We start from the raw sequence: 192926 nt of genomic DNA, 5'->3' as shown, positions 1-192926 counted from the left end.
CGCTCAATCGCGTCACCGGCGGTAGCGCCAGCCAGATCTTCGGGCGCCTCAGCGCCAATGGTCAGGTGTACCTGGTCAACCCGTCGGGCGTGCTCTTCGGGCGCAGCGCGCAGGTCGATGCCGGCGGGCTCCTGGCCTCCACGCTAGGCATCAGCGATGCGGACTTTCTTGCCGGCCGCGACCGCTTCACGCAGGGCGCGGGCGAGGGCGAGGGCGCCTCGGTGGTGAACCAGGGCCGCATCAGCGTCGCGCCGGGCGGGCGCATCGCGCTCTTGGGCACGCGCGTGAGCAACCAGGGGCAGTTGCTGGCACCGGGCGGCGATGTGGCCTTGGCTGCGGGCCGCCAGGTGACGCTGGCAGCGGGGGCGGATGGGCATCTCCAGCTCGGCGTGGATGCCGGCGAGCTGGCCACGCTGGTGAGCAACGGCGGCTTCGTTCAAGCCGATGGCGGATCGATCATGCTCAATGCGCAGGGCGCCAGCGCGCTGGCCTCGGCGGTGGTGAGCAACACCGGCACCTTGCAGGCGCGCACGGTGGACAGCCGCAACGGCCGCATCCTGCTGCTGGCCGACCAGAAGCAGGGCGGACGGGTGGAAGTCGATGGCACGCTGGATGCGAGCGCCCCGGCGGGCGGCAACGGCGGCTTCATCGAGACCTCGGCCCGGCAGGTGCAGGTGGCCGATGGGGCGCGGGTCAGCACGCTTGCCGCTCATGGCAAGACGGGCACCTGGCTGGTCGATCCGACGGACTTCACCATCGATGCGGGCAATGCGGCGCAGAGCGCCAGCGGCATCGGGGCGAGCACGCTCTCGACGAACCTGGCCAGCACGAGCGTCACCCTGCAGACGGCCGCCGGCGGCACCGAGCCGGGCGACATCCACGTCAATGCACCGGTGAGTTGGAACGCGAACACCCTGACGCTGAATGCAGCCAACAACATCGACATCAACGCCGTGATGACCGCCGGCGGCACGGCGGGGCTGGCGCTGAACTACGGGGGCACCAACGGCGACGCGGCGGCCACGCCGGCGGCGGGCAGCAACGTGAACGCGGCACTGAGCGGCAGCGGCTTCACGGGGCGGGTGGACTTCACCGGGAATGGCAACAGCCTGAGCATCAACGGGACACCGTACACACTCGTCAAGGACGTCGCTGCGTTGCAGGGCATCGACGCCAATCTCGGTGGGCACTATGCACTCGCCAACGACATCAATGCCGGTGCGGTGGCGTTCAGCCCCATAGGCTCTTTTTCCGGCACTCTGGATGGCCTGGGTCATGTAGCCCAGGGGCTGAGCATCAGTCAGCCAGGTGACAACGCAGGCCTGTTCTCCCAAACCGAGGCCGGCAGCATATTGCGCAACATCGGGCTGGTCGGAGGCAGCATCTCGGGTGCCAATGTCGATGGTGGCCTGGTCGGCTGGCAACAGGCAGGCAGCATCATCAGCCATGCTTACAACACGGGCGATGTGGCAGGCAACCGACTGGTCGGCGGATTGGTCGGACAGCAGCAAGGCACCGTCAGGGATGCTTATGCAACAGGCAGCGTGTCGGGCAAAGACACAGTCGGTGGTTTGGTCGGCAGTGAAGGGGGGGGCAACATCAGCAACGCCTATGCCACGGGCAGCGTATCGGGCGACACGAACGTTGGCGGCTTGATCGGGCGGAATTCGAGCGGCAGCACGATGAACGCCTACGCGACAGGAAGCGTCTCCGGCAACAGCTTCATTGGCGGCCTGATTGGCACTAGTAATCATGGCATCGTCGGCAACGTCTATGCTGCGGGCCGCGTCTCCGGAACGTTTGAAGTCGGTGGTCTGATGGGGCATTTGAACGGCACGCAGGTTGTGGGCCCCGCCTATTGGAACGTGGACACGACCGGCCAAACCAGTGGCAGCCGTAACGACATCGGGCTCGGCCTTTCCAGCGCTGCGATGACGAAAGCCTCTTCTTTCGCCGCGTGGGACTTGGCGACGCAGGGCGGCAGCACCAGCGTGTGGCGCATTTACGAGGGATCTACCGCGCCACTGCTGCGCAGCTTTCTGACGCCCCTGACAGTGACGGCCAAGGTCTATGACGGCACCACGATGGCGGCCACCAGCGGCTCGCTGGCCGGCGCGATCGTGGGCGACAGCGTGGACCTCATCACCAAAGGCAGCTTCGCCGACAGGAACGCCGGCACCGACAAGACGGTGTCGGTGACCGGCAGGCTCGCCGGTGCCGACGCCGGCAACTACATGCTCGATGCCAATGCCACGGCCACCGCGAGCATCACGCCTGCCGGCCTCATGGTCTCTGCCAACGACGCCATCCAGCCCTGGAACGGCCGGGCCTATGCGGGAGGCAACGGCGTGCGCTATCTCGGCTTCGTTCCCGGGGACGACCCTTCGGTGCTCGGTGGCACGCTGGCGTACGGCGGCAGCGCGCAGGGCGCGTCGCTGCCCGGCCACTACGGTCTGACGGTCTCGGGGCTGGCCTCGGGCAACTATGACATCCAGTACCGCGATGGCAGCCTGGCCATCATCGCCCCGGAGGCCACGCCGCCGGCGGGTGAGGTGCAGCGGCAAACAAGGCCCGTTCTCGACGACGCCGCTGGTTCTGTCGCCATCACACGCCCGGGCGTGCCGCTTTCCATCTCGGCGGACTACATCAAGGTGGACTGAGGACGCGAGGCGCGACAAGGCAGCAGTCGCGGCCTCGGCAGTCCTTCTGCCCACGCCCTCGCGCCTGGCGGGGCTTGATAATCCCGCGATGTCTTCCCCCAAAGTGATCTTCGGCTTCCATGCCGTTGGCGTGCGCCTCAAGACCGCGCCCGCTTCGGTGATCGAAGTGCTCTTCGACGCCAGCCGGCGCGACGCCCGCATGCGCCAGTTCGTTGCCCGTGCGCAAGAAGCCGGCGTCCGCCTGATCGAGGCCGACGGGCTGCGCCTTTCCAAGCTCAGCGGCAGCCATGGCCACCAGGGCGTGGCCGCACGCGTGCAGCCGATCGCACAGACCCGCTCGCTCGACGAGTTGCTCGAAGGCCTGGAAGCCGCCGGCACCGTGCCCCTGCTGCTCGTGCTCGACGGCGTCACCGATCCGCACAATCTGGGCGCGTGCCTGCGCGTGGCAGACGGCGCGGGCGCGCATGCAGTGGTCGCACCGAAGGACCATGCGGCCGGCATCAATGCCACGGTCGCCAAGGTCGCCAGCGGCGCAGCCGAGACCGTGCCCTATTTCATGGTGACCAACCTGGCCCGCACCCTCAACGAGTTGAAGGAACGCAACATCTGGTGCGTGGGCACCAGCGACGACGCGCCGGGCACGCTCTACCAGAGCGACCTGAAGCGCCCGCTCGCGCTGGTGCTGGGCGCCGAAGGGGAGGGCATGCGCCAGCTCACGCGCAAGACCTGCGACGAACTGGTGCGCATCCCGATGGCCGGAGCCGTCGAGAGCCTCAATGTCTCGGTGGCGAGCGGGGTGTGCCTCTACGAGGCGATGCGCCAGCGCACGTGCGCCTGATTCGCCCGTTCCCCCGGTGGCGCGGGGCCGCGGCCGCCCGAAGGCAGGGCAGGCGCATCGTCCTGCTGTCCGCCCGACCGGGCGACCCCGCCCTCGTCAGGCGACCTTGACCTCGACGCGCCGCGGCTGCGCACGCGCCAGCTTGGGGATGCGCAGCGTCAGCACGCCGTGGTTCAGCTCGGCCGTCACCTTCTCCGTGTCCAGTTCCTTGCTCAGGGTGAAAACGCGGTGAAAGCGCGCCAGGCCCACTTCCGTGTGGCTGGACTGCAGTCCCTCCGGCACGTTCAGCGCCGATTCGGCCTCGATGGTCAACGTGTCCGATTCCACCTGCAGGTGCAGCTTGTCCTTGGAGACGCCGGGCAGGTCGGCGTAGAGCGTGATGCCGGTGGCGTCCTCCACCACGTCCACGGGCGGCGTCAGCGCCGCGTCGTCATAGCGGGCCTCGTTCCTGCGCACGGACGGCGTGCTGGAACGGGCAGTGTCGACTTCGTTCATGTCACTGCTCCTTTCTTACTGCACGTTGATTCGGCGGGGCTGCGCGGAGGCGCGCCGCTGCACCGTGATGTGCACGACGCCATCGCGGTAGTCCGCAGAGATCGCCTCCGGGTCGGCGTCGTCGGGCAGCGTCAGCATGCGCCGGAACTTGCCGGTGAAGCGCTCGTTGATGTGGACGGCCGAGCCCGATTCGGACGAGGGAAGGGCAGAAGGGCGCTCCCCGGCAATGCTCAGAAGACCGCGGTCGAGCTGGATGTCCAGGGTCTTCGGGTCCAGGCCCGGCGCGAAAGCGTAGATCTCCACGGCCTGCGGCGTACCGCCGATGTTCAGGGCCGGGAAACCGCCCCGGCCCAGGCCTCGGATGCTCGGAGACAGATCGAGCGCCTGCTGCATTTCGCGTTGCAGGCGATCCATCTCCGCGAACAAGTCACGCGGGAACAGGGATCGATACATGGCGAAAACCTCCATTCGGTTGAAACGAACGGAGCGCCGAAGACGCCTCCGGCGCATCCGCTGGAGGAATTAGGAGCGGCTCCCGCGGATTTCAAGAGGCCATGCACACGATGCGCGCTACGAAGGGTCCTTGCTGCGCGTGCGTCCCACCGCACTGAAGATGCCGATGCCCAGCAGGATCAGCGCGCCGATCCCGATGTACAGCGGGGGCACCCCGGCCACCGACGCGCCCCACGCCAGTCCGGCGAGAAAGATTGCGAAGCCAATCATGTAAAGCACAAAGGACATGGTTCTTCTCCGTCTACGAAACGGACCCCAGTCTCGGTGCGCTCCCCCGGACGGGACAGGCGGCGGCTGCCGTCAATGCATGTCGGAGCGAGCCTACTGCCGAGTCGATCCCGGCTCGGCGCTCGCCTCGTCGAGCAGCGCAACAGCCTCCGCATCGAGCGTGAGGCGCGCCGCGGCCGCCAGCTCGTCGAGTTGCTGCACGGAGGTGGCACTGGCGATCGGTGCCGTGACGGAAGGCCGCGCGATCTGCCAGGCCAGTGCCACCTGGCCCGGCGTGGCGCCATGCGCCTTCGCGACCTCGTCGAGCGCCGCCAGGATGCGCAGGCCGCGCGGGTTCAGGTACTTCTTCGTGGTGCTCGCGCCGCGCGCGCTCTTGGCCGCATCGGCCTCGCTGCGGTACTTGCCGGTCAGGAAGCCGGCGGCGAGGGCGTAGAAGTTGATCACGCCCACGCCCCGCGCCGCGCACAGCGGCTCCAGCGCCTCTTCGTACACCGCGCGGTCGTACAGGTTGTAGAGCGGCTGCAGGCTTTCGTAGCGCGGCAGGCCTGCGCGCTCGGCGACGTCCAGGGCCTGCGCCAGCCGCGGCGCGGTGTAGTTCGAGGCGCCGATGGCGCGTACCTTGCCGGCCTTGATCAGGTCCGCGAAAGCGCCGAGGGTGTCGGCCAAGGGCGTGTCCGCGTCGTCGTCATGCGATTGGTAGAGGTCGATGTGATCCGTCTGCAGACGGCGCAGCGACGCGTCCACGGCCTCGCGGATGTAGGCCGGCGACAGGCCCTTCTTCTTCTCGCCCATCGGCTTGCCCACCTTGGTCGCCAGCACCACGTGATTGCGTTTGCCGCTCTGGCGCAGCCACTTGCCGATGATCGTCTCCGACTCGCCGCCGCTGTGGCCGGGCACCCAGTACGAATAGACGTCCGCGGTGTCCACGAAGTTGAAGCCGGCGTCCAGCCAGGCATCGAGCAGGCGGAAGGACAGCTTTTCGTCCACGGTCCAGCCGAAGACGTTGCCGCCGAAGGCCAGCGGCGATACGTGGAGGCCGGAGCGGCCGAGCGGTCGAAGTTGCATGAGGCTCTCCTTGAAGAGGATTCAGAGGTTCACACGAAGCCGCCGGCGCCCAGCAGCGCGCCGGCCCCCAGCAGCCACAGCAGGTGGATGCGGGTGCGCCAGACGATCAAGGCCGCCACGCCGGTCAGCAGCCACAGATGCCAGGCGGGCGCGTCGCCGCCATGGGTGCCGGTGGACAGCACCCAGCCGGTGGCGACCAGCAGGCCGACCACGACGGGCGCCATGCCCTGCTTGAAGGCACGCACGCCCCGCCGCTCGCGGTTGCGGTGGCCCCAGCGCGTGGCGAGGTAGGTGAGGGTGGTGCTCGGCAGCATGATGCCGATCATCGTGACCGCCAGACCGAACAGCCCCAGCGCCCAGGCCTGCGGCCCGGCGCCGACGCCGCCGCCGGCATTGATGCCCACGTTCCAGCCCATCAGCGCGACGAAGAGCACGTTCGGCCCCGGCGCCGCCTGGGCGATCGCGACCGAGGAGCTGAACTGCGCGTCCGTCAGCCAGCCATGCCGGTCGACCAGGTAGCGGTGCATGTCGGGCACGGTGGTGATGGCGCCGCTGATGGAAAGCAGCGAGAGCAGCAGATACTGCCCGAAGAGGCCCAGCCAGTCCTGCCATTGCAGCGAGATGCTCATGCGCCCAGCCTCCGCCAGGTCCAGACGCAGGCCGCGCCGCCGACCACCAGCAACACCCATCCGAGCGGGACGCGCAGCAGCGCGATGGCGGCGAACACGATCCCCGCGATGCCGACGCACACGCCGAAGCCCAACGGGTGCCGGCGCAGCGCCGGGGCCAGCTTGATGCCCGTCGCCGCGATCAGCCCGCCGGCCACCGCGCCCATGCCGCGCAGCGCGCCTGCCACCTGCGGGTTGCCGGCGAAGTGGGCGTACAGCAGGGCCAGCACGAGGATCACGAACAGCGGCACCGTCAACATGCCCGCCACCGCCGCCACCGCGCCGCGCAGGCCGAAGTAGCGGTCGCCGATCATCAGCGCGAGGTTGATCACGTTCGGGCCCGGCAGGACCTGGGCCACGGCCCAGTCCTCGAGGAACTCGTCGGCCGTCAGCCAGCGCTTCTTCTCGACCACCTCGCGCTGCACCACGGCCAGGACGCCGCCGAAGCCCTGCAGCGCCAGCCAGGTGAAAGACACGAAGAGGTCGCCGGTCGAGCGGGGCTGCGGTCGCTCGGCGGGCGCCGCGGGGGAGGGGGCCAATTGCATCGCGCACGATTATGGTGGCAGCGCGGTTCCGTGGCGCCGCAAGTCGGGGAGCGCGCCGACACGTCCCCGCGCGCCACGCTGCGACACTCCCGGCATGCAGCCGCGCGCACTCTTCGATCTCCTCAAGCAGGCCGTCCTGTCGTGGAAGGCCGACTACGCCCCCAGCATGGGTGCCGCACTGGCCTACTACACCGTGTTCTCGGTGGCGCCGCTGCTGCTGATCGTCATCTCCGTCGCCGGCCTGGTCTTCGGCCAGGAGGCCGCACGCGGCGAGATCCTGACCCAGCTGTCAGGCCTGATGGGCGAACAGGGCGCGCGGGCGGTGCAGGGCATGCTGGAGTCCGTCAACAAGCCGCGCGAGGGCATCATCGCCACCCTGGTCGGCCTGGCCCTCCTGGTCCTGGGCGCGACCACCGTCTTCGGCGAGCTGCAGGACGCGCTGGACCGCATCTGGCGCGTGCCGCAGCGCCAGGCCAGTCCGGGCCTGTTCAACCTGCTGCGCGTGCGCCTCCTGTCCTTCAGCATGATCTTGGGCATCGGCTTCCTGCTGATGGTGTCGCTGGTGGCCAGTGCCGCGCTGGCGGCGCTGAGCAAGTGGTGGGCGCCGGTCTTCGGTGCCTGGGCCACACTGGCGCAGACGGTCAACTTCGTCTTCAGCTTCGCCATGGTGACGGTGGGCTTCGCGATGATCTACAAGATCATGCCGCGCGCGCGGGTGCAGTGGCGCGACGTGTGGGTGGGCGCGGCGGTGACGGCCCTGCTCTTCACCGTCGGCAAGCACCTGATCGGGCTCTACATCGGCAAGAGCAGCGTGGCCTCGGGGTACGGTGCCGCGGGCTCGCTCGTCGTGGTGCTGGTGTGGGTCTACTACTCGGCGCAGATCTTCCTGCTGGGCGCCGAGTTCACCTGGGTGTATGCGCGCAAGTACGGCTCGCTGCGCCACATCGACACGCCGCCGCGGCCGCGGGTGCCCGGCACCGACGCGATTTAAGCGGGCGGCCTACTTCAGCCCTTCCCACCACAGCTTGTTGGTGCGCGGCCGGCCGATGGTCAGCACCTCGCCGATCTCCGGCGTCGCCAGTTCGATCTTCTTCGCCTCGGCCAGCTTCGCGATGCGCACCAGCGGGTCCTGCCAGGTGTGGAAGGCCAGGTCGAAGGTGCTGTTGTGCACCACGTACAGCACCTTGCCGCGCAGGTCCTCGAAGGCGCGCACGCTCTCCTCGGGCGTCATGTGCACGGAGGGCCAATAGGCATCGTAGGCGCCGTTCTCCATCAGCGCGAGGTCGAAGCCGCCGAAGCGCTCGCCGATCTGGCGGAAGCCGCCGAAGTAGCCCGAGTCGCCGCTGTAGTAGATGCGCTGCGGTCCGCTCTCGACGATCCAGGAGGCCCACAGTGTGCGGTTGCGGTCGTTCAGCGTGCGGCCGGAAAAATGCTGCGCCGGCGCGGCCGTGAGGCGCACGCCCTCATGCTCGGCCGCCTGCCACCAGTCGAACTCCGTCACCCGCTCCCGCGGCACGCCCATCTCCACCATGCGCGCCGCCACGCCCAGCGGCACGAAGTAGCGCTGCACCCGCTGCGCCAGGTACTCGATGGTCGGCACGTCGAGATGGTCGTAGTGGTCGTGCGAGAGGATCATCCCCTCGATCGGCGGCAACTCCTCCAGCGTGAGCGGCGGCGCGTGGAAGCGCTTGGGCCCGATGAAGCTGAAGGGCGAGGCGCGCGAGCCGAACACCGGGTCGATCAGCCAGTACTTGCCGCGCAGCTTCAGCAGGTGCGACGAATGGCCAAGCCGGATGATGTGGTTCGCCTCAACATCCAACGCCTCCAGTTGCGCCGGCCTGACCGGGCGCACGGGGATGGGATCGACCGGCACCGTGCCCGTCTTGGTGGCCACGAGGAAGCGCGACCAGATCTTCCACGCGCCGGCCGAGGGCAGGGCCTGCGGGTTGGGCATGTTCTCGAACACGCAGCCCTTGCCCATCTGTGGCGAGCTGGCGTACGGCGTCTCGCAGGCCCCGCTGGCGGTGCCGGCGCAGCCGGCGAGCAGGCCGAAGGTGGCGGCCAGGGACAGGCTTTTGCAGAAGGCGGCGAGGGTCATGGGGGCGGGGCAGGGGTGCGGCCCGGCGAGCTTACCCGCCTCCGGCATCGATCCGGCATAGACCGTTTGCGGCATTGTGGCGCCCGTTCCACCGTGAAATATTTCACATGGAAAGACAAGGAGCTGCATGGACGAAGCGATCCAGAAGCTGGTCACCGCGCGCCGGCAGGCGCTCTCCGGCGCCGACGACGGGCACCGGCCCTGGGGCCTGGCACTGTCGGGCGGCGGCATCCGCAGCGCGACCTTCTGCCTGGGGCTGATGAAGTCGCTGGCCGCGCACCGGCAGTTGCTGAAGTTCGACCTCGTCTCCACCGTCTCGGGCGGCGGCTACATCGGCGCCACGCTGGGGCGGCTGTGCACCAACGCCGGGTCGGCCGACGAGGTGCGCGAGATCGAGCGCGCCTTCGCCGACGTCGACCGCGCCCGCTTCGGCTGGTGGCTGCGCAGCAACGGCCGCTACCTGATCCCCGGCGGCCTGCGCGACACCCTGTTCGCCACCGCGCTCTGCCTGCGCAACCTGCTGGGCACCCACATCGAGATCGCCATCGCCGCCAGCCTGATCGGCATGGTGCTGGCCGCCATCAACCTGCTGCTGTGGGATGCGGTGTTCCGCGCCGTCGACCTCAACAGCGTGCCGCCCGACGCCGTGACCGGCGTGACCGACCTGGCCAGCGTGCATTCGCTGCGCCTGCTGGTGCAGTGGGCCACGCAGTGGCCGACGCTGTGGTTCACGCTGGTCGGACCCTTTCTTGCCTCGATCGTGCTGGCTTGTGCCTACTGGTCGGTGCGCGACCGCAAATCCACCGGCTCCATGCTGATGCAGGTGGGCATGTGGTGCGCACTGGCCGCCGGCGCCTGCTGGATCGGCCCGCGGCTGGTGCGCGACTACAGCGGTCAGCTCTGGCTGACACCGGCCTTCGTCGGCTTCGCGCTGTGCTGGGTGGTGGCGCTGCTGTGGGTGCTGTGGCGCCGCCGCAAGCGCTCGCCGGCGGAACTGCGCAACGAGCTGACGGACGCACTGGCCTCGGTGCTCAACACCGTGCTCATGATCGTGATGCTGGGCCTGCTCGACCGCGCCGGCTGGTGGATCGCCGCCGAGGCCCAGGAGGTCCGGGCCACCTACGGCGCCATCCTGCTGGTCGTGGCCGCGGGGCTGCGCGGCGTGCTGCCGATGCTGCTGTCGCAGAAGATCGAGGCGCCCGGCATCGGCAAGTCGGTGCTGCTCTCGCTGGCCAGCCTGCTGGGCCTGCTGCTGGCCTTCTGCCTCGCGGCCTGGTGGGTGGGAGTGGTCTATTCGGCGACGCTGTTGCCGGTGTTCACCCCCGCCGGGCTGGACTTCTCGCGCGGCTGGGTCTGGCTGGGCACCATCTTCGTCATCGTCTTCAGCTACGCGCTGGTGACGGGGCGCAACTTCGCCTTCCTGAATGTCTCATCGCTCCACATGTTCTACAAGGCGCGCATCGTGCGCGGCTACCTGGGCGCGGCCAACGCACGGCGCCTGGGCGCCAGCCCGACCGACCAGGTCTCGGGCCTGGAGCCGCCGCAGGTGCCGGTGGGCGAGGTCGATGCGCACGACGACATCTCCCAGCTGCGCTACGCGCCCCACCTGCACGGCGGGCCGGTGCACCTGGTCAACGTCTGCATCAACCAGACACACGACACCAAGCAGCGCCTGTTCAACCGGGACCGCCGCAGCCAGCCGCTCATCATCGGTCCCATGGGCCTGATGCAGGCCGGCGGCGCCGCCTGGGCGCAGGCGCATGGCGAAGGCGCGCTCACGCTCGGGGCCTGGACCGCGATCTCCGGGGCCGCCTTCGCCCCTGGCCTCGGGCGCATGACCAAGCGCGGCATCGCCGCGCTGTCGGTGTTCGCGGGCCTGCGCCTGGGCTACTGGTGGAACAGTGCCGAGGCCGGCATCGTGCAGCGCGGCGCGGCCGTGCACGGCAGCCCGCTCTTGATGAAGACGCGCTTCATGCTGCTCGAATGCTTCGGCGTCTTTCCCGGCAGCAGCTCGGCCAACTGGTATCTGAGCGACGGCGGCCACTTCGAGAACACCGGGGCCTACGCGCTGCTGCGCCAGGAGGCCGCGCTCATCGTCATGGCCGATTGCGGCGCCGATCCGGACTACCGCTTCTGCGACCTGGAGATCCTGATCCGCCGCGCTCGCATCGATCTCAACGCCGAGATCACCTTCATGAAGCCGCGCCCCGGCGCCGACTGGCCCCACCTGGGCGCCTTCGGCTCGCTCAACGACCTGGCTTCGCCCAACAGCCAGGCCTGCCTGGCGCTGGCGCAGGTGCGCTACACCAGCGGCGCCACCGGACAGATCGTGCTGGTCAAGCCCAATGTCTCGGCCGCGCTGCCGGTGGACCTGGTCAACTTCAAGGCGGCCAACCCGCTGTTTCCGCAGCAGCCCACCACCGACCAGTTCTTCGACGAGGCGCAGTGGGAGAGCTACTTCCGCCTGGGCGCCGAGATCGGCGCGCGCCTCGAAGCGGAGATGCTGGAGGAGGTCGCGAGGGGCGCGCCCGGCCTCTTCATGCCCGACGACGGCCAGCCGCAGGCGATCGTGCGGGCCAGGACCGGCGGCGAGGCGGAAGAAGACAAGGACAGCGCCGCCGCCGCCGCCGTGGGCTCGATGAGCCGCCTGCAGGCGCGCGTTCTCAGGGCGGGCGCGGTCACCGCCTCGGTCGGCATCGGCACCGCCGCCACCTTCGGCGTCGCGGCCTGGCAGGGCATCGACAGCTGGCGCGCCCAGCGGGCCGAGGCCGAGCGGGCCGAGAACAGTTCGTTCAAGGAACTGACCGAGCGCTGGGCCCGCCTTCACACCGGCAGCCCCAGCGGCGATGCGCCGGCGCAGCTCGCGGCCGAGCTGCTGCGCACCGGCGACCTGCTGTGCCGCGACGGACGCGACAACTTCATGGCCAAGTTCCGCCTCTCGGTGCGCATCGTCGACGACGCCAAGCAGGCCTGCACCGACGAGCCGCCGGCCCAGCGCGCGCCGGCCTGCGTGCGCCTGCTCGACGCGGGCAACGGCATCGACTGCCTCCAGCCCGCGCAGGCGCCGCCCTGTGCGCCGCGCTACTGGGCACGCGACTACACCGGCCAGGTCGGCTCCAAGCAGAACTGCAGCGGCACCTTGCCCGCGCCGTGGCCGGCCGTGGTGTGGCTGCGCGACCGGGTGCAGGATCTGCGGGGCGGCCCCGGCGATCTGCAGGTGGCCACGGGGCCGCCGCAGGCTGGGGCACCGCCGGCCTATCCGCCTGCGCCGCCGGGCGCCGACCTGGCCCCCGCCAGCGGCGTCGAGCCGCCGCGGCCGGCCGCCGACGTGTGTGAAGGCTCGGTGGTCTACATCCAGCTCTACGGTCCGGCGCTGCGCGACAAGGCGCGCAGCTGGCGCGGCCCCTGGCGCAGCCTGGGCGCCTCCGTGCCACCGATCGAGGATGTGCTGAGCACCTCGCGCCGCGCCGGCCGCTCGCCGCCGGTGGGACATCCGGAGCCCACCGTCATCATCCGCGACGAGAAGATGCGCGCCTGCGCCCAGGCGCTGGTCCAGACCGCCGCGTCGCCGACCGGCCAGCCCTGGGTCATCAAGCTGCGGCCGCTGGGCGGCAGCGAGACGAAGAGCAACATCGAGGTCTGGCTGCCGCGCACGGGCGGGCCGCTGGCGAATTGACGGACCGACGAACTCGCAAGGGGAGCGGATCGGCACAATCGCGCGCGAGCCGGCCTCTACCGATTCCTTCGTCCGCCGGGTGCGCGCTGCTGACGCCGGCAGACCGCCCTGCGAAAGTCCGCAACTTGGTGCTTGCGGAGTCCCGGCCGGCATGAATGAACGGTGATGGGCTCGAACTCAAGCGCGCCAATGGTTCTACGGCATCAACCCGGTCAACACGCATCGGCGTGAACGGCAGTGCGACCGACACCGCCGGTGGCTCCCCAGGCCGGCACTACGGTAAATCGCAGCCTCGTCCCAGAGCTTCAAGGGTGAAGTCGACAGCGTTACAGGTCTGGAAGTCATCGCGTAGGCCGGGGCCCGGCAGGGGAAGGGGCGACAAATCTGATGAATTCTGGCGACGCTGCAAAACAGCGGAGCAATGTGGATAGCGTGGCGGCCTTCGCCACGGCGAAGCAACGGGTCAACGACTGCTTTTGATCTGTTGGTGCAATAAAAGATCTTCAGAGAAATTATGTACAACGCTGCTTTGCACAATCCAGATCAACCCCAGTCATCGGGACTGGCTTCGCCGTGTTCATCGGTGATTTTTCCCGTAATTCAAACAAGCCTCACTAATCGGGGCCTGCGCAGACGCAGCGTCTGGCGCGGATGCAAGTCGAGGACCTAGCGCCATGCAATCTGAGAACAGCACCCCTAAATGTGGTGGCGCCGCAGCGCCAATGAACCGCCGCTCGACTGCCGCGGCGTGGATTGCACTCGGGCTCGTCGTAGCAGTACTGGTGGGCTTTGCAAGCCTCATCGCGTACCAACTGCACGTTCAGGTCCCCCCTGTGGATCCCTCGTCGGAATTGCAGCAGGAGCACCCACTGTTTCCTCCGGGAGTGTCGCTGAAGCCGGTGGACAAACCGGTCATTGGAAATCTGGGTGGAATGCCGGTGACTTTTCCAGCGGGATTTGTGGAGAACGTCGAGTACGAAGGCGATCCTGGGTTTGGTGAAAAGCGGAAAGGGCCGAAGCCTGAGCGCACCCATCGATTGGGCTTTACTAGTCTGGGATTCAGGGTGCGTTATCCTGACTTCATGGTGATTCCATATAAAGAGCAAGAAGCCGATCAACGCAAATACAGGATCTCTAACACGCCTTGGTTAAACGTTTCGATCACGGCGGGGTCATTTTTTGGTGATGGGGAGTTCTTGGAGCGAAGTGTTTCCTGGATGAATCGCGAAAAGGACTTTCAATACGAGAAGCTGCCAAGCAAGCAATTTGGACTGGATGTATATACGCCCGTCGGCGTTGACGAGTCACTGCGAAACTTCCACCCCAAAAAGGGATACCAAAGCGACATCCGTGATCGCGACCTGTTTGTTGGATACAACAACAACGGAAGAGTTGAAACATATATTGAATGCAGCAATCGCAATCACGCTGCGGCGCCATGCGAGCAGTTTTTTTACCTCGATCCTTTTCTTCGGGTCAAGCTAAAAGTCGGATACCGACGTGGGATGTTGGCTCACTGGCAAGAAATTCAAACTTCCGTCAAGAAGCTTTTGTTCGAATTTAAAGTCAAAAATAACTGAAATCAATCAACAGAGAGGAAAAGTTAATGCCAGAAAAATTGGATGCCAACCAACTGGATCAATATCAACTGATGCTGGATTCTGGAAATATTAATGGAATGTACGATGCATTGAACGATCGGGGGTACAAGTATGCAGGTTGGGCAGCGGGAGTGGCACGAGGAGATACTCTGACTGGCGCTTCTGCGCTTCAATATTTAAATGGCTCGGCGCTAATGGGGCTCGGAAAGGAGGCTTGCAAAAATCTTGACAGAGAAAAATTCGATGAAATTAAAGAAGACATGGCGCAAGGCTATCTTGATTCCTTGAAAAAAATCGCTAGAGAATCAGGCGGGCCAGTCGATCGAGATGTCAGTTTTAAGGAGACTCGCGATTTTCACGAAAAAGCCTTCAAGGACAACGACCTGGGCATCGACAATTGGACCCTCAAAACTCCTTTCGACCTCATCAAGGAGACCCAAGGCGAGCACGCCGCCGAAGAGCGTTGGGAAAGGCTTCGTGACACGGGCGGCACAGGCTGGGATGGCTTCTGGGAAAGCGTTCGCCTCTCGAAGGAGATGGGCGGCCACGCCTTCTCGCCTGATCCCAGCATCAGCGACCGCGCCCGGGAGTGGATGGACAACGCGCCCGGGATGGCCAATTGGGAGCAGATCAGCCGTGCCATCGGTGCACTTGGAGAAGCGTTCAAAAACACGCGCCTGCCTGGTGTCGGCATGGTCGATCCCCTCACAGGCCTGCCCTGGTCGGACATTGATCGACTCGTGGACCAGTTTTTCGATACCGCGCGCGCTTGGCGCCAGCCGGTCGACCCCCTGATGCTGGACTTGGATGGCGATGGCCTCGAACTCAAGCGCGCCTCCGGCTCCATCCTCTTCGACCACAACGCTGACACCATTCGCACCGGCACAGGTTGGATCGGCGCCGACGACGGGATCCTCGTCCGCGACCTCAACGGCAACGGCTCGATCGACTCAGGCCGCGAACTCTTCGGCATCGACACGCTCAAGCGCGACGGTAGGAACGCGGTCAATGGCTTCGATGCGCTCGGCGATCTGGATTCCAACGCCGACGGACAACTCACCGAAGCCGACCTCTTGTGGAACCAGGTCATGGTCTGGCGCGACCTCGATCAGAACGCCATCTGCACCACGGACGAACTCTTCCGGCTGGCCGAGCTTCAGATCAGCCGCATCGGCGTGAACGGCAGTGCGACCAACGCCACCGGAGGTGCCCAGGCCGGCACGACGGTCAACGGCAACCTGATCGCCCAGAGCGCCAGCTTCACGCACGAGGTCGATGGCGTGCAGGTCAACCGCACCGTCGGCGCCATCGACCTCGAATCGAACGCCTTCTACCGCGAGTTCACCGTCCCCGTGCCGCTGACCGAGCAGGCCCGTGCTCTGCCCAACATGCAAGGCTCCGGCCGCGCCCGCGACTTGGCCGAGGCCGTCAGCCTGAGCCCCGCGCTCGGCGTGAGCCTGGCCGCCTTCAGCAGCGCCGGCACCCGGGACGCCCAGCGCGCCCTGCTCGATGGCCTCATCACCGATTGGGCCCAGGGCTCCGACTTCTGGCAAAGCCTGGAAACCACCCTGGACGGCAACGTCAAGATCAGCGGCTTGCCCGCCGGCATGACTGAAGCCCAGTACCGCAACCTCGTGGCCGTACTGGAGGTCTTCAACGGCGAGCGCTTCTACAGCACCGGCACCAATGGCACGGCCATGACTGCCGGCACCACCAGGACGAGCACCACCGATTCCGTCACTCTTGTGACCCGCGTCGGCTACGGCATCGCGCCGCCGGCTGCCCAGCTCACGCTTCTGCAGCAAAGCTATGACGCCTTGAAGGAGAGCGTCTACAGCGCCCTGGTGCTGCAGACGCGGCTCAAGCCCTACCTCGATGCCATCCAACTGACGATCGATGGGAACGGCATCCGCTTCGACACCACGGCACTGGCCGCCTTGCTCGATCAGAAGAAAGCCGCCAATGAACGCGAGGCCGTCCTCGATCTGGTGGAACTCAACCGCTTCGCCCAGCCCACCCTGCAGGCGGTGGGCTTCACCGGGCTGGACACCCTGCGCGGCTGGGTCGAAGCCTTACCAGCAAATTCGGCGCTGAGGACCGAACTCGCGACCTTGAACATCTACGCAGGAGCGACCACCAGCGGCACCGCCAAGCCGGACACCTACCTAGGGGACGCCAACGGCAACAGCTTCAATGGCGCGGCAGGGGATGATCTGCTGAAGGGTGGCGGGGGCAACGACGCGTTCGATGGCGGCGCCGACAATGACACGCTCGAAGGCGACTGGGGCAACGACAGCCTTTCCGGCGGCGACGGCAATGACAGGCTCTTTGGAGGCGATGGCAGCGACACGCTCAACGGCGGCACCGGCAACGACACGCTGGATGGCGGAGCCGGCAATGACACGCTGTACGGTGGTAACGGCAACAACATCTACCTGTTCGGCCGCGGTGACGGACAAGACAAGATTCGTGCGACCTTCGACTCCACGGCAGGCAAGCTCAACACGCTGCGCTTCAAGGCGGGCGTGGCGCCCGGCGATGTCGTCATCAAGCAGGTCTACGACGACGAGGTAGGCGGGCATACGCTGGAGTTCTCGATCGCCGGAACCAGCGACAAGATCACCTTCTCCGGCTTCTTCTACGGCACCAACCCGGTCAACAACTACAACACGCTGCAGCAAGTGCGGTTCGAAGACGGCACGAATTGGGACATCGCGGCGCTGCTGGGCAAGCTGTATGCCGGCACGGATGGCAACGACAGCCTGAACGGCACAAGCGGCAACGACACGATCACGGGCGGCCTGGGCAATGACACCCTCAGCGGTGGAAGTGGCGACGACACCTTGCATGGCCAGGACGGCGCCGACGTGCTCTATGGCGAAACCGGCAATGACACGCTCGATGGCGGTGCAGGCAGCGACGCCCTCTACGGTGGCGCTGGCAATGACACCTACGTGTTCGGCCGAGGCTCCGGCCAGGACACCCTGTACGACTATGACACCACCGCCGGCAACACCGACGTGGTCCATTTCGGTGGAGACATCCGCGCCGATCAGCTCTGGCTCCGCCGGCTGGGCAGCGACCTCGAGATGAGCATCATCGGCACCAACGACAAGCTCACGCTCGGCGATTGGTACTCAGGCAGCGCCCACCAGGTCGAACGGTTCAAGCTCTCGGACGGCACGGCGTTGCTGAACAACCAGGTCGATGCCCTGATCGCTGCCATGGCTGCGTTCGCACCCCCTTCGTCGGGCCAGACCACAGTATCTCCTGACTACCAGACGACTTTGAACGTTGTGCTGGCCGCCAACTGGAACTAAAGGCGTCCGGAAAGACTGAACCGGTCACTGCGCAGCCCGATGATCGTCGGGCGGAGCGCAGGGTCGTCTTGTGACAAAGTGAACTCCCTTCAGGGCAGGTGACTTGGACGCTTGACGCCCCCCAAGCCCCTCAATCCGCCCCCGGCTTCCACACCCGCGCCAGCACCCCCAGCCGGCTCTTGAAGCTCTGCCGCTCGTCCGACAGCGCATCGATGAAGTCCGACAGCCGTTTCGATTTGATCAGCGTGTAAAAGGTCAGCCAGGTGGTGAAGGCGCCCACCACGCCGAACCACGCCAGCTTCTTCCACAGCGGCGAATCGGCCTCGGCCAGCAGGTTCATGCCGAGGAAGCCGGTGGTGATGGTGCCGATCAGGCCGAACAGCGTGACCACCGTGAGCCGCACCACCGTGTTGGCCTGGCGGCGCAGGCTGTCGGCGTCCAGGTACGTGTTCATGTCGGCGATGCGTTCCTTCACCTCCTCGTACAGCGGGTCCAGCGCCAGGTGGCTGGTGCACAGGCGGTACAGCGCGCGAACCTGCGCCTGCTCCGAGATCTCATGGAACCAGTAGCGGTGCGTGAAACGCAGGAAGCCCTCGAAGCTCGCGCGAATGGCGCGCTTGAAGCGCTTGACGCTGGCCACGTCGTGCACGTCCAGCCGCCGCAGGGCCTCCACCAGCCGGTCGGAGAACATCAGGAGCGCCGCCTTCTGGAAATGCGCGATCAGGAACACCAGGAAATGCTGGTGCCGGAACTGCGCCAGCACACCGCGGTCGCGGCAGCAGAAGAACTCGGAGTCGGCCGTGCCGACCACGACCAGCGAGCGGCCGCTGCACAGGTAGCGCGTGTTCGGCGCGCTGCCGGCATCGACCCAGAAGCGGTCGTAGCAGTAGCGCTGCTCGAAGTCCATCATGTGGTCCTCGGCGAAGGGCAGGGGGCCGCCGCGGCCGACGGCCGGCTCGGCGGCGCCGGTGACCAGCGTCAGTCGCATGAAGTCCAGGCGCGAGAGCTTGCGCGGATCGTCGAGCGCGAGGTAGGCCATCAAGGGCATGCGGTAGTACTCGAGCTGGCGAAAGCGCAGTAGGCCGGGCTCGCCCGAATGGTCGCTCACCAGCGGCTGCATCAGCCAGGCCCAGTGCGCGGCGATGCGCGGCGCGCGGTGCTCGGCCACGTGCGCAAGGAAGAGATCGCTCTGCTGCGCGTCGGAACTGGCGAGCACCTGGCCCTTCGCATCCAGCCACTCCACGCTGCTCATGCAGTGCAGCGCCGCGCCCTTCGCGTCCCATCCGCCGGGATAGGCGCGGCCGAAGCGGTAGAGCGTCTCCTGCGCCTGCGGCAGGCCCAGGTCGTCGGCGCCGACTTCCATGTTGAGCATCACCACGTCGACGTCGAAGAAAAAATAAAGGTCGGTGTGCACCACCTGCAGCGTCAGCGGTGCATCGCCGGGCCTGGCGACCACGCGCACGGCGGCGATGTCGTGCCGCCGGAAAACATGCATCGGCGATTCGCCGCCGTGGCCGCCCGCCTCGCGGCCGCGCCGTCCCTCTCCGTAGAGGAAACGCTGCACGTAGGGCAGGAAGCTCACGAACTCGTTGTAGTGGCGCTCGTGGAAGGCTTCGCTGCTGCCGGTGTATTCGTCCACCACCTCGCGCCACGGAGAGTCGGCGCCGGCTTCCTTCAGCAGTTCCCACGGACTGCGCCGGTCGTGCGGCGCGCTCGGCGTCGGCATCAGCCGCAAGGGCCACAGGAGCGTCGCACGCAGGTGCCGCACCCTCGGTGCCCCGCCCGCCGCCTGCGCCGCAGCGTCCAAGCCTGGAGTGATCTGCTGCATGGCGCCAGTGTAGACACGGCACCTTTCTGCCTTGGTGACGGGCGATGGGGTGCCGGCTTCTGCCCCGCCTAGGGGAATCCCTGATATGGTGTCTGAAACCGGTTTCATATAGACTCCCTACACCCCTGGTGGGAGCCTTCTGGTGCACATCTGCCCCGGCGTGCACCCATACGAACCGAATCTTTCCCGTGAACTACCAATTCCAGTTCGACGCCGTTTTCGCCGCCTGGCCGCTGCTGCTGAAGGGCACCTGGATCACCATCCAGCTCTCGCTCGTCGCCACGCTGCTGGGCCTGGTGGTCGCCATTTTCTGCGCCTGGGGAAAGACCTCGGGGCCCGGCTGGCTGCGCTTCATCGTCAATGCCTACATCGAGGTGATCCGCAACACGCCCTTCCTGGTGCAGTTGTTCTTCTTTTTCTTCGCGCTGCCGGCCATCGGCCTGCGCTGGTCGCCCTACACGGCCGCGCTCACCGCGATGGTGGTGAACCTCGGCGCTTACGCCACCGAGATCATCCGCGCCGGCATCGAGTCCATCCCCAAGGGGCAGATCGAGGCGGGCAGGGCGCTCAACCTCAAGGGCTGGGAGATCTTCCGCTTCGTCATCATCAAGCCGGCACTCAAGGCCATCTACCCGGCGCTGACCAGCCAGTTCATCCTGCTGATGCTGAGTTCGGCGGTGGTGTCGGTCATCTCCGCCGACGACCTGACCTCGGTCGCCGCCAACCTGCAGTCGCAGACCTTCCGCAGCTTCGAGATCTACATCGTGGTGGCCGGCATCTACCTGGCGCTGGCGCTCGCGTTCTCGGCGCTGTTCAAGCTGATCTACCGGCGCACGCTCAATTACCCGGACCGCCGCTGAAGAGGGCCTTTCGATCATGCGTACCTTCGGTTTTCCCGATTTCCTCTTCATTCTCGAGGCGGCCAGGTGGACGCTCGCGCTGTCCCTCATCGCCTTCATCGGCGGCGCCATTCTCGGTTTGATCATCGCGCTGGCGCGCACCTCCGAGAACGGCGTGGCGCGCGCGCTGTCCACCGCCTTCATCCAGGTGTTCCAGGGCACGCCGCTTCTGCTGCAACTGTTCCTGATCTTCTTCGGCGCGCCGGTGATCGGCTTCGACATCAACCCGTGGATCGCCGCCGGCATCGCGCTGGTGCTCAACAGCGCGGCCTTCCTCGGCGAGATCTGGCGCGGCTGCATCGAGGCCATTCCGCGCGGCCAGACCGAGGCGGCGCATGCGCTCAACCTGAGCTACACCAGCCGCATGCGCGACGTGGTGCTGCCGCAGGCCTTCAAGATCGCGCTGCCGCCCACCGTGGGCTACGTGGTGCAGATCATCAAGGGCACCTCGCTGGCCGCCATCATCGGCTTCACCGAGATCACGCGGGCCGGGCAGATCATCAACAACGCGACCTTCCAGCCGCTGTACGTGTTCACCACTGTCGCGGCCATCTACTTCGCCATCTGCTGGCCGCTGTCGCTGCTGGCCGGCCACATGGAGCGCAAGCGCGCCCGTGCTCTCGCGCGCTGATCCCTCTTCGCCTTTTTCGTCGTTCCGCCTTCCCGTTCCCGCCCCATCCAAGGAGACCCTGACATGACCCTCTTCACCACCCGCCGTGCCGCCCTCGCCGCCCTCGGCCTGGGCGCCGCGCTCACCGCCTTCGCACCGCTCGCCTCGGCCCAGACCATGGCCGACATCAAGAAGAAGGGCGAAGTCACGATCGGCATGCTGGTCGACTTCCCGCCCTACGGCACCACCGACGCCAAGAACCAGCCCGACGGCTACGACGCCGACGTGGCCAAGCTGCTGGCCAAGGACTGGGGCGTGAAGGCCAACATCGTGCCCGTCACCGGCCCGAACCGCATTCCCTTCCTGCTGACCAACAAGGTCGACCTGCTGGTGGCCTCGCTGGCGGTCACGCCCGAGCGTGCCAAGCAGGTGCAGTTCTCGCAGCCCTATGCGGCCGCCACCATCGTGCTCTACGGCAAGACCGGCGCCAACATCAAGGGTGCGGCCGACCTCAAGGGCGTGCGCGTGGGCGTGGCCCGTGCCAGCACGCAGGACGTGGCCGTGACCAAGGCCGCGCCGGAAGGCACCGAGATCCGCCGCTTCGACGACGACGCCTCGGCCATGCAGGCCCTGATCTCGGGCCAGGTCGATGCCATCGGCTGCTCCGTCACCGTGGCCGCGCAGATCGCCAAGCGCGTGCCGGCCAACACCTTCGAGAACAAGTTCACCCTGGTGCAGCAGGCCATGGCCATCGCCATGCGCCCGGGCCAGGACGAGCTCTTGAAGAACGTCAACGAATTCGTGGCCAAGAACACCGCCAACGGCGAGCTGAACAAGCTCTACAACAAGTGGCTGCAAACGGATCTGCCGAAGTTGAACTGAGCACCGCTCCATGACCGACCCCATCGCCACCCACGCCGGGGCCGACTCCATCATCCGGATGGAGGCGGTGAACAAGTGGTACGGCACCTTCCAGGTGCTGACCGACATCGACCTGTCCGTGCGCACCGGCGAGCGCATCGTCATCTGCGGCCCCTCGGGCTCGGGCAAGTCCACGCTGATCCGCTGCATCAACCGCCTGGAGACGGTGCAGAAGGGCAAGATCGTCGTCGACGGCATCGAGCTCACGGCCGGCGGCAAGAACGTCGACGCGGTGCGCGCCGAAGTCGGCATGGTGTTCCAGCAGTTCAACCTGTTTCCGCACCTCACCATCCTGCAGAACTGCACGCTGGCGCCCATGCGCTCGCGCGGCATGTCGAAGGAAGAGGCCGAGCAGGTCGCGATGAAATACCTCTCGCGCGTGCGCATCCCCGAGCAGGCCCACAAGTACCCGAGCCAGCTCTCCGGCGGGCAGCAGCAGCGCGTGGCGATCGCCCGCGCCCTGTGCATGAGCCCGAAGATCATGCTGTTCGACGAGCCGACCTCCGCCCTCGACCCCGAGATGGTCAAGGAAGTGCTCGACACCATGATCGGGCTGGCCGAGGACGGCATGACCATGCTGTGCGTCACGCACGAGATGGGCTTCGCGCGCAGCGTGGCCGACCGCGTGATCTTCATGGCCGACGGCAAGATCGTCGAGCAGGCCCCGCCGGGCGAGTTCTTCGCCCAACCCAAGCACGAGAAGACGAGGCAATTCCTCGGCCAGATCCTCAGCTCCCACCAAGCCCACTGACACCATGCCCCCTGTCCTGATCTCTCTGTCGTCCTTCGGTGCGGCCGAGGTGGGCCGGCATGGCCAGTTGTGGTGCGCGCGGCTGGCGCTCGAAGCGGGCGCCGACAGCGTGGAAGTGCGCGGCGAATTGCTGCGCGAGCCGGCGGCCGAACTCGCGGCCCTCGCAGGCCTGGCCGCGGTGTACTCCAGTCCCGAAGGCCTCTGGGCCGCCGACGGCAGCCTCGACGAAGGCGCGCTCGCGCGGGGCCTGGCCGCTGCGTCGGCCTTGCGGGCCCACCGGCTCAAGATGTCCATCGGCGGTTTCGGACCGCCCTCCCAGTTCTCCCTGGCGAAGCTCAAGGCCCTGCTCGAAGCCCAGCCGGTGGAGTTGCTCATCGAGAACGACCAGACCGTGCAGGCCGGCACCCTCGACGCGCTGCTGCGCTTCTTCGACGCGCAGCAGCAGGCCGGCCTGGACCTCGGCATGACCTTCGACATGGGCAACTGGCACTGGCTGGGCGAATGCCCGCTGCGCGCGGCCGAGGCGCTGGCCTCGCGCGTGCGCTACGTGCACTGCAAGGGCGTGCAGCGGCTGCCCGCCAAGTGGGTCGCCGTGCCGCTGGCCGAATCCGTCGCGCCCTGGCGCGCCGTGCTGCGCGCCTTGCCGGGCGACGTGCCGCACGCCATCGAATATCCTCTGGCCGGCGACGACCTGCTCGCCGTCACCCGCGACCAGGTCGCGCAGATCCGTGCCCTGCCAGGCTTTTCATGACTGACACCACCTTCGATGTCGCGCTGTTCGGCGAAGCCATGCTGCTGCTCGTGGCCGATGAACCCGGCCCGATCGAGAACGCCACCGTTTTCCACAAGCGCACCGCCGGCGCCGAGACCAACGTCGCGATCGGTCTTGCGCGCCTGGGCCTGAAGGTCGGCTGGGCCAGCCGGCTCGGCACCGATTCGATGGGCCGCGCGCTGCTGGCCGCCATGCAGGGCGAGGGCATCGACTGCTCGCACGTGATCAGCGACCCCTCGCAGCGCACCGGCTTCCAGTTCAAGGGCCGCGTCACCGACGGCAGCGATCCGCCGGTGGAGTACCACCGCAAGGGCTCGGCCGCCAGCCACATGGGCCCGGCCGACGTCGACGAGCCCTGGCTGCGCTGCGCACGCCACCTGCACGCCACCGGCGTGTTCGCGGCCATTTCCGACACCAGCCTGCAGGCTGCCCTCAAGACCATGGACGTCATGCGCGCGGCCGGCCGCAGCATCTCCTTCGACCCCAACCTGCGCCCGACGCTGTGGTCTTCCACCGAGACCATGCGCCACTGGATCAACGAGCTCGCCGCGCGCGCCGACTGGGTGCTGCCCGGCATCGAAGAGGGCCTGCTGCTCACCGGCGAGAACACGCCCGAGGGCGTGGCCCGCTTCTACCGCGAGCGGGGTGCGAAGCTGGTCGTGGTCAAGCTCGGCGCCGAGGGCGCCTACTACGACAGCGACACCGCCGGCACCGGCCGCGTCCCTGGCTTCCCGGTGGCGAAGGTGATCGACACCGTCGGCGCCGGCGACGGCTTCGCGGTCGGCGTGGTCAGCGCACTGCTCGAGGGCCGCAGCGTGCCCGAGGCCGTGCGGCGCGCGGCCTGGATCGGCGCCCGTGCCGTGCAGGTGCTGGGCGACACGGAAGGCCTGCCGACGCGGGCCGAGTTGAACGAAGCGGGGTTGTGATGCGCAAGAAGGTCCTGGTCTTCCGCGAGCTGCCCGATGACCAACTGGCGCGCCTGCAGGCCGAGCACGAGGTCACGGTGGCCAATCCGCGCATCGCGGCGCAACTGCCTGCCTTCGAGGCCGCGCTGCCCGAGGCCCAGGGCCTGATCGGCTCCAGCTTCCCGGTCGACGATGCGCTGCTCGCGCGCGCGCCGCAGCTCGAAGTGATCTCCAGCGTCTCCGTCGGCGTCGACAACTATGCGCTGCCCGCGCTGCATGCGCGCGGCATCCTGCTGTGCCACACGCCCGGCGTGCTCGACGAAACCGTGGCCGACACCGTCTTCGCGCTGCTGATGGCCACCAGCCGGCGCGTGGTCGAGCTTGCCAACCTCGTGCGCGAGGGCCGCTGGACGAAAAACATCGGCGAAGAGCTGTTCGGCTTCGACGTGCACGGCAAGACGCTGGGCCTGCTCGGCTTCGGCCGCATCGGCCAGGCCATCGCGCGGCGCGCGGCCCTGGGCTTCGGCATGCCGGTGCTCTACCACGCGCGGCGCCCGGTCGACCTGGCGCGGCAGGCGCCCGAACTGCAGGGCAGGGCGCAGCACACCCCGCTCGACGAACTGCTGGCGCGCGCCGACATCGTGGTCGCGATGCTGCCGCTGTCGGACAGCACGCGCGGCATGGTCGATGCCCGCGTCTTCGGCCGCATGAAGCCCGGCGCCATCTTCATCAACGGCGGCCGCGGCGCCACCGTGCAGGAATCCGCGCTGCTCGACGCCCTCGACCGCGGCACCCTGCGCGCTGCCGGGCTGGACGTCTTCGCCACCGAGCCCCTGCCCATGGATTCGCAGCTGCGCACCCACCCGCGCGTGACCCCGCTGCCGCACATCGGCTCGGCCACCCACGAGACGCGTCACGCCATGGCCGAGCTGGCCACCACCAACCTGCTGAAGGCGCTCGCCGGCGAGCGCCCCCTGGCGGTCTACGACACGGCCTTCGCGTGAAGAAGGCAGCCCGCGCCACCATTGCCGACGTCGCGCGCGAGGCCGGCGTTTCCAAGGCCACGGTCTCGCGCTTCCTGAACCACCGCGAGCGCCTGCTCAGCGCCGACATCGCGGCGCGGGTCGAGGCGGCCGTCGCCAAGCTGGCCTACACCCCCAGCCCGATGGCGCAGGCGCTCAGCCACGGCCGCTCGCGCCTCATCGGCCTGATCGTGGCCGACATCACCAACCCCTATTCGGTGGCCGTGCTGCGCGGCGCCGAAAAGGCCTGCCAGGAGGCCGGCTACCTGGTGATGCTGTTCAACCTCGGCAACGACGCCGAGCGCGAGCACGAGGCCATCGACGCGCTGGCCGGCTACCAGGTGGACGGCTTCATCCTCAACACTTTGGGCCGCGGCACCGGCCTCGTGGACCCCGACGCGCTGCACGGCAAGCCCGCGGTTCTGGTCGACCGGCGCCACCCCGACATGCACACCGACTTCGTCTCGCTGGACAACCGCGCCGCGATGAAGGCGGCGTGCGGGCACCTGGTGGAGGGCGGCTACCGCGAACTGCTCTACATCACCGAGCCGCTGCGGGGCGTGAGCTCGCGGCGCGAGCGTACGGCGGCCTTCGGCGACTGCATCGCGGCCCACCAGCCGCGCGTGGCCGGCGAGGTCTTCGAAAGCAGCGGCGACGATACCGACGCACTCGACGCCGCACTGCAGGCCCTGCGCAAGCGCGCCAAGCGTGGGCGCCGCGCCGCCGTGCTTTCCGGCAACGCCGTCGTCACCTTGCGCGTGGCCTCGGCCATGGCGCGCCTGGGTTGGCAGTTCGGCGTCGAGCTGGGCTTCGTCGGCTTCGACGATCCCGAATGGGCACCGCTGATCGGCCCGGGACTCAGCACCATCGCGCAGCCCACCGATGCGATCGGGCGTGCCGCAGCCACCTGCCTGATCGAGCGGTTGAAGGGGCTGGAGTCGCCGCCGCGGCAGATCCTGCTCCCGGGGGAGCTGATGGTGCGGGGCTCGTCGACAGCGAAAGCGGTTTGATTTCAGCCCCAATGTGCCGCTCGTGTGCGTAGCCTTCCGTGGACCCGGCGCATTTCTCTAAGTGGGCGACCGAAACAAGGCTGTCGCCCTTTCACAGCAGGTCTGTCAGTTCGCCGGGAATGGCGACCACTCCATCCTCACGCCTTGCCTTTGCCCGCCTTGAGCAACGAAGCTGCGCGGCGCTTTGCAAAATGGGCTTCAACTCTCTCATGCGAGACGGCGGGACGCGGATCATCCAAGGCTTCCTGCACCTTGGCCCGGAACCAGGCGTCATGGGCCGCAGCGTCCACAACAAGCCCCGCAGGCAAAGCGCCCTCATTGGCCACACGTGTCAGAACCATCCTCATCACATCCGAGACGGTGAGGCCGATGTTGTCGAGCACGGCGGTGGCGCGCTCCTTCAGTTCAGCGTCGATGCGAGTCTGTACCAATGCGTTTGCGGCCATGGGCGGCCTCCGAAGGTGGGAACACAGGCCATGGTAATTCAAATGAATGACATCGCAACGCCAACCCCTCCCCGACTGGTGGGCGATGAGCTGTCGAGGCGCCGACGCGGCCGCCCCCTTACCCCAGCCCTCTGCCGCAAGCGGGAGAGGTAGCCGGAAGCCGTCAACCGCGCAGACTCCCAGGCGGCAGAAATGCGCCGGTCGTTGCCGGCCACGTCAGCGATTCGACGCGTGCTCTGATCGTTGTCGCTGCAAAGCGCTGGATTCCGGACACTTTGGCTGCTTCAACCTGCCAGCCCTCGCTCCTACAGTTCTTCGACGAGCTTTCGAACGAACCGTGAAGGAGGTCTGCGATGAACCCCGACGACAAAACCCCCATCCGCAAGGTGCTGGTGCTGGGCGCCGGCAAGGTCGGCGGCACGGTGGCCGACATGCTGGCGGAGTACCACCGCCTGGCCGTGACCCTGGCCGACCGCGTGCTGCCGCGCGGCGACCCCGGCGACAAGTGGATCGAGCGCGTTGCCCTCGACGTGGAAGACACCGCCGCGCTCGCCGCGCTGATGGCAGGCCACCAGGCCGTGATCAATGCCTTGCCCTTTCACCTCGCGGCGCAGGTGGCACGCGTCGCCGCCGCGCAGGGCCTGCACTACTTCGACCTGACCGAGGACCGCGCCGCCACCGAGGCGATCCGCGCGCTCGCGGCCGAGGCCACCGCCGTGCTGATGCCGCAATGCGGCCTGGCCCCCGGCGTGATCGGCATGCTCGGCATGCAACTGGCCGGCCGCTTCGACACCCTGCAGGACCTGCGCCTGCGCGTCGGCGCGCTGCCGCGCCATGCAACCAACCGGCTGCGCTACGCCTTCACCTGGAGCATCGACGGGCTGATCAACGAGTACTGCCACCCCTGCGCCGCCATCGTGCAGGGCGAGCCGGTGTCGGTGCAGCCGCTCGAAGGGCTGGAGACGCTGGTGCTGGAGGGAGAGGCCTACGAGGCCTTCCACACCTCCGGCGGCCTGGGCACCCTGGCCGAGACCCTCGCCGGCCGCGTGCGCAACCTCGACTACAAGACCCTGCGCTACCCCGGCCACCGCGACGCCATGGACTTCCTGCTGCACGACCTGCGCCTGGTCGAGCGCCGCGCGCTGCTGCGGCAGGTGCTGGAGCACGCGGTGCCCCACACCCGCGACGACGTGGTGATCGTGTTCGCCGCCGCCAGCGGTGAGCGGCAGGGCCGTTTCGAGCAGATCACCCGGACTGCGCGCATCCACGGCGGCCGGCTGCGCGGCGTGGACCGCACCGCGATCGAACTGGCCACCGCCGCCGGCGTGGTCGGTGTCTTCGAGCTGCTGCGCAACGGCCGGCTGCCGGCGCGCGGCTTCGTCGGGCAGGAGCAGGTGCCGCTGGAGGCCTTCCTTGGCACCCGCGTGGGCCGCTGCTATGCGGCGCTGGGCGAGGCCACGGACGCGGCGCCGATGGGGCCGCAGCCCGCGCATGCCGGTGGCCAGGCGGTCCATACTTGGCCCGCGCCGGCACGGCATCGCCGGCGCCAGGAGACACGCGCATGAACCACGATGAACGCACCCGCCTGTTCGAAGACTGCGGCATCCGCGCGGAGGAACGATCGGGCGGCAGCCTGCGCGTGCGATCGCCCATCGACGGCGCCGAGCTCGCGCAGTTGCACGAGACGCCGCCCGCCGCCGTCCTGCAGGCCATCGACCGCGCACAGCACGCCTTCATCCGCTGGCGCGAGGTGCCGGCTCCCGTGCGGGGCGAGCTGGTGCGGCTGTGGGGCGAGGAGCTGCGCCAGGCCAAGGCGTCGATCGGCCGCGTGATCTCGATCGAGGCCGGCAAGATCGTGCAGGAGGGCCTGGGCGAGGTGCAGGAAGGCGTGGACATCTGCGAGTTCGCGCTCGGCCTGTCGCGGCAGCTGCATGGGCGCACCATCGTCTCGGAGCGGCCGGGGCACCGCATCATGGAGCAATACCATCCGCTGGGGCCGGTGGCGGTGATCACGGCCTTCAATTTTCCGAGTGCGGTTTTCGCGTGGAACGCGGCGATCGCGCTGGTGTGCGGCGATCCGGTGATCTTCAAGCCTTCGGAGAAGGCGCCGCTGTCGGGCCTCGCCACCTTCCGCGCGCTGGAGCGTGCCATCGCGCGCTTCGGCGATCGCGCACCGGCCGGGCTGGCGCAGATCGTGATCGGCGGGCGGGCGCAGGCCGAGGCGCTGGTCGACAGTCCGCTGGTGCCGCTGGTGTCGGCGACGGGCTCGACCCGCATGGGGCGCGAGGTCGGGCCGCGGGTGGCGGCGCGCTTCGGCCGGCGCATCCTGGAGCTGGGGGGCAACAACGCGATGATCGTCACGCCCGCGGCGGATCTGGACATGGCGGTGCGGGCCATCGTCTTCAGCGCGGTGGGCACGGCGGGGCAGCGCTGCACCTCGCTGCGGCGGCTGATCGTGCACCGCGAGGTGCGGGAGGCGCTGCTCGCGCGCTTGCTGCCGGCTTATGAAAGCTTGCGTGTGGGCGATCCGATGGAGGAGGGCACCTTGGTCGGGCCGCTGATCGATGCGGCGGCCTTCGATGCGATGCAGCGTGCGATCGACGATGCGAAGGGGCAGGGCGGGCGGCTGCTGTGCGGTGGCGATCGGGTGCATGCGGAGCGCTTCGCGGATGCGTACTACGTGCGGCCCGCGATCGCGGAGATGCCTTCGCAGACCGAGGTGGTGCGGCGGGAGACCTTTGCGCCGCTGCTGTACCTCATGGCGTACGAGGACCTGGCGCAGGCCATCGCGCTCCACAACGATGTGCCGCAGGGGCTGTCGTCGTGCATCTTCTCGAACGATCTGCGGGAGGTGGAACGTTTTCTGTCGGCCTCCGGGTCGGACTGCGGGATGGCGAACGTCAACATCGGGCCGAGCGGAGCGGAGATCGGCGGGGCCTTCGGTGGGGAGAAGGAGACGGGGGGCGATCGGGAGAGTGGGTCGGATGCCTGGAAGCAGTACATGCGGCGGACGACGAACACGATCAACTTTTCGACGGAGCTGCCGTTGGCGCAGGGGATTCGGTTTGGGTGAGGTTGAGGAGGGCGGAAGAGGGACTCGTGCGGGCCGGCATGGATGCGGCCCTCTTCGACTAAGCTGCGCTACCCCGGTTTCTTGAGGACATCCCATGCTGCAAATGCGCCCAGGCTGCGAGTGCTGTGACCGCGATCTGCCGGCCGACTCGCCGGACGCTCGGATCTGTTCCTTTGAATGCACGTTCTGCAGCGATTGTGCGGACGGGCGCCTCGCTGGGAAGTGTCCCAACTGCGGCGGCGAGTTGCTTCCGCGCCCAAAGCGGCCTGCCGACAAACTCGCGAAGTTCCCGGCCTCGACCACGCGCGTGTTCAAGCTGGATGGCTGTGGGGTTCAACCGTAGCTCGTGGGGAAGCCTTGTGCTCGGCGGCGCGCAGCGCAGCGCGCCAAGGCAGTACGTTGATGGCGGTCGCCCGTCGGCCGACTGTCAAACTTCACCCGCTTGCGCGATTGTATTCAGGATCGTGCGAACCCTTTCGCCGCCGAACTCATTGGAGGCGTACTCGGCCGGCGCCTTGCCTTCGAGGTACGGGTTGGGTTTGATCATCCAGTTGGGCCCGTCTTCTCCAAACACCTCTGCGGCGCGGACGAACAGGTCGGCCTGCCGGAACATCCGCTCGGTGACCACCGGTGCCATAGGCTTCTCCGCAGGCGCGCGGGACAGCGTGGAGGGATGGAGGCTGAGCGCCAGTTGCAGGTCTTTTTTCCGCGGCAGTCGAGAGGCCTTGAACCATTCGCCCACTGCGCCCGCCGGCAGGCTTGAGGACGCGTAGCGGGAGGCCTTGGCACGGTCGAGCCTGCAGGGGGTAGCCGTTAGGTCGAAGAAGTGATGGGTGGGACGCAGCCGGTGGTCCTGAGCGTGGAGGTATCGCACGAACACGCTGTCGAAGTCGCGGGCCATCTTGATGGCTGGAGAAGGGGCTCCCTGTGCGGACATCATGTCGGCATCGTTTCCTGGAACAGGTGCGCGAGACAGAAGGGCCCGTCCCGTAGGAGTGATCTCGCTCACCACGACGGCGGGTCTGGGCAGGCCGCCCCACCTGACGGCGACGAGTTGCATCCAAGCGCGAATGTGGCCGGCGTGGACCAGCGCAGCGGCAGATGCGAAGTCCTCTGGTTCCAGGAGGACTTGCGGCAGCGTTCTCTGAGTAATGCGGTGGAGCAATGCCGTTGGCACAGGATGCGCTGCCACCGTGGCGCGCACGGCGCGTTGTGTCGTTCCTCTTCGTCCCATAGGCGAAGAGAGTGCGGGGATGCCTGCTTTGCGTCTACAGCCTTTGAGTAGCATCTTTTGGGGAACCGAGAAGATCACCTAGCGGCATCATCCGCATGCCTCCGTCTCCAAGGAAAATATCCACGTGCAGGAGGCGCCACGCGTCGCATTTCATGCGGCAGCACACCGATCCGGCCGCCTGTCGCCTGCCGCAGAACAGCCGAGACGGGCGTTGCGGGTGCGGATCGATAGCCGCTTTGCAGCGGGAGGGGTCAGTCCTGGCGACTCCTCCGAACTGGCGCTGAGGGCCCGGAGCGGTCCTGGCCCTGCATGGACTCTGAGCCAAAAAGCAGACCGTCAACATCGCCGGCATGCGGATCGGTTCACTCGGTCTTCGCCCCATCCCACCCCGCTTGCTCACCGGTTCGGAAAGCATCGGCTCGTCTCACAAGACTGTTCATCTCGGCGGCCGCATGCACGGTCATCGGATGAGGCGTGAAACCCTGCCTAGGAGAAATGTAGACCGCCATCTCGCGGGCAAGCTCCAGGTGACGCTCGGGCGCTTGTGCGAGAAGAGCAATCACGATGTTCTCCAGCGCGATGACGCGAACGCGCAGTTGTACCAGCTCTGCGTCGCTCAAAGGCGGGGTGATCTCCGGCCCGTTGTCGGAGGCGAGGTTTGCTTGGATGCTTGACGCCTTCACCTTGCGATCACCCCCTCTTCCGGCGGAGACCGTTTGACGTTGAGGTGAGCGATCTCTAGAGTTTGGATTCTTGTCAGGCATGTAGAACTTTCGTCACGGGCTGTAGAGCCTCAAGTTTGACCTGGCGCGCGCCGCTTGTGCAATCGATGGCCCGTAGCATCATCGACTTTTGCAGTGTTCGCTTCTGGATTGGGATTCGAAAGGACCGCGATGCATACCTTCCGCATTTACCGTTACGACCCGGACGTTGATGTCAGGCCGAGAATGCAGGTCTTCGAAACCGAAGTCGGGGATGGGGAACGGATGTTGCTCGACGCACTCATCAAGCTGAAGGCCACCGACCCGAGTCTGAGCTTCCGGCGCTCATGTCGCGAAGGCATCTGTGGCTCGGATGCAATGAACATCAATGGCAAGAACGGACTCGCATGCTTGACCAACATGCGTACGCTTCCGCGAACGGTGGTGCTGAAGCCGCTGCCCGGCCTTCCAGTGATCCGTGACCTGATCGTGGACATGACGCAGTTCTTCAAGCAATACCACTCGATCAAGCCATACCTCATCAATGACGATCCACCGCCCGATCGCGAGCGGCTGCAGTCTCCCGTGGCACGCGATGAACTGAACGGCCTCTATGAATGCATCCTGTGCGCTTGCTGTTCGACCGCTTGTCCGAGCTTTTGGTGGAATCCCGACAAGTACGTAGGACCCGCGGGTCTGCTGCAGGCCTACCGGTTCCTCGCCGACAACCGCGACCAAGCAACCGAAGAGCGCCTCGACAATCTTGAGGACCCTTACCGCCTGTTCCGCTGCAGGGACGTTCTGAACTGCGTCGACGTTTGCCCCAAGGGGCTGGTCCCTGCTGCGGCGATCGGAAAGATCAAACAGATGATGGTACGCCGAGGTGTTTAGCCATCGCGACAGAACCGGAAAGTCGCGTTGTTCAGTCGAAGAAGTCCGGGCCAGAACGCATGGCGTCGCGGCAGCGCGATAGCGTTCCCGGTCGGACCGACTCGGTTGCTCGCTGTACCTCTACCGTGCGTCGACGGTGCTGCCGAGTGCGCCTCATCCAGACAACAACGACATCCGGGTAGTCGACCTGGCGGCCGCGCTGGCGGAGGTGGCCGAAGGCTTCTTCCCGCACCAGCGTCTGGCTGCCACGATCTGCCTGGGCATGCGTCAACGACGCCGCGCCGCTGCTGGAGCGGCTCCTCGCCGGCGGCAAGTCCGTCGTGGCAGGCCGTCTGGCGGGCGCGTTCCGGGCTTTGGGGCGTGACGATGTCGCCAACCAGATCACCAGCACCATGCGCGCCGCGGGCTACACCGTGCACGAAGCGTCGCCGTTCGACCGGCCGCCGGCCGCGCTCCCCGGTACGCGCGTGGAGTCCCCCTACGTGCAGCGCCTGCGCCTCATGTGGGCCGAGATGCGCGGCGCCGTGATCGACGCTTTCCCGCCCCCCGGGCCTGTGCCCGCCGACGCCGCCAAGACGCTGCGCGAGATCGAGGCGCGCTATGTGGCCGACGCCTACCACTCGCTGTCCATCGAGGGCTACCGCGTCACGGCCGATCTCATCGACAAGGTCCGCGCCGGCGCCTGGGATCCGGACGGCGACGACCGGGGGCACCGGGACGCGATGGCGGCCAAGGGCTACTTCGAAGCGCATGCGCAGGTGAAGGCCTTCATCGCTGCAACGATCGCCCAAGGTGCCGCGCGCCCGCGGCGCCTGCGCGAAGCCATGGCCGCGTGGTACCTGGCGCTGTTCAGCCCGAGCGTGCAGGCGGGCCTGCTCGAACCCGCGGACCTGGCCGGCTGGCGCAACGACCAGGTGTTCATCCGCGGCGCGATGCACGTGTCGCTCTCGAAAGAGGTGGTGCGCGACGCCATGCCGGCCCTGTACGAGCTGATCGAGGCGGAGGAGCATCCCGCGGTGCGCGCGCTCCTCGGCCACTTTCTCTTCGTCTACATCCATCCCTACATGGACGGCAACGGTCGGCTGGCCCGCTTCCTGATGAACGCGATGCTCGTGGGTGGCGGCTATGTCTGGACCATCATCCCGGTGGAGCAACGCTCGCGATACATGCAGGCGCTGGAACAGGCCAGCTCGTTCAAGAACATCAGGCCCTTTGCCGAGTTCGTTGCCGAGCTCACGATCGAGCAGACCAGAACGCCTTTGCCCCGGCCATCCAGCCCAACTGGCCGTGCCGCTTCTCCGTCCTGAGCCCATCGGCGCCAGCATGAGGTCCAAGGCGCGAACTTTCGCGCGGGGCATCCGCGCTTGGAACATGCCGAGCGATGAGGGTTGCGCGCATCGCGCGCCCCATCTTCACCCCTTGCGCTTCACCGGTTGGGCTTTGACCGCCGCCTTGCGCTTGGTGCTCTTGGCTTCAGTCTTCGCGGCCTTGATTGCGGCGGTTTCTTGCGTGGCGGAGCTGGCCTGCCCGAGGGACTTGCCAACGAGGGCCGCTGCGTCGAACACCATCGGGCCCGGAGCGCTGGCCGGAACGATCACCAAGCTCTGAATGCCGACCAGGGGTCGGCGCCGAGCTGCGCTGCCCCGTCACGTCATTGGCCCAATCGTTCGTCGCGCCCGCGAAGTTAAGGTTGACGCCGACGAACCAAAGCCCCTCCGTGATGCCACGCGTGGCAAAGAGGGCTCCGGCGACGTCGGCCCACTGAAACGCAAGGGCGCGCGCCGTCCAGCTTGATTGGTGTGATGTCGTTCATTGCAGCTTCCCCGTACCCCCCGTAGGCAGCGTCGGTGTGCCTTCCGACGCACGCTCGTTTCCCCGTATCCATCAAACAAGTTGTCAATTGACAACCGTGCAAGTATATTGCGCGTGGGAGAAGCCATGACACGCAATACGCATCCGAACAAAGACGTCGAAGCCGCCCTGCGATACGCTGAAAGCCATGGTTGGGTCGTCAAGCCAGGGGGGCATTGGGGGGTTTCTGTACTGCCCCTACAACGACCGCAACTGTCGATGTGGCACCCGGTGCAAGGCGGGGATCTGGGGGACCCCCAAAAGCCCCACCAATCATGCGAAGCAATTGCGTCAGGTCGTCGACGGCTGCACGTCGCAGCATGCGAAGCCAAGTGCTCAAGTCGAAACCACGGCAGTCGCCACGCCCGATCCAGCGGAGCAATGAACATGGAATACGAGTTCACACTGAAATTCAAACTTGGCCGGTCCATGCCGACCGACGATGAAATCATGAACAGTCTTGCAAGCGCCGACTGCACAGACGCATTCATAGGGTTGGGGCTTCCTGGCTACGTGAGCCTCGAATTCACGCGCGAGGCTCAGAGCGCAGAGGAAGCCATCTTGAGCGCAGTTCGGGACGCACAGCGGGGCCTGCCCGGTGCGCAGTTGATCGAGGCAGGTCCCGACTTTGTCAATCTGACAGATGTCGCCAACATGCTCGGCATGAGTCGCCAGAACATGAGAAAGCTGTTCGAGAAGCATTCGGTGGTCTTTCCTGCTCCGGTCCATGCAGGGACAACCGTTGTGTGGCACCTTGCGCCGGTGCTCATGTTTCTGAAGGAGCGTCACTATGTGGTGGCACCCACGGTCTGGGATGTCGCCTGGACTGCCATGCATATCAACTCGGCTCGAGAGAAAGTGCTCATCGAGCCAGGACTAGCAGAGCGCGTTCAGAGCAGGCTCGCTGAATTCTGCGAGGGTTGGAACATACAGACTCACTGAGGCATGGACTGCGCCGTCGCGCGCGGCCTGCAGCAGTAGAGCGTTGACCTGCCGCGATCCAATGCCCCCAAGAGGCCCTTGCCGCGGGCCAGATCGCAGGACAGGCAGCCGTCCGACACGGAGCGGTCTGTCGATCGCGGTCACCGAGTTCACGGTGTCGGGCACATCACAGTTATTGAGGTGGTGATCGTGCCGGCAGCCGCCGGACTACATATCCCAGGGGTTGACGACTTTCAGTCCAGCAGTCCGGAACGGGTGGGCATCGCGTGATGCAACGATAAATTCGTTGGCGCTCGCCACGGCAGCAATGAGCGCATCCGCCGTCTCGATACCGCTGCCTGCCCGCTTTGTCGTTGCCAGGACCTTGGCATACGCAGCTGTGCACGCCAGATCGATCGGCAACACGCGGCCCGCAAACGACGGTAGCAAATCCCGCTCGATGTAGTCGTGCAGCTTATCGCGCCGCCGCCCGGCGGGCATCAGCGTCACGCCGGCACGCAGTTCTGCCACGGTCATGGTGGACAGGTAAAGCGTCTCCAGCGGCTGGGCGTCAATCCAGGCAATGACGCGGGCATCAGGCGCAGGGCGCAGCGGCTCCGAAACCACGTTGGTATCGAGCAGGATCATTCAAACCTCGCTGCCCTGGCCGGCGTCTTGTCGCCCGCGCCCTCCAGGATCGCAAAATCCTCTTCGGTCAGCCCGACCTTGCGGCCTGCTGCGGCCAGCATCGACCCGAGCTTCAACCGGTTCTGCGGGCGCACGGCCGCTTCAAGAATGTCGCGCATCTCGGACTCGATACTGCGGCCATGCTGGGCGGCACGTACCCGGATGGCGCGGTGCACTTCGTCAGGCACGTTTCGGATGGTCAAAGAAGGCATCTTTCACTCCATCAAGATGATGCGATTGCTTGCATATTATCAAAGTGCAAGTGACCTGTCGTGGATGAAACTGAGTGCGCTGCGGCGGGCCGTGCAGGCGCTCAGGAGCAGCTGAGGCGCACGCTTTTCGCGGCAGCCTCGGGACCGGTAGCAGGTCGTCGGGCTACGCGCTCTTACAGCAATGTCCACGAAGGCGAGATCGCGATGACGATATTCAAGACCCTCCGTCCTTCATCTGCCTCAGCGCGCCTGCGCACGCGTCAGCAGATAGTCCTGACGAACGACATTGTCCGAGTAGTACGGCGCAACCAGCGCAGCAAACTCGTCCCGCAGCGTGGCAAGCTTCTCAGGCTCCGTCGCAAGGCTTTCGACCAGCTTCTGCATCGGGCCGATGGAGCGTTCCATGAAGTGCCGGTAGTGCTCGATGCTGAGCGCGGGAAAGGCCATGATGCCCCGCTCGAAGAAGGGCGGGTCGAAGTGCGCGCCCAGGCGTTCCTTCACCGTCGCGGGGTTGCCCCACTGCGGAGGCGGTGACGCTCCGGCAGGCGGGGGCGGCGAGTACCGGCCTATCAAGGCGAACATGCAGCCGATCAGGTGCTCCGGCGGCCAGGTGGCGACTGCAATTCGGCCGCCGGGCTTCAGCACGCGGCGCATCTCCGCGATGGTGATCTCGGGCCGCGGCGCGAACATGTGTCCGAACTGACTGAGGACGACGTCGAACGACGCGTCGGCATAGGGCAGCTGCTCCGCGTCGCCCTCCGTCCACACGATGTCCTCCAGCCCCGCGATGCGCGCGTTCGCGCGGGCCTCTTCGAGCAGCGCGGGCGTGAGGTCCAGCGCCGTGACCCGAGCGCCGGCCCGTGCGGCCGTGAGGGCCACCACGCCCGTCCCCGTGCCCACATCGAGCACGGCCTCGCCCGGGGCGACCTGTGCAAACTTCACGAGGTGGCCGGCCACCGGCGTGGTGAACATCGCCGTCGGCGCAAACGAGGCCCACATCTCACGCTGCCGCTTCTTCAACTCTGCAAACGGGTCCTGGTTCATAGCGCTCTCCATGTCGATCGTTCACAACCGCCCGGTCCGCACGTTGTCCCTGACGTAGGCGAAGTAAGGGTCATCGTTCCTGCAGCCCCGGGCGAACCACTCGTCCACGATGGCGCCTTGCTGCTCGAGGTTGTAGCGAGACCACGGCATGCCCGGTGGAGGCACGGCGTAGACGTTCTCCCCGACGAGGTGGTCGGCCTGGTTCACGATGCCTCGGCAGACGGTCCCAGGAAGAAAGGCCGAATGATGGATCTGCCACGCGTGAACGAGCTCGTGGATCAAGACCTGTCCCGGCCTGGCGTAGTGCTCGTTGGTGTACTGACCGGGGGCGTCGTATGCGGTCCCGAGGTTCAGGTAGATGCGGCCGTCGACGCCCGGCATGGTGAAAGCGCGTCCGCCCAATCCTGCGAGGTTCGTGAGAACGATCCGCTCGCGCGGAGGAAGCGATGCACCGAAGACCGTCGCTGCAAACGCCGCCTCTTGCTCGCTCAAAGTACGTTGCTTGACCAATGCATTGGTCATGGCGCCGACGGCGACGCCCGCCGCCACCGCGAGAACGATCGAGCCGCCGAAAGCCAGTACGGCGATGCCCCCCACCACGCCCACGACGCCACCCAGGCCGAGCTGGCCGAAGAGCTGTCCCACCTCCGAACCCAGCGCCAGGATCACGCCAGCCGCGGCGCCCACGGCCGTTGCTCCGATTTCGAGGAAGAACTTGGCAGCGTCTTGCACGAAGCCGATCACGCCGGTGGGCGCATAGTCCTTGGACACCGACAGGGTCCCCAGGCGGACGTGGTCCCAGTTGTCCCTGATGTAGGCACAGAAGCCTTCTTCCCGATGGTCGTCGTTGCGGCGCGGGGAGACGGAAGCTGTTCCCTCGACATGACCGGTACGCTGGGCCATCAAGGTCACGCCGCCCGGTACCGCGAACCGTGCCCGGAAGGTGAAGTCGTAGTCGGGAAGGCCGCTGTCGTGCGCGTGGCTCTTGAAGGTGTAAGTGCCATCGCTGCGAAAGACGAAGGTCACCGAACCACCCAGCGCCGTTCCCGCGGGCGTCACGACGTTCTTGCTGAACGTGAGCTCCTCGGGCTTGAGTGCCGCAAGCACTCTCTTCAAGGATGCCGGTGGAGCGATGGCGGCCCGCTGCGCAAGTGCGCGGCAGCTGAGCCTCGCACCGGTATCGAGCAAGCCCAGCTTTCGAACCTGGTCAATCACACTTTGCATCGTCGCTCTCCCGTCAAGAGCAAGGTCGCCCAGCATGGCACGAAGGCCTCGTTGCGTCACTATCCATTGGGTACTACTTAAGCCAGATAGACCCGGTGCATGCCGAGGCATAGCATCCGCACCCTCCCACCGACCGGAGGACAAGATGCCCGGACACCTCAACACGGATCCGCAACAAGACGGCGTCTTCGGCTCGACCACAGCTTCAGGGAAAGTCGGCGTCTTCGGGAGCAATGAGGCGCGAAGTGCGCCCACCGGCGGCGGTGCCGGCGGCGCGGGTGTTTTCGGGCTGTCTGTCAGCCCGGGCGCGGCCGGGGTGTTCGGCGCGAACAACAGCGCCAAAGGCGTGGGCGTGCAGGGCAACGGCCCCGAGCGCGGCGTGAGTGGCTGGAGCCCCAAGGGCTTTGGCGCGGTGGGGCAGAGCGACAACTCGAGCGGCGTTCTTGCGACTTCTAAATTCGGGCAGGGCCTGACGGCCTACAGCGACAACGACGTCGCGGTGTTCGCGCAAGGCGCGACCTTCGCCGGCGTCTTCAACGGGGCCGTGGTGGTCAACAAAGGTCCGGCTCCCAAGGACACCGGAAGGCCGGCATCGGACATCAACGGGAGCATCGTCATCAACGACGGCAACCTCTTCGTCAACAAGGGAGACGTCATCCTAAGCGGGGCTGATTGCGCCGAGGACTTCGAACTGCTGTCGATCGCGTGCGCGGAGCCGGGGAGCGTGCTCGTGATAGCAGCCGACGGGTCGCTGGACCTGTGCCGCACCGCCTACGACCATGCCGTGGCGGGCGTCGTGTCCGGCGCAGGGAGCTTCCGGCCGGGAATGATCCTCGGGCGGACGGGTCCGACGAATCGCGCCGGACGAGCGCCCGTGGCCCTCATCGGCCGGGTCTACTGCAAAGTCGAAGCGTTCTCGGCGCCGATCAAGGTCGGTGACCTCCTCACCACCTCCGCCGAGCCGGGCCATGCCATGAAGGCCATCGATGCGCACCTGACGCCCGGTGCCGTGCTGGGCAAGGCGATGGCGCCCATGCTGTCGGGCCGTGGCCTCATTCCGATTCTCGTGACGCTTCAATAGCGACAGGGCAGCCATGAGCCATTGGGCGCCGGTGATCACGTCCTGGCTGGTCAGGTCCGACGGGGTTCTCGCCATCGCCTGGTCGCTCGATCCTGGGTCGGGGCCCTCGATGTACACCGGCAGCATGCGCATCCAGGTGCCGCCGGAGCTCTCGGGTCAACTGCTGAAAATCAAGGTCGAGGTCAAGAACGAGATTCAGGGAAGCGGATGGGTGGCGAACACGGTCACGGTTCGATCGGCAAGGAATTTCCATTCGCTGAGGGCCTTCCTCGGCGCGAGCCATGTGACGGCCCGTGGCGGGACGCGGCAGTGGTTGGGAGGCAAGCGCTCTTTGCGGCAGGTCATGGGACTTACCTGAGGCAGATGGCCCGCCCTTGGCGTGTGCCGTGTTCATCACTGCGGATTCAGGCGCTTCCAGATGCCCGAGGCCACCAGATGCTGCAATGTGCTCGGGCTGCCTTCCACCCAGGCGCGCATGGGCTCGCCCGGGCGGCGCTCGAAGGAATAGACCAGCGCCAGGACTGACTTGCCATCCATCGGCATCGCTGCGAGTTCGGGCGGCATGGTGGCTGCTCCTTCGCGCACGTTGGGCAGCTTGGCGCCGGGTGCGGGCTGGAAGTTCGGCTGGTCGGTGACGACGAACACGACGATGCGAAAACGCCCGGGCTGTTCGAGGAAGAGGTCGCCAAGCAGTTCGCTCAGGTTCAGCTTGGGCCGGCCCTCGGTGGTCCAGCGTGCTCGACCGGGGAACGGCTTGCCGTCGGCCTCGATGCGCTCCAGGCGCGCCACCAGCGCGAAGCCGCCGGGCGGTCCGCTGAACAGGCCGGTCTCGTAGTCTGCACTCAGCGCGTGCAAGGCCTCGCGAACACGCTGGAACCATGCGCCAGCGGTGGTGCCGGGGGGGCCGAACCATTCGAGTTTGAGCGGCTCGGGAGGCCTGTATCCCTCGGGCGGGGGCCATGGGAAGGCCGGCAGGGTCGCGTAGCCGCCGCCGCTGGTGCAGATCATGGCCGGAGGTCGCAAGGAATCGAAGACGTCGTTGAGCATCGGCTCGAGTCGCGTGGCGAGCGAGCGAGCCACGAGGTCGGCGCGCTCGAGTGCAGGCAGGCGCGGGTCGCCAGGCCACAGCGAGCGCGCCACGCGCAGCGCCGCGGCGCGCTCGCCTGCGCCCGGGTTGTCCAGGCTGCGGTCGATCATGGCCCGCACCGCCGGGTCTCGCGCATCGCCGACGGCCAGGAGCGGCAACAGTCGCGCGCGCTGCGCAGCCTCGAGCGCGGGCCAGTGCGGGGCCAGTGCGGCCAGCACGATGCGCGCCCGGGGATGGGGTGGGGGCTGCGCTTCGGGTGCGGACAGGTCGCGGCGCCGAGGCCCCGGCTCCTGGCGCAGCCATTGCGATTCGGCCAGCAGCACCCAACCGGGGCCGGGCGGGCTCGACCGCAGGCGGGTCAGCAGACCGGCGTCGCCGACTTCGTCGAGTGCGGTCACCAACGCGGGGGGCAGGGGCCTGGCTGTGTCCGGTCGCCGGCCATGCTCCATCGACCAGGCATCGGCTTCGTCGGGCCAGGGTGCCCAGCCCGGCTTCGCGTGCTCGGCACGCCCCAGCGGCGGTCGAGTGTCCGCCGGGCGTGATCTCGGCAGGTCGGCAGCCAAGGCCCGATCGAGCACCGACGAGCGCTGAGCCGGCGAGAGCTTGGCGAGACCCTTTGCGAAGGCGGCGGCGAATGGCTCGTCTCTGCCGCATGTCGCACGCTCGGGAACCATGCGGCGCGGGCCGTCTGCTGCGCCACCCAGCCAATAGCGCAGCATCGACGCCGCGCCTGGGATCGCGTCCGCACCCATGTCGCCGATCGCCGCCACCGCGCCGCAGGCGACCATGGAGGAACGCGCGTCCAGAAGCTGGGCAAAGCGAACGGCCCTGTCCGCATCGTCCGGCCGCAAGCTGAGCGTGGCGGCAAGATCCGCCATCGTCGCCCGCGACCCGGCCAATGGGCAGGCAGAGGCCTTTGCGGCCTCGGCCTGCAGCACGCGCGCTTCGATATCGGAATTGGACGGCAGGCCGAAGCCGCGCCAGACGCGCAGGGCAAGATCGGCACCCGGCCCGCCGGCTGCCAGCGGAGCGCGCAGCGCCGATGCGAGTTGCTCGCGCAGGCCTGGATCGAGCGAAGCCCTGCGCGGGGCGCCATCCGAATACATCCAGTGGATGTCGCAGGGCAGCGTCTGCGCCGAGACATCGGGCGCTTCGTCGGCCAGATAGGCAAGCACCGCCGTGTCCGTCGCAGCGTCCGACGTTCCCACCACCGTGACGGCGCGCGTCAACCAGACGTCGGGCGGCAGGTCGTGCTTGCTGCCTTGAAACAGCGCCCGGATCGCAGCGGCGCGCGCGGGCGACGCGGTCGGCAACTCCGAGATCTGGGCCCACACGCCGTCGAGGCTCGTGGCACGGCTGCGCCTCTCTTCGGGATCGAAGCTCATCGAACCGGGATCCAGCGTCGGGCCCCACAAGGCACGCACGTAGTGACTGGCCGCCACAGGGTCGGTTGACTGCAGCAGCCGCTGCTTCAGTCGCGCCACGGCCCATGCGCGCGTCGAAGGACGTGCGGCGAGTTGTCCCAGCGCCTCGGCCGACTCGGCCGCGGTTGCCCGGGGCGAGGTCTCGACGGCGCGCCACGCTTGCTGGACCACAGGGGCGTCGGCGCCCAGTTCCGCAAGGAGCCGGGCGCGCATCGGCTCGCGTCCAGGCGCGCTGGGCGGTACCGCCGCGCGCAACGCGGCATGCCAGGCCCGCGCGTCGGCCGAAGGGGGCGTCGACGCTTCGCCGAAGGCGCCGGCTCCGGGTCGACGCAGCACCGTGGGTGCGAGCCGGCCGTCCAGCACGGCACGCACCAGCAGGGGTGCCAGCGCACCGCGGTCAGCGGCCCTGGGCGGCGGCAGCCCCGCAACCACAGCCGCCAGCCTGGCCGCGGGCGCCTCCGACGTCCTCAATGCCGCGCGCACTGCACGCCAGGCTTGCTGGCGTTCGGCCTCATCCATCACGGCAGAGAGCTGGGTTGCCAGAGCGCCCAGTTCGCCGGCAACCCGGTCTGCCGGGCCATGATCGGTTCCGGAGGCCATCGTCCTCGCCATGAAGTCGATCACATCAGGCCGCCAGGCCTTCACCAACGCCACCCGCTGGGCCGCAGCCGCCACCCACTCGAGGTCGACGGAGCCCGGGCCGACGGGCTGCGACAGAAACGCGCGCATCGCTGCTGGTGCCACCTGGCCCAACCAGGCCGGCGCCTTGGGCTGGGGCCCGCCGCCTTGCAGCCTGAGCTCCGCGAGCGCTCTGGCGAGGGCGGCTCGGGCCGCGCTTCGGCCCGAGGCTGCGGCCGAGTTGAAGGCCTGCAATGCCACGTCGTCGGCACCGTCGACGCTGGCGAAGGCCGCCAGCCATCGTTCCGGGAATGGACTGGACGCCAGCCCTTTTCGTGCCGCGCCGCTGCCGGCCGTGCCGGCACGTGCCAGCAACTGAGCGACGGCGGTATCGAAGTCCTCGGTCCGGTCGGTGCCGGCCGCCTCGATGGACGCTGCAACCGCCTCGATGGTCCGCGGATCCTTGACATCGGCCAGGTCGAACACCAGGTCGCGTGCGGCGGCGCGCTGGCGATGCGAAGTCCGCACCACATCGGTCGGCGGTGGGTATCGGCCCTTCGCAAGCGTGGCGCTCAGCAGCCTCGCGACGCCATCGTCGACGTCGCCGTCGACGAACCGGCGCCAAAGCAATTCGGCATCGGAATCCGGCGCCGCGGCCAGCGTGGCCGCGGCGACTTCACCCACGGAAGGCACGAACAGGGACCGTCCACAGCCGTTGAAGTAGCTGCCCACGTGCGGACTGATGCCACCATCTGCCAGCCGACCGAGCAGCACCGGCGTGGCGGCCGGTCCGGCCTTGCGCAGCGCGGCGATGGCGTTCCAGCGCACGGCGGCTGCCGGGTCGGAGAGCAGGTCGGCGGCGGCCTGCAGGTCGGCGGGATCGGCCAGCCCGGCGTCGCCGAGCTGCAGCAAGGCCGCTTCGCGGTCGGCCGCCTTCGAACTGTGGAGCAACCCACGCCAGTCGGTCTGCGCGAGCGCGCCACCGCAGGCCAGCAGCCCGCACAAGACAAGGGCGACACAGTGGCGACGCCGCGATGCGATCACGATGCGCTTTGCGCGCGTCGCCCGACGCGCCAGATGGACCATCGGAGCCACGCGCGTTGCAGCAGGCTGCGCGCCAGAAGCAGGATCAGCAGGAGGTTGAGCGCCGCGAGCAGCGCCAGAAGCGGCGCTCCGCTCTGGCCGAGGCGCGCGAGCGCGCCGAACAGCAAGAGTGGCGAACCCAGCGTAACCGCGGCGAACAGCAGCGCCATGCTCGGCAGCGTCGCCATGCCGGCGTCAGTCTGCTGCACCAGGAAGCCGGTGGCGTGGTCGTAGAGGACCATCAGCAGCGCGCTGGTCAGCAGCACGCCGATGCCTACCGCGAAGCTGCTGCCGGCCAACCGCCGAAGCAGCCCGGCGTGGAAGCGATGCGCACCCAGGGCGTCGGCAAAGCGGCGCGAGGCGGCCGGGTCGGCATCGGCCTCGAGGAGATCGACCAAGGCGAGCGCGATGGTCTCCATGCGCGCCTCGCTGGCGGGGAAGCAGTCCACCCAGCTCAAGCGGGCCATCTCGTACAGCAGCGCGCCGGAGGGCACCACCTCCTCGAGCCGCACGGGCACGATCGGAAGCTTCATGCTGGATGCGACCGCAATCTCCTTGGCGACCTCGGCCGATTGCTCGGCGTTCCGCGAATGCATCAGCACGACGAGGCGCGAGCGGCCCAGCGCGCCTGTGATGGCGCTGCGCCATTCATCGCCGGCATGGATGGCATCGTCCATCCACACGCGCAAGCCGACACGCACCAGGACGGCCTTCAGCAGCGCAACGCTGGTGGCATCGCGCCGCGAATAGCTGATGAATACGTCGAAGTCCTTCATGCCCCTCTGGGTCGGGCCGGCCGATGGAGGATTCGACCACGGCGCCGCGTGGCTCACAAGAGGGGCAGAACCGAGCCCCCGAGGGGCCCGCCTCAGCGGCGGACGAGGCCGCCGCGCTGAACGGACGCGAGGAGGGGCGTCGCTCGCTGGATCCGGCGCACGGCGTCGCGGGCGACGAGGTAGGCCTCGATTTCCTTTTCGCTCATGACGGGCCGTCCGCCCATGCGCCGATTCGCCCCTGGCGGTCGCTGCGATCCCGTCGCGGCAGGGTCAAATCCGGAAGGCATGATCAACTCCTTTCACTGATGCCGGTGGGTGGGAAGAGTGCTTATCTGCCATCGCGCCGACGGGGCGCCAGGATGGCCTCGCGCGCACGCGCTGCAGCAATTTCGAGCCAGCGGGCCTTGGCCTTGCCTTGCTTCCGGCGGGCCTCCGGGTAGTGGAACTGAAGCAGTTCGCGATTGCCTTTTTCCGTGATCGCGAGGACCCTTGCGCCCCGCTCGGGCGGGTCGTCGACCAGCGCCAGCACCAGGCCGGCCTGGCGCAGCACCCGGACCGCGTCGATATCGTCTGCCGCCGTGAATGATTGAGGGAGAGGGGAGCTTGCGATCTGCCTCAAGAGTTCAAGGGACATAGAACCTCCTAAATTTCAGCGCGCAAAAGATTAGCGGCTGATTGGGAGGCTTTCAAGTCGGAAAAGTTCCGGACGCAGCCCCGCCGAGCCCATGCACCGGCCCGGACGTGGCGGCGGTGGATGCTGGAGTCCTGAGCGCGTCGCGCGCGCCCGGCTTCCAAGGCAGCGGTGCGGGTAGCGGACCCGCCCATCAACCGCGATAGGGCGGCTCCAGCCCTTTCGTGCGGTCGATCGCGTATCTCCTCACCAGGGGTCCGAACCCGTGGGCCGTCGTGCCGAGAATCATCGTCGTCAGGATCCGGTGCAACCTATCGCGGTCCAGATCCTTGACCTTCTCATTCCATTTGCCGAGATCCACGTCCTGGGTGTCGAAGGCGGCCTTGATCAGGCTGTTCCACAACTCCCGGGTCTCGGTCGTCGCGCTGACATCCGGATCGAAGCCGACGAACCACTTTTTCCTTTCCCCGTCTTCGACCACCTGCAGCAATACGAAGGCATGGAAGGACGTGAGGTTCGCGAACTTGCTCTTGTCTCCGCTGATCTCGGTGCCCCGGCCTTCAATGACGAGCGCCCGGCCGTTGTTCAAAGCGTCCTCGGCCGCGGCCCATTTCTGCTCGATGGTCTTGCCCGGCGCCTTCAACAGGCTGGCGAGCAGGCCGGACTTCTCGCCGGCTTTGGACAGCAGGGGCGCCAATGCCGCGGCCCGTATGTTGCAACCGCCGAGAAGCTCGCCGCCTGCACCCACATAGGCCTGTAGCCAATCCTTGAGTTTCTGGAACTCGCATTGAAGCGGCTGCCCCAGTTTCGCGACGAACCTTCCCCTCAGGTCCGCCAGGGCGCGCTCCATGTCGCTGCCCGGTTCGATCAACCTCTGTTCAATTCTCGGCATGGCCACTCCAGGATTGAATCGCGCTGATGGGCTGGCGGGAGAGGATAGCTTCTGCTCGACCCGTTCGCCAGTCAGTCGTGGTCCGGCAGGCTGGATTCTGAGGTACCTGACGAGCGCCCACGTCAAGGAAAGTCCACAGCATCGTGGATTGCCGGAGCCGCGAAGGCCTGCCGTCGACGGCGCATTGATCTAAAGCGTCACGCTGGAGGGTAGGATGCCGTCGGCGGCAGTCGGCCAACAGCGGAAGTTGGTGTCATGCTCGACGTCATTTCGCTCCGGTACCCCTATGCGCGCAAACCCTTGCTTTCTGTTCATCGCACTGGCTCTGGCACCTCCCGCCATGGCTCAGCCCACAGGCCCAGTGGACAACGCAGAATGCAAAGCCGAAAGGGCCACGCTCGAACAGGACATGGAACTGGCCCACTCCAAGGGTCAGATGCTGCGCCGCCGGCAACTCGCCGAGGCACTGGCCGCGCTGCAAGCGCGTTGCGAGAATCTCGCCCCGGCGCAGAGCCGCGCAGCGAAGATCGAGCGATTGGACCAAGAGATCCGGGAACTGCGCGAGGCACTCGCGCGTGCAGAGGAGCAACTGCACAAATTGAAGAGCGAGGCTCCGTGAAGAACCAGGGCTTGTTCACCGGGGGGTCTGAATGACTTCATGCTCAAGAAGGGTTACGCGGTCATCTCTTCGACCTTGAACTTGAACGCGAACAACTCGTGGCAAAGCGCTCGCAGCCGGTGCGATCTCTGCCGGGCAGTTCGTGTTCGGCCCCACCTTCATTCGCCACATGCACGACGACGGCACGACCCGCTCGCAGATCGCCGCGGTGAAGGTGGCGCACAGCAAGCACGCCTCGAACAACCCCAAGGCGCTGTACAAGGAGCGCGTCACGGTGGATGAGGTGCTGTCCAGCCGGATGATCTGTTATCCGCTGTCCTTGCTCGATTGCTGCGTGGAAACGGACAACGCGGCCGCGATCATCATCACCTCCGCGGCGCGTGCGCGGGGCCTGCGCCAGCCGCCGGTCGCCATCGAGCTGGGCGGCACCCGGCCCAACAACACGAGTGGCGGCCAGCTGTGCGAAGGCTACACGCACGGCGTCAGCCTGGTGATCGAGAACGTCCGGCAATCGCGCGGGGACGTGGACGACTATTGCCCGATCGGCCCTGACGGCCGGCGTGTGCATACCTACGACTATCGCGAGGGTGGCTGCAGTCAGGTCAGGGGATGCGGAACTCACTGCCAACCTGGGCTGGGCCACACCTCGGGGTCGTAGCTGCGCGTGTCGCCCTGGATGATCACGTTCGATGGAATGGCGTTGCGGATGCCGTCGGTCAGGATCTCGGTGCAGGAGATCACCGCCTGTTCCACCAGGCAGACGCCCAACACATCCCGTTACCGGATGCGACCTTCGAAAGCTACCTTATCGCCATCGCGCGCAAGCCGCTTGAAAGGCGGCGATCTGAGCAGCGAGGCAGGCCATCTGAAGAGGCACGAACTGGAGTGATGTCAGGGCGATTGCGGGCTCGCAGCCAGCGCGCTGCGCCGGTCGACCTTGCGGCTGAGCACCACCGAGGTGTGGGTGCGCTCGATGCCTTCGATCAAGCCGATGCGATCGAGCAGCGCATCGAGCTGCTCGTTGGTTTCGCAGCGCAGTGCGAGCATGTAGTCGTACTCGCCGCTGACGGCGGAGAGTTCTTCCAGCTCGGGCAGCCGCTCCAGCGCGCGGATGACGGCGGCCCCCATCTTCGGCGCGACGCTCAAGCCGCAGTAGGCGCGGACCGCGGCCTGCTCCAGCGGGTGCCCCAGGCGCACGCCGTAGCCGGCGATCACGCCCTCGCGCTCCAGGCGGGCGATGCGCGCCACCACCGTCGTGCGCGCCACCTTGAGCTTGCGCGCCAGGTCGGCGGCCGGGGCGCGGGCGTTGGCCTGCAGCAGGGTCAGCAGGTGACGGTCGGTGTCGTCCAACGGTCCGCTATTCGACTTCGGCGATCAGCTCGATCTCGACGCAGGCACCCATGGGAATCTGCGCCACGCCGAAAGCGCTGCGCGCATGCGCGCCTTTCTCGGGGCCGAAGACCTCGGCGAAGAATTCGCTGGCGCCGTTGGTCACGACGTGCTGCTCGGTGAAGGTGGGCGTGGAGTTGACCAGGCTCATCACCTTGACGATGCGCTTGACCTTGTTCAGGTCGCCGATGGCCGCCTGTAGCGTGCCCAGCAGGTCGATGGCGATGGCGCGCGCTGCCTGCTTGCCTTCCTCGGTGCCGATGGCGCCGCCGAGCTGCCCGACCCAGGGCTTGCCGTCCTTCTTCGCGATGTGGCCGGAGAGGAAGACCAGGTTGCCCGTGCGCACGAAGGGCACGTAGGCGGCGGCGGGGGTGGCAACGGGCGGCAGCGTGATGCCGAGGCTCTTGAGTTTGTCGTTGATGCTCATGACGGTTCCTTGTCTTGGGATGGCGATTGTGGCCGCGATGGGGCCTTGGCTTCCTGGGCAGCCTGCGCGGCCTCGGCGGGCCGTTCATCCATCGGCTGGACGGTCACGCGCACCTCCAGCGTATGCCGCGCTCCGCCGTGCAGCACGCCGCGCATCGGCGAGACGTCGGCGTAGTCGCGGCCGATGGCCAGCGCCACGTAGTCCTCGCCGGGCTGGCGGCCGTTGGTGGGGTCGAATTCGGCCCAGTCGCCCGGCCCGTCGGCGCCGGGGATGTAGACCGAGACCCAGGCATGAGAGGCATCGGCGCCCGTCAGCCGCGGCCGGCCCGGCGGCGGCTGCGTCAGAAGGTATCCGCTGACGTAGCGCGCCGGCAGGCCCAGGGTGCGCAGGCAGGCGATCATGATGTGCGCGAAGTCCTGGCACACGCCGTGGCGCTGCGCCAGGGCCTCGACGGCGGGCGTGCTGATCTCGGTGCTCCCGCTGTCGTAGCGGAAGTCGGCATGCATGCGCAGCGTGAGGTCCATGGCCGCGTCGAAGATCGGGCGCCCGGGCGTGAAGCTGGGTCGCGCGTAGGCGGCGAAGTGGTCGTGCCGCGGCACGTAGCGCGAGGGGAAGACGAACTCGGCCGCGGGGTCGAAGGGCTGGTTCTTCGCGTAGCGGAAGCGCTCTCGCACGGTCTCCCAGGGCAGTTCGCGCGCCGCGGCGGGCGAGAGCTCGGGCGGCGCGGTCTCGACCACGCTTTCGGCCGTGACCACCAGCCCGTCGTGGGTCGAATCCAGCGCGAAAAAGGCGCGCGCATTGCCGTAGATGTCGGGCGACTCGCTGCGCTGTGCCGGCTCCGGGCTCACGGTGAGCGCGTGGCTCACCAGGCGCTGCGAACCGGTGCCGAGCGGCTTGAGGTGCGCCAGGTGCTGGGCCGTCTCGACCGGGGGCGAGTAGGCGTAGCGGGTTTCGTGGGTGACGTGCAGCAGCATGGTCCTCGGTCTCCCGGGCTACGCCCCGACGGAGCGCAGCGATTCGGAGGTCAGCGTGAAGTAGCGGATGCCGATCGCATCCGACACGTGGTAGGCCGCGGTCTCGCAGGTTTCGAGCAGCTGCAGCAAGGCGCCGTAGCCGGCATCGGCGCCCGGGTCGCACAGGTGCTCGAGGGTCCAGGTGGCCGGGTCGGGCAGTTCGTGCGAGAGGGCGGTGAGCTTGCCGGGCGCGCTGCCCGCCAGCCGCGCGATGCGCCCGCGCAGCGTCTGCGTGACCCAGGCCAGGGAGCGCGGGTTGTCGCCGTCCAGCACCAGCAGGTCGACCATGGTCGCGACGTCGCGGCGCTGCTGGTAGCGCGCATGGAAGGTGATGGTGCTGTCGAACAGCGCGATCATGGCCTCGAAGCCGCTCATGTCGTGCACCGAGCCGATCCTGAAGCCGGCCGCCAGCGCGCCGGAGAGGAAGGCCAGGCGCTCGATGTGGCGGCCGATGGACAGCAGGCGCCAGGCATCGTCGCGCGTCATGCGGTCGGTCTGGGCGCCGGTCATCGCGGACAGCGCCGTGCTGGTGGCTTCCAGCATGCGCAGCGCGGCGGCGCTGGCGTAGCCGCCCTCGATGCGTTCCGCGGCCTGTTCGGCGCTGCGGCGCACGAACTCGGCCTCGGCGCGCACGATCTGGTTCCAGTGGTCGGGCGAGAGCCGCTCGCGCACCGCGGCCGCGGCCTGGCGGATGCAGCCCAGGCTGTAGCCCACGCTGCCGCCGTCGTCGAGGTCGGCCAGCTCGTCGATGAGGGCGCGCTCGAATACGCGCCGCGAGCGCGCCAGGCTGGGCACCCCGCGCGGCACCAGGGCGTTGCGCAGCGCCATGTCGTGCAGCCAGGCGAGCATGGCGGGCGAGGAAAGGTCTTCGCCGCACAGCAGGTTCAGCGTGAGCCGGGCCAGGCGCACCGCGTTGTCGGCACGCTCGGTGTAGCGGCCCAGCCAGTACATGTTCTCGGCGGCGCGGCTGGTGACCGGAGCGCGGTGCCGTGCCAGGGAGGCCGGCGTGGCATGCGCGGGCAGCAGCGTGGTGCGGTCGACTTCGCCATGGGTCTGCACCCAGACGTCGGCACTGCTGCCGCCGCGCTGCATGGAGGCGATCTGCGCGTCGACGCCGACCAGGCGCGCCAGGCCGCCGGGCAGCACGCGCCAGGACTGGGCGCCGTCACTTACCGCGAAGACGCGCAGCAGCACCGAGCGCGGCGTGATGTGGCCGGGGCCCATGTCCTGCGTCCAGGTCGGCATCTGCGAAATCGGCAGGTAGCCCTGCACGGTGTATTCCTCGCCTTCGCGCACGATGCGGCCGGCCCATTCGTCCAGCTCGCGGCGGCCCATGCGGCTGCCGAGCACGGTCTCGAAGCTGGCATGGCCGTCCGCGCCGTTGTAGGTGGGCTTGATCGCGCAGCCGGCGAGCTGCGGCAGCACGGCCTCCATGGCGGCGCGCTCGCCGCACCACCAGGTGGGCAGGGCCGGCAGCAGCAGCTTCTCGCCGAGCAGGCGGCGCGACAGCGCGGGCAGGAAGCCCAGCAGCGCCGCCGATTCGAGCCAGGCCGAGCCGGGCATGTTGGCCACCAGCACGTTGCCGGCCCGCACGGCCTGCAGCAGGCCCGGCACGCCGAGCGTGGAGTCGGGGCGCAGTTCCAGCGGGTCGAGGAACTGGTCGTCCAGCCGTTTGATCAGGCCGTGCACGGGGCGCAGGCCTTGCAGGGTCTTGAGGTAGAGGCGCTGGTCGCGCACCGTGAGGTCGTTGCCCTCGACCAGCGTGATGCCCAGGTAGCGTGCCAGGTAGGCGTGCTCGAAGTAGGTCTCGTTGTAGGGGCCGGGCGTGAGCAGCACCACGTGCGGCGGCTGGCCGGCCGGGCACATGTGCTGCAGGCCTTCCATCATCGCGGCGTAGGTGGCGGCGAGGCGCTGCACCCGCAGCGACTCGAAGGCCTGCGGAAACTGGCGGGCGATGGCGAGGCGGTTCTCCAGCAGGTAGCCCAGGCCCGACGGAGCCTGCGTGCGCTGCGACAGCACCCACCAGTTGCCGTCGGGTCCGCGCGCGAGGTCGAACGCGGCGATGTGCAGCCAGGTGTCGCCCGGCGGCCGCACGCCGTGCATGGCGCGCAGATAGCCCGGGTTGCCGCGCACCAGGGCCGGCGGCAGCAGGCCCTCGGCGACCATCTGCCGCGGGCCGTAGGCGTCGGCCATCAGCTGGTTGAGCAGGTGCACCCGCTGCAGGACGCCGGCCTCGATCTGCGCCCAGCTCTCGGGCGGGACGATCAGCGGAAAGAGGTCGAGCGACCAGGGCCGCTGCGGGCTGTCGGCATCGGCATACACGTTGTAGGTGACGCCGTTGTCGCGGATCTGGCGCTGCAGGCTGACGGCGCGGCGCGGCAGGTCGGCGAAGCCGTCGGTGCCGAGTTGCTCGAAGAAGCCGGCCCAGTGCGGCGCCAGGGGTGCGCGTTCGTTGGCGGCGGCCTCGTCGCTTGCGGCATCGGCCGGCGCGGGCGCCGGCATGGCGGCGTCGTGCAGCGGCGCCGGCTGCGAAGGTACGCCCAGCCGCGGCACGCCCGACGGCGCCGGGGTGGCGATGCCGCGCAGCTCGTCAAAGTGCCCCGGCGCGGCCGGAGGCGCCAGCGACGAGGCCAGCGCGGCAGGCGATTCCAGCGCCTGTGCGTCGAAGAGGGATTCGTTCAAGGAGTCCACGTTGCGCTGATTGTCACACTGGAGTCGGCGAGTGTCCGCCGCCTGCATGAACCTGAGCGCTCAAGATTCGTGCCTGGCTCGAATCAGGCGCCTGACCAGCAGGCGCAGGGCGCCCGCTGTCACTCAATTCGCTCCGACCGACGCGCGTTTTGCCTCAGGCCGTGTTTGGCGGCGGTTCACCAGCCCTTGCCAGGGTTCCCACGTGTCCAAGAAGTCCCGGAAGCTGGCTTCTGTTGCGTATTGCATCGCCTGCCGCCAAGCTGTCTTCGCGACTGCGGCAACCTCGGGCGTCACGTCTTCTGCGAGCGGCAAGCCTTGCTGACCGCCGTTCAGCAAAGTGTGCATCAACGCCTTGTCGAAAACCGCTAGGAGCTCGGACTGCTGCAGGAGGTTGAAATGGGGCGACTCGCTTTCCCAGGCTTGGGCAGCTTCTCCTGCCAGCAAGCGGTATCGGTGTACGCAGTGGGCATAAGTGAGCGCATCCGCCAGCAGCGGGCCGTCGTCCAGCGCGCCTGAGCGAATGCGGCATTCCATGTAGGCGACGTACAGTTGTTTCGCCTGGCTGGTGCTGCGAAGTCGATGGTCGGGCAGCTTGCTTGCAAAGGCCAGCATTGGTGAGAGGATGGCTGGATCTTCACGCATGGCGAGCAGAACGATCGACAGAGGAAATTCCACCTCTTTCCGAGTGGGTTCCCCCTCGCTGATGACACGCTCGATCAGCTTGCACAGGGCCTGTGCTCCCGCTGTGTTCACTGCCGCCTGCCAATGTGGCGTGAACTGGAGTTCGTTGAACGCATGGGTGAGCCTTTTTCCCAGAGGTGTGGGGTCGGCTGGTTCAGGCGCCCCCTGCAGCGTGGCTAGCAACTGCAGGGCCGCTTCCATCTTCTGGTTCAGTTCAAATGCATCCTTGCGATATTGCGCGATTTCTTCTTCAAGCGCCGCATGTCGCTGCAAGGCAATCGCAAGATCGGTCTCGAGCGGACGGGAGGAGTTGCACGAACTCGGAGTCGCGGGCTGAGTCGAGTCGGGCTGAAGATCGGGCTCATCGGATCTGAACGGGCTCAGGGTCCAGGCTTCCTCCTCGTTGGCGATCAAGGGTTGATTGGATGCGAGTCTGATCTCCAGACGATCTAGGATTTGTCGAACCGTTTCAACTTCGTCGTCGGAAACCTTGCGGTCGGGCAATACGATGTAGACGTTGGCGCCCTTCGGTACGTTCTCCGTCAGCAAGTCGGCCAAACTGGCAGGTTGCTCGTCCAGATCGTTCTTGTCGCCTGCCTCGATGGCGCAGAAATTCCATGCCAAGCCATGGGCTTGGTCCTTCCAATTCGCGAGCAGCTCGGTGCACATGTGGTTGGAGCCGCCTGCCGTGACAACGACGACGGTGGGGCGCCCTTTGTCGATTTTCTCCGAGCTCGGAAGCAGCTTGGAAAAACGCCTCGCTGGCGCGTTGTTTGATTCGCGCGGAGTGATGGGGGGTGAGCGCGGCGGGGATGAGCCGTTGGCTCTTGGGGTGGTCATTCGTCGGTTCTCCCGTGACGATGCAGAGGTGGTTGGAATTGTTCTGTGTGTGCCAACCGTGACGTTCGCACCTGGCTTGCGTAACGCCTCGCGCCGATTTGGTTCCGCGGCTCGTCGCGATAGCCGCAGTCGTCTTGCCTCCCATGGCTCGAGCCACCTCGTCCGGAAGTTGGATTGACGACGTCTATCTTCTGCGCAAATCGAGCGTGAACGGAAACTCCCGACTCCCCGCGATCTCGATGTTGGCCGGCGGCGTGCGCAGCAGCCCCGGCGTGTGGCCCATGCGCGAGAAGCGTGACAGGCGCCGGCTCTCGGCCTCGTAGGCGTTGACGGGGAAGGTCTCGTAGTTGCGCCCGCCCGGGTGCGAGACGAAGTACTGGCAGCCGCCGAGCGAGCGCTTCATCCAGGTGTCGACGATGTCGAAGGTGAGCGGTGCGTGCACGCCGATGCCCGGATGAAGGGCCGAAGGCGGGTTCCAGGCCTTGTAGCGCACGCCGGCCACGTATTCGCCCGCGGTGCCGGTGGGCTGCAGCGGCAGCATCTGGCCGTTGCAGGTGACGGCGTAGCGGCTTTCGTTGAGGCCGGTGACGCGCACCTCGATGCGCTCGAGCGAGGAGTCGACGTAGCGCACCGTGCCGCCGGGCGCGCCTTCCTCGCCCATCACGTGCCAGGGCTCCAGCGCGTTGCGCAGCGACAGCTCCACGCCCATGGCCTGCACCTGGCCGACCAGCGGGAAGCGGAACTCGAAGTGCGGCGCGAACCAGGCCGGGTCGAAGGCGAAGCCGGCCTGGCGCATCTCGCTGATCACGTCCTCGAAGTCCATTTTCACGAAGGTGGGCAGCAGGAAGCGGTCGTGCAGCTCGGTGCCCCAGCGCGTGACCGGCGCGCGGTACGGTGCGTCCCAGAAGCGCGCGACCAGGGCGCGCAGCAGCAGCTGCTGCGCGATGCTCATGCGCGCATGCGGCGGCATCTCGAAGGCGCGCAGTTCCAGCAGGCCCAGGCGGCCGGTGGCGGAGTCGGGCGAGTACAGCTTGTCGATGCAGAACTCGCTGCGGTGCGTATTGCCGGTGACGTCGATCAGAATGTTTCGCAGCGTGCGGTCCAACAGCCAGGGCGGCATCTCGTCGCCGTGGATCTCGCGGTTGCGCGCGATCTGGGCCAGGGCGATCTCCAGCTCGTAGACCTGGTCGTTGCGCGCCTCGTCGACGCGCGGCGCCTGGCTGGTCGGTCCGATGAAGAGGCCGGAGAACAGGTAGCTCAGCGAGGGATGGTTGTGCCAGTACAGGATCAGGCTGGCCAGCAGCTCGGGCCGTCGCAGGAAGGGGCTGTCGCCGGGCGTGGCGCCGCCCAGCACGAAGTGGTTGCCGCCGCCGGTGCCGGTGTGGCGGCCGTCGGTCATGAATTTCTCGGCCGACAGGCGGGTCTGGAAGGCCGCCTCGTAGAGGAACTCGGTGTGGGCCACCAGCTCGCGCCAGTTGTGGGCGGGGTGGATGTTGACCTCGATCACGCCCGGGTCGGGCGTGACCTGCAGCAGCTTCAGGCGCGGGTCGCGCGGCGGCGGGTAGCCCTCGATCACGAGGCGCAGGCCCAGTTCCTCGGCCGTGGCCTCGACCGCGGCGAGCAGGTCGAGGTAGTCCTCCAGCCGGCTCAGCGGCGGCATGAAGACGTAAAGCAGGCCCGAGGCGCTGCCCACCTTCTCGGCCGCGGGGCCGTTGGCACGCCGCGGGTCGCGCACCTCCACGCACAGCGCGGTGCGCGTGACCCAGTGGGCCGATTCGCCGCGCTTCGGATAGTGCACCGTGGAGGATTCGATCGATGCCTGGGCTCGCGCAGCCGCGGCGTTGCCGTGGGCGGCCTGGAAGCGCAGCGCGGCCGGGGCCTGCTGGGGCGTGCCGAAGGCGTAGGGCACGTCGCCGAGCTCGCCCCCGGCGCCGAAAGCACCGGGTGCACCCGGCACACCGGGCCCGCCCGCGTAGCGCGCGCGCAGGATCGTGGCCGCGGGCAGCGGCGCCAGTGGCGCGCTCGGGTCGCGCTCGACCAGGTAGGGGTAGTCGCCCTTGCTGGCCCAGGGCTGCGAATCCAGCGGCAGGCGGTAGCCCATGGGCGAATCGCCGGGCACCAGGTAGAGCCGGTCGTCGCGCAGGAACCAGGGGCCGGTCTTCCAGCCGGGGCCGGCCAGCGCCGGCGCGTCGGTGCGCGCACCGGTGGCTTCGAGCGGCAGCACGTAGCCGATCACCGCATCGAGCTGCTGCGTGAACACGCGGCGCAGGCGGGCGCGCTCGAGCTCGTCGTCCAGCTTGGAGTCGAAGGGGTCCACGTTCACCGGAAGGCGGCGCTCGCGCCAGAGGTAGTAGTAGACGTCCTCGTAGCCGGGCTGCACGAAGCGGTCGGTCAGGCCCAGCCGACGCGCCAGGGTGCGGGTGAAGCGCTCGGCGTCTTCGCTGGTGTAGTGGGTGGGATGGCGCTCGTCGGCGAAGAGCGTGGGGTCGTGCCACACGGGCTGCCCGTCGGCGCGCCAGTAGATCGACAGCGCCCAGCGCGGCAACTGCTCGCCCGGGTACCACTTGCCCTGCCCGAAATGCAGGAAGCCGCCCTGGCCATACTGCTCGCGCAGCCGGTGCACCAGCTCGGTCGCGTAGCCCCGCTTGGTGGGGCCCAGGGCATCGGTGTTCCACTCGGGCGCGTCGCGGTCGGTGGTGGCGACGTAGGTGGGCTCGCCGCCCATGGTCAGGCGCACGTCACCGGCGTCCAGGCGCGCGTCCACCGCCTCGCCGAGGGCCAGCACCTCGGCCCATTGCTCGTCGGTGTAGGGCCGGGTCACGCGCGGCGATTCGTGGATGCGCGTGATCGTCATCTCGTGGCCGAAGTCGACCTCGGCCATGTCCACCGCGCCTTCGATGGGCGCCGCGCTGGACGGGGTGGGCGTGCAGGCCAGCGGGATGTGGCCCTCGCCGGCCAGCAGGCCCGAGGTGGCGTCGAGGCCGATCCAGCCGGCGCCGGGCAGGTAGACCTCGCACCAGGCGTGCAGGTCGGTGAAATCGACCGTGGTGCCGCTGGGGCCGTCCAGCGCTTTCACGTCGGGCGTGAGCTGGATCAGGTAGCCCGAGACGAAGCGCGCCGCCAGCCCGCAATGGCGCAGCAGCTGCACCAGCAGCCAGCCCGAGTCTCGGCAGGAGCCGGAGGCGTTGGCCAGGGTCTGCTCGGGCGTCTGCACGCCGGGCTCCATGCGGATCAGGTAGTTGACGTCCTGGTGGACCTGCTGGTTGATGTCGACCAGGAAGTCGATGGTGCGCCGCGTGCCGCGGTCGATCTTGTCGAGGTAGGCGGCCACCAGCGGCGTGGCGGGCTCGGCCACGAGGTAGGGGGCGAGTTCCTGCGCCTGCGATTCGGAATACTTGAAGGGGAAGTTCTCGGCCTGCGGCTCGAGGAAGAAGTCGAAGGGGTTGTAGACCGCCATCTCGACCACGAGGTCGACCGTGACCTTGAACTCGCGCGTCTTCTCCGGGAAGACCAGGCGCGCGAGGTAGTTGGCGAACGGGTCCTGCTGCCAGTTGATGAAGTGCTGCTCGGGCTCGACCCGCAGCGAATACGAAATGAGCTTGCTGCGGCAATGGGGCGCGGGCCGCAGGCGGACCACCTGAGGGCCCAGCTGCACGGGCCGGTCGTACTTGTAGTGCGTGACGTGGTGGAGCGCGGCGTGGATGGACATTTTTTCGTGTTGATCGAAAGAGGCCTCGGGACGAGACGCATACTAGTCCACTGGTTTAGCAATTAGCGCGCCATTCGAATGCGCGAGGGAGTGATTGCGGCATGACGACAGGGAGCGTTTCGTGACGCCCGGTGCGCCGGGGCGCGGGCTGGGCTTCTTTGCCCTGATGGCGGGTTCGGTCGCGGGGGCGGCGTTGCACTTGCAGCAGGCGGCGCTGTGGGAGCGGGCGGCGTATGTCGGCCTGCTGGCGGGGGGCTTGAGCGGTGCCTGGCTGCTGCGGTGGCTGAGGCGGCTGCGGTGGGCCGGCCAGGGGCGATGGCCGACGCTGTGGCTGCTGCTGCTCCTGGCGGCGGGTGCGCTCGCCGGTGCCGGTCTCGCGGGTTGGCGTGCCTCGGTGGACGCGGCCGATGCGCTGGACCCGGCCCTCGAAGGGCGGGACCTTCAAGTGGTGGGCGTGGTCGCGCAGATGCCCCAGCGCAGCGAGGGCGGCGTGCGATTTCTCTTCGACGTGGCCTCGGCCCGGTGGGTCGGCGAAGGGGCCGGGCCGCCGCCGCGCGTGCCCGCGCGCATCGCCCTGGGCTGGTATGCGGACAACACCGGGCTTTGGGGCCGCGCGCCCGAGCAGCCTCTGCAGCCCGAGGCGGCCGAGGCGCCGGGCCCCGTCCATGCCGGCGAACGCTGGCGCCTGCAAGTGCGCCTCAAGGCGCCGCACGGCAATCTGAATCCCCACGGCTTCGACCTGGAACTGTGGCTCTGGGAGCAGGGCGTGCAGGCCAGCGGCTACGTGCGCACGGGCGCCGGCGACGCGCGCCCGCAGCGCGAGGGCCAGGGCCAGAGCTGGCGCCACCCGGTCGAGCGGGCGCGCGAGGCGGTGCGCGACGCGGTCTTCGAACGCGTGCCCGATCAGCGGCAGGCCGGCGTCATCGCCGCGCTGGTGACCGGCGACCAGAACGCCATCGAAAGGGCCGACTGGGACATGTTCCGCGCCACCGGCGTCGCCCACCTGATGTCGATCTCAGGGTTGCACATCACCATGTTCGCCTGGCTGGCCGGGGCGCTGGTCGGCGCGGCCTGGCGCCGCAGCGCGCGCCTGATGCTGTGGCGGCCGGCACCCCATGCGGCACTGGTCGGCGGGGTGGTGCTGGCGGCGCTCTATGCGCTCTTCAGCGGATGGGGGCTGCCGGCGCAGCGCACGGTCTGGATGCTGGCCACCGTGGCGCTGCTGCGGCTCACCGGGCGGCAGTGGCCCTGGCCCTTCGTCTGGCTCTGCACCGGGGCGGTGGTAGTGGCCTTCGATCCCTGGGGGCTGCTGCAGCCGGGCTTCTGGCTCAGCTTCGTGGCGGTGGGCGTGCTGTTCGCGGCGGGGTCGCCGGACGAGCCCGGGACCGGCGCGGTGGCGCGCCTTTGCCGGCTGTGGCGCGAGCAATGGACGGTGACGCTGGCGCTGGCGCCGCTGGGCTTGCTGCTGTTCCAGCAGTTGTCGCTGGTGGGGTTGGTGGCCAACATGCTCGCCATTCCCTGGGTGACGCTGGTGATCACGCCGCTCGCGATGCTCGGCGGTGCCGTGCCGCCGCTGTGGGACGTGGCCGCGCGGGCGGTGCAGGGGCTGGCCTGGCTGCTGGAGTGGCTGGCCGCCTTGCCGCTCGCGACGCTGTCGTCGCCGGCCCCGGCACTGTGGGCCGCCGTCGCAGGCGTGGTGGGCGGCGCGCTGCTGGCCATGCGCCTGCCCTGGTCGCTGCGTGTGCAGGGGGTGCCGCTGCTCTTGCCGGCCTTGCTGTGGCAGGTGCCGCGCCCTGCCGTGGGCGAGTTCGAGCTGCTGGCCGCGGACGTGGGGCAGGGCAATGCGGTGCTGGTGCGCACCGCGCGCCACGGCCTGTTGTACGATGCCGGCCCGCGCTACAGCCTGGAAAGCGACGCCGGCCAGCGGGTGCTGGTGCCGCTGCTGCGGGCGCTGGACGAGCGGGTCGACACGGTGGTCCTGAGCCATCGCGACAGCGACCACACCGGTGGCGCGCCGGCCGTGCTGGCCATGCAGCCCGCCGCGGCATTGCGCAGTTCGATCGAGGCCGGACATCCGCTGCAGCAGTCGCGGCCGGTGCAGCGCTGCCTGGCCGGCCAGTCCTGGACCTGGGATGGCGTGCGATTCGAGATCCTGCATCCGCAGGTGGACGACTACTCGACCTTCACCCGGCCCAACGCGGTGTCCTGCGTGCTGCGCATCGGCAACGGCCACAGCACGGCCATCCTGACCGGGGACATCGAGCGCCTGCAGGAACTCGCCCTGGTCGCCCGCACCCCGGAACTGAAGGCCGATCTGCTGCTGGTGCCGCACCATGGGAGCAAGACCTCGTCGAGCCCGGCACTGCTCGATGCCGTGCGCCCGCGCATCGCGCTGGTCCAGGCCGGCTACCGCAACCGCTTCGGGCACCCGGCCGCGGAGGTGACGGCGCGCTATGCGGAGCGGGGCATCGACGTCATCGACTCCGCGCGCTGCGGCGCGGCCCACTGGTCCAGCATGTGGCCCGAGACGGTACGCTGCGAGCGGCAGGAAGCCCGGCGCTACTGGCACCATCGGCTGCCCTGAAACCGGCAATATCGGGTAAGCGCTGCAAGGTGACTGGCCTTGAACTTGCTAAGCTTCGTCCAAGGAGATTGGATCGTCCCATGCACAAATTCGACGAGATGTACGAGCAGCTGCCCTACCACGGCGCGGCGGTCCGCAACCACTACAAGCGCTACGAGCAGTGGCTCGCCAAGCAGCCCGTCGAAATGATGCGCTCGCGGCGCGAGGAGGCGGAGATGATCTTCCGCCGGGTTGGCATCACCTTCGCGGTCTACGGCGCCAAGGACGAGGACGGCTCGGGCACCGAGCGGCTGATCCCCTTCGACCTGCTGCCGCGCATCATCCCCGCCCATGAATGGGAGAGCATGGAAAAGGGCCTGGTGCAGCGCGTGACGGCGCTCAACCGCTTCATTCACGACGTCTACCACGGGCAGGAGATCGTCAAGGCCGGCATCATCCCCGCCGAGCAGATCTTCCAGAACGCGCAGTACCGCCCGGAGATGGTGGGCGTGAAGGTCCCCAACGACGTCTACTCGCACATCTCCGGCATCGACATCGTGCGCGCCCCCGACGCGAGCGGCAGCGGCGAATACTACGTGCTCGAAGACAACCTGCGCGTGCCCAGCGGCGTGAGCTACATGCTGGAAAACCGCAAGATGATGATGCGGCTCTTCCCCGAGCTTTTCAGCCAGAACCGTGTGGCTCCCGTTGCGCACTACCCCGACCTGCTGCTCGAGACCCTGCGCGCCTGCGCGCCCCCGGCTACCGCCGAGCCCACGGTGGTGGTGCTGACGCCCGGCATGTACAACAGCGCCTACTTCGAGCACGCCTTCCTCGCCCAGCAGATGGGCGTGGAACTGGTCGAGGGGCAGGACCTCTTCGTCAAGGACAACTTCGTCTACATGCGCACCACGCGCGGCCCGCGCCGGGTGGACGTGATCTACCGCCGCGTGGACGACGACTTCCTCGACCCCGAGGTGTTCCGCCCCACCTCCACCCTGGGCTGTGCCGGCCTGATGCGCGCCTACCGCGAGGGCAACGTGGTGATCTGCAATGCCGTCGGCACCGGCGTGGCCGACGACAAGTCGATCTACCCCTACGTGCCGAAGATGATCGAGTTCTACCTCGGCGAGCAACCCATCCTCAAAAACGTGCCGACCTGGATGTGCCGCAACAAGGAAGACCTCGACTACACCCTGGCCCACATGAAGGACCTGGTGGTCAAGGAGGTGCATGGCGCCGGCGGCTACGGCATGCTGATCGGCCCGGCGGCGACGCAGGCCGAGATCGAGGACTTCAAGAAGGCGGTGATCGCCAAGCCCGACGGCTACATCGCGCAGCCGACGCTGAGCCTGTCGACCTCGCCCACCTTCGTCGAGGCCGGCATCGCGCCGCGCCACATCGACCTGCGGCCCTTCGTGCTCTCGGGCAAGGAGGTGCAGATGGTGCCGGGCGGGCTCACGCGGGTCGCGCTCAAGGAGGGCTCCTTGGTGGTCAACTCCTCGCAGGGCGGTGGCACCAAGGACACCTGGATCCTCGAAGCCGACCGCTGGAACAAGCCGCGCAACGGCGGCAACGGCAACGGGGCGCAGGAGCAGACGCCATCGCCGTCCCAGACCCAGACGCAGACCCAGTCGAGCTGACCTCCGAGGAGCAAAGAACACCATGTTGTCTCGCACCGCCGATCACCTCTACTGGATGTCCCGCTACACCGAGCGCGCGGAGAACACCGCCCGCATGCTCGACGTCAATTACCAGACCTCGCTGCTGCCGCAGTCCGCCGAAGTCGCCAAGTACGGCTGGCAGGGCCTGCTGTCGATCAGCGAACTGCTGCCCGCCTTCAACGAGAAGTACGACCAGATCACGCCGGACCGGGTGATGGAGTTCATGGTGAAGGACGAATCCAATCCTTCGTCCATCCTCTCCTGCCTGCGCGCGGCGCGCGAGAACGCGCGCGCCGTGCGAGGTGCGCTCACCACCGAGTCGTGGGAGACGCAGAACACCACATGGCTGGAGGTCAACCGCATGCTGCGCGCGGGCGAGTTCGAGCGCGACCCGGGCCAGTTCTTCGAGTGGGTCAAGTTCCGCTCGCATCTTTCGCGCGGCGTGACCGTCGGCACCATGCTGCAGGACGAGGCCTTTTATTTCTCGCGCCTGGGCACCTTCATCGAGCGTGCGGACAACACGGCGCGCCTGGTCGACGTGAAGTTCCATGCCCTCAACAGCGAGTTCTTCGGTGCCGCGACGGAAGAGGACCAGGAGTACGACTTCTATCACTGGAGCGCGATCCTGCGCAGCGTCTCCGCCTTCGAGGTGTACCGCAAGGTGTACCGCGACGTGATCAAGCCCGAGCGCGTGGCAGAGTTGTTGATCCTGCGCCCCGACATGCCGCGCTCGCTGCATGCCAGCCTGATCGAGGTGGTGAACGATCTCGCGAAGGTGCAGAACGATCAGAGCGCCGAAACGCAACGGCGCGCCGGCAAGCTGCTGGCGGACCTGCAGTACGCGCGGGTGGACGAGATCCTCGCCACGGGGCTGCATGCGTACCTCACGCAGTTCCTCGACCGGGTGAACGACCTGGGTTGGCGGATCAGCCAGGACTTCCTGGTGCCTGGGCACTAGGCTTTCCTCAGTCTTCCCCGCTTCGCGACTTTCGTCGAGGCTGATCTGCTCCACTTTCCGTTGGGGGTGCCGCCTCTTCGAGTATGTTCCCGCGACGAAAAAACTCAGCCTTGCTGCGCGCGCACGCCTTGCAACCAGCCCCTTGGCGGGGCGACGCGACCCCTCGAACAGTGTCGACGGGCCCTCGTTGTCAGGCTCTGGCCCTGGGCTTCAGCCGGAAGCTCACGCCAAGCCGGTTGATGGCATTCATTGCAGCGATGGTCAGGGTGAGATCCACCAAATCCCGCTCGTTGAAGGCTGCTGCTGCGGCCGCGTAGGCGGCATCCGAAGCATGCGTTTCGCTCACGAGGGTGACTTCCTCGGCCCAGGCCAGCGCAGCGCGCTCCTGCTCCGAAAACAGGTACTCGGCTTCATGCCACACAGGAACGAGGACGGCCTTGTCAACCGACACGCCCTCCTTGATCAGGTCGCGCGTGTGAATGTCGATGCAGTGCGCGCACCCGTTGATCTGGGAGACGCGCAGGAAGACAAGGTGAACGAGGGTGCTGGGCAAGTTGGTGTCGTTAAGCACGTAGTGGTGCAGACCCCCGATCACCTTCGCCCCATCCGGCGAGACAGCAAACCAGTTTGCGCGGTTCATCACGATTTCCTTTGCGAGTTGGAAGATGCGACAGCCGGCGGTCGAGCCGGCCCATCTCCTGCAAGACGAATCGGGAGGGCCTGGTGTGACAGGTCCCACGAGAGAAACGTCGGCTGTGCTCGGAAAGCGCCTTCGGCTTGCGCGGGCTCCGCTGAACATGGACCCGCAGGAAAGCAGCTGTTGCTGCTCGGGGCCAGATGCACGCCCGAAGGCGCTCGGACTCGCCTACTGAATGCTGGCTTCAGAGGGAAACCGCCCCGCGGCATGAAGATGACGAGCCTTACCCCCGGCACTGGCTACGCAGTTAGGGCTGCTTGGTTCCCCACCTGACCCGGTTGGCCGCTTCACCATGCGGGGAGGCCCGTCAGCGGCGATTGTAGGCGATGCCATCGGTGCGACCGCGAGGAGGGCTTTTGGGCGGCTTGGCGGATGCTATGCTGCCGCGCTTCGAGCGCAGGGGAGTGTATTCATGATCGGCATCATCGGTGGCAGCGGTCTCTACGACCTGCCCGGACTCACGGACACGCGCTGGGTGGATTGCGACACGCCCTGGGGGCCGCCGTCCGACCAGGTCTTTCTCGGCCGCCTCGGCGACGCCGAACTCGCCTTCCTGCCGCGCCATGGCCGTGGGCACCGCGTGCCGCCGAGCGAGCTGAACTACCGCGCCAACATCGCGGCGCTGAAGAGCCTGGGCGTGAGCGACGTGCTTTCGCTCAGCGCCGTGGGCTCGCTGCGCGAGGATCTTCCGCCGGGCTGCTTCGTGGTGGTCGACCAGTTCATCGACCGCACCTTCGCCCGCGAGAAAAGCTTCTTCGGCACCGGCCTCGTGGCGCACGTGGCGATGGCCTCGCCGGTGTGCGCGCGGCTGGGCGAGCACATCGGGCGCGCGCTGGAGGCACAGCAGTTGCCCCACCGGCGCGGCGGCACCTACTTGGTGATGGAAGGCCCGCAGTTCTCCACGCTTGCCGAGAGCCGGCTCTACCGCGCGTGGAACTGCGACGTGATCGGCATGACCAACATGCCCGAGGCCAAGCTCGCCCGCGAAGCGGAGCTGTGCTACGCCTCGGTGGCCATGGTGACCGACTTCGACTGCTGGCATCCCACGCACGACGACGTCACCGTCGATGCGGTGATCCGGGTGCTGCTGGGCAACGCCGCGCACGCGCAGCAACTGGTCGCGCGCGTGAGCGATGCACTGGCGCACGATGCGCATGCGCCGGGCTGTGCCTGCCGCCGCGCACTGGATCACGCGCTCATCACCGCACCCGCGGTGCGCGACCCGGCGATGGTGCAGCGCCTGCAAGGCATCGCTGGACGGGTGCTGCGATGAGGGTCGAAGGCCAAGCGCGTACGGCGATCTGGCCGGCGCCGGAGCGCGATGCGGTGTTCGTCATCGACCAGCGGCTGCTGCCGCATCGCCTGGCGGTGCTGCGCCTGGACACGCCCGAGGCCGCAGCGGCCGCCATCCGCGACATGGCCGTGCGGGGCGCACCGCTGATCGGCGCCACCGCCGCCTGGGGCCTGGCGCTGCAGGCGCGCACGGCGGCGGACGACGCCGCGCTGCGGTCGGCGGCGGCGCAACTCAACGCCACGCGGCCGACCGCGGTGAACCTGGCATGGGCGCTGCAGCGCATGCTCGAGCGCCTCCTGCCTCTGCCGGTGGGCGGTCGCGCCGCCGCCGCGTGGCAGGAGGCCGGGCGCATCGCCGATGAAGACGTGGCCTGCAACGCGGCCATCGGGACGCATGGCGCGGCGCTCATCGTCGAGGCGTCGCAGCGCCTGAAGCGCCGCGTGAACGTGCTGACCCACTGCAACGCCGGCTGGATCGCCACGGTCGATTGGGGCACGGCGCTCGCGCCGGTCTACAAGGCGCGCGACGCAGGCGTCGACCTGCACGTGTGGGTGGACGAGACGCGGCCGCGCAACCAGGGCGCGAGCCTCACGGCGTGGGAGCTCGGGCAGGAGGGCATCGCCCACACGGTGATCGCGGACAACACCGGCGGCCACCTGATGCAGCATGGGCGCGTCGACCTCGTGATCGTGGGCTGCGACCGCGTGACGCGGCGCGGCGACGTGTGCAACAAGATCGGCACCTACCTCAAGGCGCTCGCGGCGCACGACAACGGGGTGCCCTTCTACGTGGCCATGCCCCTGTCCACGCTGGACCGGACGATGGCCGATGGGCTGCGCGAGATCACCATCGAGGAGCGCTCGCCGCGGGAGCTCACGCACATCGCCGGCCTGGGCCCGGACGGGGCGCTGGTCGAGGTACAACTCACGCCGGCGACATCGCCCGCGTTGAACCTCGGCTTCGACGTCACGCCCGCGCGGCTGGTCACGGCGCTCATCACGGAACGCGGCGTCGTGCCGGCAAACGAAACGTCATTGGAGGATTTGAGATGAACGCGCTGCAGGAGATGAACGAGACAAGCGAGTTCTGCGACGAGGCCAGCCTGCGTGCGCAGGCACTGGCCGCCGTGCGGCGGCTCGACGCGCTGGGGCTGAACCGCGGCAGCACCGGCAACCTGAGCGTTCGCCATGAAGACGGCTGCCTCATCACGCCCACCGGCATGGGCGCCGACGACATGAAAGCGCAGGACTTCGTCAGGGTGGGGGAGAACGGCCGCACCTTCGAAGGCCGCTGGCACCCCTCCTCGGAATGGCCCTTGCACACCGCCATTTACAGGGCGCGGCCCGAAGTGCAGGCCGTCGTGCATACGCATTCGGTGCACGCCACGGCGCTGGCCTGCCTGGAGCGGCCGCTGCCCCCCTTCCATTACATGGTGGCGGTGGCGGGCGGCGACGACGTTCCCTGCGTGCCTTATCACCTGTTCGGCTCGCCGGAACTGTCCGAGGCCGTGGTCGACGGGCTGCAGGCGCGCGATGCCTGCCTGATGGCGCACCACGGGCTGGTGACCGCGGGCCGCTCGATCGCCCACGCCATGAAGCTGGCGGTGGAAATCGAATCGCTGTGCCACACCTGGCTCCAGATGCTGGCCGTGCAGCCCGAGCCACCCTTGCTGAGCGCGGCGCAGATGGCGGCAGTGCGCGAGCGCTTCAAGCATTACGGCCGGGCTCGGCGTCAGGGCTGATCGTCCGGCTTGGGCAAAGCGTCACCAGACCATCAACGAGGTCTCGAGCGCCGCGTCGGCATAGTAGAGGCGCAAACCCACCAGGTAGCGCCGGCCCTTCTGCAGGCGCGCGCTCAGGCGCGCGTTGAGGTCGGTGCCGCTGTCGTCGTTGCCCGCGATCTGCACGTTGCCGGCGGACGTGACCTCGAACAGCACCAGCACCGTGTCGGAGGTGCCGAAGGTGCCGATGGTGTAGCTGCGCGTGCGCGGCGGCGCGAACTCGAAATTGCGGGTCTCGCCGGCCTTGATCTTCAGCAGTTGCGACAGGCCCACTTTCAGCGTGCCGACCGCCGGTGCGCGCACGCCCGGGTACGACTCCACCACCCAGGCCTTGTCGGCATAGGACAGGCCGCCCTTGGGCACCAGCCCGTTGCGGTAGGGGGCCGGGGCATCGATCAGGCCGGCCTCGAACTGGTACTCCATGACGGAGTCGGGGTCCCAGGTCGTGCCCTTGATCTGGGATGCAGGGAGCTTGCGCAGGATGTTCCACTCGATCTGCTGCTCCTGCCAGTTGTTGGGCGGGCCGGAGAAGTAGTCGAGCACCGCCTGCCGATTCCAGGTGATGCCGGCATGGGGGTTCTGGTGCTCGTGCTCCAGGCCCAGGGTGTGGCCGATTTCGTGCAATGCGGTGTCGCGGCCGTAGTCGGTGTTGAGCGGCCAGCCGAAGTTCATCGTGCGCTGCAGCGGGTCGCGCACCATGAGCACGTCGCGCCCCACATAGGACCAGGAACCGTCCTCCGCGTCGAAGCCGATGCGCACGATCGCGTCCTCGGCGGCGTCGACGCGCCGGAAGGAGATGCCGATGCCCAGCTTGGCCCAGATCTCGAAGGATTCCTCCACCACCTCGGTGTCGGCGCTGTGGCCCTGCCAGGCGGCGGGAACGGTGTCGCCGCGCTTGTAGCAGTAGTAGGTGAGCTGGGTGGCGTTCACCCATTTCTTGCCCCCGGCCAGTATGGCGGCCGCCCGGCCTGCGGAGACGCTGCTGTCGAACTGCCGGATCGTCTGGATCGGCTGGGCGCAATAGCGGCGCGCGCCTGCCGCCTGCGGCTTGGCTTTTGGGGGCGCGGGTGCTCGCGCGGTCCTCGGGTGCGCAGTGGGCATGTCAAGCTCCTCGAAGAGGCCCTGCCATGCTAGGGGAGATGGGATGAAAATCTATAAGTAAAAAGGCCTATGCCATGGCGGGAGGCGTCCGGTGCGACAACCTAGAATGCGCCGATGGCCTATCTCGTGCTCGCTCGCAAACATCGCCCCAGGACCTTCAGCGAGATGGTGGGCCAGGAGCACGTCGTGCAGGCGCTCGAGAACGCGCTGACGTCCCAGCGGCTGCATCACGCCTACCTCTTCACGGGCACGCGCGGGGTCGGCAAGACCACCGTCTCGCGCATCCTTGCCAAATCCCTCAACTGCCAGGGGCCGGACGGGCAGGGCGGCATCACGGCCGCGCCCTGCGGCACCTGCCAGGCCTGCCAGGACATCGATGCCGGCCGCTTCGTCGACTACACGGAGCTGGATGCTGCCTCCAACCGCGGCGTGGACGAGGTCCAGGCCCTCCTGGAGCAGGCGGTCTACAAGCCGGTTCAAGGGCGCTTCAAGGTCTTCATGATCGACGAAGTGCACATGCTCACCGGCCATGCCTTCAACGCCATGCTCAAGACGCTGGAGGAGCCGCCCGAGTACCTCAAGTTCGTGCTGGCCACCACCGATCCGCAGAAGGTGCCGGTGACGGTTCTGTCGCGCTGCCTGCAGTTCAACCTGCGGCCGATGGCGCCCGAGACGGTGCTGGAGCACCTCACCCGCGTGCTGCAGGCCGAGTCGGTGCCGGCCGAGCCGCATGCGCTGCGCCTGATCGCCCGCGGCGCCCGCGGCTCCATGCGCGACGCCCTCTCTCTGACGGACCAGGCCATCGCCTTCGGCAACGGCGAGCTGACCGAAGGCGGCGTGCGCCAGATGCTGGGCAGCGTGGACCGCGGCCACGTGTTCCGCCTGATCGAGGCCCTGGCCCAGGGCGACGGCCGGACGGTGGTCGAAACCACCGAGGGCCTGCGCCGCGACGGCCTCTCGGCCGCGTCCACCCTCGAGGAGATGACGGCCGTGCTGCAGGCCATGGCCGTGCTGCAGGCCGTGCCCTCGCGCGCCCAGGCCGCCGATGCCACCGACCCCGATGCCGCCGAGACGGCGCGCCTGGCCGCCGCCATGCCGCCGGACGAGACGCAATTGCTCTACAGCCTGTGCCTCCATGGGCGTGGCGAGCTGGGCCTGGCACCCGACGAATACGCCGCGCTGACCATGGTGCTGCTGCGCCTGCTGGCCTTCAAGCCGGCGCCGGCGCGAGGGGCGGGCGAAGACGCCCCGGCGGAAAAAAAAACTCTGAATGAAGCGGCGCCCGGGCCGGCGCGCGGGTCGGTGCCCGTTCGCGCCGAGCCGCCGCGAACGGTGCAGGCCGGGCGCCCATCCGCAGGCGTTGCGCCCGCCGTGCCTGCATCCCCTGCATCCCCCGCCGGCGCGGAAGCCCCGCGTGTCGCCCCGCCCGGCCACCGGTTGCCGGTGCGCGAGGAGGGCCGCGTCGGTGCCGCGCCGTTTCCGCCCGGCGCGGAGCCGGTGCCGACGGGTCAGGTGCTGGCCGTCCCGGTGCGCGTCCAGCCCCCGCCCGGCGCGCGCGATACCGCACGGGACGCCCTGCCGGCGCCCATCGAGCCCAGCGAGGACGGCGACTTCTGGTACGCCACCGTCACCCGGCTCGTGGCGGCCGAGGCGATCAACGCATTGGCGCGCGAACTGGCGCTGCAGTCGCAACTGGTGGCGCGCGACGTCGACCAATGGCTGCTGCGCGTGGAGCGCGAGTCGCTCAACCAGGCGAGCAGCCGCGAGAAGCTGCAGGCCGCGCTCGCGGGCATCGGCCACGGCGTCAAGCTGGCCATCGAGATCGGCGGCGTGGCCGACAGCCCGGCGCGCCGCAACAAGCAGGCGGCCGACGCGCGGCAGCGCGAGGCCGAAGAGGCCATCCGCAACGACCCCGAAGTGCAGTCCATGATGCGGGACTGGGACGCGCGGATCGTGCCGGGCTCGCTCAAGCCCGCCTGATCTTTTTCCTTATCCATCAACGACGACAGGACCAACGATGTTCAACAAAGGACAACTGGCCGGCCTCATGAAGCAGGCGCAGGCAATGCAGGACAACCTCAAGAAGGCGCAGGAAGAGCTGGCCACCATCGAGGTGGAAGGCGAATCGGGGGCCGGCCTGGTGAAGGTGGTGATGACCTGCAAGCACGACGTGAAGCGCGTCACCATCGACCCCAGCCTGCTGGCCGACGACAAGGACATGCTGGAAGACCTCGTGGCCGCGGCCTTCAACGCCGCCGTGCGCAAGGCCGAGGAAACCAGCGAGCAGAAGATGGGCAAGATCGCCGCCGGCATGCCGGGCCTCCCCCCCGGCATGAAGCTTCCTTTCTGATGCTCTCCCCCAGGCTTGCCCACTTCGTGTGGCCGCCAACCTCATCGCCGGGGGCAACACCAGCGGCCCGGCAAAGCCGGTTCCGCGGTGTTCCTGAAACCGGCATGGTGCGCGGGAGCAAGTGACTGTGGCGGATTCGAGCGCGCTCGACACCCTCATCGTGGCCCTGCGCCGCCTCCCGGGGGTGGGCGCCAAGTCGGCTTCGCGCATGGCCTTCCACCTGCTGCAGCATGACCGCGAGGGGACTCGTGTGCTGGCGCGTGCGCTGGAGCAGGCGGCGGCGCAGGTGCGGCACTGCGAGCGTTGCAATACCTTCACTGAAGCGCCCGTGTGCAGCGTCTGCCTGGACGCCCGGCGCGACGCCTCCAAGCTCTGCGTGGTCGAGACGCCGGCCGACCAGGCCGCGCTGGAGCGCACGGGTGCCTTCCGCGGCTACTACTTCGTGTTGATGGGCAAGCTGAGTCCGCTCGACGGCATCGGCCCCAAGGACATCGGCCTGGCCCGCCTGTTCGAACGCGCGCTCGACGGCCAGGTCAGCGAGGTGATCCTCGCCACCAACTTCACCGCCGAGGGCGAGGCCACCGCGCACGTGATCGGCGAGGCGCTGCGGCAGCGCGGCCTGTCGGTGACGCGGCTCGCACGCGGCGTGCCGGCGGGCAGCGAGCTCGAGTACGTGGACCTCGGCACCATCGCCCATGCGCTGGTGGACCGTCGCTGAGGCCTTGCGCTGAGCGTTGCTGACCGGGCTGGATGCCGGGTGCGCGCATCGTCCGCAACGCGATGCATCCGGGGTCGCATCGCGCACTTTTCCGCAGGCCGCAGGCAGCGTTTTGGAGGCCTTCATGCTTACGTGGAAACCCGCACGGGATGTTCCCGATGCCGGCCTGCGCGGCGCGCCCCTAAGCTCGATTCGAACTACACGAACCAGAGCGCCCGCGGGCGTCGTCTCATGCTCAATCGCCGTCGCTTCACCGTTGCCGCTGCGACCTTGGGTGCCGCCTCCTCCATCGCCTTGCCGCTGTGGGTGCGTGCGCAGCAAGCCAGGATCGAGAAACCGAAGCTGTCCATCGCCGTGGGCGGCAAGGCGGCCTTCTACTACCTGCCGCTGACGATCTCCGAGCAACTGGGCTACTTCAAGGCCGAGGGGTTGGACGTCGAGATCTCCGACTTCGCCGGCGGCGCGCGCGCCTTGCAGGCGGTGGTGGGCGGCTCGGCCGATGTCTGCTCGGGCGCCTACGAGCACACCATCAACCTGCAGGCCAAGAACCAGGTCTTCCAGTCCTTCGTGCTGCAGGGCCGCGCGCCGCAGATCGCGATCGGGGTGTCGACCAAGAACATGCCGGGCTACGCCGGCGTCGCCGACCTCAGGGGCAAGAAGATCGGCGTGTCGGCGCCGGGCTCGTCCACCAACATGGTGGCCAACCTGGTGCTTTCGCGCGCCGGGCTCAAGGCCAGCGACGTGAGCTTCATCGGCGTGGGGGTGGCAGCCGGTGCGCTGACGGCGTTGCGCTCGGGCCAGATCGACGCGATCAGCAACACCGATCCGGTCATGACCATGCTGGAGCAGAAGGGCGATGTGAAGATCATCAGCGACACGCGCACCCTGAAGGGAACGCAGGAGGTGTTCGGCGGCCCGATGCCGGCGGCCTGCCTTTACGCGCCGGCCGAGTTCGTGCAGAAGAACCCCAACACCTGCCAGGCGCTGGCCAACGCGATCGTGCACGGCCTCAAGTGGCTGCAGACCGCGGGGCCGGGCGACATCATCAAGACCGTGCCCGAGACCTACCTGCTCGGCGACCGCGCGCTGTACCTCGCCTCCTTCGACAAGGTGCGCGAGGCGATCGCGACCGACGGGATCGTGCCGGCCGAAGGCCCCAGGACCGCGCTGGCCGCGATCGCCAGCTTCGACCCGACGGTGAAGGCCGACAGAATCGAGCTCGGCAAGACGTACACCAACGAATTCGCACGCCGCGCCAAGGAACGATTCAAAGCCTGAGAGTTGCCACTTGCCCGCCCGGCTCTGCCGGGTTTTTTTCATCCTGCTCCTGGCCGATATGTCCGACGATGCGCTCGAACTGATTGACATCAGCTGCACCTTCCGGGCCAAGGATGCACCCGGGCAGCGCTACACCGCGGTGGCGGGCACCTCGCTGCGCGTACGGGCGGGCGAGTTCGTCTCGGTGGTCGGGCCCACCGGCTGCGGCAAGTCGACGCTGCTCAACGTGGCGGCCGGCCTGCTCGAACCGACCTCGGGCGCGGTGAAGGTCTTCGGCCAGCCGCTTTCGGGCATCAACACCCGCGCGGGCTACATGTTCCAGTCCGACGCCCTGATGCCCTGGCGCAGTGCGCTCGCCAACGTGATGCTGGGTCTGCAGTACCGCGGCGTGCCCGAGCGGGAGGCGAGGGCGCAGGCCGAGCAATGGCTCACACGCGTGGGCCTGGCCGGTTTCGGCGACCGCTATCCGCACCAGCTGTCCGGCGGCATGCGCAAGCGCACGGCACTGGCCCAGGTGCTGGCGCTGGACCCGGACATCATCCTCATGGACGAGCCCTTCAGCGCGCTCGACGTCCAGACGCGGCAGCTGATGGAGAACGAGGTGCTCGAGCTGTGGGCTGCGCCGGGCGCCGGGCGCCGGGCCGCGCCGAGGCCGGGGCTCAGCCCCTCGGGGGGTGGGCGCGAAGCGCCCGGGGGGCAACAGGGACAGAAGGCGGTGCTCTTCATCACGCACGACCTCGACGAGGCGATCGCCATGAGCGACCGTGTGGTGGTGCTCTCCGCCGGCCCGGCCACCCACCCGATCGGCGAGTTCGTGATCGACCTGGCCCGTCCGCGCGACGTGGCGGAGGTGCGCACGCATCCGCGTTTCGTCGACTTGCACGCGCAGATCTGGGGCGTGCTGCGCGACGAGGTGCTCAAGGGCTACGCCCAGCAACTGAAAAAGGCCGCCTGATGAAGCTGTGGCCGCACGAAGGCAACGCGCGTGCGTGGCAGGTGCTGCTGCTGATCGTGCTGCTGCTGTCGTGGCACCTGGCTTCGCGCGACACGCAGATCGCCTTCTTCCTGGGCGAGCCGATCAAGGTGGCGGGCCGGATCTGGAGCTGGTTCCTGCCCGTCGCGCTGGCGCCGAACGCGCTCTTTCCCGAGGGCCTGCCGGGCAACGCCGACATCTACCGGCACCTGGGCGTCACGCTGCTGGAGACCGTGCTGGCCTTCGGCATCGGCACGCTGCTGGGCCTGGCCTGCGGGCTCTGGCTGGCGCTGGCGCCGACCGCCAGCCTCATCCTCGACCCCTACATCAAGGCCGCGAACTCCATGCCGCGGGTCATCCTGGCGCCCATCTTCGCGCTGTGGTTCGGGCTGGGCATCTGGAGCAAGGTGGCGCTGGCGGTGACGCTGGTGTTCTTCATCGTGTTCTTCAACGTCTACCAGGGCGTGCGCGAGGTCAGCCCGGTGGTGCTGGCCAATGCGCGCATGCTCGGCGCCAGCCGGCGGCAGCTTCTGCGCACCGTGTACCTGCCGAGTGCGACCAGCTGGGTCTTCTCCAGCCTGCACACCTCGGTGGGCCTGGCCTTCGTCGGTGCCGTGGTGGGCGAATACCTCGGCTCCGCGCGCGGCGTGGGCTACCTGATCCTGCAGGCCGAAGGCACCTTCGACGTCAATACCGTGTTCGCCGGCATCGCAGTGCTCACCGCCTTCGCGCTCGCGCTCGACGGCCTGGTCGGGCTGATCGAGCGGCGGCTGATGAAGTGGCAGCCGAAGAGCGGCGAGACCGAGAAGATCTGAAGCTCCGGGCCGCCTCGGAGGAGGCAGCCGTACCGCCCTGAGCGGCTAGCGCTTTTTCTTCGATGGCGTGCCGCCTCGCTTCTCGCGCACGATCTTCGACGAGGCACGGGGCCGGGCCGAAGACGCCTCGCGACCGGTGCTGGTCTTGACCACCCCGCCGCCGCGCTTGCCGGTCACCACCACCGTGCTGTCGCGGCCGCGCGTGCCACGCCCCACGCGCTCGGCCGCGGCGGCCCGCACGGGCAGGTAGACCACCACGGCGTGACCGCGCTTGAAGACATGGCTGCTCTTCACGTCGTTCCAGTCGGCGACACTGGCGGCGCTGAGCCTGTAGCGGCGCGCGATGCTGGCCACGCTGTCGTTGCGGCCGGCCCTGACCGTGGTGCGACGGGTGACGATTTCCGGCTGGAAGCTCAGGTGGCCCGTGTCGGCGACCGCGGCCTGCACGTCTTCCTGCACGCGAGCGCCGCGCGGCACGATGAGCGTGGAACCGGCCTTGATCATCATGCGCGGCGGCACGTTGTTGATGGCGCGAAGGTCGGCCTCGCTCATGCCGGAGCGCTGAGCTGCGTCGGCCGCCGTCATGGTGGTGGGCACCGTCCAGGCCGTCCAGCTCGCGTACTGCCCCTGGCTGTAGGCGTCGAAATTGCGCTGGAACACGGCCGCGTTGTCCCAGGGCAGCAGGATCTCGGGCGTGCCGGCGGCCAGCAGCACCGGCTTGTGGGCGGCGGGGTTGAGGGCGCGGAAGTCCTCGATGCGCACGTCGGCCAGCTTGGCGGCCAGCGCGACGTCCAGGTCGCGGGTCAGCGACACGGTCTGGAAGTAGGGGTGGTTGGCGATCAGGGGCAGGTCGGTGTTGAAGCGCTGCGGATTGGCGACGATGTTCTTCACCGCCTGCAGCTTGGGCACGTAGTAGCGCGTCTCGGCCGGCATGTTGAGGTCGGTGTAGCCGGTGGGCAGGCCGGCGCGCTGGTTCTTCGCAATGGCACGGCTCACGCTGCCTTCGCCCCAGTTGTAGGCGGCCAGGGCCAGGTGCCAGTCGCCGAACATGTTGTAGAGCTTCTGCAGGTAGTCGAGCGCCGCGCGGGTGGAGGCGATGACGTCGCGCCGGTCGTCGCGGAAGACGTTCTGCTTGAGGTCGAAGTCGGTCCCGGTGGCGGGCATGAACTGCCACATGCCGGCGGCCTTGGCACTGGACACCGCCTGCGGATTGAAGGCGCTTTCGATGTAGGGCAGGAGCGCGAGCTCGGTGGGCATGTCGCGGCGCTCGAGTTCCTCGACGATGTGGAAGATGTAGCGGCTCGAGCGTTCGGTCATGCGCTGCATGTAGTCGGGCCGGCTCGCATACCACTGCTCGCGGTCACGCACGAGCTCGGTGTCGAGGTCGGGCATCTTGAAGCCGCGGCGGATGCGGTCCCACATGTCGGTGGGCGCTGCCAGCGTCGCCACGGAGCGCGAGCGTGTCGCGCCGGAGGTGATCGGGGTCAGGGGGCCGTTGGGGTAGACCGGGGCGGCGGTGTCTGCCGGTGCGGCGGGTGCGCCGGATGAGGAGGTGGAGGTGGAAGAACCCGGACCGGTGGTGCTCGCGCAGCCCGCGAGCAGCAGCGAGCCGGCAAGGCAGGCAGCGAGTATGAATTTCATCGAAAGTCGTTTTTCCATTGGCGCAGGGCGGCGAACACGTCGGGCTGCCCGCTTTGGGGCGAAAGGCCGGCGTGGCGGCGGACCGCTTGCAGGACAGCGGCTTCGCGGCTGCGAAGAAAGGGGTTGACAAGGCGCTCGGTGCTCAGCTGCGAAGGCAGCGTCGGCTCGCCGCGGGCACGCAATGCCTCGCATCGCGCCGTGTACTGAGCCAGATCGGCATTGCCGGGTTCCACGGCTTGTGCAAAACGCAGGTTAGAAAGTGTGTACTCGTGGGCGCAGCACACGCGGGTGTCGCCGGGCAGCGCTGCCAGTGCGTCGAGCGAGGCCAGCATCTGTGCGGCCGTTCCCTCGAAGAGCCGCCCGCAGCCGCCGGAAAACAGCGTGTCGCCGCAGAAGACCAGCGGCGCCGGCGCACCCGCAGCGAGGTTGTGCGCGTCGGCCGGCAGGAAGTAGGCGATGTGGCCGGCCGTGTGGCCCGGCACGTCCATCACCTCGAAGCGCAGGCCCAGCACCTCGGCATGGTCGCCCTGTTCGAGGCGCACGAGGGGCTCGGGGATGGTCTCGCGCGCAGGGCCGAAGACCTGTGCATTCGTGGCCTCGCGCAGCGCCGCGACGCCACCCGTGTGATCGGGATGGTGGTGCGTGACTAGAATCGCGGCCAAATGCAGGCCGCCACGTGCGAGCGCATCGAAGACCGGTGCGGCTTCTCCCGGGTCCACCACGATCGCGTTGCGACCGTCCTGCAGCATCCAGATGTAGTTGTCGGCGAAAGCGGGCAGTGGGACGAGCTTCATGAGCGGTCAAATTATAGGTTTGCACGAGTGGTTCCAGACCCCTCCCGGCCGCTGCCTGCTGGAGTGGGAGCAGTCGCGTTTCGACCAGGCGGTGGCCGATGTCTTCGGCTACCACGCGTTGCAGCTGGGCCTGCCCGAGATCGAGGGCCTGCGCACCAACCGCATGCCGCACCGCTGGCTGGCCGTCGACGACACGGCCTGCACCGCGGGCAGCGCGCTGGTCACCGATTTCACCGCGCTGCCCTTTCCGGCCAACAGCCTGGACCTGGTCGTGCTGCCGCACGCGCTCGAACTCAGCCATGACCCGCACGCCACCTTGCGCGAGGTCGAGCGCGTGCTGGTGCCGGAAGGCCGCGTGGTCGTCTGCGGGCTCAATCCGGCCAGCCTCTGGGGCATGCGGCAGTGGCGCGCGCGCCTCTACCAGCGGCTCGGCTTCGGCGAACTGTTCCTGCCCGATTCGGGCGACTTCATCGGCTACCGCCGCATGCGCGACTGGCTGCGTCTGTTGAGCTTCGAGGTGGAGTCGGGCGACTTCGGCATCTATCGCCCCGCGGTGCGCAGCGAGGCCTGGCTGGAGCGCCTGCGCTGGTTCGACGGCCTGGGCGAGCGCTGGTGGCCGATTTTCGGCGCGGTCTATTTCCTGGTCGCGGTCAAGCGGGTGCGCGGCATGCGCCTGTTGTATGCCGACTGGCGGCGCGCGGCGCAGCGTGCGAGCGCCCCGGTGCCGATCGCCGGGAGGGTGCATCGCGGCCATCATCACCATCGAACACGACAACGACAAGGAAGAGGGTCTTGACCGAAGTGCAGATCTACACCGACGGCGCCTGCAAGGGCAATCCCGGCCCGGGCGGCTGGGGTGCCTGGCTCAAGTCGGGCGCCACCGAGAAGGAGCTTTTCGGAGGCGAGCTCAACACCACCAACAACCGCATGGAGCTCAAGGCGGTGATCGAGGGTCTGGGTGCGCTCAAGCGGCCGTGCAAGGTGGTGCTGTACCTGGACAGCCAGTACGTGCGCATGGGCATCACCGAATGGATCCGCGGCTGGAAGGCCAAGGGCTGGCTGACCTCCACCAAGCAGCCGGTGAAGAACGTGGAGCTGTGGCAGCAACTCGACAAGCTGGTGTCGCAGGGCGGCCACCAGATCGAGTGGCGCTGGGTCAAGGGCCACTCGGGCGACCCGGGCAACGAGCGCGCCGACAGGCTGGCGAACAAGGGCGTGGAGCGGGCGCTGGGCCGGCTTTGATTGGCTGAAACGGCCTACTCGGCAACCCCGTCGAGTTGTGGATGCTCTGTGCCTCGATGACCGCCACGCAAAGGACTTCATGGCATCCGACGACCGCAAGCGATCGAAGAAAAAAACGAAGGACGACCCGGACGGGCCGGCCCCGTCCCACGACGTCCACGGCGCGCGCGAACTGCCCACCGTGCTGGTGGAGGGCTACAGCCTGCAACTGCGGGACGAGGGCGGCTTCCTGGGCGACCAGGCCAGCCAGACCGCCTTCCGCGAACTGCTCGAGCAATGGCGCCGCCGCCATCGCCGCAAGGGCAAGAAGGACCCGCTGGGCGACCGGCATTCGAAGGATCTTGGCAAGGGCACGCTGGATGCGGCGCTCAAGTCCGGCCGCGCCTCGGAAGCCACCGACGTCGTGCATGCGGCCATGGAGGAATTCGCCGAGGGGCTGGCCCAGGTCATCCGCGGCTTCATGCGGCAGCCGTCCTGGAAGGGCGTCGAACGCATCGTGATCGGCGGCGGCTTTCCCGAGAGCGATGTCGGCGAGCGCGCCGTGCTGCAGGCCGCGGCCATCCTGCAGGAGATGGGCGAGCGGGTGCCGCTGGCCCGCATCTGCCACGACACCGACGACGCCGGCCTGCTGGGCTGGGTGCATCTCGCGCCGCCGGAGCTGCTGGAGCACTACGACGCGATCCTCGCGCTGGACATCGGCGGCACCAACGTGCGCTGCGGCATCGTCAAGCTGCGCCGCAAGCGTGCGCCCGACCTGTCGAAGGCGAAGGTGCTGCGGCGCAAGAAGTGGCGCCACAAGGACGACAGCCCCAACCGGCGCGCGCTGGTGACCGGGCTGGCCGAGATGCTCGAAGACCAGGTGCGCCACTGCAAGAAAATGGGCATCCGCCTCGCGCCCTTCGTCGGCATCGGCTGCCCCGGGCTCATCCGCAAGGACGGCTCGATCGCACGCGGCGCGCAGAACATGCCGGGCGACTGGACCAGCGAGCACTTCCACCTCCCCACCGCGCTGCGCCGCCAGCTCCCCACCATCATGGGCGTGCCGACCATCGCGCTGATGCACAACGATGCCGTGGTCCAGGGCCTCAGCGAGCTGCCCTTCATGCGGGACGTGAAGCACTGGGCGGTGCTCACCATCGGCACGGGGCTGGGGAACGCGAGCTACACCAACGTGGTTTGATCCCTACGCCGGGCGGGCGCCCGCATCGCGCCGCAGCGCAGGCAGCGCGAGTGCGGCGTCGCCCGTTTCGTGGGCCGCGAGCAGTTCCGCGCCACTGACGAAGTCCAGGCCCGGATGTCGGCGCCGCAGCGCCGTCAGCTCGTCGGCGGTCTCGCGCGCGCCCCGCCGGTTGCCGCCGATGTACAGCGCGACCGGCGTCACCTCGCGGCGCAGCGCCGCGCTCCAGGCCGCGGCTTGTGCCCGCACATGAGCGGGCAGTCCCTCGTCCAGCGCAGCCTCGGCATCGTCGACGGCCACCATCACACAGGTCAGGCCGTCCCGTTCTACCATGAGCGTGTGGGCCGCGCCCACGCCCTGCTGCACAGAGGCGCCCAGGGCGTGAAAGACCTGCAGCGCGGCCTCGATCACGCCCACCGCATCGCCGCGCTGCAATTGCCCCAGCAGCGCCATGCCCGCGAGCTCGCGGACGAGGGCGGCTTCACGGGTCTGGAGCGCGCGTCGCTGGGCGGCGAGTTCGGCCAGTTCCTGCCGCAGGGCCGCCTCGCGCGGCAGGACGAGGGGCTCGCGCCAGGCGTAGGTGGACGAAGCGCGCGCGTCGAAGCGCAGGCGCGCGCTCATGTCCTGCAGGGCGGCCACCATGCCGTCGATCGCGTCCACGGGCGTCGCCTCGCGCAGCGCCGGCAGCACCAGGATGCGGCCCGGATGGTGGTACTGGTAGAGCGCACAGGCGCGCCCGGTGCCCGCCAGGGTGGCGATCGGCTGGGCGTGGCGGGGGCAAAACACCGAGGTGGCCTGGAAATGCGCGCCGAAGGCGTCGAAGAAATCGCGGAAGGGCTGCCCGGCCTCGCATTGCACGGCCGTGGCTTCGCACGCGTCGTGGCCCAGGTCCGCGTGTCCGGGCAGCGCCTCGAGCATGTCGTAGCCCACGATGTCCTGCACCGTGTGCAGGGCCAGCCGCCCGAATCCGGGCGCGAACAGCGCCAGCGTGCCGCCGCGCCCCAGGAACTGCAGGAACTCCTCGCGCCAGAAGCGCGTGTCGCGGTAGGCCCGTTGCGAGTCGCGCACCGCCAGCACCGGCCGGCCCTCGTGCCGGCTCTCGGTGGCATAGACCTCGGCAATCGCGGCCGGCCGCCAGATGAGCAGGTCGGCGCCGTCCAGCGAGGCGGGCTGCGCGAAGCTCATGTGGCTCGCCGCCTCCGGGCCAGCTTGGAAGTCGAGCAGGGCGATGGGCATACAGCGTCTTCAGAAGCGAGGAAGAAAAAGCGTGTTGACAGGCCGCTTGGCCGCATAGCATGATATCCGTACAAGCTGATGACTCGCACGGTGGACCCCACAATTCCATGACGGCAACCGACGCTCCGAAACGTCCGCACGGCCTTCCCGGCCGCGACGCGGCACCCGCCGCCAGCGCCCCGCCTGCGCGTGCCGAGGCGCCGGTGGCCGCGGAAGGCATTGCGCTCGACCGGGATTCGGCCTTGCCGCTCTATGCGCAGGTCAAGCGACGCTTGCAGGCGATCATCCAGACCGAGTCGCTGCCCGACGGGCGCTTCTATTCCGACCAGGAAGTCTGCGCGATGTTCGGCGTGAGCCGCTTCACCGTCCGCCAGGCCATCCAGGAACTGGTGGCGCAGGGGCTGCTGCGCCGCGTACAGGGGCAGGGCACCTTCGTCAACACCGACAAGTTCGACGAGATCTTCGGCCCGCAGATGGACTTCCAGCACCAGTGGGAACGCCGCGGGCGGCCGCTGTCCTTCCGCCTGCATCGCTTCGCGCTGCTGCCCTGCCCGGAAGACATGGCGTTCCATCTCGGCGTGGGTGCCGGCCAGAAGGTGCTGCACATCGAGCGCGAGCGGCAGAGCGGCGGCGTCGCCATCTCCTACGACTACCGCTACATCCATCCCGACTTCGGCGGCTCGATCACGCGGCCGGAGGCGCTGCAGCACTCCCTGCTCGACCTGCTATCGCGCCGCGTCGTCCTCTCGCATGCCCACAACCGGCTGGAGGCCGCGCTCGCGGGGCCCGAGATGGGGCGCCTGCTCGGCGTGCCGCCCAACTCGGCGATGATGGTCCGCGAGCTGGTCTACTTCGGCAAGGACGGCCTGCCCGCGATGGCCGGGCGTTCCTACTCGCCGGGCAAGTCGGTGCGCCACAGCTTCACGGTGGCACTGTCGGGCGCGGACTTCAACGCCGCCTCCGCGGGCACCGGCCACCAGATGACCGTGGAGGCCGCGGACTGACGCGCCGGCGGCGGCGTTCCTGTCGGCATTCATTCCATCCTTCCCTTTCTCAACTCACGCTTCTCACTGCCATGAACAGCTCATTTCTCCGCCGTTCGACGAAGGTGCTTGCAGGCTTCGCCCTCCTCGGTGCCGCGCTTTGCGCGGCGGCGCAGCAGACCTACAAGGTGGGCTCCGTGCTTTCCATGACCGGGCCGGCCGCCTTCCTGGGCGAGGACATGAAGGCGGGCATGGAGCTGGCGCTGGACGAGATCAACGCCAAGGGCGGCGTGAACGGGAAGAAGATCGAGTGGTTCTTCTACGACGCCGAGAGTCAGACCCAGAAGGGCCTGAGCGCCACCCGCCGGCTGCTCACGCAGGACAAGGTCGAGATGATCGTGGGCGGCGGCAACATGAGCGGCATGGCCATCGCCATGCTGCAGCTCACCGAGAAGGCCGGCGTGCCCTTCATCTCCACCGAGGGCAGCATGCAGATCGTCACGCCGGTGGCCGAGCGGCCGTGGACCTTCAAGTCCACCGTCGATGACGACCAGGTCATGGAGCGCCTGGCCGACTATTTCGCCAAGAAGAACATCAAGAAGATCGCCATGCTGGCCGACTCCTCCGGCTTCGGCCAGAGCGCGGTGGAGCAGTGGAAGAAGGTCGCGCCCGCGCGCGGCTTGGAGGTGGTGTACGAGTCCTTCAATCCGACCGACACCGACATGGCGCCGCAGCTCAACAAGCTGAAGTCGGCCGGCGTGCAGGCCATCGTCTGCTGGACCGTCACGCCGGCCGGCGTGGTGGCGATGAAGCAGGCCAAGACGCTGGGCCTGGGCGAGATCCCCTTCATCCACAGCTACGGCTTCGTCGACAAGCGCTACATGGACCTGGCCGGCGACGCCGCGAAGAACGTGCTGCTGGTGAGCGTGAAGTTCCCGGTCGGCGAGGACCTGCCCGACAGCGACCCGGCCAAGCCGCGCATCCTGGCGCTCAACAAGAACTTCGAGGCGCGCTTCAAGCGCCGTCCCAACCAGTTCGCGGCGCAGACGTACGACGCGATCTACCTCGCCCGGCAGGCCCTCGAAAAGGGCGGGGACGACAAGGAAAAGGTGCGCGACGCGCTGCGCGGCATCCGCGCCTACAACGGCGTGGGCGGCACCTTCAACTTTTCGCCGACCCGGCATTCGGGCCTGTCGAAGTCGGACCTGGTGCTGCTGAAATACGAGGACGGCCGCTTCCGGCTGGCCGACTACCAGTGACGCACCCGCCCGCTCCTGAAGGAACCGCCATGACCGCCGCCGCCACCCTGACCGCGCCCACCATCCTCGACGCGCCCGAGAACCGCTTCCCGCTCGAGCTCGACGTCGCGGTGCCGCGCATCCGCAACCTGTTCCACTCGGCCACCAGCAACCAGTGGAATCCGGCCTTCGACATCGACTGGTCGCAGCTCGATCCCTCGCAGTACACCGAGGCCCAGCGCCATGCCGCGCGCATGTACTGGAGCCGCCGCGCCTGGGGCGAGTACGGCGCGATCTCCGAGTCGCCGGCGCTGCAGATCCGCTTTTGCCAGGAGAACTGCGCGCCCGACATGCGCCTGTTCTTCACCATCCGCACACAGGAGGAATCGCGCCATGCCGAGGTGTGCTTCCGCATGGCCGAGCGGCTGGGCGGCTACATCCAGCAGCCGGACCTGACGGAGTTCCAGGGCTCGGTGGCCACCCACGGCGTGCGCAAGATGGCGCTGGACCCGCAGGTGCCGCTCGAAGGCGTGATCGCCGCGCTGGTCTGCGCGGCCGAAGAGATCGCCTTCGACGTGTTCCGCCACCTGATCGAGATCACGCCCCATCCGGTGGCCAGGCAGGTGCTCAAGAGCATCATGCGCGACGAGGTGCGGCACTGCGCCTTCGGCTGGGCCTTCATGGACAGCCGCATCCCGCACCTGTCGAAGGCGCAGGTCTCGGCGGTGCAGGACGCCATCATCCTGATGATCGAGAAGGTGGAGCTCAACGGCTACCACAGCGCCTGGCTGGCGCCGGAGAACGCGGCCAAGCGCGCCGAGATCGAGACCGACCGCATCACCTGGGAAGCTGGCCTGGGTGCCACCGTGGAGGAACTGGAGAAGCCCGTCTTCGTGGCCTCGGTCAAGCGCATTCGCCGGCAGATGGAAGAGTCCTGGGGCATTCGCCTGCCGATGTTCCGCCACCCCAAGATCGACGGTGAGTTCTGAGCTCTCCCCCAGGCTCCCCCACTTCGTGGGGTCCGCCAACCCCCTCACCGGGGGCGCACCCGGCGGCCCGGCAAAGCCGGTTCCGCGGGTGCTCCACAACGGGCCGGCTTCGCGGCCCGCGGGTTTTCATGTGTCGCGCGTGACGCGACAGCGTTTGGAAAACTGAGATGCAGACTTCTTCTTCATACGCTCCCACGCCGATCATGGTGGAGCGGCGCTTCCCGCTCGACCTGCAGCGCTCGATTCTTTCGATCCGCGAACTCTACGAGGCCGGCAAGCAGCAGCACTGGGTTCCGCAGAAGGACATCGCCTGGAGCGAACTGGACCCGGGGGCCTGGCCACCGCCGGTCGTGGAGGCCGCGCGCCAGGTGTGGAGCCGGCGCGCCTGGGTCGAGTACACGGGACTGGCGGAAACGCCGGCGCTGCTGATCCGCTTCTGCCTGGAACTCGACCGCGAATCCGATCCCAAGTACTTCCTGACCGTGCGCAACACCGAAGAAGCCTGGCACGTGGAGTGCTTCCATCGCTATGCGAAGGCGTTGGGCGGCTATCTCGCGCGGCCGGCCGATCCGGCCTGGGAGCCGGTGCTCAACCGCACGCTCTACCGCGACGCGCTCAACGCGATGCAGTCGCTGGATGCGTACGTGGCGGTGCACTGCGCGGTCGAGGACGGACTGGAACTCGAGCTCTATCGCCTCTACGCCGGCAACGCGCGCGAGCCGGTGGCTGCGCAGATCCTGCAGAAGGCGCTGGCCGCGAAGGAGCGCCATGCCGCCTTCGGCTGGCTCTACCTGGAGGAGCGCGCTTCGCAGATGGATGCGGCCCTCCAGGCCTCCGTGGTCGCGCAGATCACCGCCTGGCTGCAGGAGGTCGCCTTCGCCGGCTACCACATCCCCAGCCTGTCGAGCGAAATCGACGCGAGCGCCGAGTCGGCGGCGGCGACGCTGGTGGCCGAGGCCGGCCTGGGCGCCGCCACGCCCGCGCGTGAGCAGCAGGCCTTCCGCGACTATCTGTCGAGTGCGCGCGCGCGGCTGGGCGAACTGGGCCTGGCACTGCCGGTGCTGCGCCATCCGGTGCTCGGCGAAGTCTGACTTCGATCACGCACCAGCGGGAGCAAGCCGGCGATGAGCGATTCCGTACAACTGCTGTTCTCGGGCCTGGGCACCGGGAGCATCTATGCCCTGGTGGCGCTGGGTTTCAACATCATCTTCAAGAGCACCGGCGCGCTGAATTTCGCGCAAGGCGAGTGGGTGATGCTCGGCGGCATGGTGGCCGCCACCCTCTACGCGGCCAAGGTGCCGCTGCCGGTGGCCTTTCTCGTCGCCACCGCGGTCGCGATGGCCTTCGGCTGGCTGTCCGAGCGGCTGGTGGTGCGGCAGTTGAAGCGGCCCAGCGCCATGTCGATCACCATCCTCACCATCGCGATCGCCATCTGCACCAAGAGCCTGGTGATGCTGTTGCTGGGCAAGAACCCGGCCGGGCTGCCGCCTTTCTCCGGCGAGGGGCCGATCTCCTTGGCCGGCGCGGTCTTCGAGTCGCAGTCGCTGTGGATCATCGGCATCGCCGCGCTGGTGATGGCCGGCGCCGGCTTCTTCTTCAACCGCACCACGCTGGGCAAGGCGATGCGCGCGGCCGCGGCCCAGCCGGAGGCCGCGGCGCTGGTGGGCATCAGCCCGCGGCTGACGATGGCGCTGTCCTTCACGCTGGCGGCTGGCGTGGGCGCGGTGGCCGGCGTGATCGTCACGCCGCTCACGCTGACCTCGTTCGACCACGGCACCATCCTCGGCTTCAAGGCCTTCTGCGCCGCGATGCTGGGCGGCCTGGGCAGCCTGCCCGGCGCGATGGTCGGCGGCCTGGTGCTGGGGCTGGCCGAAAGCTTCGCCGGCGGCATGCTGTCCTCGCATTTCAAGGATGCGGTGGCTTTCGTGGTGCTGCTGGCGGTGCTCGTGAAGTGGCCCAACGGGCTGCTGGGGCGCGGCCAGGTCGAGAAAGTCTGAGCATGGGCAGCACCGCTTCATCGCAGACCCTGGGCGGCCGGCTCGGTCGCAGCCGGCGCGCGCTGGTGATCATCTGGGCACTGACGCTCGTGTGGCCCTTCGTGGCGCCCAACGACTACCTGTTGAGCCTGGGCGTCTATTTCTTCATCCACCTGGTGCTGATCGCCAGCCTCAACCTGATCATGGGCTGGACCGGCCAGGTCTCGCTGGCGCATGCGGCCTTCTACGGCCTGGGCGCCTACGTCAGCGGCGTGCTGAACACACGCTGGGGGGTGTCGCCCTGGCTCGGCACCGTGGCTGCCACGCTGGGCGTGGCGGCGGTCGCGGCGCTGATCGGGCTGGCCACGCTGCGCCTGCGGGGACCTTACCTGTCGATGGGCACGCTGGGCTTCAGCGGCATCCTGTCGGTGCTGTTCGTGGAACTGGTCCCGCTGACCGGCGGGCCCAACGGCCTGGCGGGCATCGCACCCTATTCGCTGTTCGGCTTCGAACTCGACACGCCGGGGCGCTTCTACGGCCTGGCCTGGGGCGTGGGCGCGGCGGTGATGTGGTTGCTCCTCAACCTGCTGTGCAGCGTGCCGGGGCGCGCGCTACGGGCCATCGAAGGCAGCGAGATCGGTGCCAACACGCTGGGCGTCGACACCTTCCGCTACAAGGTCGTCGCCTTCAGCCTCTCGGCCGGCATGGCCGGCCTGGCGGGCGCGATGTACGCGCACTTCAACCTGTTCGCCTCGCCCGAGACCTTCGGCTTCTTCGCCTCGGTGCTGCTGGTGGTGATGGTGGCGCTGGGCGGCATCGGCTCTTACTGGGGGCCGATGTACGGCGCCGCCATCCTCACGGTGGTGCCGGAGCTGCTTCGCCGCTTCCAGGACCTGGAACTGCTGGTCTTCGGCGCCTGCATGATCGTGGTGCTGCTCTACATCCCGGGCGGCATCGCGGCGCTGGCGGCCCGCCTGCTGTCGCGGTCGCGCCCACCTGCCGCGCCCGTGCGCAGCAGCAAGGAGGGGCGGCTGCCCGCGTCGTCGATGGAGGCCACCGATGGCACTGCTGGACGTTGAGAACCTGCGCATCAGCTTCGGCGGGTTGCACGCCGTGGACGGCCTGAGCACCTCGGTGCGCCAGGGGCAGATCAAGGGGATCATCGGTCCCAACGGCGCCGGCAAGACCACGCTCTTCAATGCCATCGCCGGCATCCAGAAGCTCAGTGCCGGCTCGATCCGGCTGGAGGGCCGGCCCATCGAGTCGCTGCAGCCCTGGCAGCGCGCGGGGCTGGGTATCGCGCGCACCTTCCAGAACCTGCAGATCTTCCCCGAGCTCAGCCTGATCGAGAACGTGATGATCGGCTGCCATCCCAAGGCGCGGGCGGGCTTCTGCGGTGCGCTGCTCGGCCTGCCCGGCGTGCGGCGCGAAGAACGGACCATCGAGGAGCGGGCCTACGCGCAACTGGGCTTGCTGGGTATGCAGGACCGAGCGCTCTCGCCGGCCGGCGACCTGAGCTTCGGCGAATCGAAGTTGCTGGAAATCGCCCGTGCACTCGCCGCCGACCCGAAGATCCTGATGCTCGACGAGCCGATCGCCGGCGTGCCGGCCGCCGAGCAGGCCCCGGTGGTGCGCATGATCCGCGAGATCAACGCCCGCGGCGTGACCGTCATCCTGGTGGAGCACAACATGCGCATGGTGATGGGCCTGTGCGACGAGATCCTGGTGCTGCGCAGCGGCCGCTTCCTTGCGCAGGGCACGCCGCGCGAGATCGCGGCCGACCCCGAGGTGATCGGCGCCTACCTGGGCGAGGAGCCGGCCCATGCTTGAGATCCGCGACCTGCATGCCTCCTACGGCCAGGGCGACGTGCTGCACGGCATCTCGCTGGACGTGCCGGGGGGCGAGTTGACCGCCCTCATCGGGGCCAATGGCGCCGGCAAGTCCACCCTGATGAAGACGATCAGCGGCCTGATGAAGCCCACGCGCGGCGCGGTGCGCTACGAGGGCCGGGACATCGGCGGCCTCGGCGCGGAACGCATCGTGCGATTGGGCCTGGCGCTCGTGCCCGAAGGGCGCAAGGTGTTCGCGCCGCTGACGGTGGCCGAGAATCTGGAGATGGGCGCCTTCCAGTTCCTGATGCGTCGCGATACGCAGCGCTGCCGTTCGCGCCTGGACTTCGTGCTGGCGCTGTTCCCCAAGCTGGAGGAGCGCCTCGCGCAGCCCGCCGGCACGCTCTCGGGCGGCGAGCAGCAGATGCTGGCCATCGGGCGCGCGCTGATGTCGGACCCGAAGCTGCTGCTGCTGGACGAGCCCTCCATGGGGCTCGCGCCGCTGATCGTGCGGCAGATCTTCCAGACCCTTTCGGAGTTGGCCGCCCAGGGCATGACCGTGTTCGTCTGCGAGCAGAACAGCGAAGTGACGCTGCGGCACGCGCGCACCGGGCATGTGCTGGAAAGCGGCCGCCTCGTTCTGTCGGGGCGGGCATCCGAGCTCGTTGCCGATTCACGTGTGAAGGAAGCCTATCTTGGAGTTTGATACCGAGGGCATCGTCGAACTGATGCAGGTGCTCGAGCGCAACTACAGCCTGCGCGCGCGGCATCCCGAACGCGCGGCCATCTACGCGGACTACGAGGCGCGCAGCGAGCGCTTCCGCGCCGAGGCCTCCGGTTGGCAGTGCTTTCCGTATGGCAAGGCGGAGCGCTGTGCGATCGACTGGTTCCCGGCGCAGCGCCCGCCGGGCGCGCCGCCCGCGCCGGCGGAAGGCACGCCGCTGCTGGTCTTCATCCACGGCGGCTTCTGGCGTGCGCTCGACCGCCGAGTCTTCAGCTTCATCGCGGAGCACTACGTGAAGGCCGGCATCGCGGTGGCGATGGTCGGCTACGAACTGGCACCGGTGGCCAAGCTCACCGACATCGTCGACCAGGCGGCCGATGCGCTGGCCTGTCTCAATCGCCGGGCCGGCGAGTTGGGCTTCGACACGCGCCGCGTCGGCGTCTCGGGCCATTCGGCCGGCGGGCATCTCGCGGCCATGGTCAGCGCGGTGCCGCCACAGAGCCTTGGCGGGCACCCGCTGATGTGCGTGGCGCCGGTCAGCGGCGTGTTCTCGCTGGCGCCGCTGCTGCTCACCAGCATCAACCACGACGTGCGCATGACGCCGGACGATGCGCTGCGCCTGAGCCCCTCGGCCATGGAGCGCTTCTACACCGGCGAGTTCATCGTCGCGGTGGGCGAGAAGGAGACGGACGGCTTCATCGGCCAGAGCCGCGACTTCGTCGAAACCGCCGAGCGCAAGGGCGCGAAGGCGACGCTGCAGATCGTGCCGGGGCGCACGCATTTCAGTGTGCTGGAAGACCTGGCGCGGCCGGAGTTTTCCCTGTTCCAGCGCGTGTTCGAGGCGATCACGCGCACGCCCGCATCCACTGCATAGGGAGCGCCCTTTGACCGATTCCATCAATCCACCCACCGTCCCCGCGCCCGCCGGCCCCTATTCGCAAGCCGTGCGCGTCTCCGCGCCCGGGCAGTGGCTGCACGTGTCGGGCCAGATCGGCATGCGCGCCGACGGCTCGCTGGCCGAAGGCGTGGAAGCGCAGGCCACCGTCGCGTGGCAGAACCTGCTGGCCTTGCTGGAAGCATCCGGGATGGGTGTGCAGCACCTGGTGAAGCTCGGCACCTTCCTGGTCGACCGCGAGCACCTGGCGCTGGTCAACCCGGTGCGTGCGCGTTTCCTGGGCGATGCGCGCCCGGCCTCGACGCTGATCGTCGCGCGCGAGCTGGCGCGGCCGGAGTGGCTGTTCGAGATCGAAGCCGTGGCCTTCCGGGCCGATTGACCGCGGCGTGGCGTCCCCGGGCTTGTTCGACAGCAGTCCCGGCTTCGAGCCGGAAGCCTTCGCGTCCTACGCCTATCCGCGCGTGCTGGACCCGCAACTGGCGCAACTGCTCGAGGCGCAGCGCGTGGCGCGCGGGCCGGTCGATCGCTATGCCTTGCCCTTCCCGGAGGCGCGGCTGCAATTGCTGCAGGAGCGGCGTCTGGGCCAGACGGGCGAGCCTGCGATGCAGAGCATCGAAACGTCGGGACTGCAGGTGGCCGATCGGTGGGTCGGCCTGCGCTGGTATCACGCGGGTCCGGCAGAGGCCGATGCCGTCGCGCTCGTCTATCTGCATGGCGGAGGCTGGTGCGTGGGATCGAACGACACGCACGACACGGTGTTGCGTCATCTCGCAGTCGCCTCGGCCTTGCCGGTGTGCGGGGTCGACTATTCGCTGGCGCCGGAGCATCCCTTTCCGGCTGCGCTCGACGACGTACGCGCGGTGGTGGATGAACTGCTGGCACGGCATCCACGTGTGGTGCTGGCCGGGGATTCCGCGGGCGCGAACCTGGTGCTGGCCGAGGCCATGCGCCGCCGCGACGCAGGCGCGGGGGAGGGGATTGCGGCGTTGCTGCTCTTCTACGGTGTCTACGCACCGCTGCGCGAAAGCGGGTCCTGCGCGGCCTATGGTGGCGGTCAATTCGGACTCAGCGTGGCTGCGCAGCGGCGCTACCTCGATGCCTACCTGCCAACGTCCGCGAGTGCGGACGCGCGCGTGTTCCCATTGCTCGGCCGGCTCCATGGCCTGCCGCCGGCTTATCTGCTGGCCGCCGAGTTGGACTTGCTGTTGGACGATTCGGTGCGGCTGCACCATGCCATGGCAGCAGCCGGGAGCCGTTCAGTGCTTCGCGTATGCGCAGGCATGAACCATGGCTTTCTCAATCACGCCAATCTGCTGGGCGCAGCGGCTGGGGCGCTGCGTGAGGCTGGGGGTTTTGCAGCGGCCGTCGCAGGATCGTTGTGACCTTCGATCAGCCGCCGCTGCTTCGGGCGAGGAGGGGTTCCCATGGGTTCGCCAATCGCACGCCGGAAGCCTCGAAGTGCTTGACGTTGCGCGTCACGACCGTCGCGCCGTGCACCCATCCCGTCGCCGCAATCAGAGGGTCGCGATAGTCCCTGGCGTCGGCCCACGGCAGTTGCGCCGCCCGCCGGGCCACCCTGTGATCGACCGGCAGGACGCGGCCGGCGAAAGCAGGCAGCACCATGTCCTCCAGCCATCGGTTGAAAACGCTGGCCTGCATCTCATCGCCTCGCTGCGCAGCCTGGCTGATGCCGCGTTGGATTTCCAGGACGGTGATGGAGGAGATGTACAGCGTGTCCGTGCGCTGAGCCGCCATCCAGGCCTGCACGTTCGGATGGCAGGTGCTCTGCGGACTTCGGAGACGACGTTGGTGTCGAGCAGCAGCATCAGATTCCTGTGGTCAAGCGTCGATGTCCTTCGGGTGGATGCGGATCGGCTCGAAATCGACGTCGAAGGCGTCGGCCTCGGGCATGCGCAGCAACTCGACCAGGTTCTTGTCGGTGTGCGTCAGGCGTCGGTACTCGGCGATCGGGATGAGCGCCAGGGTCGGCTCGCCGCGGTCGGTGATGATGACGGTGCCGCCCTCGCTGGCCACACGCGTGGCGGCGCTCACGTTGTGCACGAACTCTCGGCTCGTGACGGTCTTGATCTGTGCGTGTCCCATGGCGGTCCCTTTCAGTACGAGTGCTCGGCACGCCGGCGATCGCGCCGGGTAGGCCTCGACTCCCGATCCAAGTCGGGAACGGCGGTTATGTTGGCAACGTTACTAAGGAATCGTCAACTCGCCACCGAGGAGTTCGTCGTGGCCGTCGTTCGGCATGACGCGTCACCCAGACCACAGTCCGGCCTCGGCGAGGCCGACTGCGCGCGTTCGCGGGACAGCCGGCAGCTGCACCAGTTGGCCGTGTAGACGAAGGCGTCGAAATAGCCTCGCATCCATTCGGTGGGATCGGCCTTCAGCCCGCCCCATTCGTAGTGGTTGACGAAGCTGGAAGCGCTGATGTGGCCGCGCGTGGACACCTTGCGCAACTGCGCCATCTCGGCCGCTGTGAGCGGGCGGTCGATGGCTGCAAATTCGTAGTACTGGTATTCGCTCATTGCAACGATCCGTCCAGCCCGGCGATCAAAGCTGGAACGCGATCGTCAGCAGCAGCCCCTCGGCAATGTCCCGGACCAGCCCCGGTCGCCGTGCACGGTAGGTCTCGCCGGCCGAGGCCGTGGTTTCGATCCACTGGGCCAGCCAGTCGATGTCCTGCGCGCCGTAGAACACCACCGCGGCCTCGTGGTTCAGCAGCAGGCTGCGCATGTCGAGGTTGATCGAGCCGCACAGGGCGAGCTGCTCGTCCACGACAACCGCCTTCGCGTGGGCCATGAAGGGCAGCATGCGGAAGGTGGCGCCGGCGCGCGCGAGGTCGCGCATGGCCCGGGCGCGCACGAAGTCGGCCAGCCGGTGGTTGGAGCGCGCGGGCATGGCGATGGTGACCTGCACGCCGCGGCGCGCGGCCAGGCGCAGGGCGTCGCGCAGGCCGTCGCCGGGCACGAAGTAGGGCGTGACGGCCAGGATGCGGTGCTCGGCGCGGAAGCAGGCGTCGATCAGCAGCGCGTGGGCCGTGTCTTCAGTCTGGTCGGGACCGCTGGGCAGGAATTGCGCGAGGCTGCCGGATACCGGCTCGGCGGCTGCGATGGTGCGCGCCCTGCGCCCGCGCACCGAGGCCCAGTCATGGTCGAACTGGCGCGCAGCCGCGACGGCCACGCTGCCCTTCAGGTCGAAGGAAAGGTCGTGCCAGGGCTTCGGGTGCTCGTCGTTGCCGAGAAAGTATTCGCCCGCCAGGTTGCGCCCGCCCGACCAGAGCCAGCCGTCGTCTGCGATGGTGAGTTTGCGGTGGTTGCGCAGGTTGCGCGGGCCGGTGCGGCGCAGGCTGAAGATGGGGCGGAACACCGCCACCTCGGCCCCGGCCTCGCGCAGGGCTTCGAAGTGATGGCGCGGCAGCGACAGCGCGCCGAAGCCGTCGAGCAGTACGCGCACCTTGATGCCCTCGCGCGCGCGCCGCGACAGGCGGTTGATCGCCTCGTGGCCCAGCGCGTCGTCGCCGATGATGAAGGTGCAGACGTCGATGCGCCGCCGCGCGCCCTCGATCACCTGCCACAGCGCATCGCGCGCCGCCGTGCCGTCGGCGTGGAAGCGCACGCTGCAGGGGCCGGGCGCGGCCAGGCCGAAGCTCTCGATCAGGTCGGCCGCCCAATGCCCGGCCGGCACGGAGCGCGGCGGCCGTGCCGAGCCGGCCGGCCGCAGCTTGCGCTGCCCGAACAGCAGGTAGACCGGCAGCATGAAGTAGGGCAGCAGTACCAGGCCCATGACCCAGGCGATGGCGGTGGTGGGCGCGCGCTGCTCGCGCCGCGCGCGCGTGCTCAGCACGTAGACCAGCAGCGCGACGGTCACGACCAGCAGGTGCTGCGACGGCGAGGGCAGCCAGTCGAGCCAGTCGTCGATGCGGTTCACGCGGCCAGGTGGGACTGGAGGGACTCGGGGACCGGCCTGCCCTCGGAGGCCAGGAAGCGCATCATCCGCCCGACCACGGTGCGCACCGCGGGCCGCGCCCCCACGCGCTCGCGCCAGGCCAGGAGGCGCGGCGTCGCCGCGGTCATGCCGGCGCCCTTGCGGTCGCCGAAGATCTGGGCCATGTAGAAGGCGATGTCGGCGAAGCCATAGTCGCCGGCCAGGAAGTCCGTCTGCCCGAGCCGCGCTTCCATTTGCTCGTAGAAGCGGGCGCAGGCGTCGCATGCCGCCATCGCCGCCTCGCTGCCCATGTCGTGCTGCAGGCCCATGAGCTTGATGACGTGCGGGAAGTACACCTCGTCCGACAGGAGTTCGAGCTGGCGGGCCCGGGCCCGGGCTGCGACGTCGCGGGGCCACAGCGGCGGCTCGGGCACCCGGTCTTCCAGGTATTCGAAGATCTGGGTCGAATCGAAGATCTCGACCTCGCCGTCGATCAGCACCGGCACCTGCCGCTTGGGATTGACGCGCAGCACCTCGGGGTGTCGGGGCAGGTAGTTGTCGTCCTTGTCGAAGGGCACCATCTCGGCCTCGATCGGGATGCCTTTTTCGAGCGCCGCGATCTGCGCCTTGGCGCCGAACATGCTGAGGGGGCCGGTGTAAAGCTTCATGAGCCGCGATCATGCCGTGACTTTGCGCGGACTGCATCTCGGTGCCGTGGCGCTCACGCGCTTTGGCGTCGCTCGCGATGGACGCCACAGCCTCGGAAAGGAAAGCTGCGTGGTCAACACACGGAGCCGGGTTTCCCGAATCACCGCCGGCGGCCGTGCGCATCTTGCACTGGGACGACGATGCACTTATATTCGCGCGGCCCCGCAGATCGGCCTGATGCGGTGCGATCAATAAGAATCCAGGTCAAGGGATGTCTGTCACGTGAAAAGCCAATCATGGCTGGCGCCTTTCCAGGCGTTCGCTGCTTCTCTCCGGGCTGCTTGGTCGAAGTCCGCACGATCCAGGCGCGACATCAGCCCCGAACGCAGCGCCAAGGGCCACTCTCACTCTCGAGACCCTCGTCGCAGCCAACGACAGGCCGTGGGACGAGATCGACAGGCTCCGGTGTCGGCGCCAACTCTGACTTCTCAGGCGCCCTCGGTCGCCTTCAGTTTTTTTCGCACCGTTGCCATCGTCCTCTTCATCATCGGGGCTGCCGGCGCGATCGAGGCCATGCCGACCTCGGGCTCCGTGCCGGGCACCCCGGCCACGGCGAGCCTGACGCAGACGCTCAAGGACTTCTTCAGCCGGCTCTGGAGCCCTGGGGTTTCGGATGCGGAGACGCTTGGAACGGTCTACCTCTACGGTGAAGACGGCAGCCTGCTTTCCGAGGTGGGAACGGGAGGCGCGAACAGCGGCGGCACCGTCAACTACATCTACCTGCCGACGGCCAACGGGCCGATGCCGATCGCAGCGGAGATCAACGGGCAGTTGTATGCGGTGCACAGCGATCACCTGAACACCCCCAGGCGATTGACCGACAGCCAGGGGCAGGTGGCCTGGCAGTGGGCCTACTCGGCCTTCGGTGACGAGAAGCCGACGATCGCGGCGAATCGATTTGCCAACCCTGATATCAACCCGAATCCAGGCACGACCTCCATCGCGCCGATCGAGTTCAATCTTCGGTACCAGAACCACTACGCCGACAAGGAGTCGGGGCTCTTCGAGAACCGCAGCCGCTTCTATCACCCGCCGAGCGGCCGCTACACGCAAGGTGACGGGTACGGGCTGAATGCAGGCCCGAACCGCTTCATCTATGCGCTGGGTGATCCGTTGGGCGTGTTCGATGATGACGGACTGGAGCCGAAGAAGCCCAGCGGCGCTGCGCCTGCGCCGTTCTCGCCGCTGACCGGGGGCACGATCAAGGCTTCGCCGGTACCCGGATGGCAGCCTGTGCAGATCGGTGTGCTCAGTGGTGCACGTCCAGGTTCTGGAGGGTTGCCCGCTGGCCCGCAAGCCATGGGTGGACCGTCTTGCTCGCCGGGAGCGTTGCATGCCGCACAGGAGACAACGACCGTGATTGGTCGGGTCAGGGATCTCAATGATCTTGAGGCCGGCGAGAAGTCGCTGCTCGATCGCCTGCCGAGTCTGGGGAACCCGAAGGCCAACTGGCAGCAGAACGCTGGCGTGCTTCGCGAAGAGATGCGGCGCGGCCTGCCGATTCGTGACGCCTCGCCGGGCGATACAGCGGGTCAGTTCCTCAATGCTGAACGCAATCTGCTGAGGGATCGCGGTTGGACGTTTGACTCGAAGACCAGCTTCTGGACGCCACCGAAGCAATGATGAAGAATTCAGGCGCCATGGATACGCCAGACCGTTCGTATCTGCACTTCGTGCGAAAGGTCCGAGAAGCGTTTGCGTTCCTCACGGACGAGGGCTTCGTAGAGATTGATGCATTGCCAACGCTGGTGCGCTTCCATAAAAGCGGCATTGAAGTCGACGTGTATCACGGGCGCCAGTCGTATGAGCTCGGAGCCGGGGTCACCTTCTCCGGGACCCGATATGCGATGTCAGAGATCGTTCGTGCCACCGATCCGGAAGCGGCGAAGGGGTATCGCAATGCGGTGGCGACAACCCCCGAGGGAGTAGCCGCAGGCCTTGAGGCGTTGAGTTCGTTGATGGAGCGCTACGGGAGTGCGGCGCTAAAGGGTCATGCGGGCTTCTTCTCGATGCTCGAAGCGCAACGAAGGCAATGGTTGGAAGAGTACACCCTTGATGTCCTTGCCTCCCAATTGCGACCGAAGGCTGATGATGCGTTCCGGCGAGGGGACTACTCGGCGGCCGCTGCGCTGTATGGCCGCATCAGAGATCGTCTGAGCCCTGCGGAGACCAAGAAGCTGGCGCTTGCCGAAGGGCGCAGCAGGCGACCATGACGACAGGCAGTGTCGTCGTTCGCTTCCTCCATGCAGATTGAAGTGTCCAGGCACTGCGCACCTGATTGGGACTCTTCGCGTTACGGGTGCGGGCCGCCTCTTCGGCAGTGAACATCCTGGCTACTCTAGAGTCCGCTGAAACATTCAAAGGCTGGTTGAGGGCCGCCCGAGCCGGGATGCGATACAAGGCGCAAAGCGCAGCGGTACCCGTAGGTATCGGGAGTATTTGCGCAAGCTGTGCAGTAGCGCAAGAAGCCGGGTTTCCCGAATCACCGCCGACTTGCTCCCGCAGTACCGGATGAGCCATAAGAACCATTGAGACACTGCGGTTCTCATTCCCCCCAAACCTCCCGCGCCGTCTCCACCACCAGCCGCAGCTTGTTGCGCTGGTCTTCCACCGCGATGTTGTTACCGTGCACGGTGCTGGAGAAGCCGCATTGCGGCGACAGCGCGAGTTGTTCCAGTGGCGCGTATTTCGCGGCCGCCTCGATGCGCGCCTTGAGTTCGTCCTTGTCCTCCAGCTGGCCGAACTTGGTGGTCACGAGGCCCAGCACCACGGTCTTGCCCTTGGGCAGATAGCGCAGTGGGCGGAAGTCGCCCGAGCGGGCGTCGTCGTACTCGAGGAAGTAGGCGTCCAGGTCCATCTCCTTGAGCAGGGCCTCGGCCACCGGCTCGTAGTTGCCGGCCGCGGCGTGCGTGCTCTTGAAGTTGCCGCGGCACAGGTGCATGGCCAGGGTCATGCCCTCGGGCTTCTGCGCCACCACCTTGTTGATGAAGGCGGCATAGCGGTGCGGCAGCTCGTTGGGGTCGTCCCCGCGCTGGCGGGCGGCCTCGCGCATGCGCTCGTCGCACAGGTAGGCGAGGTTGGTGTCGTCCATCTGCACATAGGTGCAGCCGGCAGCAGCCAGCGAGCGCAGCTCGTCACCGTAGGCTCGGGCCACGTCGTCGTAGAAGTCCGGGTCGAGCTCGGGGTAGGCCTCCTTGCTGATGCCGGCGCGCCCGCCGCGGAAGTGCAGCATGGTGGGCGAGGGGATCGTCACCTTGGGCGTGCGGCCGGGCGAAACCTGGCTCTTGAGGTACTCGAAGTCGGCCAGCTGGATGGCCTTGGCATGCGTGACCTTGTCGATGACGCGCATCACCGGCGGGGCCAGCTCTTCCGTGCCGTCGGGCTTCCTGATCGTGACCGGGATGTCGGTCTTCACCCCGCCCAGCTGCTCCAGGAAATCGATGTGGAAGTAGGTGCGGCGGAACTCGCCGTCGGTGATGCTCTTGAGACCGATGTCCTCCTGGAACTTCACGATCTCGGTGATGGCCTTGTCCTCCACCGCGCGCAACTGTTCCGGCGTGATCTCGCTCCGGGCTTTCTGCTCGCGCGCTTCGAGCAGGTACTTGGGGCGGAGAAAGCTGCCGACGTGGTCATAGCGGGCAGGGAGGCGGGCGTGCTGGGACATGGTGGGGCTCCGTCGAATCTCTGGAAAGAACGGTCGATCGTAAACGCACGGCAAGGGTCTCTTTGGATACAGGAATATGCGTGTTTACCCTCGAAAGAACCAAAATCTCTGGATTTTCTGGTGCGAATGTATACATTGCGTATCCATGAGTGTGTCGACCAGCTCCTTTCCGCTCAATGCCTGGTACGCGGCTGCCTACGACGTGGAGGTGCGGCGCAACCTGCTCGCGCGCACGGTCTGCAACCAGAAGCTGGTGCTGTACCGGCGTGGGGATGGTCAGGTGGCCGCTCTGGAAGATGCCTGCTGGCACCGGCTGATGCCCCTGTCGCTGGGCCGCCTGGAGGGCGACGAGCTGGTCTGCGGCTACCACGGCCTGGTCTACAACAGCCAGGGGCGCTGCACCCACATGCCCAGCCAGGAGACGCTCAACCCCTCGGCCTGCGTGCGCGCCTACCCGGTGGTGGAGAAGCACCGCTTCGTCTGGGTCTGGCCCGGCGACCCGGCGCTGGCGGATCCCGCCTCGGTGCCCGACATGCACTGGAACGACGATCCGGCCTGGGCCGGCGACGGCAAGATGATCCGCGTGGCCTGCGACTACCGGCTGGTGGTGGACAACCTGATGGACCTCACCCACGAGACCTTCGTGCATGGCTCATCCATCGGCAACCGCGCGGTGGCGGAGGCGCCTTTCGTGGCGACCCACGGCGACCGGTCGGCCACCGTGACACGCTGGATGGAGAACATCGATGCGCCGCCGTTCTGGGCCGCGCAGATCCGGCATGCGCGCGGGTACGAGGGCAAGGTGGACCGGTGGCAGATCATCCGCTTCGAAGGACCCTGCACCGTGAACATCGACGTCGGCGTGGCCGAGGCCGGCAGCGGCGCGGTGCCGCGCGACGGGCAGCCGGGGGACCGCAGCCGGGGCGTGAACGGCTACGTGCTCAACACCATCACGCCGGAGACCGAGACCACCTGCCTGTACTTCTGGGCCTTCGCACGCAACTACTGCATCGGCGAGCAGCGTCTGACGCACGAGCTGCGCGAGGGCGTGGCCGGCATCTTCCGCGAGGACGAGCTGGTGCTGGAGGCGCAGCAGCGCGCCATCGACGAGCGGCCGGGCAGGGAGTTCCACAACCTCAACATCGACGCGGGCGCGATGTGGGCGCGGCGGCTGATCGAAGGGATGATCGCGAAGGAAAGGCCGGCTGCGGCCAGGATCCCGATCCGGCCGGAACCGACGGTTCGGATATGAGCGCGATGGAGCCGAACGAGGCCGGCAGCTCCCAGGCCGTCAAGGCCCAGCTGCGCTTGCGCGAGATGGTGCTGGCCGGAGAGCTGCCGGGCGGCACGCGGCTGGCGGAGGTGGCGATCTCCGAGCAGCTGGGCATCTCGCGCACGCCGGTGCGCAGCGCCCTGATGCGGCTGGAGCAGGAGGGGCTGCTGGAGTCCCTGCCCAATGGCGGCTACGCGGTTCGCACGTTCTCCGAGGGCGATGTCGCCGACGCGATCGAGCTGCGCGGCACGCTGGAAGGCCTGTCGGCCCGGCTCGCGGCGGAGCGTGGCGCGGCGCCCGTGGTGCTGCGCGAGGCACGTGCCTGCCTGCGCCGCATCGACGAGCTCCTGCAGCAACCGGCCTTGGACGACGCCGCCTTCTCCCGTTACGTCGAGTTCAACGGCCGGTTCCACCGTCTGCTGGCCGAGATGGCCGGGAGCGCGCTGGTCGCGCAGCAACTGGAGCGCGTCGTGAACCTTCCCTTCGCCTCGCCCTCGGCCTTCGTCGTGGTGCAGGCCAACTCCCCCGCTGCGCGCGACATGCTGGTGATCGCGCAGGACCAGCACGAACAGGTGCTCGATGCGATCGAGAACCGCGAAGGCGCGCGCGCCGAGGCGCTGATGCGCGAGCACAGCCGGCTTGCGCAGCGCAACCTGCGCGAGGCGCTGCACGGCGCGCATGACCATCCCTTGCCGGGAGTGCAACTCATCCGACGGCGTGCATGACATGACCACCAACGACATTCACTGGATGCCCGCCCGCATCGCAAGCTGCCTCGACCTGACGCCGACGGTGCGTGAATTCCGGATCGTCCCCGAGTCGGGCCTGGTAAGTTCCTACGAACCCGGCTCGCACCTGCAGGTGCAGGTCCTGATCGGTGAACCCGGGGCAGGCCGGGTCCAGACGCGCCACTACTCGCTGATCGGCGAGCCGGACCCGCGCGCCTGGCGCATCGCGGTCAAGCGCCTGGACGACGGCCGCGGCGGCTCGCGTGCGATGTGGCGGCTGGCGCCGGGCGACCGCCTGCTGGTGGCAAACCCGCAGAACCACTTCGGACTGGACGCCGGCGCGCCGGGCTACCTGCTGGTGGCCGGCGGCATCGGCATCACGCCGTTGGTCTGCATGGCGCAGCGGCTGGGCGCGCTGGCGGCGCGCCGCGGCGTGCCGGTGCGGATGCTCTACGGCGCGCGCAGCGAAGACGAACTGGCCTACCTGCCGCAGCTGCGCCAGGCCCTGGGCGACGCGGTGGAGACGCACGTGGGCAGCGCGCCGATCGACTTCGCCGCTGCGATCGCAGACTTGCCGCGCGGCGGCCAGCTCTACACCTGCGGGCCGGTGCCGATGCTGGAAGCGGTCCGGCGCGCCTGGGCGGCGGCGGGGCGGCCGCCGGCCGACCTGCGCTTCGAGACCTTCGGCAGCAGCGGGCGTCTACCCGCGCAGGCCTTCGAGGTGCGCATCCCTCGCCACGACCTGCGCATCACCGTGCCGGCCGACGGCAGCCTGCTCGAGTCGCTGGAGGCCGCGGGCGTGCAGGCACTGTGGGACTGCCGACGCGGCGAATGCGGCCTTTGCGCGATGGACGTGCTGGCCGTCGAGGGCGAGATCGATCACCGAGACGTGTTCCTGTCGGAACACGAGAAGCGCGAGGGCCGGCGCATCTGCGCCTGCGTGTCGCGCGCGGTCGGCACGCTGACCATCGATTCCGCCTGGCGTCCGGATGGGCCCTGAGCAGCTTGCCGGCGATTGCGCGATCATCGCGCGCGGCATCGGATGATCGCGCATAAATTGCAGGAGCCGCGACCGCTGCTAGGTGTTTGCCTCGGGCGCAGGCCTGGTCGGGCTTGTTCACAATAACCGTCGATCCGCGTCTCGCATCCAACGATAAAAGGAGATAGATCTCATGCAACGTCGCCACCTCGTCCAGGCCGCCGGCCTGGCGGCCATCGCACTGGCCATGCCGCTGGCACAGGCCCAGGGCAACACCTTCAAGATCGGCCTCGTGCTGCCGATGACGGGACAGCAGGCCTCCACGGGCCGGCAGATCGAGGCGGCAGCCCGCCTCTACATGGCGCAGAACGGCGACACCGTCGCCGGAAAGAAGGTTGAACTGATCGTCAAGGACGACACCAGCCTGCCCGACGTTACCAAGCGCCTGGCGCAGGAACTGGTGGTGAACGACAAGGTCAACGTGCTGGCCGGCTTCGGCATCACGCCCTCGGCCATGGCCACGGCGCCGATCGCCACGCAGTCGAAAACACCGATGGTGGTGATGGCCGCTGCCACCTCCAGCATCACCGAGGCCTCGCCCTACATCGTGCGCACCAGCTTCACGCTGCCGCAGGTGTCGGTGGCGATGGGTGATTGGGCACCGAAGAACGGCATCAAGTCGGTGGTGTCGCTGGTCACCGACTACGGGCCGGGCAACGATGCCGAGAAGTTCTTCACCGAGCGCTTCCAGCTCAACGGCGGCAAGGTGCTCGACAAGCTTCGCGTGCCGCTGCGCAACCCCGACTTCGCGCCCTTCCTGCAGAAGGTGCGCGACGCCAAGCCGGACGCGCTGTTCGTTTTCGTGCCCTCGGGCGCGGGCGCTGCGGTGATGAAGCAGTTCCTCGAACGCGGCATGGACAAGGCCGGCATCAAGCTGATCGCCACCGGCGACGTGACGGACGACGACCAGCTCAACGACATGGGGGACGGTGCGCTGGGCGTGGTCACCACGCACCACTACTCGGCGGCGCATCCGTCGGCGGCCAACAGGAAGTTCGTCGAGGCCTTCCAGAAGGCGAACAAGAACATGCGCCCCAACTTCATGGCGATGGGCGGCTATGACGGCATGCGCGTGATCTACGAGGCGCTCAAGACCACCAAGGGACAGGGCGGCGGCGATGCGCTGCTCGCCGCGATGAAGGGCCAGATCTTCGAGAGCCCGCGCGGCCAGGTGCTGATCGACGCGCAGACGCGCGACATCGTGCAGGACGTGTACCTGCGCAAGGTGGAGAAGAAGGACGGGCAGCTCTACAACGTCGAGTTCGACGTGATCAAGGCCGTGAAGGACCCCGGCAAAGCCAAGTAGCGAAGAAGCGCAGCCCGCCGCATGCTCACCATCCTCTTCGACGGCATCGCCTACGGCATGCTGCTGTTCGTGCTCGCCGTCGGCCTGGCCGTGACGCTGGGGCTGATGAACTTCATCAACCTCGCGCACGGCGCTTTCGCGATGGCGGGCGGCTACCTCACCGTGTTCGCGATGCAGAAGGCGGGCGTGCCTTTCCTGGCCTGCCTGCTGCTGGCCTTCGTGGGGGTCGGGCTGCTGGGGGCGCTGCTGGAGCGCACGCTGTACCGGCCCATGTACGGCAAGCAGCACCTGGACCAGGTGCTGTTCTCCATCGGCCTGGCCTTCATGGCGGTGGCCGGGGTGGACTACTTCGTCGGCTCCTCGCAGCAGAACATCCATCTGCCGGACTGGCTGCGCGGCCGTACCGAGATCGGCGACGGCCCGCTGCTGCTGGGCATGGGGCACTACCGCATCTTCATCATCGTGCTGTGCGCACTGCTGACGGTGGTGCTGCAACTGATCCTGTCGAAGACGCGCTTCGGCAGCCGCCTGCGTGCCGCGGTGGACGACCCGCGCGTGGCGGCGGGGCTGGGCATCAACGTCAACGTGGTGTTCCTGCTGACCTTCGCCGTGGGTTCGGGGCTGGCCGGGCTGGGCGGCGCGCTGGGCGCGGAGATCCTGGGGCTGGACCCGACCTTCCCGCTCAAGTACATGATCTATTTCCTGATCGTGGTCTCGGTCGGCGGCACCTCGTCGATCACCGGGCCGCTGCTGGCCGCGCTGCTGCTGGGGATCGCGGACGTGGCGGGCAAGTACTTCATCCCGAAGATGGGGGCCTTCACGGTCTACCTGCTGATGATCCTGATCCTGATGTGGCGGCCGCAGGGCCTCTTCACCCGCCGGGGGGGCGGCTAGTCCATGGAGCCACGTGCCACGCTGCTGCGCCACGCGCGCTGGCGGCCGCTCGAGTTCGTGTTCTGGCCGCTGGTGTTCGTGCTGCCGGCCCTGCTGCCGTCGAAGGCGCTGATGATCAACGAGATCGCGATCACGGCCCTGTTCGCGCTCTCGCTGGACCTGATCCTTGGCTACACCGGCATCGTCTCGCTGGGCCACGCGGCCTTTTTCGGCTTCGGCGCGTACACGGCGGCGCTGTTCGCCAAGCACGTGATGCCGGACCCGACCGTCGGCCTGGTGGTCGCGGTGCTGGCTTCGGGCGTGCTCGGGGCGCTGGCGAGCATCACCATCCTGCGCGGCACCGACCTGACGCGGCTGATGGTCACGCTGGGCACCGCGCTGCTGCTGCTGGAGCTGGCCAACAAGCTGGACTGGCTGACCGGCGGCGCCGACGGGCTGCAGGGCGTGGTGATGGGGCCGGTGCTGGGGCTGTTCGACTTCGACCTCTACGGCCGGGTTGCGGCCTGGTATTCGATGGCCGTGCTGCTGGTGGTCTTCGTCCTCATGCGGCGCGTGGTGCATTCGCCCTTCGGCGCGACACTGCAGGCGATCCGCGACAACCGGCTGCGCGCGATGGCGATCGGCATCCCGGTGGTGTCGCGCATCGCGGTGATCTACACCGTGGCGGCCGCGGTGGCGGGCGCGGCGGGCGCGTTGCTGGCGCAGACCAGCGGCTTCGCTTCGCTGGACGTGCTGGCTTTCGACCGCTCGGCCGACGTGCTGCTGATGCTGGTGATCGGCGGGGTGGGCTGGCTCTACGGCGGCATTGCGGGTGCGGTCGTCTTCAAGCTGCTGCAGGACATGCTCTCCACCGTCACGCCGCAGTACTGGATGTTCTGGATCGGGCTGATCCTGGTGCTGCTGGTGCTGGTCGGCCGCGACCGGCTGCTGCGGCCCTGGACCTGGTTCGGCGGGCGCGGGAGGGCCGGACCATGAGTCGCACGGCCGTTCCGAAGACGAATACCGTCGCCGCAGGCGAGTGTTCTCCAGGAAGCGATGTCGTCCTCTCCGCCACCGGGCTGGCGAAGCGCTTCGGCGGCATCACCGCGACCGACAACGTGACGCTGAACCTGCGCCGCGGTGCACGCCATGCGCTGATCGGACCCAACGGCGCGGGCAAGACCACGCTGATCAACCTGCTCACCGGCGTGCTCGCGCCCACGGCCGGGCGCATCGTGCTGGAGGGAGAGGACATCACCGGCCTGCCGCCCCATGCGCGGGTGGCGCGCGGCATGGTGCGCACCTTCCAGATCAACCAGCTCTTCGATTCGATGACGCCGCTGGAGACGCTGGCGCTGGTGGTCTCGCAGCAGTCCGGCCTGGGCGCCAAGTGGTGGCGGCCGCTGGGCTCGTCGTCGGGCGTCTCGGAGCGGGCGGCGCAATTGCTCGAGCAGTTTCACCTGGCCGACGTGGCGCAGCAGCCGACGCGCCAACTCGCCTACGGCAAACGCCGCCTGCTGGAGATCGCGATCGCGCTGGCCTGCCAGCCGCGCGTGCTGCTGCTGGACGAGCCGGTGGCGGGTGTGCCGGCCGGCGAGCGCGAGGAACTGCTGCAGACCGTCGCGGTGCTGCCGGCCGATGTGTCGGTGCTGCTGATCGAGCACGACATGGACCTGGTGTTCAGCTTCGCCGACCGGATGACCGTGCTGGTCAACGGCGCGCTGCTGACGGAGGGCGACCCGGACGCGATCGCCGCCGATCCGAAGGTGAAGGAGGTCTACCTGGGCCATGGAGCGGGGCATGTCTGAGCTTCTGCGCATCGACGAGCTCAGCGCCGGCTACGGCGAAGCGGTGGTGCTGCACGGCGTCTCGCTGGCTTTGGGCGAAGGCCAGACGCTGGCCCTGCTGGGCCGCAACGGCACCGGCAAGACCACGCTGATCAACACGCTGGCCGGCGCGACGCGCCAGCACGGCGGCAGCATCGCGCTGGGAGGCGCGGCGCTGCACAGGCTGTCGTCGCACCAGCGGGCCGCAGCCGGCATCGGGTGGGTGCCGCAGGAGCGCAACATCTTCAAGTCGCTCAGCGTGCACGAAAACCTGACGGCCGTGGCGCGCCCCGGCCCGTGGACGCCGCAGCGCGTCTACGAGATGTTCCCCCGCCTGGCCGAACGCCAGCGCAACCTCGGCACGCAGTTGTCGGGCGGCGAGCAACAGATGCTGGCCGTGGGCCGGGCGCTGGTGCTCAACCCGCGGCTGCTGCTGCTCGACGAGCCGCTGGAAGGCCTGGCGCCCATCATCGTGGAAGAACTGCTGCGCGCCATCCGCCGCATCACGCAGGACGAGGGTCTGGCGGCGATCATCGTGGAGCAGCACCCGCAGGCCATCCTCGCGATCTCGGACGAGGCGGTGGTGCTGGACCACGGCACGGTGGTGCATGCGGACCGGGCGGCTGCGCTGCGGGCGCAGCCAGAGGTGCTGGAACGGCTGCTGGGGGTCTCGCGCTGAGGTCCTTGCCGGTGAAGCGCTTCAGCGCCCCGGGACACTGGCCGCCGGCTGCCCCTGCGGTGCCTCGGGAGTCTCCGGCCCCACGGCGCGGTACAAGGCGCGCACGAAGTCGGACTGCGTGATCATGCCGGCCAGGCGTCGTTCGTCGTCGATGATGGGGATGTGGTGGTGGCCGCCCTCGGAGAACAGCGGGACCAGTTCGACCAGCGGCCGGTCCTCGCTGGCCACGCGCACCTGCCGGGTCATGATCTGGCCCACCACTTCGGGCTTGCTGGACATCACGGTTCGCGTGGCGCGGATGAAGTCGCGCAACCGCCCGCCCAGGCCCTCGTGGTGCTGCAGGTCGATGTGGCGGAAGAAGTCGGCCTGCGTCACGATGCCGACCACGCGGCGGGTGCGGTCGATCACCGGCAGCGCCTTGATGCGGCGCGTGTGCATGAGGGTCCAGGCCTCCTGCAGCGACGTGCCGAACTCGGCCACCACCGGCTCGCGCGTCATCACGTCCGCGCAGCGCACGGTGCCGAGCCGGCGGCGGTAGGACTCCAGCTCGGTCTCGCGGATCAGGGTTTCCAGGTCGTCGCGGCTGATGTCGAGCACCTGGTTGTAGCGCTTCAACACGGCATCGACGTCGGCCGAGCTGAAGCGCGCATCGGCGGCCGGTGTACTCGGGGCCAGCTGCACGTGCGGATAGCGGCGGCCCGTGAGACTGTTGTAGACCACGCCGGCCAGCACGAGCAACGCCGAGCCACCCGCGACCTGGAGCGAGAAGGGAAAGTGGGTCGTGTGGTTCAGTGCCACCAGCAGCGCCACCGCCCCGCCGGGCGGATGGAGGCAGCGCAGTCCGAACATGAGGGCAATGGCGAGGGCGGTCGCGAGGGGGCCGACCCAGAGCGCATCCGGCAACCAACGCGCGCAGGCCACGCCGACGAGCGCCGAGAACAGGTTGCCCGCAACCACCGGCCAGGGTTGCGCGAGCGGGCTCGCGGGCAGGGCGAACACCAGGACGGCGCTCGCGCCCAGCGGCGCGACGAGCCAGTGGCCTTCGACGCCGGGGCCGATGAGGTGCATGATCAGCGCGGTGACGGCGAGGCCCAGCCCCGCGCCGCCCACCGCACGCACGCGTTCGCGGGAATTGACGTTGGTGCGGGCCGGCAGCCAGGAGCGTGCGAAGGTGCGCAGCGCCTCCCGGCCGCCACGGGTCCGCGCTGGCGTGCCGGCCTCTGCGGCGGCCTCGCGCGGGGCCGTGCGGCTCACGCGACCTCTCCGGCGACGCGGCGCCCGATCTCGGGCCAGCGCCCGTGCAGCCAGACCCAGGCCACCAGGCCGACGCTCATCATGCCGATCGAGGTCAGCGCCAACGCCAGCGTGGAGTGCATCACCAGCGGGGCGATCACGCCGGCCACGATGCCGTTGGCGGTGGAGCCGATCACGGCCTGCAGCGAGGAGGCCATGCCGCGGCGCTCCGGGTGAAGGTCGAGCACCAGCAGCGTGACCACCGGCACCATCAGCGCCCAGCCGAAGGCGAAGAAGGCCAGCGGCCACAGCGCCCAGGCGGGGTGCGGCACGAAGAGGGCATTGGCCGCCACGTTGACCACGGAGGTCAGCAGCATGATCAGGAAGCCGTCGCGGATCTGGCGCTTGGGGGCCACCTTGCCCGCCATCCGGCCGCTGGCCCAGGCGCCGGCCATGATGCCGCCGATGGTCAGCAGGAAGAACCAGAAGAACTGGGTGGGCGCCAGCGCGAGGTGGTCACCCAGGAAGGCGGGCGCGGCCAGCACGTAGAGGAACATGCCGTTGAAGGGCACGCCGCTGGCGAGTGCGAGCAACAGGAAGCGCGGGTCGGAGCAGAGATTCCAGTAGCCGCGCATCAGGTGCCGCACCTCGAAGGGCTGGCGCTGGCTGGAGTGCAGCGTCTCGGGCAGCAGCTTGAAGTTGGCTGCGAACAGCACCACGCCCACCGCGACCAGGAACCAGAACACGCTGTGCCAGCCCAGGTGCACGAACAGAAAGCCGCCGATGATGGGCGCGATCGCCGGCGCGACGCCGAAGTAGATCGTGACCTGGCTCATCACCCGCTGTGCCTCGGCCGGCGGAAACATGTCGCGGATCACCGCACGCGAGACGACGATGCCGGCACCGGTCGAGAGACCCTGCAGCGCCCGGAAGAGCACCAGCTGGCCGATGCTCTGCGACAAGGCGCAGCCCAGCGAGGCAAGGGTGAACACGGCCAGGCCCCAGAGCACCACCGGCCGGCGGCCGAAGCTGTCCGACAGGGCGCCGTGGAACAGGTTCATGAAGGCGAAGCCGAACAGGTAGGCCGAGAGCGTCTGCTGCATCTGGGCCGGCGTCGCGCCGATGGACGCGGCGATGCCGGAGAAGGCCGGGATGTAGGTGTCGATGGAGAAGGGGCCCAGCATGCCCAGCACGGCCAACAGCACGGCCAGCGCCCAGCGCGGTGCATGCCAGAGTTTGTCGGCGTCGGGGTTCAAGGGCTGGTCTCCGTTCTTCTTCGAGGATGCGCGAGGCAAAAGAGAACGCCCGCTGCCTTGAAGGCCGAGCGGGCGTTCCGGGATCCGCCAGGGGATCAGAGGGTATCAATAAAGCTGCGCAGCTTGTCGGAGCGTGAAGGATGCTTGAGCTTGCGCAAGGCCTTTGCCTCGATCTGGCGGATGCGCTCGCGCGTCACGTCGAACTGCTTGCCCACCTCTTCCAGTGTGTGGTCGGTGGACATCTCGATGCCGAAGCGCATGCGAAGCACCTTGGCTTCGCGCGGCGTCAGGCTGTCGAGGATGTCCTTGACCACATCGCGCAGGCCGGCCTGCATCGCGGCCTCGATCGGGGCCGTGTTGCTGCTGTCCTCGATGAAGTCGCCCAGGTGCGAATCGTCGTCGTCGCCGATGGGGGTTTCCATCGAGATCGGCTCCTTGGCGATCTTCATGATCTTGCGGATCTTGTCCTCGGGGATCTCCATCTTCGCGGCCAGGATGCCGGCATCGGGCTCGAAGCCGAACTCCTGCAGGTGCTGGCGGCTGATGCGGTTCATCTTGTTGATGGTCTCTATCATGTGCACCGGGATGCGGATGGTGCGCGCCTGGTCGGCGATCGAGCGGGTGATCGCCTGGCGGATCCACCACGTCGCGTAGGTCGAGAATTTGTAGCCGCGGCGGTACTCGAATTTGTCGACCGCCTTCATCAGGCCGATGTTGCCTTCCTGGATGAGGTCGAGGAACTGCAGCCCACGGTTGGTGTACTTCTTGGCGATGGAGATCACGAGGCGCAGGTTGGCCTCGATCATTTCCTTCTTGGCGTCGCGCGAGGACGCTTCGCCCTCGTTCATGCGCTTGTTGATGTCCTTGAGCTCGGCCAGCGGCACGACCACGCGCGACTGGATGTCGGCCAGCTTCTGCTGCAATTCCTGCACCGGCGGGATGTTGCGCGCGAGCACGGCGCTCCAGGGCTTGCCGGCAGCGGCCTGCTTCTCGACCCACTTGAGGTTGAGCAGGTTGGAGGGCACGCGGTGGCCGTTCTTGTCGTAGCCGCTGAAGTCGCGGATGAATTCGTCCTGCGGAAAGCCGCACTTGTCCACGATGATGCGGCGCAGCTCGCGCTCCTTCTTGCGCACGTCGTCGACCTGGGTACGCACCAGATCGCACAGGCGCTCGATGGTGCGGGCCGTGAAGCGGATGGTCATGAGCTCGTCGGACAGGGCCTGCTGGGCCTTCTGGTAGGCCGGCGTGCCGTAGCCTTCCTTGTCGTAGATCTTGTGGACCTTTTCGAACATCTCGGCGATGCGGTCGAAGCGGCTGAGCGCCTCGTTCTTGAGTTCTTCGAGCTTCTTGGTCAGGGCCTTGGAGCCGCCCTTGCCGTCATCGTCGTCTTCCTCGTCGAATTCGTCGAAGTCTTCCTCTGCCACGTAATCGTCGGCCTCGTTCGGGTTCGAGAAGCCGTCGACGACGGTGGAGATGACCACTTTGCCCTCGCGGATCTCCTGGCCCAGGCGCAGGATCTCGGCGATGGTGGCGGGCGAGGCCGAGATGGCTTCCATCATGGCCATGAGGCCGCCCTCGATGCGCTTGGCGATCTCGATTTCGCCTTCACGCGTCAGCAACTCGACCGTGCCCATCTCGCGCATGTACATGCGCACCGGGTCGGTGGTGCGGCCGAATTCGCTGTCGACGGTGGACAGCGCGGCTTCGGCCTCTTCCTCGGCTTCTTCCACCGTGGTGGCGGTGGGGGCGGTGTTGTTCAGCAGCAGGGTCTCGGCGTCGGGAGTCTGCTCGTAGACGGCCACGCCCATGTCGTTGAGCATGGTGACCACGACTTCCATGGTCTCGGCATCGACCAGCTTGTCGGGAAGGTGATCGGAGATTTCGCCGTGCGTCAGGTAGCCGCGGGTCTTGCCCAGCGTGATCAGGGTCTTGAGGCGGGAGCGGCGCTTGGCCAGGTCTTCCTCTGACAGCACGGTTTCGTCGAGGCCGAATTCCTTCATCAAGGCGCGTTCCTTCGCCTTGCTGATCTTCATGCGAAGCGGCTTGACCTTCTCTTCGGTCGCCGCGGGTTCGTCACCGGTCAGGTCGTCTTCGATGTCGGACAGATCGACATCGCTTGCCGGCGCCTCGTTGCCGGCCTTGGGCTTGCGGCCGCGCTTGGCACCGCCGGCAGCGGGGGCGGCACCGGCCGCCTTGGGCGGGCGGCCGACCTTGCGGGTGGTGGTGGCGGGCGCGGCAGCAACCGCTGCCGCGGTCTTCTTGGTTTCGGCGGTGGTGGACGATTTGGTGGACACGGTTTTCACTTTCGTTGCGGCTGTCGCCTTGGACGCGGCGGCACCCGTCTTAGTTGCCGGCAATGCCGCAGCTTTCAACGGCTTTTCTGCTGCCGGCTTCTTGGCGGTGGATACGGCAGGCGTCTTTGAACTGGGCATACGACCTCGTGCAACAAGATGAACCAAACGCAATCACAGGCGCCAACAACCCGGCGCGGGGCGGGGAGCACAAAAAACAAAGGGGCGAAGAGACCAAGAGGCGACTGCTCCTCGAACACTTCGAAAGGCAAGATGTCGGGCGAACATTTGGTGTGCAGTCCTTGCGGATATTGACCCGTATTCCGACGTGGAATCATCGGAAATTGCATTGCGCATCGGGTCGGCCCGGAGGTGCTGCTGTCGCACTTGCCTTATTTCGCCTTGGGCGAAGCCTTTAATTATAGCGCGTTGCGTATTTTTGAAGCAAGTTTTAACGCGGATGAAGTCGTGCGCGCAGTTCCAGCCGGCGGATTTCCAGGGCCTTGTACCGCTCCAGCGCATGCGGATCGCTGCCCACGGCGGCTATCGCCTCGCTCTGCTGGACCTTGAGCCGGTCGTCGAGCATGAAATCGAGGACGTTGCGCAACTCGCGGGCGGCTTCCGCGGCCTCGTCGCCCCGCGGGTCGGGAATCGGTTCGCCATCGGGGCCGGTCATGGCGCGCAGGGCGAGGCCTTCGAAATCCAGGCCCCGCAGGCCTTCCCGCAGCGCCGCCCAGGGCAGCACGCCGTGCTCATGCAACTGGCTGTCCAACCAGGCGAAGAGCTGCCCGTGCTCGCCCGGCAGCTCGCACAGGAGCGCGTGCAGTTCGTGCGGCAGGGCCTCCCATTCGGCCATGTTGGACAACAGGAGGCGCGCCGCCACGTCGGCCCTTCCGGGCGGCAGGGTGCGGCCACGTGCCGGCGGGCGCGGGGCGCGGGCGCGACGGCCTTCCTGTGGATAGGCGTGACCGTCGCGCCGTTCGCGCGGCCCGGCGCCGGGCGAACGGCCCCCGGCCGTTGGCTGCCAGAGCTCGGCCAGCTCCGGACCCGTGAGCTGGACCATCTCGGCGATTTCGGTAAGCAACTGCCGCTTGAGCGCGCCGTCCGGCAGCGCCGCCCAAAGCGGGCGGGCGTTGCTGGCCATGCGCGCCCGGCCCTCGGCGGCGCCCAGGTCGCAGCCCTCGCGTGCCACCTCGACCATGAACCGGCTGAGCGGCGTGGCTTCGCCGACGAAGCGGGCGAACGCCTCGGAGCCGAACTCGCGGATGAAGCTGTCGGGATCGTGCTCGGCCGGCAGGAAAAGGAACTTCACGCTGCGTACGTCAGTGGCGTAGGGCAGGGCGCCTTCCAGGGCCTTGCGCGCGGCGCGCCGGCCGGCTGCGTCGCCGTCGAAGCTGAAGACCACCGATTCGGTGAAGCGGAAAAGCTTCTGAACGTGGTCCGTGGTGCATGCCGTGCCCAGGGTGGCCACCGCGTTGGGAAAGCCCAACTGAGTCAGCGCCACGACGTCCATGTAGCCCTCGGTCACTAGCGCGTAGCCCTTTTCGCGGAACGCGGTGCGGGCCTCGTACAAACCGTAAAGCTCGCGGCCCTTGCTGAAGACGGGAGTCTCGGGCGAGTTCAGGTACTTGGGCTTCTCGTCGCCCAGCACCCGGCCGCCAAAGCCGATGCATTCGCCCTTGACGTTGCGGATCGGAAACATGATCCGGTCGCGGAAGCGGTCGTAGCGCTTGCCTTCCCCGTTCTCCTCGGCCTCGCCGGCGATCACCAGACCGCTTTCGGCCAGGAGGGGGTCGTCGTAGTCGGGGAACACGCTGGCCAGCGTCCGCCAGCCGGGTGGCGCGTAGCCGATGCCGAAGCGCCGGGCAATCTCGCCCGACAGGCCGCGACCCTTGAGATAGCCGACGGCGGTCTTTGACTGGCGCAGTTGCCGGCGATAAGCCTCGCCGGCCTTTTCCAGCACTTCGGACAGGGTGGCCTGCTTCTGCCGCTGGCCGGCGGCGCGGGCACGCTCCTCGGGCGAGGCGTCGTCCTCGGGGACCTGCAGGCCGTACTGGCCGGCCAGGTCGTGCACCGCTTCGACAAAGCCCATGCCGGCATGCTCCATCAGGAAGCCGATCGCGTTGCCGTGTGCCCCGCAGCCGAAGCAGTGATAGAACTGCTTGCTCGGGCTGACCGAGAAGGACGGCGACTTCTCGCCGTGGAAGGGGCACAGGCCCATGAAGTTGGCGCCGGCCTTTTTCAACTGGACATAGCGTCCGACGATCTCGACCACGTCGGCGCGCGCGATCAGTTCCTGGATGAAAGAAGCGGGGATGGTCATGGGGCGGAGAGCGCCAAATGATACGCAAGCATCCCGGCGCTCTTCGGCATACTGGCCGGACAACACGCCGCCGCATGCTCCGCCGAACCTTTTCTCACGCCGAACCTTTGTTGCGCCATCCCCTGCGCTTTTTCTGGGAGGCGCTCAAGGGCTTCAAGGCCAACCAGGGCCTGCTGCTGGCAGGGGCGGTGGCCTACTACGCGCTGCTGTCGATCGTCCCGCTGACCATCGTCAGCGTCATCGCGCTGTCGCACCTCATCGACCAGGAGGCGCTGCTGGGGGCCATCGGTCGGTACCTGGCATGGCTGCTGCCGGGGCAATCGGGCGCCGTGGTGACGGAGCTCTCGAACTTCCTCGATCACCGCGACGTGATGGGGCCGGTGCTGCTGATCACGATGATCTTCTTCAGCTCCCTGGCCTTCACCGTGCTCGAGGGTGCGATGGCCGTGATCTTCCACCATCGCCGGGCCGACCATTCGCGACACTTCCTGGTGTCGGCGGTGATGCCCTACCTGTACATCCTGTGCCTGTGCGTCGGGCTGCTGCTCGTCACCCTGGTTTCGGGGGCATTGCAGGTGATCGGGCAGGAGCGGGTCGAGCTGTTCGGCCGCAGCTGGTCGCTGTCGGGCGTCTCCGGCGTGCTGCTTTACCTGCTCGGCCTGGGTGGGGAGATCTTCATGCTGACCTCGCTCTACCTGGTGATGCCGGTCGGTCGGCTGCGCCTGCACCATGCACTGCTGGGCGGCGTCACAGCCACGCTGCTGTGGGAGGTGACGCGCCGGGTACTGGTCTGGTACTTCTCGACCCTGTCGCAGGTCAACGTGGTCTATGGCTCGCTCACGACCGCGATCGTGGTACTGCTGAGCCTGGAAATCGCCGCGACGCTGGTGCTGTTCGGCGCCCAGGTGATCGCGCAGTACGAACGCCTGGAGCGCACCGGGAGCATGGCGCCGGTGGAGCCGGAGGTCGATCGGTGACCGTGGCGCTCAGCGCGGCGCCAGGCGGATCGCGCCGTCGAGCCGGATCACCTCGCCGTTGAGCATGTCGTTCTCGATGATGTGCTTGGCCAGCTTGGCGTAGTCATCCGGGGTGCCGAGGCGTGAGGGGAAGGGCACGCTGGCGGCTAGGGCCTCCTGCACCTCCTTCGGCATTCCGAACAGCATGGGCGTTCCGAAAATGCCGGGGGCAATGGTCATGTTGCGGATTCCGTTGCGCGCCAGGTCGCGGGCGATCGGCAGCGTCATGCCGACCACGCCGCCCTTGGAGGCACTGTAGGCGGCCTGGCCGATCTGGCCGTCGTAAGCCGCGACGGAGGCGGTGGAAATCAGCACGCCACGCTCGCCGGTGGCTTCGGGGTCGTTCTTCGCCATCGCATCGGCTGCCAGGCGGATCATGTTGAAAGTGCCGATCAGGTTGACCGTCACGGTCTTGCTGAAGACGGCCAGCGCGTGGGGCCCGTTCTTGCCCACCGTTTTTTCGGCCGGTGCGATGCCGGCGCAGTTCACCAGGCCGACCAGCTTGCCCAGCTTCAGCGCCGCAGCCACCGCGGCCTGGCCGTCGGCTTCCTGGCTCACGTCGCACTTCACGAAGACGCCGCCGATCTCCTTGGCGACCGCTTCGCCCTTGTCTGCCTGCATGTCGGCGATCACCACCTTGCCGCCATTTGCGGCCAGCATGCGCGCCGTCCCTTCGCCCAGGCCCGATGCGCCTCCGGTGACGATGAAAACCTTGCCTTCGATCTGCATGTGCTCAGCTCCTCGATGAATCTGTTCGTCCGGGGATCATAGAGCGCAAAAAAAAAAGCCCCGTCCGGAGACGAGGCCCTGAATTGGATCCCGAAGGACCCAAGGAGACAACTGTCAAAGTCGCCCGCTCCAGGCGGGCTGTCATTTTCAGGCGGCGCGCTTGCGGGCGACGGTGGCCGTCTTGGCGGCATTGACGGCCGAGTTCGAAACGGCTTGGAAGTTCGCTTCGGCGACGTCGCTGGCTTGCTTGACGGCCTTCTGAACCGATTCGAACGCGTTGTTGGCGGCAGCCACGGCGCTCTTCATGACGGCGACGGCGGTTTCAGAGCCGGCGGGGGCGTTCTTGGCAGCGCTGTCGACCAGGCCGACGAAGGCTTGCTGGCTTTCGGCAACCTTCGCTTCGAAAGCCTTGGTGAACTCGGCACCGGTGCCTTGGGCGATTTCGTAGAGGTGACGGCTGTAGGCGGCGGTCTTCTCGGCCAGGGGCTGGAACAGGCCGGCCTGCAGGGCCAGCAGTTCTTGCGCGTCCTTGACGCTCAGCATGGCCTGGGCGGTGCCGGCGGCTTCCGTCAGGGCGGCCTTGGAGGCGGTGACGTTCAGTTCGACCAGCTTTTCGACGCCTTCGAAGGCCTTGGTGGTGAGGCCGAACAGCGTTTCGACGTTGGCCTTGTGGGAGGCGATGATTTGGTCAGCGGTCAATGCCATGTGGAAGCTCCGGTTGAGGGGGTTGGGAATGTTCACGATCGCTGCCCCATCACTTATGTTGCGGCGCAGCATGAGACGAAGTATAGAGAGGGGGCGAGTGCTTTCCAAGCCATTTTTGTTGCTGTGCAGCAATTTAGGAACGGCTGTCTAAAAGCGGCCCGACAATGTTGCTCATGCGTGCGTTTTATTCGGGCCGATTCGTGCTGCCACTGCCCTCGGGGCACCGCTTTCCGATGGGGCGCTACGCCCTCCTGCGCGAGGGGCTGGAGCGGCATCTGCCCGAGGTCCGGATGCTCGAGGCGCCCCGCGCCAGCGACGGCGAACTCGCACTGGCGCACACGCCGGCCTGGATCGCCGCCATCACCGACGGCAGCGTCGACGCCCAGGCCATGCGCGAAATCGGGTTCCCATGGAGCGAGGCGATGGTGGAGCGCTCGCGCCGTTCGGCTGGCGCCACCATCGAGGCCTGCCGGGCTGCGCTGGCAGAGGGCGTGGCGGCCAACATGGCGGGCGGCACTCACCACGCGAGTTCGGATCGGGGCGGCGGCTTCTGCGTATTCAACGACGCGGCGGTCGCGGCGCGCCTCATGCAGGCCGAACAGGGCCGCTCCGGGAAGGCTCCGCTGCAGGTTGCAGTGATCGATCTGGACGTGCACCAGGGCAATGGGACGGCCCGCATCTTCCGCGACGATCCGAGCGTGTTCACGCTTTCGATGCATGGGCAGAAGAACTTCCCATTTCGCAAGGAGGCGAGCGATCTGGATGTCGAACTCCCCGATGGCTGTGGCGATGCCGAGTACCTCGCGGCGCTCGAGCACGCATTGGACGAACTCGACCGGCGCTTCACCCCCGGCCTGGTGATCTACCTCGCGGGTGCCGATCCCTTCGAGCGGGACCGCCTCGGGCGCCTCAAGCTCAGCTTCGACGGTCTGGAAGCCCGCGACCGACGGGTCTTCGACTTCGCCTGGCAGCGTCGCATCCCGCTGGCCTTCGCGATGGCCGGCGGTTATGCCAGCGACATCGCCGAAACCGTCCAGGTCCAGCTCGGCACCTTTCGCGTGGCCTTCGAGTACTGGCGCCGATGGCAGAATGCCGCGGCCCGAGGAAACCCATGAGCGCCAAACCCACTCCCCATCCGCGAAGCGCGTTCCGCGTTTTTCGCAGCATCCCCACGCGCTGGGCGGACAACGACCTGTATGGCCACGTGAACAACGTCGTCTACTACAGCTGGTTCGACACCGCGGTCAACGCCTTACTGATCGAGCGCGGCGCGCTGGACATCCATCAGGGCGAGACGGTCGGCTTCGTGGTGGAGACGCAATGCAACTACTTCGCGCCCCTGGCCTTTCCGCAGACGGTGGAGGCGGGCCTGAAAGTCGCGCATGCCGGCAGGTCCAGCGTTCGCTATGAAATCGGCCTGTTCGCCCAAGGCGCCGGGACGGCGGCGGCCCAAGGGCATTTCGTTCACGTTTATGTCGACAGGGCGACCCGGAAGCCGGTGCGCTTGCCCCCCGCGCTGCAGGCGGTGGTGAACGAACTGCGAGCCTGACCTTTTCAAGCGAAATGGCGCCGCCCTGGACGCCTTGGCCAACGGAAAAGGCGCCCCGCAGGACGCCTTGGTTTCCGGGTCGTAGCGCTTACTTCTTGGCGTGCATCGCCTTGATGTCGGCCTTGCCCTTGGTCTCGTCCGCCTTGGCCTGCTTTTCGCATGCATCCTTGGCGTCGCCCTTCAAGTCGTCGCACTTTTCCTTCGCGACTTCGTAGTTCGCCTTCACCTTTTCTTCTTCGACCTTGCGAGCATTGCTGTCGCTCGGCTTGTATTGCTGCTCCAGCTCAGCCTTGGCCACGTTCTCCTTGCCCTTGGCCTCCTTGTTGCATACATCCTTGGCGTTGTCCTTCAACGCATCGCATTTGGCCTTGTCGGCCTTGTAGTTGGCCTCGATCTTGTCCTTCGCGGCCTTGTATTCGTCCTTGGTCATTGCGCCGGCCTGACCGGCGATCAGACACGAGGAGGCGATGGCGAGCATGAGCAGATGCTTTTTCATGATGTGTTCCTTTCAGGTTGCAGGGCTATCAGTACTTCTCGAACCAGAGCGCGTCCGGCGTGCGGCCGTCGCGCGATTCCCAGTCCTTCACCTGCCGTTCGGCCTCGTCACGGCTGATGCCGTGGCGCTCCTGGATGCGACCGAGCAGTTGGTCGCGCTTGCCGGCGATGACGTCGAAGTCGTCGTCGGTGAGCTTGCCCCATTGCTCCTTGACCTTGCCCTTGAGCTGCTTCCAGTTGCCTTCGATGGTGTCCTTGTTCATGGACCGATCTCCTTCTCAGATGATGGTTTATCGCCGGCTCCACGCTGGGACTACCGACGTGAAGACACTGTCGCTTTCGCTCCTTGCCGGACCGGTAGGACGCCCGGGGAATGGACCGTAGGCACATGCCGACGCACCCCGTGATAATCGGACGCACGCAGAACCCGGACAACCGCGCGCACGCAGCTCCAACATGATCATCCACAGCCTGCTCGACACCGACCTCTACAAGTTCACGATGATGCAGGTGGTGCTGCACCACTTTCCCGGCGCGCGCGTCGAGTACCGCTTCAAGTGCCGCAATCCGGGTATCGACCTGGCGCAGTTCGCCACCCAGATCCGCGAGGAGGTGCGCCACCTGTGTTCGCTGCAATTCAAGGATGCGGAGCTCAATTACCTGCGCTCGATGCGCTTCATCAAAAGCGATTTCGTCGACTTCCTGGGTTTGTTCCGCCTCAATGAGAAGTACATCGCCATCACCCCGCTGCCTTCGGGCGAACTCGACATCCGCATCGAGGGCCCTTGGCTACACACCATCCTGTTCGAGATCCCGGTGCTGGCGATCGTCAACGAGGTCTATTTCCGCAACACGCAGCCTCAGCCCGACTTCGCCGAAGGGCGCCGCCGGCTCGAGGCCAAGATGAGCCAATTGCAGGCCGACGGCCTGCGCGAGTTGAAGATCGCCGACTATGGCACGCGCCGCCGCTTCTCCAAGGACTGGCACGAGGAGGTGCTGCGCACCCTCACAGCCCGGCTCGGTCCCGTGACCTCGCCGCCGCAGCGGGGCATCGAGAAGCCGCCGCAACTCGCCGGCACCAGCAACGTGCTCTACGCGATGAAGCTCGGCCTGATACCCCTGGGCACCATGGCGCACGAGTATCTGCAGGCCTGCCAGGCGCTGGGGCCGCGCCTGCGTGACAGCCAGGTCTTCGGCTTCGAATCGTGGGCGCGAGAGTACCGCGGCGACCTGGGCATCGCGCTGTCCGACGTCTACGGGATGAGCGCTTTCCTGCGCGACTTCGACCTCTACTTCTGCAAGCTGTTCGACGGTGCCCGCCATGACAGTGGCGATCCCTTCAGCTGGGGCGAGCGCATGCTGGCCCACTACGTCGCCAACCGCGTCGATCCGCAGACCAAGACGCTGATCTTCAGCGACAGCCTCACAGTGCCGCGCACGATCGAGCTCTACCTGCAGTTCCGAGGGCGCTGCCAACTGGCTTTCGGCATCGGCACGAACCTCACCAACGATCTCGGTTACGAGCCACTGCAGATCGTGATCAAGATGGTCCGCTGCAACGATCAGCCGGTGGCCAAGCTTTCGGACACCCCCGCCAAGAACATGTGCGAGGACGAGCGTTACCTCGGCTACCTGCGCCAGGTCTTCGAGATCGCGCAGCCGATCGAATGATCGGCTCGATGCGCCTGGCACGCCACCTCCGCTGCCTCCGCCTACTTCGGCGGCCGGCCACCGCCGCATTGGCCATCCTGGCCCCCGCCGGTGCCTTCGCGGCCGAAATCGACGGCACGACCTTGTCGCCCTGGTGGGGCCTGCCCTTCGCCGGCATCCTGCTGTCCATCGCGTTGCTGCCGCTGCTGGCGCCATCCTTCTGGCATCACCACTACGGCAAGGTGGCGGGCGCGTGGGCGCTGGCCTTCCTGCTGCCTTTCGCGGCCCTGCATGGGGTCGTCCTGGCCGGTGTCCAGTTCGTCCATGCGATGCTGGCCGAGTACATCCCTTTCATCGTGCTGCTGACCGCGCTGTTCGTGGTGGCTGGCGGCATCCATATCCGAGGCAACCTGCACGGTGCGCCTGGCCTCAACACCGCCATCCTCGCGATCGGTGCGGTGCTCGCCAGCCTGATGGGCACCACAGGCGCCTCCATGCTGCTGATCCGGCCGCTGATCCGTGCCAACGACAACCGCCGGCACCGGGTGCATGTGATCGTGTTCTTCATCTTCATCGTCTCGAACGTGGGGGGCTCGCTCACGCCACTGGGCGATCCGCCGCTGTTCCTCGGATTTCTCAAGGGGGTCGAATTCTTCTGGACGGCGCGCAACATCCTGCCGGAGACGCTGCTCGTCGTGGGGGTGCTGCTGGCGCTCTTCTACGCGCTCGACCGCTGGTACTACCGTCAGGAGGGGGTGCTTCCCTTCGATCCGACGCCGGACACGCGCGACATCCGCTTCGATGGCGCGCGCAATTTCTGGTTGCTGGGCGGCATCGTCGGGCTGGTGCTCATGAGCGGGGTCTGGAAATCGTCCATCCGCTTCGACGTCTTCGGCACCGAGGTCGGCTTGCCGGGCCTGGTGCGCGACCTCGGGCTGATCGGCATCACACTGCTGTCGTTGAAGATCACGGCCCCCCAGGTCCATGTCGACAACCAGTTCGGCTGGGCACCGATGGCGGAGGTGGCCAAGCTCTTCGCGGGGATCTTCCTCACCATCGTCCCGGTGATCGCGATGCTCAAGGCTGGCGCGCAAGGCCCCTTCGGCGCGATCGTCTCGGCCGTGACGCGGCCTGACGGGCAGCCCGACCCGGCCATGTACTTCTGGGCTACCGGCGCGCTGAGTTCCTTCCTGGACAATGCACCCACTTACCTGGTCTTCTTCAACACCGCGGGGGGTGACGCGCAGGTCCTGATGGGGCCGCATGCGGCCACACTGGCAGCCATCTCGGCGGGCGCGGTGTTCATGGGGGCCAACACCTACATCGGCAATGCGCCGAACCTGATGGTCAAGGCCATCGCGGAAAGCCGGGGCGTGCGCATGCCGAGTTTTTTCGGCTACATGATGTGGTCGGGCGCCATCCTGGTGCCGCTGTTCGTCCTCTCCACCTTCATCTTCTTCCTCTGACACCATGAGCAAACCCAGAATCCTCGTCGCCCGTGCCGTCTTCCCTGAAACGATCGCGCGGCTGCAGCAGCATTTCGAGGTCGAGACCAATCAGGACGATCGCGGCTGGACCCAGGACGAACTGATCGCGAAGCTCAAGGACAAGCAGGGCGCCTTCACCACCGGCAGCGAGCGCATCGACGACAAGGTGCTGGCCGCCTGCCCCGATCTGAAGATCTGCGCCAACATGGCCGTCGGCTACAACAATTTTGACGTCGATGCGATGACCGCCCGCGGCGTGCTGGCCACCAACGCGCCCGACGTGCTGACCGAGACCACCGCCGACTTCGGCTTCGCGCTGCTGATGGCGACCGCCCGCCGCATCAGCGAGAGCGAGCATTTTCTGCGCGCGGGGAAGTGGCAGAAGTGGAGCTACGACATGTTCGCCGGTGCCGAGGTGCATGGCAGCACCATGGGCATCATCGGCATGGGGCGCATCGGGCAGGGCATTGCCAGGCGCGGTGCGCTGGGCTTCGGCATGAAGGTGATCTACCACAACCGCTCCCGGCTCGACCCGGCGCTCGAGGCCGAATGCAAGGCCGCCTACGTGAGCAAGGAGGAGCTGCTGAAGACCGCCGACCACGTGGTGCTGGTGGTGCCATACTCGCCGGCCTCGCACCACACCATCGGCGCCGCCGAGCTCGCGCTCATGAAGCCGAGCGCGACCCTGGTGAACATCGCGCGCGGCGGCATCGTGGACGATGCGGCGCTGGCCGCCGCGCTGCGCGACCGGCGCATCGCCGCGGCCGGGCTGGACGTCTTCGAGGGCGAGCCAAAGGTGCACCCGGACCTGCTGACCGTGCCGAACGTGGTGCTCACGCCTCACATCGCCAGCGCCACCATTCCGACGCGTCGCGCCATGGCCGACCTGGCGGCAGACAACCTGATCGGATTTCTGGTGAACGGCAAGCCGCTCACGCCGCTCAATCCCGCGGTGCTGGGAGGCAAGTAGTCGGTCATGCCCTTGCCGGAAATCTGGTTACTGGGGGGCCTGGCGGCCCTCAATCTCGTGCTGCTGGTCTTTCTGCTGCTGCGCCGGCCACCGCTCGCCGATCACACGGCGCTGGTCGCCACGCTGGTCTCCGCCAACGAGCGCATCGAGCGCGAGTTGCGGCACGAGATCGGCGAATCCTCGCGCGGTGCGCGCCAGGAGACCAGCCAGGCCTTCGCCACCTTTCAGCAGGCGCTGGTGCAGCAGGCCGCGGAGGCGACGCGCACGCAGAACGCGCAGATCGATGCCTTTGCGCAGCAGCTGAGCCTGCTGCAGAAGACCTTGGGCGACACCCTCAACACACAGTTGCAGGGGCTTTCCGAGTCGAATGCGCGGCGGCTGTCCGAGGTGCGCGCCACCATGGAGGCGCAGCTCGCGCAGCTCCAGCAGAGCAACAACGCCAAGCTCGACGAAATGCGCCAAACGGTCGACGAGAAGCTGCAGAGCACCCTCGAAGCCCGTCTGGGCGAGAGCTTCAAGCAGGTGGCGGACCGCCTGGAGCAGGTGCACAAGGGGCTCGGCGAGATGCAGACGCTGGCGGTGGGCGTGGGCAACCTGCAGCGCGTGCTGACCAATGTGAAGACGCGCGGCGTGTTCGGCGAAGTGCAGCTCGAAGCCCTGCTCGAGCAGGTGCTGACGCCCGAGCAGTACGCGCGCCAGGTCGAGACCAAGCCGCGCAGCGGCCAGCGGGTGGACTTCGCGATCCGCTTCCCGGGCCGCGGCAGCGAGGGCGCGCCGGTCTGGCTGCCCATCGACGCCAAGTTTCCGCGCGACGACTACGAGCGCCTGCTCGATGCGCATGAGCGTGTCGACGCCGGTGCCGCCGAACTCGCGGCGCGGGCGCTGGAACTGCGTATCCGCACCGAGGCCAAGTCGATCGCCGAGAACTACCTTGCGGCGCCGCATACCACCGATTTCGCCGTCCTGTTCCTGCCGGTCGAGAGCCTCTATGCCGAGGTGCTGCGGCGCCCCGGCCTGATGGACGCGATCCAGCGTCAGCACCGCGTCACGCTGGCCGGCCCGACGACGCTGCTGGCCATGCTCAACAGCCTCCACATGGGCTTCCGCACGCTGGCGCTGGAACAGCAGGCCTCCGAGGTCTGGAAGGTGCTCGGCGCAGTCAAGACCGAGTTCGAGCGCTATGGGGAGTGGGTGGCGCGCATCAAGGAGCAGGTGGCCAAGGCCTCCGACACGCTGGACAAGGCCGACACCCGCGCCAAGCAGATGCGCCTGGCCCTGCGCAAGGTGGAGGCGTTGCCGGAGGCCCAGTCGCAGGCGTTGCTGCCGGCGGCGGACGACGGCGACCTCGCCACGTGACCGGCGAGCTGCCTCGCCTCATCGGGGCTCAGATCTGCCTGCACGCGGCCATGGCCGGTATGCGCCTGGGGGCGCCGCTGCTCGCACTGCAGCAGGGCTACAGCGCGGCGGCGGTCGGGGTGCTGATCGCGCTGTTCGCGCTCACGCAGGTCTTCCTCGCCTTGCCGGCCGGGCGCTTCGCCGACCGGCACGGCCTCAAGCGGCCGCTGGTGCTGTCGGTAGCCGCCGCCTCGGTAGGCCCCGCCCTGGCGGCGGTTTGGCCGGTGTTTCCGATGCTGTGCCTGGCGGCGCTGATGACCGGCGGTGCCACGGGTGCGGCGGTCATCGCGCTGCAGCGCCATGTGGGCCGGGCGGCGTCCAATCCGGTGCAGCTCAAGAAGGTATTCAGCTGGCTGGCGATCGCGCCGGCCGTGGCCAACTTCCTCGGACCTTTCGTCGCCGGGCTGCTGATCGACCACGCCGGCCGCAGCCCGGCCGACCTCCCGGGCTTTCGAATTTCCTTCGTCGTGTTGGCGCTGCTTCCGCTCGCCGGATGGCTGTTCGCACGCACCACGCAGGAGCTGCCTCGTGCGCCGCCGCCGGCCGACGGTCACAAACCGCGCGCCTGGGACCTTCTGCAGCAGCCCATGTTCCGCCGCCTGCTGTTCGTGAACTGGCTGCAGTCCTCCAGCTGGGATGTGCATGCTTTCCTGCTGCCCGTGCTGGGTCATGAGCGCGGTCTGGGGGCCTCGGTGATCGGCTCGATTCTTGGCGCCTTCGCGATCGCGGCCGCGCTGATCCGGATCATGCTGCCGCTGCTGGCGGCGCGTGCGTCCGAGCGCAGCGTGATTGCCACCTCGTCGGTGGTGACGGCGCTGGTGTTCGCGGTCTACCCCTTCCTGTCCTCCGCGCCGGCCATGGGTGTCTGCTCGGTGGTGCTCGGCCTCGCGCTCGGCGCGGTGCAGCCCATGGTGATGAGCATGCTGCACCAGATCACGCCGCATGCGCGGCACGGCGAGGCGCTGGGGCTGCGGCTGATGACCATCAATGCCTCGAGCGTCGCGATGCCGTTGCTCTTCGGCTCGATCGGCGCGCTGGTCGGTATCTCAGGCGTGTTCTGGCTGATCGGCGGCGTGGTGGCGCTGGGCACGCGCGCCGTCTGGGGCCTGAAGTTGCCCGCCCACGATCAGAGCTTGTAGAAGCGCCGGATCGCGTCCCAGGCATCCTGGGGCGTGTCCACGTACTCGAACAGCTTCACGTCCTCCGGCGAGATCACGCCTTCCTCCGCGAGGAAGTCGAAATTGACCAGTTGCTTCCAGTAGTCCGAGCCGAACAGCACGATCGGCACCGGCCGCGCCTTGCGGGTCTGCACCAGGGTGATCACCTCGAACAGCTCGTCGAGGGTGCCGAAGCCGCCCGGGAAGGCCACCAGCGCCTTCGCCCGCATCATGAAATGCATCTTGCGGATGGCGAAGTAGTGGAATTTGAAGCTCAGGGCCGGGGTCACGTAGGGGTTGGCTTCCTCCTCCATCGGCAACGCGATGGCCAGGCCCACCGAGATGCCGCCACCCTCGTAGGCGCCCCGGTTGGCCGCCTGCATGATGCCGGGGCCGCCGCCGGTGCAGACGAAGAGCTTGTCTTCCGGTTCCTTGTCGTTGCTGTACTCGGCGATCAGCTTGCCGAGCGCGCGCGCCTTCTCGTAGTAGTGCGAGCTGCGCGCCAGGCGGCGCCAGCGGGCGGCGGCGACGGCGTCGCCTGCCGCGTCGGCCTGAGCGATCAGGGCGCCAGATTCTTCCTCGCTGCGGAAGCGCGCGCTGCCGAACACCACCACGGTGTTCTCGATGCCGTGGGCGCGCATCTCGAGGTCGGGTTTCATCAGTTCCAGTTGCATGCGCAGGCCGCGGGTTTCGCGGCGCAGCAGGAACTCGGGGTCGGCGAAGGCCAGACGCGAGGGGTCGGCGTTGAGAGGAAGGCCCTTGTCGGCATGCGCCTGCAGGGTGGCCCAGGCGTCGGCCAGGCGCTTGTTGTGGAGGTCGTGGGTCTGGTTGGACATGGGTCGATCAAGGGGAGCGGGTATCGGATTGTGCGCGTTGCACGATCCGCGCCCGGTTCAGAACTGCCGTGGCGTCCGGTGCGCGCGACGAGGCGGCCGCGCCGACGGCGCACTCGGCCGCGACCTCTTCCCAGAGCACGGCCACGCCCTGGTTGTCGTCGGCCTCGTCGTGCTCGAGGCCTGGCGCAGCAGGGTCGCCATCGCGCGGTCGGCGGCGTTGCGCTGTTTCTGGCGGCTCATCACGATGGTGCTGCAAGGTACGCAAAAAAGGCTCCCGAAGGAGCCTCTGGATTCGCAGGCGGTGCGTGCGGTGCGGGGCGCCGGTTAGACGCGCTTGCGGTATTCGCCGGTGCGGGTGTCGATCTCGATGCGGTCGCCTTGCGAGACGAACAGCGGCACGGGGATCTCGAAGCCGGTGGCGATCTTGGCAGGCTTCATGACCTTGCCCGAGGTGTCGCCCTTGACGGCCGGCTCGGTCCAGGTGATTTCGCGCTCGACGCTGGTGGGCAGTTCGACCGAGATGGCCTTGCCTTCGTAGAACACGACTTCGACGGGCATGTTGTCCTCGAGGTAGTTGAGCGCGTCGCCCATGTTCTCGGCTTCGACTTCGTACTGGTTGTACTCGCTGTCCATGCAGACGTACATGGGGTCGGCGAAGTAGGAATAGGTGCACTCCTTCTTGTCCAGGACGATCTGCTCCATCTTGTCGTCGGCCTTGAACACGACCTCGGTGTTGAAGTTGGCGATCAGGCTCTTGAGCTTCATGCGCACGGTGGCGGAATTGCGGCCGCCGCGGCTGTATTCGGTCTTGAGGACCACCATCGGGTCCTTGCCATGCATGATGACGTTGCCGGCGCGGATTTCTTGAGCGATTTTCATAGTCAGGGTCTCAGATGTGGGCCGCTCGGCGTGTCTGTGGGCCGAAGCCCTCGTACACGTTCACCACGGCGGGTTCAGCGGATGGCGCGGCGCGAGGCACTCAAAATGCCCTGGCCCGAATCCGCAAAGCCCGCAATTCTAGCTTTTTTGGGCGATGAATCGGCGCAAACGGCTTAGAAGGCCATCCTGCAAAAGCAGGCGGTCGCGCGCGCCGGCCACCGCGGCCTGCCAAGGCGCCAGGGCAGGGCGGCGCAGGTCCGGGAGCGCGCCCCGGGCGATGCCGTTCCAGAGGTGGTGCAAGCGGCGCAGTTCGGGCGGCGCCTCCAGCCAGCGCAGAAAGGCCTCCAGCTTTTCGTGGTGGGCATCGTCGTCCTGGGGATAGATCTGCCAGACGAGCGGCGCGCCAGCCCACAGGGCGCGTACCAGCGAGTCCTCGCCCCGGACGAAGTTGAGGTCGCAGGCCCACAGCAGGTGGTCGAACTCGCCCTGGGGCAGGTAGGGCAGCCAATGGATGGCGAGCGCGCCGCGCTGCGGCGGGCCGGGCGACAAGGCACGCGCGGCGCGGCCCGCCGTGACCAGCAGCCGCGTGGGTTCCCCCGCCTGCTCGAAGCGGGCCAGCAGGGCCTCGAGCGCTGGGGGCTCGTAGCAGAACAGGCAGACCAGGCGCTCGCCGTTCCAGGGGATGCCCTGCCGGGCGAGCCAGTCGGCGCGATCGAAGGCGGCGCGGCGCGCCATCAGATCGTTCTCGCGCAGCAAGCCGCCGGTCGCCTCCGTGAAGCCGGGGTAGAAGAAGTACTTGGTCAGGCCGTCGCCCGGGCCCCGGAACACGGGGGAGGGCAGTCCGTGCAGGCGCTCCACATAGGGCTCGGCCGACAGGTATTCGAGATTGAGCCAGACCCGGCGCGGCGCGCCCGGTGGCAGCGGCTGCGCGAAGCGCGCGATCAGCTCGGGGGCGGGATCGCAACCGAAGGCTTCGATCAGCACGTCCGGGGGTGCGCCGGCGGCGGCCTCGCGGGCGGCACCGCTCTCCGTCCAGGTGATGACGCGGACGCCCGGATGGCCGGCGGGCGCCATCCAGGCCAGCGCCGAGGGGTCGTCGATCCAGAGCCGCACGGCCTCCTCCTCCGCTGCCAGAGCGCAGGCCAGCCGCCAGCACACGCCGGCGTCGCCGTGGTTGTCGATGACCTTGCAGAAAATGTCCCAGCGCATCGCGGGATACTCTACAGCCCGGCCACGGCGCCGCAATGCGCTGCCTCGTCACAATAGCGCCCCGATGTCAGACACGCATTCCGATCAATTGCTCAGCGAGGTGGCGGCGCTGCCGCAGCTGCCAGGCGTCTACCGCTATTTCGATGCCGCGGGCGCGGTGCTGTACGTGGGCAAGGCACGCAACCTGAAGAAGCGCGTTGCCAACTACTTTCAGAAGAACCACGGCGGCACGCGCATCGGCCACATGATCTCGAAGATCGCGCGCATGGAGACCACCGTGGTGCGCTCCGAGGCGGAAGCGCTGCTGCTCGAGAACAACCTGATCAAGACACTCAAGCCCCGCTACAACATCCTGTTCCGGGACGACAAGAGCTATCCCTACCTGAAAATCGCCTCGCACGCCTTCCCGCGCCTGGCGTACTACCGCGGTTCCGTGGACCGCAGGCATCGCTACTTCGGCCCCTATCCCAGCGCCTGGGCGGTGAAGGAGTCGATCCAGCTGCTGCAGAAGGTCTTCAAGCTGCGCACCTGCGAGGACACGGTGTATTCCAACCGCACGCGCCCGTGCCTGCTCTACCAGATCAAGCGCTGCACCGGCCCCTGCGTCGGCTACATCGCGCCCGAGGTTTATGCGCAGGACGTGGCCAATGCCGAGGCCTTCCTGCTGGGCGACACCCAGGCGGTACTGTCCCAGCTGGAGGCGCGCATGATGGCCCACTCGGAGAGGCTGGAATTCGAGCAGGCCGCCGAGCTGCGCAACCAGATGTCGGCGCTGTCGCGCGTGCTGCACCAGCAATCCGTCGAGATCGCCTCCGACAAGGACGTGGACATCCTCGCGGTCAAGGTGCAGGGTGGCAAGGCCTGCGTCAACCTGGCGATGGTGCGCGGCGGCCGGCACCTGGGCGACCGTGCCTACTTCCCGGTCCACGTGGAGGATGCGGCGCAGATCCGCCGTGGCGCCGAGACGGAGGACGACGACGTGCCCGAGGTCTTCGGCTCGGTCGAGACCCAGGTCCTGGAGGCCTTCATCGCGCAGCACTACATCGACGTGCCGGTGCCGCCCACGCTGGTCCTGAGCGAGCAGGTGAGCCGCGAGCTGGTCGAGGCCGTGGCGCAGCAGGCCGGCACGCGCGTGACCGCCGTGTTCCAGCCGCGCGAGCAGCGCCGCCACTGGCTCGAGATGGCTCAGACCAACGCCGAGCTGCAATTGGCGCGGCTGCTGGCCGAAGAAGGGTCGCAGCAGGCGCGCACGCGCGCCCTGGTCGATGCACTGGAGCTGGCGCCCGACGACCTCGACAACTTCCGCGTGGAGTGCTTCGACATCTCCCACACCGCGGGCGAGGCCACTCAAGCCTCCTGCGTGGTCTTCGAGCACCACGCCATGCAGAACCGTGAATACCGCCGCTACAACATCGACGGCATCACGCCGGGCGACGACTATGCCGCCATGCGCCAGGTGCTGCACCGCCGCTACGGCAAGCTGGCCGAGGCGATGGCGGCCGAGACCGACGCGCCCCCCGCGGGCGACGCGGCCGGCGCGGGCACCGACGCCCGGCCCGGGACACGCGGCGCGCGCATGCCCGACCTGGTGCTGGTCGACGGCGGCAAAGGCCAGGTGTCGATGGCGCGCGAAGTGTTCAGCGAACTGGGCCTGCCCCTGTCGTTGATCGTCGGCGTGGAGAAGGGCGAGGGGCGCAAGGTCGGACTGGAGGAACTGGTGTTCGCCGACGGCCGCGACAAGGTCTACCTCGGCCGCGATTCGGCAGCCCTGATGCTGGTGGCCCAGATCCGGGACGAGGCGCATCGCTTCGCCATCACCGGCATGCGCGCCAAGCGGGCCAAGGTGCGGGTGGGTGGCAGCCAGCTGGAAGACATCCCCGGCATCGGGCCCAAGCGCCGGGCGCGGCTGCTGCAGCGCTTCGGCGGCATCCGCGGGGTGGCGGCGGCCAGCGTCGAAGACATCGCCTCGGTCGACGGCATCGCGCTCGAGCTTGCCGAAGAGATCTATCGCGCGCTGCATTGACGTGCGGCCGGGACGGCCCCCGGCCCCATGACACAATCGCCCACATGTTCTGGACCCTCCCCACCATCATGACCTGGACGCGCATCGTCGCGATTCCGCTGATCGTGGGGGTGTTCTATCTGCCGCTGGAAGCACCCACGCGCAACCTGGTCGCCACGGTGCTGTTCATCGTGTTCGCCGCCACCGACTGGCTCGACGGCTTTCTCGCCCGCCGCCTCAACCAGACCTCGGCCTTCGGTGCCTTCCTCGATCCAGTGGCCGACAAGTTCCTGGTGTGCGCATCGCTGCTGGTGCTCGTCCACCTGAACCGCGCCGACGTGTTCGTGGCCCTCATCATCATCGGCCGTGAGATCGCCATCTCGGCCCTGCGCGAATGGATGGCGCAGATCGGCGCGGGCAAGAGCGTGGCGGTCCACATGATCGGAAAGGTCAAGACGGCCGTGCAGATGGTCGCGATTCCTTTCCTGCTGTTCGACGGGACCCTGTTCGGCGTGATCGACACCGGAGCCTGGGGCCATTGGCTGATCTGGATCTCCGCCGTGCTCACCGTCTGGTCGATGATCTACTACCTGCAGAAGGCCATCCCCGAGATCCGGGCCCGGGCCAAATGACGACGGCGGCCGCTCCGGACTCGGGATGGGTTCGGGCCATGCCCGCCGTCTTCGTGCTCATCTGGAGCACCGGCTTCATCGTCGCGCGCTACGGCATGCCCTACGCGCCGCCGCTCAAGTTCCTGGCCGTGCGCTACGCGCTGTCCGTGTTGTGCTTCCTGGTGTGGGTGCGGCTGGCACGTGTGTCCTGGCCGCGTGATGGCGCGCAATGGGGGCACCTGGCGGTCACCGGCATCCTGATGCAGGCGGGCTACCTGGGCGGGGTGTGGGCCGCGGTGCGGGCCGGCATGGGCTCGGGGCTGGTCGCCTTGCTGGTGAGCATTCAGCCCGTGCTCACAGCGGTGTGGCTGTCGATGCGCGGCGGCACGGTGTCGGGTCGCCAGTGGGCCGGGCTGGCGCTCGGCTTTGCCGGACTGGTGCTGGTGGTGCTGCGCAAGCTGGAGCAGGGCGGAGAGGTGAGTGCGATGACCATGGGCCTGGCGGTGATGGCGCTGCTCTCGATCACGGCGGGGACGCTCTACCAGAAGCGCTTCGTGGCACCCTGCGACGTGCGCATCGCCGGCGCGATTCAGCTGGCTGCTGCGCTGCTGGCCACGCTGCCCTTCGCCGCCTTGGAGGCCGACCCCATCCAATGGAACTGGCATTCGGGCGGCGCCATGGCGTGGTCCGTGCTCGCCTTGTCCCTGGGCGGCAGCTCGCTGCTCTACATGTTGATCCAGCGCGGGACCGCCACTGCCGTCACCAGTCTGCTCTACCTGGTGCCGCCCTGCACGGCGCTGATGGCCTGGCTTCTGTTCGCCGAGCCCATCACCGTGGCGACGCTGGTCGGCATCGCGATGACGGCGGTGGGGGTCAGCCTGGTCGTGCGCAGCCAGGGTTGAGTCGGGCGCTGTGGGGTCGCTTGCCTTTCAGGCGGTCCTGGCAGCGCGGCGGCGTTGCGCGGGCGGTTCCGATCGCCACGGCTCGTGGCGGAACTGTTCGGCCAGGAACTCGACCAGCAGGCGAACGCGGCGTGGCGTCCTGGGCTGCCAGGGAGCGATCCATTGGATGTCGGCTTCCGGCATGGACAAGCGGGGCAGCACGTGGACGAGCTCGCCGGACGCGAGCTGCGGCGCGATGTCCCAGAGGCTGCGCAGCACGATGCCGTGGCCGGCCAGGGACCAGTCGCGCGCCATCTCGCCCGAGTTGCTCCACAAGGGGCCGCCGACCTGCACCCGCACCGGCTGGCGGCCCTGCGCATCGTGCAAGGTCCAGACGTCGAAGTGGCGCGCGCTGACGCTGTCGTTCTCCTGGACGATCAGGCAGTCGTGCTGCGCCAGCGCCCCCGCATCGGCTGGCAGGCCGCGCCGCTGCAGGTACGCGGGAGACGCGGCCAGCACGCGTTGGTTGCGCGCCAGCCGGCGCGTGACCCAGTCGGCTGCATGCCGGGCCGGCGCCGACCACAGCCAGACCGCACCGTCGTAGCCTTCCGCGGCGAGATCGGGCAGGCGCTCGGTCAAGCGCAGTTCGATTTGCAGAGACGGGTATTGCTCGCGGAAACGGGCCAGCGCGGGCCCGACCCAGTGCCGCCCGAATCCGAAGGTGGCCGCGATGCGCAGCGTTCCGCGCGGCTCGTTCTGCCGTTCGCTGAGCTCCGCTTCCAGTGCCGCGAAGCCCTCCAGCAGGCGCTCGGCATGGGCGCAGACGGCCTCGCCTTCGGCGGTGAGGCTCAGGCGGCGGGTGGTGCGCTCGAACAGTCGATGCCCCACCCGCTGTTCGAGCGCGGCCAGCCGCTTGGTGACGACCGAGGGCACCACGCCCAGGGCCTGTGCCGCGCCGGCCAGGCTGCCGGTGCTGCGCACGGACAGGACCAGCTTCAGGTCGCTGCGTTCCATTCGTTCCGCCTTGGAAAGAGTCGATTCTCTGATTGTTTCTTGAACCAATGAGGCACGCAACGCACAATGGTGCCATGCAATCCGGCTTCATACCCTTTCATGTGTTGCGCGACGGGGTCCGGCTGCATGGCCGCATCGGCGGGCAGGGCGCTCCCTTGCTGCTGCTGCATGGCCACCCGCAGACGCTGGAGATCTGGCACCGCGTGGCCCCCGTGCTGTCGGCGCGCTTCACGCTGGTGATGATGGACCTGCGCGGCTATGGCGACTCGGACCGGCCGGCTTCCGATGCCGAGCACCTCGCCTACAGCAAGCGCGAAATGGCCCGAGATGCGATGGCGGTGATGGCGCATCACGGTTTCGCGCGTTTCCAGGTGCTGGCACATGACCGCGGCGCACGCGTGGCGCACCGGCTCGCCGCGGACCATCCCCAGGCCGTCGAGCGGCTCATGCTGCTGGACGTCGCGCCGACCCTCGCCATGTACGAGCGGACCTCGGAGGATTTCGCGCGTGCCTACTGGCACTGGTTCTTCCTGATCCAGCCGCCGCCGCTGCCGGAGGCGCTCATCGAATCCGATCCCGCGCGCTACGTGCGCAGCGTCATGGGCGGTCGGCATGCCGGGCTGGCGCCCTTCGCGCCCAATGCGCTGGCGGAGTACGAGCGCTGTGCGGCCATCCCGGGCTTTGCGCGCGGTATCTGCGAGGACTATCGCGCCTCGGCCACCATCGACCTGGCACATGATCGCGCCGACGTCGCCGCAGGGCTGCGGCTCGCGCAGCCGCTGCGCGTGCTGTGGGGCCGGCACGGCGTGGTGGGGCGTTGCTTCGACGTGCTCTCGCTGTGGCGCGAGCGTGCGGACCAGGTGTCCGGCGACGCGCTGCCATGCGGTCATTACATTCCCGAGGAGGCTCCAGACGCATTGGCTGAGGAAGCCCTCCGTTTTTTCACCTGACAGAGATAGGAACACCATGAGCGGCAAGAAACGCATCGCCGTGATCGCCGGCGACGGCATCGGCAAGGAAACCATGCCCGAGGGGCTGCGGGTGCTGGATGCGGCGACCCGCAAGTTCGGCATCGACCTGCAATTCGATCACTTCGATTTCTCGAGCTGGGACTACTGCGAGAAGCACGGCAAGATGCTGCCGGACAACTGGAAGGAGCAGATCGGCGGCCATGACGCCATCTACTTCGGCGCGGTCGGCTGGCCCGAGAAAATTCCGGACCATGTCTCGCTGTGGGGTTCGCTGCTCCTGTTTCGCCGCGAGTTCGACCAGTACATCAATCTGCGCCCCGCGCGCCTGATGCCGGGCATCGTCGCGCCGGTGGTGCGGCGCGACGGCACGCCGAGGCAGCCCGGCGAGATCGACATGTACATCGTGCGCGAGAACACCGAAGGCGAGTATTCGAGCATCGGCGGACGCATGTACGAGGGCACGACGCGGGAGATCGTGATCCAGGAGACGGTGATGTCGCGCACGGGCGTGGACCGTGTGTTGAAGTTCGCCTTCGAGCTGGCGCAGTCGCGGCCGAAGAAGCACTTGACCAGCGCCACCAAATCCAATGGCATATCGATCACCATGCCCTATTGGGACGAGCGGGTGGCCGCGATGGGCAAGAACTATCCGGGCGTCAGGCTGGACAAGTTTCACATCGACATCCTGACGGCGCATTTCGTGCAGCGTCCCGACTTCTTCGACGTCGTGGTGGCGAGCAACCTGTTCGGCGACATCCTCTCGGACCTGGGCCCGGCCTGCACCGGCACGATCGGCATCGCACCGAGCGCCAATCTCAACCCGGAGCGCGGCACGCCATCGCTGTTCGAGCCGGTGCACGGCTCGGCGCCGGACATCGCGGGCAAGGGCATCGCCAACCCGATCGGGCAGATCTGGTGCGGCGCGATGATGCTGGAGTTTCTCGGACACAAGGATGCGCATGACGCGATCCTTGCGGCGATCGAGGAGACACTGGCGCCCGACAGCGGTGCCCCGCGCACCCCGGACCTGGGTGGCACCGCCGGCACGGCCGACCTGGGCCGCGCGATTGCCGAAGCCCTCTGAACCGGCCTGAAAAGCTCGCCGGCAGGACCCGCTGAAACACCACTAGAATCGCGGCTCCTCGCTGGGGCGCACGGGAGAGTGTCTTATTGACACCCTGTGGACCAGTGGTTGTAATCCTTGTCGGCAGTGCGCTGCCGGCGCGTCAGGACTGCCATCCTTCACCTCCACCTTCCCCGCGGCATGCGTCGCGGGGCTGGCATTGCTTCTGACGCTACCCGATCAACTATTTCCTGAACAAGGGGTCCTTGTGAACAAAACCGAACTGATTGAGCACATCGCAAAAAACGCCGATATCTCCAAGGCTGCTGCCACGCGCGCTCTCGAATCGACCATCGGCGCCATCCGCACCACGCTCAAAAAAGGCGGCTCGGTCTCGCTCGTCGGTTTCGGTACTTTCGCTGTGGGCAAACGCGCTGCGCGCACGGGTCGCAATCCGCGCACCGGCGACGCGATTAAAATCAAGGCCGCCAAGATCCCGAAGTTCCGCCCCGGCAAGGCGTTGAAAGACGCACTGAACTGAGAGACGGTTTCCGGTGGGGTGCTTAGCTCAGCTGGTAGAGCGGCGCCCTTACAAGGCGTAGGTCGGGGGTTCGAACCCCTCAGCACCCACCAACCGATGCAAAGGCGAACGATCAGTTCGCCTTTTTTGTTTTTCGTTAGAGAGACTTCCATCCATGTTCGACTTCATCCGAAAGCACAACAAGATCCTCATGGGGGTGCTGTTCCTGTTGATCGTGCCTTCTTTCGTGGTGGTGGGGGTGCTGGACCGCTACAGCGGTACCAGCGACAAGGGCGAGGTGGTGGCCACTGTGGCTGGCAACAGCATCCGGCGGCCTGAATGGGATCAGCAGCATCGCAACGACATCGATCGCATCCGTCAGCAAAGGCCGGACGTGAATCCCGCGATGTTCGATACCGACACCGAACGCTACGCCACCCTGGAGCGAATGGTGCGCGAGCGGGTGCTGGCGGCGGCTGCGGCGGAGGATCACTTCGTCGTGACGGAGCAGCGGCAGATAGAGATCTTCCGCAACGATCCCGCGCTGACGAGCTTCGTCACCAACAAGAACGGCAAGCCCGAGTTCGACCGCGAACTGTTCTATCGCGCGACCGGCATGACGCCGCAACAGCACCAGGATGCGCTGGTGGCGCAGATGACGCGCCAGCAGGTGCTCAAGGGCATCGCCGACACCGGGTTCGCGACGCCGGCCCAGGCCGCGCCCACGCTCAACGCGTTCTATGACCGGCGCGAGATCCAGGTGGCACGCTTCGCGCCGAGCGATTTCACCGGCAAGGTCACCGTCAGCGATGCGGACCTGGAGGCCTACTACAAGCAGCATGTCGCCCAGTTCCAGGTGCCGGAGCAGGCGAGTATCGAATACCTGGTGCTGGACCTCGAGGCCGCCAAGAAGAACATCACGGTGAGCGAGGCAGACCTGCGCAGCTACTACGACCAGAACGCCGAGCGCTTCGGCACGAAGGAGGAGCGGCGTGCCAGCCATATCCTCATCACCGCACCCGCAAGCGCGCCGGCCGCCGATCGTGAAAAGGCGCGCGCCAAGGCACAGCAACTGTTGGCCGAAGTTCGCAAGTCGCCGGGCAGCTTCGCCGAGCTGGCGCGCAAGAACTCCCAGGATCCGGGCTCGGCGGAGAAGGGCGGCGATCTCGACTTCGTCACGCGCGGTGCCATGGTCAAGCCCTTCGAGGATGCGATGTTCGCGCTCAAGAAGGGCGAGATCAGCGACGTCGTCGAGTCCGAGTTCGGCTACCACATCATTCAGCTCAACGACCTGAAGCCGGCCGTCGTGCAGCCCTTCGAGCAGGTGCGTGCGAAGATCGAAGACGAAGTGCGCAGTCAGCAAGCGACGCAGGAGTTCGCGAAGGCCGCCGAGAGCTTTACAGACGCTGTCTATCAGCAGCCCGACAGCCTGAAGCCGGCAGCGGACAAGCTGAAGCTCACCATCCGCACCGCCGACAAGGTGGCCCGCACGCCCGCGCCCGGCGCGACGGGCGCACTGGCCAGCGCCAATTTCCTGAATGCGCTGTTCGCGCCTGATTCGCTCGAGCGCAAGCACAACACGGAAGCCATCGAGATCGGCCCGAACCAACTGGCTTCGGGCCGCGTGACCCGATATACGGCGGCGCGTGCGCAGGCGCTGGACGAAGTCAAGGACAAGGTCCGCGCACAGTTGATCGCCGAGCGCGCCGCAGTGCTGGCCAAGGCGGAGGGCGAAGCCAAGCTGGCGGCCTGGCAGTCCGATCCGGCACGCGCCAGTTTCGGCCCCGCGGTGACGGTGTCGCGTCTCGAAGCGCAATCTCAACCGACGCCAGTCATTGAGGGGGCCTTGCGCGCCGATCCGGCCAAGCTGCCCCAACTGGTGGGGGTGGACCTGGGCACGCAGGGCTATGCCGTGGTCCGCGTCAACAAGGAGGTGCTGCGCACGCCGCCGACGGCCGAGACCGCGCAGCAGGAAGCCCAGCAGTACGCGATGGCGATGGCGGCGGCGGAGACGTCGGCCTACTACGAGCTCATGAAAAAGCGCTTCAAGGCCGAGATCCGGGTGCCAAAACCGCTGAATGCAGGCGTGGTGGCCGGAAGGTAGGCTTTTTCACGCTACAATTGCGGGCTCTGCGGTGGCTGTAGCTCAGTTGGTAGAGTCCCAGATTGTGATTCTGGTCGTCGTGGGTTCGAGTCCCATCAGCCACCCCACTTGGAGGCGCACAAACAGGCGCTTCGCTGCGACCAAAGCAGCAGCAAGAATCCTGGCGAGGCTCATTGAAATTCCCATTTTGGGAATTTGAGCGGGTCAGCCAGCCCCAGCTCTTCTCGGTCTTTACGTCGCGCACGGTCCACCTGCCGGCATTGAAGCGGGCCCCGATTTTTCTATAAGTGCCAATTGCGCCGCAAATCGCAATTATGAGCCTCGCTGACACCCGCCAGCTCGCGCTTGGACTTGGCCGCAAGGACAGGGTGTAGGGCTGCTCCGGCTTTTCCATCCATTGCGCCGCTGGCTCTCCAGCGTGAAGAGGCCGGGGACGTCGCTGTGCGTGGTGAGGCCGGAGAACTTCAGATTGAGCCCCGCGTCAACATCGCGCCACTTCACCACGCGCCGCGTCTGCGTCTTCGTGCCGGCCAGCAGCGCGCACACCATGGGCGCGCTGAAAGGAATGGGCCGTTCCGTCATACTGGCGCTTTCGAAAGGGGGCTCCCATGCCGAGCAGAGTCGAGAACATGGTGCAGACGGAGACAGGGCCCCGCCATGCCATGCAGGGGACCTACCTGGGGACCCGCATTGAGGTGGCTGCCGGATACGACATCCAGACTGACGGATGGTTGTTTCACGTCTACTTGAATCGAAGCAGCGGCGAGACTGAGCGTCTGAGCGAGCTCCCGACGAAGCACCAAGCCAGAAGCTTGGACAGCGCCTTCGACCAAGGCTTTGAACTGGCGGTCGAGTACCTGACGACCAAGCGTGAGTCCGGTTCGGAATAGCCTAGGAGATGCCGATCAATGAACGACGTCGTCGGATCTGAGGACATCACGAAGCGATGCGGTCGCGATTCCGGTCGGCTTCGCGCGGTGAGGCCCGCCAGACCGACGCTTTGCATCTCTTGCGAGGCCACTTTTGATATTCAGGACGCACCTCGGCCATGAGCGATCAGCAACGATTTCCTGGCAACGACGAGATTGACCAACCCAAACAGGTTGAGCAACTGGGCCTCGTTCTTCGCCAGGCTCTTGTGTCGGCCAGAAACTTCTCGAGTCGCGCGCGCTGGGCCGCGATCGTGATCGCTGCCTTGGACCGATCGGCTTCGAGATGTCGCGCCTCCCCACTGCGGGTTCACCGCGTTGTCGAACACGTCCGCATGCTGGCGCAGAACAGCCGCGAACCCACATGGATGCTGGAGAGTGGGCCCTGATTGTGATTCTGGTCGTCGTGGGTTCGAGTCCCGTCAGCCACCCCAAGCTTCTCCATGAAAAACGCCGGTCAATCGACCGGCGTTTTTTTGCCCGTTCGGGCTGTTGCGGCAATTCGAACTTCAATTAGAATTCGGGCTTCCCAATTCGGAGGAACTTGCACCGATGGCCTCAACCCTTGCCGACATCAATTCCCAGATCAAGAAGCATGATGAGCAGATAGCCCAATTGCGCAAGCAAGCGGAGGAACTGCGCAATCAGGAACGCGCAGGCGTGATCGAGGAAGTGCGCAAGAAAATCGCGGAATACGGGCTGACCGCCGCGGATCTGAAACTCTCGGCCCGTCCCGGCAGGAAAGGCGCGTCCGTTGTCGCTCCCAAGTCGGCGGCCAAGTACCGCAGTCCGACCGGCGAGACCTGGTCCGGTGGACGTGGCCGCAAGCCGCGCTGGATCAGCGAAGCGCTTGCAGCAGGCAAGTCCCTGTCCGACTTCGAGATTCGTTAGCCTTTGTCCAGTCGACAATAAAAAGGCCCGCGTCTGGCGGGCTTTTTTATTGGCTTGACCTTCGCGCGGCGCGGGCTCAGTTCACCAGCACCAACTTGCCCTTCACTGCGCGTGAGCCCATGTGGGCATAGGCGGCCTTCAGTTCGGCCATGGGCATGGTGCGGTCAATCACCGGTTTGATCTTGCCCTCGCCGTACCATTTTGCCAATTCGGCCATCATCTGCGCGTTGGCCTTGGGCTCGCGCCTGGCGAAATCGCCCCAGAACACGCCCACCAGAGATGCACCTTTGAGCAGCATCAAATTCAACGGCAGCGAGGGAATCGGGCCCGAAGCGAAACCCACGACCAGGTAGCGTCCGCGCCAGCCGATGGAGCGGAACGCGGGTTCGGCGAATTCGCCACCCACCGGGTCGTAAATCACGTCCGGCCCCTTGCCGTCGGTCGCGGCCTTGATGGCGTCGCGGAAGCCGTTGGGCAGGGCATGCTTGGTGTAGTTGATCGTCAGGTCGGCGCCGATCGATCTGCACAGCTCGCATTTCTCGTCCGTCGAGGCGGCGGCAATCACCTTGGCGCCGGCCGCTTTGGAAATCTGGATCGCCGACGTGCCCACTCCGCCGGCTGCACCGAGGATCAGAACGGTCTCTCCGGCCTTCAATTGCGCCCGGTCCATCAGTGCATGGAAGGAGGTCGCGTAGATCATGATGAAGGCAGCCGCGTCGACAAAGCCGAAGCCCTCGGGCAGCGGCACGCACAGCGCCGCAGGTGCCAGTGTGTGAGTGCCGAAGCCGCCGGTGCCGGACAGGCAGGCGACGTTCTGGCCGGGACGCAGGTGGGTGACGCCTTCACCCACGGCTGCGACCACACCGGCATATTCAGAACCCGGAACAAAAGGCAGCGGCGGCTTCACCTGGTACTTGTTCTGGACGATCAAGAGGTCGGGGAAGTTCAGGCTGGCCGCCTTGATCTCGATCAGAACCTCGCCCGGGCCAGGCGTGGGCGTGGGCAGTTCTTTCCAGGTCAGCGCATCGACGCCGGTCGGGTTTTCGCAGAGCCATGCGTGCATGCTCGGGTCTCCTTGGGATAGGGGGCTGGGGCGGTCATGATAGGCGCGAGCGCAGGTAGGCATTGTCCCTGCCGTGACGCACCCGCCGCCTACAATCCCTCGCACTATCAATGCCATGAAGATACTGATTTCGAACGACGATGGCTTCCAGGCTCCCGGCATCGTGGCTTTGCACGACGCGCTGAAGGAGGTCGCGGAAGTCGAAGTGGTGGCACCGGAGCACAACAACAGCGCCAAGTCGAACGCCCTCACTCTGGCGGCACCGCTTTACGTGCACAGGGCGCACAACGGCTTCCGGTATGTGACCGGCACGCCGGCGGACTGCGTGCACATCGCACTCAAGGGGCTGCTCGAGTACAGGCCCGATCTCGTGGTCTCCGGCATCAACAACGGCGCCAACATGGGCGACGACACCATCTACTCCGGGACGGTCGGCGCCGCGATGGAGGCCTATCTTTTCGGCATTCCGGCGATCGCCTTCTCGCAGATCGAGAAAGGCTGGGCGCACGTCGATGCGGCGGCACGCGCGGCGCGCCGGCTGGTCGAGCAGATTGAGCGGGAGCGCATGCTGGAAGGTCCTGCCTTCCTGCTGAACGTCAATGTGCCCAATCTGTCCTTCGAGGAACTTAAACCGATCAAGGTCTGCCGGCTGGGGCGGCGCCATGCAGCCGAAAAGGTCATCACGCAGGACAGTCCGCGCGGCGAGACCATGTACTGGATCGCCGGCGCCGGCACCGCCAAGGACAGTGGCGAAGGGACCGACTTCCATGCGACGGCTGCCGGTCACATCGCACTCACGCCTTTGCAGATCGACCTGACCGACCACGCCCATCTTGCGCAGTGGCGCGACACGGTGGCCCGGCTCGGGGAGCGTTCTTGACCATGGCAAGCCAAAGGCCCGGGTTTCCGGTGCGGCTCACACCGACGGCATCGGCGGCGACGCGTGGCAGGACTTCGGCCGTGCCCGCCAAGCCGGTCGTCGTGAACCAGACACCCTCCATGGCATCGGATGCGGTGCGCGCACGCATGGTCCAGCGGCTGACCGCCCAGGGAGTCGCCGACGTCCGTGTGCTGCGGGCCATGAGCGCGGTCGAGCGACATCGCTTCGTTGACAGCGCATTGGTCAACCAGGCCTACGAAGACACCAGTTTGCCGATCGGGCTCGGCCAGACCATTTCGAAGCCCAGCGTGGTCGCACGCATGATCGAACTCCTGCTCGGTGCGCCGGCGTTGGCGAACAAGCCCGGCGACCGCCTCGGGCGCGTGCTCGAAATCGGCACGGGCTGCGGCTACCAGGCCGCGGTGCTGAGTCATGTGGCCACCGAGGTCTACAGCATCGAGCGCTTGCGTGGCCTCCACGAGCGTGCGCGCACCAACCTGCGACCGTTCCGGCTGGCCACGGTGCATCTGCTGCTCGGCGACGGGATGGTGGGCTATGCGAAGGGCGCGCCCTATGCCGCCATCATCGCGGCCGCGGGCGGCGAAGCGGTGCCGGAAGCCTGGCTCGCTCAGCTCGCGGTCGGCGGGCGCATCGTCGCACCGACCCAGTCATCCAATGGAGGACAGGCCCTCGTCGTCGTTGACAGGACGGCACGCGGACTCGAGCGGCGCGTCCTTGAGGCGGTCCACTTTGTCCCCCTAAAATCGGGAATTGCTTGAAGGAAGAACACATGCAGGGTATTGGCAATCGAGGCTGGCTCGCCGGCGTAACGCTGCTGGCCGCACTCTTGATTGCGGGATGTGCCGCCAAGCGCGGCCCGGTTCCAGTCGAGGATCGCGGCACCATGGCCAACGCGCCGGTGTCAGCAGCGCCAGCAGTCCCCGGCGTTCCCCCCATCACCACCGACCCGTCGGGCAAACCCCTGCCGGGCATCGAAAACTACGGAAAGCCCGGCTATTACGCCGTGCGGCCGGGCGACACCATCCGCCGTATCGGAACGGAGACCGGCCAGAACTGGCGTGACATCGCGCGCTGGAACAATCTCGACAATCCGGACCTGATCGAGGTAGGGCAGGTGCTGCGCGTGATCCCGCCGGTCGGCGCTGCGGGCGTGCCGGCCATGCCGCCTTCGACAGATGTGAAGACTGCTGCACCGTCGATGAGTACGCCGCCTGCTGCAGCCGCGCCCGCCGTTGCGGCGCCTGCTCCGGCTGCTGCTGCTGCTGCGAGCGCGGCGGCCAAGCCGACACCGGCGATCGTTACCGCGTCCCCGGCAACGCCGGCGGCAACTGCTTCGGGCGACGAAGACGTGGGCTGGATCTGGCCCGCGCAAGGCTCGCTGATCGCGGGCTTCGACGAAGCGAAGAACAAGGGCCTGGACATTGGCGGCAAGGCTGGCGACTCCGTGCTGGCCGCTGCCGACGGGCGAGTCGTCTATGCGGGTGCGGGTCTGCGCGGCTATGGCAACCTCATCATCCTGAAGCACAACAATACCTATCTCACTGCCTACGCCCACAATCGGACGCTGCTGGTGAAGGAGGACCAATCGGTCCAGAAGGGACAGAAGATCGCCGAGATGGGCAGCAGCGACGCGGATCGCGTGAAGCTGCATTTCGAGATCCGTCGGCAGGGCAAGCCTGTCGACCCGGCGCGCTACCTGCCCGCCCGCTAGGACCATGCATGGCTGCCTCTCGCTCGCGCCGCGCCCTGGTCGTGCGGCGCGCGGCGGGCCAGAGCGATGGTGCGCCGCCCATCGAGCCATCTGTCCGTGCGGCTGCGGCGGATGAGGCGTCAGCCGAAGGGATCGATGTCGAAGCGGTGCAAGAGCGCGCCAGGGCAGGCGTGCCTCTCGATATCAACGGCGAAGGCGGCGACTCTCTGACGCTGTACCTGCGCGAGATCCGTCGCACCGAGTTGTTCTCGCCTGAGGAGGAATACCGCACTGCCTGTGCGGTGCGCAACGGGGACTTCGAGGCGCGGCAGTCGATGATCGAGCACAACCTTCGACTGGTCGTGAACATCGCCAAGGGCTATCTTGGGCGGGGTGTGCCGCTCGCCGACCTGATCGAAGAAGGCAACCTGGGCCTGATGCATGCGATCAACAAGTTCGAGCCCGAGCGTGGATTTCGCTTCTCGACCTATGCGACCTGGTGGATCCGCCAGTCGATCGAACGCGCCGCGATGATGCAGGCGCGCGCCATCCGTCTGCCCGTTCACGTGGTACGGGAACTGCAGCAGGTGATGCGGGCGCGGCGCACGTTGGAAGGCGATGCCGATTTCGTCGCCCGCCGGCCCGATGGTGTACGCGTGGAAGACGTGGCCGCCTTGCTGGGCCGCGAGGTTCAGGCCGTGGCAGAGCTGATGGCGCTGGCGGAGGCGCCGCGCTCGCTCGATGCCGGCAGCGAGCGCAGCGAGGACAGCTTCAGCCTGGCCGACACGGTCGCCTCCGAAGACGAGCACAGCGATCCCACCGGCATCACCCAGACCCATGAGGTCGAGAAGCTGCTCGACCGGTGGATCCTTGCGCTGAGCGAACGCGAACGGGAGGTGCTGGAAGGGCGCTACGGCCTGCATGACCGCGATCCGGAGACGCTCGAAGTCCTGAGCGTGCGGCTCGGCCTCACGCGTGAGCGTGTCAGGCAGATCCAGAACGAGGCCCTGGCGAAGATGAGGCGGCAACTGGCCCGTGCGGGCGTGCACCGCGATGCGCTTCTCTAGCGACCGTACCGAACGGCTCGCGCGGCCCTGAGACAATGCGTGCATGTGTTCAGCGGGAGTCCGATGGGAGTCCAGCGTACTTCCATCTACAGGACCAACGTGTGCCAATGAAAGATTCGACATCAAGGAAAGAGGCCCGGCAGGAACCTCATGACGAGGAATGGCTGCGGGTCGAGTCGCTGGACCTCGATGCGCAAGGGGTCGCGCACAAGGACAACGGCATGGTGGTTTTCATCGAAGGTGCGCTGCCTTTCGAGGAAGTGCAGCTCAAGGTCCACCGCCGGAAGAACAACTGGGAGCAGGGCACGGTGACGGCGATCCGCAAGGAGTCTTCGCAGCGAGTGCGTCCTGGGTGCCCGCATTTCGGGCTGCACCCCGGCGCATGCGGAGGGTGCAAGATGCAGCATCTGGACGCGGCTGCTCAGGTGGCCGTAAAGCAGCGCGTGCTCGAGGACAACCTTTGGCATCTGGGCAAGGTGAGGCCGCAGAACATGCTGCGGCCGCTCGAGGGGCCGGCCTGGCACTACCGGTACCGCGCGCGCCTGTCGGTGCGCCATGTCGTGAAAAAGGGCACAGTCCTGATCGGCTTTCACGAGCGCAAGAGTCGGTACCTCGCGGACATGCAGGTGTGCCCCGTGCTGCCGGCGCGCGTGAGTGCGATGCTGATGCCGCTGCGCGCCCTCATCGGGTCCATGGACGCCCGCGATACCTGTCCCCAGATCGAGCTGGCGTGCGGCGATGCAGAGGATGGCAGCGGACTCGGCGCGATCGCGCTGGTCCTGAGGCACCTTGAGCCTTTGTCCGCGGCGGACGTCGCGCGTCTCAAGGCGTTCTCGGCCACGCATGAGGGTGTGCAGTGGTGGCTGCAGCCGAAGGGTCCGGAGACTGTGCACCTGCTGGAGCCGGGCGGTCTGGTGCTCGCATATCGGCTGCCCGAGTTCGGCATCATCATGCCCTTCAAGCCCACCGATTTCACGCAGGTCAATGCACACATCAATCGCGCGCTGGTGGGGCGCGCCTTGCGGTTGCTGGACGTGCAACCGCAGGATCGCGTCATCGACTGGTTCTGCGGCCTGGGCAATTTCACTCTTCCTCTGGCGACACGCGCGCGCGAGGTGCTGGGAATCGAGGGCAGTGAGACGCTGGTGGTTCGGGCCATGGAGAACCTCGAGCGCAATCGACCCGCAGTGCCGGGGCGAGGCGCCTTGGCGCCGACGCGCTTCGTTGCGCGCAACCTGTTCGAGATCTCGCCGGCGATGCTTGTGGCTGACGGCGCCGCGGACCGATGGCTGGTCGATCCACCCCGTGAAGGGGCCTTCGCACTCGCCAAGGCGCTGGCAGATTTGCAGCAGCAGGATGAGTTGCCCAGGAACGGTTGGACGCCGCCCCGGCGGATCGTCTATGTGAGCTGCAATCCCTCGACGCTGGCGCGCGATGCCGGTCTGCTGGTGCATCAAGCGGGATACCGCTGCACCTTCGCCGGCGTCGTCAACATGTTCCCGCATACTGCGCACGTCGAGTCCATCGCGGTGTTCGACCGGGCATGAAAAAAAGGGGCCGAACGGCCCCCTTTTCGATGGCTTGGATTGGAAGACGCTTCAGTCGCGCTCGCCCCCGAAGATGCCGAGCAGTGCGAGCAGGCTCTGGAACACGTTGAACATGTCCAGGTACAGCGCGAGGGTGGCGCTGATGTAGTTGGTTTCGCCGCCGTCCATGATCTGCTTGAGGTCATAGAGCATGTAGGCCGAGAAGATGGCGATTGCGGCGACCGAGATCGCGAGCATGCCGGCCGTGGAGCCCACGAACACGTTGATGATCGCGCCGGCCATCAGGACCAGTGCGCCGACGAACAGCCACTTGCCCAGCCCGGACAGGTCACGCTTGATGACGGTGGCAAGCGATGCCATCACGAAGAACACGCCGGCAGTGCCGCCGAAGGCCGTCATGATCAGCTCGGAGCCGTTCTTGAAGCCCAGCACCATCGCGAGCAGACGCGACAGCATGAGGCCCATGAAGAAGGTAAAGCCCAGCAGCACCGGGACGCCCGCGGCCGAGTTCTTGGTTTTCTCGATGGCGAACATGAAGCCGAAGGCACCGCCCAGAAAGACGATGAGGCCGATGCCGCCGCTGAGCGAGCGGGTGATTCCGGTGGCGACCCCCAGCCAGGCGCCCAGCACGGTGGGCAGGAGACTCAATGCGAGCAGCCAATAGGTGTTGCGCAGTACGCGCTGACGTTCGGCCTGCGGCAGCGCCTGGCCATAACCGACCGAGGTGGCAAGGGTATTGACGCGATCGTTCATTGCTGGAGCTCCTGGTAGTGCCTGCGAGGTCGCAGTTGCGGCCATTCTAGGAGGCTGCAAGGGGCATTCCAGGCAAAGACCCAACGGATCATGGCTTTAAACCATGGCCGGACTTGGCAGAAGAGGCAGGGCGGGACGGCGCTATGCTTGACGTCTTTGCTCAATTTTCGAACGCCATGAAAACCAAGTCCTATCTCGAACTCGCCGACGTCAAAGCCATCGCCGCCGCGGCCGAAGCCGAAGCGCTCAAGAACAGCTGGGCCGTGACGATCGCCATCGCCGACGATGCCGGCAACCTGCTGTGGCTGCAGCGTCTGGACGGCGCGGCGGCCATTTCGTCGCACATCGCTCCGGCCAAGGCCCATACGGCTGCCCTTGGACGGCGCGAAAGCAAGGTCTATGAAGACATGATCAACGGGGGCCGAACATCCTTCCTGACTGCGCCAGGCATTGAAGGCCTGCTCGAGGGCGGGGTGCCGATCGTCAAGGATGGCCAGGTCATTGGCGCCGTGGGCGTCAGCGGCGTGAAGTCCAACGAGGATGCCCAGATTGCCAGGGCCGGAATTGCCGCTCTCGGGCTTTGAGCCCGGTCAGTCCAGATAAGCAAAACGCCGACCTTCGGGTCGGCGTTTTGCTTTGGTTTTTGTGGCTGGTTCGGCGTGGAAAAAACGCTTGGCTAGTCGGCACGAGACCGTTGGCTAGCAAAAACGACCCTTTGGAGATGCGCTTCTCCTCGAGTCGCCCCACGATGAAATCTGCGCGGAAGGCGAGTTGACCACTATTTGGTGAGAATCAGCTTGCCGAGTTTGGTGGCCTGGAGCCTATAGCGGGCGCCGTTGTGCATGATGTAGACGATCTTGCCTTCGCCGAAAAGCTCAGCACTTTCGAGCTGAGCGATAGGCGAGGGCGCTTCCCGACTGGGACGGCCACCGCCCGCATGATCGAGCGAAGGATGGCTCAGGACATCGAAAGCATTGGGCGCAGCTGGCATCGGTGTTTCCCTTCATCGAGATGACAAGAGAATGATAATGATTCGCAATAAGAAGTCAATCGGTGCGGGGATTTTTTCAGCGCCCTACACCTATTCCAGGCTCAGTTGGTCTGCGGCTCGGTGATGAAGCCGATCTTGCGGACGCCCGCTTCGCGCGCTGCCGACATGGCTTGGGCGACCCGTTCGTAGCGCACCGCCTTGTCGCCGCGGATGTGCAACTCTGGCTGGGGCTCCTTGGCGGCTTCTGTCGCCAGCCGCGTCTTCAACTCGCTGTCTTCGATCTTCTGCTCGTTCCAGTAGTAGCTGCCGTCTGCCGCTACGGTAAACAAGATGTTCTGCGGCTTCGTCTGCTCCGGCTCGCTGCTGGCGCGGGGCAGGTCGATGTTCACGGCGTGCTTCATCACCGGCACGGTGATGATGAAGATGATCAGCAGCACCAGCATCACGTCGACCAGCGGCGTCATGTTGATCTCGTTCATCACCTCGTCAGGCTCGTCCTGTGTTCCGAAGGCCATGGTGTCCCTCAGCCCTTCTTGAGTGCGACGACGGTAGCCTCACCGCCGCTCTGGACCCGTGCGCCGGTGACGAAGTAGGCGTGCAGGTCATGGGCGAAGCTGTTGAGCTTGGTCAGCACGAACTTGTTGCCGCGCACCAGCGCGTTGTAGCCGAGCACGGCCGGAATCGCGACGGCCAGGCCGAGCGCCGTCATGATCAGTGCCTCGCCAATCGGCCCGGCCACTTTGTCGATGGTGGCCTGGCCAGCCGAGCCGATGCTCATCAAGGCATGGTAGATGCCCCACACTGTCCCGAACAACCCGATGAAGGGCGCGGTCGAGCCCACGGAGGCGAGAATCGCCAAGCCCGTCTGCAGTCGCGCCGTGAACTCGTCGATGGTGTTGCGCAGGGCGCGGGTGATCCAGTCGCTGACGTCGAGCGCGTCGTGCAGATGAGCCTTGGTGTTGCGATGGTGCGCTGCGGCTTCTCGGCCCTCCAGGGCGAGGGCCCGGAAGGGATTGGTGTCGTCCTTTCCAAGCTTGTTGAGCGCGGTGGCAAAGTCTTCGCTATGCCAGAAATCCTGCGAGTGCTTGGCGAGGCGCTTGTACCGGATGATGTCGACTGCCTTGATGAGGATCACGATCCACGATGCCAGCGACATGCCGATCAGAAGCACGGCCACGGACCGGGTGACGAAGTCGCCCTGATTCCAGACGTTCATCAGGCCAAAGTGGGAATCCATACGACGCTACTCCAGAGAATTAATTGAGAACCCAGTTGATCGGGACGCTGAAATCCATTTCTTCGACGACCCCGTTGCGCTTGCCGGGCACGTAGCGCCAGCGCATGACGGCGGCGATCGCCGCCTCATCGAGGCGCTCGTAGCCGCTGGACGTTCGAATGACGGCTCGCTTGGGCAGTCCGTCGACGCCGATGGTCACGCGCACGACCGATTTCCCCTGTTCGCCGAGACGCCTGCTCATGGTCGGATAGGCCGGCTTGGGATTCTGCAGGTAGTCGGCGTCGCTGGACGGCAACTGGATGGAAGGTGGCGCCGGTGCTGCGGGCGGTGGCGCCGGCGGGGCGGGCGGCGCGGGCAGCGCTATGGGCGCTGGCGGCGGCGGAGGTTCGATGGTCCCGACTGGCGCGCTCGGCGCGGGCGCCGGCTTGGGCTCGCGGACGGCCTGCGGCCGCGGGGGAGGCGGGGCCTTTTTGACCTGAGGCTTCTGGGGCGGCGGTGGTGGGGGAGGTGGCGGAGGTTCCTTCGGCTTCGGCGGTTCAATGAACTCGCTCAGGATCTGGACGGGGATGACCACTTCCGCCGCGCGTCGAAGAAGGCCGCTCTCCAGCACCCACAATGCCGCCACGTGGAAGAGCACCACACCGCTTGCGATGAGCGCATTGCGCGACAGGCCAAGAACGGACGGGGACGAAGAGAAGCGCTCAGACACGATCAAACATTCGAATGCCCGGCACCGATCACGGGTGCCGGTCAGGGGAACCGCTGGCTGCTACTTGCGGAAGATCCACCAAGCCGAGCCGGTCACGACGATCACGCTGATGCCGAGTGCCGAGAAGAGTTCCATGCCCTGCTTTCCGTGATGGCGCTGGCGAGCTGGATCGGTCTCGGCTCCGTCTCACGGCAAAGTGCCGCGGTCGGATGGGAGGCGCTGCACTGGGCAACCACGTCGCGCGCGCAGCTCTCGCACTGGCCGCACTGCGTGGCGACCCCGAGTTCGAGCTGGACTTCGTCGAATGTCATCCCGGCACGCACGTGACGTGCGATCTCGCGATCTGACACTCGGCGACATACGCATACGATCATGGCGTTGGAACGGCAGGCTGGCTGGCTATGGTTGACGGCTCGATTATAAATAAGAATCCATCGCATTTGCAATAACTATCGTTGCAGCTTTGCATGCCTTCGCGGTTTTGGCCAGCCCACTCCAGTTGGACCAAAAAAAAACGGGGCACGAGGCCCCGCATGAGTGTGACTGCGTGAGTCTTGCTCTTCTGACGTCTACTCGGTCTCGCCCATTTGGGACTGAAGATAGTTCTGAAGGCCGACTTTGTTCACCAGTTCGATCTGCGTCTCGAGGAAGTCGATGTGCTCTTCGGTGTCCTCCAGGATGCCCTGCAACAGGTCACGCGAAACATAGTCGCGAACCGCTTCGCAGTGGGCGATGCCATCCTTGATGGTGGCCTGGGCGCCGACCTCGGAGGCCAGGTCGCACTGGAGGATTTCCGGAACGTCCTCACCGACGCGAAGCTTGGCCAGGTCCTGCAGGTTCGGGAGGCCGTCGAGCATGAAGATCCGGTCCATGAGTCTGTCGGCGTGCTTCATCTCGCCAATGGACTCTTCGTACTCTTTCTTCGCCAGCTTGTCCAAACCCCAGTGCTTCAGCATCCGGTAGTGAAGGAAGTACTGGTTGATGGCCGTGAGCTCGTTCTTGAGCTGGGCTTGCAAATGGATGATGACTTGAGGGTCGCCCTTCATGGTTGTTCCTTGTTCTAGAAAGGGGCGATTGTGGGTGGGCCCCCGGCCCCCAGCAAGAGAACCCATGCTGTCCCAGTCTGCATGCGTTTGATGGTGATAGGCGTTCGTATTCGCCCGGCCGAGTCATAGTGCAGCGCAATACCATATATAGGGTATTGCTATCAGACTATGGATTCCAGTAGGTATAATGATCACTCGCTTGTTTTATCAGTCACTAAGGAACCACTGCATGTCCCTGATCAATACCGAAGTTGTCCCATTCAAGGCCACCGCTTACCACAACGGCAAATTCGTGCCTGTCAGCAACGAGAGCTTTAAGGGCAAGTGGTCGGTCGTTGTCTTCTACCCGGCCGACTTCACTTTCGTTTGCCCCACCGAACTCGGTGACCTGGCTGACAACTACGCCGAATTCCAGAAGCTGGGCGTTGAGATCTACGGCGTGTCGACCGATACGCACTTCACCCATAAGGCATGGCATGACACGTCCGACACCATCGCGAAGGTCCAGTACCCCTTGATCGGCGACCCGAGCCAGCAACTGGCACGTGCCTTCCAGGTCCTGATCGAGGAAGGCGAAGACGCCGGCCTCGCTTATCGCGGCACCTTCGTGATCGATCCCGAAGGCAGGATCAAGACCATCGAAGTGCATGACAACGGCATCGGCCGTGACGCCAAGGAACTGCTGCGCCGCGTGAAGGCTGCCCAGTACGTGGCCGCCCATCCGGGTGAAGTCTGCCCGGCCAAGTGGACCGAGGGCGCCGATACGCTCAAGCCGTCTCTCGACCTGGTCGGCAAGATCTAAGCCGCTCGTTCGCGCCAGGCCCGGGCGCGATTGCTCCCGGGCCTTTCCATTTCTGTTTCGCATCTCCAAGGAACGGGTTCACCATGCTCGACGCCAGCACCAAAGCACAACTGAAAAGCTATCTCGACCGCATCACGCAGCCGATCGAAATCGTCGCTTCGCTCGATGACGGCAAGGCGTCGAAAGACCTGCAATCGTTGCTGAAGGACGTGGCGGAGTCGTCGTCGCTGGTAAAGATCATCGAAAGCCACGACGACAACCATCGCAAGCCTTCGTTCTCGATCAATCGACCGAGCCAGAACCATGGCCCGCGCTTTGCCGGTCTTCCGATGGGGCACGAGTTCACCTCTCTCGTGCTGGCGCTGCTGCAGGTTGGCGGGTACCCGCCGAAGGTGGAAGAGGGCCTGCTCCAGCAGATCCGCTCGCTGGAAGGTGACTTCGAGTTCGAGATCTACATCTCCCTTACCTGCCACAACTGCCCGGACGTCGTCCAGGCCCTTAACCTGATGGCAGTGCAGAACCCGCGCATCAAGGCCACGATGATCGATGGCGCGCTGTTCCAGGATGAGGTGAAGGAGCGACAGATCATGGCCGTGCCTACCGTGTTCCTCAACGGCACAGAGTTTGGTCAGGGTCGCATGAGCCTCGAAGAGATCCTCGCAAAAATCGACACCAGCGGCGTGGAGCGTGAGGCGCATAAGATCGCAGCAAAGGACCCGTTCGACGTGCTCATCGTCGGCGGTGGCCCGGCCGGCGCCGCTGCCGCAGTGTATGCGGCGCGCAAGGGCATCCGCACGGGCGTGGCTTCTGAGCGCTTTGGCGGTCAGGTGCTCGACACCATGGGCATCGAGAACTTCATCTCGGTCAAGGAGACCGAGGGGCCTCGTTTCGCGTTGGCGCTCGAGGAGCACGTGCGCCACTACGACGTCGACATCATGAACCTGCAGCGCGCTGCGGCGCTGGTGCCGGGCGACGACTTGATTGAGATCAAGCTCGAGAACGGCGCATCGCTGAAGAGTCGCTCGGTCGTGATCTCGACTGGCGCCCGCTGGCGCAACATCAACGTACCGGGCGAGAAGGAATACAAGAACAAGGGCGTTGCCTACTGTCCGCACTGCGACGGCCCGCTCTTCAAGGGCAAACGCGTGGCGGTGATCGGTGGCGGCAACTCGGGCGTCGAGGCTGCGATCGATCTGGCAGGCATCGTCGGTCATGTGACGCTCGTCGAGTACGACACCCAGCTACGCGCGGACGCGGTGTTGCAGCGCAAGCTCAGGAGCCTCGCCAACGTCGACATCATCACCAACGCGCAGACCACCGAGATCACCGGCGACCAGCAGAAGGTCAACGGCCTGGTCTACAAGGACCGTGCGACGGGCGAGAGCCGCCGGATTCCGCTGGAGGGTGTATTCATCCAGATCGGCCTGGTGCCCAACACCGACTGGCTGAAGGGCACGGTCGAACTGTCGAAGCACGGCGAGATCGTGGTCGACGCCAAAGGCCAGACCTCGGTGCCCGGGGTGTTCGCAGCGGGTGATGCAACGACGGTGCCCTTCAAGCAGATCATCATCGCCGCCGGCGATGGAGCGAAGGCGGCACTCGGCGCCTTCGACCATCTGATCCGCGTTTCAGCGCCGAGCGAAGCCTCTGCGGCATAAGCGACTCCCTAATAGGTCAATCGCTCCGGACGCAGTTCTTGCAGGATGGTGGTGGCGATCTCCTCGATCGACTTGGTGGTGGTGGAGAGCCAACGGATGCCGGCGCGCCGCATCATGGCCTCCGCCTCACTTACTTCATGGCGGCAATTCTCGATGCTGGCATAGCGCGAGTTCGGGCGGCGCTCGTTGCGGATTTCGCTCAGCCGCTCGGGTTGGATGGTGAGGCCGAAGATCTTCTTGCGATGCGGCATCAGCGCCGGCGGCAGTTGCCGACGCTCGAAATCTTCGGGGATCAGCGGGTAGTTGGCCGCTTTCAGGCCATGCTGCATTGCCAGGTAGAGCGAGGTGGGCGTCTTGCCACTGCGGCTGACGCCCACCAGAATCACGTCGGCGTTGTCCAGGTCGCGATTGCTCTGGCCATCATCGTGCGCAAGGCTGAAATCGATGGCCTGGATCCGGGCGTTGTATTCTTTGCTCTTGCTCACGTCACTGAAGCGGCCGATGCGGTGGTTCGACTTCATCGCAAGCTCGATCTCCAGGGGGCGCACGAAGGTGCCGAACATGTCGAGCAGCATGCCTCTGCAGCCTGTTTCGATCACCTCCAGCACGTCCATATTGGCAAGGGTGGTGAAGACGATGGGCCTTAATCCCTCCACCTCCGCCGTGTGATTGATCCGTCGCACTGCCTGGTGCGCCTTGTCCACCGTGTCGGTAAAAGGCAGCCGAACGTGGCGTGGCTTGATCTCGAACTGTGCCAGGACGGCGTTACCGAAGGTTTCGGCGGTGATGCCCGTACCGTCGGAAACGAAGAAAACTGTACGTGTATGCATGCTTGGCGGCCTTGTCCTGCGGTGCGCCGACCCGCTCGGCGCCTACAATCCGGGCCATTATCGGGAATGCTGACCGCGTTTCCCGCCACTTCATGCCTTCTCACATGCACGCCGCCCCTGCGCCCAGAGCAACCAGAACGATCGCGCCGCGCCGCCTGCATGCCGCACCGGTTTCAACTTCTGGAGCTTTCCCATGTCTCAACTCTTCGAAGCGACCGCCCTGGTCGTACCGTTTGAAAACCTGAGGATGACCGATGTCGAGGCTGTCGGCGGCAAGAACGCCAGCCTCGGCGAGATGATCTCGCAACTGCCGCAGGGGGTGCGCGTGCCCACGGGCTTTGCGACGACCGCCCATGCCTTTCGCGAATTCTTGGCCTTCGACGGCTTGGCCGACCGCATCAGTGCCAAGCTCAAGGACCTGAATACGGAGGACGTCCGCGCCCTGGCCGCGGCCGGCGCCGAGATCCGCGCGATGGTGGAGGCCCAACCTTTCCCGGCGGACCTTGAAAAGGCGATCCGCGAGGCTTTTGCCAAGCTGAGCGCCGGCAATCCCGAAGCTTCTTTCGCCGTGCGTTCGTCCGCGACCGCGGAAGACCTGCCCGATGCCTCCTTTGCCGGCCAGCAGGAGACCTTCCTCAATGTGGTGGGCATCGAGGACGTGCTCCACAAGATGAAAGAGGTGTTCGCCTCCCTCTACAACGACCGCGCCATCAGCTACCGCGTCCACAAGGGCTTCGCCCACGACGTCGTGGCGCTCTCTGCTGGCGTGCAACGCATGGTGCGCAGCGACCTGGGCGCTGCGGGCGTCATGTTTACCATCGACACCGAGTCGGGCTTTGAGGACGTGGTGTTCATCACCTCCAGCTATGGCCTGGGCGAGACGGTGGTGCAAGGAGCGGTGAATCCTGATGAGTTTTACGTGCACAAGCCGATGCTCAAGGCGGGCAATCGCGCGGTGATCCGGCGCAACCTGGGCTCCAAGCTGATCCAGATGGAATTCAGCACCGCTGCCGAGAAAGCCGCCACCGGCAAGCTGGTCAAGACCACCGACGTTCCCGCCGAGCAGCGCAACCGCTATTCCCTGACGGACGCCGAGGTCGAGCAACTGGCCCGGTACGCACTGGTCATCGAGCAGCATTACGGCCGGCCGATGGACATCGAATGGGGCAAGGACGGCACCGACGGCCAGCTCTACATCCTGCAGGCCCGCCCGGAGACGGTGAAGAGCCAGCAGCAGGGCAAGGCCGAGCAACGTTACAAGCTGCTGGGCAAGGGGGCCGTGCTCGCTGAGGGCCGCGCGATCGGCCAGAAGATCGGCACCGGGCCGGTTCGCCTGGTCCACAGCATCAGCGAGATGGACAAGGTACAGGCCGGCGACGTGCTGGTCACCGACATGACCGATCCAAACTGGGAGCCGGTGATGAAACGGGCCTCTGCCATCGTGACCAACCGCGGCGGGCGCACCTGCCACGCGGCGATCATTGCGCGCGAACTGGGCATCCCCGCGGTTGTCGGGTGCGGCGACGCCACCGATTTGCTCAAGGACGGCACCCTGGTCACGGTCAGCTGCGCCGAGGGCGACACTGGCTTCATTTACGACGGCCTCTTGGAGACCGAAGTCACGGAGGTCCAGCGCGGCGAGATGCCCGAGATCGACCTCAAGCTCATGATGAACGTGGGCAACCCGCAACTGGCGTTCGACTTCGCCCAACTGCCGAACCACGGCGTGGGCCTTGCACGGCTCGAGTTCATCATCAACAACAACATCGGCGTGCACCCGAAGGCCATCCTCGACTACCCGAACGTCGACGCCGATCTGAAGAAGGCGGTGGAGTCGGTGGCACGCGGCCATGCCTCGCCGCGGGCCTTCTACGTCGACAAGGTGGCCGAAGGCATCGCCACCATCGGTGCGGCCTTCTGGCCCAAGCCGGTGATCGTGCGCCTGTCGGATTTCAAGTCGAACGAGTACCGCAAGCTGATTGGCGGCAGCCGCTATGAGCCGGAAGAGGAAAACCCGATGCTCGGCTTCCGTGGGGCGGCCCGCTACCTGAGCGAGGGTTTCGGCGAAGCCTTCGCGATGGAATGCGAGGCGCTGAAGCGCGTGCGTGGGGAAATGGGTCTGACCAACGTGCAGATCATGGTGCCCTTCGTCCGCACCTTGGGCCAGGCCAAGCGCGTGACCGAGCTGCTCGCCGACCATGGCCTCAAGCGGGGCGAGAACGAGCTCAAGCTGATCATGATGTGCGAGGTGCCCAGCAACGCGGTGCTGCCGGAGCAGTTTCTGGAGTACTTTGACGGCTTCTCGATCGGCTCGAACGACCTGACGCAGCTCACCCTGGGACTGGACCGCGATTCCGGGCTGGAGCTCCTGGCGGCCGACTTCGACGAACGCGATCCGGCGGTCAAGTCGCTGCTGACCCGCGTGATCAAGGCGTGCAAGTCGCAGGGGAAGTACGTGGGCATCTGCGGGCAGGGCCCCAGCGACCATCCCGACTTCGCGGCCTGGTTGGCGGAGCAGGGCATCGAATCGATCTCGCTCAACCCTGACAGCGTGATCGACACCTGGCAGCAGCTGGCGCAGCGCTAAGACGGGCTTCGGTGGGTCAGGGTTCCCCGCCGAAGTACAACTTTCCTCACAACTTCGAGCTGAAGTTGTGATGTCAGCATGGTGCAACGGGAGTCAAAACAACGTTTGGTGTCACACTCCGCGCCCATGGGAGACCCCCGCAAACGGCCCGAAACAGAAGATGAGAAGCCGGCGCGTTCGGGAATTTGGGTTGAGGGCCACCATGATCCTTGTCAAGACGGTAACCGGCCAACAGGCCTTCAAAGACCGCTCCATCCGGCTCACGCCGCGCCAGCGCTCGGCATTCATCCTCTTCGACGGCAAGCGCTCGGTGAACGAAGTGCTCCAAGCGGGCATGGGTGTCGCACCCGAGGACATCGACCAGATGATCGAGCTGGGTCTGCTCGGGCGGGTCGGTGCCGATGCCGATGCGGCCAATGCGGCATCGGTGGCGATTCCCCTCCTTCCCGCGTCCGAAGTCCTGTCCGCGCCTGCCGTTCCCCCCGCGCCGATCCAGGGCCGGTCGAACCAGGAGCGCTACAAGGAAGCCTATCCCATAGCGATACAGCTCACCGGGGGGCTCGGCCTACGCGGCTTCAGGCTGAACCTTTCGGTCGAAGGCACCACGAGCTACGAGGAACTGCTGGCACTGGCACCCAAGATTCGTGCTGCCGTGGGCGCTGAAAGGGCGGTCGCGCTGGATCGCGCACTTGGCACCTGAGCGGTAAGCGCTCCGCAGGGGCGGGAGGCTGCTACAATAGCCGGCTTTGCCTTGCCACACTGCAACTGACGCTGCAGGTGGCTTTATCCCTTCCACGGAAGATCCACAAGGAGTGCCATGCGTCACTACGAAATCATTCTGCTGATCCACCCGGACCAAAGCGAACAGGTCCCGGCCATGCTGGAGCGCTACAAGGGCATGATCACCTCGGGCGGCGGCAAAGTCCACCGCGTCGAGGACTGGGGCCGCCGCCAGTTGGCCTACCAGATCAACAAGCTCAACAAGGCGCACTACCTGTGCGTGAACATCGAGGCCGAGCAGGCCGTGATGGCCGAACTGGAGCATGCCTTCAAGTTCAACGATGCCGTCCTGCGCCATCTCACCGTCGTCAAGAAGAAGGCCGAGACCGGCCCGTCGTCGATGATGAAGACCGTGGAGCGCGAGGAGGCCCGCAAGGCTCAGCAGGCCGAGTACGCTGCCAACAACAACTGATGGCGTGAGCGCTGCCGCAGTCAATCAGCTGGTGCTGACTGCCTGCGTGGCCGAACTCGGTGCCTTGCGTTTCACGCCTGCCGGCTTGCCCGCGATTGACCTGCGGCTCGAACACGAGTCGACGGTCACCGAAGCGGCCCAGCTCCGGCAGGTCAAGGCGGCCCTCAAGGCTGTTGCGTTCGGCGCGGTCGCCGAGCGGCTCGCGAGGCAGGGGATGGGAAGTCTCTGGCGATTCCAGGGCTTTCTTGCCACACCGCGCAACGGCAAGCATCCAGTGCTGCACATCCAGGATTTTCAGCAAGATTAATTTTCAAGAGGTCCCACAATGGCCACGTTCAAGAAGTTCAATAAGGACAAGCGTCCCAAGCGCAACACCCAGTCGTTGCTGTTCAAGCGCAAGCGCTTCTGCCGCTTCACTGTCGCCGGCGTCGAAGAGATCGACTACAAGGACATCGACACCCTTCGCGATTTCATCAGCGAGAACGGCAAGATCATCCCCGCCCGCCTGACCGGCACGCGTGCGATCTACCAGCGCCAGCTCAACACCGCGATCAAGCGTGCCCGCTTCCTTGCGCTGGTGCCGTACAGCGACCAACACCGCGTCTGAGGGGAAGAAACATCATGCAAGTCATTCTTCTCGACAAGGTCGTCAACCTCGGCGCGCTTGGTGACATCGTCAAGGTCAAGGACGGATACGCCCGCAATTTCCTGATCCCCTCCGGCCGCGCGCGGCGTGCAACTGAAGCCAACAAAGCGGAGTTCGAAGCCAAACGCGTCGAGCTCGAGAAGGCGGCTGCAGCCAAGCTGGCTGAAGCGCAGGCCCAGGGCGAAAAGCTTGGTGGCACCGCCGTCAAGCTAACGCAAAAGGCTGGCGTCGATGGGCGACTGTTCGGCTCGGTCACCAACCACGACATCGCGGACGAGCTCAACAAGCAGGGCTACAAGATCGCGAAGTCGCAGGTGCGCATGCCCAGCGGTCCGATCAAGACCGTGGGTGACAGCACCGTGAGCGTCGCGCTGCACACCGACGTGGTGGTCGACATCACCGTCACGGTCTACGGCGAAAGCGCTTAACGCCTGCGACAAACGAGAAGACAAGGCCGCGGCCGCGACCTTGTCTTCAAAGGCCGCCTTTGGGCGGCCTTTGTTATTTGCGGCCGCGGTTGTCCCGCGTGCTGCACCGATAAGTCACCGCTTATCCACAGCGTTATCAAGTGACGCCGTCCACCATGCGCCTTAGCATGTGTGGTTGCGAGGAAGTTCATGTCTGCCGTCTTTTCCTATGCCGACAACGACCCGTCGGCAGATCGCCAGATCGCCCAGCTGCGCATCCCGCCGCATTCCATCGAGGCCGAGTCGAGCGTGCTCGGTGGCTTGCTGTTGGACAACGGTGCATGGGACCGGATGGGCGACCTGCTGATCGATAGCGATTTCTATCGCCATGAGCACAAGCTGATCTACGCGGCCATCGGAGCCCTCATCAACGCGAGCAAGCCCGCCGACGTCATCACTGTTTTCGAGCAGTTGCAAGGCCTTGGAAAGGCGGAGGAGACGGGCGGCCTGAGCTACCTGAACTCGCTGGCGCAGTACGTTCCCAGCGCCAGCAACATCCGGCGCTACGCCGAGATCGTTCGTGAGCGCTCGATCCTGCGCAAGTTGGTCAGCGCCAGCGACGAGATCGCCACCAACGCCTTCAACACCCAGGGCAAGTCGGTCGACAAAATCCTCGACGAGGCCGAGCAGAAGATCTTCAACATCGGCGAGGAAGGCTCGCGCATGAAGCAGGGCTTCCAGAGCATGGAGTCCCTGGTGGTCGAATTGCTCGACCGTGTGAGCGAGATGGCGGAGAACCCCAACGACATCACGGGCGTCCGCACCGGCTTCTACGAGTTCGACAAGATGACCTCGGGCCTGCAGCCTGGCGACATGATCGTTCTGGCCGCGCGTCCATCCATGGGGAAGACCTCGCTGGCGATCAATATCGCCGAGCACGTGGCACTCAACGAAGGTCTTCCGGTGGCTGTGTTCTCCATGGAAATGGGCGCTGCGCAGCTGGCTGTGCGTATCGTCGGCTCGATCGGTCGCATCGACCAGGGGCACCTGCGCACCGGCAAGCTCACGGACGAGGAGTGGCCGCGGCTGACCGAGGCCATCGAGAAGCTGCGCAACGTCTCGCTGCACATCGACGAGACACCTGGCCTGACGACCAGCGAACTGCGGGCGAATGCACGTCGCCTCGCGCGCCAGTACGGACGGCTCGGCCTGATCGTGGTCGACTACCTGCAGCTGATGAGTGTCTCTGGCAGCATGAACGACGAAAACCGGGCGACCGCGGTCGGCGAGATCTCGCGGGGGCTGAAGATGCTGGCCAAGGAGCTCAAGTGCCCGGTGATCGCGCTGTCGCAGCTCAGCCGGGGCGTGGAAAGCCGCACCGATAAGCGTCCCATGATGAGTGACCTGCGCGAATCCGGCGCCATCGAGCAGGATGCCGACCTGATCATGTTCATCTACCGCGACGACTACTACAACAAAGACAGCAAGGAGCCGGGCGTGGCGGAGGTCATCATCAGCAAGCACCGTAACGGGCCGACGGGCTCCGTGAAGCTGGCGTTCCTCAAGCCGCTCACCAAGTTCGAGAACCTCGCCAGCGGCGGCGACGACTTCTGAGCAACGGTCCAAGCCCGGCTTACTGAAGTTTCGAAGGCTCAGGATTGGCGGGATCCTGCTGCAGCCGCCGCAGCATCTCGGCCAGCGTCTTGCCGGGCTCGTCCTGAAAGCGCTCGGGGAGGACCTCGATGCGATCGATGCGGTCGAGACGGAAAGCTCGGAAGTCCTGGCGAAGCTCGCACCAGGCCGAGAAGGTCCACACCCGGCCCCAGTAGAAGCAGCCCAGCGGCCGCACGATGCGCTGGCTCGGGGAGCCGCTCACGTCGTGGTAGTCCATGCGCAACTTGAGGCGCGATTGCACCGACTCCCGCAGGGTCTGTAGGCGGGCGCGTGTGCCGTCATCCAGCGCCATCGCGGGAGCGAAAAGGGCAAGGCTTTCCGCTGACGTGCGCGCGGTGGGTGGCAACACCGAGAGGATCTTGCCCAGTGCCGTCCGGATGTCCTCGGCCATGGCCGCATCGACCCAACTCTGCGCCATCCGGGCCGAGGCGACCAGCGCTGCGGCTTCATCCTGCGTGAACATGAGGGGTGGGAGGTCGAAGCCCGCGCCCAGCCGATAACCGACACCGGCCTCGCCGTCGATCGGCACGCCCTGGCGCTGTAGGTCGGCCACGTCCCGGTAGATGGTGCGTTCCGACACCTCCAGGCGTCGGGCGAGGAAGGCTGCGGTCGTGAGGCGACGTCCGCGGATCAGTTGGACGATCTGGAACAGGCGGTCTGCGCGGCGCATGCGAGGAGTTGCTGAATTTCAAACAAGCTTTCGGCGAGCTTCTATGGCTTCTTCTCGAAGTCTTCCACGAAACAGCGGCCTCGGCGATACGTCCTCGTCGGCGCCGGCCGCTGCAGGCGCGCATCTCAATCCGTGATCACGCCGATGTGGATGGCAACCTGGTCCGGGCCGCTGTACGCCTCGAAATCGCTGCGATAGCTGCGCCGCACCGCGGGATGCTGTTCGAAATACCGCCAGATCGATTTCCAAAGCGCCTGCACCATCTGCGGCATCTGGCCCTGGCCGGAGAAGACGAGGTAGTCGCCGGCTTGGATTTCCACTGTCGAATGGCCGCCCGAGACGGCCACGCCGGTCGTCAGGTTGAAGGCGCCCTGCGCGTCGGATTCATAAGCGGAATAGACGCCGTACAGCCGCATGTCATCGATGCGGTTCGGCGTGATGGCGTAGACGCGCTCGTCGAAGAAGCGTGTCCAGAGCTCGCTCATGCGCTCCGAATGCGTGTCGCGCTCGGCCTGGTTGGTCGTGCGGATGGTCAGTCCAGCGATGGCGAAGCCGTCGTGGCGTTGCAATTGTGGTTGCATGGTTCTCTCTCCAGGTATGCCATGAGTCCCTCGAACTCGTGCCGCCATGCTGCACCCGGGCTCCTGACAACGTACTGTCAGCAGCCTTGGCGCGTTCGGAGAACCCGGCCTCGCGGGCCACGGGAGAGGCTAAAGCACGTCGCTTGCAAAGTCCGCAAGGCGCGAGCGCTCGCCGCGTGCGAGCGTGATGTGGCCGCTGTGCGGCCAGCCCTTGAATTTGTCCACAGCGAAGGTCAGACCCGAAGAGCCCTCTGTCAGATAGGGGGTGTCGATCTGTGCCAGGTTGCCCATGCAGATGATCTTGGTGCCTGGGCCCGCACGCGTCACCAGCGTCTTCATCTGCTTCGGGGTGAGGTTCTGCGCCTCGTCGATGATCACGTACTTGTTGAGGAAGGTGCGGCCGCGCATGAAGTTCATGCTCTTGATCTTGATGCGGCTGCGGATCAGCTCGTTGGTGGCAGCGCGTCCCCATTCTCCGGCGCCGCCGCCGTCGCCCTTGGCCAAGAACTCGAGGTTGTCGTCGAGCGCGCCCATCCAGGGGCCCATCTTTTCCTCTTCCGTGCCGGGCAGGAAGCCGATGTCTTCCCCCACGCTCACCGTGGCGCGGGTCATGATGATCTCCGTGTAGCGCCGGTCGTCCAGGACCTGCGTGAGGCCGGAGGCCAGCGCCATCAAGGTCTTGCCGGTGCCGGCAGTGCCGGTCAGCGTGACGAAGTCGACGTCGGGGTCCATCAGAAGGTTCATCGCGAAGTTCTGTTCGCGGTTGCGCGTGTTGACGCCCCAGACGGCGTTCTTGATCGAGCCGTAGTCCTTGAGCGTCTTGAGCACGGCTGTCTTGTCGCGGATCTCGGTCACCCGCGCGTACATGCTCGGCTCGCCGGGCGCTTCGAAGTAAACGAACTGGTTGATGAAGAGGTTGGGGACCAGCGGACCGCTGACCCGATAGAAGGTGCTGCTGCCGCTCTGCCAGCTCTCGATGGGCTTGCTCTGGCGGGTCCAGAAGTCGGGCGGCAGGGCCAGCGACCCGGAGTAGAGCAGGTCGCCGTCTTCCAGGGTTTTGTCGTTCTGGTAGTCGTCCGCAGCGAGGCCGAGGGCGCGCGCCTTGACGCGCATGTTGATGTCCTTCGACACCAATACGACGTCTTGTTTCGGGCGCCCCGGTGCGTCCTTGGCATGCAGGTCGCGCAGCGCCTGGACCACGCCGAGAATCTGGTTGTCTGCCTTGCCCTGCGGCAGGCTGGTCGGCAAGGTGTAGTCCAGTGGATCGGTCTGGAAGAACAGCTTGCCTCCGGACTCGCGGTGACCGGTGGAATCGAGCTTCAGACCCTTGGCGATGTCGGCGCCGTGCGTGGCGGCGAGCGCATCCAGTGTGCGGCTGGTCTGCCGGCCGTTGCGCGCGACTTCCGTCGTGCCCTTCTTGTGGCCGTCGAGTTCTTCCAGCACGATCATTGGCAAGAAGATGTCGTGCTCCTCGAAGCGGAACAGGCACATGGGGTCATGAAGCAGCACGTTGGTGTCGAGCACGAACAGCTTTGCGGGGCCAGTTGATTTGCTGCGCTTGGTTCTGGGCTGACTGGCCACCGGCGCGGGCGTCGGCGGGCCTTCGCCAACGCTGCGCGCGGCCGGGGTCGGTGCGGCCGGCGCTTTCAGGTTCGGCAGGGGAGGCGCCTCGACGGTCGCGCCGCCCTCTGCAGCATGGCGGTCGAACAGTTCGAGTGGTTGCGGCCCGCTGGACCGGGTCTCTTCAGCGCGCCGGTCAGAGGAGCGACGGCCGCCCTTCCCATGCTGGGAACGGGCAGGCGCGTCGAGCGCGTCCGGCGACAGGAGTGCGGCGCGTTTCGTGGGGGCGGGGGGCAGAGGCATGGGACAGTTCGCTCGCAGAAAAGAGAGGGCCAGAAAGCGAAAAAGCCGCCTGATGAACCAAGCGGCTTTGTTCGGAGGATGCGGTCGCGGAGCTCAACGGCATGAAACTATTATGCACATCGGAAGTGACAGGTTCTGCGATCGTGGTGCACCGCCAACGCCTCCTGGCAGAAGGTCACGAATGTTGCAGTTCAGGCGGGCTTCTTGAGTGCCTTGACAGCCTTGAGCACGTCGTCGACATGGCCCGGCACCTTCAGGCCGCGCCACTCGGCCTGCAGCACGCCATCGGCGCCGATCAGGAAGGTGCTGCGCTCGATGCCCTTGACCTTCTTGCCGTACATGATCTTGTTTTTGACCACGCCGAACATATGGCACATCTTTTCTTCGGTGTCGGCAATCAGTTCGAAGGGCAGTTCGAGCTTGGCCTTGAACTCCTCGTGCGACTTCATGTTGTCGCGCGAAACGCCGAATACCGTGGCGCCGGCTTTCACGAAGTCCTTGTAGTGGTCACGGAATTGCATGGCTTCCGTCGTGCAACCGGGGGTATTGTCCTTGGGGTAGAAATACAGCACCAGCACCTGACCGAGATGCGAGGTGTTCGACACCTTGATCCCGCCGGTGGCGTTGGCGTCGAATTCAGGGATGGGTTTGTTGACAACGATCGCCATGAAACTTGTTTTCTCCGTTTGATTCCACCGACCGGGCAGCCCTGACGCCGAGGCTCTTGGCCTGGCGTACGGCATTAGGCATGATGGAGATTGGGCGTAGCTGGACGGGCCGCCGGTTTGCAACCCGGTATTTTAGCTCGAAACCCCCTTATTGCCCATCGCCGGGGCTCTCGATCAACAGGGCGGCGACCACGTGCCGCCCCTCTCCTGCCAAGATGTTGTAGGTGCGGCAGGCGGCCGCCGTGTCCATGGTTTCAACGCCGGTGCGGCGTGCCATCAGTGGCTGGAGCCAGGCAGGTTGGGGAAAGCGAATGCGCGCCCCACTACCGAAGATGACGAGTTCGGCGCCCAGTTCCGCCAGCCGCGCGAAATGGGTGTCTCCCAGATGTTCGAAGCGGGCGCAGTCCCAGGCGAAGCGCTCGCCGCGCGAGCCCACCACGACACTGTTCTCGATCTTTTCGTTATTGACAGCGACCCATCCGGGACCGTGCGCAGTCAGGGTCTGGACGTCGGATTTGTCGGGCTGGAGCTTCATTAAGGAGACGGGGGAACTGTGGTCAAATTATAGGTTTTCCCCCGTGCACCCCGCCCCTGGAGGGACTTTGAAACCGCTCAAGAAATCGGCCAAGCTGGCTAACGTGCTCTACGACATCCGAGGCCCGATCATGGATGCCGCGAAGCAGATGGAGGAAGAGGGCCAGAAGATCATCAAGCTGAACATCGGCAATCTGGCGCCGTTCGGCTTCGATGCACCCGAGGAAGTCCAGCAGGACATGATCCGTAACCTGCCGGCCTCGTCCGGCTACTCGGACAGCAAGGGCATCTTCGCGGCCCGCAAGGCGGTGATGCACGAGACCCAGAAGCAGGGCATCGCGGGCGTCGGACTGGACGACATCTATCTCGGCAACGGTGCCAGCGAACTGATCGCGATGGCCACCAATGCGTTGCTCAACGACGGTGACGAACTGTTGCTGCCGGCGCCCGACTACCCGCTCTGGACGGCGGTGACCAGCCTGTCGGGCGGCAAGCCCGTGCACTACCTCTGCGACGAGGAGAACGGCTGGATGCCGAGCCTCGACGATATCCGCGCCAAGATCACCCCTCGCACCAGGGGCATCGTCGTCATCAATCCCAACAACCCGACCGGTGCGCTGTACTCGGATGAACTGCTCAAGGGGCTCGTTGGCATCGCGCGCGAGCACGGCCTGGTGATCCTCGCCGACGAGGTGTACGACAAGGTGCTGTTCGACGGCGTCAGGCACACTGCCATCGCCAGCCTGTCGAAGGACGTGTTGACGCTGACCTTCAACTCGCTATCGAAGAGCTACCGTTCCTGTGGCTACCGCGCCGGCTGGATGGTGGTCTCGGGCGACAAGAAGATGGCCCAGGACTACATCGAGGGCCTGAACATGCTCTCGAATATGCGCCTGTGTCCCAACGTGCCGGGCCAGTGGGCGATCCAGACCGCGCTCGGCGGCTACCAGAGCATCAACGAACTGGTCGGCCCGGGCGGCCGGCTGCGCCACCAGCGCGACTTGGCCTACGAGCTGATCACCGCCATTCCCGGCGTCAGCTGCGTCAAGCCCAGCGCGGCCCTGTACATGTTCCCGAAGCTCGACCCCAAGATCTACCCGATCGAGGACGACCGCCAGTTCTTCCTCGAACTGCTGAAAGAAACCCGGGTGATGCTGGTGCAGGGCACAGGCTTCAACTGGCCCACGCCGGACCATTTCCGCATCGTGTTCCTCCCCCATGAAGAGGATCTGCGCGAAGCGATCAAACGCATCGCCGATTTCCTCGAGCGCCATCGAAGCCGCCACGCTTGACGAGCTGTCAGCGCGCGGCCCTGTTCCCCTGTTCCATTTCGGACGAATCGAATGAAACCCATCCAAGTTGGCCTGCTCGGCATCGGCACGGTCGGAAGCGGCACCTTCAAGGTGCTCCAGCGCAATCAGGAAGAGATCAAGAGCCGGGCCGGCCGCGGCATCGAGATCACGATGGTCGCGGACCTCGACGTCACCCGCGCCAAGGCTGCGGTGGGCGAAAGCGTCAAGGTGGTCAGCGATGCACGCGCCGTCATCGCCAATCCCGACATCGACATCGTGGTCGAGCTCATCGGCGGCTACGGCATCGCGCGTGAGCTGGTGCTGGAGGCGATTGCCGCCGGCAAGCACGTGGTCACCGCCAACAAGGCGCTGCTGGCGGTGCACGGCACCGAGATCTTCGCGGCGGCCCATGCCAAGGGCGTGATGGTGGCCTTCGAGGCCGCCGTGGCCGGCGGCATCCCCATCATCAAGGCGCTGCGAGAAGGCCTGACCGCCAACAGCATCCAGTGGATCGCCGGCATCATCAACGGCACCACCAACTTCATCCTGTCCGAGATGCGCGACAAGGGGCTGGACTTCGCCACCGTGCTGAAGGAAGCCCAGCGCCTGGGCTATGCCGAGGCGGACCCGACCTTCGACATCGAAGGCGTGGATGCGGCCCACAAGGTCACGCTGATGAGCGCCATCGCCTTCGGCATTCCGGTGCAGTTCGACAAGGCGCACGTCGAGGGCATCACCAAGCTCGCGGCGCAGGACATCAAGTACGCCGAGCAGCTCGGCTATCGCATCAAGCTGCTGGGCGTGACCAAGCGCAAGGCGCAGGGCATCGAGCTGCGCGTGCATCCGAGCCTGGTGCCCTCCAAGCGCTTGCTGGCCAACGTCGAGGGCGCGATGAACGCGGTCGTGGTCAACGGCGACGCCGTCGGCACCACGCTCTACTACGGCAAGGGTGCCGGCAGCGAGCCGACCGCCAGCGCGGTGATCGCCGACCTGGTGGACGTCACCCGTCTGCACACTGCCGACGCGGCGCACCGCGTGCCGCACCTGGCCTTCCATCCGGATTCGATGAGTGACCTGCAGGTCCTCCCGATGACCGAGGTCGTGACCAGCTACTACCTGCGCCTGCGTGTGGCCGACGAGGCCGGCGTGCTGGCCAAGGTCACGGGACTGCTCGCCAACGCCGGCATCAGCATCGATGCCGTGCTGCAGCGCGAGGCCGACGAGGTGGGCGGCGAGGGCTCCACGCAGACCGATCTCATCATCCTCACGCACGACACGCGCGAGGGCACGCTGAACGACGCGCTGGCCCAGCTGCAGGCGCTGCCCACCGTGCTCGCACCGATCGTGCGTATCCGCAAGGAAGAGTTGTCCTGATGCGCTACCTCTCCACGCGCGGCCACCCGGAGCGCCGCCGCTTCTGCGAGATCCTGCTCGAGGGCCTGGCGCCCGACGGCGGCCTGTACTTGCCCGAGCACTATCCGCAGGTGGACGCGGCCACGCTCGCGACATGGCGCGATCTCAGCTACCCCGAACTGGCCTTCGAACTGCTGTCGCTCTACATCGACGACATTCCCGCAGCCGACCTGAAGGCGATCTGCGCGAAGACCTACACCGCCGAGATCTTCGGCACGGCCGAGATCGTGCCCCTGCGCGAACTGGAGGACGGCGTGTACCTCGAGGCCCTGTCCAACGGCCCCACGCTGGCCTTCAAGGACATGGCGATGCAGCTGCTGGGCAACCTGTTCGAATACGAACTCGGGCGCCGCGGCGAGGAGCTCAACATTCTGGGCGCGACCAGCGGCGACACCGGCAGCGCGGCCGAGTACGCGATGCGCGGCAAGAAGGGCGTGCGTGTCTTCATGACCTCGCCCGACGGCCGCATGAGCCCCTTCCAGCAGGCGCAGATGTTCAGCCTGCAGGACCCGAACATCCACAACCTCGCGTTGAGGGGCGTGTTCGACGATTGCCAGGACATCGTCAAAGCCGTGTCGAACGACCTCGACTTCAAGCGCAGGTACAGGATCGGCACCGTCAACTCGATCAACTGGGCACGCCTCGTGGCGCAGGTGGTCTACTACTTCGCCGGTTACTTCCAGGCGACCGCGGACGACACGAAGCAGGTCAGCTTCACCGTGCCCTCGGGCAACTTCGGCAACGTCTGCGCCGGCCACGTGGCGCGCATGATGGGCTTGCCCATCCGCACGCTGGTGGTGGCCACCAACGAGAACGACGTGCTCGACGAGTTTTTCCGCACCGGCGTCTACCGTGTGCGCTCGGCCGCCGACACGCACGAGACATCGAGCCCCTCGATGGACATCTCCAAGGCCAGCAACTTCGAGCGTTTCGTGTTCGACCTGGTGGGGCGCGACGCCTCGAAGACGCGCGCGCTGTTCGAGGGCGAGCTCGGCAAGGCCGGCCGTATCGACCTCAGCGCCGATCCCGTGTTCGCCCAGGCCGCCGGCCGCTTCGGCTTCGCGAGCAGCCGCAGCACCCACGCCGATCGCCTCGCGACCATCCGCGACACCGACAAGCGCTTCGCCATGCTGATCGACACCCACACCGCCGACGGACTCAAGGCGGCACGCGAGCACCTCGCGCCCGGCGTGCCGATGATCGTGCTGGAGACGGCGCTGCCCATCAAGTTCGCCGAGACCATCGTCGAGGCGCTGGGCCATGGGCCCGACCGGCCGGCGCGCTTCGAAGGGATCGAGGCGCTTCCGCGGCGCGTCGTGCAGCTGCCGGCGACTGCCGAGGCGGTCAAGGCCTACATCGCTCAGCACTGTGCCTGATCGGGCGGGCTACGCATGAAGGCCATCGGCTTCGCCGGCTTCTCGGGAGCCGGCAAGACCACCCTGGTCGAGCGGCTGATCCCGGTGCTCCGGTTGCACGGGCAGCGCGTGTCGGTGGTCAAGCATGCCCACCACAAGTTCGACATCGACCATCCCGGCAAGGACACCTACCGCCACCGCGAGGCCGGCGCCTTCGAGGTGGTGGTCGCCTCGGACAAGCGCCTCGCCCTGATCCGGGAGTTCGAGCGACCGACGCAACTGGGCGTGCATGACTTGATCGCCGAATTGAACCCTGGCGTCGACTGGGTGCTGGTCGAGGGCTTCAAGCACAGCGACCTGCGCAAGATCGAGGTCTGGCGCGAAGCGGAGGAGGGCCGGACCGCCCGGCCGGCGCGTTACACGGAGGATGCGTTCATCGTCGCGATCGCGACCGACATGCCCGAGCGTCTTCCGGCACCGACCGGGCTCCCCATCTTCGACCTGAACGATGCCGATGCCATCGGGGCCTGGCTGCTGCAGAACGCATCCCGTTTCGAGTACAAGGTGGATCGCCATGGCTGAAATCTCCAAACGCCCCCCGCTGATGCCTCTGGACGAGGCGCTCGCCAAGCTGCTGGCCGCGGCCACGCCGCCGCTGGGCACCGAATCCGTTTCCACTTTCGAGGCCGACGGCCGTGTGCTGGCACAGGACGTGGTGTCGGGTCTCACCGTGCCGCCGCGCGACAACAGCTCGATGGACGGCTACGCGGTGCGCAGCGCCGATTGCGTCCGGGCCGGCGCAATGCTGAAGGTCGCGCAGCGCATCCCGGCCGGCACGGTGGGAACGGCACTGGCCGCCGGCACCGCCGCTCGCATCTTCACCGGCGCCCAGATCCCCGAAGGTGCAGATGCGGTGGTGATGCAGGAAGACACACGCGCGGTACCGGAGGAGGGCGGCCTCGGCGGCGTCCACATCGACATCGTGCCGGCGCCGGGACAGTGGATACGCCGCGCCGGCGAAGACGTGGCGGCCGGCGATGTGGTGCTCGCGCGTGGCGAGCGCCTGACGCCTGCAGGTCTCGGCCTGGCGGCCAGCGTCGGCCTCGACCGGCTCCTGGTGGCGAAGCGCCCGCGCGTGACCCTTCTGTCCACCGGAGACGAGCTGGTCATGCCCGGCGAGGTGGCGCCCGAGGCCATGAAGCCCGGCTCGATCTACAACTCCAATCGCTTCTTCATGCGGGCCCTGCTGCATCGCCTGGGCTGCGAGGTGCAAGACCTGGGCATCGTGCCCGACCGGCGCGATGCCACCATCGAGGCCCTGCGCGGCGCCTCCGAGCGCAGCGACCTGATCATCACCACGGGCGGTGTCTCGGTCGGCGAGGAAGATCACATCAAGGCCGCGGTGCAGGCCCTCGGCCATCTGGACCTGTGGTCGCTGTCGATGAAGCCCGGCAAACCTTTCGCCTACGGGCGCATCGGCAGCGCGCACCTCACGGGCCTGCCCGGCAACCCCGTGTCCAGCTTCCTGACCTTCCTGCTGCTGGTGCGGCCTTTCCTGCTGACCCTGCAAGGCGCCCGCCGTGTGGCGCCGGAGCCGGTCGCGATGCGGGCCGACTTCGACTGGCCGCGCGCCGACCGCCGGCGCGAATTCCTGCGCGCGCGGCGCAATGCGGCCGGCGGGCTGGACCTGTTCGCCAACCAGAGTTCCGGCGTGCTGACCTCCATGGTCTGGGGCGACGGCGTGATCGACACGCCGGCCGGCCAACCCTTCAAGGCCGGCGACACCGTGCAGTTCATCCCCTTCGCATCGCTACTGGGTTGAGCATGAAGATCACCGTGCGCTATTTCGCCTCGGTGCGCGAGGCCTTGGGCATCGGCAGCGAGACGGTCGAGACCCGCGCCGCGGACCTCGGTGCCCTGCGCGACGAACTGATCGCCCGCGGCGAGCCGCACGCCGGCGCGCTGGCGCGCGGCAAGGCCGTGCGCATGGCGTTGGACCAGGTCATGAGTGCGGAGAGCGCGCCGCTGCGTGAAGGCCAGGAAGTGGCCTTCTTCCCCCCGGTCACCGGCGGCTGAGCCCGGTCTGCTCCGCTTGGAGGCGTTCGCGCAAGGTCTGGCTCGCGCGGGTCATCGGTGCCCGCAGCTCGTCCTGCAGCCACCCACGCTGAGCCATTGCCGCCTTCAGGGGGCCGGGGTTCGGCTCGGCAAACAGGAGCTCGATCAGCGCCAGCAGCGGCTGCCACCGGGCACGCGCCTCGTCGAGCCTTCCGGTGCGCAGCGATCGGATGACATGCACGAAGTCTTCCGTCTGCAGATGCGCACTGGCCGCAATCGCGCCGGCGCCGCCCTCCGCGACTGTCGAGAACAACTGCGGATCCTCGCCGGCCAGTATCTGCAGGCGGCCATCGGTGATCAGGGCGCGCGTCTTGGCCATGTCGCCGCCGCAGTCCTTGATGCCCCGGATGCGCGGGTCCGCGGCCAGCGCGAGCAGCGTCTCCCGTGCGATCGTTGCGCCGGTGCGATAGGGGATGTCGTAGATCAGGACAGGACCGGCACTGGCTTGCGCGATCGCTTCGAACCACGCGCGAAGCCCGTCCTGCGAAGGCCGGATGTAGCTGGGTGCCGGCACCAGCAGCCCGGCCAGGTCTTCGTCGTTCAACCGGCGCGTCCAGGCGACGGTCTTGCCGAGGTGGTAGCCGCACAGACCCATGATGCGCGGCAGCGCGGGCGCAGGGCGGGCGACCGTGGCCAGCACGGCCAGTTGCTCGTCGGCATCCAGGGCCGCAGCCTCGCCGGTCGAGCCGCAGACCACGAAGCCGGCGATGCCGGTGACTGCGAGGCGCTCGGCGAGCGCAGCGAGCGCGGCATGGTCGACGGCGCCGTCGCGAAAGGGGGTGACGAGCGGGATCCAGAGGCCCGAGAAGTCAGGGGTGACTGGTGTAGGAGCGGAAGGCACGCGGAATTTCCTTTCAGGACTCGACCGATGGATGAACCACCGCCGGGCGCGCGCACACGGAAAGAAGAGGCCGGATTCGAACCCTGCAGTCCCGTCGCTCATCCGACGACGGAACCGAAGCTCCGGTCAGACGAGCTCGGGTTTTTTGGCTTTGGCTTCCAGGCACACGGGCGCGTTCGCGTCGAAGGACGGGGCGGTGCACGGCGCGGAGGAAGACATGGGCCGAAGTCTATCGCGGTGCCACAATCCCGCCATGCCCAGCACCCGCGTTTCGATCCAGACAGCCGATTTCGACCTCGCCCAGGAGGTCGCCGCGTTGCGCGCGGAAGACAAGCGCGTGGGTGCCGTCTGCAGCTTCATCGGCACCGTGCGCGACCGCAATGACGGGAGCGCGGTTGCATCGATGGAGCTGGAGCACTACCCCGGCATGACCGAGAAGTCCATCGGGGCCATGATCGACGAGGCCCACCGGCGCTTCGACATCCTCGGCGTGCGCGTCGTCCACCGCGTCGGGCTGCTGCAGCCCCTGGACCAGATCATGATGGTGGCCGTCAGCTCGGCGCACCGGGGCCAGAGCTTCCAGGCCTGCGAGTTTCTGATGGACTACCTCAAGACCCAGGCGCCGTTCTGGAAGAAGGAACAGACGCCCGAGGGCGCGCGGTGGGTCGATGCGCGCGTGGACGACGATGCGGCGCTCGCGCGTTGGGGCATCGAGGCCCGCAACGCCTGAGGCCGCTGCTGCGGCGCCGGAGGGCCAATGCCGCCGCCGCCGGGCCGCTTCAAGGCGGCCGCGCCTCCCCCCGGGGGGGTGGAGTGACACGCAGCGAAGCGAAGTGAAACGCCGGGGGCAAACATCACTGCGGCGTGAAGCCGCTGCTCTTGATGATCCGCTCCCAGGTCTGCGTGTAGCTGCGCACGCGCCCGGCAAACTGGCCTTGCGGCTCGTAGGCCACCGTCAGGCCCAGCGTGGTGAGCTTCTGCTTGACGTCCGGCATGGCCAGCACCTTCGCCAGGGCCGCGCCGAAGCGATCGATCACCGGCTGCGGCGTGCCCACCGGTGCGAACACGCCGTAATAAGGCAGGTCCTCCAGGTTGGCGAAGCCGAGTTCGGTGAAGGTCGGCACCTGCGGCAGCAGCGCCTGGCGCTTGGTCCCGATCGTCGCCACGATGCGCACCTTGCCGGCGCGGTGGTTCTCGATGAAGTCCGGCACCGAGGCGATGCCGGCGCTGATCTGGTTGCCCAGCATGTCGGCCGTCATTGGCGCACTGCCGCGGTAGGGCGCGGCCTGCACGTCGATCTTGTACTTGGTGCCGATCATCTTCACCAGGAACTCCGGAATGGACGCCGGCGCAGGCACGCCGATGGTGTCCTTGCCGCCGCGCTGGGTGCGCACCCATTTCACATACTCGTCCATGCTCCTGGCCGGCGTGCCGCCCGAGACTGCGAGGACGTTGGCGAAGGTAGCGAAGCCCGCCACCGGCACGAAGTCGGTGGCCGGGTTGAAGCCGGGGTTCTTCACAACCTGGGGCAGGATCGAGATCGAATGGTCGTGCGTCAGGAACAGCGTATGACCGTCCGGCGCGGCCGCCTTCAGTGCCTGGGCCGCGATCTGGCCGCCCGCGCCGGCACGGTTCTCGACCACGACCGGCGCGCCCAGTTCGTCCTTGAGCTTCTCGCCCAGCGTGCGCGCGATGGCATCGGTGCCCGCGCCGGCGGGAAATCCGACCAGCAGCCTGATCGGCGTGGCGGATGGCTGCGCCTGTGCAAGGCCCGCAAAGACAGCCATCGCGGCCGCCAGCCCGAGCGTGAAGACACGGCGCGACCCGCGCGGCATCCTGGAAGAGAACATGTACGACTCCAATCGTTGAAGAAAAGAACAGGGCAAGGGCGAGCAACCGCCGTGCCCGTGTGCCCGGCAGTGGCGTATTCTGAACGAGGCGGCAGCGCTTTCAGCGCGGGCGCAGGCGATGCGCCGTCGCGATGAAGGCCGCAAGCGCCGGGTTGTTGTTGGAGGGACGGAAGGCCAGGCCCAGTTGGTACTTGACCGGCCCATGGCGCCGCCGCACCTGCAGGAAATGCACGTGCGCAGTCCGCACGGACTGCATGGCCTGGGGGATCAGCGCGACCCCGAGGCCGGCGCCCACCAGCGCCAGGATGGTCTGCATCTGCGCCGCCACCTGCACGAAATTGGGAATGAAGCCGCAGTCCTGGCAGGCCGCCATCACCACGCTTTCGAAGCCGGGGCCCTCCTTGAACGGAAAGCCGACGAAGCTCTCCGACGCAAGGTCGCGCAGCTGCACGCGCTGCTGCTGCGCGAGCGGGTGGGTATCGGGGACCGCCAGCATCAGCTCCTGCTCGCAGTGGGGTTGGACCCGGAAGTCGCCCGCGTCGTGCAGCGGCGGCACGACGATGCCCACGTCGGTCGCGCCATTGAGCAGGGCTGCCATCTGCTGAGAAGTGGTGTCGCCGGTCAGCACCAGCTTGACGTCCGGGTAGTCCTCCCGAAAGGCGCGCAGCAGTTGCGGCACCACGCCCAGCGCGGCGCTGGGCACGAAGGACAGGCGCAGCGTGCCGAGCTTGCCGGCGGCGGCGCGCTGCGCGATCTCGACCGACAGCTGGGCATGCGCCAGCGTGCGGCGCGCTTCGCGCAGGAAGGCTTCGCCGGCCACGGTGAGCCGCACGTGATGCCGGGTGCGGTCCAGCAGCGTGGCGCCGACCTCGGCTTCGAGCCGCTGTACCGCCACGGACAGCGGTGGCTGGGAGACATGCAGGCGCTCGGCGGCGCGGCGGAAGCTGCGCTCTTCCGCGACGGCGACGAACTGGCGAAGCTGACGCAGGTCCATCGGTTCATTCTAGAGAGAGGGTGCGTTGGTGATCGTGCTCGCCTATCACCAGCCCATGAAAACGGTATTGGACGAAGCACGCGCGCTGGCGCAGCATGCGCCCCAGGTGCTTCCCACTCCCCACGAAAGGCCACCGATGCAGCCCTCGCTCCTCGAAGAGCTCACGCCCGTTCCCAATCCCTATCCCATCAAGTCAGAGATCGAGTATCCCGAGGTCTGGCGCCTGTGCGAGCAGGCGCGCGAGCTGGCCTGGAACCCGGCCGTGATCGACTTCTCCGACCTGCGCGAGGCCGAGTTGCCGGCCGAGGTGCGCGAGGCCGGCGCCGAGTGGTGGAGCCTGCGTGCCTGGATGGAGCACGGCGCCATTCCCTACGGCACCGAGCGCCTGCGCGATGCGGTCTTCGCGCACCAGCCCTTCGAGATCAAGCAGCACATCGTCAATTTCATCGCCGAGGAGCTGCGCCACCATGAAGCCTCTTTCCTGGTGGCGCGCGGGCTGGCCGGCTACCAGGACGAGCCGCGCGCCGATTACTTCAAGGCCGTGATCCCGCGCTTCCACGACGAGCGGGACGAGAAGGCCATGTCCTTCTTCGCCGGCCTGGCCGTCAACACGCTTTTCGAGCAACTCTCGGGCGAGCTGCTGCAGGCGCGCTACGAGAACGCGCGCTACAAGTCGATCCGCACCGCCTGCCAGCTGATCCTGCGCGACGAGGCGCGGCACATCCAGTTCGGCCGCATCATCATGCGGCGCTTCTTCTCGGAGCTGTCGGCCGACGACCGGCGGCTGCTGGGCGAGAAGGTGGCCAAGAAGCTGCGCGGCAGCCTGCTCAACGGCGTCTATGCGGTGGTCAACCTGCCGGCCGACGAGCGCGCCCGCGCCGGCCGCAACCGCGCGCTGGCAGCCGAGCATGGGCTGGGCGCGACGCATCCGGACCAAGAGATCGCGATCATCCGCCGCGCCCTCGAGCAGATCCGCAGCGATGTCGCGCCCTACGGGGTCGAGATCCCGGAAGTGCCGGAGGTCGATCGGGCCGCGGTGGCGATGCACTGAGGAGCTCGGTCATGGCCCGTTTGCTGATGAGGAACCTGGGTTGGAGCGCACTGGCCGTGGCCGGCGCCGTCGCGCTCGCGCCGCCTGCGGGCGCGCAGGGCGCGTATCCGAACCGCCCGGTCACGATCGTGGTGCCGTACCCTGCCGGCGGTTCGGCCGACATCCTGGCGCGCACGGTGGGACAGAAGCTCGGCGAAAGGCTGGGGCAGCCGGTGGTGATCGACAACCGCGCCGGCGCCGGCACCGCGATCGGTGCCAAGCACGTCGCGGGTGCGCCGGCCGACGGATACACGCTGCTCCTGGGCACGGTCAGCTCGCAGGCCATCAACCCGGCCATGAACAAGGTGGGCTACGACCCGGTGAAGGACTTCACGCCGGTCGCGCCGCTGGCCTCCATTCCCTTCGTGCTGGTGGCTCACCCATCCTTCTCGGGCAAGAGCGTTGCGGACGTCATCGCGCAGGCCAAGGCGAAGGCCGGCGAACTCAGCTATGCATCGGCGGGGCCCGGCACCTCCAACCACCTGGCCGGCGAGCTGCTGGCCTCGGCCGCCGGCATCAAGCTGCTGCACGTCCCGTACAAGGGCAGTGCGCCGGCCCTCAACGACGTGGTGGCGGGACACCTGCCGCTGATGTTCGACCTGCAGGCCACGGCCTTTCCCTATGTGCAGTCCGGCAAGCTCAAGGCCCTCGCCGTCACCGGGCCTACGCGCAGCTCGATGCTGCCGGCGGTGCCCACCGTGATCGAGAGCGGACTGCCGGGCTACGAGGTCAGTGCATGGTTCGGCGTGTTCGCGCCGGCGGGCCTGCCCAGACCGGTGCTGGATCGGCTGCACGCCGACATCTCGGCCGTGCTCCAGGCGTCGGAGATGCGCAAGCGCCTGCAGGAGCTCGGTGCCGAGCCGGAGCAGGGCAGTGCCGACGCCTTCGCGACGTTCGCGCGCGCCGAGGCGGCGAAATGGTCGGACGTGCTGCGCAACGCGGGGCTGGCCCAGTGAAGGACCCGCGCCGCCGATGATCGAAGGCCCCGCCACGCTGCGCGCGTTGATGGCCGACGTCGGCCCTCGCTGGGCTTCGGACCTGCCCGGCCACAGCCAGCAGGTGAAGGAGGCCTATGCGCCGCTGCTGGCCGCGGCGCCCAAGAGCGGCATCACGGTGACGCGCGACATCGCCTACGGTCCGCACGCGCGACATCGGCTGGACCCGTTCCGTCCCGCCGGAGCGGCCCGGGCACCGGTCGCCGTCTTCGTGCATGGCGGTGCGTTCGTGCGCGGCGACAAGCGCACCAGCACCGAGATCTACGACAACGTACTGTATTGGTTCGCGCGCCAGGGCTTCGTCGGTGCCAACATCGAGTACCGCCTGGCGCCCGAGTCCCCCTATCCCGGCGGCGCTCTGGACGTGGCCGATGCCATGGCCTGGCTGCACGGCCAGGTGGGGGAATTCGGCGGCGACCCCGCGCGCATGCTTCTGATCGGCCACTCGGCAGGAGGAACGCACGTGGCGGCCTACGCGCTGGACCCGGCGTGCCGGCCGGGGCCATGCCATGCGAGCGCGATCGTGCTGGTGTCCGCGCGCCTCGACGCCGACCTGCGGCCGCAGAACCCCAACGCATCCGGGGTGCGCGCCTATTTCGGCGGTGACGTTTCCCGCTTTGCGGCGCGCTCGCCGATGCGCCTGGCGGACCATGCCGGCATTCCCGCCTTCATCGCCATGGCCGAGTACGAAAACCCGCTGCTGGACGTCTACGCGCTCGGCTTCGCCCACCGGATGGCGGCGGCGCACGGGCGCGCGCCTCGGGTGGTGCAGATGCGTGGCCACAACCATATGTCCATCATGGCCCACTTCAACAGCGGCGAAGAGACGCTGGGACGCGAGATCGTCGGCTTCTTTGGCTCCCTGCCCGATTCGGTGTAGGGTTTGTTTTTTCGCTTGAATTCCACGCCGCGTATCCCTAAATGGCGGGGAACTGGAGTCATTCATGCGCCAAGACAAACTCACCACCAAGTTTCAGGAAGCCCTGGCCGACGCACAGTCGCTGGCGTTGGGCAACGACAACCCCTACATCGAGCCGGTGCACCTGCTGGTGGCCATGCTGCGCCAGGAGGACGGGCCGCGCGCCCTGCTGGGGCGCGCCGGCGCCAACGTGCCCGGCCTGCTGCAGGCCGCCGAGGCCGCCATCAAGAAGCTGCCGCAGGTGCAGGGCCATGACCAGGTGCAGGTCGGCCCCGAACTGGGCAAGCTGCTGCAGGCCACCGAGAAGGAGGCCATCAAGCGCAACGACCAGTTCATCGCGGGCGAGCTCTTCCTGCTCGCGCTGGCCGACAGCAAGGCCGAGATCGGCAACCTCGCGCGCAGCCACGGTGTGACCCGCAAGTCCGTCGAAGCCGCCATCGACGCCGTGCGCGGCGGCCAGGGCGTCAACAGCCCCGAAGCCGAAGGCCAGCGCGAAGCCCTCAAGAAATACACCCTCGACCTCACCGAGCGCGCCCGTCTGGGCAAGCTCGACCCCGTCATCGGCCGCGACGAGGAAATCCGCCGCGCCATCCAGGTACTGCAGCGCCGTACCAAGAACAACCCCGTGCTCATCGGCGAGCCCGGCGTGGGCAAGACCGCCATCGTCGAGGGCCTGGCCCAGCGCATCGTCGCCGGCGAGGTGCCCGAGTCGCTCAAGGGCAAGCGCGTCCTCTCCCTCGACATGGCCGCCCTGCTGGCCGGTGCCAAGTACCGCGGCGAGTTCGAGGAGCGCCTCAAGAGCGTGCTCAACGAACTGGCCAAGGACGAAGGCCAGACCATCGTCTTCATCGACGAACTGCACACCATGGTCGGTGCCGGCAAGGCCGAAGGCGCCATGGATGCCGGTAACATGCTCAAGCCCGCCCTGGCGCGCGGCGAGCTGCACTGCGTGGGCGCCACCACCCTCGACGAATACCGCAAGTACATCGAGAAGGACGCTGCGCTGGAGCGCCGCTTCCAGAAGATCCTCGTGGGCGAGCCCAGCGTGGAAGCCACCATCGCCATCCTGCGCGGCCTGCAGGAGAAGTACGAAGTCCACCACGGCGTGGACATCACCGACCCGGCCATCGTCGCCGCGGCCGAGCTGTCCGACCGCTACATCACCGACCGCTTCCTGCCCGACAAGGCCATCGACCTCATCGACGAGGCCGCCGCCCGCATCAAGATCGAGATGGACTCCAAGCCCGAGGTGATGGACCGCCTCGACCGCCGCCTGATCCAGTTGCAGATCGAGCGCGAGGCCGTGCGCAAGGAGAAGGACGAGGCCTCGCAGAAGCGCCTCGGCCTGATCGAGGAAGAGATCGCGCGCGTGCAGAAAGAGCTGGCCGACCTCGACGAGATCTGGCAGGCCGAGAAGGCGCAGGCCCAGGGCAGCGCGCAGATCCGCGAGGAGATCGACAAGATCAAGTTCCAGATCGCGGAGTTCACCAGCAAGGGCGACTTCAACAAGGTCGCCGAGCTGCAGTACGGCAAGCTGCCGGGCCTGGAGAAGCGTCTGAAGGAGGCGCAGGACACCGAGGCGAACAAGGGCAAGTCCAGCGCGCCCACGCTGCTGCGCACCCAGGTCGGCGCCGAGGAGATCGCCGAGGTCGTGGCGCGTGCCACCGGCATCCCCGTCTCCAAGCTGATGCAGGGCGAGCGCGACAAGCTGCTCCAGATGGAAGACAAGCTGCACGAGCGCGTGGTCGGCCAGGACGAGGCCATCAGCGCGGTCGCCAACGCCATCCGCCGCTCGCGCTCGGGCCTCGCGGACCCGAACCGCCCCACCGGCTCCTTCCTCTTCCTCGGGCCCACGGGCGTGGGCAAGACCGAGTTGTGCAAGGCGCTGGCGGGCTTCCTCTTCGACAGCGAAGACCACCTCATCCGCGTCGACATGAGCGAATTCATGGAGAAGCATTCGGTCGCGCGCCTGATCGGCGCGCCGCCCGGCTACGTGGGCTACGAAGAGGGCGGCTACCTCACCGAAGCGGTGCGCCGCAAGCCCTACAGCGTGCTCCTGCTCGACGAGATCGAGAAGGCGCATCCGGACGTGTTCAACGTGCTGCTGCAGGTGCTCGACGATGGCCGCCTGACCGATGGCCAGGGCCGCACCGTGAACTTCAAGAACACGGTGATCGTGATGACCAGCAACATCGGCTCGCCGATCATCCAGTCGATGGTGGGCAGGCCCGCCGAGGAGATCAAGGACGCGGTGTGGGACGAGTTGAAGAACTACTTCCGCCCCGAGTTCCTCAACCGCATCGACGAGACGGTGGTGTTCCACGGGCTCGACGCGAAGAACATCGAGGCCATCGCCGCCATCCAGCTCAAGGTGCTGCAGGAGCGCCTGGCCAAAATGGACTACGTGCTCGAAGTGTCGCCCGCAGCGCTGTCGGAGATCGCCAAGGTCGGCTTCGATCCGGTGTTCGGCGCGCGGCCGCTGAAGCGGGCGATCCAGCACCGCATCGAGAACCCGTTGTCGAAGCTGTTGCTGGACGGCAGCTTCGCGCCGAAGGACCGGATCGCGGTCGGCACCGACCCGATCCGTGCTCCGGGCCAGTTCAGCTTCAGCAAGGCTGGGGAACCGAGCGCGGAAGCGGTGGCCTAATCCGGATGATGAATTTCCTCCTGCGCCTCCTGCTTTTCCTCATCGGCCTGGTGTTTGCTGCCAGCCTGGCTGTCGCGGTACTGCTGCTGGCCACCTGGTGGGGCCTGCGCTACGGCTGGGCCCGCCTCACGGGCCAGCCCGTGCGGCCCTGGGTCATGCGCTTCGATCCGCGCCATGGCTTCGATCGCTTCCGCGCGGCGGCGCGGCCGGCCGAGCCGACAGCGGCCGACGTGGCCGCTGCAAAGGCGCGTGGCGAAGCCACCGACAGCCCGGTCCGGCTGCGTGCGCGCGGCGGCGACAACGTGACCGATGTGCAGGCCCGGCCGGTCTCGCGGGCCGAGTAGTAGCCGGTCACGTCTTGCTGCGCAGCGGATCGCTCCTGAGACAAGCTGCAACGGCGTGTGACTCGATGTAAGTGCTTCGCCGACCGCCTTTCCTGATACCGGCCTACGACGCTGCCGCCTCGTCCCGCTTTCAATCCCGCCACCCTCCGACACGACCAAAGGCGCGATCGCGACTGCCGTGCGGGGCAAGGAGCGAGACATGCGCGAAGCCGATGACGCCAACCCGCCCGACGCCAACGCGCAGGGCAGCGCCCCGCTTCTTGTTGCGCCCGAGCCCTCCCGCCGTTGCTTCATTCGAGGCGCCATCCTCTATGCCATGTTCGTGGGCACGGGGGTCAGCGTGTCCGCCTGCGGCGGGGGCGGCGGGGGCGGGGGTGGTGGCTTCGGGGGAGGCATTGGGGGTGGTGGAAGCGGCGGCACGCCGCCCCCTGCACCGCCCAGCCTGTTCGCGCACGGCGTCGCGAGCGGCGATCCGATGTCTGACCGGGTCATCATCTGGACCCGCGTCAGCGGCGCCGGGCCCGGCACGCTCAATCTGAGCTGGGAGGTCGCGAGCGATACCAACTTCGGAGGCATTGTGGCGCGCGGCGATGCGAGCACCGGTCCCGAGCAGGACTTCACCGTCAAGGTGGACGTCACCGGCCTGCAGCCCGCCAGCGTGTACTTCTACCGCTTCTTCGTCGGCTCGGAGCCATCGCCCACGGGCCGCACGAAGACCTTGCCCGTGGGCAGCGTGTCGCTGGTGCGGCTGGGCGTGATCTCCTGCACGAACTTCCCGGCCGGCTACTTCAACGTCTGCGCCGAGCTGGCCAAGCGCACCGACATCGATGTCGTGCTGCACCTTGGCGACTACATCTACGAGTTCGGACCCCTCGGCTTCGCGTCGCAACTCGCGATCGCGATCGATCGCGAATCGCAGCCGCCGCGCGAGCTGTTGACGCTCGATGACTACCGCCGGCGCCACGCCCAATACCGGACCGACCCGGACCTGGCGTTGCTGCACGCGAAGATGCCGATGATCGCGGTGTGGGACGACCACGACCTCGCGGACAACGCCTGGTCTGGCGGCGCGACCAACCATGATCCGGAGACCGAAGGCAGCTTCGCCGCCCGGCGTGCCGCGGCCATCCAGGCCTACCGCGAATGGCTTCCGGTCCGCATGCCCGATCCCTCCGATCCGCTGAAGATCTACCGCTCCTTCGATTTCGGCTCACTGGCCTCGCTGCACATGCTCGACACCCGGTTGATCGGGCGCGATCGGCAAGTCACGCTGGAGGAGTACCTCGACGGCGCCGCCGACAGCGCGTCGCGCCAGCTGCTGGGGGCCGTCCAGTCCGACTGGCTGTTGGCGCGGCTGGCCGCTTCCGGAGCCACTTGGCAGGTGCTCGGCAACCAGGTGCTGATGGCCCGCATGGAAATACCGCTGAGCGTCGCGAGCGCGTTCACGCCCGAGACGATCGGCGAGTTCCTGCTGGCGCAAGCGACGCCCGAATCCTCGCGCAGCGACAGCCAGCGCGCCCTGCTGGCCCAGCGCCGCGTGCCCTACAACCTCGATGCCTGGGATGGTTACCCGGCTGCGCGCGAGACCGTGCTGGCGGCGTCGCGCTCCATGGGCAAGAACCTCATTTCCCTGGCGGGCGATACCCACAACGCCTGGGCCAGCAACCTCACCGATGCGGCAGGCCAGCGGGTCGGCGTGGAGTTCGCGACGGCGTCGGTGAGTTCGCCCGGCCTGGAACTGCTGCTGCCGCTGATCTCGGGCCCCGTGCTGACGGATGCCTTCCCCAAGATGGTGAGGGACCTGCGCTATGCCGAGACCAGCAGGCGCGGATTCCTGGTGCTGACACTCACGCCGTCCGAGGCGCGCGCGGATTGGACGGAAGTCAGCACGGTGCTCAGCCGCAGCTACACCGCGCGACTGGCCGCCAGCCTGCATGCGCTGCCGGGCATGGCCAATCTCGAAGTGCTGCCGGTGTGAGTCGCTGGGCCGCTGTGTCGCGGCCCGAGGCGGTCGCCTGCGCCCGTTCGGGTCGACCCTTGTGGCTGGGATGAGAATGGCACATGTCCGCGCTTCGCTCGCCCCTCCTCGTCGATCCCCTGGAAGTCGAGCTCAGCGCCGTGCGCGCACAAGGGGCGGGCGGCCAGCACGTGAACAAGGTGTCGAGCGCGGTGCACCTGCGCTACGACATCCCGGCGAGTTCATTGCCGCAGGAGGTCAAGGAGCGCCTGCTCGCCTCGGGCGACCGCCGCATCACCCGGGAGGGCGTGCTGGTGCTGAAGGCCCAGCGCCATCGCAGCCAGGACATGAACCGCGCCGATGCGTTGGCGCGGCTGCAGGATCTGGTCGACCGCGCCACGCACCCGCCGCTGGTGCGGCGGCCGACCCGGCCCACGCGGGCTTCGGTGCAGCGCCGGCGCGAAGCGAAGCGTCAGCGCTCGGAAGTCAAGAGTCAGCGCAGGCCGGTGCGGGACTGAGCGAGGGCGCCTCTTCCCGGTCCGGCGCGGGCAAGTAGCCCAGCGCGGCGAGCGCCTCCGCGTCGGTTCGGTAGATGGCGAGCATGGGCCCCGGCGCCAGCAGGCCGGCGCGTTCCAGCACCTGCTGCGCGGGCAGCTTGAGGCCGCTCAGGTGCAGGCGCACGCCCTTGGATTCCAGCAGCCGGCGGATCGAGCCGAACACCTCGGCGCCCGTCACGTCGATGCGGTTGATCGGCTGCGCGAACAGGCAGACGTCCGTGAGGCCGGGCCGCATGGCCAGTTGCACGGTGATGGCGCGCTCCAGCGTGCTCGCGGTGGCGAAGTCGAGTTCGGCATCCATGCGCATCGCGTGCACCTGCGGCGCGAGCGGCGGCAGGTTCCAGAGATGGCGGTCGCGCAGGCTGCCATCGGGATGCAGGCCCACCTCGATGATGCGCGGGTGCAGGTGCCGGTACATGTAGTGGCTCAGGCTCATCAGCAGGCCGGCCAGTACGCCCCAGTAGATCGAGGGCGAGGTCGCGATGGTGAGCACGAAGGTGACCAGCGCCGTCACTGCCTCCACCCGCGAGATGCGCCAGAGCGAGACGAACTGCCCGGGCCGCACCAGTCCCAGCATGGCGATGACCACGATGGCCGCCAGCACCGCCTGCGGCACGTGGTAGAGCAGCGGCATGGCCCACAAAAGCGCGGCGCCGATCAGGACCACGCAGAACACGGTGGCCCAGCCGGTTTGCGCACCCGCATAGAGATTGATGGCCGAGCGCGAGAAGGACGAGCTGGTCGGGAAGGCGCCCGAGAAGCCGGAGGCGATCTTGGCCAGGCCCTGGCCGATCAGGTCCTGGTTTTCGTTCCAGAGCTTGCCGGCACGGGCGTTGTCCACCTTGGCGCTGGACGCCGTCTCCAGGAAGCTGACCAGCGTGATCATCAGCGCGGGCAGCAGCAGGGCGCCGAAGGTGCCCAGTGGCTGGGTCCCGGGCCAGTAGAAGGCGGGCAGGCCGGAGGGCAGGGTGCCGACCACGGCCCCGCCGCGCAGCGCATAGCCGATGGCCGCGCTGATGGCGGCGCAGGCGCCCACCACCACCATCGCCGCCGGAAAGCGCGGCCAGCGCTCCTTGGCAACCCACAGCGCCGCGATGCTGCCGAGCCCGAAGGCGATGGCCAGGAAGTCGGGCGGCGCGCCGTGCAGCAACTGGCCCATGCTGCGGCCGGTGAAGCCGAACAGCGAGGGCACCTGCGACAGAATGATCAGCACCGACGCCGCCTGCGTGAAGCCCATCAGCACCGGCGAGTTGACCAGGCGAAGAACCCAGCCGAAGCCGCCGAGGCCGAGGACCAGCTGGATCGCACCTGACATGAAGCACAGCCACACCGCCAGCGCCACCCATTCGGCGCTGCCCGGGATCGCGAGCGGGCCCAGCGAGGCCGCCACCAGCAGGCTGGACAGCGCGGTCGGGCCGACCGAGAGCCGGGTCGATGCGCTGAACAGCACGCCGATGAGGGCGGGCAGGAGGGAGGCGTAGATGCCGGTCACCAGGGGCATGCCGGCGAGCGCCGCATAGGCCACGCCCTGCGGGATCACCATCAACGCCACCGTGATGCCGGCCAGGGCCTCACCGGTCAGAAGCGCGCGGCTGGGACGGGGCCAGCCAAGGAAGGGGAGCCAGCGTACGAGCTGGTCGCGGTTCAGGGCCATGCCTTCACCGCAGGGGAGGGTTCGGGGTGCACCCGCCGATGATACGAAAGTGGCCGGGGCTCGTGCCTCAGGCGCCCTGCCAGGAACGCCAGCCTCCCTCTACGCCTTCTTCTTGTGCTGAAACGCCGTCGGCGACTGCCCCGTCGCTGCCTTGAACATCGCGCAGAACGCGCTGTCCGTCGCATAGCCGCTGGCCGAGGCGACCTGGCTCACTGCCATGCCGCGCGCCAGCAAGGGCAACGCATGGGCCAGCACGGCCTGCTGGCGCCATTGCTGCCAGCTCATGCCGAGCTGGTCGCGGAACAGGCGCGCCACCGTGCGCTCGCTGGCGCCGATGGCTTGCGCGCGCTCGGCCAGGGTGGCGCGGCCGGCCGGGTTGCGCAGCAAGGTTTCGCACAGCTGGCGCAGGCGCTTGTTGGCCGGCAGCGGCACGTCGATGCGGATCTGCGTCGCGCGCTCCAGCTCGTCGACCAGCAGCGGCGCGATCCAGCGCTCGCGCTGCGCCGCATGGGGATCGGCCGGTGGCAAGCCGTCGGGCGTGGTGTCCAGCGCCAGCATCAGGGCGCGCAGCAGGGGGCTGATTTCCAGCACCTCGCACTTGTCCCAGGGCGGGCCGAGCCAGCTGTGGAGATAGACGGTGCGCAGCTCCGCGTCTTCGATGAGCGTGATTCTGTGCGACATGTCGGCCGGCACCCAGAGCGCCCGCGAGGGCGGCACGATGTAGCTGCCGTCCTCGGTGCTCAGCCGGATCACGCCGCGGGTCGAGAAGGTCAGCTGAGGCCAGGGATGGGTGTGCAGTTCGACGAAGGTGTCTGCCTTGAGGAAGTGCTCCTTGGCCCGCAGCGGCCGCAGCGCATCGGGCGCGTAGAGATGTGGCGTCAGCGGACTCACCACCTGGGCCGGCGGCGCTGCAGGTGCGGAAGAGGCCGGCCACGAAGCGGGCGCGGCCAAAAAATCAGTCGACGGCATGATTTCGACAAATGTTGTCTCTGTATCGCCATTCTGCCGTTGCCGTCCCGACTAGGATCGAGCCTGCCCCGGTTTCTCGTTGCAATTCATGTCTTCCTCCAATGCCTCCGCCGCGTCCAACACCTTGGGATCGGACGCCAAGCTGATCACCCTGGTCGGCCTGGCCCACGCCATCAGCCATTTCAGCCAATTGGTCCTGCCGCCGCTCTTTCCCTGGCTCAAGGATGCCTTTCACGTCAGCTATACCGAACTCGGCGCCGTGCTGACGGTCTTCTTCGTGGTCTCCTGCGTGGTGCAGGCGGCGTCCGGCTTCGTGGTCGACCGGCTGGGGCCGCGGCCGGTGCTCTTCGTGGGGCTGGGCCTGCTGGCGCTGGCGGCGATCGGCTACGCCCTGGCGCAGAACTACTGGATGCTGCTGGCGAGTGCAGTGGTGGCCGGCGTCGGCAACGGGGTCTTTCATCCGGTCGACTACACGCTCTTCAACCGCAAGGTCGCACCGACGCGGCTGGGCCACGCCTACAGCGTGCATGGCATCACCGGCAGCCTGGGCTGGGCGCTGGCGCCCGCCTTCGTGGTGCCGCTGGCGATCGCCTTCTCCTGGCGCGTGGCGTTGGCGTCGGCGGGCCTGTTGGCGCTGGTGGTGCTGCTCGTGCTGTGGTTCAACCGCGCCGCGCTGTCGCTGGACGTGAAGGCCGTGCACAAGGCCACCGGCGCCGATGCGGCAGCCGGCGGCGAGCTGGGCTTCCTCAAGATTCCGGCCGTGTGGATGTGCTTCGGTTTCTTCTTCTTCTATGCGATGGCGCTGAGCGTGGTGCAGACCTTCGCACCGGCGGCGGCCGGCCATCTGCACGCCGTGCCGGTCGGTTTGATCGCGATCTGCCTGACGGTCTACATGGTGGCCAGCGCCGGCGGCATGTTGGTGGGTGGCTTCCTGGCCTCGGACCCGGCGCGCTGCGAGCGCATCGTCGGCCTGTCCTTCGGCGCCGCTGCGGTGGTCGCGCTGGTCCTGGCGCTGGCGACCTTCCCGCCCGTGCTGGTGCCGGTCCTGTTCGGCGCCATGGGCTTCGCCGCCGGCATCGCCGGCCCCTCGCGCGACCTGCTGGTCAAGCGTTCGACACCGGCCAATGCCTCGGGCCGCGTCTACGGGGTGGTCTACGCCGGGCTGGACATCGGCCAGGCGGTGGCGCCCCTGATCTTCGGCCGGCTGATGGACCACCGCCAGTACGTGAGCGTGATCGTCGGTCTGGCCGTGGTGCAGGCGGTGCTGATCGCCAGTGCGCTCAACGTGCGCCGCGTCCGGCGCGAGGCCCTGGTTCCGGCTTCCGCCTGAACGGGCGGCGACGCGCGGGCGCTTGGCCTCCTCGCTCTACCTGATCGTCGCGCTCGGCGCGGTCGTGGCCGGCTTCGTGCAGGGGCTGTCGGGCTTTGCCTTCAGCCTGGTGGCGATGTCCCTCTGGGCCTGGACCGTGGAGCCCAAGCTGGCCGCGGTGCTCGCCACTTTCGGCGGGCTGACCGGCCAGGTGATTGCCGCCGTCACGGTGCGCCGCGGCTTCGACCGCGCGCTGCTGCTGCCCTTCGTGCTGGGCGGCCTCGTGGGGGTTCCGCTGGGCGTGTGGCTGCTGCCGCGGCTGGACGTGCCGCTCTTCAAGGCCTGCCTGGGCGGGCTGCTGGTGATCTGGTGCCCGGCCATGCTGATGGCGCGCAACCTGCCGCGCGTGCGCGCTGGCGGGCGCGTGGCCGATGGCGTGGTCGGCCTGCTCGGCGGTGTCTGCGGCGGTCTCGGCGGCTTCACCGGCGCCCTCCCCACGCTGTGGTGCACGCTGCGAGGCCTGGACAAGGACCGGCAGCGCGCCGTGGTCCAGAACTTCAATCTCTCGATGCTCGCGGTGGCCTTCGCCGTGTACCTCGGCACCGGCCTGGTCGAACTGCGCATGCTGCCGCTGCTCGGCATCGTCGCGCTGGCGGTGCTGGTGCCGGTGCTGCTCGGGGCGCGTCTCTACGTCGGCATCAGCGAGGCGCGCTTCCGGCAGATCGTGCTGGGGCTGCTGACGCTGTCGGGCGTGGCGCTGCTGTCGTCCTCGCTGCCGGTGCTGCTGTCGCGTTGAGCGCGCACGTTCAGGGCCCCTGGCTTTCCCAGTGTTCGTCGAAGGGGAAACGCGCGGCCCAGAAGTCGGCCAGGCGCGGGTCCGCGTCCACGCGCCGTACCACCTCGGCCATGCGGGGCGCCTCGCGGTAGAAGCGGACCCGTCGCGGCGTCCAGCGCGACACCACCGTCACGTAGAGATCGAGCATGCCGATGTGCGCGCCCAGCAGGTAGGGCGTGCCGCGCGGCATCTGCGCATCCATGATCCGCCAGCATTCGGCGATGCGCTCGGCGGTGCGTTCCTTGATCACGGCTTCGGCCCGGGCATCGGCCGCGAGGCGCGAGGGCTCGTCGCGCACCCAGAACATCGAATAGATGGCGGCGGGGATGAAGCTCATCCAGCGCAGGTACTGGGTGCGGCGCGGATCGTCGACGGACGGCGCCAGCCCGGCCTCGGGATGGCGGTCGCCCAGCCAGATCAGGATGGCGGCGCTTTCGGTCATCAGCTCGCCCGAAGGCAGCTCCAGCACCGGCACCTGCCGCATGGCATTCACCGGCAGCAGCTTGTTGCGCTCGGCCTCGCTTTCCCACGGCGCCACGTCGATGGCCTCGACGGGCGCGCCGATCAGGGTGAGCGCGGCGTGGACCGGCGTGGCGCCGGACCCGGGGCCGCCGTAGAGGCGATAGGGGCGGTTGGCTTCGGCGTTCATGCCGCCAGCCTACACGCCGGCCGGCGTCCCCGGCGTCGGATCAGGCCGCGAGCAGCGCGTCGACCTGCCGCAGCGCCGCCAGCGTCTTCACGCAGGCCTCGGCCACCTCGGTGCCCTTGACCGCGAAATGGCGGTGGAAGTACTTGCGGTGCTCCACGTGCTCGTGGAAGTGGTGCGGCGTGAGCACGGCCGAGAACACCGGCACGTCGGTCTCCAGCTGCACGGTCATGAGCGAATTCACCACCGTGCTGGCGACGAACTCGTGCCGGTAGATGCCGCCGTCCACCACCAGCGCGCAGCCGACGATGCCGGCGTAGCGGCCCGAGCGGGCCAGGCGCTTGACGTGCAGCGGGATCTCGAAGGCGCCGGGCACGTCGAAGACGTCGATGCGCTCCAGGGGCACGCCCTGGCGCTGCATCTCCTCGAGGAAGGCGTCGCGCGCCTGGTGGACGATGTCGGAATGCCATTGCGCCTGCACGAAGGCGATGCGCTGGCCGCGCGATCCTTCGGACGCGGTCACGGCGCAGAGGGGAAGGTCGTTGATCTGACTCATGGTTTGCCTTTTTCAGAAGGATTGCCTGAATCAGGGCGCACGAGCCCGAGACCCGGCGGGTGCGCGTGCGCACCCACCCGGCGACGGATTCGCGCTCTCTTTCATCCGGACTGTGACCGTCGGCCCCGGGATCTCACCAGGTCTGCTGACCCCGCGGCGCATTGCACGCTGCGGGCGCTCGCGGGCTCGTGCGAACAGGTCGCCATCACCGCCGGTGGGGAATTCCACCCCGCCCTGAGAACGCTTTGCCGCCACGCTCGCGCGCGGCAGCCCGGCGATTCTAGAAGGCGCGTGGACGTGGCGCTGTCCCCTGCGCGGCAGACCCGAGCGCGGCGCGGGGGCTTGCCCGGCATCTCGGCGGCGGGGATGTCGCCGTGCAGAACCACCGTCATCCGCCGCAGTTTCTGCCCGCTCGGCGGCGCAGGTCGTCGAGGGTGGTGGCGTCCATGCGGTGCATTGCAGCACGGCGAGCGGCCCCCCGCAGGCGCGCGGTCAGACCACGCTGCGGTGCCGCTCGATGCAGGTGGCCAGCGTCTCCGCGCCGGGCCGCTGCCACCAGTCGAGTGCGGAGAAGATCTCGACCTCGCTGTAGCCGGCGAAGCCCGCCTGCTCGACCCAGCCGCGGATCTTGCGCAGCTCCACCACGCCATCGCCCATCATCCCGCGGTCGTTCAGCAGGTCGCGCGTGGGCGTGAGCCAGTCGCACACGTGGTAGGCGAGCAGCCGCTGCCGGCCGGCACGGGCGATCTGCTGCTGCAGCTTCGGGTCCCACCACACGTGGTAGATGTCGAGTGCCACGCCCAGCATGCCGGTCCTTTGCGGGTCGAGCTCGTCGCACAGGTCCAGCGCCTGCTCCAGCGTGTTGACGCAGGCGCGGTCGGCGGCCTGCATCGGGTGCAGCGGCTCGATGGCCAGCGGCATGCCGACCTCGCGCGCATGGTCGAGCGAGGCGGCGATGCCGTCGCGCACCTCGCTGCGCGCGCGGGCAATGTCCTTGTAGTGGACCTTGCCGTCGAGCGCGCCGGGCAGGGCGCCCACCACCAGCACCAGGCAGGGGGCGTTCAATGTCTTCGCCTCGTCGATGGCGCGGCGGTTGTCTTCCAGTGCGGCCTTCAGGCCGGCCGCGTCCGGCGCGGGGAAGAAGCCGCCGCGGCAGTAGCCTGACAGGCCGATGTCGAGCGCGCGCAACTGTTGCGCGATGCGGTCGAGGCCGACCGCGGCCACCTGGTCGCGCCAGGGGCTGATGGCGCGGATGCCCTGTGCGGCGCACTGGTCGATGAGGCGATCGAGCGGCACCTCGGCGCCTTGCTGCTTGCGGATGGTGGCGGTATTGATGGACAGCCACTCGTGGTCTCGTGAGAAGTCGCGCATGAGGGAAGAGCTCTTGGCTTGGGAACGGAATAAGGAGAGCGGAAGGATGGATCAGCCGCCCAGCGGCGTCATCGCATCGAAGTCGGGCATCGCGGCACTGGCGAAGCCGGTGCAGGCCAGCGATCCGAGCGCCAGCCGCCCGTCGCGGATGCGCAGGCGCACGGCGCCCTGCGAGCGCTCGTAGAGATCGCCGTGCGCATCGAGGAAGGCCTGCTGCTCCGCCGGCGGCAGGGCGGCCATGCCGTCGACGTAGTGATGGCCGTTGCGCTCGACGTGGGTGATGCCGAGCAGATCGACCAGCGCCAGGTCCTGCTGCACCGCCAGGCCGGCCTGGGTGGTCAGGTCTTCCGCCGACATGAAGTAGCGCGGCTGCGACCCCTGCGCGTTCCATGCGGCGCAGCGCGCCGCGTTGAGCAGCGACTTGTAGAAGCCCTTGCAGGTCTTGGAAGACACGCCGGCATAGCCGCGCGCGCGGGCCTGCACGAAGCTGTCGAGCTCGCCGTCGGACTCGTCGATGATCACCGGCTTGCCGATGTCCGTGCCGCGCAGGTCCACGTCCAGCGCCAGCTTGCGCGCGATCGGCTGCTCGACGAAGAGAATGGCCTCGTGCAGGCGCGTCAGCGCCGGCGTCTCGCGGATGCGCGCCAGCAGCTCGGCGATGCCGGCCGCATCGGCGTACTGCTCGTTGCCGTCCAGCGAGGCGAAGTAGGGCGCCGCGGCCCGGTCCAGCACGGCGGCGATGGCTTCGAGCCGGGCCAGGTCCTCGTCGATCCGGCCGCCGACCTTCAGCTTGAAGTAACGGTGGCCGTAGCGTTGAATGACCTGCTCCAGCGTCTCGGGCAAGCCGTCTGCCGCCGGCGCCTTCAAGTCGGCGGCGCCGATCGCGTCGACCATGCCGACGGTGTGTCGCACCTCGATGCCCGCAGCCGGCGCGAGGCCGGCAAGAAAGGCGTCGAAGTCCAGGCCGGCGAAGGTCGGATGTGCCGGGCCGATGCCCGGCACGTTGCCCCGGATGGCGGCCTGGAAGGACATGCCCAGCGCGCGGCAGAGCGCGTCGAGCACGGCGCGGTCGATGAGGGCCGGGCCGTAGCTGGCCAGCAGCGGATTGAAGCCCAGCTTCTCGCAGGCCTGCCGATGCGCCTCGTGGTGGCGCGCGAAATGCCCGAAGGCGCCGGCCGCCGATGCATCGCCCAGATAGGCCTCGCGCGCCAGCGCGGTGACGCGGCGCAACTGGTCGAAGTTGTCCTCGTTGCTGAGCGCCAGGTTCTTGTCGAACCACTTGGGCGCCATCAGCTCGGCCGCGGCGCCCCAGGCACTGCGGCCGTCGGCCAGTTCGATGCGCGCACGCGCGAAAGCCTGCGGGCATTCGGTCAGCGTCACCACGCCGAAGCGGAAGGGCAGGCGCAGCACGACGGGCCGTTCGAAGAGGGCAATCTCGCGGATCGCGAAGCGGGGTGCTTCAGCCATGGGCGGCCGCCTCCTCCAGCCCGCGCAGGTAGCCGATGGCGCGGGCGGCCGAGCCCATGCCGTCCGGCACGTAGTCGAAGGGTTCCACCGCGACGATGCCGTGGTAGTAGCCCGCGGCCCGCATCTCGCGCAGCGCGGCCAGGATGGGCGCGAACCGCATGCCGCCCTGGCCGGGGCCGCGGCGGTTGGGGTCGTTCACCTGCACGTGGGCGATGTGGCCGGCGGGCATCCAGCGCCGCATGAGGGCGGGGATGTCTTCCTGCTCCGTCTGGCCCGCGGCGCTGCAGTCGATCATGGTCCTGAAGGCGGGCGAGCCGATGGCCTGCACCAGGTCGACCGCTTCGGCCACCGTGTTGACGAGATCGGTCTCGGCGCGCGACAAAGGCTCGATGCAGTAGGTCACGCCACATTGCTCTGCCGACTTCGCTGTGGCGGCCAGGCACGTGCGGGCCCGCTCCAGCGCCGCCTCGCGCGATTCGCCCGGCGGCACGCTGCGCTGGCGCGGCGAGCCGTGCACCAGATAACGCCCCCCCATCAGCGCGCAGAGCTCGACCAGGCGCTGCATGACCGCCGTGCTGCGTTGGCGCAGGGTGGCATCGGCGCTCACGATCGAGAGGCCGGCGGGCGCCACCAGAAGCCAGTGCAGGCCGCTGACCGCCAGCCCGTGGTCGGACGCGATGCGGCCGAACTCGCGTGCCCGCGCGTCGCTGATCGCCATCGGGTCGTCGGCCAGCGTGAAGGGCGCGACTTCGAGCCCGTCATAGCCCATTGCCGCCGCGGCGCGGCATTGTTCGGCGAAGGGCAGTTCCTTCAGGACCTCGTTGCACAGCGCGATCTTCATGGCAGTCGAACTTCTTCAGGCGCTGCGGCGCCACACCATGCGCTTGGCGCCGCCCCAGGCCCGGCGCATGCGCAGGTTGACGGCCGGGATGTACATCAGCATCGTCAGCAGCGTGACGGCCGCCAGCACGGCGCAGATGGGCCGGGTGAAGAAGGGCGCGAGGCTGCCGTCCGACAGCACCAGGCCGCGGCGCAGGCTCTTGTCCAGCAGTTCGCCCAGCACCAGCCCGAGCACCAGCGGCGCCATCTCGTAGCCGCGGCGGCGCAGGAAGAAGGCCGCGATGCCGATCGCCAGCATGACGTAGACGTCGAACAGCCGCGAAGCGATGGCGAAGGCGCCCACCGTGCACAGCACGAAGATCACCGGCATCAGCACCGTGCGCCGCACGCGCAGTACATAGAGCAGCGGGCGCACCAGGAACAGGCCGAAGATCAGGATGCTGATGGTGGCCAGCGTGGTCATCGCCACCACGTCGTAGACGAATTGCGGCGTCTTGATCATCAGCATGGGGCCCGGCTGGATGCCGTGGATGATCATCGCCGCCATCAGCACCGCCGCCGGTGCCGAGCCGGGGATGCCCAGCGCCAGCGCCGGGATGATGCCGCCGGGGATGGCCGACATGTCGCCGGTCTCGGCCGCCATCAGTCCGTCGATCGAGCCCTTGCCGAACTGCTCGCGCTCGGGGCTCACCGACTTCGCCGCCGCGTAGGACATCCAGGCCCCCGAGTCCTCGCCGATGCCGGGCAGGATGCCGGTCACCACGCCGATCACGCCCGAGCGGATCACGGTGCGCCAGTACTGGAACACCTCGCGGAAGCGCGGCAGCACCGAGTCCTTCATCTCGACGATCTTGCGCTCGATGGGATCGGCCAGCGAGGTCAGCACCTCCGCGAAGCCGAAGGCGCCGATCAGCGCCGGGATCAGCGCGATGCCGCCCGAGAGCTCGTCCCAGCCGAAGGTGAAGCGGTCGTAGGCGTAGAGGCCCTCCTGGCCCACCTGCGCCAGCAGCAGGCCCAGGCAGCCCATCAGCCAGCCCTTGATCGGGTCCTCGCCGACGATGCTGCCGGACATGGCGACACCGAACAGCGCCAGCCAGAAAAACTCGAAGGCGCCGAAGGACAGCGCGATCTCCGCCAGCGCCGGCGTGAACATCGCCAGGCACAGCACGCCGAACAAGGTGCCGGTGAAGGCGCCCGAGGTCGCGATGCCGATGGCGCGGCCGGCCTCGCCCTTGCGCGCCAGTGCGTAGCCGTCGGCGCAGGAGGCCGCATTGGCCGCCGTGCCGGGGATGTTGAGCAGGATCGCGCTGCGGCTGCCGCCGTAGAGCGTGCCCACGTAGGCGCAGATCAGGATCAGGATCGCGTCGTTGGGCGCCATCTTGATGGTGAGCGTGGTGAGCAGCGCGATGCACAGGGTGGCCGACAACCCCGGCATGCAGCCCACCAGGATGCCCAGCAGCGCGCCGCCCAGGCCGTACACGATGGACCAGAAGTTCAGGAAGCCGAGGTACGAGTGCCCCAGCATCTGAAGGCCTTCGAGCATGCGAACTCCTCCGGATGTGATTCAGGGCAGGTGCACCAGGAAGAACTCCTGGAACACGAGCGTGATGACGATGCCCGACCCCAGCCCCACCGCGAGCGCGACGGCCAGGCCGCGCAGGCGCTGGTTCTTCGCGCCCCGCTCGGCGAACTGCAGCAGGCCGACGGTCACGGTGACGAAGACCGCGGCCGCCGCCCAGAAGGGCAGGCCATGGCCCACCAGCCCGAGCGCGAAGCCGACGCACAGCACCAGCACGGTCCACATGCGCTTCATCTCGGCGCGGTCGGCGGCGGTGCGCGGGTGCGGCACGTGCGGATGCTGAGCCAGCCGGCGCCAGGAGCGCCACAGCATCAGCAGGCCGAAGAAGACGATGGCTCCGCCCAGGAAGCCCGGCAGCAGGCCGGGTACCGTGTAAGGGTTGATGTCCTGCTTCTCCAGCCGGTCCATGCGCAGCGCGCCGATGGTGGTGGCGATGCCGAACACGATCCAGCCGATCGCCTGCCAGAGGTCGGCGCGCGGTGAGGTCTTGCGTTCGTGCGCCGCCACCGCTGCGGCGTCGGCGGCCGCGGCGGCTTCGCGTTCGGCTTGCGCGGTCACGGCCGGGCGATCCCGAGCGTCTCGGGCGAGACCTTGGCCTTGCCGCTGTCGAACAGCAGCCAGGTGTTGGCCTGGATGGCCGGCGTGACGGCGGTCTGGGCCTCGGCGCCGTGCAGCGGCGCGAAGAGGGCACCGCGGCTGGTGGCATATTTCTTCAGCACCTCGCTTTTCGAGATGTTGTCGACCCAGATCTTCTCGACGGTCTTCACCACCTCGTCGGGCACGCCCTTGGGAATGAAGATGCCGAAGTAGTTGGCCGGCGCCTTGAAGCCATCGAGGGTCTTGGACAGCGGCTCGATGGTGCCGTAGCCCTCCAGCTCCAGCGCCTTGTCGCTCACGGTGGCCAGCGGGCGGATGCGTTTGCCGCGGATCATGTCGGCCTGCTCCACCGCGAGCTGGGTCGTGACTTCGGTCTCGCCTGCCACGGTGGCCACGACCGCCGGGTTGCCCCCGTCGTAGGTGACGTGCCGGTACTTGACGCCGGTGCTCTTGGCGATCAGCTCCATCGCGTTGTGGCCGGCCGAGGTCACGCCGGCGGTGGCCACGCTGATCTGGCCGGGCTTGGCCTTCATGGCGTCCAGCAGCTCCTTGGCCGTCTTGTACGGCGCGCCGGCGTTGACGCCGATCACCTGCACATTGGCGACGTTGAGGAAAAGGTGCCAGTCGCTGATCTTGGTCTTGAGCATGCCCAGCGTCTCGTAGGCGCCCAGGTCCTGCGCCGCGCCGGCCGTCCAGGTGTAGCCGTCCTTGGGTGCGTCGAGCGCGCTCTTGCTGCCGATGGAGCCGGAGGCGCCGGGCTGGTTGACGATCACCACCTTCTGGCCGAGCGTCTTCTCGATCTCCGCCGCCGTGACGCGCGTCACCTGGTCGGTG

At 67.3% G+C, this 192926-nt stretch carries 186 protein-coding genes, 2 tRNA genes, 1 other RNA gene, 1 pseudogene and 1 riboswitch (1 of these 191 running past the window's edge); of the genes and pseudogenes, 111 read left to right on the top strand and 79 right to left on the bottom strand.

The features are described 5' to 3' along the window. The coding region (locus tag ABEA07_RS24510) for a two-partner secretion domain-containing protein (RefSeq protein WP_345541150.1) at positions 1 to 2660 on the top strand (2660 nt) is incomplete at its 5' end. 88 nt (positions 2661 to 2748) lie between these two features. After that, entirely contained in the window at positions 2749 to 3498 is a 750-nt protein-coding gene (rlmB, locus tag ABEA07_RS24505; protein WP_345541149.1) for a 23S rRNA (guanosine(2251)-2'-O)-methyltransferase RlmB, read from the top strand. Positions 3499 to 3594: 96 nt separating this feature from the next. On the opposite strand, the gene ABEA07_RS24500 is transcribed toward rlmB, so the two are convergent. From ABEA07_RS24500 to ABEA07_RS24475, 6 genes are all read right to left on the bottom strand, one after another. Then, the gene (locus ABEA07_RS24500) at positions 3595 to 3993 is read right to left on the bottom strand and encodes an Hsp20/alpha crystallin family protein (RefSeq protein WP_345541148.1); all 399 of its coding nucleotides are present in this window, start codon (positions 3991 to 3993) and stop codon (positions 3595 to 3597) included. A gap of 15 nt (positions 3994 to 4008) precedes the next feature. Continuing rightward, complete coding sequence (locus tag ABEA07_RS24495; RefSeq protein WP_345541147.1) at positions 4009 to 4446, bottom strand: Hsp20/alpha crystallin family protein; 438 nt, start codon at positions 4444 to 4446, stop codon at positions 4009 to 4011. A 117-nt stretch (positions 4447 to 4563) separates the two neighbouring features. Then, positions 4564 to 4734 carry a hypothetical protein gene (locus ABEA07_RS24490; protein WP_345541145.1) on the bottom strand — a complete coding sequence of 57 codons (171 nt, stop codon included), beginning with the start codon at positions 4732 to 4734 and terminating at the stop codon, positions 4564 to 4566. Between the two features lie 93 nt (positions 4735 to 4827). Next, entirely contained in the window at positions 4828 to 5799 is a 972-nt protein-coding gene (locus tag ABEA07_RS24485; protein ID WP_345541144.1) for an aldo/keto reductase, read from the bottom strand. 29 nt (positions 5800 to 5828) lie between these two features. Further along, positions 5829 to 6428, bottom strand: a complete 600-nt coding sequence (locus ABEA07_RS24480) for a chromate transporter (protein WP_345541143.1) — start codon at positions 6426 to 6428, stop codon at positions 5829 to 5831. Then, a complete protein-coding gene (locus ABEA07_RS24475) occupies positions 6425 to 7012 on the bottom strand; it encodes a chromate transporter (RefSeq protein WP_345541142.1) in 588 nt (195 codons plus the stop codon). The genes ABEA07_RS24480 and ABEA07_RS24475 overlap by 4 nt, the downstream gene beginning before the upstream one ends. 94 nt (positions 7013 to 7106) lie before the next feature. On the opposite strand from ABEA07_RS24475, the gene ABEA07_RS24470 reads away from it, so the two are divergent. Continuing rightward, positions 7107 to 8003 (top strand): YihY/virulence factor BrkB family protein, encoded by an 897-nt coding sequence (locus ABEA07_RS24470; protein WP_345541141.1) that lies wholly within the window; start codon positions 7107 to 7109, stop codon positions 8001 to 8003. Positions 8004 to 8012: 9 nt separating this feature from the next. Here ABEA07_RS24470 and ABEA07_RS24465 read toward each other — a convergent pair whose 3' ends face one another. Further along, positions 8013 to 9110, bottom strand: coding sequence for an MBL fold metallo-hydrolase (locus tag ABEA07_RS24465; RefSeq protein WP_345541140.1), 1098 nt, complete (start codon positions 9108 to 9110; stop codon positions 8013 to 8015). Positions 9111 to 9237: 127 nt separating this feature from the next. Between ABEA07_RS24465 and ABEA07_RS24460 the strand changes: the two genes are divergently transcribed. The 3 genes from ABEA07_RS24460 (at position 9238) to ABEA07_RS24450 (ending at position 17707) form a co-directional block, all read left to right on the top strand. Continuing rightward, positions 9238 to 12786 carry a patatin-like phospholipase family protein gene (locus tag ABEA07_RS24460; RefSeq protein ID WP_345541138.1) on the top strand — a complete coding sequence of 1183 codons (3549 nt, stop codon included), beginning with the start codon at positions 9238 to 9240 and terminating at the stop codon, positions 12784 to 12786. A 674-nt stretch (positions 12787 to 13460) separates the two neighbouring features. Next, positions 13461 to 14366, top strand: a complete 906-nt coding sequence (locus ABEA07_RS24455) for a hypothetical protein (protein WP_345541136.1) — start codon at positions 13461 to 13463, stop codon at positions 14364 to 14366. A gap of 26 nt (positions 14367 to 14392) precedes the next feature. Continuing rightward, on the top strand, positions 14393 to 17707 hold the full coding sequence (locus ABEA07_RS24450; protein ID WP_345541135.1) for a calcium-binding protein: 3315 nt from the start codon (positions 14393 to 14395) through the stop codon (positions 17705 to 17707). A 130-nt stretch (positions 17708 to 17837) separates the two neighbouring features. Here ABEA07_RS24450 and ABEA07_RS24445 read toward each other — a convergent pair whose 3' ends face one another. Further along, positions 17838 to 19535: a magnesium transporter CorA family protein gene (locus ABEA07_RS24445; RefSeq protein WP_345541133.1), complete on the bottom strand. Its 1698-nt coding sequence runs from the start codon at positions 19533 to 19535 to the stop codon at positions 17838 to 17840. A 188-nt stretch (positions 19536 to 19723) separates the two neighbouring features. On the opposite strand from ABEA07_RS24445, the gene ABEA07_RS24440 reads away from it, so the two are divergent. The 8 genes from ABEA07_RS24440 to ABEA07_RS24405 all read left to right on the top strand — a co-directional run bounded on the left by ABEA07_RS24440 (position 19724) and on the right by ABEA07_RS24405 (position 26425). Next, positions 19724 to 20395 carry an amino acid ABC transporter permease gene (locus ABEA07_RS24440; protein WP_345541131.1) on the top strand — a complete coding sequence of 224 codons (672 nt, stop codon included), beginning with the start codon at positions 19724 to 19726 and terminating at the stop codon, positions 20393 to 20395. Positions 20396 to 20411: 16 nt separating this feature from the next. Next, a complete protein-coding gene (locus ABEA07_RS24435; protein ID WP_345541129.1) occupies positions 20412 to 21065 on the top strand; it encodes an amino acid ABC transporter permease in 654 nt (217 codons plus the stop codon). Between the two features lie 63 nt (positions 21066 to 21128). Continuing rightward, positions 21129 to 21926, top strand: coding sequence for a transporter substrate-binding domain-containing protein (locus tag ABEA07_RS24430; RefSeq protein WP_345541127.1), 798 nt, complete (start codon positions 21129 to 21131; stop codon positions 21924 to 21926). Between the two features lie 10 nt (positions 21927 to 21936). Continuing rightward, entirely contained in the window at positions 21937 to 22716 is a 780-nt protein-coding gene (locus ABEA07_RS24425; protein WP_345541125.1) for an amino acid ABC transporter ATP-binding protein, read from the top strand. Positions 22717 to 22720: 4 nt separating this feature from the next. After that, on the top strand, positions 22721 to 23467 hold the full coding sequence (locus tag ABEA07_RS24420) for a sugar phosphate isomerase/epimerase family protein (protein WP_345541123.1): 747 nt from the start codon (positions 22721 to 22723) through the stop codon (positions 23465 to 23467). Next, positions 23464 to 24414 (top strand): sugar kinase, encoded by a 951-nt coding sequence (locus ABEA07_RS24415; RefSeq protein WP_345541122.1) that lies wholly within the window; start codon positions 23464 to 23466, stop codon positions 24412 to 24414. The genes ABEA07_RS24420 and ABEA07_RS24415 overlap by 4 nt, the downstream gene beginning before the upstream one ends. Continuing rightward, positions 24414 to 25397 carry a 2-hydroxyacid dehydrogenase gene (locus ABEA07_RS24410; RefSeq protein ID WP_345541121.1) on the top strand — a complete coding sequence of 328 codons (984 nt, stop codon included), beginning with the start codon at positions 24414 to 24416 and terminating at the stop codon, positions 25395 to 25397. The genes ABEA07_RS24415 and ABEA07_RS24410 overlap by 1 nt, the downstream gene beginning before the upstream one ends. Beyond that, positions 25394 to 26425: a LacI family DNA-binding transcriptional regulator gene (locus ABEA07_RS24405; RefSeq protein ID WP_345541120.1), complete on the top strand. Its 1032-nt coding sequence runs from the start codon at positions 25394 to 25396 to the stop codon at positions 26423 to 26425. The genes ABEA07_RS24410 and ABEA07_RS24405 overlap by 4 nt, the downstream gene beginning before the upstream one ends. A gap of 137 nt (positions 26426 to 26562) precedes the next feature. Here the strand turns inward: ABEA07_RS24405 and ABEA07_RS24400 are convergent, their stop codons facing one another. Continuing rightward, positions 26563 to 26871 (bottom strand): type II toxin-antitoxin system RelB/DinJ family antitoxin, encoded by a 309-nt coding sequence (locus ABEA07_RS24400; protein ID WP_345541119.1) that lies wholly within the window; start codon positions 26869 to 26871, stop codon positions 26563 to 26565. A 353-nt stretch (positions 26872 to 27224) separates the two neighbouring features. On the opposite strand from ABEA07_RS24400, the gene ABEA07_RS24395 reads away from it, so the two are divergent. From ABEA07_RS24395 to ABEA07_RS24385, 3 genes are all read left to right on the top strand, one after another. Next, the gene (locus ABEA07_RS24395) at positions 27225 to 28436 is read left to right on the top strand and encodes a saccharopine dehydrogenase family protein (protein ID WP_345541118.1); all 1212 of its coding nucleotides are present in this window, start codon (positions 27225 to 27227) and stop codon (positions 28434 to 28436) included. Then, positions 28433 to 29944, top strand: coding sequence for an L-piperidine-6-carboxylate dehydrogenase (amaB, locus tag ABEA07_RS24390; protein ID WP_345541116.1), 1512 nt, complete (start codon positions 28433 to 28435; stop codon positions 29942 to 29944). Before ABEA07_RS24395 ends, amaB begins: the two co-directional genes overlap by 4 nt. Before the next feature lie 94 nt (positions 29945 to 30038). Further along, positions 30039 to 30287, top strand: coding sequence for a DUF1272 domain-containing protein (locus ABEA07_RS24385; RefSeq protein WP_345541115.1), 249 nt, complete (start codon positions 30039 to 30041; stop codon positions 30285 to 30287). A gap of 84 nt (positions 30288 to 30371) precedes the next feature. Here the strand turns inward: ABEA07_RS24385 and ABEA07_RS24380 are convergent, their stop codons facing one another. Together ABEA07_RS24380 and ABEA07_RS24375 are read right to left on the bottom strand one after the other, a co-directional pair. Beyond that, on the bottom strand, positions 30372 to 30884 hold the full coding sequence (locus ABEA07_RS24380) for an antitoxin Xre/MbcA/ParS toxin-binding domain-containing protein (protein ID WP_345541114.1): 513 nt from the start codon (positions 30882 to 30884) through the stop codon (positions 30372 to 30374). Between the two features lie 656 nt (positions 30885 to 31540). After that, positions 31541 to 31942, bottom strand: a complete 402-nt coding sequence (locus tag ABEA07_RS24375) for a hypothetical protein (RefSeq protein ID WP_345541113.1) — start codon at positions 31940 to 31942, stop codon at positions 31541 to 31543. A 129-nt stretch (positions 31943 to 32071) separates the two neighbouring features. Here ABEA07_RS24375 and ABEA07_RS24370 point away from each other — a divergent pair, with 129 nt between their 5' ends. Together ABEA07_RS24370 and ABEA07_RS24365 are read left to right on the top strand one after the other, a co-directional pair. Then, the gene (locus ABEA07_RS24370) at positions 32072 to 32770 is read left to right on the top strand and encodes a succinate dehydrogenase iron-sulfur subunit (protein ID WP_345541111.1); all 699 of its coding nucleotides are present in this window, start codon (positions 32072 to 32074) and stop codon (positions 32768 to 32770) included. A 320-nt stretch (positions 32771 to 33090) separates the two neighbouring features. Continuing rightward, positions 33091 to 34077, top strand: a complete 987-nt coding sequence (locus ABEA07_RS24365) for a Fic family protein (protein ID WP_345541110.1) — start codon at positions 33091 to 33093, stop codon at positions 34075 to 34077. A gap of 105 nt (positions 34078 to 34182) precedes the next feature. Here the strand turns inward: ABEA07_RS24365 and ABEA07_RS24360 are convergent, their stop codons facing one another. Continuing rightward, entirely contained in the window at positions 34183 to 34371 is a 189-nt protein-coding gene (locus tag ABEA07_RS24360; RefSeq protein WP_345541109.1) for a hypothetical protein, read from the bottom strand. 637 nt (positions 34372 to 35008) lie between these two features. On the opposite strand from ABEA07_RS24360, the gene ABEA07_RS24350 reads away from it, so the two are divergent. Continuing rightward, positions 35009 to 35563 (top strand): helix-turn-helix transcriptional regulator, encoded by a 555-nt coding sequence (locus tag ABEA07_RS24350; RefSeq protein ID WP_345541107.1) that lies wholly within the window; start codon positions 35009 to 35011, stop codon positions 35561 to 35563. A 207-nt stretch (positions 35564 to 35770) separates the two neighbouring features. Here the strand turns inward: ABEA07_RS24350 and ABEA07_RS24345 are convergent, their stop codons facing one another. The 4 genes from ABEA07_RS24345 to ABEA07_RS24330 all read right to left on the bottom strand — a co-directional run bounded on the left by ABEA07_RS24345 (position 35771) and on the right by ABEA07_RS24330 (position 38745). Then, a complete protein-coding gene (locus ABEA07_RS24345; protein WP_345541106.1) occupies positions 35771 to 36190 on the bottom strand; it encodes a type II toxin-antitoxin system VapC family toxin in 420 nt (139 codons plus the stop codon). Next, positions 36187 to 36441, bottom strand: a complete 255-nt coding sequence (locus ABEA07_RS24340; RefSeq protein ID WP_345541105.1) for a FitA-like ribbon-helix-helix domain-containing protein — start codon at positions 36439 to 36441, stop codon at positions 36187 to 36189. Before ABEA07_RS24340 ends, ABEA07_RS24345 begins: the two co-directional genes overlap by 4 nt. Positions 36442 to 36681: 240 nt before the next feature. After that, entirely contained in the window at positions 36682 to 37485 is an 804-nt protein-coding gene (locus tag ABEA07_RS24335) for a class I SAM-dependent methyltransferase (protein ID WP_345541104.1), read from the bottom strand. Positions 37486 to 37506: 21 nt separating this feature from the next. After that, positions 37507 to 38745 carry a hypothetical protein gene (locus tag ABEA07_RS24330; RefSeq protein WP_345541103.1) on the bottom strand — a complete coding sequence of 413 codons (1239 nt, stop codon included), beginning with the start codon at positions 38743 to 38745 and terminating at the stop codon, positions 37507 to 37509. Positions 38746 to 38854: 109 nt separating this feature from the next. Here ABEA07_RS24330 and ABEA07_RS24325 point away from each other — a divergent pair, with 109 nt between their 5' ends. Next, a complete protein-coding gene (locus ABEA07_RS24325; RefSeq protein WP_345541101.1) occupies positions 38855 to 39790 on the top strand; it encodes a hypothetical protein in 936 nt (311 codons plus the stop codon). A 13-nt stretch (positions 39791 to 39803) separates the two neighbouring features. Then, the gene (locus tag ABEA07_RS24320) at positions 39804 to 40148 is read left to right on the top strand and encodes a hypothetical protein (RefSeq protein WP_345541100.1); all 345 of its coding nucleotides are present in this window, start codon (positions 39804 to 39806) and stop codon (positions 40146 to 40148) included. Between the two features lie 35 nt (positions 40149 to 40183). Here ABEA07_RS24320 and ABEA07_RS24315 read toward each other — a convergent pair whose 3' ends face one another. The 4 genes from ABEA07_RS24315 to ABEA07_RS24300 all read right to left on the bottom strand — a co-directional run bounded on the left by ABEA07_RS24315 (position 40184) and on the right by ABEA07_RS24300 (position 46301). Beyond that, a complete protein-coding gene (locus ABEA07_RS24315) occupies positions 40184 to 43963 on the bottom strand; it encodes a hypothetical protein (RefSeq protein ID WP_345541098.1) in 3780 nt (1259 codons plus the stop codon). Further along, a complete protein-coding gene (locus ABEA07_RS24310; protein ID WP_345541097.1) occupies positions 43960 to 44778 on the bottom strand; it encodes a toll/interleukin-1 receptor domain-containing protein in 819 nt (272 codons plus the stop codon). Before ABEA07_RS24310 ends, ABEA07_RS24315 begins: the two co-directional genes overlap by 4 nt. 328 nt (positions 44779 to 45106) lie before the next feature. Beyond that, positions 45107 to 45412, bottom strand: a complete 306-nt coding sequence (locus ABEA07_RS24305) for a hypothetical protein (protein WP_345541096.1) — start codon at positions 45410 to 45412, stop codon at positions 45107 to 45109. Positions 45413 to 45602: 190 nt separating this feature from the next. Beyond that, entirely contained in the window at positions 45603 to 46301 is a 699-nt protein-coding gene (locus tag ABEA07_RS24300) for a hypothetical protein (RefSeq protein ID WP_345541095.1), read from the bottom strand. Between the two features lie 214 nt (positions 46302 to 46515). On the opposite strand from ABEA07_RS24300, the gene ABEA07_RS24295 reads away from it, so the two are divergent. Together ABEA07_RS24295 and ABEA07_RS24290 are read left to right on the top strand one after the other, a co-directional pair. Further along, positions 46516 to 46920 carry a DUF1090 family protein gene (locus ABEA07_RS24295; protein WP_345541094.1) on the top strand — a complete coding sequence of 135 codons (405 nt, stop codon included), beginning with the start codon at positions 46516 to 46518 and terminating at the stop codon, positions 46918 to 46920. A 142-nt stretch (positions 46921 to 47062) separates the two neighbouring features. Continuing rightward, the gene (locus ABEA07_RS24290; RefSeq protein ID WP_345541093.1) at positions 47063 to 47578 is read left to right on the top strand and encodes a beta-ketoacyl-[acyl-carrier-protein] synthase family protein; all 516 of its coding nucleotides are present in this window, start codon (positions 47063 to 47065) and stop codon (positions 47576 to 47578) included. On the opposite strand, the gene ABEA07_RS24285 is transcribed toward ABEA07_RS24290, so the two are convergent. From ABEA07_RS24285 to ABEA07_RS24255, 7 genes are all read right to left on the bottom strand, one after another. Continuing rightward, complete coding sequence (locus ABEA07_RS24285) at positions 47539 to 47661, bottom strand: hypothetical protein (RefSeq protein ID WP_345541423.1); 123 nt, start codon at positions 47659 to 47661, stop codon at positions 47539 to 47541. The genes ABEA07_RS24290 and ABEA07_RS24285 overlap by 40 nt on opposite strands. A gap of 150 nt (positions 47662 to 47811) precedes the next feature. Further along, the gene (locus ABEA07_RS24280; RefSeq protein WP_345541091.1) at positions 47812 to 48270 is read right to left on the bottom strand and encodes an Lrp/AsnC family transcriptional regulator; all 459 of its coding nucleotides are present in this window, start codon (positions 48268 to 48270) and stop codon (positions 47812 to 47814) included. Positions 48271 to 48277: 7 nt separating this feature from the next. Beyond that, positions 48278 to 48736, bottom strand: a complete 459-nt coding sequence (locus tag ABEA07_RS24275; protein WP_345541090.1) for a RidA family protein — start codon at positions 48734 to 48736, stop codon at positions 48278 to 48280. Continuing rightward, positions 48733 to 49710: a transglutaminase family protein gene (locus ABEA07_RS24270; protein ID WP_345541089.1), complete on the bottom strand. Its 978-nt coding sequence runs from the start codon at positions 49708 to 49710 to the stop codon at positions 48733 to 48735. Before ABEA07_RS24270 ends, ABEA07_RS24275 begins: the two co-directional genes overlap by 4 nt. A gap of 18 nt (positions 49711 to 49728) precedes the next feature. Then, positions 49729 to 52488: a circularly permuted type 2 ATP-grasp protein gene (locus tag ABEA07_RS24265; RefSeq protein WP_425584167.1), complete on the bottom strand. Its 2760-nt coding sequence runs from the start codon at positions 52486 to 52488 to the stop codon at positions 49729 to 49731. Between the two features lie 75 nt (positions 52489 to 52563). Continuing rightward, a complete protein-coding gene (locus ABEA07_RS24260; protein WP_345541087.1) occupies positions 52564 to 53961 on the bottom strand; it encodes a hypothetical protein in 1398 nt (465 codons plus the stop codon). 184 nt (positions 53962 to 54145) lie between these two features. Continuing rightward, positions 54146 to 57670 (bottom strand): transglutaminase family protein, encoded by a 3525-nt coding sequence (locus tag ABEA07_RS24255; protein WP_345541086.1) that lies wholly within the window; start codon positions 57668 to 57670, stop codon positions 54146 to 54148. Between the two features lie 166 nt (positions 57671 to 57836). Here ABEA07_RS24255 and ABEA07_RS24250 point away from each other — a divergent pair, with 166 nt between their 5' ends. From ABEA07_RS24250 to ABEA07_RS24240, 3 genes are all read left to right on the top strand, one after another. Further along, positions 57837 to 60254, top strand: a complete 2418-nt coding sequence (locus ABEA07_RS24250) for a DNA internalization-related competence protein ComEC/Rec2 (RefSeq protein WP_345541412.1) — start codon at positions 57837 to 57839, stop codon at positions 60252 to 60254. An 80-nt stretch (positions 60255 to 60334) separates the two neighbouring features. Next, positions 60335 to 61876 (top strand): circularly permuted type 2 ATP-grasp protein, encoded by a 1542-nt coding sequence (locus ABEA07_RS24245; protein ID WP_345541085.1) that lies wholly within the window; start codon positions 60335 to 60337, stop codon positions 61874 to 61876. A 22-nt stretch (positions 61877 to 61898) separates the two neighbouring features. Next, positions 61899 to 62855: an alpha-E domain-containing protein gene (locus ABEA07_RS24240; RefSeq protein ID WP_345541084.1), complete on the top strand. Its 957-nt coding sequence runs from the start codon at positions 61899 to 61901 to the stop codon at positions 62853 to 62855. Positions 62856 to 63045: 190 nt separating this feature from the next. Here ABEA07_RS24240 and ABEA07_RS24235 read toward each other — a convergent pair whose 3' ends face one another. Both ABEA07_RS24235 and ffs read right to left on the bottom strand, forming a co-directional pair. After that, positions 63046 to 63495, bottom strand: coding sequence for a carboxymuconolactone decarboxylase family protein (locus ABEA07_RS24235; RefSeq protein WP_345541082.1), 450 nt, complete (start codon positions 63493 to 63495; stop codon positions 63046 to 63048). A gap of 269 nt (positions 63496 to 63764) precedes the next feature. Continuing rightward, positions 63765 to 63861: signal recognition particle sRNA small type (gene ffs / locus ABEA07_RS24230), an RNA gene on the bottom strand. A 103-nt stretch (positions 63862 to 63964) separates the two neighbouring features. On the opposite strand from ffs, the gene ABEA07_RS24225 reads away from it, so the two are divergent. Genes ABEA07_RS24225 through ABEA07_RS24215 form a run of 3 tightly spaced genes read left to right on the top strand, consistent with a single transcriptional unit; the run spans position 63965 to position 66587 of the window. Beyond that, positions 63965 to 64825 carry an S-methyl-5'-thioadenosine phosphorylase gene (locus tag ABEA07_RS24225; RefSeq protein WP_345541080.1) on the top strand — a complete coding sequence of 287 codons (861 nt, stop codon included), beginning with the start codon at positions 63965 to 63967 and terminating at the stop codon, positions 64823 to 64825. Beyond that, positions 64822 to 65898: an S-methyl-5-thioribose-1-phosphate isomerase gene (gene mtnA, locus ABEA07_RS24220; protein WP_345541079.1), complete on the top strand. Its 1077-nt coding sequence runs from the start codon at positions 64822 to 64824 to the stop codon at positions 65896 to 65898. The genes ABEA07_RS24225 and mtnA overlap by 4 nt, the downstream gene beginning before the upstream one ends. Continuing rightward, positions 65895 to 66587, top strand: coding sequence for a class II aldolase/adducin family protein (locus ABEA07_RS24215; RefSeq protein WP_345541078.1), 693 nt, complete (start codon positions 65895 to 65897; stop codon positions 66585 to 66587). Before mtnA ends, ABEA07_RS24215 begins: the two co-directional genes overlap by 4 nt. Positions 66588 to 66608: 21 nt before the next feature. Here the strand turns inward: ABEA07_RS24215 and ABEA07_RS24210 are convergent, their stop codons facing one another. Further along, positions 66609 to 67727, bottom strand: a complete 1119-nt coding sequence (locus tag ABEA07_RS24210) for a M12 family metallopeptidase (protein ID WP_345541076.1) — start codon at positions 67725 to 67727, stop codon at positions 66609 to 66611. 114 nt (positions 67728 to 67841) lie between these two features. On the opposite strand from ABEA07_RS24210, the gene dnaX reads away from it, so the two are divergent. The 6 genes from dnaX (at position 67842) to ABEA07_RS24180 (ending at position 73861) form a co-directional block, all read left to right on the top strand. Then, complete coding sequence (gene dnaX, locus ABEA07_RS24205) at positions 67842 to 69707, top strand: DNA polymerase III subunit gamma/tau (RefSeq protein WP_345541075.1); 1866 nt, start codon at positions 67842 to 67844, stop codon at positions 69705 to 69707. Between the two features lie 37 nt (positions 69708 to 69744). Further along, entirely contained in the window at positions 69745 to 70077 is a 333-nt protein-coding gene (locus ABEA07_RS24200) for a YbaB/EbfC family nucleoid-associated protein (protein WP_345541073.1), read from the top strand. Positions 70078 to 70204: 127 nt separating this feature from the next. Beyond that, complete coding sequence (recR, locus tag ABEA07_RS24195) at positions 70205 to 70795, top strand: recombination mediator RecR (protein WP_345541072.1); 591 nt, start codon at positions 70205 to 70207, stop codon at positions 70793 to 70795. 231 nt (positions 70796 to 71026) lie between these two features. Next, positions 71027 to 72073 carry an ABC transporter substrate-binding protein gene (locus ABEA07_RS24190; RefSeq protein WP_345541071.1) on the top strand — a complete coding sequence of 349 codons (1047 nt, stop codon included), beginning with the start codon at positions 71027 to 71029 and terminating at the stop codon, positions 72071 to 72073. 58 nt (positions 72074 to 72131) lie between these two features. Further along, positions 72132 to 73028 carry an ABC transporter ATP-binding protein gene (locus tag ABEA07_RS24185; protein WP_345541410.1) on the top strand — a complete coding sequence of 299 codons (897 nt, stop codon included), beginning with the start codon at positions 72132 to 72134 and terminating at the stop codon, positions 73026 to 73028. Continuing rightward, positions 73028 to 73861, top strand: coding sequence for an ABC transporter permease (locus tag ABEA07_RS24180; protein ID WP_345541070.1), 834 nt, complete (start codon positions 73028 to 73030; stop codon positions 73859 to 73861). The genes ABEA07_RS24185 and ABEA07_RS24180 overlap by 1 nt, the downstream gene beginning before the upstream one ends. 45 nt (positions 73862 to 73906) lie before the next feature. On the opposite strand, the gene ABEA07_RS24175 is transcribed toward ABEA07_RS24180, so the two are convergent. Continuing rightward, positions 73907 to 75502 carry a transglycosylase SLT domain-containing protein gene (locus tag ABEA07_RS24175; protein ID WP_345541068.1) on the bottom strand — a complete coding sequence of 532 codons (1596 nt, stop codon included), beginning with the start codon at positions 75500 to 75502 and terminating at the stop codon, positions 73907 to 73909. Beyond that, positions 75499 to 76296 carry a hydroxyacylglutathione hydrolase gene (gene gloB / locus ABEA07_RS24170; protein ID WP_345541066.1) on the bottom strand — a complete coding sequence of 266 codons (798 nt, stop codon included), beginning with the start codon at positions 76294 to 76296 and terminating at the stop codon, positions 75499 to 75501. The genes ABEA07_RS24175 and gloB overlap by 4 nt, the downstream gene beginning before the upstream one ends. Before the next feature lie 19 nt (positions 76297 to 76315). Here gloB and ABEA07_RS24165 point away from each other — a divergent pair, with 19 nt between their 5' ends. The 3 genes from ABEA07_RS24165 to ABEA07_RS24155 all read left to right on the top strand — a co-directional run bounded on the left by ABEA07_RS24165 (position 76316) and on the right by ABEA07_RS24155 (position 78718). Further along, a complete protein-coding gene (locus tag ABEA07_RS24165) occupies positions 76316 to 77092 on the top strand; it encodes a class I SAM-dependent methyltransferase (protein ID WP_345541409.1) in 777 nt (258 codons plus the stop codon). After that, positions 77089 to 77538 (top strand): ribonuclease HI, encoded by a 450-nt coding sequence (rnhA, locus tag ABEA07_RS24160; RefSeq protein WP_345541064.1) that lies wholly within the window; start codon positions 77089 to 77091, stop codon positions 77536 to 77538. Before ABEA07_RS24165 ends, rnhA begins: the two co-directional genes overlap by 4 nt. A gap of 79 nt (positions 77539 to 77617) precedes the next feature. Continuing rightward, positions 77618 to 78718, top strand: a complete 1101-nt coding sequence (locus ABEA07_RS24155; RefSeq protein WP_345541062.1) for an ROK family protein — start codon at positions 77618 to 77620, stop codon at positions 78716 to 78718. Between the two features lie 3 nt (positions 78719 to 78721). Here the strand turns inward: ABEA07_RS24155 and ABEA07_RS24150 are convergent, their stop codons facing one another. Then, positions 78722 to 79951, bottom strand: coding sequence for a hypothetical protein (locus tag ABEA07_RS24150; RefSeq protein ID WP_345541061.1), 1230 nt, complete (start codon positions 79949 to 79951; stop codon positions 78722 to 78724). Positions 79952 to 80058: 107 nt separating this feature from the next. Between ABEA07_RS24150 and ABEA07_RS24145 the strand changes: the two genes are divergently transcribed. The 11 genes from ABEA07_RS24145 (at position 80059) to ABEA07_RS24095 (ending at position 89968) form a co-directional block, all read left to right on the top strand. Continuing rightward, on the top strand, positions 80059 to 80955 hold the full coding sequence (locus ABEA07_RS24145) for a GntR family transcriptional regulator (RefSeq protein WP_345541060.1): 897 nt from the start codon (positions 80059 to 80061) through the stop codon (positions 80953 to 80955). A gap of 71 nt (positions 80956 to 81026) precedes the next feature. After that, positions 81027 to 82193, top strand: a complete 1167-nt coding sequence (locus ABEA07_RS24140) for an ABC transporter substrate-binding protein (RefSeq protein WP_345541059.1) — start codon at positions 81027 to 81029, stop codon at positions 82191 to 82193. A 29-nt stretch (positions 82194 to 82222) separates the two neighbouring features. Further along, entirely contained in the window at positions 82223 to 83161 is a 939-nt protein-coding gene (locus ABEA07_RS24135; RefSeq protein ID WP_345541057.1) for a ferritin-like domain-containing protein, read from the top strand. Between the two features lie 167 nt (positions 83162 to 83328). Then, positions 83329 to 84252, top strand: coding sequence for a hypothetical protein (locus tag ABEA07_RS24130; RefSeq protein WP_345541056.1), 924 nt, complete (start codon positions 83329 to 83331; stop codon positions 84250 to 84252). A gap of 33 nt (positions 84253 to 84285) precedes the next feature. Continuing rightward, positions 84286 to 85158 carry a branched-chain amino acid ABC transporter permease gene (locus tag ABEA07_RS24125; protein WP_345541054.1) on the top strand — a complete coding sequence of 291 codons (873 nt, stop codon included), beginning with the start codon at positions 84286 to 84288 and terminating at the stop codon, positions 85156 to 85158. Between the two features lie 2 nt (positions 85159 to 85160). After that, positions 85161 to 86216 carry a branched-chain amino acid ABC transporter permease gene (locus ABEA07_RS24120; RefSeq protein ID WP_345541053.1) on the top strand — a complete coding sequence of 352 codons (1056 nt, stop codon included), beginning with the start codon at positions 85161 to 85163 and terminating at the stop codon, positions 86214 to 86216. Continuing rightward, positions 86197 to 86967 (top strand): ABC transporter ATP-binding protein, encoded by a 771-nt coding sequence (locus tag ABEA07_RS24115; RefSeq protein ID WP_345541052.1) that lies wholly within the window; start codon positions 86197 to 86199, stop codon positions 86965 to 86967. Before ABEA07_RS24120 ends, ABEA07_RS24115 begins: the two co-directional genes overlap by 20 nt. Next, a complete protein-coding gene (locus ABEA07_RS24110; RefSeq protein ID WP_345541051.1) occupies positions 86960 to 87673 on the top strand; it encodes an ABC transporter ATP-binding protein in 714 nt (237 codons plus the stop codon). The genes ABEA07_RS24115 and ABEA07_RS24110 overlap by 8 nt, the downstream gene beginning before the upstream one ends. Further along, entirely contained in the window at positions 87663 to 88565 is a 903-nt protein-coding gene (locus ABEA07_RS24105; protein ID WP_345541050.1) for an alpha/beta hydrolase, read from the top strand. The genes ABEA07_RS24110 and ABEA07_RS24105 overlap by 11 nt, the downstream gene beginning before the upstream one ends. Positions 88566 to 88575: 10 nt before the next feature. Next, positions 88576 to 88965, top strand: a complete 390-nt coding sequence (locus ABEA07_RS24100; protein ID WP_345541048.1) for a RidA family protein — start codon at positions 88576 to 88578, stop codon at positions 88963 to 88965. A gap of 22 nt (positions 88966 to 88987) precedes the next feature. Next, on the top strand, positions 88988 to 89968 hold the full coding sequence (locus tag ABEA07_RS24095; protein WP_345541047.1) for an alpha/beta hydrolase fold domain-containing protein: 981 nt from the start codon (positions 88988 to 88990) through the stop codon (positions 89966 to 89968). A 7-nt stretch (positions 89969 to 89975) separates the two neighbouring features. Here ABEA07_RS24095 and ABEA07_RS24090 read toward each other — a convergent pair whose 3' ends face one another. The 5 genes from ABEA07_RS24090 to ABEA07_RS24070 form a co-directional block, all read right to left on the bottom strand. Continuing rightward, positions 89976 to 90341: a type II toxin-antitoxin system VapC family toxin gene (locus tag ABEA07_RS24090; protein WP_345541046.1), complete on the bottom strand. Its 366-nt coding sequence runs from the start codon at positions 90339 to 90341 to the stop codon at positions 89976 to 89978. An 84-nt stretch (positions 90342 to 90425) separates the two neighbouring features. Continuing rightward, positions 90426 to 90689 carry a type II toxin-antitoxin system prevent-host-death family antitoxin gene (locus tag ABEA07_RS24085; protein ID WP_345541045.1) on the bottom strand — a complete coding sequence of 88 codons (264 nt, stop codon included), beginning with the start codon at positions 90687 to 90689 and terminating at the stop codon, positions 90426 to 90428. Between the two features lie 113 nt (positions 90690 to 90802). Continuing rightward, a complete protein-coding gene (locus ABEA07_RS24080; protein WP_345541043.1) occupies positions 90803 to 91123 on the bottom strand; it encodes a hypothetical protein in 321 nt (106 codons plus the stop codon). A 25-nt stretch (positions 91124 to 91148) separates the two neighbouring features. Next, the gene (locus ABEA07_RS24075; RefSeq protein WP_345541042.1) at positions 91149 to 92525 is read right to left on the bottom strand and encodes a phospholipase D-like domain-containing protein; all 1377 of its coding nucleotides are present in this window, start codon (positions 92523 to 92525) and stop codon (positions 91149 to 91151) included. Beyond that, positions 92522 to 93190, bottom strand: coding sequence for a glutathione S-transferase family protein (locus tag ABEA07_RS24070; protein WP_345541041.1), 669 nt, complete (start codon positions 93188 to 93190; stop codon positions 92522 to 92524). The genes ABEA07_RS24075 and ABEA07_RS24070 overlap by 4 nt, the downstream gene beginning before the upstream one ends. A gap of 421 nt (positions 93191 to 93611) precedes the next feature. Between ABEA07_RS24070 and ABEA07_RS24065 the strand changes: the two genes are divergently transcribed. Then, positions 93612 to 94853, top strand: a complete 1242-nt coding sequence (locus ABEA07_RS24065) for an RHS repeat domain-containing protein (protein ID WP_345541040.1) — start codon at positions 93612 to 93614, stop codon at positions 94851 to 94853. Positions 94854 to 94870: 17 nt separating this feature from the next. Further along, the gene (locus tag ABEA07_RS24060) at positions 94871 to 95443 is read left to right on the top strand and encodes a hypothetical protein (RefSeq protein WP_345541039.1); all 573 of its coding nucleotides are present in this window, start codon (positions 94871 to 94873) and stop codon (positions 95441 to 95443) included. Positions 95444 to 95775: 332 nt separating this feature from the next. Here the strand turns inward: ABEA07_RS24060 and ABEA07_RS24055 are convergent, their stop codons facing one another. After that, a complete protein-coding gene (locus ABEA07_RS24055; RefSeq protein WP_345541038.1) occupies positions 95776 to 96894 on the bottom strand; it encodes a 5-methyltetrahydropteroyltriglutamate--homocysteine S-methyltransferase in 1119 nt (372 codons plus the stop codon). 145 nt (positions 96895 to 97039) lie between these two features. On the opposite strand from ABEA07_RS24055, the gene ABEA07_RS24050 reads away from it, so the two are divergent. The 8 genes from ABEA07_RS24050 to ABEA07_RS24015 all read left to right on the top strand — a co-directional run bounded on the left by ABEA07_RS24050 (position 97040) and on the right by ABEA07_RS24015 (position 104618). After that, positions 97040 to 98146, top strand: a complete 1107-nt coding sequence (locus tag ABEA07_RS24050) for an aromatic ring-hydroxylating dioxygenase subunit alpha (RefSeq protein ID WP_345541036.1) — start codon at positions 97040 to 97042, stop codon at positions 98144 to 98146. After that, on the top strand, positions 98143 to 98892 hold the full coding sequence (locus ABEA07_RS24045; RefSeq protein WP_345541034.1) for a GntR family transcriptional regulator: 750 nt from the start codon (positions 98143 to 98145) through the stop codon (positions 98890 to 98892). The genes ABEA07_RS24050 and ABEA07_RS24045 overlap by 4 nt, the downstream gene beginning before the upstream one ends. A 1-nt stretch (position 98893) precedes the next feature. Continuing rightward, positions 98894 to 99895, top strand: a complete 1002-nt coding sequence (locus ABEA07_RS24040; protein ID WP_345541033.1) for a PDR/VanB family oxidoreductase — start codon at positions 98894 to 98896, stop codon at positions 99893 to 99895. Positions 99896 to 100067: 172 nt separating this feature from the next. After that, positions 100068 to 101240: an ABC transporter substrate-binding protein gene (locus ABEA07_RS24035; protein ID WP_345541032.1), complete on the top strand. Its 1173-nt coding sequence runs from the start codon at positions 100068 to 100070 to the stop codon at positions 101238 to 101240. A gap of 21 nt (positions 101241 to 101261) precedes the next feature. Continuing rightward, positions 101262 to 102134, top strand: a complete 873-nt coding sequence (locus ABEA07_RS24030; RefSeq protein WP_345541031.1) for a branched-chain amino acid ABC transporter permease — start codon at positions 101262 to 101264, stop codon at positions 102132 to 102134. Between the two features lie 3 nt (positions 102135 to 102137). Beyond that, positions 102138 to 103109, top strand: a complete 972-nt coding sequence (locus tag ABEA07_RS24025) for a branched-chain amino acid ABC transporter permease (RefSeq protein ID WP_345541030.1) — start codon at positions 102138 to 102140, stop codon at positions 103107 to 103109. Continuing rightward, complete coding sequence (locus tag ABEA07_RS24020; protein ID WP_345541029.1) at positions 103106 to 103921, top strand: ABC transporter ATP-binding protein; 816 nt, start codon at positions 103106 to 103108, stop codon at positions 103919 to 103921. The genes ABEA07_RS24025 and ABEA07_RS24020 overlap by 4 nt, the downstream gene beginning before the upstream one ends. Continuing rightward, positions 103914 to 104618 carry an ABC transporter ATP-binding protein gene (locus ABEA07_RS24015; RefSeq protein WP_345541027.1) on the top strand — a complete coding sequence of 235 codons (705 nt, stop codon included), beginning with the start codon at positions 103914 to 103916 and terminating at the stop codon, positions 104616 to 104618. The genes ABEA07_RS24020 and ABEA07_RS24015 overlap by 8 nt, the downstream gene beginning before the upstream one ends. Before the next feature lie 21 nt (positions 104619 to 104639). On the opposite strand, the gene ABEA07_RS24010 is transcribed toward ABEA07_RS24015, so the two are convergent. The 4 genes from ABEA07_RS24010 to dnaG all read right to left on the bottom strand — a co-directional run bounded on the left by ABEA07_RS24010 (position 104640) and on the right by dnaG (position 111721). Next, positions 104640 to 105797, bottom strand: a complete 1158-nt coding sequence (locus tag ABEA07_RS24010) for an HPP family protein (RefSeq protein WP_345541408.1) — start codon at positions 105795 to 105797, stop codon at positions 104640 to 104642. A 71-nt stretch (positions 105798 to 105868) separates the two neighbouring features. Then, positions 105869 to 107107: a multidrug effflux MFS transporter gene (locus tag ABEA07_RS24005; RefSeq protein ID WP_345541026.1), complete on the bottom strand. Its 1239-nt coding sequence runs from the start codon at positions 107105 to 107107 to the stop codon at positions 105869 to 105871. A 95-nt stretch (positions 107108 to 107202) separates the two neighbouring features. Next, positions 107203 to 109539, bottom strand: a complete 2337-nt coding sequence (rpoD, locus tag ABEA07_RS24000; protein WP_345541024.1) for an RNA polymerase sigma factor RpoD — start codon at positions 109537 to 109539, stop codon at positions 107203 to 107205. Positions 109540 to 109849: 310 nt separating this feature from the next. Further along, positions 109850 to 111721, bottom strand: a complete 1872-nt coding sequence (gene dnaG / locus ABEA07_RS23995) for a DNA primase (RefSeq protein ID WP_345541023.1) — start codon at positions 111719 to 111721, stop codon at positions 109850 to 109852. A 74-nt stretch (positions 111722 to 111795) separates the two neighbouring features. Here dnaG and ABEA07_RS23990 point away from each other — a divergent pair, with 74 nt between their 5' ends. Continuing rightward, on the top strand, positions 111796 to 112698 hold the full coding sequence (locus tag ABEA07_RS23990; protein WP_345541022.1) for a YihY/virulence factor BrkB family protein: 903 nt from the start codon (positions 111796 to 111798) through the stop codon (positions 112696 to 112698). 9 nt (positions 112699 to 112707) lie between these two features. Here the strand turns inward: ABEA07_RS23990 and ABEA07_RS23985 are convergent, their stop codons facing one another. Together ABEA07_RS23985 and ABEA07_RS23980 are read right to left on the bottom strand one after the other, a co-directional pair. Then, complete coding sequence (locus ABEA07_RS23985; protein ID WP_345541021.1) at positions 112708 to 113466, bottom strand: 3-hydroxyacyl-CoA dehydrogenase; 759 nt, start codon at positions 113464 to 113466, stop codon at positions 112708 to 112710. A 147-nt stretch (positions 113467 to 113613) separates the two neighbouring features. Continuing rightward, entirely contained in the window at positions 113614 to 114171 is a 558-nt protein-coding gene (locus tag ABEA07_RS23980; RefSeq protein WP_345541407.1) for a phasin family protein, read from the bottom strand. Positions 114172 to 114344: 173 nt separating this feature from the next. On the opposite strand from ABEA07_RS23980, the gene ABEA07_RS23975 reads away from it, so the two are divergent. Both ABEA07_RS23975 and ABEA07_RS23970 read left to right on the top strand, forming a co-directional pair. Next, positions 114345 to 115286 carry a histone deacetylase family protein gene (locus tag ABEA07_RS23975; protein ID WP_345541020.1) on the top strand — a complete coding sequence of 314 codons (942 nt, stop codon included), beginning with the start codon at positions 114345 to 114347 and terminating at the stop codon, positions 115284 to 115286. Beyond that, complete coding sequence (locus tag ABEA07_RS23970) at positions 115283 to 115720, top strand: acyl-CoA thioesterase (RefSeq protein WP_345541019.1); 438 nt, start codon at positions 115283 to 115285, stop codon at positions 115718 to 115720. Before ABEA07_RS23975 ends, ABEA07_RS23970 begins: the two co-directional genes overlap by 4 nt. A gap of 88 nt (positions 115721 to 115808) precedes the next feature. On the opposite strand, the gene ABEA07_RS23965 is transcribed toward ABEA07_RS23970, so the two are convergent. Beyond that, complete coding sequence (locus ABEA07_RS23965) at positions 115809 to 116216, bottom strand: hypothetical protein (RefSeq protein ID WP_345541018.1); 408 nt, start codon at positions 116214 to 116216, stop codon at positions 115809 to 115811. A 28-nt stretch (positions 116217 to 116244) separates the two neighbouring features. Then, positions 116245 to 116478: a CsbD family protein gene (locus ABEA07_RS23960; RefSeq protein ID WP_345541017.1), complete on the bottom strand. Its 234-nt coding sequence runs from the start codon at positions 116476 to 116478 to the stop codon at positions 116245 to 116247. Positions 116479 to 116671: 193 nt separating this feature from the next. Here ABEA07_RS23960 and pncB point away from each other — a divergent pair, with 193 nt between their 5' ends. Genes pncB through ABEA07_RS23935 form a run of 5 tightly spaced genes read left to right on the top strand, consistent with a single transcriptional unit; the run spans position 116672 to position 122856 of the window. After that, entirely contained in the window at positions 116672 to 117886 is a 1215-nt protein-coding gene (gene pncB / locus ABEA07_RS23955; RefSeq protein WP_345541016.1) for a nicotinate phosphoribosyltransferase, read from the top strand. Continuing rightward, positions 117883 to 119331, top strand: coding sequence for a sodium:proton antiporter (locus ABEA07_RS23950; RefSeq protein WP_345541014.1), 1449 nt, complete (start codon positions 117883 to 117885; stop codon positions 119329 to 119331). Before pncB ends, ABEA07_RS23950 begins: the two co-directional genes overlap by 4 nt. 4 nt (positions 119332 to 119335) lie before the next feature. Next, on the top strand, positions 119336 to 120322 hold the full coding sequence (locus ABEA07_RS23945; protein WP_345541013.1) for a 2-hydroxyacid dehydrogenase: 987 nt from the start codon (positions 119336 to 119338) through the stop codon (positions 120320 to 120322). 6 nt (positions 120323 to 120328) lie between these two features. Further along, positions 120329 to 121678, top strand: a complete 1350-nt coding sequence (locus tag ABEA07_RS23940) for a DNA recombination protein RmuC (protein ID WP_345541012.1) — start codon at positions 120329 to 120331, stop codon at positions 121676 to 121678. Beyond that, positions 121675 to 122856 (top strand): MFS transporter, encoded by a 1182-nt coding sequence (locus ABEA07_RS23935; protein WP_345541010.1) that lies wholly within the window; start codon positions 121675 to 121677, stop codon positions 122854 to 122856. The genes ABEA07_RS23940 and ABEA07_RS23935 overlap by 4 nt, the downstream gene beginning before the upstream one ends. Here the strand turns inward: ABEA07_RS23935 and ABEA07_RS23930 are convergent. Then, positions 122844 to 123710: an LOG family protein gene (locus ABEA07_RS23930; RefSeq protein WP_345541009.1), complete on the bottom strand. Its 867-nt coding sequence runs from the start codon at positions 123708 to 123710 to the stop codon at positions 122844 to 122846. The genes ABEA07_RS23935 and ABEA07_RS23930 overlap by 13 nt on opposite strands. 37 nt (positions 123711 to 123747) lie before the next feature. On the opposite strand from ABEA07_RS23930, the gene ABEA07_RS23925 reads away from it, so the two are divergent. Continuing rightward, positions 123748 to 124038 carry a hypothetical protein gene (locus ABEA07_RS23925; RefSeq protein ID WP_345541008.1) on the top strand — a complete coding sequence of 97 codons (291 nt, stop codon included), beginning with the start codon at positions 123748 to 123750 and terminating at the stop codon, positions 124036 to 124038. Here ABEA07_RS23925 and efp read toward each other — a convergent pair. After that, positions 124035 to 124589, bottom strand: coding sequence for an elongation factor P (gene efp, locus ABEA07_RS23920; RefSeq protein WP_345541007.1), 555 nt, complete (start codon positions 124587 to 124589; stop codon positions 124035 to 124037). The genes ABEA07_RS23925 and efp overlap by 4 nt on opposite strands. Positions 124590 to 124727: 138 nt before the next feature. Further along, complete coding sequence (earP, locus tag ABEA07_RS23915; RefSeq protein ID WP_345541005.1) at positions 124728 to 125798, bottom strand: elongation factor P maturation arginine rhamnosyltransferase EarP; 1071 nt, start codon at positions 125796 to 125798, stop codon at positions 124728 to 124730. Positions 125799 to 125862: 64 nt separating this feature from the next. Between earP and uvrC the strand changes: the two genes are divergently transcribed. Genes uvrC through ABEA07_RS23900 form a run of 3 tightly spaced genes read left to right on the top strand, consistent with a single transcriptional unit; the run spans position 125863 to position 129313 of the window. Continuing rightward, complete coding sequence (gene uvrC, locus ABEA07_RS23910; RefSeq protein WP_345541004.1) at positions 125863 to 127821, top strand: excinuclease ABC subunit UvrC; 1959 nt, start codon at positions 125863 to 125865, stop codon at positions 127819 to 127821. A gap of 44 nt (positions 127822 to 127865) precedes the next feature. Further along, the gene (pgsA, locus tag ABEA07_RS23905) at positions 127866 to 128432 is read left to right on the top strand and encodes a CDP-diacylglycerol--glycerol-3-phosphate 3-phosphatidyltransferase (protein ID WP_345541003.1); all 567 of its coding nucleotides are present in this window, start codon (positions 127866 to 127868) and stop codon (positions 128430 to 128432) included. Further along, the gene (locus ABEA07_RS23900; protein ID WP_345541002.1) at positions 128429 to 129313 is read left to right on the top strand and encodes a DMT family transporter; all 885 of its coding nucleotides are present in this window, start codon (positions 128429 to 128431) and stop codon (positions 129311 to 129313) included. The genes pgsA and ABEA07_RS23900 overlap by 4 nt, the downstream gene beginning before the upstream one ends. 27 nt (positions 129314 to 129340) lie before the next feature. Here ABEA07_RS23900 and ABEA07_RS23895 read toward each other — a convergent pair whose 3' ends face one another. Beyond that, positions 129341 to 130306 (bottom strand): LysR family transcriptional regulator, encoded by a 966-nt coding sequence (locus tag ABEA07_RS23895; RefSeq protein WP_345541001.1) that lies wholly within the window; start codon positions 130304 to 130306, stop codon positions 129341 to 129343. Between the two features lie 74 nt (positions 130307 to 130380). On the opposite strand from ABEA07_RS23895, the gene ABEA07_RS23890 reads away from it, so the two are divergent. From ABEA07_RS23890 to ABEA07_RS23860, 7 genes are all read left to right on the top strand, one after another. Next, complete coding sequence (locus ABEA07_RS23890) at positions 130381 to 131256, top strand: alpha/beta fold hydrolase (protein WP_345540999.1); 876 nt, start codon at positions 130381 to 130383, stop codon at positions 131254 to 131256. 16 nt (positions 131257 to 131272) lie between these two features. Continuing rightward, entirely contained in the window at positions 131273 to 132361 is a 1089-nt protein-coding gene (locus ABEA07_RS23885; protein WP_345540997.1) for a tartrate dehydrogenase, read from the top strand. A 247-nt stretch (positions 132362 to 132608) separates the two neighbouring features. Beyond that, positions 132609 to 132881 carry an HU family DNA-binding protein gene (locus ABEA07_RS23880; protein ID WP_007830705.1) on the top strand — a complete coding sequence of 91 codons (273 nt, stop codon included), beginning with the start codon at positions 132609 to 132611 and terminating at the stop codon, positions 132879 to 132881. Positions 132882 to 132897: 16 nt separating this feature from the next. After that, positions 132898 to 132973, top strand: a tRNA-Val gene (locus ABEA07_RS23875). A gap of 62 nt (positions 132974 to 133035) precedes the next feature. Further along, positions 133036 to 134964, top strand: a complete 1929-nt coding sequence (locus ABEA07_RS23870) for a peptidylprolyl isomerase (protein WP_345540996.1) — start codon at positions 133036 to 133038, stop codon at positions 134962 to 134964. 31 nt (positions 134965 to 134995) lie between these two features. Further along, positions 134996 to 135071 (top strand) — tRNA-His (locus ABEA07_RS23865). 522 nt (positions 135072 to 135593) lie between these two features. Then, complete coding sequence (locus ABEA07_RS23860) at positions 135594 to 135854, top strand: hypothetical protein (protein ID WP_345540994.1); 261 nt, start codon at positions 135594 to 135596, stop codon at positions 135852 to 135854. 140 nt (positions 135855 to 135994) lie between these two features. Here the strand turns inward: ABEA07_RS23860 and ABEA07_RS28690 are convergent. After that, positions 135995 to 136108 (bottom strand): annotated as a pseudogene (locus ABEA07_RS28690) (IS5/IS1182 family transposase); the annotation flags it as partial. Between the two features lie 337 nt (positions 136109 to 136445). Between ABEA07_RS28690 and ABEA07_RS23850 the strand changes: the two are divergent. After that, positions 136446 to 136784, top strand: coding sequence for an H-NS histone family protein (locus ABEA07_RS23850; protein ID WP_345540992.1), 339 nt, complete (start codon positions 136446 to 136448; stop codon positions 136782 to 136784). A gap of 76 nt (positions 136785 to 136860) precedes the next feature. Here ABEA07_RS23850 and ABEA07_RS23845 read toward each other — a convergent pair whose 3' ends face one another. After that, positions 136861 to 137847 (bottom strand): NADPH:quinone oxidoreductase family protein, encoded by a 987-nt coding sequence (locus tag ABEA07_RS23845; RefSeq protein WP_345540990.1) that lies wholly within the window; start codon positions 137845 to 137847, stop codon positions 136861 to 136863. A gap of 115 nt (positions 137848 to 137962) precedes the next feature. Here ABEA07_RS23845 and surE point away from each other — a divergent pair, with 115 nt between their 5' ends. The 5 genes from surE to rlmD all read left to right on the top strand — a co-directional run bounded on the left by surE (position 137963) and on the right by rlmD (position 143052). Continuing rightward, entirely contained in the window at positions 137963 to 138727 is a 765-nt protein-coding gene (surE, locus tag ABEA07_RS23840) for a 5'/3'-nucleotidase SurE (protein WP_345540989.1), read from the top strand. 2 nt (positions 138728 to 138729) lie between these two features. Beyond that, a complete protein-coding gene (locus tag ABEA07_RS23835) occupies positions 138730 to 139506 on the top strand; it encodes a protein-L-isoaspartate(D-aspartate) O-methyltransferase (RefSeq protein ID WP_345541406.1) in 777 nt (258 codons plus the stop codon). Positions 139507 to 139517: 11 nt separating this feature from the next. Further along, positions 139518 to 140459, top strand: a complete 942-nt coding sequence (locus ABEA07_RS23830; protein WP_345541405.1) for a peptidoglycan DD-metalloendopeptidase family protein — start codon at positions 139518 to 139520, stop codon at positions 140457 to 140459. Between the two features lie 8 nt (positions 140460 to 140467). Next, positions 140468 to 141505, top strand: a complete 1038-nt coding sequence (locus tag ABEA07_RS23825; protein ID WP_345540988.1) for a sigma-70 family RNA polymerase sigma factor — start codon at positions 140468 to 140470, stop codon at positions 141503 to 141505. Positions 141506 to 141612: 107 nt separating this feature from the next. Beyond that, positions 141613 to 143052: a 23S rRNA (uracil(1939)-C(5))-methyltransferase RlmD gene (gene rlmD / locus ABEA07_RS23820; protein WP_345540987.1), complete on the top strand. Its 1440-nt coding sequence runs from the start codon at positions 141613 to 141615 to the stop codon at positions 143050 to 143052. A 51-nt stretch (positions 143053 to 143103) separates the two neighbouring features. Here rlmD and ABEA07_RS23815 read toward each other — a convergent pair whose 3' ends face one another. Next, positions 143104 to 143805, bottom strand: a complete 702-nt coding sequence (locus tag ABEA07_RS23815; protein ID WP_345540985.1) for a Bax inhibitor-1/YccA family protein — start codon at positions 143803 to 143805, stop codon at positions 143104 to 143106. Positions 143806 to 143981: 176 nt separating this feature from the next. Here ABEA07_RS23815 and ABEA07_RS23810 point away from each other — a divergent pair, with 176 nt between their 5' ends. Then, positions 143982 to 144389 (top strand): GlcG/HbpS family heme-binding protein, encoded by a 408-nt coding sequence (locus ABEA07_RS23810; RefSeq protein WP_345540984.1) that lies wholly within the window; start codon positions 143982 to 143984, stop codon positions 144387 to 144389. 194 nt (positions 144390 to 144583) lie between these two features. On the opposite strand, the gene hemP is transcribed toward ABEA07_RS23810, so the two are convergent. The 6 genes from hemP to bfr all read right to left on the bottom strand — a co-directional run bounded on the left by hemP (position 144584) and on the right by bfr (position 147788). Next, on the bottom strand, positions 144584 to 144796 hold the full coding sequence (gene hemP, locus ABEA07_RS23805) for a hemin uptake protein HemP (protein ID WP_345540982.1): 213 nt from the start codon (positions 144794 to 144796) through the stop codon (positions 144584 to 144586). A gap of 101 nt (positions 144797 to 144897) precedes the next feature. Next, a complete protein-coding gene (locus ABEA07_RS23800; RefSeq protein WP_345540981.1) occupies positions 144898 to 145311 on the bottom strand; it encodes an ExbD/TolR family protein in 414 nt (137 codons plus the stop codon). 8 nt (positions 145312 to 145319) lie between these two features. Further along, positions 145320 to 146033, bottom strand: coding sequence for a MotA/TolQ/ExbB proton channel family protein (locus ABEA07_RS23795; protein ID WP_345540980.1), 714 nt, complete (start codon positions 146031 to 146033; stop codon positions 145320 to 145322). A 19-nt stretch (positions 146034 to 146052) separates the two neighbouring features. After that, complete coding sequence (locus ABEA07_RS23790; RefSeq protein WP_345541404.1) at positions 146053 to 146745, bottom strand: energy transducer TonB; 693 nt, start codon at positions 146743 to 146745, stop codon at positions 146053 to 146055. Positions 146746 to 146843: 98 nt separating this feature from the next. Further along, on the bottom strand, positions 146844 to 147116 hold the full coding sequence (locus tag ABEA07_RS23785; protein WP_345541403.1) for a (2Fe-2S)-binding protein: 273 nt from the start codon (positions 147114 to 147116) through the stop codon (positions 146844 to 146846). 195 nt (positions 147117 to 147311) lie between these two features. Further along, entirely contained in the window at positions 147312 to 147788 is a 477-nt protein-coding gene (gene bfr, locus ABEA07_RS23780; RefSeq protein ID WP_345540978.1) for a bacterioferritin, read from the bottom strand. 229 nt (positions 147789 to 148017) lie between these two features. Between bfr and ahpC the strand changes: the two genes are divergently transcribed. Beyond that, entirely contained in the window at positions 148018 to 148590 is a 573-nt protein-coding gene (gene ahpC / locus ABEA07_RS23775) for an alkyl hydroperoxide reductase subunit C (protein ID WP_345540976.1), read from the top strand. 83 nt (positions 148591 to 148673) lie between these two features. Beyond that, a complete protein-coding gene (ahpF, locus tag ABEA07_RS23770; RefSeq protein WP_345540975.1) occupies positions 148674 to 150248 on the top strand; it encodes an alkyl hydroperoxide reductase subunit F in 1575 nt (524 codons plus the stop codon). A gap of 8 nt (positions 150249 to 150256) precedes the next feature. Here ahpF and ppsR read toward each other — a convergent pair whose 3' ends face one another. Then, complete coding sequence (ppsR, locus tag ABEA07_RS23765; protein ID WP_345540974.1) at positions 150257 to 151078, bottom strand: posphoenolpyruvate synthetase regulatory kinase/phosphorylase PpsR; 822 nt, start codon at positions 151076 to 151078, stop codon at positions 150257 to 150259. A 193-nt stretch (positions 151079 to 151271) separates the two neighbouring features. Between ppsR and ppsA the strand changes: the two genes are divergently transcribed. From ppsA to dnaB, 7 genes are all read left to right on the top strand, one after another. After that, positions 151272 to 153665 (top strand): phosphoenolpyruvate synthase, encoded by a 2394-nt coding sequence (ppsA, locus tag ABEA07_RS23760; protein ID WP_345540973.1) that lies wholly within the window; start codon positions 151272 to 151274, stop codon positions 153663 to 153665. A 202-nt stretch (positions 153666 to 153867) separates the two neighbouring features. After that, the gene (locus tag ABEA07_RS23755) at positions 153868 to 154365 is read left to right on the top strand and encodes a hypothetical protein (RefSeq protein ID WP_345540972.1); all 498 of its coding nucleotides are present in this window, start codon (positions 153868 to 153870) and stop codon (positions 154363 to 154365) included. A 117-nt stretch (positions 154366 to 154482) separates the two neighbouring features. Continuing rightward, on the top strand, positions 154483 to 154857 hold the full coding sequence (gene rpsF, locus ABEA07_RS23750) for a 30S ribosomal protein S6 (RefSeq protein ID WP_086924078.1): 375 nt from the start codon (positions 154483 to 154485) through the stop codon (positions 154855 to 154857). 4 nt (positions 154858 to 154861) lie between these two features. Continuing rightward, entirely contained in the window at positions 154862 to 155164 is a 303-nt protein-coding gene (gene priB, locus ABEA07_RS23745) for a primosomal replication protein N (RefSeq protein WP_345540971.1), read from the top strand. A gap of 18 nt (positions 155165 to 155182) precedes the next feature. Beyond that, a complete protein-coding gene (gene rpsR / locus ABEA07_RS23740; protein ID WP_086924079.1) occupies positions 155183 to 155464 on the top strand; it encodes a 30S ribosomal protein S18 in 282 nt (93 codons plus the stop codon). Positions 155465 to 155478: 14 nt separating this feature from the next. Continuing rightward, complete coding sequence (rplI, locus tag ABEA07_RS23735) at positions 155479 to 155931, top strand: 50S ribosomal protein L9 (RefSeq protein ID WP_345540969.1); 453 nt, start codon at positions 155479 to 155481, stop codon at positions 155929 to 155931. 189 nt (positions 155932 to 156120) lie between these two features. Then, positions 156121 to 157524: a replicative DNA helicase gene (dnaB, locus tag ABEA07_RS23730; protein ID WP_345540968.1), complete on the top strand. Its 1404-nt coding sequence runs from the start codon at positions 156121 to 156123 to the stop codon at positions 157522 to 157524. Between the two features lie 19 nt (positions 157525 to 157543). Here dnaB and ABEA07_RS23725 read toward each other — a convergent pair whose 3' ends face one another. The 5 genes from ABEA07_RS23725 to ABEA07_RS23705 all read right to left on the bottom strand — a co-directional run bounded on the left by ABEA07_RS23725 (position 157544) and on the right by ABEA07_RS23705 (position 161901). Beyond that, positions 157544 to 158254, bottom strand: a complete 711-nt coding sequence (locus tag ABEA07_RS23725; protein WP_345540967.1) for a helix-turn-helix transcriptional regulator — start codon at positions 158252 to 158254, stop codon at positions 157544 to 157546. 125 nt (positions 158255 to 158379) lie between these two features. Continuing rightward, positions 158380 to 158835: a GyrI-like domain-containing protein gene (locus ABEA07_RS23720; RefSeq protein WP_345540965.1), complete on the bottom strand. Its 456-nt coding sequence runs from the start codon at positions 158833 to 158835 to the stop codon at positions 158380 to 158382. Positions 158836 to 158964: 129 nt separating this feature from the next. Next, positions 158965 to 160698, bottom strand: a complete 1734-nt coding sequence (locus ABEA07_RS23715; RefSeq protein ID WP_345540963.1) for a PhoH family protein — start codon at positions 160696 to 160698, stop codon at positions 158965 to 158967. Positions 160699 to 160889: 191 nt separating this feature from the next. Further along, entirely contained in the window at positions 160890 to 161366 is a 477-nt protein-coding gene (locus tag ABEA07_RS23710; RefSeq protein ID WP_345540962.1) for a peroxiredoxin, read from the bottom strand. A gap of 148 nt (positions 161367 to 161514) precedes the next feature. Next, entirely contained in the window at positions 161515 to 161901 is a 387-nt protein-coding gene (locus ABEA07_RS23705; RefSeq protein WP_345540961.1) for an Mth938-like domain-containing protein, read from the bottom strand. A gap of 67 nt (positions 161902 to 161968) precedes the next feature. Here ABEA07_RS23705 and ABEA07_RS23700 point away from each other — a divergent pair, with 67 nt between their 5' ends. The 6 genes from ABEA07_RS23700 to moaD are packed head-to-tail and all read left to right on the top strand — an operon-like array spanning position 161969 to position 168036. Next, positions 161969 to 163192, top strand: a complete 1224-nt coding sequence (locus tag ABEA07_RS23700; RefSeq protein ID WP_345540959.1) for a pyridoxal phosphate-dependent aminotransferase — start codon at positions 161969 to 161971, stop codon at positions 163190 to 163192. 51 nt (positions 163193 to 163243) lie between these two features. Then, entirely contained in the window at positions 163244 to 164566 is a 1323-nt protein-coding gene (locus ABEA07_RS23695) for a homoserine dehydrogenase (RefSeq protein WP_345540957.1), read from the top strand. Beyond that, the gene (gene thrC / locus ABEA07_RS23690) at positions 164566 to 165981 is read left to right on the top strand and encodes a threonine synthase (RefSeq protein WP_345540956.1); all 1416 of its coding nucleotides are present in this window, start codon (positions 164566 to 164568) and stop codon (positions 165979 to 165981) included. The genes ABEA07_RS23695 and thrC overlap by 1 nt, the downstream gene beginning before the upstream one ends. Before the next feature lie 15 nt (positions 165982 to 165996). Further along, on the top strand, positions 165997 to 166542 hold the full coding sequence (gene mobB / locus ABEA07_RS23685; protein ID WP_345540955.1) for a molybdopterin-guanine dinucleotide biosynthesis protein B: 546 nt from the start codon (positions 165997 to 165999) through the stop codon (positions 166540 to 166542). Further along, the gene (locus ABEA07_RS23680) at positions 166535 to 167782 is read left to right on the top strand and encodes a molybdopterin molybdotransferase MoeA (RefSeq protein ID WP_345540954.1); all 1248 of its coding nucleotides are present in this window, start codon (positions 166535 to 166537) and stop codon (positions 167780 to 167782) included. Before mobB ends, ABEA07_RS23680 begins: the two co-directional genes overlap by 8 nt. Before the next feature lie 2 nt (positions 167783 to 167784). After that, a complete protein-coding gene (gene moaD / locus ABEA07_RS23675; RefSeq protein WP_345540952.1) occupies positions 167785 to 168036 on the top strand; it encodes a molybdopterin converting factor subunit 1 in 252 nt (83 codons plus the stop codon). Here moaD and dapA read toward each other — a convergent pair. After that, positions 168023 to 168916 (bottom strand): 4-hydroxy-tetrahydrodipicolinate synthase, encoded by an 894-nt coding sequence (gene dapA, locus ABEA07_RS23670; protein WP_345540951.1) that lies wholly within the window; start codon positions 168914 to 168916, stop codon positions 168023 to 168025. The genes moaD and dapA overlap by 14 nt on opposite strands. Positions 168917 to 169169: 253 nt before the next feature. On the opposite strand from dapA, the gene ABEA07_RS23665 reads away from it, so the two are divergent. Further along, the gene (locus tag ABEA07_RS23665; protein WP_345540950.1) at positions 169170 to 169646 is read left to right on the top strand and encodes a molybdenum cofactor biosynthesis protein MoaE; all 477 of its coding nucleotides are present in this window, start codon (positions 169170 to 169172) and stop codon (positions 169644 to 169646) included. A gap of 124 nt (positions 169647 to 169770) precedes the next feature. On the opposite strand, the gene ABEA07_RS23660 is transcribed toward ABEA07_RS23665, so the two are convergent. Both ABEA07_RS23660 and ABEA07_RS23655 read right to left on the bottom strand, forming a co-directional pair. After that, on the bottom strand, positions 169771 to 170766 hold the full coding sequence (locus ABEA07_RS23660; RefSeq protein ID WP_345540949.1) for a Bug family tripartite tricarboxylate transporter substrate binding protein: 996 nt from the start codon (positions 170764 to 170766) through the stop codon (positions 169771 to 169773). Between the two features lie 100 nt (positions 170767 to 170866). Continuing rightward, entirely contained in the window at positions 170867 to 171760 is an 894-nt protein-coding gene (locus tag ABEA07_RS23655; RefSeq protein WP_345540947.1) for a LysR family transcriptional regulator, read from the bottom strand. A gap of 55 nt (positions 171761 to 171815) precedes the next feature. On the opposite strand from ABEA07_RS23655, the gene ABEA07_RS23650 reads away from it, so the two are divergent. The 7 genes from ABEA07_RS23650 to arfB all read left to right on the top strand — a co-directional run bounded on the left by ABEA07_RS23650 (position 171816) and on the right by arfB (position 180230). Beyond that, positions 171816 to 172811 (top strand): ferritin family protein, encoded by a 996-nt coding sequence (locus tag ABEA07_RS23650; protein ID WP_345540946.1) that lies wholly within the window; start codon positions 171816 to 171818, stop codon positions 172809 to 172811. Between the two features lie 11 nt (positions 172812 to 172822). Continuing rightward, positions 172823 to 173806, top strand: coding sequence for a tripartite tricarboxylate transporter substrate binding protein (locus tag ABEA07_RS23645; RefSeq protein WP_345540945.1), 984 nt, complete (start codon positions 172823 to 172825; stop codon positions 173804 to 173806). 16 nt (positions 173807 to 173822) lie between these two features. Next, positions 173823 to 174725: an alpha/beta hydrolase gene (locus ABEA07_RS23640; protein WP_345540944.1), complete on the top strand. Its 903-nt coding sequence runs from the start codon at positions 173823 to 173825 to the stop codon at positions 174723 to 174725. 64 nt (positions 174726 to 174789) lie between these two features. Further along, on the top strand, positions 174790 to 177411 hold the full coding sequence (clpB, locus tag ABEA07_RS23635; RefSeq protein WP_345540943.1) for an ATP-dependent chaperone ClpB: 2622 nt from the start codon (positions 174790 to 174792) through the stop codon (positions 177409 to 177411). A 5-nt stretch (positions 177412 to 177416) separates the two neighbouring features. Beyond that, the gene (locus ABEA07_RS23630) at positions 177417 to 177755 is read left to right on the top strand and encodes a hypothetical protein (RefSeq protein WP_345540941.1); all 339 of its coding nucleotides are present in this window, start codon (positions 177417 to 177419) and stop codon (positions 177753 to 177755) included. Positions 177756 to 177954: 199 nt separating this feature from the next. Next, positions 177955 to 179733 (top strand): alkaline phosphatase D family protein, encoded by a 1779-nt coding sequence (locus ABEA07_RS23625; protein ID WP_345540940.1) that lies wholly within the window; start codon positions 177955 to 177957, stop codon positions 179731 to 179733. A gap of 83 nt (positions 179734 to 179816) precedes the next feature. Beyond that, a complete protein-coding gene (arfB, locus tag ABEA07_RS23620) occupies positions 179817 to 180230 on the top strand; it encodes an alternative ribosome rescue aminoacyl-tRNA hydrolase ArfB (RefSeq protein ID WP_345540938.1) in 414 nt (137 codons plus the stop codon). Here the strand turns inward: arfB and ABEA07_RS23615 are convergent. Together ABEA07_RS23615 and ABEA07_RS23610 are read right to left on the bottom strand one after the other, a co-directional pair. After that, entirely contained in the window at positions 180199 to 181923 is a 1725-nt protein-coding gene (locus ABEA07_RS23615) for a SulP family inorganic anion transporter (protein WP_345540936.1), read from the bottom strand. The genes arfB and ABEA07_RS23615 overlap by 32 nt on opposite strands. Positions 181924 to 182022: 99 nt before the next feature. Next, complete coding sequence (locus ABEA07_RS23610) at positions 182023 to 182892, bottom strand: AraC family transcriptional regulator (RefSeq protein WP_345540935.1); 870 nt, start codon at positions 182890 to 182892, stop codon at positions 182023 to 182025. Between the two features lie 88 nt (positions 182893 to 182980). Here ABEA07_RS23610 and ABEA07_RS23605 point away from each other — a divergent pair, with 88 nt between their 5' ends. Then, complete coding sequence (locus ABEA07_RS23605; RefSeq protein WP_345540934.1) at positions 182981 to 184222, top strand: MFS transporter; 1242 nt, start codon at positions 182981 to 182983, stop codon at positions 184220 to 184222. Positions 184223 to 184244: 22 nt separating this feature from the next. Beyond that, positions 184245 to 184997 (top strand): sulfite exporter TauE/SafE family protein, encoded by a 753-nt coding sequence (locus ABEA07_RS23600; protein WP_345540933.1) that lies wholly within the window; start codon positions 184245 to 184247, stop codon positions 184995 to 184997. Positions 184998 to 185007: 10 nt separating this feature from the next. On the opposite strand, the gene ABEA07_RS23595 is transcribed toward ABEA07_RS23600, so the two are convergent. The 8 genes from ABEA07_RS23595 to ABEA07_RS23560 form a co-directional block, all read right to left on the bottom strand. Continuing rightward, entirely contained in the window at positions 185008 to 185685 is a 678-nt protein-coding gene (locus ABEA07_RS23595; RefSeq protein WP_345540932.1) for a glutathione S-transferase family protein, read from the bottom strand. 40 nt (positions 185686 to 185725) lie between these two features. Then, positions 185726 to 186238, bottom strand: a complete 513-nt coding sequence (locus ABEA07_RS23590; protein ID WP_345540931.1) for a 6,7-dimethyl-8-ribityllumazine synthase — start codon at positions 186236 to 186238, stop codon at positions 185726 to 185728. 89 nt (positions 186239 to 186327) lie between these two features. Further along, positions 186328 to 186484: riboswitch (FMN riboswitch) on the bottom strand. Between the two features lie 246 nt (positions 186485 to 186730). Further along, entirely contained in the window at positions 186731 to 187609 is an 879-nt protein-coding gene (locus ABEA07_RS23585; protein ID WP_345540930.1) for a sugar phosphate isomerase/epimerase family protein, read from the bottom strand. Between the two features lie 51 nt (positions 187610 to 187660). Then, entirely contained in the window at positions 187661 to 189076 is a 1416-nt protein-coding gene (locus ABEA07_RS23580) for an enolase C-terminal domain-like protein (protein ID WP_345540929.1), read from the bottom strand. After that, positions 189069 to 189917: a sugar phosphate isomerase/epimerase family protein gene (locus ABEA07_RS23575; RefSeq protein ID WP_345540927.1), complete on the bottom strand. Its 849-nt coding sequence runs from the start codon at positions 189915 to 189917 to the stop codon at positions 189069 to 189071. Before ABEA07_RS23575 ends, ABEA07_RS23580 begins: the two co-directional genes overlap by 8 nt. 15 nt (positions 189918 to 189932) lie before the next feature. Next, positions 189933 to 191459 carry a tripartite tricarboxylate transporter permease gene (locus tag ABEA07_RS23570; protein ID WP_345540926.1) on the bottom strand — a complete coding sequence of 509 codons (1527 nt, stop codon included), beginning with the start codon at positions 191457 to 191459 and terminating at the stop codon, positions 189933 to 189935. Between the two features lie 21 nt (positions 191460 to 191480). Next, on the bottom strand, positions 191481 to 192053 hold the full coding sequence (locus ABEA07_RS23565; protein WP_345540925.1) for a tripartite tricarboxylate transporter TctB family protein: 573 nt from the start codon (positions 192051 to 192053) through the stop codon (positions 191481 to 191483). Then, positions 192050 to 192926, bottom strand: the 3' portion of a protein-coding gene (locus ABEA07_RS23560) for a Bug family tripartite tricarboxylate transporter substrate binding protein (RefSeq protein ID WP_345540924.1). It continues 134 nt past the right edge of the window; the window shows 877 of its 1011 coding nt (coding positions 135–1011); its start codon lies off the right edge, out of view — the gene reads right to left on this strand; it ends in the stop codon at positions 192050 to 192052. The genes ABEA07_RS23565 and ABEA07_RS23560 overlap by 4 nt, the downstream gene beginning before the upstream one ends.

It is taken from the genome of Variovorax defluvii, from assembly GCF_039541515.1.
GTDB lineage: Bacteria > Pseudomonadota > Gammaproteobacteria > Burkholderiales > Burkholderiaceae_C > Variovorax > Variovorax defluvii.
The sequence above is the reverse complement of the archived record's forward strand: the minus strand, read 5'-3'. Positions and strand labels throughout refer to the sequence as shown.

Coding starts and splice junctions, on each gene's coding strand:
- rlmB (WP_345541149.1), top strand. CDS start 2,749: ATGTCTTCCCCCAAAGTGATCTTCGGCTTCCATGCCGTTGGCGTGCGC.
- ABEA07_RS24500 (WP_345541148.1), bottom strand. CDS start 3,993: ATGAACGAAGTCGACACTGCCCGTTCCAGCACGCCGTCCGTGCGCAGG.
- ABEA07_RS24495 (WP_345541147.1), bottom strand. CDS start 4,446: ATGTATCGATCCCTGTTCCCGCGTGACTTGTTCGCGGAGATGGATCGC.
- ABEA07_RS24490 (WP_345541145.1), bottom strand. CDS start 4,734: ATGTCCTTTGTGCTTTACATGATTGGCTTCGCAATCTTTCTCGCCGGA.
- ABEA07_RS24485 (WP_345541144.1), bottom strand. CDS start 5,799: ATGCAACTTCGACCGCTCGGCCGCTCCGGCCTCCACGTATCGCCGCTG.
- ABEA07_RS24480 (WP_345541143.1), bottom strand. CDS start 6,428: ATGAGCATCTCGCTGCAATGGCAGGACTGGCTGGGCCTCTTCGGGCAG.
- ABEA07_RS24475 (WP_345541142.1), bottom strand. CDS start 7,012: ATGCAATTGGCCCCCTCCCCCGCGGCGCCCGCCGAGCGACCGCAGCCC.
- ABEA07_RS24470 (WP_345541141.1), top strand. CDS start 7,107: ATGCAGCCGCGCGCACTCTTCGATCTCCTCAAGCAGGCCGTCCTGTCG.
- ABEA07_RS24465 (WP_345541140.1), bottom strand. CDS start 9,110: ATGACCCTCGCCGCCTTCTGCAAAAGCCTGTCCCTGGCCGCCACCTTC.
- ABEA07_RS24460 (WP_345541138.1), top strand. CDS start 9,238: ATGGACGAAGCGATCCAGAAGCTGGTCACCGCGCGCCGGCAGGCGCTC.
- ABEA07_RS24455 (WP_345541136.1), top strand. CDS start 13,461: ATGCAATCTGAGAACAGCACCCCTAAATGTGGTGGCGCCGCAGCGCCA.
- ABEA07_RS24450 (WP_345541135.1), top strand. CDS start 14,393: ATGCCAGAAAAATTGGATGCCAACCAACTGGATCAATATCAACTGATG.
- ABEA07_RS24445 (WP_345541133.1), bottom strand. CDS start 19,535: ATGCAGCAGATCACTCCAGGCTTGGACGCTGCGGCGCAGGCGGCGGGC.
- ABEA07_RS24435 (WP_345541129.1), top strand. CDS start 20,412: ATGCGTACCTTCGGTTTTCCCGATTTCCTCTTCATTCTCGAGGCGGCC.
- ABEA07_RS24430 (WP_345541127.1), top strand. CDS start 21,129: ATGACCCTCTTCACCACCCGCCGTGCCGCCCTCGCCGCCCTCGGCCTG.
- ABEA07_RS24425 (WP_345541125.1), top strand. CDS start 21,937: ATGACCGACCCCATCGCCACCCACGCCGGGGCCGACTCCATCATCCGG.
- ABEA07_RS24420 (WP_345541123.1), top strand. CDS start 22,721: ATGCCCCCTGTCCTGATCTCTCTGTCGTCCTTCGGTGCGGCCGAGGTG.
- ABEA07_RS24415 (WP_345541122.1), top strand. CDS start 23,464: ATGACTGACACCACCTTCGATGTCGCGCTGTTCGGCGAAGCCATGCTG.
- ABEA07_RS24410 (WP_345541121.1), top strand. CDS start 24,414: ATGCGCAAGAAGGTCCTGGTCTTCCGCGAGCTGCCCGATGACCAACTG.
- ABEA07_RS24400 (WP_345541119.1), bottom strand. CDS start 26,871: ATGGCCGCAAACGCATTGGTACAGACTCGCATCGACGCTGAACTGAAG.
- ABEA07_RS24395 (WP_345541118.1), top strand. CDS start 27,225: ATGAACCCCGACGACAAAACCCCCATCCGCAAGGTGCTGGTGCTGGGC.
- amaB (WP_345541116.1), top strand. CDS start 28,433: ATGAACCACGATGAACGCACCCGCCTGTTCGAAGACTGCGGCATCCGC.
- ABEA07_RS24385 (WP_345541115.1), top strand. CDS start 30,039: ATGCTGCAAATGCGCCCAGGCTGCGAGTGCTGTGACCGCGATCTGCCG.
- ABEA07_RS24380 (WP_345541114.1), bottom strand. CDS start 30,884: ATGATGTCCGCACAGGGAGCCCCTTCTCCAGCCATCAAGATGGCCCGC.
- ABEA07_RS24375 (WP_345541113.1), bottom strand. CDS start 31,942: ATGCCTGACAAGAATCCAAACTCTAGAGATCGCTCACCTCAACGTCAA.
- ABEA07_RS24370 (WP_345541111.1), top strand. CDS start 32,072: ATGCATACCTTCCGCATTTACCGTTACGACCCGGACGTTGATGTCAGG.
- ABEA07_RS24350 (WP_345541107.1), top strand. CDS start 35,009: ATGGAATACGAGTTCACACTGAAATTCAAACTTGGCCGGTCCATGCCG.
- ABEA07_RS24345 (WP_345541106.1), bottom strand. CDS start 36,190: ATGATCCTGCTCGATACCAACGTGGTTTCGGAGCCGCTGCGCCCTGCG.
- ABEA07_RS24340 (WP_345541105.1), bottom strand. CDS start 36,441: ATGCCTTCTTTGACCATCCGAAACGTGCCTGACGAAGTGCACCGCGCC.
- ABEA07_RS24335 (WP_345541104.1), bottom strand. CDS start 37,485: ATGAACCAGGACCCGTTTGCAGAGTTGAAGAAGCGGCAGCGTGAGATG.
- ABEA07_RS24330 (WP_345541103.1), bottom strand. CDS start 38,745: ATGCTGGGCGACCTTGCTCTTGACGGGAGAGCGACGATGCAAAGTGTG.
- ABEA07_RS24325 (WP_345541101.1), top strand. CDS start 38,855: ATGCCCGGACACCTCAACACGGATCCGCAACAAGACGGCGTCTTCGGC.
- ABEA07_RS24320 (WP_345541100.1), top strand. CDS start 39,804: ATGAGCCATTGGGCGCCGGTGATCACGTCCTGGCTGGTCAGGTCCGAC.
- ABEA07_RS24310 (WP_345541097.1), bottom strand. CDS start 44,778: ATGAAGGACTTCGACGTATTCATCAGCTATTCGCGGCGCGATGCCACC.
- ABEA07_RS24305 (WP_345541096.1), bottom strand. CDS start 45,412: ATGTCCCTTGAACTCTTGAGGCAGATCGCAAGCTCCCCTCTCCCTCAA.
- ABEA07_RS24300 (WP_345541095.1), bottom strand. CDS start 46,301: ATGCCGAGAATTGAACAGAGGTTGATCGAACCGGGCAGCGACATGGAG.
- ABEA07_RS24295 (WP_345541094.1), top strand. CDS start 46,516: ATGCCGTCGGCGGCAGTCGGCCAACAGCGGAAGTTGGTGTCATGCTCG.
- ABEA07_RS24275 (WP_345541090.1), bottom strand. CDS start 48,736: ATGAGCATCAACGACAAACTCAAGAGCCTCGGCATCACGCTGCCGCCC.
- ABEA07_RS24270 (WP_345541089.1), bottom strand. CDS start 49,710: ATGCTGCTGCACGTCACCCACGAAACCCGCTACGCCTACTCGCCCCCG.
- ABEA07_RS24265 (WP_425584167.1), bottom strand. CDS start 52,488: ATGCAGGCGGCGGACACTCGCCGACTCCAGTGTGACAATCAGCGCAAC.
- ABEA07_RS24260 (WP_345541087.1), bottom strand. CDS start 53,961: ATGACCACCCCAAGAGCCAACGGCTCATCCCCGCCGCGCTCACCCCCC.
- ABEA07_RS24255 (WP_345541086.1), bottom strand. CDS start 57,670: ATGTCCATCCACGCCGCGCTCCACCACGTCACGCACTACAAGTACGAC.
- ABEA07_RS24250 (WP_345541412.1), top strand. CDS start 57,837: ATGGCGGGTTCGGTCGCGGGGGCGGCGTTGCACTTGCAGCAGGCGGCG.
- ABEA07_RS24245 (WP_345541085.1), top strand. CDS start 60,335: ATGCACAAATTCGACGAGATGTACGAGCAGCTGCCCTACCACGGCGCG.
- ABEA07_RS24240 (WP_345541084.1), top strand. CDS start 61,899: ATGTTGTCTCGCACCGCCGATCACCTCTACTGGATGTCCCGCTACACC.
- ABEA07_RS24235 (WP_345541082.1), bottom strand. CDS start 63,495: ATGAACCGCGCAAACTGGTTTGCTGTCTCGCCGGATGGGGCGAAGGTG.
- ABEA07_RS24225 (WP_345541080.1), top strand. CDS start 63,965: ATGATCGGCATCATCGGTGGCAGCGGTCTCTACGACCTGCCCGGACTC.
- mtnA (WP_345541079.1), top strand. CDS start 64,822: ATGAGGGTCGAAGGCCAAGCGCGTACGGCGATCTGGCCGGCGCCGGAG.
- ABEA07_RS24215 (WP_345541078.1), top strand. CDS start 65,895: ATGAACGCGCTGCAGGAGATGAACGAGACAAGCGAGTTCTGCGACGAG.
- ABEA07_RS24210 (WP_345541076.1), bottom strand. CDS start 67,727: ATGCCCACTGCGCACCCGAGGACCGCGCGAGCACCCGCGCCCCCAAAA.
- dnaX (WP_345541075.1), top strand. CDS start 67,842: ATGGCCTATCTCGTGCTCGCTCGCAAACATCGCCCCAGGACCTTCAGC.
- ABEA07_RS24200 (WP_345541073.1), top strand. CDS start 69,745: ATGTTCAACAAAGGACAACTGGCCGGCCTCATGAAGCAGGCGCAGGCA.
- ABEA07_RS24190 (WP_345541071.1), top strand. CDS start 71,027: ATGCTCAATCGCCGTCGCTTCACCGTTGCCGCTGCGACCTTGGGTGCC.
- ABEA07_RS24185 (WP_345541410.1), top strand. CDS start 72,132: ATGTCCGACGATGCGCTCGAACTGATTGACATCAGCTGCACCTTCCGG.
- ABEA07_RS24180 (WP_345541070.1), top strand. CDS start 73,028: ATGAAGCTGTGGCCGCACGAAGGCAACGCGCGTGCGTGGCAGGTGCTG.
- ABEA07_RS24175 (WP_345541068.1), bottom strand. CDS start 75,502: ATGAAATTCATACTCGCTGCCTGCCTTGCCGGCTCGCTGCTGCTCGCG.
- gloB (WP_345541066.1), bottom strand. CDS start 76,296: ATGAAGCTCGTCCCACTGCCCGCTTTCGCCGACAACTACATCTGGATG.
- ABEA07_RS24155 (WP_345541062.1), top strand. CDS start 77,618: ATGGCATCCGACGACCGCAAGCGATCGAAGAAAAAAACGAAGGACGAC.
- ABEA07_RS24150 (WP_345541061.1), bottom strand. CDS start 79,951: ATGCCCATCGCCCTGCTCGACTTCCAAGCTGGCCCGGAGGCGGCGAGC.
- ABEA07_RS24145 (WP_345541060.1), top strand. CDS start 80,059: ATGACGGCAACCGACGCTCCGAAACGTCCGCACGGCCTTCCCGGCCGC.
- ABEA07_RS24140 (WP_345541059.1), top strand. CDS start 81,027: ATGAACAGCTCATTTCTCCGCCGTTCGACGAAGGTGCTTGCAGGCTTC.
- ABEA07_RS24135 (WP_345541057.1), top strand. CDS start 82,223: ATGACCGCCGCCGCCACCCTGACCGCGCCCACCATCCTCGACGCGCCC.
- ABEA07_RS24130 (WP_345541056.1), top strand. CDS start 83,329: ATGCAGACTTCTTCTTCATACGCTCCCACGCCGATCATGGTGGAGCGG.
- ABEA07_RS24125 (WP_345541054.1), top strand. CDS start 84,286: ATGAGCGATTCCGTACAACTGCTGTTCTCGGGCCTGGGCACCGGGAGC.
- ABEA07_RS24120 (WP_345541053.1), top strand. CDS start 85,161: ATGGGCAGCACCGCTTCATCGCAGACCCTGGGCGGCCGGCTCGGTCGC.
- ABEA07_RS24115 (WP_345541052.1), top strand. CDS start 86,197: ATGGCACTGCTGGACGTTGAGAACCTGCGCATCAGCTTCGGCGGGTTG.
- ABEA07_RS24110 (WP_345541051.1), top strand. CDS start 86,960: ATGCTTGAGATCCGCGACCTGCATGCCTCCTACGGCCAGGGCGACGTG.
- ABEA07_RS24090 (WP_345541046.1), bottom strand. CDS start 90,341: ATGGCGGCTCAGCGCACGGACACGCTGTACATCTCCTCCATCACCGTC.
- ABEA07_RS24085 (WP_345541045.1), bottom strand. CDS start 90,689: ATGGGACACGCACAGATCAAGACCGTCACGAGCCGAGAGTTCGTGCAC.
- ABEA07_RS24080 (WP_345541043.1), bottom strand. CDS start 91,123: ATGAGCGAATACCAGTACTACGAATTTGCAGCCATCGACCGCCCGCTC.
- ABEA07_RS24070 (WP_345541041.1), bottom strand. CDS start 93,190: ATGAAGCTTTACACCGGCCCCCTCAGCATGTTCGGCGCCAAGGCGCAG.
- ABEA07_RS24060 (WP_345541039.1), top strand. CDS start 94,871: ATGGATACGCCAGACCGTTCGTATCTGCACTTCGTGCGAAAGGTCCGA.
- ABEA07_RS24055 (WP_345541038.1), bottom strand. CDS start 96,894: ATGTCCCAGCACGCCCGCCTCCCTGCCCGCTATGACCACGTCGGCAGC.
- ABEA07_RS24050 (WP_345541036.1), top strand. CDS start 97,040: ATGAGTGTGTCGACCAGCTCCTTTCCGCTCAATGCCTGGTACGCGGCT.
- ABEA07_RS24045 (WP_345541034.1), top strand. CDS start 98,143: ATGAGCGCGATGGAGCCGAACGAGGCCGGCAGCTCCCAGGCCGTCAAG.
- ABEA07_RS24040 (WP_345541033.1), top strand. CDS start 98,894: ATGACCACCAACGACATTCACTGGATGCCCGCCCGCATCGCAAGCTGC.
- ABEA07_RS24035 (WP_345541032.1), top strand. CDS start 100,068: ATGCAACGTCGCCACCTCGTCCAGGCCGCCGGCCTGGCGGCCATCGCA.
- ABEA07_RS24030 (WP_345541031.1), top strand. CDS start 101,262: ATGCTCACCATCCTCTTCGACGGCATCGCCTACGGCATGCTGCTGTTC.
- ABEA07_RS24025 (WP_345541030.1), top strand. CDS start 102,138: ATGGAGCCACGTGCCACGCTGCTGCGCCACGCGCGCTGGCGGCCGCTC.
- ABEA07_RS24020 (WP_345541029.1), top strand. CDS start 103,106: ATGAGTCGCACGGCCGTTCCGAAGACGAATACCGTCGCCGCAGGCGAG.
- ABEA07_RS24015 (WP_345541027.1), top strand. CDS start 103,914: ATGTCTGAGCTTCTGCGCATCGACGAGCTCAGCGCCGGCTACGGCGAA.
- rpoD (WP_345541024.1), bottom strand. CDS start 109,539: ATGCCCAGTTCAAAGACGCCTGCCGTATCCACCGCCAAGAAGCCGGCA.
- dnaG (WP_345541023.1), bottom strand. CDS start 111,721: ATGACCATCCCCGCTTCTTTCATCCAGGAACTGATCGCGCGCGCCGAC.
- ABEA07_RS23990 (WP_345541022.1), top strand. CDS start 111,796: ATGCTCCGCCGAACCTTTTCTCACGCCGAACCTTTGTTGCGCCATCCC.
- ABEA07_RS23985 (WP_345541021.1), bottom strand. CDS start 113,466: ATGCAGATCGAAGGCAAGGTTTTCATCGTCACCGGAGGCGCATCGGGC.
- ABEA07_RS23980 (WP_345541407.1), bottom strand. CDS start 114,171: ATGGCATTGACCGCTGACCAAATCATCGCCTCCCACAAGGCCAACGTC.
- ABEA07_RS23975 (WP_345541020.1), top strand. CDS start 114,345: ATGCGTGCGTTTTATTCGGGCCGATTCGTGCTGCCACTGCCCTCGGGG.
- ABEA07_RS23970 (WP_345541019.1), top strand. CDS start 115,283: ATGAGCGCCAAACCCACTCCCCATCCGCGAAGCGCGTTCCGCGTTTTT.
- ABEA07_RS23965 (WP_345541018.1), bottom strand. CDS start 116,216: ATGAAAAAGCATCTGCTCATGCTCGCCATCGCCTCCTCGTGTCTGATC.
- ABEA07_RS23960 (WP_345541017.1), bottom strand. CDS start 116,478: ATGAACAAGGACACCATCGAAGGCAACTGGAAGCAGCTCAAGGGCAAG.
- pncB (WP_345541016.1), top strand. CDS start 116,672: ATGATCATCCACAGCCTGCTCGACACCGACCTCTACAAGTTCACGATG.
- ABEA07_RS23950 (WP_345541014.1), top strand. CDS start 117,883: ATGATCGGCTCGATGCGCCTGGCACGCCACCTCCGCTGCCTCCGCCTA.
- ABEA07_RS23945 (WP_345541013.1), top strand. CDS start 119,336: ATGAGCAAACCCAGAATCCTCGTCGCCCGTGCCGTCTTCCCTGAAACG.
- ABEA07_RS23940 (WP_345541012.1), top strand. CDS start 120,329: ATGCCCTTGCCGGAAATCTGGTTACTGGGGGGCCTGGCGGCCCTCAAT.
- ABEA07_RS23930 (WP_345541009.1), bottom strand. CDS start 123,710: ATGTCCAACCAGACCCACGACCTCCACAACAAGCGCCTGGCCGACGCC.
- efp (WP_345541007.1), bottom strand. CDS start 124,589: ATGAAAATCGCTCAAGAAATCCGCGCCGGCAACGTCATCATGCATGGC.
- earP (WP_345541005.1), bottom strand. CDS start 125,798: ATGCGCTGGGACATTTTCTGCAAGGTCATCGACAACCACGGCGACGCC.
- uvrC (WP_345541004.1), top strand. CDS start 125,863: ATGTCAGACACGCATTCCGATCAATTGCTCAGCGAGGTGGCGGCGCTG.
- pgsA (WP_345541003.1), top strand. CDS start 127,866: ATGTTCTGGACCCTCCCCACCATCATGACCTGGACGCGCATCGTCGCG.
- ABEA07_RS23900 (WP_345541002.1), top strand. CDS start 128,429: ATGACGACGGCGGCCGCTCCGGACTCGGGATGGGTTCGGGCCATGCCC.
- ABEA07_RS23895 (WP_345541001.1), bottom strand. CDS start 130,306: ATGGAACGCAGCGACCTGAAGCTGGTCCTGTCCGTGCGCAGCACCGGC.
- ABEA07_RS23890 (WP_345540999.1), top strand. CDS start 130,381: ATGCAATCCGGCTTCATACCCTTTCATGTGTTGCGCGACGGGGTCCGG.
- ABEA07_RS23885 (WP_345540997.1), top strand. CDS start 131,273: ATGAGCGGCAAGAAACGCATCGCCGTGATCGCCGGCGACGGCATCGGC.
- ABEA07_RS23870 (WP_345540996.1), top strand. CDS start 133,036: ATGTTCGACTTCATCCGAAAGCACAACAAGATCCTCATGGGGGTGCTG.
- ABEA07_RS23860 (WP_345540994.1), top strand. CDS start 135,594: ATGGTGCAGACGGAGACAGGGCCCCGCCATGCCATGCAGGGGACCTAC.
- ABEA07_RS23850 (WP_345540992.1), top strand. CDS start 136,446: ATGGCCTCAACCCTTGCCGACATCAATTCCCAGATCAAGAAGCATGAT.
- ABEA07_RS23845 (WP_345540990.1), bottom strand. CDS start 137,847: ATGCACGCATGGCTCTGCGAAAACCCGACCGGCGTCGATGCGCTGACC.
- surE (WP_345540989.1), top strand. CDS start 137,963: ATGAAGATACTGATTTCGAACGACGATGGCTTCCAGGCTCCCGGCATC.
- ABEA07_RS23835 (WP_345541406.1), top strand. CDS start 138,730: ATGGCAAGCCAAAGGCCCGGGTTTCCGGTGCGGCTCACACCGACGGCA.
- ABEA07_RS23830 (WP_345541405.1), top strand. CDS start 139,518: ATGCAGGGTATTGGCAATCGAGGCTGGCTCGCCGGCGTAACGCTGCTG.
- ABEA07_RS23825 (WP_345540988.1), top strand. CDS start 140,468: ATGGCTGCCTCTCGCTCGCGCCGCGCCCTGGTCGTGCGGCGCGCGGCG.
- rlmD (WP_345540987.1), top strand. CDS start 141,613: ATGAAAGATTCGACATCAAGGAAAGAGGCCCGGCAGGAACCTCATGAC.
- ABEA07_RS23815 (WP_345540985.1), bottom strand. CDS start 143,805: ATGAACGATCGCGTCAATACCCTTGCCACCTCGGTCGGTTATGGCCAG.
- ABEA07_RS23810 (WP_345540984.1), top strand. CDS start 143,982: ATGAAAACCAAGTCCTATCTCGAACTCGCCGACGTCAAAGCCATCGCC.
- hemP (WP_345540982.1), bottom strand. CDS start 144,796: ATGCCAGCTGCGCCCAATGCTTTCGATGTCCTGAGCCATCCTTCGCTC.
- ABEA07_RS23800 (WP_345540981.1), bottom strand. CDS start 145,311: ATGGCCTTCGGAACACAGGACGAGCCTGACGAGGTGATGAACGAGATC.
- ABEA07_RS23795 (WP_345540980.1), bottom strand. CDS start 146,033: ATGGATTCCCACTTTGGCCTGATGAACGTCTGGAATCAGGGCGACTTC.
- ABEA07_RS23785 (WP_345541403.1), bottom strand. CDS start 147,116: ATGATCGTATGCGTATGTCGCCGAGTGTCAGATCGCGAGATCGCACGT.
- bfr (WP_345540978.1), bottom strand. CDS start 147,788: ATGAAGGGCGACCCTCAAGTCATCATCCATTTGCAAGCCCAGCTCAAG.
- ahpC (WP_345540976.1), top strand. CDS start 148,018: ATGTCCCTGATCAATACCGAAGTTGTCCCATTCAAGGCCACCGCTTAC.
- ahpF (WP_345540975.1), top strand. CDS start 148,674: ATGCTCGACGCCAGCACCAAAGCACAACTGAAAAGCTATCTCGACCGC.
- ppsR (WP_345540974.1), bottom strand. CDS start 151,078: ATGCATACACGTACAGTTTTCTTCGTTTCCGACGGTACGGGCATCACC.
- ppsA (WP_345540973.1), top strand. CDS start 151,272: ATGTCTCAACTCTTCGAAGCGACCGCCCTGGTCGTACCGTTTGAAAAC.
- ABEA07_RS23755 (WP_345540972.1), top strand. CDS start 153,868: ATGATCCTTGTCAAGACGGTAACCGGCCAACAGGCCTTCAAAGACCGC.
- rpsF (WP_086924078.1), top strand. CDS start 154,483: ATGCGTCACTACGAAATCATTCTGCTGATCCACCCGGACCAAAGCGAA.
- rpsR (WP_086924079.1), top strand. CDS start 155,183: ATGGCCACGTTCAAGAAGTTCAATAAGGACAAGCGTCCCAAGCGCAAC.
- rplI (WP_345540969.1), top strand. CDS start 155,479: ATGCAAGTCATTCTTCTCGACAAGGTCGTCAACCTCGGCGCGCTTGGT.
- dnaB (WP_345540968.1), top strand. CDS start 156,121: ATGTCTGCCGTCTTTTCCTATGCCGACAACGACCCGTCGGCAGATCGC.
- ABEA07_RS23725 (WP_345540967.1), bottom strand. CDS start 158,254: ATGCGCCGCGCAGACCGCCTGTTCCAGATCGTCCAACTGATCCGCGGA.
- ABEA07_RS23720 (WP_345540965.1), bottom strand. CDS start 158,835: ATGCAACCACAATTGCAACGCCACGACGGCTTCGCCATCGCTGGACTG.
- ABEA07_RS23715 (WP_345540963.1), bottom strand. CDS start 160,698: ATGCCTCTGCCCCCCGCCCCCACGAAACGCGCCGCACTCCTGTCGCCG.
- ABEA07_RS23710 (WP_345540962.1), bottom strand. CDS start 161,366: ATGGCGATCGTTGTCAACAAACCCATCCCTGAATTCGACGCCAACGCC.
- ABEA07_RS23705 (WP_345540961.1), bottom strand. CDS start 161,901: ATGAAGCTCCAGCCCGACAAATCCGACGTCCAGACCCTGACTGCGCAC.
- ABEA07_RS23695 (WP_345540957.1), top strand. CDS start 163,244: ATGAAACCCATCCAAGTTGGCCTGCTCGGCATCGGCACGGTCGGAAGC.
- thrC (WP_345540956.1), top strand. CDS start 164,566: ATGCGCTACCTCTCCACGCGCGGCCACCCGGAGCGCCGCCGCTTCTGC.
- mobB (WP_345540955.1), top strand. CDS start 165,997: ATGAAGGCCATCGGCTTCGCCGGCTTCTCGGGAGCCGGCAAGACCACC.
- ABEA07_RS23680 (WP_345540954.1), top strand. CDS start 166,535: ATGGCTGAAATCTCCAAACGCCCCCCGCTGATGCCTCTGGACGAGGCG.
- moaD (WP_345540952.1), top strand. CDS start 167,785: ATGAAGATCACCGTGCGCTATTTCGCCTCGGTGCGCGAGGCCTTGGGC.
- ABEA07_RS23665 (WP_345540950.1), top strand. CDS start 169,170: ATGCCCAGCACCCGCGTTTCGATCCAGACAGCCGATTTCGACCTCGCC.
- ABEA07_RS23660 (WP_345540949.1), bottom strand. CDS start 170,766: ATGTTCTCTTCCAGGATGCCGCGCGGGTCGCGCCGTGTCTTCACGCTC.
- ABEA07_RS23655 (WP_345540947.1), bottom strand. CDS start 171,760: ATGGACCTGCGTCAGCTTCGCCAGTTCGTCGCCGTCGCGGAAGAGCGC.
- ABEA07_RS23650 (WP_345540946.1), top strand. CDS start 171,816: ATGAAAACGGTATTGGACGAAGCACGCGCGCTGGCGCAGCATGCGCCC.
- ABEA07_RS23645 (WP_345540945.1), top strand. CDS start 172,823: ATGGCCCGTTTGCTGATGAGGAACCTGGGTTGGAGCGCACTGGCCGTG.
- ABEA07_RS23640 (WP_345540944.1), top strand. CDS start 173,823: ATGATCGAAGGCCCCGCCACGCTGCGCGCGTTGATGGCCGACGTCGGC.
- clpB (WP_345540943.1), top strand. CDS start 174,790: ATGCGCCAAGACAAACTCACCACCAAGTTTCAGGAAGCCCTGGCCGAC.
- ABEA07_RS23630 (WP_345540941.1), top strand. CDS start 177,417: ATGATGAATTTCCTCCTGCGCCTCCTGCTTTTCCTCATCGGCCTGGTG.
- ABEA07_RS23625 (WP_345540940.1), top strand. CDS start 177,955: ATGCGCGAAGCCGATGACGCCAACCCGCCCGACGCCAACGCGCAGGGC.
- arfB (WP_345540938.1), top strand. CDS start 179,817: ATGTCCGCGCTTCGCTCGCCCCTCCTCGTCGATCCCCTGGAAGTCGAG.
- ABEA07_RS23615 (WP_345540936.1), bottom strand. CDS start 181,923: ATGGCCCTGAACCGCGACCAGCTCGTACGCTGGCTCCCCTTCCTTGGC.
- ABEA07_RS23610 (WP_345540935.1), bottom strand. CDS start 182,892: ATGCCGTCGACTGATTTTTTGGCCGCGCCCGCTTCGTGGCCGGCCTCT.
- ABEA07_RS23605 (WP_345540934.1), top strand. CDS start 182,981: ATGTCTTCCTCCAATGCCTCCGCCGCGTCCAACACCTTGGGATCGGAC.
- ABEA07_RS23595 (WP_345540932.1), bottom strand. CDS start 185,685: ATGAACGCCGAAGCCAACCGCCCCTATCGCCTCTACGGCGGCCCCGGG.
- ABEA07_RS23590 (WP_345540931.1), bottom strand. CDS start 186,238: ATGAGTCAGATCAACGACCTTCCCCTCTGCGCCGTGACCGCGTCCGAA.
- ABEA07_RS23585 (WP_345540930.1), bottom strand. CDS start 187,609: ATGCGCGACTTCTCACGAGACCACGAGTGGCTGTCCATCAATACCGCC.
- ABEA07_RS23580 (WP_345540929.1), bottom strand. CDS start 189,076: ATGGCTGAAGCACCCCGCTTCGCGATCCGCGAGATTGCCCTCTTCGAA.
- ABEA07_RS23575 (WP_345540927.1), bottom strand. CDS start 189,917: ATGAAGATCGCGCTGTGCAACGAGGTCCTGAAGGAACTGCCCTTCGCC.
- ABEA07_RS23570 (WP_345540926.1), bottom strand. CDS start 191,459: ATGCTCGAAGGCCTTCAGATGCTGGGGCACTCGTACCTCGGCTTCCTG.